This is a genomic window from Brotaphodocola sp., from assembly GCF_050873365.1.
In the GTDB taxonomy this organism is placed as follows: Bacteria; Bacillota; Clostridia; order Lachnospirales; family Lachnospiraceae; genus Brotaphodocola.
Map to the genome: position 1 here is coordinate 1 of NZ_JBNMIQ010000003.1, position 172,198 is coordinate 172,198.

The 172,198-nt window shown below is 47.7% G+C and carries 137 protein-coding genes, 1 pseudogene and 1 riboswitch; of the genes and pseudogenes, 20 read left to right on the forward strand and 118 right to left on the reverse strand.

The annotated features are described in order from the left end of the window. Positions 1-300 precede the first annotated feature (300 nt). The 3 genes and pseudogenes from ACR0QT_RS02335 to ACR0QT_RS02345 all read right to left on the reverse strand — a co-directional run bounded on the left by ACR0QT_RS02335 (position 301) and on the right by ACR0QT_RS02345 (position 3,240). Positions 301-1,353 (reverse strand): TRAP transporter substrate-binding protein, encoded by a 1,053-nt coding sequence (locus tag ACR0QT_RS02335; RefSeq protein ID WP_432629422.1) that lies wholly within the window; start codon positions 1,351-1,353, stop codon positions 301-303. 27 nt (positions 1,354-1,380) lie between these two features. Then, positions 1,381-2,673, reverse strand: a pseudogene (locus ACR0QT_RS02340) (TRAP transporter large permease); the annotation flags it as partial. After that, positions 2,674-3,240: a TRAP transporter small permease gene (locus ACR0QT_RS02345; RefSeq protein ID WP_432629299.1), complete on the reverse strand. Its 567-nt coding sequence runs from the start codon at positions 3,238-3,240 to the stop codon at positions 2,674-2,676. It lies immediately after the preceding pseudogene. Between the two features lie 293 nt (positions 3,241-3,533). Here ACR0QT_RS02345 and ACR0QT_RS02350 point away from each other — a divergent pair, with 293 nt between their 5' ends. Further along, positions 3,534-4,463, forward strand: coding sequence for a LysR family transcriptional regulator (locus ACR0QT_RS02350; protein ID WP_432629300.1), 930 nt, complete (start codon positions 3,534-3,536; stop codon positions 4,461-4,463). 86 nt (positions 4,464-4,549) lie between these two features. On the opposite strand, the gene thiH is transcribed toward ACR0QT_RS02350, so the two are convergent. From thiH to ACR0QT_RS02480, 26 genes are all read right to left on the reverse strand, one after another. Then, positions 4,550-5,809, reverse strand: coding sequence for a 2-iminoacetate synthase ThiH (thiH, locus tag ACR0QT_RS02355; protein WP_432629301.1), 1,260 nt, complete (start codon positions 5,807-5,809; stop codon positions 4,550-4,552). Positions 5,810-6,000: 191 nt separating this feature from the next. After that, entirely contained in the window at positions 6,001-6,765 is a 765-nt protein-coding gene (locus tag ACR0QT_RS02360; protein ID WP_308451769.1) for a thiazole synthase, read from the reverse strand. Between the two features lie 140 nt (positions 6,766-6,905). After that, positions 6,906-7,637 carry a sulfur carrier protein ThiS adenylyltransferase ThiF gene (thiF, locus tag ACR0QT_RS02365; protein WP_432629302.1) on the reverse strand — a complete coding sequence of 244 codons (732 nt, stop codon included), beginning with the start codon at positions 7,635-7,637 and terminating at the stop codon, positions 6,906-6,908. A 176-nt stretch (positions 7,638-7,813) separates the two neighbouring features. Next, positions 7,814-8,008, reverse strand: coding sequence for a sulfur carrier protein ThiS (gene thiS / locus ACR0QT_RS02370; protein WP_432629303.1), 195 nt, complete (start codon positions 8,006-8,008; stop codon positions 7,814-7,816). Between the two features lie 155 nt (positions 8,009-8,163). After that, a riboswitch (TPP riboswitch) is annotated at positions 8,164-8,272 on the reverse strand. Positions 8,273-8,363: 91 nt separating this feature from the next. Continuing rightward, a complete protein-coding gene (locus ACR0QT_RS02375) occupies positions 8,364-9,479 on the reverse strand; it encodes a 5-methyltetrahydropteroyltriglutamate--homocysteine S-methyltransferase (protein ID WP_432629304.1) in 1,116 nt (371 codons plus the stop codon). A 182-nt stretch (positions 9,480-9,661) separates the two neighbouring features. Further along, positions 9,662-9,895 (reverse strand): hypothetical protein, encoded by a 234-nt coding sequence (locus ACR0QT_RS02380; RefSeq protein WP_432629305.1) that lies wholly within the window; start codon positions 9,893-9,895, stop codon positions 9,662-9,664. A gap of 35 nt (positions 9,896-9,930) precedes the next feature. After that, on the reverse strand, positions 9,931-10,296 hold the full coding sequence (locus ACR0QT_RS02385) for a hypothetical protein (protein WP_432629306.1): 366 nt from the start codon (positions 10,294-10,296) through the stop codon (positions 9,931-9,933). A gap of 29 nt (positions 10,297-10,325) precedes the next feature. After that, the gene (locus ACR0QT_RS02390) at positions 10,326-11,144 is read right to left on the reverse strand and encodes a PP2C family serine/threonine-protein phosphatase (RefSeq protein ID WP_432629307.1); all 819 of its coding nucleotides are present in this window, start codon (positions 11,142-11,144) and stop codon (positions 10,326-10,328) included. Between the two features lie 16 nt (positions 11,145-11,160). Then, positions 11,161-11,943 (reverse strand): vWA domain-containing protein, encoded by a 783-nt coding sequence (locus ACR0QT_RS02395; RefSeq protein ID WP_432629308.1) that lies wholly within the window; start codon positions 11,941-11,943, stop codon positions 11,161-11,163. Positions 11,944-12,056: 113 nt separating this feature from the next. Next, positions 12,057-13,358 carry a protein kinase domain-containing protein gene (locus tag ACR0QT_RS02400; RefSeq protein ID WP_432629309.1) on the reverse strand — a complete coding sequence of 434 codons (1,302 nt, stop codon included), beginning with the start codon at positions 13,356-13,358 and terminating at the stop codon, positions 12,057-12,059. A 2-nt stretch (positions 13,359-13,360) separates the two neighbouring features. Further along, the gene (locus ACR0QT_RS02405) at positions 13,361-13,867 is read right to left on the reverse strand and encodes a hypothetical protein (RefSeq protein WP_432629310.1); all 507 of its coding nucleotides are present in this window, start codon (positions 13,865-13,867) and stop codon (positions 13,361-13,363) included. A gap of 157 nt (positions 13,868-14,024) precedes the next feature. Beyond that, entirely contained in the window at positions 14,025-15,119 is a 1,095-nt protein-coding gene (locus ACR0QT_RS02410) for a leucine-rich repeat protein (RefSeq protein ID WP_432629311.1), read from the reverse strand. Positions 15,120-15,221: 102 nt separating this feature from the next. Next, the gene (gene brxL, locus ACR0QT_RS02415; protein WP_432629423.1) at positions 15,222-17,273 is read right to left on the reverse strand and encodes a protease Lon-related BREX system protein BrxL; all 2,052 of its coding nucleotides are present in this window, start codon (positions 17,271-17,273) and stop codon (positions 15,222-15,224) included. A gap of 36 nt (positions 17,274-17,309) precedes the next feature. Then, entirely contained in the window at positions 17,310-19,886 is a 2,577-nt protein-coding gene (gene pglZ / locus ACR0QT_RS02420) for a BREX-1 system phosphatase PglZ type A (RefSeq protein ID WP_432629312.1), read from the reverse strand. Between the two features lie 80 nt (positions 19,887-19,966). Then, positions 19,967-23,590, reverse strand: coding sequence for a BREX-1 system adenine-specific DNA-methyltransferase PglX (gene pglX, locus ACR0QT_RS02425; protein ID WP_432629313.1), 3,624 nt, complete (start codon positions 23,588-23,590; stop codon positions 19,967-19,969). Between the two features lie 11 nt (positions 23,591-23,601). After that, positions 23,602-24,255, reverse strand: a complete 654-nt coding sequence (locus ACR0QT_RS02430; protein WP_432629314.1) for a hypothetical protein — start codon at positions 24,253-24,255, stop codon at positions 23,602-23,604. A 3-nt stretch (positions 24,256-24,258) separates the two neighbouring features. Next, positions 24,259-25,542, reverse strand: coding sequence for an AAA family ATPase (locus ACR0QT_RS02435; RefSeq protein WP_432629315.1), 1,284 nt, complete (start codon positions 25,540-25,542; stop codon positions 24,259-24,261). A gap of 11 nt (positions 25,543-25,553) precedes the next feature. Continuing rightward, positions 25,554-29,213 (reverse strand): BREX system P-loop protein BrxC, encoded by a 3,660-nt coding sequence (gene brxC / locus ACR0QT_RS02440; RefSeq protein ID WP_432629316.1) that lies wholly within the window; start codon positions 29,211-29,213, stop codon positions 25,554-25,556. A gap of 24 nt (positions 29,214-29,237) precedes the next feature. Next, positions 29,238-29,813 carry a DUF1788 domain-containing protein gene (locus ACR0QT_RS02445; RefSeq protein WP_432629424.1) on the reverse strand — a complete coding sequence of 192 codons (576 nt, stop codon included), beginning with the start codon at positions 29,811-29,813 and terminating at the stop codon, positions 29,238-29,240. Beyond that, entirely contained in the window at positions 29,813-30,418 is a 606-nt protein-coding gene (locus ACR0QT_RS02450) for a DUF1819 family protein (RefSeq protein ID WP_432629317.1), read from the reverse strand. Before ACR0QT_RS02450 ends, ACR0QT_RS02445 begins: the two co-directional genes overlap by 1 nt. Continuing rightward, positions 30,415-30,672 (reverse strand): helix-turn-helix domain-containing protein, encoded by a 258-nt coding sequence (locus ACR0QT_RS02455; RefSeq protein ID WP_432629318.1) that lies wholly within the window; start codon positions 30,670-30,672, stop codon positions 30,415-30,417. Before ACR0QT_RS02455 ends, ACR0QT_RS02450 begins: the two co-directional genes overlap by 4 nt. A gap of 344 nt (positions 30,673-31,016) precedes the next feature. Beyond that, on the reverse strand, positions 31,017-32,939 hold the full coding sequence (locus tag ACR0QT_RS02460) for a hypothetical protein (protein ID WP_432629319.1): 1,923 nt from the start codon (positions 32,937-32,939) through the stop codon (positions 31,017-31,019). A gap of 57 nt (positions 32,940-32,996) precedes the next feature. Next, positions 32,997-34,142 carry a helix-turn-helix domain-containing protein gene (locus ACR0QT_RS02465; RefSeq protein ID WP_432629320.1) on the reverse strand — a complete coding sequence of 382 codons (1,146 nt, stop codon included), beginning with the start codon at positions 34,140-34,142 and terminating at the stop codon, positions 32,997-32,999. Between the two features lie 255 nt (positions 34,143-34,397). Then, entirely contained in the window at positions 34,398-35,171 is a 774-nt protein-coding gene (locus ACR0QT_RS02470; protein ID WP_432629321.1) for a hypothetical protein, read from the reverse strand. Between the two features lie 342 nt (positions 35,172-35,513). Continuing rightward, a complete protein-coding gene (gene ppdK, locus ACR0QT_RS02475) occupies positions 35,514-38,141 on the reverse strand; it encodes a pyruvate, phosphate dikinase (RefSeq protein WP_432629322.1) in 2,628 nt (875 codons plus the stop codon). A gap of 442 nt (positions 38,142-38,583) precedes the next feature. Then, positions 38,584-39,138, reverse strand: coding sequence for a DJ-1 family glyoxalase III (locus ACR0QT_RS02480; RefSeq protein WP_432629323.1), 555 nt, complete (start codon positions 39,136-39,138; stop codon positions 38,584-38,586). Positions 39,139-39,413: 275 nt separating this feature from the next. On the opposite strand from ACR0QT_RS02480, the gene ACR0QT_RS02485 reads away from it, so the two are divergent. Further along, the gene (locus ACR0QT_RS02485; RefSeq protein WP_432629324.1) at positions 39,414-40,889 is read left to right on the forward strand and encodes an SLC13 family permease; all 1,476 of its coding nucleotides are present in this window, start codon (positions 39,414-39,416) and stop codon (positions 40,887-40,889) included. Positions 40,890-41,045: 156 nt separating this feature from the next. Then, on the forward strand, positions 41,046-41,456 hold the full coding sequence (locus ACR0QT_RS02490; protein WP_432629325.1) for a DUF3842 family protein: 411 nt from the start codon (positions 41,046-41,048) through the stop codon (positions 41,454-41,456). 42 nt (positions 41,457-41,498) lie between these two features. Here ACR0QT_RS02490 and ACR0QT_RS02495 read toward each other — a convergent pair whose 3' ends face one another. The 7 genes from ACR0QT_RS02495 to ACR0QT_RS02525 all read right to left on the reverse strand — a co-directional run bounded on the left by ACR0QT_RS02495 (position 41,499) and on the right by ACR0QT_RS02525 (position 50,793). Then, positions 41,499-42,377: a YitT family protein gene (locus ACR0QT_RS02495; RefSeq protein ID WP_432629326.1), complete on the reverse strand. Its 879-nt coding sequence runs from the start codon at positions 42,375-42,377 to the stop codon at positions 41,499-41,501. 137 nt (positions 42,378-42,514) lie between these two features. Continuing rightward, entirely contained in the window at positions 42,515-43,903 is a 1,389-nt protein-coding gene (locus tag ACR0QT_RS02500; RefSeq protein ID WP_432629327.1) for a glycine--tRNA ligase, read from the reverse strand. A gap of 111 nt (positions 43,904-44,014) precedes the next feature. After that, positions 44,015-44,668, reverse strand: coding sequence for a hypothetical protein (locus tag ACR0QT_RS02505; protein ID WP_432629328.1), 654 nt, complete (start codon positions 44,666-44,668; stop codon positions 44,015-44,017). A gap of 315 nt (positions 44,669-44,983) precedes the next feature. After that, positions 44,984-45,631 (reverse strand): DNA repair protein RecO, encoded by a 648-nt coding sequence (gene recO / locus ACR0QT_RS02510; protein ID WP_432629329.1) that lies wholly within the window; start codon positions 45,629-45,631, stop codon positions 44,984-44,986. Positions 45,632-45,725: 94 nt separating this feature from the next. Then, the gene (gene era, locus ACR0QT_RS02515) at positions 45,726-46,661 is read right to left on the reverse strand and encodes a GTPase Era (RefSeq protein WP_432629330.1); all 936 of its coding nucleotides are present in this window, start codon (positions 46,659-46,661) and stop codon (positions 45,726-45,728) included. A gap of 237 nt (positions 46,662-46,898) precedes the next feature. Beyond that, a complete protein-coding gene (locus tag ACR0QT_RS02520) occupies positions 46,899-49,832 on the reverse strand; it encodes an insulinase family protein (protein WP_432629331.1) in 2,934 nt (977 codons plus the stop codon). 166 nt (positions 49,833-49,998) lie between these two features. Next, entirely contained in the window at positions 49,999-50,793 is a 795-nt protein-coding gene (locus tag ACR0QT_RS02525) for a YdcF family protein (protein WP_432629332.1), read from the reverse strand. Between the two features lie 424 nt (positions 50,794-51,217). On the opposite strand from ACR0QT_RS02525, the gene ACR0QT_RS02530 reads away from it, so the two are divergent. Further along, the gene (locus ACR0QT_RS02530; protein WP_432629333.1) at positions 51,218-51,709 is read left to right on the forward strand and encodes a PTS sugar transporter subunit IIA; all 492 of its coding nucleotides are present in this window, start codon (positions 51,218-51,220) and stop codon (positions 51,707-51,709) included. Between the two features lie 40 nt (positions 51,710-51,749). On the opposite strand, the gene ACR0QT_RS02535 is transcribed toward ACR0QT_RS02530, so the two are convergent. From ACR0QT_RS02535 to mtaB, 10 genes are all read right to left on the reverse strand, one after another. Continuing rightward, complete coding sequence (locus ACR0QT_RS02535; protein ID WP_432629334.1) at positions 51,750-51,914, reverse strand: hypothetical protein; 165 nt, start codon at positions 51,912-51,914, stop codon at positions 51,750-51,752. A 21-nt stretch (positions 51,915-51,935) separates the two neighbouring features. Further along, positions 51,936-53,171 carry a peptidase U32 family protein gene (locus tag ACR0QT_RS02540; RefSeq protein ID WP_432629335.1) on the reverse strand — a complete coding sequence of 412 codons (1,236 nt, stop codon included), beginning with the start codon at positions 53,169-53,171 and terminating at the stop codon, positions 51,936-51,938. A gap of 28 nt (positions 53,172-53,199) precedes the next feature. After that, on the reverse strand, positions 53,200-53,838 hold the full coding sequence (locus ACR0QT_RS02545) for an O-methyltransferase (RefSeq protein ID WP_432629336.1): 639 nt from the start codon (positions 53,836-53,838) through the stop codon (positions 53,200-53,202). Positions 53,839-53,983: 145 nt separating this feature from the next. Beyond that, positions 53,984-54,388 carry an endolytic transglycosylase MltG gene (locus ACR0QT_RS02550; protein WP_432629337.1) on the reverse strand — a complete coding sequence of 135 codons (405 nt, stop codon included), beginning with the start codon at positions 54,386-54,388 and terminating at the stop codon, positions 53,984-53,986. A 62-nt stretch (positions 54,389-54,450) separates the two neighbouring features. Next, positions 54,451-56,877 (reverse strand): RNase J family beta-CASP ribonuclease, encoded by a 2,427-nt coding sequence (locus ACR0QT_RS02555; RefSeq protein ID WP_432629338.1) that lies wholly within the window; start codon positions 56,875-56,877, stop codon positions 54,451-54,453. 169 nt (positions 56,878-57,046) lie between these two features. Further along, entirely contained in the window at positions 57,047-57,502 is a 456-nt protein-coding gene (locus ACR0QT_RS02560; RefSeq protein ID WP_432629339.1) for a Fur family transcriptional regulator, read from the reverse strand. A gap of 263 nt (positions 57,503-57,765) precedes the next feature. Continuing rightward, positions 57,766-58,044, reverse strand: a complete 279-nt coding sequence (locus tag ACR0QT_RS02565) for a DUF1292 domain-containing protein (protein ID WP_177976945.1) — start codon at positions 58,042-58,044, stop codon at positions 57,766-57,768. Between the two features lie 213 nt (positions 58,045-58,257). Further along, complete coding sequence (gene ruvX / locus ACR0QT_RS02570; protein WP_432629340.1) at positions 58,258-58,701, reverse strand: Holliday junction resolvase RuvX; 444 nt, start codon at positions 58,699-58,701, stop codon at positions 58,258-58,260. 470 nt (positions 58,702-59,171) lie between these two features. Beyond that, positions 59,172-59,435, reverse strand: a complete 264-nt coding sequence (locus ACR0QT_RS02575) for an IreB family regulatory phosphoprotein (RefSeq protein ID WP_177976948.1) — start codon at positions 59,433-59,435, stop codon at positions 59,172-59,174. A gap of 127 nt (positions 59,436-59,562) precedes the next feature. After that, complete coding sequence (mtaB, locus tag ACR0QT_RS02580; RefSeq protein ID WP_432629341.1) at positions 59,563-61,029, reverse strand: tRNA (N(6)-L-threonylcarbamoyladenosine(37)-C(2))-methylthiotransferase MtaB; 1,467 nt, start codon at positions 61,027-61,029, stop codon at positions 59,563-59,565. Between the two features lie 239 nt (positions 61,030-61,268). Between mtaB and ACR0QT_RS02585 the strand changes: the two genes are divergently transcribed. Further along, positions 61,269-61,502, forward strand: a complete 234-nt coding sequence (locus ACR0QT_RS02585; protein WP_177976755.1) for an HPr family phosphocarrier protein — start codon at positions 61,269-61,271, stop codon at positions 61,500-61,502. A gap of 368 nt (positions 61,503-61,870) precedes the next feature. On the opposite strand, the gene thiI is transcribed toward ACR0QT_RS02585, so the two are convergent. From thiI to gpr, 6 genes are all read right to left on the reverse strand, one after another. Next, positions 61,871-63,052 (reverse strand): tRNA uracil 4-sulfurtransferase ThiI, encoded by a 1,182-nt coding sequence (gene thiI, locus ACR0QT_RS02590; RefSeq protein WP_432629342.1) that lies wholly within the window; start codon positions 63,050-63,052, stop codon positions 61,871-61,873. A gap of 89 nt (positions 63,053-63,141) precedes the next feature. After that, the gene (locus tag ACR0QT_RS02595) at positions 63,142-64,296 is read right to left on the reverse strand and encodes a cysteine desulfurase family protein (RefSeq protein ID WP_432629343.1); all 1,155 of its coding nucleotides are present in this window, start codon (positions 64,294-64,296) and stop codon (positions 63,142-63,144) included. A 6-nt stretch (positions 64,297-64,302) separates the two neighbouring features. Next, positions 64,303-65,040: a 16S rRNA (uracil(1498)-N(3))-methyltransferase gene (locus ACR0QT_RS02600; RefSeq protein ID WP_432629344.1), complete on the reverse strand. Its 738-nt coding sequence runs from the start codon at positions 65,038-65,040 to the stop codon at positions 64,303-64,305. 9 nt (positions 65,041-65,049) lie between these two features. Then, positions 65,050-66,006 (reverse strand): 50S ribosomal protein L11 methyltransferase, encoded by a 957-nt coding sequence (gene prmA, locus ACR0QT_RS02605; RefSeq protein ID WP_432629345.1) that lies wholly within the window; start codon positions 66,004-66,006, stop codon positions 65,050-65,052. A 470-nt stretch (positions 66,007-66,476) separates the two neighbouring features. After that, the gene (locus ACR0QT_RS02610; RefSeq protein ID WP_432629346.1) at positions 66,477-67,238 is read right to left on the reverse strand and encodes a sulfite exporter TauE/SafE family protein; all 762 of its coding nucleotides are present in this window, start codon (positions 67,236-67,238) and stop codon (positions 66,477-66,479) included. A gap of 92 nt (positions 67,239-67,330) precedes the next feature. After that, positions 67,331-68,368, reverse strand: a complete 1,038-nt coding sequence (gene gpr / locus ACR0QT_RS02615; protein WP_432629347.1) for a GPR endopeptidase — start codon at positions 68,366-68,368, stop codon at positions 67,331-67,333. A 247-nt stretch (positions 68,369-68,615) separates the two neighbouring features. Between gpr and rpsT the strand changes: the two genes are divergently transcribed. Next, positions 68,616-68,879 carry a 30S ribosomal protein S20 gene (gene rpsT / locus ACR0QT_RS02620; protein WP_177976748.1) on the forward strand — a complete coding sequence of 88 codons (264 nt, stop codon included), beginning with the start codon at positions 68,616-68,618 and terminating at the stop codon, positions 68,877-68,879. A gap of 142 nt (positions 68,880-69,021) precedes the next feature. Here the strand turns inward: rpsT and holA are convergent, their stop codons facing one another. From holA to ACR0QT_RS02700, 16 genes are all read right to left on the reverse strand, one after another. Next, on the reverse strand, positions 69,022-69,993 hold the full coding sequence (gene holA / locus ACR0QT_RS02625) for a DNA polymerase III subunit delta (protein ID WP_432629348.1): 972 nt from the start codon (positions 69,991-69,993) through the stop codon (positions 69,022-69,024). A 629-nt stretch (positions 69,994-70,622) separates the two neighbouring features. Further along, on the reverse strand, positions 70,623-73,517 hold the full coding sequence (locus ACR0QT_RS02630) for a ComEC/Rec2 family competence protein (protein ID WP_432629349.1): 2,895 nt from the start codon (positions 73,515-73,517) through the stop codon (positions 70,623-70,625). 67 nt (positions 73,518-73,584) lie between these two features. Next, a complete protein-coding gene (locus tag ACR0QT_RS02635) occupies positions 73,585-74,538 on the reverse strand; it encodes a GerMN domain-containing protein (protein ID WP_432629350.1) in 954 nt (317 codons plus the stop codon). Between the two features lie 24 nt (positions 74,539-74,562). Beyond that, positions 74,563-76,020 carry a sensor histidine kinase gene (locus ACR0QT_RS02640; RefSeq protein ID WP_432629351.1) on the reverse strand — a complete coding sequence of 486 codons (1,458 nt, stop codon included), beginning with the start codon at positions 76,018-76,020 and terminating at the stop codon, positions 74,563-74,565. A gap of 149 nt (positions 76,021-76,169) precedes the next feature. Then, a complete protein-coding gene (locus tag ACR0QT_RS02645) occupies positions 76,170-77,039 on the reverse strand; it encodes a DegV family protein (protein WP_432629352.1) in 870 nt (289 codons plus the stop codon). Between the two features lie 241 nt (positions 77,040-77,280). After that, a complete protein-coding gene (locus tag ACR0QT_RS02650) occupies positions 77,281-78,558 on the reverse strand; it encodes a hypothetical protein (protein ID WP_432629353.1) in 1,278 nt (425 codons plus the stop codon). 212 nt (positions 78,559-78,770) lie between these two features. After that, the gene (locus ACR0QT_RS02655; RefSeq protein ID WP_432629354.1) at positions 78,771-80,609 is read right to left on the reverse strand and encodes an ATP-binding protein; all 1,839 of its coding nucleotides are present in this window, start codon (positions 80,607-80,609) and stop codon (positions 78,771-78,773) included. After that, positions 80,606-81,547, reverse strand: a complete 942-nt coding sequence (locus ACR0QT_RS02660; protein ID WP_432629355.1) for a substrate-binding periplasmic protein — start codon at positions 81,545-81,547, stop codon at positions 80,606-80,608. The genes ACR0QT_RS02655 and ACR0QT_RS02660 overlap by 4 nt, the downstream gene beginning before the upstream one ends. Positions 81,548-81,763: 216 nt before the next feature. Next, the gene (locus ACR0QT_RS02665; RefSeq protein ID WP_432629356.1) at positions 81,764-83,953 is read right to left on the reverse strand and encodes a response regulator; all 2,190 of its coding nucleotides are present in this window, start codon (positions 83,951-83,953) and stop codon (positions 81,764-81,766) included. Then, positions 83,946-84,776, reverse strand: a complete 831-nt coding sequence (locus ACR0QT_RS02670) for a substrate-binding periplasmic protein (protein WP_432629425.1) — start codon at positions 84,774-84,776, stop codon at positions 83,946-83,948. The genes ACR0QT_RS02665 and ACR0QT_RS02670 overlap by 8 nt, the downstream gene beginning before the upstream one ends. Before the next feature lie 329 nt (positions 84,777-85,105). Continuing rightward, complete coding sequence (gene gpmI / locus ACR0QT_RS02675) at positions 85,106-86,647, reverse strand: 2,3-bisphosphoglycerate-independent phosphoglycerate mutase (protein WP_432629357.1); 1,542 nt, start codon at positions 86,645-86,647, stop codon at positions 85,106-85,108. A gap of 188 nt (positions 86,648-86,835) precedes the next feature. Then, positions 86,836-88,125 carry a TolC family protein gene (locus ACR0QT_RS02680; RefSeq protein ID WP_432629358.1) on the reverse strand — a complete coding sequence of 430 codons (1,290 nt, stop codon included), beginning with the start codon at positions 88,123-88,125 and terminating at the stop codon, positions 86,836-86,838. 13 nt (positions 88,126-88,138) lie between these two features. Further along, a complete protein-coding gene (locus ACR0QT_RS02685) occupies positions 88,139-89,305 on the reverse strand; it encodes a TolC family protein (RefSeq protein WP_432629359.1) in 1,167 nt (388 codons plus the stop codon). Between the two features lie 74 nt (positions 89,306-89,379). Beyond that, complete coding sequence (locus ACR0QT_RS02690) at positions 89,380-92,526, reverse strand: efflux RND transporter permease subunit (RefSeq protein WP_432629360.1); 3,147 nt, start codon at positions 92,524-92,526, stop codon at positions 89,380-89,382. Positions 92,527-92,541: 15 nt separating this feature from the next. Beyond that, positions 92,542-93,804, reverse strand: a complete 1,263-nt coding sequence (locus tag ACR0QT_RS02695) for an efflux RND transporter periplasmic adaptor subunit (protein ID WP_432629361.1) — start codon at positions 93,802-93,804, stop codon at positions 92,542-92,544. A 358-nt stretch (positions 93,805-94,162) separates the two neighbouring features. After that, positions 94,163-94,888: a TMEM165/GDT1 family protein gene (locus ACR0QT_RS02700; RefSeq protein WP_432629362.1), complete on the reverse strand. Its 726-nt coding sequence runs from the start codon at positions 94,886-94,888 to the stop codon at positions 94,163-94,165. A 478-nt stretch (positions 94,889-95,366) separates the two neighbouring features. Here ACR0QT_RS02700 and ACR0QT_RS02705 point away from each other — a divergent pair, with 478 nt between their 5' ends. The 3 genes from ACR0QT_RS02705 to ACR0QT_RS02715 all read left to right on the forward strand — a co-directional run bounded on the left by ACR0QT_RS02705 (position 95,367) and on the right by ACR0QT_RS02715 (position 98,115). Next, positions 95,367-96,041 (forward strand): response regulator transcription factor, encoded by a 675-nt coding sequence (locus ACR0QT_RS02705; protein WP_432629363.1) that lies wholly within the window; start codon positions 95,367-95,369, stop codon positions 96,039-96,041. Then, positions 96,038-97,117 (forward strand): sensor histidine kinase, encoded by a 1,080-nt coding sequence (locus tag ACR0QT_RS02710; protein WP_432629364.1) that lies wholly within the window; start codon positions 96,038-96,040, stop codon positions 97,115-97,117. Before ACR0QT_RS02705 ends, ACR0QT_RS02710 begins: the two co-directional genes overlap by 4 nt. 203 nt (positions 97,118-97,320) lie before the next feature. Continuing rightward, positions 97,321-98,115 carry a M55 family metallopeptidase gene (locus ACR0QT_RS02715; protein WP_432629365.1) on the forward strand — a complete coding sequence of 265 codons (795 nt, stop codon included), beginning with the start codon at positions 97,321-97,323 and terminating at the stop codon, positions 98,113-98,115. A 63-nt stretch (positions 98,116-98,178) separates the two neighbouring features. Here the strand turns inward: ACR0QT_RS02715 and ACR0QT_RS02720 are convergent, their stop codons facing one another. Next, entirely contained in the window at positions 98,179-99,108 is a 930-nt protein-coding gene (locus ACR0QT_RS02720) for an AraC family transcriptional regulator (RefSeq protein WP_432629366.1), read from the reverse strand. Positions 99,109-99,190: 82 nt separating this feature from the next. Here ACR0QT_RS02720 and ACR0QT_RS02725 point away from each other — a divergent pair, with 82 nt between their 5' ends. Continuing rightward, positions 99,191-100,624 carry an MATE family efflux transporter gene (locus tag ACR0QT_RS02725; RefSeq protein WP_432629367.1) on the forward strand — a complete coding sequence of 478 codons (1,434 nt, stop codon included), beginning with the start codon at positions 99,191-99,193 and terminating at the stop codon, positions 100,622-100,624. Positions 100,625-100,849: 225 nt separating this feature from the next. Here ACR0QT_RS02725 and ACR0QT_RS02730 read toward each other — a convergent pair whose 3' ends face one another. The 9 genes from ACR0QT_RS02730 to ACR0QT_RS02770 all read right to left on the reverse strand — a co-directional run bounded on the left by ACR0QT_RS02730 (position 100,850) and on the right by ACR0QT_RS02770 (position 109,672). Continuing rightward, positions 100,850-103,849 (reverse strand): NYN domain-containing protein, encoded by a 3,000-nt coding sequence (locus ACR0QT_RS02730; RefSeq protein WP_432629368.1) that lies wholly within the window; start codon positions 103,847-103,849, stop codon positions 100,850-100,852. Positions 103,850-103,927: 78 nt separating this feature from the next. Next, complete coding sequence (locus ACR0QT_RS02735; protein ID WP_432629369.1) at positions 103,928-104,176, reverse strand: hypothetical protein; 249 nt, start codon at positions 104,174-104,176, stop codon at positions 103,928-103,930. 49 nt (positions 104,177-104,225) lie between these two features. Continuing rightward, on the reverse strand, positions 104,226-104,432 hold the full coding sequence (locus ACR0QT_RS02740; protein WP_432629370.1) for a hypothetical protein: 207 nt from the start codon (positions 104,430-104,432) through the stop codon (positions 104,226-104,228). A gap of 116 nt (positions 104,433-104,548) precedes the next feature. Further along, complete coding sequence (locus ACR0QT_RS02745; RefSeq protein ID WP_432629371.1) at positions 104,549-105,475, reverse strand: AEC family transporter; 927 nt, start codon at positions 105,473-105,475, stop codon at positions 104,549-104,551. A 129-nt stretch (positions 105,476-105,604) separates the two neighbouring features. Beyond that, a complete protein-coding gene (locus tag ACR0QT_RS02750; protein WP_432629372.1) occupies positions 105,605-107,017 on the reverse strand; it encodes a glycoside hydrolase family 1 protein in 1,413 nt (470 codons plus the stop codon). 85 nt (positions 107,018-107,102) lie between these two features. Then, a complete protein-coding gene (locus ACR0QT_RS02755) occupies positions 107,103-107,405 on the reverse strand; it encodes a PTS sugar transporter subunit IIB (protein ID WP_432629373.1) in 303 nt (100 codons plus the stop codon). 213 nt (positions 107,406-107,618) lie between these two features. Further along, the gene (locus ACR0QT_RS02760) at positions 107,619-107,930 is read right to left on the reverse strand and encodes a PTS lactose/cellobiose transporter subunit IIA (protein WP_432629374.1); all 312 of its coding nucleotides are present in this window, start codon (positions 107,928-107,930) and stop codon (positions 107,619-107,621) included. A gap of 98 nt (positions 107,931-108,028) precedes the next feature. Then, positions 108,029-108,226: a hypothetical protein gene (locus ACR0QT_RS02765; RefSeq protein WP_432629375.1), complete on the reverse strand. Its 198-nt coding sequence runs from the start codon at positions 108,224-108,226 to the stop codon at positions 108,029-108,031. 141 nt (positions 108,227-108,367) lie between these two features. After that, on the reverse strand, positions 108,368-109,672 hold the full coding sequence (locus ACR0QT_RS02770) for a PTS sugar transporter subunit IIC (protein ID WP_432629376.1): 1,305 nt from the start codon (positions 109,670-109,672) through the stop codon (positions 108,368-108,370). 275 nt (positions 109,673-109,947) lie between these two features. Between ACR0QT_RS02770 and ACR0QT_RS02775 the strand changes: the two genes are divergently transcribed. Next, a complete protein-coding gene (locus ACR0QT_RS02775) occupies positions 109,948-111,429 on the forward strand; it encodes a family 1 glycosylhydrolase (protein ID WP_432629377.1) in 1,482 nt (493 codons plus the stop codon). Positions 111,430-111,481: 52 nt separating this feature from the next. Here the strand turns inward: ACR0QT_RS02775 and ACR0QT_RS02780 are convergent, their stop codons facing one another. From ACR0QT_RS02780 to nagB, 3 genes are all read right to left on the reverse strand, one after another. Further along, positions 111,482-111,754 (reverse strand): PTS sugar transporter subunit IIA, encoded by a 273-nt coding sequence (locus ACR0QT_RS02780; protein WP_432629378.1) that lies wholly within the window; start codon positions 111,752-111,754, stop codon positions 111,482-111,484. Beyond that, entirely contained in the window at positions 111,730-113,382 is a 1,653-nt protein-coding gene (locus ACR0QT_RS02785; RefSeq protein ID WP_432629379.1) for a BglG family transcription antiterminator, read from the reverse strand. Before ACR0QT_RS02785 ends, ACR0QT_RS02780 begins: the two co-directional genes overlap by 25 nt. 335 nt (positions 113,383-113,717) lie before the next feature. Further along, positions 113,718-114,446, reverse strand: a complete 729-nt coding sequence (gene nagB, locus ACR0QT_RS02790; protein ID WP_432629380.1) for a glucosamine-6-phosphate deaminase — start codon at positions 114,444-114,446, stop codon at positions 113,718-113,720. 396 nt (positions 114,447-114,842) lie between these two features. On the opposite strand from nagB, the gene ACR0QT_RS02795 reads away from it, so the two are divergent. The 4 genes from ACR0QT_RS02795 to nagA all read left to right on the forward strand — a co-directional run bounded on the left by ACR0QT_RS02795 (position 114,843) and on the right by nagA (position 118,708). Further along, complete coding sequence (locus tag ACR0QT_RS02795; RefSeq protein ID WP_432629381.1) at positions 114,843-115,532, forward strand: N-acetylmannosamine-6-phosphate 2-epimerase; 690 nt, start codon at positions 114,843-114,845, stop codon at positions 115,530-115,532. 53 nt (positions 115,533-115,585) lie between these two features. Continuing rightward, positions 115,586-116,491 (forward strand): ROK family protein, encoded by a 906-nt coding sequence (locus ACR0QT_RS02800; RefSeq protein WP_432629426.1) that lies wholly within the window; start codon positions 115,586-115,588, stop codon positions 116,489-116,491. A gap of 89 nt (positions 116,492-116,580) precedes the next feature. Further along, positions 116,581-117,492 (forward strand): MurR/RpiR family transcriptional regulator, encoded by a 912-nt coding sequence (locus tag ACR0QT_RS02805; RefSeq protein ID WP_432629382.1) that lies wholly within the window; start codon positions 116,581-116,583, stop codon positions 117,490-117,492. 61 nt (positions 117,493-117,553) lie between these two features. After that, the gene (gene nagA / locus ACR0QT_RS02810; RefSeq protein ID WP_432629383.1) at positions 117,554-118,708 is read left to right on the forward strand and encodes an N-acetylglucosamine-6-phosphate deacetylase; all 1,155 of its coding nucleotides are present in this window, start codon (positions 117,554-117,556) and stop codon (positions 118,706-118,708) included. Positions 118,709-118,719: 11 nt separating this feature from the next. On the opposite strand, the gene ACR0QT_RS02815 is transcribed toward nagA, so the two are convergent. From ACR0QT_RS02815 to ACR0QT_RS02835, 5 genes are all read right to left on the reverse strand, one after another. Continuing rightward, positions 118,720-119,637: a dihydrodipicolinate synthase family protein gene (locus ACR0QT_RS02815; protein WP_432629385.1), complete on the reverse strand. Its 918-nt coding sequence runs from the start codon at positions 119,635-119,637 to the stop codon at positions 118,720-118,722. A gap of 66 nt (positions 119,638-119,703) precedes the next feature. Continuing rightward, positions 119,704-120,573: a MurR/RpiR family transcriptional regulator gene (locus tag ACR0QT_RS02820; protein ID WP_432629386.1), complete on the reverse strand. Its 870-nt coding sequence runs from the start codon at positions 120,571-120,573 to the stop codon at positions 119,704-119,706. A gap of 114 nt (positions 120,574-120,687) precedes the next feature. After that, positions 120,688-121,575, reverse strand: coding sequence for a carbohydrate ABC transporter permease (locus ACR0QT_RS02825; protein WP_432629387.1), 888 nt, complete (start codon positions 121,573-121,575; stop codon positions 120,688-120,690). A 12-nt stretch (positions 121,576-121,587) separates the two neighbouring features. Beyond that, positions 121,588-122,490 (reverse strand): carbohydrate ABC transporter permease, encoded by a 903-nt coding sequence (locus ACR0QT_RS02830; RefSeq protein ID WP_432629388.1) that lies wholly within the window; start codon positions 122,488-122,490, stop codon positions 121,588-121,590. Between the two features lie 209 nt (positions 122,491-122,699). Continuing rightward, a complete protein-coding gene (locus ACR0QT_RS02835; RefSeq protein WP_432629389.1) occupies positions 122,700-124,034 on the reverse strand; it encodes an ABC transporter substrate-binding protein in 1,335 nt (444 codons plus the stop codon). A 264-nt stretch (positions 124,035-124,298) separates the two neighbouring features. On the opposite strand from ACR0QT_RS02835, the gene ACR0QT_RS02840 reads away from it, so the two are divergent. Then, positions 124,299-124,958, forward strand: a complete 660-nt coding sequence (locus ACR0QT_RS02840) for an SGNH/GDSL hydrolase family protein (RefSeq protein WP_432629390.1) — start codon at positions 124,299-124,301, stop codon at positions 124,956-124,958. A gap of 191 nt (positions 124,959-125,149) precedes the next feature. Here the strand turns inward: ACR0QT_RS02840 and ACR0QT_RS02845 are convergent, their stop codons facing one another. From ACR0QT_RS02845 to ACR0QT_RS02915, 15 genes are all read right to left on the reverse strand, one after another. Beyond that, complete coding sequence (locus ACR0QT_RS02845; protein ID WP_432629391.1) at positions 125,150-127,042, reverse strand: ABC transporter ATP-binding protein; 1,893 nt, start codon at positions 127,040-127,042, stop codon at positions 125,150-125,152. Then, positions 127,035-128,780: an ABC transporter ATP-binding protein gene (locus ACR0QT_RS02850; RefSeq protein ID WP_432629392.1), complete on the reverse strand. Its 1,746-nt coding sequence runs from the start codon at positions 128,778-128,780 to the stop codon at positions 127,035-127,037. The genes ACR0QT_RS02845 and ACR0QT_RS02850 overlap by 8 nt, the downstream gene beginning before the upstream one ends. A 308-nt stretch (positions 128,781-129,088) precedes the next feature. Beyond that, entirely contained in the window at positions 129,089-131,236 is a 2,148-nt protein-coding gene (locus ACR0QT_RS02855) for a glycoside hydrolase family 36 protein (RefSeq protein WP_432629393.1), read from the reverse strand. Between the two features lie 111 nt (positions 131,237-131,347). Next, the gene (locus ACR0QT_RS02860; RefSeq protein WP_432629394.1) at positions 131,348-132,247 is read right to left on the reverse strand and encodes a carbohydrate-binding protein; all 900 of its coding nucleotides are present in this window, start codon (positions 132,245-132,247) and stop codon (positions 131,348-131,350) included. A gap of 187 nt (positions 132,248-132,434) precedes the next feature. Next, positions 132,435-133,304, reverse strand: coding sequence for a PTS system mannose/fructose/sorbose family transporter subunit IID (locus tag ACR0QT_RS02865; RefSeq protein WP_432629395.1), 870 nt, complete (start codon positions 133,302-133,304; stop codon positions 132,435-132,437). Then, positions 133,297-134,163 (reverse strand): PTS mannose/fructose/sorbose/N-acetylgalactosamine transporter subunit IIC, encoded by an 867-nt coding sequence (locus tag ACR0QT_RS02870; RefSeq protein WP_432629396.1) that lies wholly within the window; start codon positions 134,161-134,163, stop codon positions 133,297-133,299. Before ACR0QT_RS02870 ends, ACR0QT_RS02865 begins: the two co-directional genes overlap by 8 nt. 1 nt (position 134,164) lies before the next feature. Next, positions 134,165-134,653 carry a PTS system mannose/fructose/N-acetylgalactosamine-transporter subunit IIB gene (locus tag ACR0QT_RS02875; RefSeq protein WP_432629397.1) on the reverse strand — a complete coding sequence of 163 codons (489 nt, stop codon included), beginning with the start codon at positions 134,651-134,653 and terminating at the stop codon, positions 134,165-134,167. Positions 134,654-134,819: 166 nt separating this feature from the next. Next, the gene (locus ACR0QT_RS02880; protein WP_432629398.1) at positions 134,820-135,956 is read right to left on the reverse strand and encodes a glycoside hydrolase family 88 protein; all 1,137 of its coding nucleotides are present in this window, start codon (positions 135,954-135,956) and stop codon (positions 134,820-134,822) included. A gap of 48 nt (positions 135,957-136,004) precedes the next feature. Beyond that, entirely contained in the window at positions 136,005-136,421 is a 417-nt protein-coding gene (locus ACR0QT_RS02885) for a PTS sugar transporter subunit IIA (RefSeq protein ID WP_432629399.1), read from the reverse strand. Positions 136,422-136,437: 16 nt separating this feature from the next. Next, positions 136,438-137,268: a Cof-type HAD-IIB family hydrolase gene (locus tag ACR0QT_RS02890; protein WP_432629400.1), complete on the reverse strand. Its 831-nt coding sequence runs from the start codon at positions 137,266-137,268 to the stop codon at positions 136,438-136,440. A gap of 413 nt (positions 137,269-137,681) precedes the next feature. Beyond that, complete coding sequence (locus tag ACR0QT_RS02895; RefSeq protein WP_432629401.1) at positions 137,682-139,523, reverse strand: DUF2264 domain-containing protein; 1,842 nt, start codon at positions 139,521-139,523, stop codon at positions 137,682-137,684. Next, on the reverse strand, positions 139,523-141,355 hold the full coding sequence (locus tag ACR0QT_RS02900) for a cache domain-containing sensor histidine kinase (RefSeq protein WP_432629402.1): 1,833 nt from the start codon (positions 141,353-141,355) through the stop codon (positions 139,523-139,525). The genes ACR0QT_RS02895 and ACR0QT_RS02900 overlap by 1 nt, the downstream gene beginning before the upstream one ends. Continuing rightward, the gene (locus ACR0QT_RS02905) at positions 141,342-142,601 is read right to left on the reverse strand and encodes an extracellular solute-binding protein (protein ID WP_432629403.1); all 1,260 of its coding nucleotides are present in this window, start codon (positions 142,599-142,601) and stop codon (positions 141,342-141,344) included. Before ACR0QT_RS02905 ends, ACR0QT_RS02900 begins: the two co-directional genes overlap by 14 nt. A gap of 46 nt (positions 142,602-142,647) precedes the next feature. Beyond that, on the reverse strand, positions 142,648-144,231 hold the full coding sequence (locus tag ACR0QT_RS02910) for a response regulator transcription factor (protein WP_432629404.1): 1,584 nt from the start codon (positions 144,229-144,231) through the stop codon (positions 142,648-142,650). A 35-nt stretch (positions 144,232-144,266) separates the two neighbouring features. Continuing rightward, on the reverse strand, positions 144,267-146,018 hold the full coding sequence (locus ACR0QT_RS02915) for a glycoside hydrolase family 43 protein (protein ID WP_432629405.1): 1,752 nt from the start codon (positions 146,016-146,018) through the stop codon (positions 144,267-144,269). A 468-nt stretch (positions 146,019-146,486) separates the two neighbouring features. Between ACR0QT_RS02915 and ACR0QT_RS02920 the strand changes: the two genes are divergently transcribed. Continuing rightward, positions 146,487-147,509 carry an alcohol dehydrogenase catalytic domain-containing protein gene (locus ACR0QT_RS02920; RefSeq protein ID WP_432629427.1) on the forward strand — a complete coding sequence of 341 codons (1,023 nt, stop codon included), beginning with the start codon at positions 146,487-146,489 and terminating at the stop codon, positions 147,507-147,509. A 31-nt stretch (positions 147,510-147,540) separates the two neighbouring features. Here ACR0QT_RS02920 and ACR0QT_RS02925 read toward each other — a convergent pair whose 3' ends face one another. The 5 genes from ACR0QT_RS02925 to ACR0QT_RS02945 form a co-directional block, all read right to left on the reverse strand. Next, complete coding sequence (locus ACR0QT_RS02925; RefSeq protein ID WP_432629406.1) at positions 147,541-148,875, reverse strand: MFS transporter; 1,335 nt, start codon at positions 148,873-148,875, stop codon at positions 147,541-147,543. After that, entirely contained in the window at positions 148,872-150,122 is a 1,251-nt protein-coding gene (locus tag ACR0QT_RS02930) for a DUF2156 domain-containing protein (RefSeq protein ID WP_432629407.1), read from the reverse strand. The genes ACR0QT_RS02925 and ACR0QT_RS02930 overlap by 4 nt, the downstream gene beginning before the upstream one ends. Before the next feature lie 139 nt (positions 150,123-150,261). Further along, on the reverse strand, positions 150,262-150,393 hold the full coding sequence (locus tag ACR0QT_RS02935) for a hypothetical protein (protein ID WP_432629408.1): 132 nt from the start codon (positions 150,391-150,393) through the stop codon (positions 150,262-150,264). A gap of 205 nt (positions 150,394-150,598) precedes the next feature. Further along, positions 150,599-151,162, reverse strand: a complete 564-nt coding sequence (locus ACR0QT_RS02940) for a hypothetical protein (protein WP_432629409.1) — start codon at positions 151,160-151,162, stop codon at positions 150,599-150,601. A gap of 71 nt (positions 151,163-151,233) precedes the next feature. After that, the gene (locus ACR0QT_RS02945) at positions 151,234-153,321 is read right to left on the reverse strand and encodes a diguanylate cyclase (protein ID WP_432629410.1); all 2,088 of its coding nucleotides are present in this window, start codon (positions 153,319-153,321) and stop codon (positions 151,234-151,236) included. Positions 153,322-153,817: 496 nt separating this feature from the next. On the opposite strand from ACR0QT_RS02945, the gene ACR0QT_RS02950 reads away from it, so the two are divergent. Together ACR0QT_RS02950 and ACR0QT_RS02955 are read left to right on the forward strand one after the other, a co-directional pair. Beyond that, entirely contained in the window at positions 153,818-154,150 is a 333-nt protein-coding gene (locus tag ACR0QT_RS02950) for a VOC family protein (protein ID WP_432629411.1), read from the forward strand. A gap of 262 nt (positions 154,151-154,412) precedes the next feature. After that, positions 154,413-155,294, forward strand: a complete 882-nt coding sequence (locus tag ACR0QT_RS02955) for a LysR family transcriptional regulator (protein ID WP_432629412.1) — start codon at positions 154,413-154,415, stop codon at positions 155,292-155,294. Positions 155,295-155,333: 39 nt separating this feature from the next. On the opposite strand, the gene ACR0QT_RS02960 is transcribed toward ACR0QT_RS02955, so the two are convergent. Next, positions 155,334-156,638: a CitMHS family transporter gene (locus ACR0QT_RS02960; RefSeq protein WP_432629413.1), complete on the reverse strand. Its 1,305-nt coding sequence runs from the start codon at positions 156,636-156,638 to the stop codon at positions 155,334-155,336. A gap of 401 nt (positions 156,639-157,039) precedes the next feature. Here ACR0QT_RS02960 and ACR0QT_RS02965 point away from each other — a divergent pair, with 401 nt between their 5' ends. Further along, positions 157,040-158,116 carry a tartrate dehydrogenase gene (locus tag ACR0QT_RS02965; RefSeq protein WP_432629414.1) on the forward strand — a complete coding sequence of 359 codons (1,077 nt, stop codon included), beginning with the start codon at positions 157,040-157,042 and terminating at the stop codon, positions 158,114-158,116. A gap of 87 nt (positions 158,117-158,203) precedes the next feature. On the opposite strand, the gene ACR0QT_RS02970 is transcribed toward ACR0QT_RS02965, so the two are convergent. From ACR0QT_RS02970 to ACR0QT_RS03020, 11 genes are all read right to left on the reverse strand, one after another. After that, complete coding sequence (locus ACR0QT_RS02970; protein WP_432629415.1) at positions 158,204-159,691, reverse strand: glutamate synthase subunit beta; 1,488 nt, start codon at positions 159,689-159,691, stop codon at positions 158,204-158,206. A gap of 14 nt (positions 159,692-159,705) precedes the next feature. Beyond that, positions 159,706-164,259 carry a glutamate synthase large subunit gene (gene gltB / locus ACR0QT_RS02975; protein WP_432629416.1) on the reverse strand — a complete coding sequence of 1,518 codons (4,554 nt, stop codon included), beginning with the start codon at positions 164,257-164,259 and terminating at the stop codon, positions 159,706-159,708. Positions 164,260-164,881: 622 nt separating this feature from the next. Then, on the reverse strand, positions 164,882-165,148 hold the full coding sequence (locus ACR0QT_RS02980) for an HPr family phosphocarrier protein (RefSeq protein WP_177976893.1): 267 nt from the start codon (positions 165,146-165,148) through the stop codon (positions 164,882-164,884). Positions 165,149-165,349: 201 nt separating this feature from the next. Beyond that, complete coding sequence (locus ACR0QT_RS02985) at positions 165,350-166,012, reverse strand: epoxyqueuosine reductase QueH (protein ID WP_432629417.1); 663 nt, start codon at positions 166,010-166,012, stop codon at positions 165,350-165,352. Between the two features lie 138 nt (positions 166,013-166,150). Continuing rightward, the gene (gene rpoD / locus ACR0QT_RS02990) at positions 166,151-167,281 is read right to left on the reverse strand and encodes an RNA polymerase sigma factor RpoD (protein ID WP_177976895.1); all 1,131 of its coding nucleotides are present in this window, start codon (positions 167,279-167,281) and stop codon (positions 166,151-166,153) included. Between the two features lie 262 nt (positions 167,282-167,543). After that, positions 167,544-168,458 (reverse strand): diacylglycerol/lipid kinase family protein, encoded by a 915-nt coding sequence (locus ACR0QT_RS02995; RefSeq protein ID WP_432629418.1) that lies wholly within the window; start codon positions 168,456-168,458, stop codon positions 167,544-167,546. 110 nt (positions 168,459-168,568) lie between these two features. Further along, positions 168,569-169,711: an A/G-specific adenine glycosylase gene (mutY, locus tag ACR0QT_RS03000; RefSeq protein WP_432629428.1), complete on the reverse strand. Its 1,143-nt coding sequence runs from the start codon at positions 169,709-169,711 to the stop codon at positions 168,569-168,571. Between the two features lie 28 nt (positions 169,712-169,739). Continuing rightward, positions 169,740-170,717: a biotin--[acetyl-CoA-carboxylase] ligase gene (locus tag ACR0QT_RS03005; protein ID WP_432629419.1), complete on the reverse strand. Its 978-nt coding sequence runs from the start codon at positions 170,715-170,717 to the stop codon at positions 169,740-169,742. Positions 170,718-170,720: 3 nt separating this feature from the next. Further along, positions 170,721-171,026 (reverse strand): DUF6637 family protein, encoded by a 306-nt coding sequence (locus ACR0QT_RS03010; protein ID WP_177976899.1) that lies wholly within the window; start codon positions 171,024-171,026, stop codon positions 170,721-170,723. Next, complete coding sequence (gene argF, locus ACR0QT_RS03015) at positions 171,023-172,018, reverse strand: ornithine carbamoyltransferase (protein ID WP_432629420.1); 996 nt, start codon at positions 172,016-172,018, stop codon at positions 171,023-171,025. The genes ACR0QT_RS03010 and argF overlap by 4 nt, the downstream gene beginning before the upstream one ends. Further along, on the reverse strand, positions 171,969-172,198 hold a 230-nt coding region (locus ACR0QT_RS03020; protein ID WP_432629421.1), incomplete at its 5' end, for a hypothetical protein. The genes argF and ACR0QT_RS03020, both read right to left, overlap by 50 nt.

Consider the following 172,198-nt stretch of genomic DNA (forward strand, 5'->3'; position numbering starts at 1 on the left):
CGCGGAGACTTGGCGCGTGATTTTGGTCAGCTCTGCTGACATCTTCTTATCAAAATCACTGCGCATCCACGCGGAGCGTATAACTCAGAAGGGGATTGTCTCCCCTCCTGAGAAAGTTTGTGATACCCCCACCTATAGAGAAGGGGGACATCCACTCTGAGTTATATGTTTTCCGGTTAATCGTTCTTTCCGATTTTATCCCTTACACGCCTACTTCCCGATTATATATGGCTTCTATTCTCACTTATCATTTAGATTTCCATATCTCTCATTCATCAACGGCGACTTACATTACTTACTTTATTTCACTTTATCGATTGCGTCAAGCAACTGGTCTACGAGCTCATCGCCAAGATCTTTGCGAACCATATCGTAAACCGGCTGTGCCTTCTCACGAAATTCTGCCAGAACCGCATCGTCGAGCGTGATAATCTGACATCCGGCATTCTCGCAGGTCTGCTTGTATCCCTCAATGCTCTGATCTGCCTTGGAATTGGCATACTTTGTTGCAACACTCGCACACTCATCGACAAGGTTCTTCACATTCTCCGGAAGACTTCCGTAGACATTCTTGTTCATAAAAAATGTGATGATATGACCGAGATGATTTGTCTCAACCACATATTTCTGAACTTCCTGCACGTTGTTGCCGACGATATTCATGTACGGATTCTCCTGACCGTCGATCGTGCCCTGCTGAAGTCCCATAAATACCTCGGTAAACTGCATCGGCGTTGCAGAAGCTCCGAGTGCATTCCAATATGCGATGTGATACTTGTTCGTCATAACGCGGATCTTCTGACCTTTCAGGTCTGCGAGATTGTGCGTCTCCTTGTTTGTTGTGAGAACACGGAAACCTGCATCGGAATAGCCGAGCATCTGGATTCCACCCGCATTGCAGTACTGATTCATGACATTTACGAAATCACCCTGCAAAACGGCTCTCATCTGATCGGTGTTATCGAAGAGGTTCGGCATATCAAAGACTGCAAACTGCGGAATGAAATCAACGAGATCTGTCGACATTCCCGTTCCGATGTCAATCGATCCGCCGATGACTGCCTCGGTAAACTCGGTCGTATTTCCAAGCTGACCGCCCGGATAGATATCCACGGTGATCTTTCCACCCGATTTCTCATTCACGAGATCGGCAAATTTCTTTACCATCATGTAGTTGATCGAGGTGTCTGCGACTGTCATTGCCGCTGTCCAGTGATACTCGCCGTCAATCTCCGACGGATCGAGCGGAGCAATCTCATCGCCAAAGCCGTCGTCCTCATCCAGTGTGCTTCCTGTGCCACTTCCACTGTTTCCGGCTGTTCCATTGTTTCCGCCTGTCGTCGCATTCGCCATTGTCACACTTGTCTTATCGCCGGAGATCAGGTTCGGAAGACCGAGAGAGATCTGCGGAATGTAGGTGATCAGCATCAGAGATGCGAGGAAGGAAGCGATAAACGGCATGCACGATTTTGCAAGTTTGAGCATTGGAATCTTTGTCATTCCCGACGCGACGAAGAGGTTGATTCCCATCGGCGGGGTGACCATGCCGACTGCAAGGTTACAGGTCATGATAATTCCAAAGTGAACCGGATCGATTCCCGCTGATACTGCGATCGGAACCATGATCGGAGTCAGGATCATGATGTTTGGAATGTTGTCAATGATCATTCCGCAAACCAGCATGATCAGGTTCATCACAAGAAGAATCACGATTTTGTTATCGGAGATTGCCAGAACTGACTGGCTGATCGTCTGCGGATAGCGAAGCAGGGTCAGACATTTTGCAAATGCGGACGCTGCTGCAATGACAAACAGGATGTTGACATAGGTCTTTGCTCCATCCATGAAAACTGTGCCGAGATCTTTTACGGTGATCGTCTTATAGACGAAAATACATACGAAAAGTCCATAGAACACACTGATGACTGCCGACTCTGTCGGACTGCATACACCCGAATAGATGGTACCAAGAATGATGACCGGTGTCATCAGGGCAAAAAAGCTCTCTTTTAACAGTGGCAAAAAGCCTTTCGCACGGATCTCTTTATAGCTCTTTAAAAGTTTTTCCTTATCCTCTCCGTGTTTCTTGCAGTAGTAAAAGCTGTAAAGCATCAGCGCTCCGCCGATCAGAAGTCCCGGAAAGATTCCTGCGATAAACAGTTTTGACGGAGAAGTGTTTGCCGCTGCCGAGTACACAATATAGGAAATACTCGGCGGAATGATGACACCAAGACCGCCGGCAACCGTGACGATCGAGGTCGCAAATACCATGTCATATCCCAGCTCCACAAGAAACGGAATCGTCATCGCGCCGACTGCCGATACCGTCGCCGGGGCGGAGCCGGAGATTGCCGCATAGAACATACAGGTTACAATAACGGCACACGGAAATCCCGCCGTCTTATTTCCAATAAAATATCCAAAGAAATTAAACAACTTTTCTGAAATACCGCCCTGCGCCATGATCATACCGGAGACCATGAACAGCGGAACTGCAAGGAGTGTAAAACTGTTGAGTCCGGCAAACATGCTACGCGCCACATCTCCTGCCGAATAAGCGAAGGCCGGATTTAAGAGGTTCGGAAGCATTGCCATCAGTCCGAAGACACCGCCCACCGGCAGTGCAATCACAAGAAGAACTGCCAGAATCAGAAAGAACAAACCGATCGCCATTTATTTTTCCTCCTTTTTCTCTCGAATCGTTTCCTGTTTCTCCGGAAGCATTTCATTTTCTGCACTCACGGTGCTTCCATCTGCGCCCTCTGCCTCAATGCGATTCGTCAGCACGCGGTAAATCAGCTGAACATAACGCACAATTGTGAGTGCGATTCCAAATGCCATAATCCCATAGAGATTTGCAATCGGAATTCCAAGTGCCGGGCTCGCCTGCTTGACCTTGGCTGCATTTTGGGCAATCTCCATGCTTCCCTTAAACAGCCAACACAGAAAGACGATCATGATCACGTCACAGATCAGTCCGAGCACCTTCTGGATGCTCTTCGGGATCATCATCGTGAACGTGTCCACCTTGATACTGACTCCGAGACGCACTGCACACGGCAGGGCGAAGAATGCGGAGAGTGCCAGGCAATAACAGCAGATCTCATCCGACCAGCTCAGCGCATTGTGGAAACAGTAGCGCATGATGACATTTGCAAACGACAGGCAACTCATCACAACCAGCATTCCCGCAAGAATCATAAGCTCGAAGTTTTTTTCCAGCCACTTGATTTGTTTCATAGTCCCCAACTCCTTTTTCTTTTTTGAAAATTCCTTTCTTTTGTAACTCACTCATTTTGTGAATCTTTTTTGTGAATCACTTCTTTTGTAATTTCCTTCTTCTGTAACTCACTTTGGCTCACTTATTGATGTATTTTTATTATATCCGTGGTATAATCAGAAGTAAAATTACTTTGTTTTCTATTTGTTAGAAGTATTTCTTCTTATATTTTCATGATTTTTCACAAAAGGTATGGAAAAATAGGACAGAATACCCTGACTGATTTGAATATTTTTGCTAATAAGGAGGATTTATGGACTTTCGACAGTTGGAATATATTGTGGCGATTGCTGAAAATAAGAGTATCTCAAAAGCAGCAGAATCTCTCTTCATCTCCCAATCTGGCTTGAATCAACAGCTGATCAAGCTCGAGAAGGAACTCGGCATTCAGCTTTTTGACCGAAACAAACATTTTCTGCGCCCAACGCAGGCAGGCGAAATATACGTTAAAAATGCGGTAGAGATTTTGAAGATCAAGCGAAATACCTACTCTCTTTTGAGTGATTTAAAGAAAGACGCAATCGGAGAGATCACGCTCGGACTGACCCATGAACATGGGATTGAATTGTTTACGGAGATTTTTACCGCCTTCAATCAGCGCTATCCGGGAATCACCTTTTCGCTGACTGAGGCGATCGTTTCCAAACAGAATGATCTTCTGCTTGGCGGGGAGCTCGATCTCGGACTTGTGATGCTTCAGGAGTCTGAGAGAATCAATCTCGACTACATTCCTCTCTACGAGGAGGAACTGATTCTCGGAATCCCAAAGAATCATCCGGAAGCGAGATACAGTGCCGATTTTGGCTCTCCGCTGACCGTCGCAGATCTCTCCCGCTTCCGTGACAGCAAATTTTCTCTGATCTTTGCATCCTCTACGATGCGCCAGTTGATCGACCCACTGTTTCAGACTGCCGGATTTCAGCCGAAAATCCTGATTGAGACGGCGATGAACCATGCGCTGATTCAACTTGTCAGCAAGGGATTTTGCTGTACAATCGTGCCCTATTCCCGGATGCTTGTAAGCCCTTATCGCGCAGACTGTGCCTGGTTTCGCCTGCCCTCGCACCCGACGTGGCAGATCTGTTTTGCAAGGCGAAAAGATACCTATATGAGCGAAGCTCACAAGTACCTGATCCGTCTCGCAAAACGCTATGGACAGACGATGCAGGAGAGATTTCTATAACTAAAAAAATTTTTATAACGGAAAAGATTCTTATCCTGCGAAAATTTTTTATAACGTGGATCGGAAAATACCGTGATATTTTTTATCTACACGTAAATATAATCGTTGAGAACTGGCTGTAAACCGCCCTGCTCCATATCCTCATACATCGTCTTAAAGGAGCGATCATCGTTGATCTCAAACTGCTCATCTCCGACATCCGCGTCCTCCTTGCCCTCGTACTTCTCCTCGTGGTCGCCGATTCCGGTGGAGACGCCTGCCGATACTTTTGTCGCGCAGATTTTTGTGATTCCGTTTCGGAACGAGACACTCTCACGACTCGAAACCGTGATTCCGGCAAACGGCAGAAAGATGCGGTACGCGCACAGAACCTGGCAGAGTTCTTTCTCACCGACGTCTCGCGGATTGATCTTCTCATTGTTCACGATCGGGCGCAGGCGCGGGCAACTCAAGGAAAGCTCGGCATGTGGGTATTTGCGGTTGATGTAGTAGACGTGGAGCGCGGTTGCCAGCGCATCTTTCCGGAAATCATCGAGTCCCAAGAGCGCAGAAAATCCCGCTCCCCTCATGCCTCCGAGCAAAGCACGCTCCTGTGAGTCGAAACGATACGGCCAGACGCGTTTATGCCCCATCAGGTGAAGCGTCTCATACTTGTCCGTATTGTAGGTCTCCTGGAAAACGGTCACATAGTCCACTCCGCACTCGTGAAGGTATTTGTACTCATCCACATTGACCGGATAGATCTCGATGCCGATGTTTTTAAAATACTTTCTCGCAATCTTCACGGCTTCGCCGATGTATTTCACATCCGAGTATGCCCGGCTCTCTCCGGTCAGCATCAGAATCTCTTCCATTCCGGTCTTGGCGATCACCTGCATCTCGTGCTCAATCTCCTCAAACGTCAGTTTCTTGCGCCGGATGTTGTTGTAACAGTTAAACCCACAGTAAATACAGTAATTCTGGCAATAATTTGCGATATAGAGCGGAGTAAAAATATAGACCGTATTTCCGAAATGATTCTTCGTGATCTCCTCCGCCTTTCTCGCCATCTGCTCAAGATATAGCGCACCCGCCGGAGACAAAAGTGCCTTGAAATCCTCGATCGTGCACGACTCATGGGAGAGTGCCCGCTCCACCTCACTGGCTGTGTACGCATTATAATCAAATTCCTCCATCGCCTTGAGCACCTTGTCTTTGATGTCAGACTCAATGATCTGCATCCCCTCCATATATTCCATATGGTTGGTGCGGAACGATGGGTCCTGCTCCAGCCGATGCTTTCTCTCAAGCGCAGCCGGCGGGAGCTTGTCGCTGTCCACAAAATATACCTGATTTTCTTCGTTCATTTGCTGATTCCTCTTTCTGATTTCACGCTCTAACTTCACTTCACATCTTCGTATTCTGTTTTTGCGTTTTTACTTAGTACCTTAACTTGCTATCTTAACTTAGTACCTTAACTTGCTATCTTAAGTTGACGTTTTAATTTGTCTTGTATTTTATTTTCTGCTTTCTCTTTTTCTGCTTCTGCGACTTCATCCTAGCGCAGAAATCCGGTCAGCGGATCGGAGGCGCTTCCGCCTCTTGCAAGCACGCGTCCCATTCCAGTCAGATAAGCCTTTCTTCCTGCCTCAATCGCCAACTTGAAGGCTTCTGCCATCGCCGGCACATCCCCTGCTGTCGCAATCGCAGTGTTTGCCATGATTGCACTCGCACCCATCTCCATCGCCTCACATGCCTGGGACGGCTTGCCAATTCCCGCATCGACGATAATCGGCAGATCAATCTCATCGATCAACACCTGAATCATCGCTTTCGTCGCAAGTCCCTTGTTGCTTCCGATCGGAGCTGCCAACGGCATAACAGCCCCAGCTCCGGCATTCTGAAGATCTCTCGCAACATTCAGATCCGGATTCATGTATGGAAGAACGACAAAACCCTCTTTTGCCAGAATCTCCGTCGCCTTGATCGTCTCGTAGTTGTCCGGGAACAGGTATTTTGCATCGCGCATGATCTCAACTTTCACAAAATTTCCACATCCCATCGCTCTGCTCAGGCGCGCAATGCGAACAGCCTCCTCCGCATTTCTCGCTCCGGATGTATTCGGAAGCAGGGTCACTCCCTCCGGAATAAAATCAAGGATATTCTCGCTCTCCTGTGTATTGGCACGGCGAAGTGCCAGCGTGATGATCTCCGCTCCGCCCTGCTCCACCGCAGACTTAATCAAATTCAGATTATATTTTCCTGATCCCAAAATAAAACGGCTCTTAAATTCTTTTCCACCCAACACAAACTTATCTTCCATCATTTTCTCTCTCCTTCTCTTTAATCCGGTTCTCTCTAATCTGGTTTTCTCTAACCTGGTTCTATTTTCCGGTCATCTCTCTGATCTCATTTTCTAATCTTTTCTGTTTTTCTGATCGTATTTTTCTATTTTTTCTATTTCTATCTATTGTTGTTCTGCATAATCAACTGCAACACCTTATTTGCCTCATGCCCTGCGCAGATGCTCACTCTCGGAGCAATCAGCCCGATCCCATTTCCGACATCCGTGCTCTGGTCTCCGCACACATACAGCCGTCTCATCATCTGCTTCGTTCGGATCTCATTCGCATCTTCATATCCTGCCATTCCATTTCCCGACACGACGATCGTTTCCGGGCACTGAGTCAAAAGCTCTCGAACCAGCATCGCTTTCTGATCCGGGCGGTCAAACGCCTCGCACACAATCGGATATTCCGCAAACAGCTCCTTCACATTCTCGGGCGTGACTTTCACACAGACAGACTCATAGGTCGCATACGGATTAATCTGATACAGAATCTCCGGCAATGCCTCCGCTTTCGGCTTTCCCAACTGCGGAATCAAATACATCTGCCGATTCAGATTCGTGACATCCACCACATCAAAGTCCACGAGAAAAAGTTTTCCGACGCCACTTCTCGCAAGCATGACCGCAATATTAGAACCGAGACCGCCAAGACCGGCGATCGCAACTTTTGCATTGCGAAGTTTCACCTGCATCTCTTTCGGGAATCTCGCATCAAATGCACGATCCAGCTCTTCTTTTAAAATAGACTCCTGCATTCTCTTTTTAATTTCTTCTCGTGCATCTCGACTTTGCATCTCTGATGGATTTAGATTCGTTATCTGTGCACCTCTCTGCATCTCTGCCATTCCATTCCCGCTCCTCTCTCCGTCTCTCCTCTTCTCGCTTCTCTTTCTACTTTTCTCTTTTCCTCTCTCTTCGCGCCTCTTCTTGCCTCTTTTCTTGCTTCTTTTCTTATTTCTTTTCTTACTTCTCTGCTTTCACTTTCTCCTCTTTTCTCCCCTTTTTTCCCTTTTCTCCCCGATCAGCCTCCTCCGACAAATCTCAAAACTTCAATCTCATCTTCATCCTGAATCGTTACATTTCCCAGCTGATCTTTCGGAACGATCTCAAAATTGCGTTCCACAACAACTCGCTCCGGCTCAAATCCTGCTTCTTTTAAGTATTCGAGCAGATTTTTTCCGGCAATCGCTTTCTCTTCTCCATTGATTTTTACCATCTGCGCACTCTCCCCTTTCCTCTTTTAACACCGTACAAAACAACGCAAAAAGGCGCCGGACGACACAATTTTAGTGTCATCCGGCGCCTGTATCCTCTGTGAAAAGTGGTGCCCCCAGTTCACACAAAACAGAGAGCAACGGCACACAAGTCCATTCTTCGCGACATGTATTTCCCTACGTTGGCATTATCCAAATCAGGTTCCAGGTCAAGACTAATAAAGTCTACTCTCAGCCCATCCATTTGAGCTCCCTATTTGTATGGTATTATACAAAATTTCAAGAAAATTTGCAAGTTTTTTCTCATTTATATTTGAAAAAGTCGAAAAACTATAACTTAATCAAGCAATAAGATTTTTATCCCCAGACTTCCTCTGCAATCTCCTTGACGAGTGCCAGCTTTGCCCACTGCTCCTCCTCGGTGAGGATATTTCCCTCCTCCGTGGAAGCAAAACCACACTGCGGGCTCAGGGAGAGCTGATCCAACGGCACATAGTTCTCTGCCTCGTGGATTCTTGCGATAATCGCATCTTTATCTTCGAGCTCCGGGCTCTTGGAAGTGATCAGACCCAATACCACTTTCTGATCCTTGATGAAGCGCAGTGGCTCAAAACCACCTGCACGCTCACTGTCGTACTCCAAAAAGAATCCATCTACGTTGCATCCACCAAACAGCGTCTCTGCAACCGGCTCATATCCGCCGGAGGTAAACCAAGTTGAGCGGAAGTTTCCACGGCAGATATGCATCGTGATCACCATATCATCCGGTTTTGCTTCCAGAGCCTTGTTGATCATCTTGACATACTTCTTTGCAACCTCATCCACATCGATTCCGCGCTCTGCATAAGCCTTGCGTTTTTCTGCGGAACAGAACTCGCCCCATGAAGTATCATCCAACTGCAAATAGCGACAGCCTGCATTGTAAAATGCGCGGATCGCCTTCTGATAAGCCAGTGCAATGTCATTGAGCAGAACTTCTTCATCCTGATATCTCTCGATCGGCTGATAATTCTCCTCTCGAACACAGCAGATCAGATGAAGCATCGACGGAGACGGGATACACTGTTTAACCGTCACATCCCCTGCAATCGACTGCAAGAACCGAAAATGTCTCAGAAATGGATGATCCTCCGGGAAATCAATCTTATCGACGATCTTCAAGGTCTGGCTCTTCGGCTGATGACCCTGAAACGCGATCGAGAAATGCTGAACTGCCACTTTCTCCACACCCTGAAGACCCCAGAGAAAATCGAGATGCCAGAATGCCCGTCTGTATTCTCCATCAGTCACTGCCTTTAAGCCAACTGCCTTCTCGCTCTCAACCAAAGAACGAATGCAAGTATCCTCCACTGCCTCCAGTCCTTCTGCGGACAATGCGCCTGACGCATACTCCTCTCTTGCTTTCTTGAGTTCCTGCTTGCGCAAAAAACTTCCAACAATGTCATAACGATATGGTGCCTGTGCTTTACTCATGGTCTATTTTCTCCTCTTATCTTCTTGCAATTTTTCTTGTGTCTTCGCAAATTATTTTTTATTTTTATTTGCTGTTTTTTTCTGACCACAGTATAGCACGAGCAAGTCGTCATCCGCTAATACCTATTTCAAGCTGTTTGATATAGGGAAAATTTATATCAAATCACATCTTCATCTTTTATTTACTTGTTTTTCTCAAGATAATCCCCATCAATCCAAGCGAGAGCACCCTCTTCTATCTTCCAAACATTTTTCAAAATAAATCGTCTCAACTTTATCTCCTGATCGAGCAACTCTTCCCGGTTTTCTGAATATTTGATTTTCATAAGCAACGAATACAGTTCAACATCATGAATCATTCCCAAACTCGATGTCGCCTTATCTAATTCTTGCTGAACATTTTCTTCTTTTATCATAAAACAAGTAGTCCTTTCATATCGCCCTACACTTTTTAGCGATCTCCTCCGCCCTGGAACCCCTCACCGTTGTAACTCGTCACTCCACCGGATATTCCACACCAGTTACAGGTAAATGTGTTTCCAATAGCAAGATTGCAATTCAACTTCCCACAACTGCATATCATAAAATATTTTGAACCGCAATATGGACATCCGGGATATTCTTCATCTGGTTCAATCATTCCCGCTATCGTAGTGCTATCATATCCCTCTCGCTTGGCTGATGATTCTTTCATCGGAAAAGCCCAAGTATATTTCCACTGTCCATCTCTGATTTTTTCAAAACGCACACCATATATCTTGTGAGCTTCACCACACTTGCACAGTGCTACGGTTGCTTCTGGCATATTTCTTTTCATCAGTAATCCACTTTCACCCTTCTTATCTCTCACTCATAATAAGCCATAACCACGGTAATATCATCTCCACAGCCCATCTCGCTGGTTTCTGATAACCATTCTTTCAAATTTTCTGATACCTTTTTAAATCCATATTCCTGAATCAGCTCATAATAATCTCTGCATGTCTTTTCAAAATCTTCTTGTGTTTTATAGCTGTTAGAAAAACCATCTGTGGATAATAGGTACAGATATGGTAAATCATCCTTTACGCTACGCACCCGAACCATTGTAATTGCCTTCTTCCAGGAATCCCTCTTACAAAGCGAATGCGTTTCTATTCCAAGAATTTTATCCCCTTCTATAACTGCCTGAATAGAATTTCTATCTATAAAAAGAATATCCCCATCACCAAGCTGATAAGCAAAAATAAATTTTTTTGTTACCATCAATCCTAACAAGGTTGTTCCATACAGCTTATAAACTTCTGCCTTATCAACCAGATTATCTTTTCCAATCGGTCTTTCTCGTTTATTATCCCGGTGTGCTTTCCAAACCCGCTCCTTCCACATTCCATCAATCGCCTGCGCGATTTTCGTATCTCCCTCGCGATTCAGATACGTCAAAAGGAACTCCTGATCTTTTTTAAAGTTATCCACCAAATCTTGCATAACTCGACAGAACACATTCACCGCAATCTGAGAACCCGTTTTGCTATACGGACATGACTCACTGCCATGACCATCAGCCACAGCAATCAACACAATATCTTTTGATAACTCAATTTTTTTATAACTATCCTGACATACAATGCCATTGCGAATATGGGAAGCTCCCTGCACACTTTCTCCATAAATCTTTCGATTCACAGCAGTCACCTCCCTTTTACCAAACATCTCCCTCATTTACATCGTCCGGATTTGGGATATTATTCATGTCCAAGACAAGCGGTGCTTTTCCTTCATTCGCTACGGGTAATTCTCCCACAAAAGATTTTTTATCATCAACTGCATCCGAAAGCGCTGGTACAGCTTCTTTTTTCTCCTCAATGATACGACTAGCAGGAGCAGAAACCAAAGAAGCTGCTGTCGATGCCCATTTAATCATTTTTGTCAACATGGCCGCATTATTTGCTTGAAGGACTAATTCCCGATTTCCTGTAAACTCTGTCAGCACCGTGTCATCTGCATCCTGACCAATAGAAATCGCAATACGAACTGCTTTTTTGCCCCATGGCAAATGAAGAAGCTTGTCCAAACTCTTTTTATAATCATCCGTCGGCTGACCATCTGATAACAAAACCAATACTGGCGGAAGTGCACGCTCTGACATCGGTGGAATCGTCAACTGTGCCGCCAGCAACTCAAACGCCTTTCCTAAATCAGTCACTCCACCAGCCTCAAGATCATCCCATGCGAAATCTTCTACTGGAACTGGATTTGTCGTTACCCATGATGCCCCTGTCGAAAATTGGAGCGTTCTCACCAACAGCTGCGCATTTGGATTGTTATCCGCCGCATCTACCATTTCCGGAATAACAGATTGAATCGCATTATTCACCGTTCCAATCTTTTCACCATACATAGAACCCGAACAGTCAACAATCCAAAAGAAATGTAACGGTCTGCTTGCTAATTCTCCACCCGGTCTTTTTAATTTTTCTGCCATAATGTTGTCCTCCATCCATATGCAACGTAATTTCTATTTTTCTGTCTGTACTCACTCAAAATATTCTACTTATTTTTCCCAAGATAACTCTCATCAATATCAGTTAATAAAATTTACCGAAACTCCCCTATATTCTGTCCAAAATTAATTTTTACGCCCTTGGCAATTCCTGCACTGCGTCCAACTGCAACCGGAAGCTGTGTGCCATCGGACTTGATATACGTCCAGTTCACCTGATCTTCATTTCGAACACCCCAGAGATTCGGATTCTTGGGATTCTGCACGACAGATCCCACACTTGTATCCATATCATAATCCCCATAAATATGATGGCGATACAGTTTGCTATCAGACATGAGAAGAACCTTCTGTTTTCCCACAATGAGTTTTGCTGGTACCGAAATCGCTGCGCCGCAACTCCAACAGGTATGCGCCACACTCTGTTCTTCTTTCGTTTCATCATAGAAAACCTCTGCGCCACAGGATGGACATTTCATAATTCCACTCATCATATTTGCAAAAGTATCCAGCCACTTGTTCTCTGTCACTCGACGATTTGGAGACGTAATTCCCACTGTAAATGCCTGCGTGAAAAGATTGCGAAGCTCCTGAGGATACAGATCCCAGTAAATCAATGCATTATCCTGATAACCTTTTACTGGACGATTTGATTTATCGTCCGGATCAAAAATAAACACCGGATGGATTCCATAGAGTTGATTCATTGCAAGAATATCCATGCACTTGATATTAGCCTCAAGCCTTCCCTCTAACGGATGATTTAACATGAACATATAAAATAAGAGCACTGCCAATGAAAACAGATCCGTGTTCCGCGACGGCTTTGCTTCCCCCAGAATAATCTCAGGAGCCATAAAGCGAGGCGTTCCATAGACAGAACTATCATCTGCACCGTTTACTGACACATTATCATTATCACAAATCAGTACCTTACCGGTATCAGGATCGAAAAATACATTTCCAAAAGAAATATCCCGATAGCTGTAACCCATACTGTGAAGCTTTTGATAACCTTTCGTCAGATTATATGCAGTCCTACACAAATGATAAAAAGATGGTTCCGCCTTCCGTTTCATCAAATCGACAATGCTCTTATAATTCTTTGGGCGAAGCGCCATGATATATCCAAATGACTGCCCCACACCTTTATAAATCAGATCTTCTGGCCAGAGAAAACTCTCATCCGGCTTCCCCTTGGCAACCAAATTCTCCAAAATATTTTTCTGTGATGTCGTCGCCGTATGCTTATAATACCATTTTAATGCATAATGTTTTCCCTTGCACTCCACATCATAAACTTCACCTTGACCACCCGCACCCAAAAGTTTCTGAACAACATATTGGTTACGGCTGTCCGAGGTAAGAATTGTTCCACTCTTTAAAAGCCCTTCCATACTCAGTATGACCTCCTCTGTTTGATTAATTGAAATACCTGGTTCACAACACTCCCGTTCGCCACAATCATACAATAGTTTTTATTTCCAAACTGTATCTCACAGGCATTCCTATACGGAGTAATTGCAGTCAAATAACGATAGGCCTTATCAAATCCCCCTTCTGTCGCCTGAAATACAATTCGCTGATTGGTTATGTATAAAATCCCCCTGTGCTGTACCAATTCCGTATGTTCCACCGTTTGTTTTCGCCCAGTATTCCAACGCGTTCCTTTAAATAATCCGGGAGCACTTACCCCGCTGTGACGAAACTCTTTCACAGTTTTCTGTTCCAGATGGATCGCTTTATCGATAAAATGAATGTGTTCTCCTTTTTTCAAAAACAATTTATCTGTATTCAAAATAGGAAGGCGACCAGACATAATTTCCTGTTTTGCCGGATCTGGAAGAATGGTTGTGACGACAGGAATCTGATTCCGATTTCCAAGCAACACATCAAAAAATCCCATCCTGTTCACCTCTTCCCCTGTAATAATAAATAATACCCTAAAATGCTTCTCTTGTGGTCGCCTTTTACGCGACAATCAAGTTCTCATTCAAGCAGGTCAATGCTCTCTTCACAAAACGTTTTCATACAGCTTCTTCGCAAAACTTCTTCACACAAATTTACACAAGTTGATATTTTATCTTATTCTTTCTAGCGTATTCTTCGGCATAGGAACCGTATGTGCACTGCAACACAAACTGCTTGTCCATATCGTCAAAAGCATGATCTCCGATTGCCTGTACGCTATCCGGAATATAAATCGTGAGCAGTTGTGTACAACCGGCAAATGCCTCATCTCCGATCGAATTTAGCTTCTTATGAAGTTGCACTTTTCGCAGATTTGTACATCCCTTTAATAATCCATTTGAAATATCAGAAATATTTTCTGGAATGTCCACCTGTTCCAGATGAATACAATTAGAAAAAGCACCCTCCCCGATCTCATGGACTGATCTTGGAATCTGCAATTTTTTTAGTCCACTGTCTGCAAATGCATACGCACCGATGCGACGCAGGCCTTCCGGAAATGCAACAGCAGACAAGGCTGAACATCCAGACAGGGCACCTTCCTCGATCTCTGTAAGACTCTGAGAAAAAATAATCTGATGAAGTTTCGTACAATCAGAAAATGCTTTTTTCCCAATTCTGAGATATCCTTCTGTCATGATCGCCTCTTCGATCTCTGTTCCTGAAAAGGCATCCTCTTTAATCTCAAGAACAGCTTCTGTTTCTCTTCGATTCTGAAAAATCACGGTATGTTGATTAGTTCCCTGAAATCCAGTCACTGCCAGTCCATTTCCGATCAAACTTTTCTCATAAGTAAAAAGATCTCCATACTGCCGGTTCGATGATTTCTCTTCTCTGATCGCCGGTGCGCTACTGCTCTTTGCTTCCTGTAACTTGATCTCACACGGCTTATGCAACACACGTTCCCCATAGCAGACACACCACATCGCTACCGTCCAGTCTGCATTTTTTCGACTGATACCATATTCTTCGATCAACCGCTTTACAAATCGATATGCAAATGCATTGTTAATTTGAGGTACTGATTCCAGTTCCGCTGCCAAGCCCAAATCATATGCTGCTAAAATCAGATTGATCTGCATCTGCTGTCCCGGAAAATAATCTTTCACCAGACCAAAGAAACGGGATCTGATCGAAATTGCCTCCTGATAGTTTTTCAATAAATTTTCAAAATCCGACTCAAACATCCCGTTATCCTCCCTCAATCAATTCTTGATCCATTAATCCATCTTCTTATCGTACAAATTTTCTTAATAGGTTTCTCTCTTATATTATTATATTACAGTATCTTATTCCACACCGAGCGCCTTGAACACGGCTTCCTGCGCCGAGGAATAAAAGATCAGGCTAAAAGCACCGACCAGATCAGACGGCACTGTTCCCAAATCTGCTGCCGACGTGATTGGAAGCAGCACCTTTTTCGCCCCGCTGTCCAGACACACCTGCAATGCATTCGCGAGCTCGTCCACCTTGATCAGTGTACCACCGATACTCATCTCACCAAGAACCGCCAAACTGCTAAGTGTCGGCTTACTTAACGCGGCAGAGCAGATCGCAATTAAGGTCGAGAGCGCCAGGCGTCCCGTCATACCAAGACCATTCAGATCCTGATAATTGATAATATAATCCTTTGTCGTCGTACTGATCTGACCGGAAATCGAATTTCCATTCGCCTTCAAGAAATTAAATGCCGTATTTGTCGCTTCTTTCGCAGCTCGGTCCGATCCAATTCCCGTACACTGGAATTTGCCGTTTCCCGGAAGAATCTGCGTCTCCAGCGAGTAAACGCCAATCATGCCACTCTTTCCCTGTGAAACGGTATAGACGTTGCCCGGCTTATTGATTCCCTCCGGAATCAGTTTGCCACTGCCACTCTCCGGCACCGATACATAATGCTCCTCAAAAGATTCATTATCTACATAAGAGAAATTCACATCATAGAATTCCATTCCACCGATCTTCTTTAACTGTTCCTTGACACGGCGACGCAGTTCCAGAGAAATTGTCAGAATCTCTTCCACATCCTCTTTCTCGTACTCGCCATCCGGGTAAAGCAATTTTGTAAAGCCAGACACCATCTTTCGGACTGCAATCGTATCTCTCTGATTCAGATTGCTTCCAAGACGGAAATACTTGTCAAAAGCATCTCCAAACGACGCCTTTCTCATCTCACGCATAAATTCAGAGAGATAATCTGTGATAAATCCATAATCATCCGTAAAGAAATCCGGGCGATATTTCGGAATCTCCCATCCCGGCACATAACAATGCATTCGATCCAAGAATGCCGTATCATACGCCATCGCATCCGGAAACGGCTCAAACAGCGTTGAGGTCTTCTGCAACACATCCACACTCTGATTGATATTTCCGACAAACGCCATCGATGCAGAAGCCGCCTTCTCCTCACGTCCACGCGCAAATGATCCTGATGCCATGTAATCCTTCATGATCTGGATGCCATCTTTATCCTTAAATGTGATACCTGCAACCTCATCAAATGCAACACAGTCCCACATGCCAACAAGACCAACCGTCTTTGTCGCCATATTGTAAAAGAGGTTTGCAACCGTTGTCTGACCGCCGGACACCAGAATGGAGTTTGGCGAAATCTCTTTATAAATATGGGATTTACCAGTACTTCTCGGTCCCAACTCACAAAGGTTAAAATTGTTCTCCACAAGCGGGATCATACGCGCAAGAAGCAACCATTTCACACGCTCACTGAATTTATCCGGTTTCATTCCTGTTGATCGCAGCAGCACATCGATCCATTCCTCTTTCGTGAATGCCTTGCGACCATTCTTCAAATCATCCATATCGATATGCGGCATCTGAATCGGTGTCAGTTTCCGAATATGGATCGGACTCATCTTGTTCTTCTCTTCCTCGATGAACTCATACTCCAACTGTAAGATACACCAGATACCACCACAGAGCAGGCGATCATACTGTTTCGGGTAATCCGGACGAATCGGAATATCCTTGATTCCCAGATTGGAGAACTCCGCCTGGTACTGATCCTCTTTGATATTCAAACGCACCGTAATCTTGTCAATTACCGTATAACTGCCACGCTCACGAAGCACAGAAAGTACCTTCTGTGCCTCATCCGGTCGAACAAAATTGTCGGAGAGAATTCGCTTTACGTTGCTCACACCCTCCTCGATGATTTCCTCATCATCCGAACTACAATACTGCCCCAGCAAGAACTCCAACACATATACCGGGACATTCGCTCCTTCTTTGATGTGCTTTGTCAAATCCTTTCGGACAATGCGACCATCAAAGTACTGACGTAACTTATTTTTGATTGTTGTGCGGGTGTCTACCTGCTCCATCTCTTCTTCAAACACGATCCATTCCCCCTCACTCACTTAAAACCCGAAACCAAAATCTCCACCAAACGCAAGATCCATGATAATCTCATGTCTCCAGCTTTCTACTCCCGTAGCCTCATTGATTGCCACAAGATAGTATTTTTTATTTCGGCTGTACTGTCTATTTTTAAACGTAAATTTAACCCGGAATATCCGCTTTGCATCCTCAGTTTCCCTGCTGTCTGCCATATGCACATTTTCATTGGATATTTTCTCTCCATCCTCAGAGGCAAAATACAACTTGTAGCTTCCTGCACGGATCGTATCACTGACCGCTTCCGACTGAATAAAATCCAAAGAAGTGATCAGGTTTGTAATTTTCTGCACCAGACTCACGAGTGTAATCTCGGCAGTCGTAACCGGAATTTTTCCTTTCTCCATGTGAAGATCAAGAAGAGGAATCAACATCTCCTGAGGAGATGATCCACCATGTACATAGTTCAGACCACCACCAGCCTTGAACACATCCATTCCAACTGGATAAGAAACTACTCTCTTATCGTCATTTTCTAACGTACTTCCAAGCGAAACATGGTCAATTCCTGACTCCTCAACAGCTTCCGGAGCAATGATAAAGCGACGATTTACCCAGCCATTTTTCCTGTTCGTATCAATTTTATCGCTCTCATTCAACTTATTTCTGCGATAAAGGAATCCATGATCCGCTGTCACAATGAAATTCTGCTTATTTGCACTGTTCAGACGGTGAATCAATTCTATAATTTCTGAGATTGCCTCCGTGCAAGCCGAAAACACCTCATCTTCTGTATTTGTTTTATCTCCACGCGCATCAATCTGATTGTGATAAATGTAGACAATCTGCTTTCCAGCTAATAACTGGCGAAGCTCACTGACTTTTTTGTTCTTAATATCATCAAACTGAAAACACAGACTATCCGGTTGATGAGACTGAAGTACGCTCTGGCGACTGTTCAAATCGTTACACAGAACACCATCTGCCAAAACTTCATAGTCCTCTGTCATCGTCAACGACTTATGCGGAAGGAGAGCCGCCATACCAAGTCTCGTATAGGATGGCAATGTGCTAATCATCGGACTGAGTTTTGCACTGTCGCATTTCGGATCATCCTGCATTTTCTGTGCAAGTTCCTCTGCCACCTCATAACGCAGAGCATCTGAGATAATCACAACCGTCTGCTCCTTTGCCCCATTTAATCTTCGAGAATAAAAATCTCTCTGCATCACAAACTGATACTGAAGATCCGGCTCATGATACGCCTCATTCCATTTCGGCAAGAGCTTCGTCAGATATTCATTCGCATAAATATTTTCGATCAATTCTCTCAGATTTTCAAACGCATCTGCATTCTCCATTTGATCTAGACAAGCAATAAAACGACGGTATTCCTGATCAAACCGATAATCCTGACTGGTATACTGTTCCACAATCGCCTTAAAACCAACCGGCGCCTGATACGTTACCGCCATGATCAGTTGATAAGCACTCTGCATCAACTGATAAGAAAGCCGGAACTTCTCCCCATAATGCATTTTTTTACGTTTCTCGCAAATCTCAGGAATCGAGAACGCCTGCAATTTAGCGCCCGTATTCTCTTCTAAAAGCTGTTCCATCATCCAGTTGAGAATCTTTTTATCAAAGTCCTCAAAACTATCACAATCCAGCACCTCTTCTGGCAGATTGTTGCGAATCATTTCTGCTACTCCAAGACTTTTCGCCGTCTGTTCCGCAAGCTTATCACAACGATCCCGATATAGAATGTTGTTTCTGAGATTGTCCAAGAATGCAATCACATTGCCTGGTTTATAAGAGACAAACGGCTTCCATGCGACTGGAAGTCCCGCCCCAAGAAATCGCTCTGTGTACGTTACAAACAGGGTAAATAAAAGCTTCTCTAGTGTCGGATCTGCATCCTGATAGCCAAAATGCTCCTCGCAAAGTTTCCAGAATTCCGCTTCCAGATCATAGCGAGCAAATTCCATGAGGAAACTATTATTATCTTTCTCTTTCCCATCCTGACTACTTAAATCCTGATCTGTGCCATCTTCCTTCTCGGCAGAATTTACATTTTCCATCAATACAACCCGCAACACTTCCTCAAACGAACAGGTCCGAGTTTTGCACAGACTGCTGAGCAGTCCCGTCAGGATATTTTCTTCATTGAAATTTTCGATTTCCAGATCATAAAACCATTTGGTTCGATCTTTATTTGCAAAAAACTTAATGTATTTCTCAATAACCGGCTTGTATTTTTCTTCAATGCCGAGATCCAGCGACAACAGCGATGCTCGATCTGCGAAAAATCGTTTGGAATACAGCATCGTATCTTCCAAATGATTTTCCTTCACATCTGGTTTCGGAAACGGTGCATAGATCAGATAGTTCGTTGTCCGATCCTGTCGTTCCAGAAAATATTTGGTATAGAACTGGTTGTCCGGTGCCAAGTGATAGATCTTGGCATTCTCCAATTCTATGCTGTCAATATCCTCCGCAAACTCACCCTTGTCATCGTACCAGAAGACAAGTTTGCGCGTATCGCCGGTGAATTCCGCATTCAGCCGGTCTGTGATTTGTTTTAAATTTAGTTCTGCCATCTCTACCTCCGGCCATCGTTTTCATAGCTTGCAAACATTCATTGATTCTTTTATTATGACTTGATTCTCACTTGATTTTTTTATTTCTTACTCATAATGTTTTTAGAATCTGCAAGCACTTCATAAAACTTTCCATCCTGTGCTGTCTGAATCTTACGATAGTTGACCTTCACACCGTCATCCAAATCCAGTTCAATTCGAGAAAGTGCCAGATGACCGATCTTTTCATCATATTCCCGACATTCTTTCAACTGCTTTGTCAATTTCTCTTTGCGTTTTGTGGAAGCTGCAATTTCTCTGGAATTTCCGCTGTGATCAATCATATCCTGCATGCGATTGATCTCGGATTCATACACTCTCTGCATACGATGCAAATAGTCAATTCGCAAGTTACCAATCGTATCTGGTGTGTAGCGGTGCAGATAGATGAGCGCCTTAAATCCATTCTGCTTTCCACTGTCAAAGAGCCAGTAAATCGGTCGCTTACCAGAACCTGTCACCGAATAAGTCTGGCAATGATCTTTGAAGAAATCACTCAGGAAGTAATTGCGGATAATTTCACGGCTACTGTTCCCCTTGTTTCCAAGAGCTTTGGCAATGAAATCCAAATTCTCCTCCAATGCCTTTTCCCCATAAACAACTTTCAGCCACTCACACAGGCGGGAAACAATGTCATCCTCCAAGTATTCCTCATCTGTGATCGGGATAATGTTGTCGTTATCCGGTATAAAACTTTGATACTTACTGCTATCCCACTCACCACCGGCATAGACAAGACCTTCCACATCTAAAGAATAACGACCAAACATACAGCCGACTGCGTAAGAGAGAAGACTCTTGATATCTCGCTGTAAATCAGCTTTGCGGACGGTTACATCCTTATCTTCCACTTCTGGAGTCAATTCATCCTGTAAACCGTAGATATCGATGAAAATGCGGTTGAGCTCTTCTTCGTTGGATTTCAGCTGGTCGAAACGGTCGTCGCATTCTGTTTGCCACTGATTATATGCCTCGTCAATGGTGGAAACATTACACACTAATGGATGATGCTGGAAGTCCCATGAAGTCTCGAAGGAGTCCCAATCTTGTTTTGAGCTCATTATACAATCAGTTACACCAATAATAATATCTTCATTTTTTACATAATTTATATACGGCAACCGACTTACTGTTCCCGGATTACAATCAAGCGTAGGCGAAAGAATTTCTAAAATTGTAGATATAATTGGTGTATTCAAATACCCAAGAACATGCAATAATTCTTCATGTGAAATTCCATCCTTCGCAAAACAGGTAGGTCCTTTAATATCAAAAATTGACTCACTGGAGGTAAGGCGAAACATTGGAGTTCCTGAAGCTATAGATGACCAAGTAACACCCTCTACAAAATAAAACTCACTGTTCCAACATTCACTGTTTTTCTTTTCAATTTCACCAAGCTCCAATCGATGCTTTTTAAATTTTTTGATATCAAATCCATTGTTTTCCCAGTTTACTACAAGATCCAAATTACCATACCATTTACGTTGACTTCCTCCTTTGTTATAAGAAAACCATTTAGTTCCCGCAACAAAATGATCTGTTTTATTCTTTTCTACCTCATACCAAAGTCGTAGAAACTGTTCATTATCTCCCGTTTGCATTCCAGCACGACAAATAAAATAATCCTTTATCACACTATTCTCAAATAAAGGCAACATATTTCTTGGAAGCCAGTAAGATAACGGTGCGCCTTCAATCTTTATTGTTTCATCTAAACTAGCTTCATACTTATTTCTATGACTTAATAGATCTTTTTCTTTGTCATCAGTATTATCTAGTTTATAGTAGCAAGCTTTATACTTCTTAAGTTCAGTTTGCCTTAAAATAAAAGCACTAGATTTAACTACCTCTCCACTTAGTTCTTCAAAAACCCGCGCCCCTAAATGAATCATATTTATATAATGACTATATAAATAAATTACTTTTCTTAATTGACTACTTCTCGTTAAACTCATCCAGCCTAGTTGAGTTATCATCCCTAAAATTGCATTCGATTTACACATTTTATGGCATTTAAGTATAAATACTGTATATAAATCGTTTCTTCCATCGTCATAATATTTCTTTACATAAGCAAGTAATTTTTTCCCCATACCACTACTTGCCATATACGGTGGATTCGTGACCGTCACCCAGTATTTCCGCGCCATCGTCTCACCAATGTCAATCAGCTTCAACAACTGCGCCACGGTATCTTCCAATCCAAAGTTATCTATCGTGATCTGACCATTCGTATCCGCTCCCGCTACAAATCGACGCAACAGATCCCAATCATAATTCTCCACATTCAGAATAGAACCATACTCTTTTGCGTCAATGAACGTATTTAACAAACCTTCCAACTGCAATTTGGCGGTATTCTTTTCTATTTCATCCATACCTGCTCCGAGATATTTCAGATGTGCACGATTGATCTCATTGCTCTCCTGAATCGCATACACATGGCAGGTATTTTCTCCGTTTAATACTCTACGGTTATACTGTCTTGCTTTCATCATAACTGCAAAATATGCAAGCTGATAGGCACGATCATCAATATCAAGTCCATAAATATTGTTTTCCAGAATGCTCTTTGCCGCATCGCGCTGGCTATATCCCGCACTCTCATAGATCTGCATCAGCACATCAAAAGCATACACCAAAATATGACCACTACCCATGCACGGATCAATGATCTTGATGTCTTCTGGACTCAGCGTCGCATATTCTTTTCGGATCTCTGCCAGTTTTTCCTGTACTTCCGGCTCCTGCTCTGCCTCTTCCAGATAATACTTCCAATTTTCTTTTAAACTACTATTTTCCGGGTGTCCCTCTACCCACAAGCGCCCTAAACTGTTCTCGACCATATATCGAACAATCCAGTCCGGAGTAAAGAGCTGAGTGACAGCCGGAATTTCCTCTTTCCTGATCTTTTCTTTTTTGGCAAAAGCCGCTGCCTTGGGCTCGGTATTGTAATACTGATACAACCAGCCGATGATCTCAACCTGTCCTCCCTGCTCCACATTAAAGTCATCTTCTGGAATATCATGGAGCAGACGCCATACCACACCATCCTGATCGACAACAGAAAGACTGAGCAACAATTCTGTATAGTCTCTGTTTCTCTCAAACAATCCCGGCAGAATCTCACTCAATGCATTACACTGCTTAAAAAATAAGATACGGAACACTTCATCCAGCTTATTTTCCTGCTTCAGCTGAAGAATCTCCGCTTCCTCACTTGCAGTAAACGAAAGATCTGCATCAAACGGATTTGTGACAAGATCCGGCTCCAGTTTTCCACTCTCCGAAGAGAGCACACGGATATGGGAAGGCAGATAATCATTGACTTCCATAAAACGCAGTGCAATCAAACGGTTAAACCATGTAAAGGCAAACTCCTCAATAATGTAGTGATAGGCACTCTCGTAGTCGCCATCATTCTCTTGTTCTTGTTTGCGGATTACTTCCACCAACTTGTCGCGCTGATGAATTTCCTCATTAGAAATCGCATACGGTTCCGCTGTGCCAATATCATAAAACTTGGTATTGGATGTACTCTGTGGAAGTGCCTCCGCAATTCCCTCTTCCGTAATTCCTATCAATTTGGCTCGATAACTGACATCTTTAATCAGCTTATTTCGCGCCCAAATCGCAAAATTCTTTATGGCTGTTTTGTTCATCTATTTTACCTCTAACATTTACTCATGTATTTTTCAATCAAATACAATGGAACTCCGACATATTCTGAATTCCGTCCATTTTCTTTGTTCTCATAGTACTGCTTAACCTGACGCAATGTACTCATTTTCCAGTTCCCACTTTTTTGAATCTTCATCAACCGCTCTTTGCATTCTCTATAAATCGCTCTTCGGTTCTGCACGATTCTGGATGGTGCTTCTTCACAATTCAGATTTAATTTCTGATTTAGATCCTGATCAATTTGAGGATCACTGGATTTTATATGTCCCTGTCGATCGTAACTGATTGTGCTCATCATACCTCGATCTAATGGATTTACATACAACTCATCGCCGTGTCGATGTTCGTCACAGGTTGTATACGGATCTTTTGCACCTCTGCAACCATCACACACACCTAGCATAATTTTAAAATCCAGTTTTTCTACTTCTGTCTTTAAAAGATTCTGTGCTTTCCAATGCTCAATTTTCATTGTATCGCGATTATTTTCAATACGTCGCATACAGTACGCACAGATATATCCCTGATCTTGTAGGAGAACTTCCCGCAATTCATCTTTGTTTTTATATCCATCATAATAAGCATGCGGTTGTTTTTTATAATGCGTCAGAGATGCCGGTTCGCTAGTCTTTTGTATCCATATCATCCCTTAATCCTCCGCGATTGCCCTTTCAAACGCTAATGCCGTTTTTACTTTATTCAGTTCTGGATGATCGGTCCCCAACAATGTTTCCAGATTCAAAATTTTCTCTTTAGCCGTTTCAAATGATCCACTATCAATCAAATCATAAAGCATCTCAATCTGCATTTTCACTGACTCAACCATATCATCACTTCCCTGCGCAGAACGCAGAACATCATTAATTTCCATTCCATAACCAGAGGCATCATAAAAGATCTCATCTTTTTCTACTCGAATCAGTTGACCATTTTTACACGATGCAATTAAAATCGGAGAATGTGTGGCCGCAATAAACTGCACATTCGGAAATACTGTCTGTAAGGCTTCTATCATTTTCCACTGCCACTTTGGATGTAGATGCATATCCAATTCATCAATCAACACGATCCCCAGGCACTCTGATGCATGTTCCCGCATATTTGGATTTAAAACTGCCATTCGATATGCAATATCTAATACCATCCAAATGACCGACTGATAACCCGCACTCAAGAAACGGATCGGCAGTGAAGTTTCTCCTGTGACATAAGATAATTCCGAATTTTGCTTATCAAACTGAATTCGGGCAATCTCACCTTCATTCATAATCGACATGAAACGAGAAAGAGCATTTTTTACTGCTTCATATTCGCGGATTTTTTTCTCTTTCTGCCACTCCACCTGCTCCATTTTTGCGCACCAGTTTAATAAACTCTTGGAATCAGATGCATCTTCTAAACAATTCATATAACCGACTGTCCGATTAAAATCCGTATTAAACACATTTTCAGATGCTTCTCTTTTTTGAGTCCAAGTACGCGCTGCGCTCTGATAACTCAAAACTGGAAGAATTGCTTCAGGATCATGAGACAGTTTATTTGCAATTTTTTTGATGTTTCCACTGTTTTTTTCTTTGCTTATCTCCACTGTGCTTCTAGAAGAATTTACACTGCTTTTTCGTCGTGTCCACTCATAATTTTTCCCATCGATCTCTGCCTGACATGTCACCAGAACTGGCGTTTCATACTGTCTGTGAAACGATCCATCTCCCATTGGTGTCGCAGACACTCGGATTTCATCTTTCGTAAAATGTTTGGATGACACATCATCAATTCCAGCGATAAAACCGCCTAGAGCCACAGAAATTGCCTCTAAAACAGAAGTTTTTCCCATTCCATTGTCACCGATCAGCAAATTAAATCCTGATTTGAAATTCAATTCGCAATGCGTATGACCTTTGAAATTTTCTATCGTTATATGTTTTAAATGCATCTGCCAACCTCCTAGAGTTCTACATTTACAATTGTATTCTCATTGAGTTCTTTCTTCAGGTTCTCACGCAGTATTCTCATATATCGATCAATGTCCTCCTCATTTTCCAGTCTCCAGGATTTTGTTCCTGCGACATCCTTGATCGACATATTTTTCGTAAGCTTCACTTTCTGCTTCAGTAATTCTACTTTCTCAGTTGGAACTGGACTCGGCTGTTCTCCCACTACTGCGGATTTCTGCGGTTCTTTTTTTATTTGCTCTGCTGCCTTCTTCGCTGCCTCTGCTTGTACTAATCTTGCATCCTCTGCATCCATCTCGTTTAACAATCGAATCTTCAGTGCCTCTGCCTTATCCGCAAAGCTGCGAAGCGTGGAAACGTTGTTACATTTCTCTGCTCCGTCCTGAATCTCACGAAATGCTTCCATATAACGTCGCAAACGACTATCTCGATACGGCTTCACATTTAAGATCTCAATGACTCGATTTTGATCCTGCTCAATGGAATCTAACACCGGCTTTGCCTGCTTTTCCAACACCTTCATATACGCATCCATGAACTGTTCTCGAAGCCCCGGAAGCTGTGGAATCTTTGCGTATGGCTTTGGCATCCGAACAATTTCCCGCATTTTCGCGACAACCTCTTCTAATGCAGTATCCACGATATATGTTTTACTATCATCGTAAATTGCCAGCATATCTAAAGCTCGAGTAAAGATCGTAAACTGATCTCCAGCAAAGAACGATTTAATCGGCTCATAATCCTCTGCCAAATCCAGCAAATCATCCTGCTTGTCTGATACCGTCTTAAAGAATTCCAGAGGTTCACTGATCTGTGTGATCGGAAGCAAGAGTTTTTTTCCATCATCGAGAACCTTTTTGCCCGGATAAGGATAGGTCGCATACTTACTCTCATAATGAGCCATCTCACTCATCATATTCTCTGTGTACCGCTGAAAATCACGCATAATTGTGTCTTCCTCGTCCACAGCACAGGAAGCATGGAACAGATCTTTCATCACATTACGAACAGCTTTCTTATCTTTTTCTGCTACACGAATACGCACATCCATCAGAAGCTTCTCAGCTAATGTTTTTTTCGTAATATAACCAATAATCTCCTCATCTGATTTATTCATCTGAGTGACACTCTCACTGTTCACTGTGAAAGATAAATCTCCGCGCTTAAAGAGACGGGCTACCAGCCAGAACACATCCTCTTCCACAAAACCATACGGAGCCTTCATAAAGCGATCTTTCAATGCTTTCATCGATGTCTTCATATGTGCACGTGAATTCAACGCAATAAAGTTTAAAACCTCAGAAAGTGCATGAGCATTACTCTCTGTTCCACCCTCCAAAGCCAACGAAATCTGGTTGCTCTGCTGTTTAAGGAGTTTTCGGATGTCGCCTTCTCCCATTGGAGTATCGATGTAGGAAAGTTTATGATAAACGGTCTGTACCAGGCGACCAATCGCCTCATTCATTCGTCCAGTTACCTCTTTTGCTGACACACGAACAATATCACCATTCACATAGATCGTAGCTTCCTTCAAAGACTCTGTGAGATACAATTTCGCATTGCTGTCGCGCTCACGCATCTCCACACGCTTTCCCTCTTTGATTGTCTCATACTTTGTCAGCTGAGAGGACGTATTCAGGCGCAAAAATTTCTCAATCTTCAAATAAATCCTGATCTCATCCAAAAATGCCGAATCATTCGGAAGCATTACCAAAACTTCTTTTCCCTGCCCAGACATCATGCGAAGCGTCGCATCATCGTTTCCTCCCTCATACCACGGAGTCAGAATGCGCAGACCTATATCGTAATTCTGATTTGATTTATAAGGGCGATCATCCACAATCTGATTAAATCCAAACGAATATCGACCATTAAATTCCGGATAGCGATATTTCTTGTCCTTAAAGATATCCTCAAAAATCATCTCCGATGCCTTATTGATGACCTCTGCCATCTCTACGTTTTGGCTATCAATCTCACGGTTGATCTCCTGCTCTTCATCTGTCAGGAAAACATAGAGATCGCCATTTTTCTGAACCAACATCTGGCGCTGTAAAACTTTCAATGCATCCTCAACACGACTTTTAAGTTCCAGACGATCATCATCCAAGTTGGAAATCATCAGACTTGTGATGTTGTCAACATTCGCCGTAATTTCAAGCACATATTTTACCATGAATAACGTCTTTAAAACATTGATTGCAAATACATCCTTATCTTTCTTTTCCGGATTGATGTAACTGTTATCATAGGCACGAATGATCACGCCTCGGTGACTGTGATCGAGAAAATTCTCAAGAGCATCATAAAAAAGATGGAACGGCGCAATTGCGCCCATATCTTCTTCCATCAAGTTCACAGCAGATTCTTTGAACAGTGCAAGCATCGAACGCTCACCCTCTGACAGATGCTTACCGGATGCACCGTGAGTACGGATACTCGTCAGAACACTTGCCAACAGATTAAACTGATACGGAACAAACGGATATACCTCTTCAAAATCCCGGTCATTTGAATAGAGTTTTTTCTCTACCCCATCATTGAAGACAATCAAGTTTTTGATGACTGTCGCCTTCTGCTCATAGAGAACTCTCAGTGCCTCTCCTGCGCTTTCTTTCTTATCCAGAACTCTCTTCTTGATAACGGCATCCACGTTTGCGGAAGAAAGAGAAAGACGGGTATCAAATCGACCCTGAATTTTGGAAAAATCATTTCCCTTTACATTTGTAATCGAATCGATATCCTGCTGGGAAGTCACAATCACCCAGGCTTTTCCGGCACATTCCTTGCCAAGTTCCTCTGTCACAGTCTGAAGATTCAGCATCAATTTGCTATCTTCACCAATATACTGACCAATCTCATCCACAAGAAACACCACATGATGATTGTGTCCTTTTCGATCCAGATAGGTTTTCACACGCTTCGCAAAATCTTCAATACTGATTTTATAGTCGGTTGTCGCCTTCTCGCACCAGTTTCGTGCTGCATCCTCACTCATAAAATCCATGTCCGCCAACACATCTACGACACTGTCCTGAATAAAGTCAAAGTCTTGACGGGAGTCCTCCCAAGGATCACCATACTCATCCTCAAATTTTTCTTTAAACTCATCAAAACGACCTTCCTCAGAAAGATGACGCTCCAGATCTGCCAGATGTGGCATAGATCCACAAAATCCCTGCATTTCATTAAAAACTTTCAGAAATACATTGACAATCGCATCCTTGTTCTGCTTTCCATTGGAATCACTCTTGGAATCAATATTGAACAACACCACGTCTGTCGGTGTATCTGCTGCCAGCTTCATATCAGCAAGCACCATGCGATCCACAATTTTTTTATCGTCAATGAAATAGTCTAATGCCGTTTTTCCACCAACCTTGCGATTCTCCAAAAGATATGAAAGAATTTTCAGGAAATGTGATTTACCACTTCCAAAGAAACCAGAAATCCATACTCCCATCTTTGGAGTATTTCCCACAATTCCTTTCTTGTATGCAGAAAAAAAGTCCGCAAAATGCTTGGACAATTCCCGTGTAACAACATACTCCTCCAGTTCCTGTGCGACGTTGGTTTCCTCGCCCTGCCCGACTACGATTACACCCTGAATCTCTCGATCAATCGGTTTTGCAAACATTTCCTGTATCTTCATCTAAATTTCTCTCCTCATCCTCACTTACTTTACAAGCTTAAAAGCTCGATAGTAATTATCGTCTTTCATTTCATCAAATAAAATGAGTTCCTGTTCATTATAGGTCCCAGGAAAAAACATCACAACCGGACATCTCACAAATGCCTGATGCAAATTATTTAAAACTTTGTGGCTCCGAAGGATCGGATAACACTTGCCAATCCCAGTCAAAAATACGATCGCATTTTCTGATGTATGCTCTCTGATATACTGGACAATCAGGCTGTCGTCATCATTGATCTTCATAGAGTTATTCACTGCTTTTGTAATACGTTCTAAACCACGCTTTTTTTCAAACTCAAAACATTTTTCCAGAAAGTTTTTCTGCTCTAAAAAGTCAATAATCATGTCATAGAGATCAAAGACGACCAGTTCTACTTCATCATTTCCTTTCTGGTTTTTGTTCTTCATATATTCAATTCGATCCCTGACTTCCAGTTCCTTTTCTGGCGGATAATCAAACACCCAATAGTTGACCTCGTTGGCCCTGCCACTGCTCTGTCGAAAAGATGGCTTATAAATTGCTAATTCCATCTCATCCAGACGCGCTGTCAAATCCATCATCCATTTTCCCCCGTAAGTGCCCGAATCATCGGTTCCATATCATGATCCAAAAGCCAATTTTTCAATTCTCGGTCAAAAAGTGGCTTATAAATCTTTCTCACTTCTTTTCCTTTATCAGTCACTCCAGCCTCAAACAACTGCGTTTTATACGCTATCCCCAGTCGACGAATCGTCGCCTCTGTCCATTTAGCAGCTTTTTCATCCTGAATCTGAACATTTTTAAAGAAAATCCTGACATCACTTTCTGTAAATTCATTGCTTCCGATCAACAATTTTTCTCGTATAACATGATAGACAAAATCAAAGAAAAGCGTGTCATGAGCCAAGGCCGCAATCAATGCAATCTGCTTCTGCGTCATCAGATCTCCATGAACAAAGATTGGATAAAAAGATTCATCTAATGACCGAACTCGCGCCGATACCGTGCTGTAAATTTGCTGTGCCCGCGCTGGAGTTCGCGCACCAAATAAGTTTTCCTCCTGATTGATTCTCTTAATCTCCTCAAAACTCTTTCCGTCATTTCTAAGCTGTACTACTTTCCGAAACTCCATAAACCAGAAAGAAAATTTCACTGCACCTGCGCCATATTTTTTTCGAATCACAAATTTTCCTCCTGTCCCGCTCTGCTCATATTTTTCTCTTCAACCTTTTCCGTATCCGGAAGAAATTCGCAAATATCATCCACAGAACAATTCATACCGCGACAAATCCGCTCAATCACATCCATTGTCACATTTTCGCCATTCTTCAACTTACTGACTGTGTTCGGGCTCACACCAGTTATCTCTCTAAAATCTTTCTTTCTCATATCTCTATCAATCAGCAATTTAAAAAGCTTTTTGTAAGATACTGCCATCTTCACACCTCTGTCTAAAAATCCGTCACTTATGATTCATAGTTAAGTATATCATGCAAAATATAAGAAAGAAAGTAAAAAGATCTGTGTTCAGAGATTTTTTTCACTTATTGTTACAATTCATTTCTAATACAAGCGATAATCTTTTAATCTGTTTTTTCTAAGTTTATCTAGTCAGCTTTTCTTTTTTCTCGCTCTTATCATAGCATATTTCCTATATGTGTGGGTCGCATACTAGGCGACAAGACATAAAAAAGGCTGGAATGATCTTCTAGCCTTTTTTACAAATCTATGTTATTTTCATAGAATATTCAAAAATTATTCTTCATTATAATAGAGACATTTTATGATATTTCCATTTTTCCTTCTTGCCAAAAGCAAAATTCATCATTTATTTTCGTCACTACTAATACCATAATTTTAAGCAACTGCATATAATCATTCTGCTGAATCAATTCATCTCTTGGATAGGTACTATGTGCATATTTATTTCTTAAATCTAATCCATCACTAAACTCAGCTTTATTCAATTCATAGTTTAAATAGTCTTTCTCTGGTTGAGAAAATAAAGTATTCTCAATCTTTAAATCATTCTCCAATAACATTTCTTTCAATATTGGATTTATATCTTTTAATCTATAAAAACATAACACATCGTGCTCATATAAATCCTTCAAAATTGACACTCGTGAAGTTTCCAGTTTTATAAAATCTAAATCATCAACGAATAAACATTTTCTACTAATCAGCCACTCTAACTGCGATATTTGATACTTATTAAAATCGTTCAATCGTACTTTTTCATTCTTTAACAATTCAAACAATGTTCTATATTTTGATTTGGTTTTGTCAATATACGCCAACACTGCTTGATCTGAGAATAAAGCAAACATTTCACTTTCCACTTTTTCACTCGCAGAATAAGCATATTTTTCAAAAATTAAACTTGGAATTTTCCCAAATACAATATGTTCTGATGTCATCTCAAATAATTCCTGATCAATTTTTCCATCTTGTACAAACATGCGAAACTGCTTTAATACCCCATCCATTTCTGATACAAGATTACGACATTTCTCAACATACGTAGTTTCAGCAGAAGAGGCAAGCATATGAAATCCACGAACATTAAACTCTTTCGGCAAATATTCTTCAAAAAACCATTTAAAGACCCGTTCAAGATTAATATTATGTTTCTGAAGAAAATTATAATATAAGGACATTTGACTTTTCGATAACATATCCTCCGCATCAAAAGAATTTCCATGTTTATAAAACTTAACTCCATTCACATTAAAAATATCTTCAAAAACCCCTATTTCTGATTTTACAGAAACTAAATTACTTCTTCCCCAAAGATCAAGCATATCAAATACATACCGAAAATTATTTAACACTGTTGGATAATCAAGATTATCCTCCAACCATTGAATATCATATGAGATTTCTAAATCCTGTCCTTGTTTCTCCCATTTTTTCAATTCATCTTGCTTCTTTAATATTACTTTCGTTTCAGATTTTATAATTACAGCACTTTGAGAATGCTTTTCCCAATAACGCTCATATGTATGCTTCGCCTCCAACCGAATCTTATCACTAATTGGACATTCTTTCGTACTTTGAGATTTATAAATAAGCTGTAATACATTCATATTTGCATCTTCATCTTGAATATATCGCAAAAAAATCTCTTCAAATTCTTTTGGAGATAACGATTTTGGCAAATAATAATTAATATTAGACTTTTCTAAAAATTTAGCCACTAAGATATGCAAGGTCTGATCAGACTTTCGTAAAATCTTAGTAAACAACTGATCATAATGCATTACTAATTCTTTATATTTCAGCAATACATGTAAGTTAATATCTGATTGATCCAAATAATTTTCAAAAATTTTTTCAGAAATTTTGAAATACACCTTAAATTTTGAAAAAAGGAACCAAAAATCATCCAAATAAGTCGCTGCAATTTTTTTCTCTGTATCCAAAAAATTATCATTATTAATTTTTCCAAAAAACTGCCCTAGAATCCCATTAAACTGTTGAACTGTATTTTTATACATTTCATATGTTTCACTAGACCAAGATTCCAAAAACACACCACTTTCAATTAATTTTTGAATATTAAATAATTCAAGTATTTCATTGACATCATATTCTTTTTTATCGTTAAATCCATCAAGAATACCTTCTGCTTCCTTTAATGCCCATCCTATACTCAGATCATGAGTGCTATAAAATTTAATCCCTTCATACTTTGGACGCATATTTTTTCTTCTTTCTATATAAATCCTCCCCTTTCATAAAACTTAATTACTCTATTACTATTTTTCTGCCTCACAAATTGCCTTTTCTATCTTTAAAAGTGGTACTTCTATCATAGATATACTCTTTATATTTACAAATACTTCTGATTTATCCAGTTCATTTGTAAAATATAAAAAATTATCATCTATCTCATCCATCTCATACCCATATACCATCGCTATCTGATCTGAAATTGTGTCAGTATCAAAATTAATTCGCACAAGATCGTTTCTTCCACTTATATAATGAATCATTGAATCATTTAAAAAACTCCAAATATGTTCATCTGTCAAATGCTCTTTCTCTACATATACGTTTAATATCCTTTCTAAATTTGGAGATATGAACTTCGCTTTTTCTTCCGGTTCCATAAATTGGTATTCCTCATAATCCTCTAGCGCCTCATAAAACGCTAATGGTGTTTCGCCACAATCAACGGATGGATCCCAATCTTTATTACACGGAATATCACAATCAAAATCTGAAAATGTAATTTCTACAACATTTGGCAGATACAAATATAAAACTTTATTATTCATACATGAGATCACCAACTGTTGTTGATTCATTTGCTCACAAATTCTTTTTTTCTCATTGCCTGTAATCGGAAACCAATGATATTTTGAGGTTCCTTTCAGCAAAATTCCCACATGTCCCCAAAAACCACCAATAGCATTCTCTTTATTTTCATGTTTTAATAAAGCGTCCATTTCGCCAACTTGAGGTTCAAAAAAATATTCTCCCTTTAAAATTCTTGTACTCGTAAAAAGTTGTACTGCAATATCTCTAAGTTCCGCTGTCGTAGCCTCTTCTCCAGCTTCAATTTGTCTTAAACGTTTTATTGAAATTCCAGTTTTGCAAGCCATTTCTTTTGTCGAAAATCTAATTAAATTTCTTATTTCTCGGATACTGTTATTCCCACAAACTTTATTTCCAAGAAGAATATCCGGAGTGATTTTTAGAAAATTCATAATTTTCTCCATATGATTCTCATAATTCTTCTTGCTGGTAATTGTTCCAGCCAAAATTTTATCTATGGTTGGCCTGGAAACTTTTGTATTTTTATATAACTCCGCTTTCGTATAGCCCTTTTCTTCCAAAATCTCTTCTAAACGTGCTCCAACCACACTTCGCATATCAAATAAATCTTCTAATTCGTACATATTCATTCCTCCATCTAAGAATTATTTTAGCATAGCCTTATTGATTTGTAAATATTATTTTTACTTTTTTACTTTTTTACTTTTACATTTTATTTTTATCACAAGCTAAACATAAATAATAAAAAAGACTATTTCTTACAAGCAAAAAATACTATCAAAAAAACATCTTAAAATCAACAATAGGGCAGGATTCCAAAGAATCCTACCCAATTGTTAACACAAAATCTACAAATCTATATCATTTCTAACCTTTACTCAACGTGCCCTTCCACTCTTCACCGCCCAGAGATCGTCATACTCCCTGCTTGAAAGCACTCTTCCCTCTTGTGTATCAAGACCCGGACATTTTTCTTTCAAATACTCGATCAGGACCGTTCCAGACTCCATACTGCACTCAGCGACGACGCTTGCGCCGTTCTTTCCGATCAGCCCTACCACGAGATACTCAATTCCGACCTTGGAACTTCCCTGTCCGGCTCTGATTGTCTGCTTGACCAGGCAGGCAACCTTCAAATCTGAATACTTGATCAGCACATTGCTTCCGAGAGTCAGATAAACATAGTCTCTCGTGAGGATTCCATCTTTCTGGTCGGAAACCGCTTTCTCGACTGTATCGACAAGGCGGATCGCACGGCTCTCCATCTCGAGTGCCTGTTTTTCAAACTCATTGACTTCCTCAACGGTGTATCCATTCTCTTTCGCGCAAAGCTCTTTTAACTTCTCCCCGCCCCTCTGATGGCGCACAATCGACAGCACGATCACAGCGACCGAAACCAGTGCAAAAAATACAAGCACAGCAGTAAGTCCATAAAAGAAGATGATCATGTCGGTCTCTCCACTCTCACGACACTGGTTTGCGATCGGGAGCACAAATTTCAGCGCATACAGACAGCCCGCAAACACGACTGCAAAGAACACATACACCATGACGGAGACATTTGCCGTGTTCTTATGAATCCGCTGGAAAATCCCCTCTCCGTAATGTTTTTTCTTATAATCTTCTGTCATAATCGGTAAATATTTTTCCATCCTAAGTTGCCTCTCTTCCCCAATTTCCAGTTTTTCAATTTTCCGATTTTTTCCTAGATGTTACCCGAAATGGTGTCCCATATATTGTCTCAAATAGTATATCGTGTTACAAATAAAGTCTCAAATCCTATCCCAAATGTGTTATAACTCAGAGCAGATATCCCCTCTTCTCTCCTAAAAATCTTGTTTCTGATAACCCACCTCAAAAAGGGGCTCATCCACATCCACTCCGGATGATAACAGCAAGGGCGGGATTCTTGCGAATCCCGCCCCACTTAAATGAGTCAGAAAATTCCATCAGGTAAATTTCCTTACTCATATAACCTCATTCTTTACGAACGATTATTTATTGTTGATAGCTGCCTGAGCTGCTGCCAGTCTTGCGATCGGCACACGGAACGGTGAGCAGGATACATAATCCAGACCAATCTTGTGGCAGAACTCTACGGAAGACGGATCTCCACCGTGCTCACCACAGATACCGATGTGCAGGTTCGGGTTAACCGGCTTACCTAACTTGATAGCCATCTCCATCAGCTTGCCTACGCCAACCTGATCCAGTTTTGCGAACGGATCGTTCTCGTAGATCTTAGCGTCATAGTATGCGCCTAAGAACTTACCAGCATCATCACGGGAGAAGCCAAAGGTCATCTGGGTCAGATCGTTGGTTCCGAAGCAGAAGAATGCAGCCTCAGTAGCGATCTGATCAGCGGTCAGAGCTGCTCTCGGGATCTCGATCATCGTACCAACCTCGTACTCCAGATCAATGCCAGCTGCTGCGATCTCAGCGTCAGCGGTCTCAACAACGGTCTTCTTGCAGTACTTTAACTCCTTGATGTCGCCGATCAACGGAATCATGATCTCCGGCTTGATGGTCCAATCCGGATGAGCCTTCTTCACATTGATAGCTGCACGGATAACTGCGGTGGTCTGCATAACAGCGATCTCCGGGTAGGTGACTGCCAGACGGCATCCACGATGACCCATCATCGGGTTGAACTCATGCAGGGAATTGCAGATAGCCTTGATCTGCTCAACGGTCTTGTTCTTAGCCTTAGCCAGCTTCTCGATGTCAGCCTCCTCGGTCGGAACAAACTCATGCAGCGGCGGATCCAGGAAACGGATGGTAACCGGGTCACCCTCCATAGCCTCGTACAGCTGCTCGAAGTCGCTCTGCTGTAACGGCAGGATCTTGTCCAGTGCCTCTTTTCTTTCCTCTACGGTATCGGAGCAGATCATCTCGCGGAATGCCTCGATTCTGTCTGCCTCGAAGAACATATGCTCAGTACGGCAAAGACCAATACCCTCAGCGCCCAGCTCACGAGCCTTCTTAGCGTCTGCCGGGGTATCTGCATTGGTACGTACCTTCAGAGTTCTGTACTGGTCAGCCCAATCCATGATACGACCGAACTCGCCTGCGATCTTAGCCTCAACAGTCGGGATTGCTCCGTCATATACACAACCGGTAGAACCATCGAAGGAAATTACATCTCCCTCATGATACTCCTTGCCATTCAGGGTGAACTTCTTGTTCTCCTCGTCCATGATGATGTCGCCACAACCAGATACACAGCAAGCGCCCATACCACGAGCAACTACTGCTGCGTGAGAGGTCATACCACCACGAACAGTCAGGATACCCTGAGAAGCCTTCATTCCGGTGATATCCTCCGGAGAAGTCTCCAGACGAACCAGAACAACCTTCTCGCCTCTTGCAGCCCACTCCTCTGCATCAGCAGCGGTGAAGACGATCTTACCACAAGCAGCACCAGGAGCAGCGCCCAGAGCCTTAGCGATCGGGGTTGCAGCCTTCAGAGCAGCCGGATCGAAGGTCGGATGCAGTAAGGAATCCAGGTTACGCGGGTCGATCATAGCAACTGCCTCTTCCGGAGTTCTCATGCCCTCGTCTACCAGATCACAAGCAATCTTTAAAGCTGCCTGAGCGGTTCTCTTACCGTTACGGGTCTGAAGCATGTACAGTTTGCCGTGCTCAACGGTAAACTCCATATCCTGCATATCTCTGTAATGATCTTCCAGAGTCTTGCAAACATTCTTGAAGTCCTCAAATGCCTGCGGGAACTTCTCTGCCATCTCGTCGATGTGCATCGGGGTACGAACACCTGCTACTACGTCCTCGCCCTGTGCGTTGGTCAGGAACTCACCGAACAGACCCTTTGCACCGGTTGCCGGGTCACGGGTAAATGCAACACCGGTACCACAGTCATCACCCATGTTACCAAATGCCATGGACTGTACGTTAACAGCGGTTCCCCAAGAATACGGGATATCGTTATCACGACGATATACGTTTGCACGCGGGTTATCCCAGGAACGGAATACAGCCTTGATAGCGCCCATCAGCTGCTCCTTCGGATCATCCGGGAAATCTGCGCCGATCTTATTCTTATACTCAGCCTTGAATGCGTTAGCCAGCTCTTTCAGATCATCAGCGTTCAGCTCAACGTCCTGAGTAACGCCCTTCTTCTCTTTCATCTGATCGATCAGAGCCTCAAAGTACTTTTTGCCGACTTCCATAACAACGTCGGAGTACATCTGAATGAATCTTCTGTAGCAGTCCCATGCCCAACGAGCATTGCCAGACTTCTCAGCGATAACATTTACAACGTCCTCATTCAGACCAAGGTTCAGGATGGTGTCCATCATACCCGGCATGGATGCTCTTGCGCCGGAACGAACGGATACTAACAGCGGGTTCTCCAGATCACCAAACTTCTTGCCGGTAATCTCCTCCATCTTTCCGATGTACTCGTTGATCTGCTCCTGAATTTCCGGATTGATCTCACGGCCATCCTCATAGTACTGAGTACATGCCTCCGTGGTAATGGTGAAGCCCTGCGGAACCGGAAGACCAATGTTGGTCATCTCTGCAAGGTTAGCGCCCTTGCCTCCCAGCAGGTTTCTCATAGTGGCATTGCCCTCGGTAAATAAGTAAACCCACTTCTTTGCCATCTGTTTTTCCTCCTCAAATATGCATGTAGAATTGACTCTACGAATTTTCACCCCGCTACTGGTTGTATTCCCCAAATACATGAAAAAGCCGTATGCGGTCTGCTATTAGTATAGCACATTTTTTGATTCCGTAAAGGTTTTTTTGTCAAAAAATCGATAAATTTTGTGCAAACTTAGGTAAATTTAATCGTTTCTGTTTTTGTTTTCAGTCATTTTCACATATCCGTAATCAATTCGTATATACGAATGTATGTGATGCCAATTTAACAAATTTTTCCCTCTTCACATTCCTTCGCGCACTGCTTATTTTTGCTTATAAATATCTTTCCGGAACTCTTATAACTCAGAAGGGGACTGTCTCCCCTCTTCCATAGCGAAAAGACAATCCCCTTACTATTCCTTACTATTGCTTATGTTTATTATTGCTTATTATTTATTATATTTAGCAGTACTGGATCTTCTTGCGGGTATCCTCTGCCACTTCCTCGCCGACAAGCTGTTTTACAATCTCAAGTCCGAGATCAAGTGCAACGCCGAGTCCCTTTCCGGTTGTGTAAATGCCATCGGTCACAACGCCCTGCTGGTTCGTGTAGGTAGCGCCCTTGAAATCTTTCTCAAATCCCGGGAAGCAGGTAGCTGTCTTTCCCTCAAGGAAACCGTGACGACCGAGAACAACTCCCGGAGCTGCACAGATTGCAGAAATTCTCTTGCCGGCATCGCGCTGTCTCTCAAGTGCCTTGATCAACGGCTCACATGCGGAGAGACGCTCAGAACCCGGAAGACCACCCGGAAGGAAGATCACATCTGCATCCGAAAAATCGGTTTCTGCGATCGTCATATCTGCCTCAATCGGAATCTGATGGGAGGAAACAATTCTGCGGTCCTTCTCAATCGAGACAAGCACAGTCTCAATCCCACTTCTTCTCAGAACATCGACAACCGCTAAGCACTCCACTTCCTCAGATCCGTCTGCGATCATTGCATACACTTTTGCCATTTGAAATTCCTCTCTTTCTTTTGCCTTTTCTTTTCTTGGCTTTTTTCCTATTTTATAGGGATTTCATAAAAAATGCAAGAAGCCCTCGTTATCTTTTCTCTTTTTTCTTTTTGTCCAGTTTTCCCTTTCTTTTTTCATTTACCCTCCATCTTTTGCATCAATTTCAACAAAACATTATCGCAAAATATAACGTGCGTTATATTTTCTCTTGGCGAACTATGTTAAAATATTATCAATTTCGAAAATTTCGTGAAACGACAATGGAGGGTTTACAAATGACTCAGAAGAAAGCACTGGTTACACCAAAGGCCATACATGCAATCATCGGTATGGCAATCATGTTTCTGTTTCCGCTCCTGCCCATCTCACTTCCAGAAGTGACACCGCTGGGCATGAAAATCATCGGTATCTTTTTAGGTACTCTGTACCTGTGGACAACGGTTGAACCTGTGTGGTCCAGTCTTGCCTGCATCTTCATGGTCGGCATCTCCGGATACGGTCCGATGAATCAGGTTCTCCAGACTGCATTTGGAAGCCCGGTTATCATTCAGATGTTCTTCCTGATGATCGTCATGAACTGTCTCGTTTACAATCGACTGACGATGTACATCGGTCGTTTCTTCCTGACACTCCCGATCAACAACGGTCGCCCGTGGGTATTTACCGCGATGCTGATGATCGGTTCGATGCTGATGGCTGCCTTTGTCGGCCCGTTTGCACCGATCTTCCTGTTCTGGCCGGTTGTCTATGATATCTTTGATGAGATCGGAATCAAGAAGGGCGAGGCTTACCCGACCCTGATGTTGATCCTGATTGTAATCGGTACTTTGATCGGTTTCCCGGTTCCGCCGTACAGTGGAAACGGACTTGCGCTGATCAGCAACTACTCCACGATCACCGAAAACATGGGAAACAAGATCGTGTTAAACAATGCTTCCTACCTGACACTGGCTCTGATCTGGGGCTTCTCCTCGATCCTTGTTATCGTGCTCTTCTGCAAGTTCATCCTTCGTCCGGATGTCTCTAAGCTGAAGAACCTCGATGTGGAGTCACTGAAAAAGCATCCGCTTCCGCCTCTGACACCGAACCAGAAGTTCATGGCAGTCACCTTCGTGATCTACATTGCCTGCATGCTTCTCCCGAGTGTCGTTCCGGATCTCGGAATCATGAAATTCCTGAGCGCAAACAGCTACGGTCTTGCAATCGGCTACACCGCAATCCTCTGCTGTGTCAGCTTTGATCCGGACGAGCATCAGCCGATCATGCCGTTTGGCAAAGTCGCTGGCAACTTCGCATGGGGAACCTTCTTCCTGTGTACTGCAGCCACCCTGCTCGGCGGTGTTCTGACAAACGAGTCCACCGGTATTGCAAAGTTCTTGAGTTCCGTCCTGAACCCGATTTTCAGCGGTATGTCCCTGACGGTATTCTACATCGCTCTGCTTGCGATCACTCTGGTTCTGACGAACCTGTGCAACAGCCTTGTAATCGGTATGCTGATTCAGCCGGTCATCGCATCTTTCTGTCTGGCAAATGGAATCAACTCCTCCCCGATCACGGCACTGATCATTATCTTCGTTCTGGCAACCGCATCGATCACCCCATCGGCATCTCCGTTTGCGGCAATGATCCACGGCAACAAGGAGTGGCTTGCTTCCGGTCAGATTTACAAGTACACGACGATGATCGCTCTGATCGAGATCGTGATGGCAGTCGTTGTCGGTCTTCCGGTCGCAATGGCACTGTTCCACTAAAACGTATCCGTTTTTATCCGTTTCTGAGTTTCTGTTTCACATTTCTGAGTTTTATGGTACACTGATTAGCAGGAATGCTTTAGGGGGACCGGCACAGCCGATCCCCCTTTTCTTTCTCACTTTTTTCAATTTTATTTTGTAAAGGAAAAATTTTTCATGAAAAAAATTACAATCATAGATGGTCAGGGCGGTCGCATGGGGAAAACCCTGATTGAACAATTAAAGAAGGAATTTCCGGAGCAGGAACTGCTTGCAATCGGCACAAACAGCATTGCGACCTCCGCAATGATCCGCGCGGGCGCTGACTACGGCGCAACGGGCGAAAATCCGGTGATCGTCGCCTCCCGCGACTCTGACATCATCATCGGACCGATCGGCATTGTGATCGCTGACTCTCTGTTTGGCGAGGTGACGCCAAAGATGGCAAAGGCGGTCGGACGCAGTCACGCGACCCAGCTTTTGATGCCGGTCAACCGCTGTAACCATCATGTCGTCGGCTGTGAGGAGATCTCGATGAACGAGATCATCCGCCGTGTCATCGAGCAGGTCCGCGAACTGATTAAATAAATTAATTCAAGTCAACGCAAACGAAGGAGCGCAATCCCTGCCTCACTTTTTCGGCTGATAGCGAATATCAGAAACATTGTAGACCGTGATGAACGCATGTGGATCTTCGCGGTTCATATAGTTCATCAGTTTCTGGTACTCCATTCGGTCGACAATTGTGATGATCTCATTTCGTTTTTCCATGTTGTAGGCGCCGATCGACTCATAGATCGTCGCCCCGCTGTGCAGATCATTGAGGATAAACTGGCGCAGTTCCTCTTCTTTCTTTGTGATGATGCAGACGCGCCGTTTGACGTTGTGATTGAAGATGAAATGGTCGAGAACGATTCCATTGAAATACGTTCCGAGCACACTGAGAACGACGGTTTTCTTGTCATAGACGAGCCCCGCGGAGAGTGCGATACACATGCCGGAGAGCGACATCGCCTTGCCGAGATCCATGTGCAGATATTTGTTCATGATCTTAACAACAATGTCAATTCCACCTGAGGATGCATTGCGGTTGAACAGAATGCTCAGTCCAACGCTGACCACAAGCACATAGCAGACCACATCGAGTTCCTGACTGTCTGTCAACGACGTAAAATTCGGGAATATTTTCTCAAAGAGTGCGAGAAATAAAGGCAAAATGATACTTGTATACACGGTTTTCGCCCCAAACTCTCTCCCACAAGTAAAAAAGCCGACAATCAGAAGTGCCACATTGAGGATCATCGTGATCGCTGACAGCGGAAGCGGAACGAAGTTCGACAACACAATTCCGAGACCGGAAATACTGCTGATCGAAGTGTGGCTCGGCATCAGAAAAAAGTAAACCGCTCCCGCAATGATTGCGACTGCTACTGTCAGAATAGCTGTCTCCTGCACAGCCTTTCCGTAATGAATCGTCTGTGCCGTTTGATTTTCTTGTTTTCTATCCATCTCTCTTCTCACACTTTCCTCAAAAAAATACTGTTACAAAGCAAGGTTTCCTCATCGGGAGCTTCCCTGCTCTGCAACAGCTATTTTTTTGACAATTACGATACGTATCGCTATTATATTGATAATTATTGATAATTTTAGAAGCGGAACTTGTCCTCGAAGTAGTTCTTCAGCTCTGCGATCGGCACACGAACCTGCTCCATCGTATCACGGTCACGAATCGTTACTGCCTGATCGTTCTCAGACTCGAAGTCGTAGGTGATGCAGAACGGAGTTCCGATCTCATCCTGTCTTCTGTAACGCTTTCCGATGTTACCACGATCATCGAACTCGCAGTTGTAGTACTTGCTCATCTCAGCGTAGATCTTCTCAGCGCCCTCGTTGAGCTTCTTAGACAGCGGAAGGATACCGATCTTAACCGGTGCGATTGCCGGATGGAAGTGCAGAACAGTACGAACATCGCCCTCACCGATCTCCTCCTCATCGTATGCGGAGCACAGGAATGCCAGGGTTACACGGTCAGCACCCAGAGACGGCTCGATAACATACGGGATGTACTTTTCCTTGCTCTCATCATCAAAGTAGGTCATATCCTGTCCGGATACGGTCTGATGCTGGGTCAGGTCATAATCGGTACGGTCTGCGATTCCCCACAGCTCGCCCCAACCAAACGGGAAGAGGAACTCCAGATCGGTCGTTGCCTTGCTGTAAAAGCACAGCTCCTCTGCGGAATGGTCTCTCGCACGCATCTCATCATCCTTGATGCCAAGGCTCTTGAGCCACTGGATGCAGTGCTCTTTCCAGTAAGCAAACCAGTCAAGATCGGTGCCCGGCTTGCAGAAGAACTCCAGCTCCATCTGCTCGAACTCACGGGTACGGAAAGTAAAGTTACCCGGGGTGATCTCGTTACGGAAAGACTTACCGATCTGACCGATACCGAACGGAACTTTCTTTCTGGAAGTACGCTGTACGTTCTTGAAGTTTACGAAGATACCCTGTGCGGTCTCCGGACGAAGGTATACGGTGTTCTTTGCATCCTCGGTTACGCCCTGGAAGGTCTTGAACATCAGGTTGAACTGACGGATATCGGTGAAATCATGCTTTCCACAGCTCGGACAGCAGATGTTGTGATCATCGATGTACTGCTTCATCTCCTCCTGGCTCCATCCATCGACAGAACCCTCCGGAGTGATGCCGTTCTCTGCCATGTAATCCTCGATCAGCTTATCTGCGCGGAAACGCTCCTTACAAGCCTTACAATCCATCAGCGGATCAGAGAATCCACCGAGATGACCGGAAGCTACCCAGGTTTGGGAATTCATCAGGATTGCACAGTCAACGCCTACGTTGTACGGGCTCTCCTGAACGAATTTCTGCCACCAAGCACGCTTTACGTTGTTCTTCAGCTCAACGCCAAGGTTGCCGTAATCCCAGGTATTTGCCAGTCCGCCGTAGATCTCAGATCCCGGATATACAAATCCACGGTTCTTCGCAAGTGCTACAATCTTTTCCATTGTCTTTTCCATTGTCCAATAACCTCTTTCTTCTATAACTATTCTATATCTGTCTCAATCCATCGCCCAAATCTATGGAAACATTCAAGGAAATTGAATTCCTTTTCCTTTCTCTGATTTGACCTACTGGAATAAGATACAGCTCGTACCTTCCGGTGTCACTGCCGTGTGAGAATCCGTCACAGTCACTCCATCGCTGATAAAGGAAATCTTTCCCTGCGTACAGATCGTCGCAGATCCCGTCACAACAATCATCTTCGTCTCTGCATTCTTTGTCAGCTCCGAAGACTCCGCCGTCTTTCCTGCCAGAGTTGTGAATGTCATTCCGTCCGGAATTCCATCGGAAACGGTTCCCACCTTCAGATCAGTCACCGTGTTCGTGTCATCCTCTGTCTCTTTTGCAAATTTGACAAAATCCTCTGCACTCTTGTAATCAAAAATCAGGGTTCCCGTTCTGCTCTCAAGTTTCGTCGAGACGAGAGCGGTCGGAAGTTTTTCGCTTCCCTCGGTATTTTCCGCCTGCGCGGAAGCACCCTGCTCCTCATTATAGCGGATTACCGCTTCTTTTGCAAATTCTTCCAAGCCTTCCTGCGTGTAAAGTTCATTAAACTGTTCTGACGTATAGACCAGAGCACTCTCCACCTCAAGCGCATTGCTGACGTAGATGCTGCTTTCCTTGGCATTCCATGTGTAGTCCGCATCTTTCTTTCCACATCCCACTGCCAGAATCGCAGCAGAACACAGAAGTGCGGTCAGGACAGCCCTTCCTTTTTTCATCCATCTTCCTCCTGAATATTCCGCGGAAACTCATCTTCATGCCATATCCACGGGAATCATTGATCGCAGAGAAATCCCCTTGCACATACCGTTGCACAGTTTCACACTCTGCTGATACAATTATCTTGGATTATACCTGTAAACAGGGAATAATTCAATACCGTTTTACACGGTCATTGTCTCATATGGCATTTTCTGTTCCAAAAATACCTGCCTGTGTACAGTAACTAGAAACTTCCTGCTCGTAAATGGTCTTCTGGTTTTTCTGACTTTACCCGCCGTCGAAACGCCCCGCAACGACTTTCCCGCAACCACTTACTTCATCATCTCAAGGATTTCGAGAGAATGGAAGGGACGGTCAATAAATCTTCGCTTGTTGAGCTCCACGCAGGACTTCAGTTCCTTCTCGACCTCCGGTTTCAACACAAAGGTGTAGAGTGACTCAAACGGAGTCTCCAAAATATACTGCCATGCATAGGTCGCCGACTCGCTGACTTCCTTTGGCGGAAATTCCGTGTACTCTCCCCCCGCCTTCATCGCGCGAAGCTCAAAGATCAGCTGAACGAGGGAGTTCGGAAGGGCCGGCTTCAAGAGCGCCCGCAGAGATTGATAGAGAAGGAGGAGAAGCTCCCCGCCGTCAAGATTTTCCCGGCTGTAATACTCCGCAAATTCCAGAAAATACGACCCGTAGCAAGTCGCCTCCACATCCTGCGCCAGTTCCGTAAAATAGTTGCGGACTTCTGCGCTGTGGAGATTGTACGCATCCCGTCCCTCGTAGACGCGAAAGATCCCGAATACAAACGGACGGCAAACGGCCATCAAAAGGTTTCCCGGGCGTTTTGCTCCACGTGCAAACGCGGTAATCTTGCCCCGCTCCCTCGTCAAAATCACGAGTCTCCGGTCATAATCCCCGACCGGCGTCGCCTTCAAGACCATCCCGGTCAGCTCAATCGTCTCTCTCACGCTTCTCCTCTTTTCTTCTCGTTCTCCTCATTCTTCTCTGTATCCTCGACCATCCCGATCATTTGATCATTTGGATCCGTTATGAATCTTTTCCTTACTTCTCCGGCGTATATCCGTAATTCTTCATCAGAAGCTCGCTGTCTCTCCACTCCTTGCGGACTTTGACCCAGAGCTGGAGGTTAATCTTCGTCTCCATCATGCGCTCAATCTCCTGACGCGCACTGCTTCCGATCTTCTTGAGCATCGATCCGCCCTTTCCGATGATGATTCCCTTGTGGGAGTCGCGCTCGCAGACGATTGTCGCCTCGATGTCGATGATTCCGTTCGGGCGCTCGGTCATCTTCTCAATCGTGACTGCGATTCCGTGCGGGATCTCCTCGTCGAGCAGGCGCAGTGCCTTCTCACGGATCAGCTCTGCCGCGATCTGGCGCATCGGCTGATCGGTTACGGTGTCCTCATCGTAGTACTGCGGTCCATACGGAAGATACTTGAAGATCAGCTCCGTCAGAAGATCGGTGTTCTGCTTGCGCAGTGCCGATACCGGAACGATCTCCGCAAACGGGCAGATGTCCTTGTACGCGTCAATGTATTTTGCAAGCTCCTGCTTCTCCTTCACGGTGTCCATCTTGTTGATGACAAGAATGACCGGAGTCTTCACCTTTCCGAGCTGTTCTGCAATGTGGCGCTCACCGGCTCCGATGAACGTCGTCGGCTCCACGAGCCACAGAACGACATCGACCTCCTTGAGCGTGTGCTCTGCGACATTGACCATGTACTCGCCGAGCTTGTTCTTCGCCTTGTGGATACCCGGGGTATCGAGGAAGATGATCTGTCCTCTCTCATCGGTGTAAACGGTCTGAATGCGGTTTCTCGTCGTCTGCGGTTTGTTGGACGTGATCGCAATCTTCTGTCCCACCAGATGATTCATCAGCGTGGATTTTCCGACATTCGGACGACCGATCAGTGTCACAAATCCTGATTTTTTCTCTTTCTGCGGACCGCCAAGGTCTGCAAGTTTTATCTCTGCCATATGTGCCTTTCCTTTTCCTCTTTCTTCTTTTTTTCTTTTTCTTTTTTACTCTTTTTCTTCTTTATTCTTTTTTATTTGTTTTCTTTTTTATTTTTCTTTCTCGTTCTTGAGTATCTTGTTCCGGATCTCATATGCCGGGACTTTCCCATCCCCATTTGGAAGATTCAAAGCCCCGACTCACATTTTCTCAATTTTATTTTCCAAGCTCATGAAATTCAATGAGATCGCATGGAGCATTTACGCTCTCGAGAGGCTCTCCACACTTCCGAACATCTCGCGGTTTGCCTCGATCTTCTCCTCATTTCCGACTACACAGAAACTTCCGGTATCGAGCACAGCCTGAACGATGTCTGCGAGTGCGCGGATGTCCTCCTTCGTCGCCGTCAGCACCTCATCGCGCTCCTTCTGCATCATCTCCTCGGTCACACCCGACAGGTATGCGGAGAGTCCACGGCTTCCCTTCACAGACGGGGTCAGCGGGGTATCCATGTTGCTGATCGTTCCGATCACATACTTCGTCATATCGCGGTCATCCGGGTTGAACTGTCTCAAATATTCCGGAATGCCCTCGTAGATCTCATTTGTCTCCTTGAGGTTCGGATCGCGGTAGGAAACGAGATAACCCTCACCGGAACGTCCAAATCCACTCATACATCCGTAAGCACCGCCCTTGACGCGGATGTTCAGCCACAGGTAATCATAGCTCAAAATCACCTGAAGAATCTTGAGTGCTCCGGTGTAAGCAAGACCTGACTTGCGGAAACTTCCACAGCGAGCGACGTAATCGACCTGAGCGGCGGTCTTGAGTCCCTCGTTTACATTCTCAACCGGATGCGTGAAGGCGAAATGCTCTCCGCTTCCCTCCGGCAGTTTCTCAGTCAGCAGTTTCATCGTCTCCGGCAATCTCGCATATCCCTCATCATCTGCGGTGTAGCTGATCAGCAGGTTCTCGCGCGTAAAGAGTTTCTTGCAGACTTCCTCAAGTTTTGCGACAAGAGCCGTCTTCTCCGTCTCGTAGTTCTTTGCGATCTGCTCGACAAAATGATAGTAGGAAACACCTGCCGTCATCTCGTTGTAGTAAGCCGTTGCAGAGAAATAGGACGTTGCTCTTGAGACTGCGGTGGAGTGACCGGCACTCTCGAGCTTCATCTTTGCGCGGGAACGGATCTCCTGAATCACCTCACCGAGACGCTTCTCATCGGTAAATACGGAGTGGTTTAAAATCTCCTCGAGAATGCCAAAGCCAAAGTCGAGGCGATCATAGAGCACACGGACACTTCCGACAAAAGCTCCGGTAAATTTGTCCGGATCATTGAGATCGACATAGGAGGTCACGCCGAAGTCCACACCGCCACTGTTTAAGTGAATCTCACTCGTCAGATCGGAGTAATCGTACTTCTCGGTGCTCACGCTGCCGAGAACCGACTTGAGCAGACCCACATACGGAAGATCTTCCTGCGGGACAGCATCGGTGTTGAACAGCAGTTTCAGATAGCCGATTCCTGATGTGAAGAAGTTGTGGTGAAGAACCTTGATTCCGTTCTCCTCCTTGACCTCATAGTAAAGCTTCTCTGCCTTCTTGTCGATGTCCTCTCTCTTTAACAGCGGGATCTTTGCGAGAATCTCCGGGGTCGACGGCGTATCCTGGTACTCCTTGAGTTCCTTCGTCGCCTTGACCATCTCAGCGACCTGATCGGCACTCAGGGAAGCCTTGTACTCTGCGAGTTTCTTTGCGGTCTTCTCATCCTCTCTCGCAGTCAGGTTCTTCTCCGGGCTCAGCACGATGACTGCCTCAAACGGATTGTCTAAGAGATAATCGCGGATCAACTGCTCGAAATATCCCTCCTTCACGGCTCCCTTGAGGTAATCAAAGGTCTCCTGATACTGAAGATGCATCATCGGATCTCCGTCATAGAGCCAGCTGTCGAGGCACTGCAATCCGTACATCAGTCCCTTCGGTGCGGAGCCGTAGTCTGCCTCGCGGTACTTGAACTCATAGTAGTTCATTCCAGCGAGCAGGCTCTTGCGGTTGATGCCCTGATCCGCGAGTTTTCTGAGCGTTCCCTTCACAACTGCGAGGAATTCGCCCTTCTGGTCTGCATTTGCATCCTTTGCGATCACAGAGAAATACGGCTGTAAGATTCCGCTCTCATATCCGCCGAGAATATCTTTTCCGATTCCGGCATCGATCAGCGCCTGCTTGAGCGGTGCGCCCGGTGCGTCAAGCAGAGTGTACTCGAGGATCTGGAATGCCACATAGAGACGCGGGTCAAGATCCGTTCCGACAACGGTGTTGACGGACAGATAGGTCGCATCGGTCTCCGGCTCTCCATCTGCGATCGAGTAATGAATCTCTCTCTGAACCGGCTCTGCAAACGGTTTCTGCTGAGGAATGTGGGAATTGACCTGTTTCTCCTCGTAATGGCACAGATACTCCTCATCGAGCCATTTCAGCTTCTCCACCATATCCATATCTCCGTAGAGGTAGATATAGCTGTTTGACGGATGATAGTAGGTGCGATGGAAATCGAGGAATTTCTCGTAAGTCAGCTCCGGAATGTATGCCGGATCTCCGCCGGAATCCTTGCCGTAGCAGTTGTCCGGGAACAGCGTCTTCTGCGTCATGCTGTCAAGAAGGCTCTCCGGGGAAGAGTAAGCACCCTTCATCTCATTGTAGACAACGCCGTTGTAGATCAGCGGAGCAGACTCGGACTCCAACTCATAGTGCCAGCCCTCCTGACGGAAAATCTTCTCCTCCTTGTAGATGTTCGGATGAAGAACTGCATCCATGTAGACATCCATCAGGTTCTGGAAATCCTTTTCGTTACAGCTTGCAATCGGGTAAACCGTCTTGTCCGGGTAGGTCATCGCATTCAGGAACGTGTTCAGGGATCCCTTCACCAGCTCCACAAACGGATCTTTTAACGGGAATTTGTCCGAACCGCAGAGCACGCTGTGCTCGAGGATGTGCGGAAGACCGCAGTCGTTGTCCGGCGGTGTGCGGAATCCGATGCAGAACACCTTGTTCTCATCGTCATTTGCCATCAGGAAAAGGCGCGCCTTCGTCTTCTTGTGCTCCAGCACGATTCCCTCTGACTGCATCTCCTTTATAATTTTGTAATCGACAACCTGGTATGCTTCCAGGCTCTTGATCGCTTCCAGTTGACTCATCTGTTTGAATCTCCTTTTCTATGATAAAATTTGATTTGTTATTCAAGTCGACGCTCGCGGAGACTTGGCGCGTGATTCTGGTCAGCTCTGCTGACATCTTCCCATCAGAATCACTGCGCATCCTCGCGGAGCGTATAACTCAGAAGGGGATTATTTCCCCTCTGAGTTATATGTTTCCCATAAGGCGCTCTTTTAATATCGCAATTCCATCCCGAATCGAGTAATGCACCAGCAAAACCCGATCAGACGGCGCCGCAATGCCCCAGGCATCCGTAAGTCCACGCTTCTGTGCAATCATGCGCGCGCGAAACAGATGAAAATTGCTCGTGAGAATTCCAATCCGGATCGGTCGAATCTGAAGTCTTCGCTGAAACGCCTCCCCTCTCATCTTTCGATCCTGATTGATGAGTTCCTGACTGTATACAATATTCTCCACAGTGCTCGTCGAGCGGTTCTCCTGAATCAGCTGACGTTTCGGAATCCCGATGCTGACAAGATACTCCTCCATCGCCGATGCCTCCGACTGCGGTTCATCTGCCCCCTGACCACCGGACAGAATCAGAACACTCTCCGGATTCTGGAGTGCATATTCCCCCGCCTTGTCGAGACGCAGTTTCAATGTCTTGCTGATCCCCTCCGGCTTTACCGCTGTCCCGAGAACAATCACATAGTCAAGTCCCGGTTCTGCAACTGCCGGAACCCGACTGAAAATCAGGATCTGCATCACCAGCAAAATCAGGATTCCCGTCGCACACAGCGTCACCATCGACACCGGTATCCAGAGAAACGTTCGATCCGGAGTTCTCTGATAGAGTCGGATTCCGGTTGCAGTCAGCGCCAGAAATCCCGCAAAAAACAGCCACACTGCGCTGAATGCCGTTCCAATCCCTGCATATAGCACCACTCCAATATAATAGATCAGGCAGATCCCTGCACCTATCGTCAGAATCCATGCCAGCATAGACGCGCCCTCCTCCATTTTCCTTTCATTGTTACCTTTCAGCTACTGTATGCGAAGCATCGGCAAAATCCGTTGCTGTTTGCGCAATGCGTGAACAGTAACACCTTTCATCCTCCTATCATACTACACTTTTCCTTTTGTCACAAGCACAGAAACTCTCCTTATCGTTATCGTTCATGCATGTACAAACGGGTTACTGTTCAGAGGTAGGCACTTTTGGAACCGAAAGTGCCGTAAGATAACGTGGTGGTAGCGGGAATTTGCCGTATTTAAATGCGAAGCCACGGCAAATTCCGTTACTGGGCACGTGCGCGTGAACAGTAACACAAACGGTAACCGATTTTGCGCTTGCAAGCCTGCCTGATCTGTGCTAGAGTGTGTTTGAAAACGGCTCAGATCTATTTTTTGAAAGGAAGTTATTTGTATGTTTGATTTTCTGAAGAGAAAGAAACAGCCACAAGAACTCAAGGCAATGGTATCCGGCGAGGTGATTCCGGTCACAAAGGTCAAAGACGATGTTTTCTCATCCTGTATGCTTGGAAAGGGCATCGCAATCCATCCGACGGACAGACAGAAGGTCACCGTTGTTGCCCCGGCAGACGGCAAAATTACGATCACAATGGAAGGCACAAACCACGCTGTCGGACTCCGAATCGCAGAGGGATTTGATGTGCTGATCCACATCGGAATCGACACGATCTCCTTAAACGGCGAAGGCTTTACTTCTTATATAAAGACAGGGCAAAAGGTAAAGGCTGGGGAAAAACTCATCGAATTTGACAAGTCCCTGATCGAATCCCGTGAACTCTGTTCGGACGTGATTCTGATCGCCCTCGACAACCCGGAGCTTCCGGATGTCACCTTTGAGTCCGGAATGCAGGCGACCGCCGGCGAGACTGTCGTCGCTACATTCTAATTAAACCTGATTTTGATTTGTATTACATAAAAAGAGCGTCTTACCGGGCCGGCTTTTGCCAAACATCCGCGTAAAACGCTCTTTTTGTCTCTGAGATTATTTCAATTATCTTATCTCTGCCTGTTTCTTCTTGTTTCTTCTTAATTTCTTCTTGTCTCTTCTTGCTTCTTCTGGTCTCTTCTTCCCCTGAATCAGATTCTTCCACGAACAGTCTCTGGCTTACTGTCTACTGTCCGTCGATCTCACTGCGTCTTAAAAGATCATATGGATTTAACTCGGTTCCGAGATCTACCCAGATGATCTGACGCGCATGCGGTGCGCTCTCCTGAGGTGTTCCATCCTCGGCAGTGATTGCGCGAACCGTCACCTCAACATTCGTGCCGTCCGGCTTCATAACCTCAATCTTCTCGCCGACAGAAAACTTATTCTTCTGCTCAATCCGGCAGTAGCCATCCTCGCGGACAGCCTCAACAGTTCCGAGATAGGTGTAATTTTTCAAATAAGTACTGCTCTCATAAATCTGACTCTCCGGACCCGGCTTTCCAAAATAGAAGCCCGTCGTGAAATCGCGATTCGTGCACTTGCCGATCTCCTCGCGATACCAGCCAAGGTTCTTTCTATAAAGCTCCGGATCTTTCTTGTAATCGTCGATTGCACGGCGATATGCTCGCGCTACGGTTGCCACATAGAGGGCAGTCTTCATACGTCCCTCAATCTTGAAGCTGTCGATTCCCGCCTCAATCATCTCCGGAATGTGCTCGATCATGCACAGATCCTTGGAATTAAAGATAAAAGTTCCGCGCTCATTCTCAAACACCGGCATGTACTCGCCCGGTCTTGACTCCTCCATCAGCGCATAGTTCCAACGACACGGATGCGTGCAGGCTCCCTGATTTGCATCGCGACCCGTGAGGAAATTGCTCAGCAGGCAACGACCGGAGTAGGAAATACACATTGCTCCGTGAATAAAGCTCTCGATCTCCATATCATCCGGGATTCTCTCGCGAATCTGGCGAATCTCCTCAAGAGAAAGTTCACGCGCAGAAACGACACGTTTTGCACCGAGGCGATGCCAGAACAGATAGGTTCCATAGTTCGTGTTGTTTGCCTGCGTACTGATGTGAATCTCCATCTCTGGAAGCACACGCTTTGCAATCTCAAAAACACCCGGATCCGAGATAATCAGCGCATCCGGACCAATCCCCTTCAGCTCCTCAAAATACGCCTCCACACCCTCAAGATCCTGATTGTGTGCGAGAATGTTTGCAGTTACATAGACTTTTGCGCCGTGCTCATGCGCAAACTCAATTCCCGCCTTCATATCCTCAGCAGAAAAGTTCTTTGCCTTTGCACGCAGTCCAAATGCCTCACCGCCGATATATACAGCATCTGCACCATAGATCACGGCGGTCTTCAGTACGTCCAGACTCCCCGCCGGAATCAGCAACTCTGTCTCTCTCATGATTTCCTCCTCATTTCTACTCGATTTCCTATTTCTTCACACTCAGCGCGACTCCATCTCCGATCGGAATCACACTTGTCAGCAACTCCTCATGATGGGTCAGCGTATAGAGATACTCCCTCATTCGCGCATGAATCGTTCGATTTCGTCTCTCCACCGCAAACCGAGACTCAATGATATCGCCATCCTGAAGTACATTATCGGAAAACAGCACTCCATCCGGCGCAAGAAGTCTCAGAATCGACGGAAGCCAGTGAATATACTGCCCTTTCGCCGCATCCATAAACACAAAATCAAACGGACCATCAAGCTCCTCAAGAATCTTCTGTGCATCTCCCTCAAACAACGTAATATCCTCCTGCGCCTCTGCAAGTGCAAAATGATCCTTCGCCTTCTGAATTCGCACCTCATCCCTCTCGATCGTCGTGATATGTGCTCCCTTTGGCATCACCTGACGCATCAAGAGCGCCGAATATCCCACAGCCGTGCCAACTTCCAGAATTCTCATCGGACGCACCGCCATGATCTGTGCCTGAAGAAACGATGCCGTCTCGCGCCGAATAATCGGCACAAACTCCGCCCTCGCTGTTTTTGCAATCCGATCACAGAGTTCCCCGTGACCGCGATCCAATGAATGAATATATGCAGTAACCCGTTCCTGATCCATCTCTCTACTACTCCATCGCTCCGTTTACTTCGTCTAAAAATTTCCTCTATTTTAGAACGCTCCAGCAAATCCAAACGATTCGCTGAAGCGTCCAATGTTGTCTTCTCAATTTATGAATTGCCTAAACACATTCACCCGATTTTAATTAACTCGCACTGCCATCCTTCGTCTCTTCCGTCTTCTTCTCATTGAGAACCTGGAGAATCTCCTTTGACGTCATCGACGTGTTCAGCGTGTAAGTTCCCGGATGAATCTTGTAGTCATAAAACTTCAGCTGAATCTCCACCGCCAGCTCATTCGAGATCAATCCCACATCGTGAAGCAGTTGAACAGACTCCTTTGCACTCTGTCCATCCGGAATTGTGATTGTCTTGTCCGTTCCCGGAGCCGACTCCACTGCCGTCGCATAGAAAATCGAATGACCAAACGCATAGCCCCGGGTCATTCCCTCCGCGAGCAAAAGGATAATCAGCGCATAGAGGATCAGCTTTCCGGAAATTCCGATGATTGCTCTCGTTATTTTGTTGATATCTCGCGTAATCTGACTCATGCACCCTTATCCTTTCCTGAAATTCATTGATTCAATTTATTGACCCAATTCATTGATTTGATTTACTCGACTTCCATGATGATCGGAAGAATCATCGGGCTACGCTTCATGCGCTTCCACAGGAAATCGCTCAGGCTGTCGCGAATGATATTCTTGATCTTGCCCCAGTCGGTCACATGGCGGTCGAGACAATCTGCAACTGCATTGTCGACGATGTTCTTTGCATCATCCATCAGATCCTCAGACTCTCTCACATAGACAAATCCGCGAGAGACGATATCCGGACCTGCAAGAAGCTGGTTGCTATATTTTTCAAGTGTCAGTACAACGATGATGATACCGTTCTGAGCGAGGTTCTGACGATCTCTGAGGACGATATTTCCAACATCACCGACGCCGAGACCATCGACGAGAATTCCGCCTGCCTGAACCTGGTCAACAACCTTGCAGTAATCCTCACAGATCTCCACAACATTTCCGGAAGACATGATCAACGTGCGCTCCTTCGGCACTCCCATTGCGATCGCAATGTTGCGGTTTGCAACGAGGTGACGATACTCACCGTGAACCGGGAGTGCATAGCGCGGATGAAGCAGAGAGTAGATCAGCTTGATCTCCTCCTGACATGCATGGCCGGATACATGGGTATCCTCGGTGATAACCTCAACGCCCTTCATGGCAAGCTCGTTGATTACCTTGGAGACTGCCTTCTCATTTCCCGGAATCGGATGAGAGCTCATGATTACGACATCATTCGGCTTGATCGTGACTTTGCGGTGCATGCCCGATGCCATGCGGGACAGGGCTGCCATCGCCTCTCCCTGGCTTCCGGTCGTGATCAGAACGGTCTGCTCATCCGGATAATTCTTGAGCTGGTCGATGTCGATCATCGTGTTCTCCGGAATGTTGATGTAGCCGAGCTCACTCGCCGTTCCGATGACATTGACCATGCTTCGTCCCTCGACGACAACCTTTCTTCCATACTTGCATGCCGAGTAAACGATCTGCTGAACACGGTCTACGTTCGATGCGAAGGTTGCAACGATGATACGGTTGTTCTTGTGCTCTGCAAATACCGCGTCAAATGTCTTGCCGACGGTTCTCTCCGATGCGGTGAATCCCGGACGGATCGCATTTGTACTATCAGAAAGCAGGGCAAGTACTCCCTTCTTTCCAAGCTCTGCAAAACGCTGAAGGTCAAACGCATCTCCAAATACCGGCGTGTAATCCACCTTGAAGTCTCCGGTGTGAACGATCACACCTGCCGGAGTAAAGATTGCGAGAGCTGCCGCATCTGCAATACTGTGGTTCGTCTTGATGAACTCCACGCGGAAAGCGCCGAGCGTGATCGACTGACCGTGCTTCACAATCTTGCGCTTCGTGCTCTTCATCAGATTGTGCTCTTTGAGCTTGTTCTCGATCAGACCGATCGTCAGCTTCGTTCCGTATACCGGCACATTGATCTTCTGAAGAATATAAGGAAGAGCTCCGATATGATCCTCATGTCCATGAGTGATCACAAAGCCCTTTACCTTGTCGATGTTTCTCTCAAGGTAGGTGACATCCGGAATAACAAGATCGATACCGAGCATGTCATCGGTCGGGAATGCAAGACCACAGTCGACAACGACGATCGTATCTTCATACTCAAATGCCGTGATGTTCATACCGATCTGCTCAAGACCGCCGAGCGGGATGATGCGAACCTTTGCCTGTCCCTCACCGGTTCCCGGAACAAAACCAACTTCCTCCGAAGAAGCCACTACCGGGAGTTTTGCCTGCTGGCGCTCAGCGCGCTGTTTCGGTGCCTTCGTCTTTGGAGCATTATTCTGCTTCTCTGCTCTCTCGGTCTTCTCCGGCTTCTCCGCTCTCTCCTGTTTTGCACCCTGCTTGCCTGCCGGCTTTCCAGCCTCGTGCTTCACTCCATCGTGTTGCGGTTGCTGTTTCGGCTTTCCGTTCTTCTTCGGGCGATTCTGGTTTTGATTCTGATTCTGGTTTTCTCCCTGAGCCTTGTTGTTTGACTTGTGCTCATCCGAATTCTTCTCATCCCGCTTCTTTGCATCCTGACGCTGAGGACGATTTCCGTCTCTGCGCGCTCCGCCACGACCCTTCTTCTGTGCCGGACGTTTTCCCTGTGCCTGTGCGTCTGCCTCTGCATGATTATTTGCATCTGCACTCACATTCTCCTGCGCTTCCGCCGACTTTGTCACCTGCTGTCCCGCTGATTTTTCTGCCGGTGCCGGTTTTTCTGCTCTTTCGGTTCCGTTTTCAGTTCCGTTCTCTGCTACTTTTTCTGCGATTTTTTCCACCGGTTTCTCTACCGGTTTTTCCACCGGCTTCTTGACAGACTGCTCCGGCTGTTTTTCTACCGGTGCCGTTTTCTCTGCCGATTGTCTCTCTGCCTGCACAGCCGGACTTTCCTCACGCTCTGTCACCGGATTCGCATAAACTTCCGCACTCTGATTTTCTGTATTCTGTTTTTCTGTCATGCAATCATTTCCTCCACATTCTAATGAATTGCCATCTTCAAAGTCTTCTCACACTTCTCAAAAAACTTTGTCCAATGACTTCCGACCATTCTTCCGGTTATTTTATCTTTCCGGCTATTCACACTGCCTTGTCCCAAAAGGGACTTTCTCGTCGTTTACGATTTCTTTCTTATTTTTCAGGGTTCTGTTTTTTCAGACACTCCCTGCAAAATCCATATAAATTCAACTCGTGATCTGTCACCTGAAATCCAATTCTCTTCCGAACTGCCTGTTCCAGCCCATCGAGCAGATCATCTTCAATGGAAATGACAGCCCCGCACCCCAGACAAACTGCATGGTGATGACGATGATGCCCATCCGTACCCTCTTTGCCAAACTCATAGCGGGCAAATCCGTCATCCAGACTGATCTTTTCTATCACATGGAGCTCCACCAGGACCTGAAGCGTCCGGTAAATCGTTGCCAGACCAATCTCCGGATATTTACGGCGCGCAAGCTCATAAATCTCCTCCGCCGTCAAATGTTCATCCGGATGATCCGCAATCGTCTCAAGCACAAGCAGACGCTGTGCTGTTACCTTCAGTCCCTTATCCCGGAGGATCTCTTGAAACCGCTTCTGTTCCATCCGCTCTCTTCTCCTATTTTGTGAGAGAAATCAGTTGCTATATCTTTACAGATTTCCCTCACATACCGCACACGTTGCCACTTTTTCTGTTCGCATGCAGTTTTTTCACATGTTGATTCTTCTATACCCTAATTTACCCTAATTAACCCTAATTGCCCTAATCCGCTTCGATCTCATCGCGGTTTCATTATTAATATTGTTAAATTAATATTACTAACTACTTTATTATTTTTCTGCTCTTTTCCTTAGCTTGCTTGACTCACTTACTTGCGAATCTCAACTTCCATGTCCTCCATCAGCTCCGTAAAAATGCGGTAGAGATAATCCAGCTCATCATCATTCTCCACAAATTCATAGACAGCATCGCTGTCCTCTGCCTTCGAGACATCTTTCAGAATATAGCACTCTCCATCTTCCTCATCATCCTCGGAATCCGTCACCATCAGATAGTTCATGCCATTGATCCGGGTCTCCTCAAGGACATAAAAGTCCACAAATTCTCCGTCTTCGGTCTGCAATGTAATCTTTTCTTCCTGTGTCACTTTTTTACTCCCTTATGACTCTCACAAATCTCAATAACAAAACCGCCTCATTCTTTTATCCTAATTCTTTTATCCTAACTCATTCATCACCGGTTTCATTATCAGATTGCTTCATCGTCTAACTGCTTCGCTGACTCTTAACTGACTTTGCTCAATCACTCAATTTCCCGGGTTCTTACTTAATCCCTCAATGAGCGAATTGAGTTAATTGAGTTAAATTGTTTCTTTTTTCTGTTCACTCTCAAGAGAACCGAGGTACGACTGTAAGATCAGGGTTGCCGCAATTTTATCTATAACCTTCTTCCGATCTTCCCGCCGAACTCCACTCTCCATCAAGATTTCATTCGCCTGTATAGTTGTCAGACGCTCATCCCACAGAATGACCGGCAAACCGGTTCTGCGGATCAGCATATCACGAAATTCTTCCGTTTTTCTCGCACGTTCTCCGACCGAGTCATCCATATTCAGCGGATATCCCAAAACGATGGTCTCCACCTCGTACTCTGCGACGAGAGCCTCAATCCGCGCCAAAGTACGGCGCAGTTTTCCCTCATCTTTGCGTGTGATCGTCTCCACTCCCTGCGCAGTGATTCCGAGCGGATCGCAGACTGCCACACCGACGGTCTTTGAGCCATAATCCAATCCTAAAATTCTCATATTCAGTTCTCCAGATTTTATGCATCGAGTTCTTCATCCGTCTCACTTTCTCTCTTCGTTGCCACTCACACCTTCTCATACCCTGCGCAAACAGCAACGTGATTCTACCGATGTTCCCTCTCATGCAAAGTTCTCTACAATGCAAATTTTCTCGCAAATACAACTCTCTCACAAATGTAAATTTTTTACAGATAGAAATCCTTTACAAATGCAAATCGCTCGCAAATGCGAATGTATCGAAAAGACTGTCAGCCTTTCTCAGACGGATCGGACTGACAGTCTTCTTCTACTCCTGCCACAGCCTCTTTTCGCTCCGATCACGGACAGTCTCCGATAGCGGGCAAATGCAGACTGCAACCATCCTCTCTCCCTGCCGTCCGATCCTGCTTCGGATCTCTCAAACACACTCTGGCATTTTAAGCGCACACTTACTCTGGCACTTCCTTCTCAAGAGAGTTCTGGCAATATGCCTATTTTTTCAGCTTTGCATCAATATATACTGACATCAGCTCTTCGAGAATCTCATCCCTCTCCACCTTCATAATCAGGCTTCTCGCACTCTTGTAGCTGGTGATATAGGTCGGATCTCCGGACATGATATATCCGACAATCTGATTGACCGGATTGTATCCCTTTTCCGTGAGCGCCACATATACCTGCTCGAGCACCTGGCTGACATCCATCTTATTTTCCTGTACTGCTTTAAAAAACTGTGTATTATGAATTTCGCCCATGCTTTTCACGTCCTTTAACTATTCTTCTCTATTCTATACTACTTTTCCTGATTCGGCAAGGGGAATTTAAACCCACAATTATCACCGCCCATACCTTGCACAAACGGTGACGGATTTTACCTCTTTTTTATCTCATCAGCAAAATTTCATCTGTCAGCATCTCGACAAGCTGTCCTCTCACAAGCATGTTGCGGGCACCAAGTTCTGCCGGGTATGCGACCTTCACATACTCCTTCGTGTAACCGGTCAGATACGTCACTCCGCCGATCGTCGTCTCCTCCTCAAGAAGTACCTCCTCCTCTTTTCCAAGGAATGATTTCCGGTAATCGAGGGACTGTCTCTTCTCAAGCTCAAGAAGCACATCACTTCTGCGCGCCTTGATCTGGTCAGAAACCTGATTTGGCATCACCGCAGCGCGGGTTCCCGCACGGCGCGAGTACTTGAAGATATGCATCTCATAAAAACCGATCTCCTCCAGGAAGGATTTCGTCTGTGCAAATTCCTCCTCCGTCTCTCCGGCAAATCCTACAATCACATCCGTCGTGATCGCCGGATTTGTGAAAGCACGGCGCAGAATCTCGCATTTCTCACGGTACTCTGCCGTGTCGTAACGGCGATTCATCCGCTTGAGCGTCTCATCGCAACCACTCTGCAAGGAGAGATGGAAATGCGGGCAAATCTTCTCAGACGAGGCAAGTGCCTTTGCAAATTCCTCCGTCACAATTCTCGGTTCAAGAGAGCCAAGGCGAATTCGCTTAATCTTCTCCACCTTCTCAAGACGAAGAATCAGATCAAGAAGCGTCTGTCTCTCCTCCTCCGGGAAATCAAGTCCATAGGAACTCAGATGAATTCCGGTCAGAACGATCTCCTGATAGCCTGCCTCGGCAAGCTCTCTGACCTCGCGCTCCACATCCTCCGGGCGACGGCTACGGACACGACCTCTCGTATACGGAATGATGCAGTAACTACAAAACTGGTTGCATCCGTCCTGCACCTTCAAAAATGCTCGCGTGTGTTCTCCTGTATGGTGAAGTTTCAGCTCCTCGTATTCCTTCGTCTTTCCAATCTCAATCACATGATCCTCAGCGAGATGTTCCTTCGGATTTTCATTGGAATCACCGGTGTTCTCCTCATTTTCTCCATTTTCCACACCATTCTGAAGATTCAGAGCATCAGCATCCTGCGTATTCTGTGAAATCTGTGTGCTCTGATTCTTCTGCTGACTTTTCTGCTGGCTCTCCTTCTCTCTCTCCGCAAAATAGGATTCGAGAATCGGAACGAGATCTTTCTTTTTATTATTTCCGATGATCACATCAACTGAGAGATCTTTCTTGAGTTCCTCCGCGGCAGCCTGCACATAACAGCCTGCTGCAACTACCACTGCATCCGGATTCATTTTCTTTGCCCGGTGCAACATCTGACGGGATTTCTTATCTGCCACGTTCGTCACGGAGCAGGTGTTGATGACGTAGACATCCGCCTGATCCTGAAAGGAAACAATCTCATATCCCGCTTCCTCGAGAAGCTGTTGCATCGCCTCCGTCTCATAGGCATTTACCTTGCAGCCTAAGTTATGTAAAGCTGCTTTTCTCATTGCTTATTCTCCTTAAATTTTCTATGATAAATCTTCTCCACCACTGTATCATGCGGAATTTTCTATTCAGAAAATTTCCACCTCTGTACAGTAACTATTGTTGCCTGATTCTGCAAATAATCCTTAAAACTCCCTATTGACTTTTCAGCCAGTTATGAGTAGTATTGTTATATGGCAGACGGGCGAAATGTGCCGTCACAGCCAAAAAGGGAATGACAAAAACAAGGAGGCTTATTTACATGAAAACCGTTCGTATTTCTTTAAATTCCATCGATAAAGTAAAATCTTTCGTAAACGATCTGTCCAAATTTGATGTTGATTTCGACCTGGTATCTGGTCGTTACGTGATCGACGCAAAGTCCATCATGGGTATCTTCAGCCTGGACCTTTCCAAGCCGATCGACTTAAACATCCATGCTGAGGCAGGAATCGATGAGATCCTGGAGACCCTTTCTCCGTACATCATCAAATAATCATCCGGAGCTCATAATACATAATCATTCGCACCATTCATGAGATACCAAACAGAATCTATGATTCTATGAATGAAATTCATGAGATTCTATAAATGAGATTCTATAAATGAATTTCATGAATTCGCGAATCTATCCTTTATGTGGAATCCGTGATAGACGGGATGCTTTCTCTTTGAGAAATGCATCCTTTTTTTATTTTGTTTTATCTGGCGCATGATTCTGATCAGTCTGATCCATCCTGCTGAGCGAGGTTGCCAAGCTGAGTGCTGAGATTTTCCAACCAGAATCTCTGCGCCCTCATGAGTTGCTGTTCACGCGTTGCACAAACAGCAACTCATTTTCTAAATTTCTAAAATCGAAGGAATTTACTCGCACCAGATCATCTCTGCGGTGTCGATCGCCGTCTTCATCATCTCATCGATCTTCTCCTGAAGCTTCAACTCAGAGCGATGAATGTAAGTGAGATTCGGCTTGATTACCGGATGCTTTGCAACGAAAATCGTACAGCAGTCCTCATACGGCTGAATCGAAGTCTCGAACGTTCCAATCTTCTCAGAAATATCCACGATCTCCTGCTTATCAAAACCGATCAGCGGACGGAATACCGGCATTGTGCAGACCTCGTTCGTTGCAGCGAGGGAATGTACGGTCTGGGAGGCAACCTGTCCGATGCTCTCACCGGTGATCAGCGCCAGCGCATCGTTTCTGCGCGCAATCTCCTCCGCAATCTTCATCATATAACGGCGCATGATGATTGTCAGCTCCTCATGCGGGCACTGCTCGTAGATGTAGAGCTGAATATCCGTAAAGTTTACAACGTAAAGCGGAATCGGACCGGAGTACTTGGACACCTGCTTTGCCAAATCCACAACCTTCTGCTTTGCGCGCTCGCTCGTGTATGGCGGAGCGTGGAAGTAAACCGCATCAATCTTCACACCGCGCTTTGCGATCATATATCCTGCTACCGGGCTGTCAATTCCGCCAGAGAGCAGAAGCATTGCCTTTCCGTTCGTTCCAACCGGCATACCACCCGGTCCCGGAATCATCAGGGAGTAGATATTCACAAGTTTGCGAACCTCCACTTTCAGGAGTACCTGTGGCTTATGAACATCCACAGAAGTCTCCGGATATGCATTCAGGATTGCCTCTCCGAGATCGGCATTCATCTGCTCGGAATGAATCGGGTAGCTCTTGTCGGCACGACGGCTGTCCACCTTAAAGGTGAAGTGTTTGTCCTCATAAACCTCTCCAACATAATCCACAACGATCTTTTTGAGGTTCTCGAAGTCCTTCTCCTCAACCTGAAGCATCGGGCAGATCCACGCAATACCAAAGACACGCTGAAGTGCCTCAATCACCTCATCGTAATCGTAATCGCTGACTGCCTGCACATAGATACGTCCGGATTCCTTGGAAATCTGGAACGATCCCTCTACTTTTTTGAGTGCTACCTTGATCTGGTGAATCAGGGCATCCTCAAACAGATACCGGTTCTTTCCCTTTGTTCCGATCTCTGCATACTTAATCAAAAATGACTGAAATTTCATGGAGCTTCCTTTCTTTTTGTATTTATAACCGGCTAATAACTTAACCGTTTTTCTCTATTCAACTCTATTTTTATCTTATCTTAACTTTGTTAGCCTCTGCGGTAACGGCGCAGAACCGGAAGAAGTTCTTTGAGTGCGTCGATGCAGTAATCGATCTGCTCTTTTGTGTTGAACACTCCAAAGCTGAAACGGATCGTCGAGTCGAGGAGATCCGGCTTTACGCCGATTCCCTTTAACGTACCGCTGATGCCCGGATGATGGGAAGAACATGCGGAACCGGAGGAAACAAAAATATTCTTGTCCTCAAGCGCATGCAGAAGTACTTCCGCGCGCACACCCTCGAAGCTCACACTCACGATCTGCGGAGCGCTTCCCTCGCCCTTCTTGCTGTTGACCACACAGCCGTCAAGCTCTCCGATGCGGTCGATCAGATAATCCTTCAGCTCGATCATCTGGCGGATCTTCTCATCATGATTTGTGTACATGATCTTGGCTGCAAGTCCGAGACCTGCAACTCCCGGAACATTCTCTGTACCGGAGCGCAGTCCATTCTGCTGACCTCCACCGTAGATCAGAGGTTTGATCTTCACTCCGTTGCGGATATAGAGGAAACCGGTTCCCTTCGGCGCATGAATCTTGTGTCCACTGACAGAGAGAAGGTCAATGCCCTCCTTCTTCGGGCGAATCACATATTTTCCATAAGCCTGGATCGCATCTGCATGGATCAGGGTCTTCGGATTCTTCTCCTTCACGATCTTGGAGATCTCCGCGATCGGCTCGACTGCTCCGACCTCGTTGTTGACGTACATCACAGAGACGAGAATCGTATCCGGGCGCACTGCCTCTCTGAGCTCCTCCAAGCTGATATGACCGTCCTTGTCAACCGGAAGGAAGGTGATCTCAAATCCGAGTTCTTCCAAGTAAGAAAGCGGATTGTATACAGACGGATGTTCGACTGCCGTGCTGATGATGTGCTTTCCGGCACGCTGATTTGCGAGTGCCGTACCGATCAGAGCCATATTGTTGGACTCCGAACCGCCAGAGGTAAACAGAATTTCCTTCTCCTCCACTTTCAGCGTCTTTGCAATCTGTGCGCGTGCTTCCTTAATGTAGCGCTCCGCCTCAACGCCTTTTCTGTGCAGGGCTGCCGCATTTCCGTAATCCTCCGTCATCACCTTGACGACAAGATCCTTTACCTCATCGAGCACCCGCGTCGTCGCGGAATTATCAAAATATGCTTCCATTTTATTTTAATCCTCCAGTTGAAACATCAAGATAGACAGAGCTGTTAGACCTGCCGTCTCCGTCCGCAAAATTCGTCTGCCAAGCGTGATCGGAGCTACACCTGCTGACTTTGCTTCTTCCACTTCCTCCACATCAAAACCGCCCTCCGGTCCGATGAAGATCGCCACATCCATGCCCGGGCGCACTTTAGATAAAACTCGTTTTGTCTCTGCCATTCCCTCGGCAAGCTCATACGGAATCAGTGCAAGGTTCATCTTCTCCGCGCGTTTTACTGCCTCAGAAAAGCTGACCACTCCGCTGACCTCCGGGATCATCATGCGTCCGGACTGCTTTGCCGCACTCTCGGCAATCGCATTCCAGCGTCTGAGTTTTGCGTCCTCTTTCTTCTTGTCGAGTTTGACCACAGCGCGTCTCGTCGCAACCGGAATCACCTCGTAGACGCCAAGTTCGACTGCCTTCTGGATGATCAGATCCATCTTGTCGCTCTTTGGAAGTCCCTGAAAGAGATAGAGTCTTGACGGAAGCTCACTCGAATCTGCCTCCTCCGACAGAATCTTCGCGCGAATCTCATCCGCCTCCATCGTCTCAAGCTCACAGACATAGTTTCTCGAAATTCCGTCGCGAATTCCGACTTTCTCGCCCGGTTTCATTCTCAGCACGTTTCGGATATGATTGACATCCTGACCGGTAATCACTGCATAGCCGTCCGCAATCTGCGCCGGTGTCACAAAAAAATGATACATGCTCTCTTCCTACTTTCTGCGTGCGGTGATGGAAACCCAATCATTCTGATGGTTGATCTCCACGATCTCCAGTTCCGGATTTGCTTCCATTGCCTGACGTACATCCTCTTCCTTCGTGTTGATGATTCCAGATGTGATGAAGATTCCTCCGTGCTTGAGGTGAGGTGCAATCTCGCCCTGAAGCATGATGATAACCGGAGCAAGGATGTTTGCCACAACGATGTCGTAGCACTCGTATCCTGCCTGATCCTGAATTGCCTTGTCGTCAATAATATTTCCCTGAACAACACCGAACTTCTCAGCCGGAATGTGGTTTGCCTCGAGATTCTCCTTGACTGCAACGACAGCATTCTCATCGAGGTCGGTTCCAAATGCCTCGCTTGCGCCGAGCTTCAAAGCTGCGATTCCAAGGATTCCGCTTCCTGTGCCGACATCAAGAACCTTCTCGCCACCCTTGATGTACTTGTCGAGCTGGCGGATGCAAAGCTGAGTTGTCTCGTGTTTTCCGGTTCCAAATGCAGTGCCCGGATCGATCTCGATCAGAAGTTTGTCTGCATGCTCCGGCGGAATCTCCTCCCAGGTCGGTTTGATCAGGATGTCATCCACGGTGAACGGCTTGAAGTACTGCTTCCAGTTGTTGATCCAGTCCTTATCCTCGGTCTCGGACACTGCGATTGTGCGCTCGCCGACATTGACGAACTCGCTCAGATCGTCGAGTCCCTCCTCAATGTTGCGCAGAAGGTCTTCAAGATTGCTCAAGTCTTCGAGGTAGAAGCTGACCTTTGCGGTGCCATCATCCGGCGGAAGCTCCGGGAGAATGTCGATAAACATGCCCTTCGTGTCTGCCTCAGACAGCGGTACGTTGTCCTCGATCTCAATGCCCTCAATGCCAAGCTCGTCGAGCATACTGCTGATTAAGTCAACCGCCTCTGTGGTGGTCTTCAGTGTAAATTTTGTCCACTTCATAAATTTTCATCCTTTCTTTTGTCTTGATATTATCTTGATTCAGGTAACAGTTTGTCTGTTGGTTTTCTTACTTTATAGTCTACATTCTTAATTTTTATGCGATTCTATGTGGCTCTTTGATGTATTGCTCTTTGTATCTTTGTAGTATATCTCTATATGGCTCTGCCGACCAGTAAAGTCCTGCAAACTCGCTCTCGCTCCGGGTTCGACGTAACGGTGCATAAGACTGCAAAATACGCAGTCTAAACACCGACGTCTCACACGGGTTTGCAGGCACTTTCTGGCTCGCAGAGCCATCGCAACGTACTATCACAACTCTGCAATTCCCGATTCCGATTGAAAAGTATCGGCAGAGCTGACCAGAATTATGCGCTAAGTCAATGCTTACGTCGATCTAAACTCATAATAAATGTCCCATACTTAAGAAGAGAAAATCCAGCACCATTCACATACATTCACATAAGGCCCTCTTAGTTTCCAGAAAGAATTTTGATAAACAGAATTGCCAGCACGACCAAAACTACCGGTCTTACAATCTTCTGTCCATTATGTACAACGAGACCGGAACCAATGTAATGTCCTGCGATGCAGAATAAACCGGCGCTCAGTCCCAGAGTGTAATTGGCAGTTCCATGAATCAAAAACGTCGTGAGTGCTGCAAGATTGGAAGACAGATTGATCATCTTTGTCATTCCGGAGGCAGTCTGAACATCCAGTCTCGCCAGTCCAGTCAATACAATCAGAAGAAAGGTTCCCGTTCCCGGACCGTAAAATCCATCGTACATTCCAATGACAAGGGATGCACAGATTGCCACTGCAAACGTAGCTGTATCGGAGAGCGGTCCTTTCTCAGAACCTGCTCCGAAATTTTTATTTTTCAGAACATAGAAGGCGACAATCGGAAGAACCGGAATCATCAGATTCTTCAGGATCTGATCGCTCGCCAGAAGAGAAAGTCTCGATCCAATCATGGAACCGATGAGTGCCGAAATACAGGCGCAAATCGAAAGTGTAATCAGCTTTCTTCCTTTAATATACCCGTTTTTCAAATACCGGGCTGTTGAGATCACTGTTCCCATCGAAGAGGACACCTTATTTGTTCCGATTGCGATATGTGCCGGGACGCCGGCGATGATGTATGCCGGAAGAGAAATCAGTCCGCCTCCTCCTGCAATCGAATCAACAAAACCCGCCAGAAACACAAGTGGCCATACAATTAGATACGTCTTCATCTCCCTCTATCCTCCCGCTCTTTTGTAACTCACTGTATACTTTCTATATAAATACACAAAGCTCAAAATATCATAACACACTTTTTTCTGCTTTACAAGCAAGTTTCCGGCTCAAAAAGTGCCTGATGAATCCCATCACATAAAATCCTACTGATCCGCTGGATTCTCTCATCAATATCAGGCGGAGTTACATACAAATTGCGCAGTTCCGGCTCCAACTTTTCCTCCCATCCTGGCTTTTCCTCGATCTCCCACGCCTCAAGCGAGCTGATTGTATCATGCACAATCGAAGTCGCACCGACGACAGTCGGGACTCCAACCGCAAACACCGGAACTCCAAGACTTTCTCTTGTCAACCCATGACGATGATTTCCCACTCCCGATCCCGGGTGAATTCCCGTATCCGTCAACTGAATCGTCGTCCCAAGACGACGGACACTGCGAGCTGCGAGCGCATCGATCACGACGACCATCTCTGGTTTTGTCTCTCTGACAATCCCTTTTAGAATCTCTGCACTCTCCATTCCAGTCTGAGCCATCACGCCCGGAACGATCGCACTTAACAGGGGCAGATTTTTCTCCTGACAAAAGCCCGCTCCAAACTGTCCATCGAGATGACGCGTCACTTTCAGATTGCCTGCTGTTCGCGGTCCGAGCGCATCCGGCGTCACAAAAGCATTTCCAAGTCCTACGACAAGAATCCGCCGACCCGCAAATCCAGTTCTATCCGCTTTATTTTTCACCTTTTCTCCTTTCGGCTCTTGAGGTTCTTTGAAACCTTCAAGTTCTTTTGGAGTTATCTGTGCTCCTCTTTTTATTTTTTTCTGTTCTCTCAGTAGCAATCTGCGAAGTTGCAGAGCGAACTCTTCGGCGATCTCCTCCGCTTCTTCCTCATCGTTTCCCGCCATTCCATCTGCCTCAAGTGTCAGATAGATCCCCTTTGGCTTTCCCATTGCTCTCGCCCCATGCTCATCAAGGATCTGCACCTCGCTCATCTTTACTGCCGATCCGCTCTCCCTCCACTCGCGCAGAGCAACTCCCGCAATCTCTCCTCCATCTCCCGGAAAACTTTCTCTCTGCTCAACCGCCAGATCTGTCCGAATCTCAAAATTGTTTTCCTTTCTTGCCATTTTCCGTGTTCCCCTTTCCATCCATTTATTTTTCTGTATTACACGAAATTTTCCCTTCAGAAAATTTCCACCTGCGTGCTATGACCGCCTCTCTTATTTTTTCAAAAAATCCTTAGAATTATGTATTGACATTTTCTGAGAAATTGAGTAGAATACAAAAGTATGTTTACATTGAACTGTCCGTGTCCAGGCTTTGATGCAAACCAGATGCTATTGAATTATTTTTTTATAATTGGAGGTGCCCAGATTGGCAAATATTAAGTCTGCTAAGAAAAGAATTTTAGTTACCGAGACCAAGGCTGCTAGAAACAAAGCTATCAGATCTAAGGTTAAAACTGCTTGCAAGAAGGTAGAGGCTGCTGTCCTTGCAGGAGATAAGGCTCTTGCTCAGGCAAGCCTGAATGCTGCTATCTCTGAGATCGAGAAGGCTGCAACCAAGGGTGTTTACCACAGCAACACTGCTTCTAGAAAGGTTTCTCGCCTTTCCAAGGCTGTTAGCGCAATGGCGTAAGCATAAGACTGGAATTTAATATAACCCAAAAAAGAACTTCGATCCCTAGGTGTGGGGAATCGAAGTTCTTTTTTTACCAATTTTTACCTTGCTCTTATTCACTTATCCTAAATTTACACTTTCTCTATTGACCGTCTTTCTTTTAATACTCTTTTGCAATCAGCAATTCCACCGCAAGACGATCCTGAAGTCGTCCACTCTTAACCGCCTCCTCAGCATCCACACACAGATTTACATACGAGAGAATCTGATCCCGCGAAAACTGTCTCGCCTGTGGCATCGTCTTTCCGACAACAAACGGCTGAAGTTTCAGCGCAGACGCGATCGCACTTCGACCCATCCCCTTTGCCATCAACTCTTTTACCTGCAAAATCTGATTAAACTGTCTCGCAATCAAAAACAGAATTCTCATCGGCGGTTCTTTGAGGGTCAACAGATCCTCATAGAGATCCATCGCCTTGTGCGGTTGTCTTCCCGCAATCGCAGTCACCATCTCAAAAATTCGGTTTGTTACCTGCGGAGTACAGATTGCTCTCACATCCTCATCAGTGATCACCTCTTTTTCTCCGGTATAGCTGATAAGCTTTTCGAGTTCCATGCGAATATTCTCCATATCATCTCCGCTCATACTCAAAAACAGCTCCATCGTTCTTCCGGTGATCTTCTTTCCCGCCTTTGCGAGAATTGCTCCCGCCCATCGCGCAAGCTGAACACTATCCTGTCGGTTCATCTCCGCAATGTAGCCAATTTCTTTGATCTTCTTATAAAGTTTACTTCGCTTATCCACCTCCGACTCCACAAAAATCATGCAAGTTGTATCCGGCATCTGTGGAAGATATGTCAAAAGTGCCTCACATCCACCTTTGAGAAATCCGCTGTTTTCAATAAGGATCAGGCGATGTTCCGCAAAAAAAGGCATTGTGTCTGCCAGACGAATGACCTCCTCGACATCAATTCCCTTACCCTCAAACGCAGCAAAATTCATCGTATCTCCGTCGAGAATCGCCTCCGTCATCTTCTTTTTATAGCTATTCTTTAAAAAAGCCTCTTCCCCGCAAATCAGATACACTCGCTGAAAAGTGTGATTTTTGATATCCTGATTCAATGTCTGCATCTTATTCCGTCCTCTATTTTTTCTTAATTTTCTCTCATATGCAATGATACTTTTTCCATCTCTTATATCACTATTCGCATTGAATATGTATTCCCAATTACTATTATGCACTTATATCTTTTGTTGTTTATACCAGATCCGTATAAAAAAATCAACTCCAAAGCAAAATGATTGATGTTTACATATTCAGGTTAACGCTTGCGAAGACTTGGCGCGCGATTGAAGGGGCGTGTCCACGAATGTCGACTTAAAAATAAGAATCAAATAACATAACATTGATATAACCTCGATGCGCTGTAAGGCAAAAAAGATTCTGCAAACCCGTATGAGACGTCGGTGTTTAGGTCGCGTACTCTGCGACCTTATGCACCGCTACGTCGAATCGGAGCGAGAGCACGTTTGCAGAACTTTTTTCGCCGTTCAGCGCCCGTGACACTTCCGCTAACCGAACCCGGAGCAACGACACGTTTGCAGAACTTTTTTTCGCCGTTCAGCGCCTGTGACACTTCCGCTAACCGAACCCGGAGCAACGGCACGTTTGCAGAACTTTTTTTCGCCGTTCAGCGCCCGTGACATTTCCGCTAACCGAACCCGGAGCAACGGCACGTTTGCAGAACTTTTTTCGCCGTTCAGCGCCCGTAGCCGTAGGACCAGCACTTCCACGAAACCTTCTCCCCATCCGTATGAAAGAAGATACTCCCATCCTGCCCGGTTCCAAGCACCTTTATCTCTCGTGCGTTCAACCTTTCCATCGTCTCCTCATGCGGATGACCATAACGATTATCTTTTCCATAGGAAATCACGGTTATCTGTGGGTTCACCGCATCAAGCCATTCCTCACTGTTTGAAAATCTTGAGCCATGATGAGCAGATTTCAGTAGAAAAATCCCTCCAAGCCCGTTCTCGCCAGAAATCCCAGACATATCCTCTGCGCTCCCGACACGATTTTTCTCACTCTCGCTATTCTTACACTCCAACAGTGCATGTTCCCCCGCCTCACTCATATCCCCAGTCAGAAGCATTGCAAATTTTCCGTACTCCACGCGAAGCACCAGAGACTGCTCATTGCGGTCACGCTGACTCTTACTATCCTCCACGATTTCCTCCAAACTTTTCTCTGCACTCTCATTCTCCCCCTGCGGATACAGACAGTGAATCCTCAGCTTTCCACTCTCGATTCGATCTCCCCTCTCCAGCCAGATCACACGGCAACCGCGCCGATCTGCCTGCTCAATCAAAGTCTGGTACGCCTCATCCTTCTGTCCCGCCTTTGGAAGAATCAACTGCCTGATCGCGATATCCTCTTCCTCCTGAAAAAGCCACAACAGTCCACTGATGTGATCGGAATCACCATGGCTGACGATGACACTGTCAATTTTTCGGATTCCACTGCTCTTTATAAACGGAACGAGGCGATTTTTCCCAAGATTTTTCTCATCACTGCTTCCGCCATCAACCAGAATCACCGTCGAATCTGCCCGAATACAAATTCCATCCCCTTGCCCCACATCAAGAAATGTCACATCAAGCCCTCGATGTGGAAGTGGAAGTAAAAGAAAACTAAGCGCAAATACAAACAACCATACTTCCGGCATTTCACGCTTTTCATGCTTCTCATGTTTTTCCAGCGTTTTATACTTTTCCAACGTTTTATGATTTTTCAGTTTTTCACACTTCTCCGGATTTGCTTTCCTTTCCCTGCTCTTTTTCCATTTTTGAAAGAAGAGAATTCCCACCAAAGCTCCATAATAGACTCCGACCTGCCAGATTCTCGGACGCCCAAGAATCAGATGACTTCCCGGAAATCTCGCCCCAAACCGACAACACCACTCATACCACCGAAGAAGCATTCTCGCCCCACCAACAGCAAACCGCCCCGCTCCCACGGAAACTTCCACAAGCACAAGCCCTGCGACTGCTGATCCCACAAGAATTCCCGCAAACGGGACAATAAAAAGGTTCAGAACAATTCCATATAAAGGAAACTGGAAGAAATGCCAGAGCACAATCGGAAACGTCACCGCATGCATCCCAATTCCCGCATAGAATGCATCTGCGCTTATACTATGACTTTCCTCACCACCTGCACCTTCACGATTCTCTTCAAACAATCCGATTCCAAGAATCGCCCCAAACGAGAGCTGAACGCCCGCCTGCGTCAGTAAATAGGGACTGTCCCACATCAGAATCAATCCGGCAAGCCCAAGCGCGCTCCGTCTGTCATACATCCGCCCGAGATATGAGGCTCCAAATCCGCTAAGCGTCATCACAAGTGCTCGAATCACCGATGCTGAGCTTCCACTCATCCACGCATATCCAGTCAACGCCACACCCGCAATCATTGCAGAAAACCCAAATCCAACTCCCAGTTTTCGCAAAAGCCCGTAAACTGCAAGGCTGACAAGAGAGAGGTGAAGCCCACTGAGTGCCAGAATATGCGCAATTCCATTTTCCTGATAGAGGGTGCGCACCTCCTCGGGAAGATCTGTCCGATCCCCGAGAAGAACCGCCCGCAAAATTCCTGCATCCTGACTCCCCGCAACCTGCTCCAAATTTGCCGAAGCGTGCAAAGAAGTCTTCCGAAGTGCCTCAAGAATCCAGTCGCACCGCTGATCTTGAACCTCAACCGAGGAGACAAACATCCGATATGTCAGTTTTTTTGATCGATAATACGTGCGATAATCAAATTCTCCGGGTGCGCGTGGCTGATCAAACGCATAGCAGGTCCCGGTCACACAGATCTGATTTCCGCAGGAAAAATTCTCTCCGATCGCACTCTTCTGATCCCTCCCCAAATCGATCTCCGTCTTCTGATCAACTTTCACGAGAAGCCGTCGAAGTCGCAACCGTCGATTTTTTCCGTGATTTACATGATTTCTATACTTTCCATGATTTATGTAATTTACATAATTTCCGTAATTTACATGATTTCCGTAATTTCCCTCCTGCAACTTCGGAAATTCCGTGTTCGCAACCTCCATGTCTGCAACTTCCATGCTCGCAAACTTCGTGTCTGCAACTTCCATGTTTTCCGGTTTTGCATGATCCAGTTTGCCAACATAATTCAGTTCCCCATCTTCCAATTCACACGCATCCAGAATCAGCTCCCACCCGTTTTCTTTCTCGGTGACAGATCGGATTCGTCCGGTGATCGTCGCTACCTCCCCTTCAAGCCCAAGTGCAAGCTCCCGCTCGCAGATATTTCGCTCGACCGTCGCCCTCCCGGCTCCGATGAGTCCACCAATTAGCGTTATCCCACAACTCATCATCGTCGCCCCACAAAGTCCCGACAGGAAAACAGATGAAAAAAACGGTAAGAAAAAAGGCCTAAACCGCCCCTGACGATTTTTGCCCTTTTTCTTTCTCTCTCTCGTTTTCTCTTTATTTCCTGACATCAAAATCAGGACTGCCTCGATTATCACAATCACGGCGACAGCCAATATAGCGATTGTAATCGTTCTAACTGCTCCGATATTTCCAATAATCTCAGAAATCTTCACAGTTTCCGCGAGCTCTTCGCTCACCGCTCTCCTACACAGAATCCATGCCTCTCCAAGTACGAATCCTCCTGCCAGGAATGCAAGCGGTCTCTTAATGATCTGATCCTCCTATAAAATCGAGATTACGCTCAAAGAGCGTATTGAGTGGTATCTTATCTCGAAATACAACATTCTGATTTCCATCGACCGTGATCTGCACCCGGCTGACTGAGGACTGCTCAAGCAGAGAATCCACAATCGAGTAAATCGGAATGTAATCCTGCACATTCAGCGCATTGTTGAGAAAACTGCTGTCAAAATTCAGATAGCACACATTCTCATTTACGGAAATATTCAAAAGTTTCGTCTGCGGATCGAGCGTCGGGCACAGATTCTCCGACTCCGGTCCCTCAAGCAGTGCCTCAACGACGACTTTCTCCACGGAAGTGTTGATGTTGTGCATCACACTCCTGCGCTCCGGATACAGCTTTTTTCCGTCTGCATCCGTAAAATACAGTGTCAGCTCCGTCTTCTCGTAAGCATTGATATCCGTGATGCTGTCCACAAAATCCGAGTCGCTGAGCATGCCGACCGGCATATTGCTGGCATCGAGAAGAGGCTGATCGCCCGTGTAAATATTGATGTAATCAATTCCATCAATCTGAGTCATCGTCTTTGCGAGTGCCGCCCGGCACAGGATCTCGCGGTAGGATTTCATGCTCGTATAGTTATTATCAAAATAGAGATAGAGCACAACATCCTCTTTTTTGTAACCCTGATAGATCACCTTATCCGAAAGTGCCATCTGCGCATCGAGATCCGCCGGCACGTGGAGAAGCTGTTCCATCAGCTCCTGAATCAGAAAATCCTGATCCGTTGTCTCCGTCTGATAATCGCGCGCGACAAGACGGGTCGCCGACGGATTCAGGTAATAGATCTGGTACGTCCTTCCTCCGTCTTCCTGCGTTGTCCCCGTTCTCGTCTTTTGACACCCGACAATCCCTGCCACGAGAATCACCAACACTGCCAGAAAGAGCAGGCAATTTCGTCTCTGTTTCTTATTCATCTGATTCTATTTGCCTCCCTCTCCTCACGCAATATAGTTGAGCGGAATCCGGATCGTGAACGTACTTCCCTCACCTTCCCGGCTCGTCAACTTGATCGCACCCTTATGCATCAGCACGACATTTCTTGTGATTGCAAGTCCGAGTCCACTTCCACCCGTCTCTCGCGAGCGCGCCTTATCGACGCGGTAAAAACGCTCAAAAATTCGATCCTGCGCCTCCTCCGGAATTCCGATTCCAGAGTCCGACACCTTGATATAGAAGAATTTGTGGTCGGCATCGAGGGTCACCCGCACCCAGCCATCCTCCTTGTTGTACTTGATCGCATTCTCCACAAGGTTCGTGATCGCAAGCGAGAGCTTCATCTCATCGACATCCGCAGTCACCTCGCGGATGCTCTCAAAAATCAACTCGACTTTCTGACGGTTCGCGATCGGACGCAGACGCTTTAAGATCTGCTCGACGAGCGTGTAGATGTTCGACTGGGAAATGTTGAGTTCCGCCTCCGACTTGTCCATCTTCACGAGAGAGAGAAGATCATCGATGATCTTGCTCTCGCGGTCGATCTCATCCGAGATGTCCTCCATGAACTCCCGATAAAGCTCCACCGGCACCTCTCCCATTCCCATCAGCGAATCCGCAAGCACGCGAATCGAGGTGATCGGCGTCTTGAGCTCATGGGAGACATTCGATACAAACTCCTGGCGCGACTGGTCAACCTCCCGAAGTTTTGTGATCGTCATCTCAACCGCCCTCGAGATGTCCTGAGTCTCCTTGTAACTGTCGGTGCTGATATCGGTGTCGAGAGCACCCTGAGCCACATGATTGAGTCGATTCTGAAATTCCTTAAACGGGAAAATCAGACAGGATGCCACCGCAATTCCGGCAAGCAAAACGACAAAGAACACAATGCTCTGAAGCAAGACTGCCTTGTCGTGAACCGCATCCGCAAGCGACATCAACGGCTCCGTCGACGAGGTGATAATCATGACTCCCTGCACCGCCTTCTCCGCCGTATTGTCATAGATCGGCGTCGTCTGAACAAAATAGTGGCGGTTCTTGATGTATCGGTTCATCGTCTCACCCTGATAACAGCGAATCACCGGTTCCGCGATATGAAGACGATTCTCTGCAATATGAAACGTATCCTCCACAATCCGGAAATTCTGATCAACGACCACAATTCTCCCATCAAAAATATCCGCGACAGTCTCGATCTCACTGTTCATTATGGAGCGATCTGTCCCGTTCAAATACCCCGCCCGCGTCAACTTGTCGCTCAAAATCTGGCACTGATTCTGAACCTCCGCCATCCTCGCCTCAATCTGATTTTGACGAACCGAAGCGATCGTTGCATGGGTGCACAGAATCATCGGAATCAAACCAAACAGAACAAGAAGAATCACAACCGGTACTTTCAGGCTCACCGTCACCCTTCGTTTGACTGCAAAAGGAAACTGCCATTTCTTCTTTACCTGATCCATTGTTCTCTCACGCTCCTCCTTCCCCCGATTTTTCTGACGTTATTGACGTTGTTTGTGTCTGTCTTTGCGTCTGACGTTTCGCCAATCTTTGTGTTTGACATTTTCTTTGACGTTTTCTCTAACTCTTTCTCTCGCTCTTTCTCTCGCTTTTAGTCCAGCTTTTTCGTGCAGGCAAGGGCGATTGCTCCCGGTCCGATGTGGCAGGCAACACTCAGAGACAGAGGATCCATATGAATTCCGGCGCTCTTCGGGAAGTGTGCTTTGACTTCCTCAAGAAACTCCTCTGCCACCTCACGGTCACGCGTGTAAGCGAGCTGAAGCCAGGTGTGCTCCGCCTCCGGATCGTGGAAACGGTTCTCAAGATCATGCTCAATCGCCGTGATCATCGTGCTCTTTGCCTGCTTGATCGTGCGCGCCTTCGAGAACGAATCGAGCTTCTCGCCCTGAATCTGAAGCACCGGTTTGATCCGAAGCAGGGTTCCGAGTGCCGCTGCCGCCGGGGTGATGCGTCCGCCCTTCTTCAAGTACTTCAGCGTGTCCACCGTGATGTAGATACTCGACTCAAGCTTTGTCTCCTCGAGCACGCGCTTGATCTCGGCTCCATCCATGCCTTTCTCTGCCATCGCCTTTGCATCGAGGGCAGACTGGCGCTGAGTCACGGAGATTCTCTGGTTGTTGACAACAAAGACCTTGCCCTCATACTCGTCCTCATCCGCAAGCATCATCGCAGTCTGGCAGGAACCGCTCAGCCCGCTCGACATCGGAATGTGCACGATCTGATCATACTCTTTAAGAAGTTCATTCCACTGGTTCATCACAGTCTGCGGGGACGGCTGAGAGGTGGAGATCTCTGCTCCATCAGTCAGATGGGTATAAAACTGCTCCTGCGTCAGGTTGATATCCTCCTCATAAGTCTCACCGTTGATCATAAACGGCATCGGAATCACAGTGATTCCAAGCTCCTTTGCCTGTGCCTGTGTAACTCCGCTGTTGCTGTCTGTAACGATCGCGATCTTCATTTTATTCTAAAATCTCCTTTTTTCTTTTTCATTTCTTTCGTTTGATTTTTTATTTTATTCTTAATTTCTATTTTTTCTTTTCTTCTATATTTCTTTTTATATCTCTTCTTTTATTTTTCTTCTATATCTTCTTAGTTTTCTTTTGATTTTCTTTCTCTTCTGGTTTTCTTTTCTCCGTGTTTTCGGTCTTTGTCTTCCGATTCTGATTGCTCTTCTGGTTTTGATTGAAAATGCTCAACGCCTACCCGCACTTGAGATCCGGCTTTTTCTCCTCCTCAATGACCTCGACTTTACGGATCAGATCAATCGCCCACGGCTCCTCCTCCGGATTCTGATAACGAACCGTGACGATCGTCATCTGATTCTTGTAGAGAATCTGTGCAGAGACCTCATACCGCAGTTTCCCATCCCTCTGTCTCGGATGATAGACCGCTATGCGCCCGCGAAGATCATCTCTCTCATAGTCAATGACCCGCTCAACCTCTTCCTTCTCAAACGGTCGATTTTCAAATCTCGCCTCGTGTTCCAAATTCATCACACAGATGTAGTAGTCATGGCTGTTCTCTGCCCATCCGTCGTAATAACGCTCCGAGTTTCCCTGTCGCGTCCCGTCGTAGAGATAACTTCCGGGGACGGCAAAGCGCAGAGAGCCGATTGTCCGAAACAGAAGCCCTTTCCGGCATCCGACCTGCGCATTTCTCGGGAATTCCGGTGTGTGATCGAGCGGTTTCGGCTCGCGCCCGTCGAGTGCACAAAGCTCCAAATACTCGTTTTTCGGGAACTGGATATCCGCCTTCAATGCAAGCGCACGCTCAAGCAGATCGAGAATCTTTCGATTAATTACCTCATCCTGCTCACTCCGACCGGATGGCATAAAATAGCATTCCTGATTCATCAGCACAAGCGCACAGTTTCGATAGTAGTAAGCGTCTTTCTCTTCCTCATTCCAGATGAAAAAGTCCTTTGCAAATCCCATGCTGACTCCGGAATGGACGATGTTTCGGATCTCCTCCATCGAGAACTGGCGGATATGCGTCATCACCATCCCTTTATGCTCCTCGGGCAGATAATAATTCGCCGGCCAACAGACGAGCTGACGATCCGCGCGATCCTTCTGCTCGAAAATCTGCTTCATCAGATCACCAAACCAGGTATAAAAATACTCTCTCCTCATCCGGATAAAATTGCGATCCCGGTCATATCCGGTATCGTCCTTGACGAGAAGCCCGAGCTTTCCCCGCGACGCGTAGAGATCCAAAAAGTGAATCACTGCCGCATGAAATCCCGGTCCCGCAATATTCGTCTGGCATTCCCCGACAATCTCGCCCTTCTTCCATGCCATCCACAGAAAGCCCTCCGGGCAAAATTGATAGATCACATAGTCACCGACCAGGTCGCAGTGATACCCCATCTGCCCTGCAAGCTCTCGCGAGAATCTCTGCATCCGCTCAAGATTCCAGGTATTCTGGGGAAGCCAGCTATGCTGTGGCTTCATCGAAAATGAAATCGTTATGCCCATACTCTTCCCTCTCCTGCTGTGCTTTGAATTCGATTTCCTATATTTTATCGTATTTCACCCAAAAAGGAAAGTGATTTTATTATTGTTCAGATGTAGGCACTTTTGAAACCGAAAGTGCCGTAAAATAACGTGGTGGTAGCAGATTTTGCCGATTTGAAATGCGAAGCATCGGCAAAATCCGTTTCCGTTTGCGCAACGCGTAAACAGGAAAATTATTTTAATACAACATACTTCGCGATCAACGCAATAAGTTTCTCCGACTCAAGCGGTTTTGCGACATGCTCGTTCATTCCTGCATCGATCGATTTTTGCTCATCCTCGCTGAACGCATTTGCCGTCATCGCAAAGATCGGGATCGTCTTTGCATCCGCTCGATCCATTGCACGAATCGCCTTCGTCGCGGAGAGACCATCCATAACCGGCATCATGATATCCATCAGAATCAGATCAAACTCTCCGACGGCAAAGGAGGCAAACTTCTCGACCGCAATCTTTCCATTCTCCGCCTTTGTGACGACTGCCCCCGCGTCCTCAAGGAGGAACTGTGCAATCTCCATGTTCAGATCATTGTCCTCGACAAGGAGCACAGATATTCCCGTGATGTCAGCCTGAACCTCTTTCTCCTTTTCCGGCTCCTTATGAGAACTATGATCGATCTCAAACGGAAGAAAGACGGTAAACGTTGTTCCCTCCCCGACCTTGCTCTCCACATGGATACTTCCATTCATCTCCTCGACGATCGCCTTCACAATCGACATGCCAAGACCGATTCCCTTGAACTTCGTGCGCGGTCCGCTCTCCCCCTGAATAAACGGCGAAAAGAGCTTCGTATCGATGAATTCCTGTGTCATTCCAATTCCGGTATCCCGAACGGTGATCTTGAGTGTGAGGACATCGTCAGTCCGGCTGTACTCCTCGAGATTCGTGTACAGAAGTCCGCCCGGCTTGTTGTACTTGATTGCGTTCGTGTAGAGGTTTAGCATGATCTGCTTATAGTGAAGCGGACTGCCGATCAACCAGATATCGCTTCCATCCATATGCTCGCTGATCGTCTGAACCCCTGCTTCCTTTGCCTGTCCCTCGACAACTGTAACCGTATCTTCCCCTACCTGCCTTAAGTTAAACGGAACATGCTCGAGGACAATCTGTCCCGACTCAAGTCTGCTCAGATCCAGGATATCGTTGATCAGCTGAAGCAGGTGGCCGGACGATGCCCGGATTTTCTTTAAACACTCCTGTATCTTTTGGGGATTGTCCGGATTTTTCTCAATAATCTCAATCATTCCCATGATTCCATTGATCGGAGTTCGGATATCATGGCTCATATTTGCAAGAAACGTTGTCTTCGCGGAGTTTGCACGCTCCGCCTCTTTAAGCGCCTTCTGAAGTTCTTCTTGCTTCTTTGTGATCTCCTTATTCGCCTCACGGATCTGCATCGTCATCCGAATCATGTACATAACCACTAACAAGAGCGCTGTGATGACTCCCGATGCAACCACTGCAATCACAGCCAGATGTTCCTCGACAAAATCACGAAACGTCACATCCTGCTTCACATATGAATTCTGGGATAAAACAGCACCCGAAAGTCCATTTCCTGCGGTGGTGATCCCCTTGTTAAAAATATTGGCAAGCTCCGGATTTCCCTTTGTGGTGCCAATGCAGATCTCGATCTGACCCGGAATCTCTGCGACCTGAAGCTGATCGGCAACCCGGTACCGCTTGACCAGATTGATCTGGGAAGCCGCCACGACCATTCCGCTCGCTGTGCCATTTTTCACTGCGTTCAAGCAGTTCTCAACCCCATTATAAACCACCACCTCGGAATCCGGAACCATGATCTTAATCACATCCGGGCGAAGAAAACCCGGATCGGAGACTGCGATAACATGAGTCGGAGATTCCTCATTCTTCTTTTTTCCATAGAAAAGCACTGGAGTTGTGCTCAAAATCACATTGGTCTGAATCAGATTATTCTGTTCGGCAAGCCAGTAGTCGCTGTACAGCGGTCCGATCGCGTCAAGGTTCCCCGCCACCAGCGCATCCATCATCTCCGTATTGACCGAATAGGAGGTCGTCTCAACCGTCGTTCCATCGACTCGACAAGCGCCTGAAGCACGCCGACAAGATTTCCCTCCGAATCACAGGCAGAGTAAGGCAGGTTGTCATCGAGGTAACCGAGACGGATCGTGTTGTTGTGCTTTGCAAGCCACGCCTTCTCCCTCTCACTGATAAACGTATCCGAAATCATGCTGACCTGATAACGACTCTCAAGTGTCGCATTGTAGTTCGGATCTCCGCTCTGAATCTGGTAGAGTGCTTCATTGAGTTCACTGAGCAGATCGGGACGGGACTTTGACACCGCAAAATAATAATCATCAAAACCGATGTCAATGATTGCCCCATAGTGATAGTCCCCGCTTGAGAGCTTCGGAGTTGCAATCACATCAAGATTTCCGCCATCAAGATCCGCCATCAGTGCTTCATACCCGTCATACATCTGAATCTTCGCATCGATGTTGTTGTTTGCAAGCCATTCTCTCAGCAATGTTTCCTGATAACTTCCCTGCGTCACTCCGATGCGCGTCCCCTGAAGCCGTCTGACATTTCCGCTCAAAAGATCCGTCCGGTCTTTCGTCGTATAAAGAAAATAGACATCTTTTCCCTGTGGATATGTGGAAAAGAAAAACAGTTTCGATCTCTCCTCCGTGTAGGAGACATCTCCAAAGAGATCGATTTCCCCCTCCACAAGCATGTCATAAAGCTCTTTGAAACTTCCATATACATACTGATACTTCCAACCCGTAAAATAGGAGATCTTTTGCAGATACTCATACCCGCTTCCCGTCTTGTACTCTCCCTCTCCGCCTTCCTCATACGTCGCCACATTGACGTAGCCGACTCTGACAACCTTTTTCGCCGTATTTCCCTGTGCAAACGCAGAAAAAGAGAGGGACAGCGCAAATACCATCAACAGAATTCCTGCCACTGTCCATCTCCCAACTTGCATTCTCCGACTGTTTCTTCCCACAATAATCTCCCCCGATTGCCAACGCTTCCGCTGACCCCAGACCATTTGCCAAAACTTATAGAAAATTTTTCTGTCAAAACAAGAAAGCGCTCTGTCCTTGCTCCTTGCACAGAGCAAACGACAGAAACACTTTCTCAAAACAGACACGTAGTTCGATTATATTACAATGTAAGATTAAAAGCAATCGCGAATCGCCTGAATCAGCTCTTCCATCTGAAGCGGTTTTGCAAGATGGGCATTCATCCCCGCCTCAAGGCAAGCCCTTGCATCCTCCTCAAATGCATTCGCCGTCATCGCAAGAATCGGGATCGTCTTTGCATCCGCACGGTCAAGCCCGCGGATTTTTCTCGTCGCCGAGATTCCGTCAAGCACCGGCATCATGACATCCATGAGAATCACATCAAATGTTCCCGGTGCACAGTCTGCAAACAGATCGACCGCCTCCTTGCCATTCTTCACAAGAGCGACAACCGCACCCTCATCGCGAAGAAGAATCTCAACAATCTCCGCATTCAGCTCATTGTCCTCGGCAACCAGAATTCTCATTCCCGACAGATCTTTAAGGTTGCTGTCCGAATTCTTCGTTTCTGTGACCTTCGGAGTCGGGGCAATCGAAAACGGAAGTGTGATCGTGAACGTCGATCCCACATTCTCAACGCTCTGGATCTCAATCGTTCCGTTCATCCGGTCTATGATCTTCTTCACAATCGACATTCCAAGTCCCGTTCCATTGTAGACACTTCTCGCATCAGATCGCTCCTGCGTGAACGGGTCATAGATATGTTTTAAGAACTCCTCGCTCATTCCGACTCCGGTGTCAGAGATCTTCCAACGGTAGGTGACGATTCCATTTTCCTCACCGAGACATTCCATCTCGGTGTAAATCTTTCCACCCTTCCGGTTGTACTTGATACAGTTTCCATAAATATTTAAAAAGATCTGTCTCAAATGCAGGGGACTGCTGTACACATACGGATACGGAATCATCGTCTTCGGTCTCTGGTATTCCCATGAGATGCCAGATTCCGTCGCCTGCTCCTTTGCAATCGTCACGGTGTCGACAGTCAGATCGAGAAGGCTGACAACCTCCTTCGTGAAATGAATCTCATCGTCCTCGAGTTTGCTCATCTGAAGCACATCATTGATCAGGGAGAGCAGATGATTGGCGGAGACCATCATCTTTTGATGATTCGAACGGATCATCTCCATATCATCCGCATGCGCCTCATCGATTTTTAAGAGACCGATGATTCCATTTAACGGGGTTCGGATGTCATGACTCATGCGCGAGAGGAAATTCGTCTTTGCAAGGCTCGCCCGCTCCGCCTGGATCACCGCCTCACGGAGTTCCTGGTTCTTGCTCTCAAGCGTTCTCATGTACTCCTGCTGTAATTCCATCTGCTCTCTCTGATGGTTCTGATCCATTCTCCATCTCACGAAATTGATCACGCCAACTAACGCCAGATAAATAATCAGCGCATACATCACATCCTGAGGTACCGTTGCAAAGACATTGTCTGCCGGCACGCAGGCATAGATAAAGTAATCCCGCCCTCTCCCCATGAGTCCAAACTGATGCGTGATTCCGGAATTCACCCGAATCAGCTTCTCCTCCATTCCGCTTTCCCGGATTTTCTGGAGAATCTTGATCTTCTCCGGATTCTTTCCGATCAGAGCTTCATCGTTTGAAGCGATGATCTCCTCCCCCTTGCTCACGACAACCGTCCCGTTGTGCTCAAGATTATATCCCGAGAGGAGAGAACGAATCGAGTGATTGAAAATCCGCGTATATTCTGCCGGGGTGTGATAGTAGACAAGCGCAATTCCCGCCGTATCCCTGCGCCCCGCAACTGCGACATCCACATAGGAATCATCCTCACAGACGACTCTCACCGTATAGATCTTCTCCCGAAAACCGATCGTATCCATAATGGAATCTTTATCCAGAAGACTCAAAAGATAATCCGACTTTATCTCATCCGTCTTATAGGCTTCTTCGATCTGTCCGCTCTCATCAAGAATCAAAATCCCGGAGAGGTAACTCTCCTTCATCCAATCTGCAAGGATCTCCTGATCCGGCTGAAATGTCCCATCTGACTCCTTCTCAAACTGAAGCTGGTGATTCACCCATTCCACGCTCTCGACCATTCGCATCAGACTCTTTGACTCCGACGCGATATCCAATTTGAGGTTGTTGTTGCACTGCTCTTTCACATATCTCACCATATCGCAGAGACGGATCTGCGTCTGGGAAAGATCAGAGTGGACTGCCGTCGCCCACACGATGACCAGCACCAGAATTCCAAGAATTACCTCCACAAACAGAATTCGTCTCTTGCTCGCGCTGTCTGTCTCTTTACTCATTTTCATCCCCCAAGTAACTGTCTGCATTCTGCAAATATTTGCCTGCAATCTCCCTTATCGTCCCATCCTGACGCATCTGTTCAAGTGTCTCAGAAAGTTTCTGATCAAGTCCTCTTGTATCATCGCGGTCAAAAGCAACGCCCAAATGGACCTCCTGCAACGGCTCTGCCAAAACCCGGTATTTCATATCGAAATCCGACATGAACTGATCAATCGAGGTATCATGCGCCGAGATCGCATCGACATATCCCTTGCTCAAAAAGATAAATAAGAGATCCCGGTTCTGCACAGAGATCACCTTTCTGAGCTTTGGCACCTCGTCATTTTGCTCAATATCCCGGAAAATCTCCTCCGGCTTCGTCGTCGACTGCACAGCGACAATCTTTCCTTCCAGATCATCGATCGTATAGATCGGGCTGTCCGGCGTGACGGCGACAACCTGACGACTCTTCATGTAGGGACCCGCCCAGCGGTAATCCTCCTCTCGCCCATCCATCGAGAAACTGCTCCAGACACAATCGATCTCCCCGGATTTAAGAAGTTTCTTCTTCTCCTCCCAGTTGATAAATGTAAATTCTGTCTGATATCCCATGCGGTCAAATGCCTCTCTCGCAAGCTCGACATCGATTCCGACAATATTTCCATCTAAATCCATATAATTAAACGGGGTGTAGTCGTCACAGCCGACGACAATCCTCGGTCTGTCATCTTCCTTTTTCGTTGAAGAATCCGATTCCGTGCGATCGGCACAGCCTGCAACCATCATCGCACAGCCCAAAATCACTGCCACAGCAGTCAGAATCTTCCCTTTCTCTCTTTGCATCATCTTGCAGTACTCTCATTCTTCTCATTTTCTAATTCTAAATATCCCACAACTGTTTCACAACGATGTTACGAACGATGTTACGGTTCATGTGTTGCGCAAACAGCAACGGAAATACAGTCTTTTTTATCATAGCATGAGAAGATCTTTTTTAGCAAGATTTGGTTACTTTTCCATAAAAAAAGATCCCAGAAAATTTGAGATCTCTGATTCTCAGCGAATTCTCAAACTCTCGGGATCTTTTCGTTCCTTTTCTTCAGCGAACTTTGAACTCCTCTCATCCGATTGTTCTGTCAGATGATTGTCGGATCGTTGCTATCTCACTCTGCTTATTTTACAAGCAGGCTCTTTCCGGTCATTTCCTTCGGCTGTTCCTTGCCCATCAGCTCGATCAGAGTCGGAGCGATATCTGCAAGGCATCCGCCCTCACGCAGTTTGTAGGACGGGTCTGCGTTTACGAGGATGAACGGAACCGGATTCGTGGTGTGAGCGGTCCACGGCTCGCCGGTCTTGTAGTCGATCAGCTGTTCTGCATTTCCGTGGTCTGCACAGATGAACATCACGCCGTTTACTTCCTTGATTGCCTCGACAGCACGACCTACGCACTCATCAACGGTCTCGATTGCCTTGATTGCAGCGGACTCTACGCCGGTATGACCAACCATATCCGGGTTTGCAAAGTTGATGACGATTGCGTCGTACTCGCCGGACTTGATGCACTCTACGAGCTTGTCGCAAACTGCCGGAGCACTCATCTGCGGTTTCAGATCGTAGGTCGGAACCTCCTTCGGGGACGGGATCAGGTAACGGTCCTCACCCTCGTTCGGCTCCTCAACTCCACCGTTGAAGAAGAAGGTAACATGAGCGTACTTCTCGGTCTCAGCGATACGAGCCTGCTTTAAGCCGTTCTTTGCGAGGAACTCGCCGTAGGTGTTCGTGATCGACTCTTTTACAAATGCTACGAGCTTGTTCTCGATCGTCTCATCGTAGTCGGTGAAGCATACGAATGTCGTCTTTAAGCGCGCACCGCGGTCAAAGCCGTCAAATGCATCGTCACAGAAGACGCGGGTCATCTCTCTTGCACGGTCCGGGCGGAAGTTGAAGAAGATCACGGAATCGCCGTCCTTCACGGTAGCAACCGGAGCACCGTTCTTCACAACTGCGGTCGGGATCACGAACTCATCGGTCTTTCCATCATCGTAGGATGCCTGGATTGCACCGATTGCGCTCTCTGCGTAGTTGCCCTCACCCTTGGTGATCACATTGTATGCCTTCTCAACACGATCCCAGTTCTTATCACGATCCATTGCATAGTAACGACCGGATACGGAAGCAACCTCGCCGACGCCGATCTCTGCCATCTTCTGCTCAAGCTCTGCAACGAACTCCTTACCGGAGGACGGCGGAGTGTCACGTCCATCGAGGAAGCAGTGTACATAAACTTTCTTTAAGCCGTTTCTCTTTGCAAGCTCAAGCAGTCCGTAGATATGGGTGATGTGGCTGTGCACACCGCCGGTCGATACCAGACCGAACATATGAAGAGCGGAATCATTCTTCTTGCAGTTCTCAACTGCCTCCAAGAATGCCTTGTTCTCAAAGAAATCTCCGTCCTGAATGGACTTGGTGATGCGGGTCAGCTCCTGATATACGATACGTCCGGCACCCATATTCATATGACCAACCTCAGAGTTACCCATCTGACCGTCCGGAAGGCCTACTGCCAGTCCGCTCGCCTCACCCTTTACAAACGGGCACTGGCTCATCAGCTGATCCATCACCGGAGTCTTTGCCTCACATACGGCATTTGCCTCACAGTTCGGATTCAAACCATATCCATCCAGAATCATCAATACAACTGGTCTCTTATCCATGATTGTAATCTCCTTTTTCTTTAACGACCGCCTGTCCGGTCCACTGCCAATCTCTATCCGTCAAAGTCGCGACATTCATGTCCACTCATATCGTTTAATCTTTGACGATTCAGAATCATTGTACTTCATCATGAACAATTTTTCAAGTGTAGGATTTGCTCGAATCGGTAATAAATATTCAATATGTTTTACTGCATCATTCCTTTTACCGCCCAGTCGTAGGTGTTCAATGCCTGAAACAGACTTAAGAATGCGCTCTCAAGTGCATTCTTTTTCTGTGTGTAAGTGATCTGTTCCTGAAGATACTCCGCCTTGCTCAGCATCCCAAGGCTGTACTTGCTCTGCGCATTCTTCCATGTGATCTCGGCACTCTGTGCTCCGGTCTGTGCGCTCACAAGTGCCTGTCTGCTCTGCAAAACCTGATTGTAGAGATCCTGCATCCCGGTCTTCACCTGCTCGACCTGCGCCTGCTCCTTGCTCGACTTCGCATTCATGCCTGCGGTATCAGAGTTGGAAGAATTACTGCGGATGCTGATCAGTTCGGTGTTATTTCCGATTGCGGTCTGGGTATCCGCACTCAGATCAATCGCATCCACGCGCGAGACATCGGCGGACGGAATCTCTGCAATCTGAATGCTCCCATCTGTCGCAAGACCGAGCATCAGACAGAGATTCTGATAAATTTCGTCCGCACTGTTCTTTGCCGACTCCGCCGACTGCTGTGCCGAGAGAAGACTCTCATACGCAGTGTCGACATCAGTCTGGGAGGCAAGTCCTGCGCCAAGCATCGTGCAGGTATTCTCATACTGCGTCTGGTAGAGTGATTGCATCTGACCGGCAAGCTCCTCCTGCTGTTTTACCGACTGATACGAAATCATCAGGTTCTGCGCCGCATTCGTCAGCGTGCGCTCGAGTGAGAGCTGGGAGGCAGACGAGCTCTTCCGGTTCATTCGCTGAAGCATGCGGTTGTACTGGGAGATCGAGGCACGGTAGATCGCAAGGTTTGCCGAATACTCCGCATAGTCATCCATATCGCCGGAATCCTTTGCGTCCTCCTTCTTGCGCTTATCCTCCGCAATCAGCTCCGTCAGCTCTTCCTTCATCTGCGTGTACTGCTCTCGCGTCGAGTCGGTCGCATCCGAAGCCTGCTTTGCCGAGGTATTTCCGCGGTGGATCAGACTTCCAAGCTCGTCATACTCCACGAGGTTGTCATTTAACCGCTCCTCAGAAATCACATTTCCATCTGCCATCTCGGTCTGCGCGGTATCCTCCTCCCAGGTCACCTCGGGACTGACGACAGGGCTCGTCGCCTCCTCCCCTGAGTTTTCCGAACCCGCAGAAGTTCCAGATGAGGATTCTTCGGCGACATCGCTGTCCGCAAATGCCTGCATCCGCCCGACTCCGCTAATATTTGCGCTCATCGTCATCGCACTCAGGGCAAAAGCCAGAGCAAGCAGGCGGGATCTTGATTTTCTCATCTCAACTCCCTCCTTACTCTGCGCTTGCGAGACCATTCACATTCCAGCGGTAGGTCTCGAGTGCGTCCTGATACGAGATCGACGCTTCTTTTAACGCGAGACGGCTGTTTGTGAGCGCGATCTGCTGAGTCTGATTCTCATAAGCGGTAATCATGCCCGCCGAGAGTTTCTGATCGGACAGCGATGCCTGTCTCTCCTGCGTCGTCAAGGATGCCTGCGCCTGCTCATAGGCGAGCTTTGCATTCTTCAGGTTCTGGTACGCACTTGCGACTGAGGCACGGATCTTTCGCTCGTTTCCCGCAATCGTCGTGTTCAAGTTGCGCTTTGTGTCGTCCGAGACTGCATTTTCCAGTTTTCTCTGGTTCACGAGAAGCGTGTAGTTGTTCTCAAGTGCAGTCTGCTGATCCGCAGAGAGGTCAATCTGATCGACTACGCTCAAATCCACCTCCGGCAGTTCCCCGATCGTCGGATTGTCACTGCTGTCCCAACCGAGCATCACGATCAAGGACTGTCTCGCACTCTCGACCTGCTGTTCCATCTTCTGAATCGTATTCTCCTGCGTCTGAACCGCCTCAAGCGCAGTCAGCACATCGGCATCGGTGATCGTCCCCGCACTGCGCTTCGTCTGTGCCAGCTCATAGTCCTGTTTCAGACGAGTCAGAGTTGCCTGTGCCTCCTCAAGCTGAAGCTGGTTCTTATAATAGGAGAGGAACTTTGACTGCGCCGACAACACGAGATTCGCCTCCGCCTGCGCATAGTTCAGATAATAGATCCGGCTGTCCTCTAAGTTGTTGTCCGCCTGCTCTCTCAATGATTTCGCCTGCACCTCGAGTGAGAGGTCACTGACACGACCGGAACCGCTGTCGTCTCCGCTCTTGCTCGCCTCGAGATCCTCCGCGAGATCCAAGTAGGAGTTGGAGACATCTTCTCGCGTTGTTCCGTAATCCTTGATGAACTTCTGGTACTCATACTGGTTGTTCTGAACCGTCGGGTTGTACTCGTGGATCAGGTCCGCAATCTCGGAATACTCGAGATTGTCGTCCTGAAGCGCACTCCACTCCTCAGCCGTCCGGGAAAACTCCGGGCTCGACGCGAGCACCCGCGCCGGAGCAGAGATTCCGATTGTTCCGACCGCGAGAATCCACGCCATCATGCGAAGGTTCCAGTTTGCTTTTCTCATCACGCTCTCCTTTCTCATCGTTCTTATTTTTCTTATTTAGTTATTCGTTTCTTATTAGTCCTTATTAGTTCTTTTTATTTATCCTTATTCTCTTCGTTCTCGGTCTTTCCCTTTGCCTGCTTTTTTGCTTCTTCTCTCGCTGTGCGCTTCATCATCTTCTTGCGCGCCTTCTCAAGTTTTGCTTCCTCGCGCTTTGCTTCCTGCTCCGGGCTCCGGCTCATGATGCTGTAAAATACCGGAAGCATCAGAAGGCTCAAAAGGGTTGATGCCGTCAGACCGCCGATGTTTACGATCGCAAGACCTCTCGTCATCTCACCGGAGTTTCCGAGTGCCATTGCCATCGGGATCATCGAGACAACGGTCGTCAGCGTCGTCATCAGGATCGGGCGAAGACGGGTAGCTCCTGCCTCAATCAGTGCCGTATCGCGATCCATCGTCGCACGGTACTGGTTGACCGTGTCGACATAGAGAATACCTGCATTTACTACGGTTCCGACAAGCATCAGGAAACCAACGAGGGACATCATACTGATCGCACAGTCAGTCAACCACAGAAGACCGAACGAACCGATCAAGCTGAACGGGATCGTGATCATGACCATCAGCGAGAACTTCGGGGACTCGAACTGAGCTGCCATCACGACGAAGATCAGAAAGATCGCAGTCGCAATCGCTCCAAACAGTGCCGAGAACTCCTCGTTCATCGACTGATTCATCGAGTTGATACCACGGCTCACGGTCTCGGTCAGATTCGGTGTCAGCACTTCCGCATTCAGAGTTGCCTCGGTCGACTCATTCGCCAAAGCCGTGTACTCGGCGGTGATCGTTACCTTGTATTCCTTGTCCTCACGGCGAATCGTCGCCGGGCTGTCCTCAAATGCAACGTCTGCGACATCCGTCAACAGCACCGATCCGCCGTTGGAGGTTGAGAGCAGAATTCCCTTGATCTGATCCAGGGTATCGTAGGTATTTTCCGGATAAGCGACCTTTACGGTTACACTCTCTCCATCGATGTCAAGATCGGTCGCCTCAATACCGCTGACAAGATTTCTCAGCGTGCTTCCGACCGCCGATGCACTGACGCCGTATGCCTTTGCCTTCACGGCATCCACGGTGACTGCGACAACCGGCGAAGAGTTCTCAATATTTGAGTGAACCTGAGCGACTTCCGGTCGCTCGGAAAGCTCTGTGACAATCTTGTTTGTGACTTCCTTTACCTCATCGTAGTCCGCGCCCTTAATGATCGCCTCATAGCTGTTTCCAAACGAGGACATCATGCTCATCGATCCGCTGACATCGACGCTGATGTTGCAGTCCGGAATGTCCTGAAGCTCCTGTTTCCACTCGTTTGCAACTTCCTTCGTGCTCATCTTTCGGTCATCCTTCAGATAAGCTGTGATGCTGACATCACCACCGCTCATTGCACCGGTTCCGCCACCACGCGTCATATAGGACTCGACATCCTCGTGCTGAGAGATGATCGCCTCAACTTCTTTTGCAATCTCATCGGTGCGCGCCGTCTTAAGTCCCGGTCTCGTCTCAATGCTGATCGAAACCTGTCCCTGGTCATCCGATGCCATCAGCTCGGTCTTCAAATGCTTTCCAAGAAAGAGCGAGAAGACGAGCAGAGCGACCGACACGAACATGACCGTCTTTCTCTTCGGAAGAATCACACGCATCGCACTGCGGTAAGCATCCTGAAGCTCGGCAACCGGTCTTGAGAACGGCGCCTTCGTCTTTTCAGACGGACGGTAAAGCATGTAACAGAGCGGAACAACCGCAATCGAGGAGATCAGAGAAGCTACCATACAGAAGACGATCGTCCATCCGAGAGGTCCGAGCATCTGTCCGGTCATTCCCTTCAACATTGCAAGAGGGATAAATACAACGCAGGTCGTCGCCGTCGAAGCTGCGACCGATGCACCGACGATATTCGTTCCCTCAAGTGCATCCTTCATATATTCAATCAGTCCGCCGTCGCGCTTTGCCGACACACGGAAACAGCTCTCAAGCACAACGATCGAGTTATCTACCATCATGCCGACACCGAGCGTCAACGCACTCAGCGTGATGATGTTGAGCGTCATTCCCATCCGTCCCATGACAATCAGCGAGGACAGAACGGAGACCGGAATCGAGCTTCCGACAATCAGCGATGCCTTCAGATCTCCGAAGAAGAGCCAGATGATGATCATCGAGATCACGATTGCCATGACAAGCGTCTCGGCTACGGAAAGCAGAGACTCCTTGATGCTGTCTGCACTGTCGTTTACGATTGTGATCTTTAAATCCGGGTCCTCGCGCTGTAAGGATTCGATCGTGCTCTTGACCTGATTCGAGAGTGCCATCGCGGTTGAACTCTGCTGTTTCGTGATCGCAATCGAGATCGTGTCGTTGCCATTGTATCGAGCAATGCTGTCCCCGGAATCGGAGGTGGTATAAATGTTTGCTACATCCTGAAGCGTCACAATATTCTTGCCAGAGGTGCTAAGCGGAATCTCGCCGAGCAGTTCCTCGGTGTCATACTTCATCTTTGTCGTCAGCGAGAGTTCCTGACTTCCGACATCAATCGTTCCAGCCGGGGAGGAGACGTTTGCATTTGCAATATCCTGCGAGATCGAACTCATCGTCACACCGTACTGCTTCATCTTCTCCTCGATCAGCTCAACCTTGATGTAATTGCTCGAACCACCCATCAGAGAGACATCCGCTGCATTCGAGAGCTTCTCAAACTCCGGAACAATGTCATCATTTACATAGTCATAGAGATTATCTTTCTTCGTGTTCTCGATAACCATCATAATATCAGAACCGGAATTCGAGTTCATCTCCATGATCGTCGGCGTATCCACATCGTCAGGAAGATCCCGGCTTGCAACCTGATCGACCTTCTTTTTCAGATCGTCATAGGCTTCATCCATGTCGGTTCCATAATCATACTCCAGCATGACCATCGAACTTCCCTCACTCGAGTTCGAGGTGATCGATTTCAATCCGGAAAGCGTACTGACCGAATCCTCGATCGGTTTTGTGATCAGCTCACTGACATCCTCCGGGCTTGCACCGCTGTACTGCGTGACGACAATCATCATGGACATGTCCATGTCCGGGGAAAGCTCAAGATCCATGCCCGTGATCGACTGATAGCCGAACACGATCAGGCAGAGGATCGCGAGAATTGCCGTTACCGGACGTTTGAGGACAAATTTTGTAATTCCCATAGTCTCTGTTCCTCCTTACTGTCCGCTCTTCTCGCTTGAGACATCCTGTTCATTCTGCTCGCCCGGAGTGCCATCTGCGTTCTGTGCTTCCGGTGCACCCTGATCTGTGATATCCGATGCACTCTCTGCATTCTGTCCATTTGCATCCGGTGCACCCTGACCACTTTGTCCGTCCGGAGTGCCCTGATCCTCCGCTGTGCCCGTGGAAGTGTCTGTACTTCCCTTTAAGCGCACCTTTGTGCCCTCATTCAGCTCAGAACTCCAAGTCGTCAGCACCAGATCATCCGTCGTCAGTCCGGAATCAATCTCGATGTAATCCGAGTTGTTAAGTCCTGTCTCAACCTGAATCTTGTGCAGAGTACTGCTTGAGGAATCGTAAGTGTATACATAGGAATTTCCGCCCTCGTAGTAGACCGAATCAAGCGGAACCGATAATACCTGATCAGCACTCTGAGCAACGACATAGAGCTTTACCGAAGAACCTGTCGGAAGACTTCCGTCCTCAAGACTCTCGTCGATTCTCGCCTTGAGCGGGAAGAGTCCGGTCGTGCTGTCCGTCATCGTGCTGACCTCATAGATGATGCCGGTGTACTCTTTTCCATCCTTCTCCACGCGGATCTGGTCGCCCGGATTCAAGTTTCCACGGATTCTCTCGGTGACGGAGAACGAAACGACCTTGGCGCCCTCTCCAGAGATGACGCAGAGCAGATTTCCGGAGTTCACGGTGTCATAGACTTTCACATCACAGAGTTCCACGGTTCCTGAGATCGGCGCCGTCACCTGACTGTATGAAACCTGATTGTCATAGTTCGTCTTCGCGTTGTTGTACTGAATCTGCGCCGACTGCACCTGATCCTGATACTGCTGATATGCCTGCTCGGAGATTCCACCGCCCGCATAGAGTACCTGCTGTCTCGACAGCTCCTCCTGAGCCTGACGGAGCGCAAGCTGTGCGGAATCAAGAGAGCTCTTTGCGCTCTCGACCTGCTTTGTGTCGATCACGCAGAGAAGCTGACCTGCCTTGACCGTATCGCCCGCCTGTACATTAACCGCAGTCACATCTCCGCCCGCCTTCGGGTACACATAGACGACATCCTCCGGCTCGACGCTTCCAACGAGTCCGCTTGTCAGTTCAATGTCGCGGATCTCCGGATTCTCCGCCACGACGACGGGATCTGAGACTCCCTGAGCAAACTGCTTCGGCGTCATAAGTTTCTTTCCAACGACCAGACAGAGCGCCACAACAGCGACTCCACCGATTATCCATCCTTTTTTCATCTCTCCACCTCATCCTAGTTTTTGTTTCTTTCGGTTTCCCTAAGAGTAAGACTTCATGCTTCCATGATTCACTCCGGCATTTATCTGCGCGGAGCATGATTTTTAGTTTCTTTCATGACTGCCATCCTACCATCTCTACATGAACCATTACTGAACCGAAGATGAACTCAAGATGAAATCACAAAAACTTCACATTTTCAGAGGTTTTGATCTGTAAAATAACACAAAAAAACAGGCACAGAAAACAAATCAGATAAAAATAAAGGAACATCTTGCTGGCAACGTCAGTTTGATGCTCCTTTTATTTCAAGAAGTTTTCTTATATTGTCTCCTACGGCATTTTCCGTTCAGAAAATCCCTACTCATGTACAGTAACTTTATTCGCTTCTTTCTTCTTGACAAAAAGGAAGACACATAAAAAGCAAAACACAATCATGGTAACGATCATCAACAACGATACCGGAATTGGATATACATCCATGCTGATCAGCGTAAGTCCCTGATGCAGTGTGTATACACCGAATACAGAGAAGATAAAAAACGCAAGCATATTCAGCAATCCCTCCGGAGTCTTACTCTTTAACAGATATCCTACCAACATTCCAAGAATATCCGCCAAAAAAAGTCCGAGCGAACATCCAATCCAGACAACAAGCGCTGCTCCCAAACCTTCATTTGCACCAAAGGTAATCGCGGTAAGCTGTGTCTTATCTCCAAGTTCTGCCACAAAAAAAGTACAGAAAACTGCAAGCGGAGCGAACTTAATCTTTGATTTCCCGCCCTCTTCTTCCTCGTCATCATCCTCACCGGCAATCGTTGACACCGCAAAATACAGAAATGCAAGTGCTGCAACCACCTTAATCAACCAGTCCGGAATGAATGCGCTGACAAGCCCTCCCGCAAGAACTGCCAGTCCATTGAGTACAAGAATTGCTACTGCCGTTCCCAATATAATATCTCTCAACTTATATTTGGACGTAAGCGCAATCAGCATCAGCTGAGTTTTGTCTCCCATCTCTGCTATGAATTCCGTAAAAAATACCTTTAAAAACAATAACATTTCCGCATTTCCCCTTCTCTCCATATTAATAGCAACAATAACACCAACCAAAAGAATTGTTATCGCAAACATCTCCCGCAGAAAAAAAGACCCATGTATATCAACTGCCAGCAATGTATTTATTGGATCTATCCATACATAAACTGTTCATCGATATACATGAGTCTCATTATTTAAGATTTGCCAGATTATACGCTCTGCTATAATCAGAATGTTGACAAATCACACTTTCGCGCTAACTACTCCCTCATGGGCTATTCAATTACTTGATAAATATTATCAAATGCTTTCCGATTTGTCAACAAAAACAAAGCGAAATCTTGGTTACTGTTCACGCGCCCTGCAAACAGCAACGGATTTTTTCCTGTTCATCTGAAATTCACAATCACGAGATATAATAAAAAATATGATAAAAACATCATCACAAATATTATTATAAAAAACACCCTATAACCACAAATCCACAAATGCGAAAATCTTAGAGAGGAAAAATGAGATGCAAATGATTCATATCTTAATCGCTGAGGATGATGCCTCACTCTGTCGGCTTTACAGCATTGTTTTGGAAAAAGCCGGATACCACACCTTCTGTGCAAATGACGGTCAGGAAGCATGGGACACACTCGACCGCGAACACATTGATCTCGTAATCACCGATATTATGATGCCGGTCATGGACGGCTATGAGTTCGTGCGCCTCCTGCGCCGGACAAATCCCGTAATTCCGATCCTGATGATCACCGCGAAAAATGATTTCCCGTCAAAGAGTCTTGGCTTCTCAGTCGGAACCGACGACTACATGACAAAGCCCGTCGATCTCGACGAGATGGTTCTTCGCGTGCGCGCCCTGCTCCGCCGTTCCCACATCTTTGCTGAACGAAGTATCCACATCGGAAACACGACGCTCTCCTACGATTCCCTGACTGTGGAGACCGCCGGTGAGACGATCACCCTGCCCCAGAAGGAGTTCTTTCTCCTCTATAAATTTCTCTCCTACCCAGACAAGATTTTCACCCGTCTTCAGCTAATGGACGAGATCTGGGGACGCGACAGCAACTCCGATGCACAGACGATCGATGTCCATGTCAACCGTCTGCGCCGTCGTTTCCCGGACAATCCCGATTTTGAGATCATCACCGTGCGCGGGCTCGGATACAAAGGGGTGGTGAAACGATGAAACATTTACGCCTCTGGCTGACATTCGCGGGGGCTGCGACACTCGCCCAGTTCCTCGGTTTCTTCATTCCGACCATCATTTCGTGGGAACTTGTCAATCTCGGAATTCTCAATCCCGATGAACCGTTCGTCTGGATGCCCCTGATCTCACTGATGCTGACTGCCTGCATCCTCTCTCTGCTGTTAATTCAGCTGGTTCTCGGACGACTCCTTCGCCCGCTCCAACAGCTCGTTCTCGCTCTGAAAACCGTCGCAAGCGGAGATCTCTCCGTCCGTCTACCGGAGGACAACTGGTGGTCGGAGATCCGCGAGACAAACTCGAGCTTCAACAAGATGATGAACGAGCTGAACTCGCTTGAACTTCTCCAGTCCGACTTCATCCAGAACGTTTCGCATGAGATCAAGACTCCTCTCGCCTCGGTCCGCGGATACGCCTCCCTGCTCCACTCGACCGATCTGAACGAGGAGCAGAGCGAATACGTCGACCGGATTCTGACCAGTTCCGACCAACTTGCGACGCTGACGGGAAATATTCTTCAGCTCTCCAAACTCGAAAATCAGCAGATTTCTCCATCATATCGGGATTTTCTGCTCGATGAACAGATCCGCCAGATTATTCTGACGATGGAGCCACTCTGGAGCAAAAAGAATCTGAATCTTGAGATCGATCTGCCGGAATGTCCATTCTGCGGAAGTGAGGAGCTTCTCGCCCAGGTCTGGACAAACATCCTCTCAAATGCAATCAAGTTCACACCGGAAAATGGCACGATCAGCGTTTCCCTTCTCATGGATCAACAACCGTCAAGCTCAAATCTGGAATCCGCTCCAAAAGGCGCTCCTGTCTCCGTCATCATCAAGGACAGCGGATGTGGAATGAGCCCGGAAGTACAGGCACACATCTTTGACAAGTTTTATCAGGGCGATCGCAGTCATTCCGGAAATGGAAATGGCCTCGGCCTCGCCCTCGTTCAGCGCATTCTGCTTCTAGTCGGCGGAAGCATCACGGTCTCAAGCCACCCCGGCGAAAGTTCATGCTTCACCGTAACGCTTTCTCCGGTCAGCAACACCTATGCCTGAACCACGCAACCATTTTACGCCCGATTTTCCCAGCCAAACACCACTCCTCTGCCCGAACATATTTCACGCAAGGAAGTCAAAATCCGTCATTGCATAAATTGCAATTCCTGCTACAATGGGACTAAAGCAGTGATTCTGATTGGAGAATACATAAAAATGACACAAAACTAGAAACTCGACTACAAATAAAGGGGGATTTATAAGTGAAAGTTTACATCAGTGTTGATTTTGAGGGAATTGCAGGTTCTACCTCCTGGTCTTCGACCGTTCTCGGAGACCTTGAGCATGCTCCGCTCGCAAAAGAAATGACGTTAGAGGCAGTTGCCGCCTGCGAGGGTGCTCTCGAAGCCGGTGCAACAGAGATTTATGTAAAGGACGCTCACGACAGCGGTCGAAATATGGACCCGACGCTGTTTCCAAAGGAAGTTCGCCTGATCCGCGACTGGACCTGCGATCCGCTCTCGATGATCGGTGGCATTGACCCTTCGTTTGATGCCGTGATGTACGTCGGATACCACTCCCCTGCCGGAATGGATGGAAGCCCACTCAGCCATACGATGAACCGCGGAAACAACTACGTCAAATACAACGGTCGCCTCGCTTCCGAATTTCTGATTCATGCATATGCCGCCGCTTCCATCGGAGTTCCATCCGTCTTTCTGAGCGGAGATAAGATGCTCTGCGACCACGTCCATGAGTACGATCCGCAGATCACAACCGTTGCCGTCAAAGAGGGAATCGGCTGTGCGACAATCAACTTAAGTCCGGCTCTCGCACAGGAAAAGATCCGCGAAGGTGCAAAGAAAGCCCTTGAGAATCGCGCCAACTGCCACATTGAAGTTCCGGAGACGATCACGATGGAGATCTGCTACAAGGAGCACCACCGCGCTCACCGTGCCGCCTGCTACCCGGGTGTTGTTCAGCTCGACCCCTATACCGTTTCCTTCACAACCAATTCGATGGAGGATCTGTTAAAGGCGCGGATGTTTATCTTATAAATCCATCGTTTAAAAACACTTCGCCATCATTTCTATTTTTTTATTTATTATTTTTGCTAGTTCTTATTTTTGTTGCGTCCTGTGCTGTCTGCGATATTCCCGCGGGGACATGCCGATCGTCTTGTGAAAGAGATCCCCGAAATAGTTCCCGTCGGAGAATCCGCACAGGCGCGCAACTTCAGAGATCGAACCGTCCGTCTCTCTTAAAAGTCGCCCCGCTTCCTTCAATCTCACATGATTCAAATATTCCTTATATCCAAATCCAGTCAACTTTTTAAACTGTCTCGAAAAATAAGACGGACTTAAAAATACCTGACCGGCAACATCCTCAAGCGTAAGGGATTCCCGAAAATGCTCGCAGATATACCTTGCCCCGGTCTGAACTGCCTTCTCCGGCACTTCCTCAATCCGGATCTGTCTGTTTTCCTGCGCCTCCCGCGCAAGAAATACCAGAATCTCCAAAATTCCCTGTCGTCTCAGCAGATCCGAAAACTCATCCCGATGCTCTTTCTCTAAAATCAACTTCTGAAACATTTCCTCAATCAGGTCTCTCTGTCTGCCCTCAACATGCAAGTACGGACTCTGTGCAAACTTTTCTCTCCACCCGCTCCCACACACTGCTTCAAACTGCTCCATATAGTCCCGGTCGAAACAGAGCGCGATCCGCTCGCTCTCCTGCGTCATCTCATAAGTCGTGTGGTGAAGCGCCCCGGGCTCGATCAGCACAATCCCTCCCGCAGTCAGATGATAAATCGTGTGGTTTAAAAAGACCCGACATCCGCCCGAGACAAGATAATAGAGCTCATAGAACTCATGCGCATGATCCTGACGCATAAAAAAATGTGCCTGACGCACTTTTCGGTCACACACAATCCTGCACGGGTCTACACTCACGGAGAGTTCCTGCTCCATACAGCCACAATCCGAGGATGTGACTGCGGGCTTTCCCGCCGTTCTTTCTGAAACCGCGCAATTTTTCTGTAATTCTTCCATTTTTCTCCCCGTTTTTCTGTAAAATCCTATGTTTTTTTGTTGTAAAATAAAAGGCAGTATGAAACACAGAAAGGAAATTCCCATGGCAAATCAGGCATCCCTCTCAAAAAAAGATACAGAATTTCGTGAGTTCGCCCTGCACGCAGACATGTGGCGCGTTGTCCTCTACGTCTGCGCCCCACTTGCGCTCTATCAGAGTCTGACCCAGATGTTCAAGATCTTCGACTCGATGATGGCATCTCATATCAGTGCAAACTCCGTCTCCGCCGTCGCCTACCTCTCTCAGATCAATCTGATGCTCTCCGCTCTCGGCGGGGGACTCGCAGTCGGCGCAAGCATCAAAGTCAGCGAGGCATACGGAGCCGGCGACTATGAACTTGTCAAGAAACGGGTCAGCACCCTCTTTGCACTCTGCGGAATCCTCGGCGCCGGAATTCTGCTGGTCCTCGTCCCGTTCTCCTCTCAGTTTCTGCGCCTTGCAAAAACTCCAGAGTCTTTCATTCAAGAGGGCTCACGCTATTTTATCCTCGAACTGTTTGGCATGGTCATCAGCTTTTTCAACAACGTCTACATTGCGATTGAGCGTGCGCGCGGAAATTCCAAGCGAATTCTCCATTTAAACATCGTTGTGATCCTGATCAAGCTGTCGCTGACTGCCCTCTTCGTCTACGTTTTCCACAGCGGAATCAACATGATCGCCGTTGCGACGATCGTTTCCCAGTCCGCTCTCCTTCTCTCGGCAGTCGTGAACCTTAACCAGAAGGGAAACGCATTTGGATTCTCGCTCTCCTCAATCACGATGAAGCGAAACGTTGTCGCACCGATGATCGGTCTGTCAATCCCGGTCATCATCGAGAAAACCGCATTCGCATTTGGAAAAGTGGTAATCAACTCGATGAGCACGGTCTACGATGCCCTCGTTGTCGGTGCACTCGGAATCTCCAACAACATCGGTGGCTTCACAACCTCCCCGCAGAACGGATTTCAGGAGGGTGGTTCCGCAATCATCAGCCAGAATCTCGGCGCCGGAGATGCGAAGCGCGCACTCGAAGCCTTCAAGTGGGTTTTTGTCTTCTGCTGTCTGATCGGAGTCGTCTTCATGAGCATCACGCTGATCTTCTTGAAGCAGGTCTGCTGGATGTTCGCCGGAGATGATGAAGCCTTCGGAACCTTGATCGGCGCTGTCTACCGCTATGAAGCCCTCGGCGCAGTCCCGCTCGGCATGTGTTCCGCAGTGATGTCCCTGCTCTACGGCTTCGGCAAGACACGCATCACCCTGTTCATCAACTTCAGCCGTGTCTTCCTCTTCCGCATCCCGGTTCTGTGGTTCTTACAGAACTTCACAGATCTCGGAAGCGTCAGCGTCGGCATTGTCATGGCAGTCAGCAACGTCTCGATCGGCCTCCTCGCCATGATTATAGGAGTATTTGAGATTCGTAAAATCTGCAAGGAGTACAACGTCTCGTTCTGGACACAAGCAAATGCATCTTCACTCCGAGATATTCCAAGTCACTGATTTTTTTAATTTGCTTGAAATCAATATTTTGCTGGCATCTTTGGTGGGGAAGATTCTGCAAACCCGTGTGAGACGCCGGTGTTTAGGTCGCGTAGTTTGCGACCTTATGCACCGTTGCGTCGAACCCGGAGCGAGAGCGCGTTTGCAGGACTTGCCCCGCCAGAAGATGCCCCACCAATGCACAAATTCTCACATTCTCACACTTCCAATTCACTGACCTCTTTTTTATTCACTCTCCAGCGTAATTTCACCCTTCTTAATTTTCTCAAGATACTCCGCAAGGTCTTTCTCCACCTCTGCAAAGAGGTAACGCTTCCCGGGCTTCGGCAGATTGCCTCGCTCTTCCTCGATCTGCCGGCTGACCCTCTCCATATCTTCCTCTAAATCCTTCGCCGACATCAGCAGACATCCCTGTCCGCGGATAATCAACTGCTCAAGACCATCCGAGGTCGCAACCGTCACGCGATACTTTCGTCCCATCTCATGCGCAAACTTCTCGATATACTGGTCGGCAGTCTCCGCCTCCTTCGTATAAACCACATGAATGTTATGGTAATCCGAAACACTTCCCGTTCCGCCCGGAACCTTATACGCATCGAACACGACAATCAAATGACATCCCCGATATCCCTGATAATTACAGAGCATATCCATCAGGCGATGTCTCGCGCCATCAAGCGTCACCTGCATCAGTTCCCTCAGCTCGTCCCACGCATAGAGAATGTTATATCCATCGACAAGCAGATACTCATCGAGCTTCGCAGAATTCTGCTTTAAATAGCCCGGACGCCCCGTTCCCGGAACCGAATGAATCACCGAATCATTACTCCCATTCCCATCTGCGCGCTTTCCGCCCCGCAACGCTCCATTCGCAGTCCTCGTCCTCTGATTTCTGCGAATCTGCTCTGCTCTCTGCGGATCGTACTCCACAACTCTCGGACCGCTCTCATTTGGCAGTCTCCGCTTCGACTCCCCATAGGTGCGCGTAAAGATCTCCTCCAGCTCATCCTCAGTTACCCCATACGAAGAAGCACCTGAATAATTGCCTGAGGAATTGCCTGAAGAAGCACCTGATAAACCACCAGAAGCTCTACCTAACCCCCTGCCAGAATATCCACCGGAAAACTCAGCCGACTCCTCCTGCTCAGCTGCCCTTGCCTGCTCAAGTGCTTTCGCAATCGGACTCTCGACCTGCATATACGACTTAACCTGATCCCACGGCACAACAAATCCCGCTCCATGCGCGCAGAACACCGATCCGATCGGATTGTAGAGATCCGCCTCCGCGTCATAATGAGCAGACTCGACAACTTCCTCCGCATTGTGGCATGGGAAATACCCTTTAAGCGTGCACGCAAGCCGTCCTCTTCCCCTCGTGTAGGAGACAACCTCTCTCTGGTAATCACGCATCAGCGAAACCGGCGCACTTCCCTCAAGCACCATTCGCTCTCCCTCCGGCTCCGGACCGGAAAACTTTGCCTGCATCCGGTCGAGATCCGCCATCGCGCGTCCGACACTCTCCGCCGGAACCTCAAGGCGAAACTCGTAGAACGGCTCAAGAAGTTCATAATCGCCGACTGCACACGCCTCGCACAGTCCCTGACGCACTGCGCGGTACGTCGCCTGACGGAAATCTCCGCCCTCGGTGTGTTTCTGGTGCGCTCTTCCCGCAATCAGCGTGATCTTCATATCCGTGATCTCCGCTCCGGTCAGCACTCCGCGATGATGTTTCTCCTCAAGATGCGTCAAAATCAAACGTTGCCAGTTGCGATCGAGTGCATCCTCACTGCAATCCGCCTCAAACTGAAGTCCGCTTCCCCGCTCAGCCGGTTCCATCAGAAGATGTACCTCCGCATAGTGGCGCAGAGGCTCAAAATGACCGACACCCTCAACCGGAGCCGTGAGTCTCTCCTTATATACGATATTTCCCTCTCCAAACTCGACAACTGTCCCAAAACGCTCGAAAATCAGGCTCTTTAACACCTCGATCTGCACTTCGCCCATGACCTGTGCCTGAATCTCTCCGAGTTCCTCATCCCAGACGACATGAAGTTCGGGCTCCTCCTCCTCGAGCTGTCTCAAGTCTCCGAGCATCTTGTGGAGATCTCCGCCCTCCGGGAACATCAGACGGTACGTCAAAACCGGCTCAAGAAGTGGAAGCTCCGACTCTGCCTCCGCGCCGATTCCCTGTCCCGGGTGAGTCTGCGTCGGTCCCATGACAGCACAGATCATTCCTGCTTCTGCCTCATTGACCGTCTCAAATTTCGAGCCGGAATAGACGCGGATCTGGTTGACCTTCTCTGCCTCCCCCGTCTCACACCCGTCAATCATATCTTTTACACAAAGCACACCACCTGTGATCTTCATGTGCGTCAGACGGTTTCCCTGAGCGTCTCTCGAGATCTTAAAGACCTTTGCGCCGAACTCCTTTCCATATGCAGGACACGGGGCAAGTTCCCGGATTCCCTCGAGAAGTCCGTCTACTCCATCCAACTTGAGTGCCGATCCGAAATAGCACGGAAATACCTTTCTCGTCCGAATCATCTCGCGCACGCGCTCCACCTTCAGCGTTCCGCTCTCGAGATACTCCTCCATCGCTGATTCCTCGCACATTGCAAGTGCCTCGAGCCACTCCTCATCTGCTGTCTCAAGGATCTTCTCAATCATCATCGGCTGTCTATCCCCACAGTGATCCGCAGAACCAGAATTCTCTATCGTGACAGCACCCTCCCCAGATGCACCAGCAACACCACGATCAAATGCCACACAGTTCTCATCGAGATGCGTATGGAGCTGGCTCATCAGCGCTTCCCGATCCGTCCCCGCCTGATCCATCTTGTTGACAAACACAAACGTCGGAATCTCGTAGCGTTTTAACAGTTTCCACAACGTCTCCGTGTGTCCCTGCACCCCGTCCGCCCCGCTGACCACGAGTACTGCACAGTCAAGCACCTGAAGTGTCCGCTCCATCTCCGCAGAAAAGTCCACATGTCCCGGTGTGTCAAGAAGCGTCACCGAGAGATCTCCGAGTTCAAAAACTGCTTGTTTTGAGAAGATTGTGATTCCTCTTTCCCTCTCCAACGCATAGGTATCCAGATAGGCATCACGGTTGTCCACTCGTCCCATCTTTCGTATTGTGCCGGTCTCAAAAAGAATCCCCTCCGACAGCGTCGTCTTTCCCGCATCTACATGGGCAAGAATCCCCATCACCAGTCTCTTTGCCATAGTTCGCTTCATCCCTTTCCGTTCCATGTTTTTCCATAACTAACTATACGAAACTATACTATTTTAGCACGATCCTACTTACTCATCGATCCGATCATCCCATATCTGATCATTCAATCTCACAAAATAAGAAAAAATATCCAAAATATTTTTATTATACCCTGCTTCCATTTTGTTGTCAATTTTCCACCTAAATCCGCCTTTTCCTCCAAAATCTGCTTTTCCTCTAAAATCTGCTTCTCCGCACAAATCCGCTTTTCCTCCCCCATCCACAAAACACCAAAAAAAGGAAGATCCGAATTTCTTTCGAATCTCCCTTATCTGCATCTGCCTAATCTGATCTTCTCTTTCAATCCAATTTTTCTACCGGCTACTGTTACTGAGCCAGAACCTGGAAATAGATTGCGGCAAGCTCTTTCGTTGCCTTGCAGGTCTTCTTTAACTGGTTTGCAACCTCTGCATCATTTCCGTTTGGATTCTCAAATTCCATCTTCATTCCGGTCTTCTTCACAAAGACCAGACCGTTCTCCTCTGCCACTTTCTGAAATACATCTGCCTTCAACGGCGCATTGATAATAATCATAATTTATCTCCCCTCATTTCCTTCGCACAAATTTTCCAATCAAAATCCCTGCACTTCTTCGTTCCACTGCGGTTAGCGCATAACAAGCGCCACCAGCACTTTGCAACCACTCTGAGTTATAAGAAAACACCTGCCAGAACCACCATCACCGAGACGGTAATCAGAGACAGAACCGTCGTCACCGCAAAAAGCTCCGATGCATAGTGACCATTCTTGTGATACTGGAGCGCAAACAGCGTTCCCATCGTTCCTGCCGGGCAAGCCGCAGCGGTCAGAACCGTCAACGCTACGGTTCGATCCGGATGGAGAAGCATCAGCTCCACAAGCGTGATCGCCGGAACAATCAAAAGTTTGAGCGCACTCAGCCAGTAGATTCTCGGGCGTTTCAGACTCGCAAGAAGATCACTGTCCGCAAGATTTGCTCCCGCAATCAGCATTGCAAGCGGAGTGTTCATCTTTCCGATCATCGACAGCGGATTGGCGATCACCGACGGGAAGCGAACTCCTGTCACAAACAGAATCAAACTGATGAAAATCGCAATCATCGACGGCTGAATCAGACTCTTCATCGTCTTTGCGAAACTGCTCGCGCGACCACTCATCAGCATCACGCCGTGAGACCATACAAAGAGGTTAAACACCGTGATGTAGGCGGTCATGAAGAAGACGCCCTCACTTCCAAGCAGTCCCTCAATCAGAGGAAGTCCCATAAATCCACAGTTTGAATAGATAACTGCCATCCGCTCAACACCAAAATCCGGATTTCCGTTTTTCTTCACGCAGAAATTTGCGAGGAGAATCGACAAGGCAAAACTGATTCCGGTGAGAATCGCGGTCTGAAGCAGTCTTGCGAGAAGTTGTACATCAAAATCAATCTGATACGACATCAGAATGACGCAGGGCGATACCAGATTCAGCAGAATTCCCGAAAAGCGCTTGTTCGACGCCTCGTCAATCATTCCGCACTTGCGAATCGCAATGCCCATGAACAGAATCACAAACATCTCAAGAATCTTCTCAACCGTAATCAATGCCAGTTCCATCTTGTCTCTTCTCCTATGTCAGAAATCCCCTCCGTCGGTTCTTCCCTCTTCTCTTCCATCTTCTCTTCCAGCTCGTTCCTCTTTCTTCTGATCCTCAAACGCACGCAACTTTTTGGTTTCTTCTGTCCGTCACAGTTCTTTTCCGTTTGTGCGAATAACGTTCTGATACCAGTAGAAGGAATCCTTCTTCAGTCGTTTCAAATCTTTCAGGTCATCATCTTCACGGTTTACATAGATAAATCCATATCTCTTGCCAAAGCCCTGATGCGTGCTGATCAGATCGATCGCTGACCACGGGCAATATCCGATTAAGTCAACCCCGTCTGCAATCGCCAACTCTGCCTGCTCCAAATGCTTGCGCAGATAATCGATTCGGTACGGATCATGGATCGAGCCATCCTCTTCCACGGTGTCTCTTGCACCGAGTCCATTCTCCGTGATGATGATCGGCAGTCCATAACGGCTTGCAACCATATCCAACGTATTGCGGAATCCGATCGGGTCAACCTCCCAGCCAAACTCCGTCCGATACAGATGCGGATTGGATGCACCGCGGTAGAGTCCCTCCTCGCCCACGGAAACCTGCTGATCTCCGACACGCGCACTCACATTCGACTCTCCCTCACGGCATGCTGCCACCGTGCTCGTGTTGTAGTAGTTGAAAGCGATGAAATCCGGGTTTGCTCCTTTGAGAGTCTCCCAATCTCCCTCTTCCACCTGCGGATAATATCCCTTTTCTCTCAGATATCCGCTCGCGATCGCATTGTATCTTCCATAGACTGCAACATCGAGATAGAGCCAGTTGCGGATCGCTGAGAATGTCTGGGAAGCGAGCACATCCTTCGGATTGCAGGTCTCTGCATAGACTTCCGAGATATTCGGTGCCGGTCCGATCTTTGCCTGAGGGCACTTCTCATGACACAGTTTCATGACGCGCGCCTGAGCCAAAAGCATGTGATGGTTCTGCTGGTAGAGATCTCTCCACGCCTCTTCTCCCTCCTGAAGCGTCGTTCCGATCGCCTTGCCGTGAAGAATCATCATGTTCTCCTCGTTGATCGTCAGCCAGTACGTCACAAGATCGCCAAACTCCTCAAACAATACATTTGCGAAGCGCACAAACGCATCGATCGTGCTTCGGTTCGACCAACCGCCCTTCTTCTGAAGCGCATCCGGAAGATCGAAATGATACATCGTCACCAACGGCTCAATGTGATATTTTCTCAGTTCTTCCAGAAGATTTCGATAAAATGCGATTCCTGCCCGGTTTACCTCTCCATCACCGTCCGGAATGATTCGCGTCCATGCAATCGAAAACCGGTACATCTTCAGCCCCATCTCTGCAAAGAGCGCCACATCTTCCTTCCAGTGATGATAGTGGTCACTGCTCACCTTAAAATCCGGGGTTCCCGGAATCAGTTCCTTTGTATCCTGTACCGACAGTCCCTTACCGTCCTCGTCCCAGGCTCCCTCTACCTGATACGCGGATGTCGATGCACCCCAGAAAAACCCTTCAGGAAATCCTTTTAACGTGCTATGATCCATTGTATACTCCCCTCAATCTTTGAATCTTTGCTTTGCTCGTCCAATCAATACACCATCAAAACGCAAAAACCTTGGATACTCCGTCTTAGTCGCCAAGTACCTTCTTTACCTGAGCGATAACCTTCTCGCCGTTCATCGTTCCATATGCCTGCATATCGATGCACTCGATGATCTTTCCCGGGCACTCTTTCTCTACTTTGTTCTTGCTGAAACGAACCTGCGGTCCAAGCAGAATGATGTCAGCATCTTTTCCCTTTTCTCTTGCAACCGTCAGAGAGTAAGCGTTGATCTGGCATTCATAACCCTGCTTTGCCGCTGCATCCTTCATCTTATTTACCAGAAGACTGGTTGACATTCCCTGTGCACAGAATAATACGATATTTCTCATTGTAATTCCCCTTTCTCAATTCACACAAATCCGTTTTGCCTACCTGCTCGCTTTTTTTGTGTTCCTTCTCGCCTGCTTGTTTTTTCTTAGTTTTTGTTTATTTCTTTTCTTATCTTTTTAAGTCGCTTATTTTTTGCCTTTTGTTTTATTTCTCGCTCTTTACTTACCTGTTCTCTTCATTCGCTCTTTTTTCAAGATGATTTTAGAAATCCCCTATGACTCTGCCTGCTTTTTGAGAATGTCAATCATCTCTCTGCACAGATCCATTACGGTCATTGCATTCATCAGGTGATCCTGGGCATGTACCATCAGGAGTCCAACCTCTGTCTTCTTTCCGTTCAGCTCATCCTGGATCATCTCAGTCTGGGCATCATGAGACTGGGCGATCGTCTGATCTGCCTCCTCCATCATCTCATCAGCCTTCTTAAAGTCTCCATCTCTCGCCGCTCTCAATGCTTCGATCGCCAGACTTCTTGCATTTCCGCCATTTACGACAAGCGTCATTACAATCTGTTCCAGATCCATTTATTCTCCTTTCCAGTTTTGCGACCCTGTTTTTCGTTTCGTCGCAACCCCTTTGCCGACTTCCCGTCGGTTCTCTCTCTTAAATTTTTTCTGTGCTTTTATGCAAATATTGTCATCTGTAAAAAGTAGACAATATAAGCGATCTCAATCATTGTCCACACCCACTTTTCTGAGCGGTGGAATGCAGACTCCTTTTTCCACACCCGGAAAAGACCACATGGCGGGAAAAAGATCAGCCACAGATAGGTAATAATTCTCTCTTTTGAAAACACATCTGACATTTCTCGTTCTTTCATCGCCCTGTACCCTCTCCCACAGATTTTGTGTGCTCATTTTCGGGTACCTCCTCCCGTTACTCTTTCAAGTCGACGATTCGGTACCCATTCTCTTTATTTTCCCAATACAATTTATCTGACGTTACTTGTCTGTTGTCACTCTTACTCAACCGGCTTCTGGTGGTTTGCTGCCAGAACGAACGGAATGTAAACCAGAGTTGCAAGTACCAGACAGATCAGCTGAGTGATTGCTGCTCCTACATTACCACCAGCACACAGGAATGCTTCCAATACCGGCGGAGTGGTCCACGGTGCGTTTACTACCATTCTACCGCAGAATCCGATATTTGTCATGATGTATGCAAAAGTTGCGGATACTGCCGGAGCAATCATGAACGGGATTCCAAGAACCGGGTTCATAACGATCGGAAGACCAAAGATCATCGGCTCGTTGATGTTAAACAGTGCACACGGAACACCGAGTTTTGCGATTGCACGGTAATCATCTCTCTTGGAGAAGAGAAGAATTGCGATGATCAGACCACCCGTGATACCAGCTCCGGTGAAGGTAGAGAAGCAGGACATGAACGGAGTGTTGATGATCTTCGGGATTGCGGTTCCTGCTGCATAAGCTGCCTCGTTCTCTGCGAATGCTGCAAGAAGGATCGGCTCGTAAACAGCCTTTGTTACCTGAGTTCCATGGATACCAAAGAACCACAGCAGAGTCGTAATAAAGATCAGGGTTACATATCCCGGGAAGCTCGTCAGAATGTTTGACAGAGGCTTCTGGATAAATGCGGTAATTGCGTTGAATAAGGTAACGCCGGTTACCTTCTCAAATACCCATCCGATCAGAGCGATCAGAATAACGGTGATCAGAGACGGGAACAGGATGGAAAACGAACGTGCTACGTTTCCCGGTACACTGTCCGGCATGTGAATCTCAAGTTTTCCGCTGTTTACCAGACGACAGTAGATCTCAGTTGCTCCGATTGCGGAGAACATTCCTACGAACAGACCCTGTGCGTTCGTAAAGGTTCTTGCCAGAACGTTGGTGATAACAACTTCACTTCCGTCTGCTGCCTTACCGGTTGCGGTAAATGCACACAGAGAAATGTAGGAAGCCAGTGCAACGACCGGCAGTGCCTTATCGGTGATTCCATAATACTCGCCGAGTTCCATCGATACAAGGATTACACATCCGATTGCGATGAAGTTCATCGTACCATAGTTTGCTGCGTTGAACATCGGAGCTAAGTTTCCGAGGAAGCTCAATCCCGGAACGTTTGCCAAGCTCATGTAGCCCGGCGTGGTATTGCAGATTACGTTGGAAAACAACGTACAGAACGATCCGATAATAATAATCGGGAGCAGGCTCATAAACGCATTCTTGATTGCGGATAGATGTCTCTGCGTCTGCATTGCGCCGGCGACTGCCAGCATACCATTCATCATTTTGTCTTTCATGTACACCCTCCTATTGGTTTGGCAGTTTGCCGGATCTATTTTCCATGCGCTTCCATGAGCTTGTGTAAATTCCCCCAGATACCGGTGCACTGCGTTTTTGTTTTGTGCACTTATCATAACACAACGCAAAACAGAACTCCACGATCTTGTTTTCCAAATCAATCTGGAAAAATCATGATTGGCATTTTCTGTGCATTTTCTATATACTGAACTTATCCCGTTCGTGGACAAACACGTAACACCAAATCACCAACACAATCTATGGAGGGTTTAACATGGAGAAGACAAAGAGATGTTTCCCAGAGGGATTTCTCTGGGGCGGTGCAACGGCAGCGAATCAGGTAGAAGGCGGATGGAAAGAAGGGGGAAAAGGACTTTCCGTATCCGACTGTGCCCGTGCGCATCTTGACAAAGATGTGACCAACTACAAGGCTCACAACAGCGTCACAAGCAAAGATATCGAGGAAGCACTCGCAACCGATGATGAAGTCAACTATCCGAAGCGTCACGGAGCAGATTTCTATCATCATTACAAAGAGGACATCCGCATGTTCGCGGAGATGGGATTCAAAGTATATCGCATGTCGATCGCTTGGTCCCGCATTTTCCCGAATGCAGATGATCCTGAGCCGAATGAGGAAGGTCTTCAGTTCTACGACAACGTCTTCGATGAACTGCGCAAGTACGGCATCGAGCCGTTAGTGACGATGTCTCACTATGAGCCACCGTTAAATCTGCTTCTGAACTATCAGGGTTGGTATTCCCGCGAGACGATCGGCTTCTTCACCCGCTTTGTTGAGACGATCTGCCGTCGCTACAAAGACAAGGTAAAGTACTGGCTGACCTTCAACGAGGTTGACTCGATGATCCGCCATCCGTACACGACCGGCGCTCTGATCGAGGATCGCTTCCCGGGAATGAACTTTGAGGAGGTCATTTTCCAGGCTATGCACCATCAGTTCGTCGCTTCCGCACTCGCAACAAAGATCTGCCACGAGATCATTCCGGGTTCTATGGTCGGATGTATGCTGACAAAGCTGACCTACTATCCGTACACCTGCCGTCCGGAGGACGTTCTCGAGGCTCAGCAGATGATGAGAAGCACCTACTGTTACAGCGACACCCAGGTATTCGGCGAGTACCCGGCTTACCTGCTCTCCCGCTTCAAGAATCATGGCATCCACATCCGCAAGGAAATCGGAGATGATGAGATCATGAAGGCTTACCCGGTTGATTTTGTTTCCTTCTCCTACTACCATTCTTCCTGCTCCGCAAAGGATACCTCCGATCTGAACCTGACTGCCGGCAACACGATCAATGCGATCAAGAACCCGTACCTCAAGGCTTCTGACTGGGGTTGGCAGATTGACCCAACCGGTCTTAGAATCTCGATGGTTGACCTCTATGACCGCTACCGCAAACCGCTGTTCATCGTAGAAAACGGTCTCGGCGCTGTCGATAAGGTCGAGGAAGACGGAAGCATCCACGATCCGTACCGCATCGCTTACTTCAAGGAGCATATGAAGGCAATCCTTGACGCGATCGAGGAAGACGGAGTCGAGTGTCTCGGCTACACCTCATGGGGATGCATCGACATCGTATCCGAGTCCACGAAACAGATGAGCAAGCGTTACGGCTTCATCTACGTTGACTGTGATGACTACGGCAACGGAACCTACAAGAGATCGAAGAAGGATTCGTTTGACTGGTACAAGAAAGTCATCGAGACAAACGGAGCTTCGCTGTTTGAGGACTAATTTCCTAAAATCTGACCACTAAAACCTTTTTGCCAAAAAAGAGGCAGGGCTTTCACGAAGAAAGCTCTGCCTCTAATTCTGTCATCGTATCTAAAAACCAGTCGTAATCCCTCTTGTGGATCAAATCCTGCACACATTTCTGACTCAGCATAAAGCTCGCCGTTGTCTGGTAAAACTTCTGAAGCTCCATACTGCACTGATCCTTATTCGCAATCGAGACAAGAAAGACGACCTGAACCTTCTGATCCGCCCACTGAATCGGTTGATCGAGAATCGCCAGACACACAAACGTCTCCTCGCTCATCGCCTTGTAGCAGTGTGGCATCGCGACCAGATTTCCAAATGCGGTTTTGCCATCCGCTCTCGCTCGAGCACCGACTCATAGAACTCCTCGCCGAGATTCATTTTCTTCATCGCAAACTCACAGATACAGCGGATTGCCTCTTTCCTCGTCTTCACGTTTAAATGGGGCAGAAACAATTCTCTGCGGTAATACTGTTGCATCACCGGATCTTCCCCGTTTAAAAGCACTTTCCGGATCTGGAAAAACTCGGTCTCATCGAGAAATGTCTTCACTTCCTGAATCGGGATCGGGACCTTGACCGGAATCGGAACCGAAGTAAAGATATAGTCATACTCCCGGAGATCCATCCGTTTCAGACTTGCGACATCACACGCTGTCACCTTGTTTAAATACGGTCCGAACATTTTTTTATACTTGTACTCGATCAAGCGAGCGCTTCCTCGCCCCGATGCACAGACAAGCAAAATATTCTTTTTCTGAGCCTCTGTCTTGATGCGCTCAAGTGCGAGCGCAAACGCAAATGCAAAGTATGCGACCTCATCCTCACACAGCTCCGTCTGATAATGTTCGTTGATCACCGTCGATGCATGGCTTGCAATCGCGTAGGACAGACAGAACTTCTTCTTCACATCCTTGAGCAGAGGATTTCTCGCCTTCATCTTGTAGTGAATCCGAACCTGAAGAGGCACGATGTGCTGACTCAAAATCATGCGCAATTCGAGATCCCCGCGGAAATCAAAGCGGAACGCCTCATAGACGCTCTCGAGCATCTCCGTGACGAGATCACTGATCTCCTGCGAGATGACCAGATTCTCAGAGGAATCTCCCTCTGCATTGAACAGCTCTTTGCCTGCCAAATGGATCGCAATGTATCGAACCTCATTGTTCGGAAACGTGATCTTAAAATACTCCTGCAAATGCTCTGCCACTCTCTGAGCCACCTCGTACTCGTGACTTCCAATCAGCTCGGAATCCGTTTCCTCCGGCATCGGAATGCAGTGCCCCTCGACGATTCGGCTGATCGCGATGTAGAGATGCACGACAAGATTCTGGAATCCCGCACTCGACAGATGGAAATTCTGCTCTGTGAGAATCTCCGCGACACAGCCTGCAATCTCCTCCATGCTCTGATTTCCCTTGTGAAATCTCTTGCTCGAAAACGACGCAATACACAGGCGGAAGTTGAATTCCTTGCCATCGACCGCAATCCCATATCCCGGTCGGCGCACAAGTTCAATGTGATATTTATTTAAGAATTTCTCCACCTCTCTGAGATCTTCACTCAACGTCCGCTTCGAGATGTAGAGCATCTCGCTGAGTTTATCCATCTTCGTGTAACCGGGACTATTAAAGAGATACTCTAGCAGATACTGAACTCTCTCCTCCGAGGTCGACGGGATGAAGGTCCCGCTCCCCGACATCTTTTTCTTGTAAGACGCATAAAGTTCCGGGTTCTGAATCTCCAAGTAGTATCCCTCTCCATACTTGGATTGAATCAATGCCCCGTGATCGGAAATCTCCTCATTGATCTCCTTGAGCAGATTCCGGACGGTCTTCGTTCCCACTTCCAGCTGGTCAGCAAGCTCCTGAGCCGGATGATATCCTCCGGTCGAAAGAGTCTCTAAAATCTGACGCATTCTCTTCTCCAAAAGAATCCCCCTTTTCTCACTGAATCTGTTTTTTCTAAAATCTTTTTCCCCGGTGATTGTTTTGAGACAATGTTATCTCTCATTTATTTACATACTAATTTCTATTCTATCTTAAAATCACAGTTAAAACAAGCCATCCGATTTTCACACTTTTTCCATTTTAAAAGAGAAAAAGTCTGCATTTTTGTTAAAAATACAGCAAGAGGATCTGTTCTCTCCCGCTGTGAAGAACAGATCCCCTTGATTTTTCCCTATTTTTTGCTGTTTTTGCCTTTGATATTTGTTATTGATATTTGTTATTTTTTTATCCGACTTTTCACCATTCTCTTACCAATCTAGTCAATCAGGCTCAGCGCTGACTCATCCGCAATCACGGTCACATCACTGTGTAACTGCAAGATCGAAGCCGGGACAGCCGGTGTGATCGGGCCGTAGAGCGCCTTCTTCAGGGCTTCTGCCTTCTCCTCCCCGCTCGCAATCAGAAGAATCTTCTTCGCCTGCATGATGTTCTTGATTCCCATCGTGTACGCCTGTCTCGGAACTTCCTCCTCAGAAGCAAAAAATCTCTTATTCGCCTCGACCGTACTCTCAGCAAGATCTACGCAGTGCGTCTCCTTCTCAAATGCGGAACCCGGCTCATTGAATCCGATATGACCATTTCTGCCAAGTCCGAGAAGCTGTAAGTCGATTCCGCCGTGTGCGCGAATGATCTCATTGTAACGCGCACATGCCTTGTCCGAATCCGGCTCAAGACCGTCCGGCACAAAGGTACGTGCCTTGTCGATGTTCACATGATCAAAGAGATTCGTGTTCATAAAATAGCGATAGCTCTGCTCATTGTCCGGTCCGAGTCCCTTGTACTCATCGAGATTGATCGTCGTGACTCTCGAGAAATCGAGATCCCCCTTGTTGTACCACTCAATCAGCTGGCGGTAGGTTCCAACCGGTGATGAACCGGTTGCCAACCCCAATACGCAGTCCGGTTTCATGATGATCTGCGCGGAAATGATGTTTGCCGACTTTCTGCTCAGATCCTGATCGTTTTTTGCCTTATAAATAACCATAAGATACCCCTTTCTTTTGCTGTTTTCGTTTTCGTGTCCTCGTTACCGTGACGTGTCTTCCCCTTGTTTTTGCAAGATTTTTCTGACGGAACTTTTCTGTCTTTCATCTCAGCAAGCTCCCTCTTCCCTTCTTAGTATACCTGATTGAAAAGGTTTTTCAATATCTAACAGGAATCGTGAAACCAGTTTCACAGCAAGAAAAATCTACCATGTTTTTGTCAAAAACTTTCAAATAATACTAGTTTTCCCCCTTGTTTTTCATCTTTTTATGCAAAATTTTGAAACTAATTTCAGTATCAATATCGTCTATTGAAAAAAGTTTTGATTCCCTGTACACTGAAAACAGAGGAAATCCTGGAAACTGTCACACCTTATCACAGATCGGAGGAAAACAAAATGAATCAAAAAGTAGCAAATCTGGAAGGCAAACTCATCGTCTCCTGTCAGGCACTGCCTGACGAACCCCTGCACTCTTCTTTTATCATGGGAAGAATGGCGCTGGCTGCAAAGGTCGGCGGTGCGAGCGGAATCCGCGCAAATACAAAGGAAGACATCAGGGAAATTCAGTCTCAGGTTGATCTCCCGATCATTGGAATCGTAAAGAGAGATTACGAGGACAGCGCGATCTACATCACCCCAACAATGAAGGAGATCGAGGAACTCATGGAGGTAAAGCCGGAGATCATTGCGATGGACGCGACGATTGCAACCCGTCCGGGCGGAAAGACACTCGATGAATTTTTCAAAGAGGTGAAGGAAAAATATCCGGATCAGCTCTTCATGGCAGACTGCTCCACCGTGGAGGAGGCGCTTCACGCCGATGAGCTCGGCTTTGATTTCATCGGCACAACGATGGTCGGCTACACCCCACAGAGCAAGGGCGACAAGATTGAAGCGAACGACTTTGAGATTCTCAGAACCATCGTCTCAAAAGTCAAACATAAAGTGATTGCGGAGGGAAATATCAACACCCCGCAGAAAGCCAGACGCGTGATCGAACTTGGCGCATTCAGCGTCGTTGTCGGTTCGATCATCACAAGACCACAGTTGATCACAAAATCCTTTGTCGAGGAGATGGAACGCTGATCCAACCGGAAAACTCGCAGAAGGAAAACAGAACACAGAGAGGAACACTTATGATGAGACACTACATCAGCATTGATATCGGCGGTACTGCGATCAAATATGGAATCATCCGCGAGGACGCAGAGATCCTTCTGCGAAAATCCATGCCGACAGAGGCATACAAGGGCGGTCCCGGCATTCTCGAAAAAGTCATCGGGATTGTGGCAGATTTGCAGAAAGAATCTGAGGCAGACATCTCCGGCATCTGCATCTCAACTGCCGGAATGGTCGACATCAAAGAAGGATCGATCTTCTATTCCGCTCCCCTGATCCCAAATTTCATCGGAACACAGTTCAAACGGACACTCGAGGAGAGATTTCACCTTCGCTGTGAGGTCGAAAATGACGTAAACTGCGCCGGTCTCGCAGAGTGTCGCTCCGGCTCCGCAAAGGGAAGCAAGGTTGCACTGATGCTGACAATCGGAACCGGCATCGGAGGATGTATCCTCCTTGACGGCAAAGTCTTCCACGGATTCAGCAACAGTGCCTGCGAGGTCGGATATATGCACATGGATGGCAGTGATTTTCAGACACTCGGCGCAACGAGTATCCTGACAAAGAAAGTCGCAGAGCGCAAGGGGGAGTGCGAGGAAAACTGGAACGGCTATCGAATCTTTGAGGAAGCAAAAAGAGGGGATGCGATCTGTATCCGGGCGATCGATGAGATGGTGGACGTGCTCGGCAAGGGAATCTCGAACATCTGCTATGTCCTCAATCCCGAGGTCGTCGTCCTCGGTGGCGGAATCATGGCGCAGGAGGAATATCTGAAAGACAAGATTGAACGCGCGATCAAAAAGTATCTCGTGTCCGGCATTGAAGAGCACACGACACTCGCCTTCGCCAGACACCAAAACGATGCAGGCATGATCGGAGCCTTCTATCACTTCTGCGAGATGACAGAAAACCAAAAAAGAAATTAAAAAAACACAAAGGAATTAAAAAACACAAAGAAATTAAAAACCAAAAAAGAAATCAAAAAGAAAACAACAAAGAAAAGCAGGAAATTTCTATGGAATACTATGTAAAATCCGTGATTCCCATGATCGAATCCAACTACAACAACCTGACCCCTCTCGAGAAAACCATCGCGGATTTTTTCATCCATAATCGGGAGAAAATGGATTTTTCCAGCCAACACATTGCCAAACTGCTCTACACCTCCAAACCCACGCTTTCGCGGTTTGCCAAGAAAATCGGGTATCATGGATACAAGGAATTCATTTACCAGTATGAGGCGACCTTTGTGGAAAAAAAGGAGACCATCACAGGAAATACCCGAATGGTCTTTGATGCCTATCAGGAACTCTTAAACAAGACTTATAACCTTGTAGATGAGGCACAGATCAGCAGGATTGCCGGATACCTAAACACGGCGCAGAAAGTGCTCGTGTGCGGTTGTGGCAGTTCGGGACTCTCTGCCAAAGAGATCGAACTGCGGTTTATGCGAATCGGTGTGGATGTTGATTCGCTGACAGACCCAGATATGATTCGGATGTCCTCCGTCTTCCAGAATCCGCGCAGTCTCGTCTTCGGATTCAGCCTGAGTGCCGAGCGAGAGGAAGTACTCTATCTGTTAGAGGAAGCACACAAGCGGGGGGCAAAAACCGTACTCTTCACCGCAAACAACGGGGAAAGTTTCAAGCAATCCTGTTCGGAGGTCGTACTCCTCTCCTCATTGAGGCACTTGAATCACGGAAATCTGATCTCCCCCCAATTTCCGATTCTCGTTGTCCTCGATCTGATCTACGCCTGCTACGTCGAGCAAAATAAAGATGTGCGGGAAGGCATGCATGACCGGACACTCCGCGCACTCGAGAGACACGAACCCACAGAACCCACAGCTGAGAGACCCATAAAGGCAACGGAGACAACGGAGGCAACGGCTGAGACGACCACAAAAGAAAATAAAGTAAGAAAGTAATTCAGGAAAGAAAGTAAAAAAAGAACGTCAAGAAAGATGAGACAGGAGAATTTAGACAAAGATGATCATTGACAATGTGAAGGTTTATACCAGAGAACAGCAATTTGTAAAAGGCGGACTGATTCTTGATGGCGACAAAATCCGCGAAATCTATACGGAAGCACAAAAACCGGATTTTCAAGGCGACGCGATCCTTGACGGAGACGGTGCTTATGCGATCCCCGGTCTCATCGACCTACATTTTCACGGTTGTATGGGCGATGACTTCTGCGATGGCTCGAAGGAAGCCCTCGGCCGAATCGCCGAGTATGAGGCATCTGTCGGAGTAACCGCGATCGCACCGGCGACGATGACGCTCCCCGCCGACGAACTGATCCATGTCCTAAAGACAGCAAACGAGTATAAAAAAGAGACCTGCGATCCGAAGAAGGCAGATCTCGTCGGCATCAACATGGAAGGTCCATTTATCAGCCCGGTCAAAAAAGGGGCACAGGATGCAAGAAATATCCTTCCCTGCGATACCGCCCTGTTTGACCGCTTTTTTGAGGCTTCCGGCGGTCTTGTGAAATTCATCGGAGTTGCCCCGGAGGAGAGTGAAAACGCGCTCGATTTCATCCGTCAGGTCAAAGACCGCGTGAGCGTCTCCCTCGCCCACACAAACGCCGACTACGATACTGCAATGTCCGCATGCCGGGCAGGAGTTGACCATGCGGTTCACCTCTACAATGCAATGCCCGCCTTCTCCCACCGCGCTCCGGGTGTCGTCGGCGCAGTCTTTGACAGCAGACAGGTGATGGCAGAGATCATCTGTGACGGTATCCACATCCACCCTGCAACCGTCCGCGCGACGTTTCAGATGATGGGCGCAGACCGGATGATCCTGATCAGCGACAGCATGAGGGCGACCGGAATGCCGGACGGACAATATACGCTCGGCGGTCTCGATGTGAAAGTTGTCGGCAAACTCGCAACACTCGTCTCCGACGGGGCGATCGCCGGCTCTGTGACAAACCTCATGGACTGTCTTCGCACCGTCGTAAACGAGATGGAGATCCCGCTTACGACTGCGATTGCCTGTGCGACCATCAACCCCGCCAAAAGTTTAAAGATCGATGACGAGTATGGCTCGCTCGAACCGGGAAAGAAAGCTCATATTGTTCTCTTAAACCCGGATCTCTCACTCAAAACCGTAATCAAAGATGGCTTAAAATTATAACCATACCTTTTTTAACAGAATGTTTTGATCGCCTCATCGATCATTTTCACACACTTCTCAACCTGCTCCATATCTTCGGGGACGAGGGCAGTCAGCGGTTTTCTTACAGAACCGATGTCAAGCCCCTCTCTCCGGCGCAGGATCTCCTTGATCACCGCATACATATTTCCCTTGCACGAACACATCGCATAGATGATTGCGTCAGCAGAGTGCTGGATCGGTCTTGCAGACTCATAATCCCCTGCCTTACACAACTCAAAAATCTTTAAGTAGAGCTCCGGCATCACACCGTAAGTTCCGCCGATTCCTCCGTCTGCGCCGATCGCAAGACCGGAGACGAGCTGTTCATCAGGACCGTTGAAGACCACAAAATCTTTTCCTCCGTCCATCTTGAACATCTGGATGTCCTGAGTCGGCATCGAGCTGTTCTTGACTGCCGTGACTCTCGGATTCTTGAGCATCTCGTGGAACAGAGGCATTGTGAGTGCAACGCCGGCAAGCTGAGGAATGTTGTAAATCACAAAATCCGTGTTCGGAGCGGAGGCAGAAATATCATTCCAGTACTGGGCGATTCCGTACTCCGGCAGATGGAAATAGATCGGAGGAATCGACGCGATCGCATCCACGCCAAGACTCTCAGCATGGCTCGCCAGCTCACAGCTGTCTGCGGTGTTATTGCAGGCAACATGAGCAATCACGGTCATCTTTCCCTTTGCGACTTCCATAACCGCCTCAAGGATTGCCTTGCGCTCTTCCTTGCTGTGGTAGATACACTCACCGGAAGAACCCCCGACATACACACCTTTGACGCCTTTTTTGAGCAGATGCTCCGCCAGCGCTTTGACTCTCTGCGTGCTCACGTTTCCGTCATCGTCGTAGCAGGCATAAAATGCCGGAATGATTCCCTGATACTTTGTAATATCTCTCATTTTGCTCGTCCTTTCTCAAATAAAATACTCCGTAACTGCGTAACTGCTCTCTCTACAATTTACCGATTACAGAAGAAACTTGGAAACCGCTTTTGCGCTGGTCTCCCGGTTCTTCTCTATGGTCTCGGAATCCCTTCTGATGAACTCCTGATAAACCATATCAATCACCATAAGTTGAGCGATCTTTGCGACGATCGTGCCCGACTGGAGCGGTCTCTCGTTGGAACCGCAGACGAGCACGACATCCGCATACTGGCTTGCAGGGGAATTCGCAAAGCGGGTGACCACGATGATCTTTGCCCCTCTCGCCTTCGCTGTTGTGAAAATGTCCTCCATCTCCCGGGTTGAGCCGGAGTAGGAGAAAAACCAGATCGTGTCCTTCTCAGTCATCAGGGCAGCGGTCATCGCCTGAAGATGGCTGTTGTCAACCGCCATGAACTTACTGCTCACGACCATGAAGCGCACCCACGCCTCCATCGCCATGACCATACTCCCGCCCTCTCCCATGCAGTAAACACGGTTGGACTGTTCGATCAGATCCGTCGCACGCACCACCTGTTCCGTACTCAGAAGTTCCAAAGTTTGATTGATCGCCGCCCAGTACATCGCCCGGAGTTTATTTCCCGTGGCGCTCACGTTATCATCTGCCGTGATTGTACTGTAAATATCATCCTCCACACCATTTTTCATCATGTGGCGGGCGCTTCCCTCATCCTTCGCAAGTGCCAGCTTAAATTCATTGTATCCACTATATCCGAGAAGTCTGCAAAAGCGAAACACGGTGCTGTCCGCAACCCCGCAACTGCTCGCAAACTCTGTAATCGAAGTCAGATACAGATCTCCTTTCTCTGCTAAAAGCCGGTCCGCAATCTTCTTTTCTGTCTTTGTCATCTGGCTGTACCGCGCTGTAATCCGGTTTGACACTTCATTCAACATCGATTTTTTCACTCCTCTTACTGCTTTTTGTTACCACAACGGTATCATACGGCATTTTCCGTTCAGAAAACGCCTCTCCGTGTGCGGTAACTTTTTTCCATTCCGTCTTCACGTCTAGCCTTTCACAGCTCCAAGTGTAATTCCCTTCGTGAAATACTTCTGGAAAATCAGGAATACGATGATGATCGGCAGTGCTGCCAGCGCAGAACCTGCCATCAGCAATCCGTAATCCGTTGAATTCTCTGCCTGCATCGTAGCAATACCAAGCGAAATTGTCAATCTGGAATTGCTCGTCAGCATGATCAACTGCATAAAGTAATCATTCCAGGAACTGATGAACGTAAAGATCGCCAACGCTCCGATACCCGGTTTGATCATCGGAATGACAATGTCTGTGAACGTGCGAATCTCGCTTGCCCCGTCTACGCATGCCGCCTCGAGCATCTCTCCCGGCACGCCCTCACTGAACTGCTTCAAGAGAAAAACGCCAAACGGCCAACCCACGATCGGGATGATCGCTGCCGACAGCGTGTCGTAAAGACCGATTGCTGACATTTCCCGGATCAGCGGAATCAGGATAACCTGCTTCGGAAGTGCCATTGCACAGACAATCAGCGAGAACAGCAGGTTCCGTCCGATAAAACGCTTCTTTGCAAGCACATATCCCGCCATCGAGGAGGTAATGCATGTCAGAATCATCGAGACAACCGCCATAAAGACCGTATTCAAAAGCCAGCGAAACGCCGCCGGAATCGTCGGTCCAACCATACCAAGAATCTCAAACAGCGGTGCACTTCGCTTGCCCATCAGCGTCTGATAGTTATCCATCACCCAGCTCGTCGGCCACCAGATCGGTGTCACGGACATGATATCCATCTTCGACTTGAAAGAACCGGTGATGATCCAGTACAGTGGAAAAATGAATAAAAAGGCGATGACAGTGATCAGAACCGCCGACACAATGGTGTATGCAGATTGCTTTTTCTTTGTCTTCTTTCTCATATCACTTCCTCCTTACTTCTTTCCCTGACCAAGCTTAAACTGTACAGCAGACAGGAGTGCAATGATCAGAGCAAGAATCACGCCCATCGCATTTCCGTATCCATAGCGATACAGCTTGAATGCATTGTAATAGATATAATACATGATCGTCATGGTAGAGTTGTTCGGTCCACCGGAAGTGAGCAACTGAATCAAAGCAAAACACTGAAACGAATTGATCGTCGTGATAACCAGAATGTACAAAGTCGTCGGCATCATCTGAGGCCATTTGATCTTCCAGAACGTCTGGTAGTCGGTTGCTCCGTCCACCTGTGCAGCTTCAACAAGCGAGCGATCCACATTGTCAAGTGCAGAGACATACAGAACGATCGGCTGACCGACAGAGGTCGTCAGAAGAATCAGAATGATACAACCGAGTGCATACTTGCTGTCGCCCAGCCAGTTGATGTTTCGATCAAGCACTCCAACCGCATTTCCGACATAGTTGAAAATGCCGTAGTAGTTGTTAAACATCCATTTCCACACCATCGTAACGGCAACGGAACCGGTGACAACCGGAAGATAAAAGATACAGCGGAACGCTGAGGTTGCCACCGTTGTCATCTTGCTGATGCCATTTGCAACCCAGAGTGAGAAAATACAGGTCACCGGCACAGAAACAACCACGATAACCAGAGTGTTGCGAAGCGCAATCCAGAATACGTCATCGCCAAAAAGTTCCTTATAGTTGGAAAGTCCGATAAAGATATCCGCTCTTCCCATTGTGGAATCAAAAAAGCTCGTGACCACACACATAAACATCGGATACACGACAAAACCGATGAAAAATACAAGAAACGGCAACAGAAACAGGTAGGAAGTTACCGTCTCTTTGATCACAAGTCGATGACCTCTTCCATTACGTTTTTCAGTCACAGGTCTTCTCCTTTCTGTCCTGTCCACAAAAAATCCCCTAAATTGTGGACAGATTCCTTAAATACGATTTCCTTTTTGAAAAAGAAAGTCCCTTCCCAAACACTATTCAAACCCGATCTGTCGCAGATACTGTCATGCGAAGATCACGCAGAGATGAAAAGGAAGGGACTCAAATTTCACTTATCAAATTCCAGTATGAACTTTATTCCTTAGTTTGTTGCAGCGGCATTTGCATTTGTCACAAAGGTATTCACGCTCTCGGTTACATCCTCTCCTGCGCCTACCTTCTGAAGCATATTCCACCACTCGGTACGAGCCGTTGCCCAGCCCGGAACAACCTGATAGTAATCACCCATGTACTGCATGAACTCACCGTACTCGGTCTTGAGTTCATCACCCTCGTACATATTTGCCAGAGACTTGCGTGTGGACCAGTAAGTAGAAGCCTTTACTGCTTCCTCCGTGTTCTCATCACATGCCCACTTGATGAAGGTCTTTGCGGACTCCATCTTGCCTGCATCACCATTGTCGAAGACACCAAATCCCCAGATACCGCCACACAGTGCCGGATCTCCACTTTCAGTCGGGAATGCCATCGGGAACGCATCAAACGTCAGCGCATCGGCATTGTTCGTCTCCTGTGCAATGTTCCAGCAGAATGCCATCTGAAGAACGCCCTGAACAAAAAGCTGAACCTCGTCACCGCCCTGAATAGCCGGATCAAAATTGATACCATCCTGAGCTACCAAAGCCTCAAGCGCCTTGATATTCTCCGGAGAATCAGCGGTGTAAGCCGTGTGATCTGCATTCGTGTAAGTGCCACCGTACATATTGTTGATGAGTGCGCGGGTACCCTGGTCACCACCCTGACCTCCGCAGTAAACAGCGCCCACATTCGTGTAGCCTGCATCATACATCGTCTGAACTGCTTTCAGGAAATTCTCTGTACTCCAGGTATGGGTTTTCTCGTCGACATACTGCCATGCTCCCGCCTTCTCAAATGCATCGCGGTTGATCGCCATGCAGTGAGCCGTCATACACAGCGGATACTCATAATAAACACCGTCGCTGTTCTTGCAGGCAGATTCCACAGATGCCAGCGTGTCTGCCTTGACCTCATCCGTCCACAGATCAGAAATGTCTGCCATCACACCCTTTGCTCCCCAGTTTGCAACGAGACGCTCCGGTCCTTCCATGATGATATCCGGTGCGGTCTTTCCCTCAATCGCGGTGTTGACCTTATCATCGCCATCCGCATAGGTGAGGTACTCCACTTTCACCTTGATCTCCGGATGTTCCTTGTTAAACTCTGCCAAAAGGGCATCCACCGTCGCCTGATCGCCCCATTTTCCGATCGGGTACGTCCACAGCGAGATCTCTGAGGAATCTCCTCCACCTCCCGATGTCGCTTCCGTCTCCGTCGCCGGCTCTGCCTTCGTCTCAGGCGCCTTTGTCGTAGCTGTTGTCTGTGCGCTATTTCCGCCACAGGCTGTCAGGGACAGTGCCATCGATACCGCCAGTGTCAATGCTAAAGGTTTCTTCATCTTACTCTTCTCCTTTTTCTTTTTTATGGATCATCGTCGATCCGGACACTTCTTGTTTTTGTGTATTTTCCCCATTCAAGAAATGTCATCCCCCATGTTCATGTACAATATTACCATACAAACCCTGTCCTGTCTACCTATTTTGAAAAGTTATTTTTTTATTTTTAAAAATGAAAATATTTTTTATTGTTTTTTATTGAAAACAATGTTATGCTTGGAACAAGATAAAGAAAGATAGCTGGAAAAATAAGGAGGGCATTCATTATGAAAAAACACATCGTCTGCTTCGGGGACTCGAACACGCATGGCTATTGTGCCGTCACCGGAGGACGTTTCGATGAAAATGAGCGCTGGACAAAACTGCTTGAGAAGAAGCTCGGCCCGGACTACCTGATTCTCGAAGAAGGACTCTCCGGACGCACGACCTGCTACGACGATCCGATCCACGAGGGACTTTGCGGTCTTGACTACATTTATCCCTGTCTTATGAGCCACGAGCCGGTCGATCTTCTGATCATCATGCTCGGGACAAACGACACGAAGGAGCGTTTCGGTTCTTCTGCCCAGTGCATCGCACTCGGACTCAGACGACTGATCTTAAAAGCACTCGCAACGGTCGACTGTTGGCGCGATGGAAAACCGGAAATTCTCGTCGTCACCCCGAAAAACATCGATAAAGAATATGAGAACACCGAAGTTGCCCTGACGATGGGACGGGGATGTGCCGAGAAGTCTCAGGGACTTGGCGCAGAGTACGAAAAGATTGCAAGTGCTCTGGGATGCCATTATTTTGATGCCAACCTTGTTGTCACCGAAAATAATCACATCGACTATATGCATCTAACTTTAGAGGGGCATGAACAGCTTGCGTCCGCACTCGCTGAATTGATCCCATCGATCCTGTCCACCTCCACAAATCCGTGATAAGACAGTGCATTCAAGCTCATTTTACATAAAAACGCCAGAGCACCTGCTTCCGGTTTTCCCGAAACAGATTCTCTGGCGTTTTTTATTTATTTGAAACTTTTCTTTATTCAAACCTCTTATTTGCTAAAAGCACTCTCTTCGTAAGGTGCTTTTATTTTCACACGTTCTCTCTCATACTTCTGCTCGTCTTACTCAAGCTCAAATGCGCCCGTGTAGAGCTGATAATACTTGCCCTTCTGAGCAATCAGATCCTCATGGCTTCCGCGCTCGATGATATGACCCTGCTCGAGAACCATGATGACATCCGAGTTCTGAACGGTGGACAGGCGATGTGCGATGACGAATACGGTACGGCCGTGCATCAGTGCGTCCATACCCTTCTGCACGATCTCCTCGGTTCTCGTATCGATCGAGGACGTCGCCTCATCCATGATCATAACCGGCGGATCTGCGACTGCTGCACGCGCAATCGCGATCAACTGGCGCTGACCCTGAGAGAGGTTTGCTCCGTTTGCGGCGATCATCGTCTGATAGCCCTCCGGCAGACGGGTGATGAAATCATGAGCTCCCGCGAGCTTTGCAGCCTCCATACACTCCTCGTCGGTCGCATCGAGTTTTCCGTAGCGGATGTTCTCGATAACGCTTCCGGTGAACAGCACCGTATCCTGAAGGATGATGCCGAGGGAACGGCGCAGATCTGACTTTCTGATCTTGCTGATATCGATGCCGTCGTAAGTGATTGTACCGCGCTGAATGTCGTAAAAACGGTTGATCAGGTTCGTGATCGTCGTCTTTCCGGCTCCGGTCGCACCTACAAATGCGACTTTCTGACCCGGCTTTGCGTAGAGCGTGATGTCGTGAAGAACCGTCTTCTCCTCGTTGTAGCCGAAGTCGACATCCTTGAAGCGGACATCTCCGGTCAGGCGAGTATATCTCTTCTCCTCCGGTGCCTTCTCATCCTTCCATGCCCAGACCTCGGTGCGCTCCTTGCACTCGACGAGCTTGCCATTTTCTTCCTTCGCATTGACAAGGGTCACATAGCCCTCATCCTTCTCGGCAGTCTCATCAATCAGATTGAAGATACGCTCTGCACCTGCCATACCCATGACAACCGCATTGACCTGGTTTGATACCTGACCGATGTTTCCACAGAACTGTCTCGTCATGTTCAAAAACGGAACCGTGATACTGATGCTCAGAGCCATTCCGGACACGCTGAGGTTCGGAACACCCGCAAGAAGCAGGATACCGCCGACAATCGCAACGACAACGTAGAGCACGTTTCCGATGTTCATCAGGATCGGCATCAGCGTGTTCGCATACTTGTTTGCACGCTCTGCAACAGCGAAGAGTTCATCATTTAAGCGGTCAAAATCCGCTTCGGTGCGCTCCTCATGGCAGAACACCTTGACAACCTTCTGGCCGTTCATGATCTCCTCGATGAAGCCCTCAACCTTACCGATCTCAATCTGCTGTTGGATGAAATATTTTGCGGAGTTGCCACCGATCTTCTTTGTGACCTTCGTCATCAGGAAAATGCCGAAGAGAACGACAAAGAGAAGCCATGCACTGTAATAGAGCATGATGCACAGGATCGTCAGACTCGACACCATCGAAATAATCAACTGCGGAATACTCTGGGAGATCATCTGACGCAGGGTGTCGATGTCGTTGGTGTAGTAACTCATGATATCGCCGTGGTTGTTCGTATCAAAATATTTGATCGGCAGATCTTCCATTCCGTTGAACATCTTCAGACGGAATTTTTTCAAAGATCCCTGCGTGATCGTCGCCATCAGGCGCGTGTAGGTGAAACCTGCAATCAGGGACAGCACATAAAACGTTGCCAGAATCAGCACATATTTGGTAATCTGTCCGGATGCCCCATTCCAGTCACGGCTCTGCCAGTTCTTCTCGACAACCGCGATGATATTCTGCTGGAATACCGCCGGAACAGAGCTGATCAGTGCATTAAACACGATACACAGGAGGGTGACTGGAAGCATCACCGGATAGAATTCAAACAGCGTCTTGATCAGACGGATCGCTGTCTTTTTGCTGAACGAAGCGCGCTTATTCATTCTCCTCACCTCCTGCACGGTTCTGGGACTCATATACTTCCCGGTAAATACTGCTCGTCTTTAAAAGTTCCTCGTGTGTTCCGATGTTCTTGATCGTACCGCCATCCATGACGAGGATGCGGTCTGCATCCTGAACGGAGGAAACACGCTGTGCGATGATGATCTTTGTCGTCGTCGGAATGTACTCGGAGAACGCCTTGCGGATCAGCGCATCGGTCTTCGTATCCACTGCACTCGTCGAGTCATCGAGGATCAGGATCTTCGGTTTTTTCAGAAGCGCGCGTGCGATACACAGACGCTGTTTCTGACCGCCGGATACATTGGCACCGCCCTGCTCGATGTGGGTCGTGTACTGGTGCGGGAACTGCATGATGAACTCATCCGCCTGAGCAAGCTCACACGCCTCCTTCATCTGTGCGTCCGTCGCATTCTGATCGCCCCAGCGCAGATTCTCCTTGATGTTTCCGGAGAACAGAATGTTCTTCTGAAGCACAACGGCAACCTGATTTCTCAGCGCCTCGATATCATAATTGCGCACATCGACTCCGCCGACTTTTACAGAACCCGTCGTCACATCATACAGACGCGGGATCAGCTGGATCAGCGTCGACTTTGAAGTACCCGTTCCGCCGATGATACCGATCGTCTCGCCGGACTTGATGTGAAGATCAATGTTCGCAAGCGCCATCTTCTCCGCATGCTCAGAGTAGCGGAAGCTCACATTCTCAAAATCGATCGAGCCATCTGCAACCTCCATCACCGGATGCTCCGGATTGTGAAGTGTTGTCTCCTCGGTCAGAACCTCTGCGATACGCTTTGCGGACTCCTCCGCCATCGTTACCATAACAAATACCATCGAGAACATCATCAGACTCGACAGAATCTGGAAGTTGTACACAAGAAGCGCAGAAAACTGACCGACATCGAGATCCATACCACCGCTCGTGATGATCGTGTAGGAACCGAAGGACAGCACAAAGATCATTGCGACATAGAGGCAGAACTGCATCATCGGGTTGTTCAGTGCCAGAATCTTCTCCGCTCTCGTGAAGTCTGCGCACACATCCTCTGCGGAACGCTCAAACTTCGCCTTCTCATACTCCTGACGAACATAGGACTTCACAACGCGCATGCCCTTGATGTTCTCCTGAATCGAGTTGTTGAGTGCATCGTACTTCTTGAACACATTTTTGAAGATCGGGGTAACGCTCTTCATGACAAGAAACAGGCTGACTGCCAGAATCGGGATGACGATCACGAAGATCAGCGCCATCTTTCCTCCCATGATAATTGCCATCGTCGCTGAGAAGATCAGCATCAGCGGGCTTCTGAATGCGAGACGCACCAGCATCATGTATGCCATCTGCACGTTCGTCACATCGGTCGTCATTCGGGTCACCAGTGATGAAGTGGAAAACTTATCAATGTTCTCGAATGAGTAAGTCTGAATCCGGTAAAACATGTCCTTTCGCAGATTCTTCGCGAATCCGCAGGAAGCCGTCGCGCAGTTGAATCCCGCTCCCGCTCCGAAGGACAGAGAGAGTCCCGCCATCACGACAAGAATCATGCCGTAGCGGACAATCGTTCCAAGATCGCATCCTGCCTTAATCTGGTTGATCAGACGGGCTACCACAAACGGAATGATACATTCCATGATAACCTCCATCGATACCAGAATCGGCGCAAGAATGGACGGCTTTTTGTACTCCCGGATTGATTTCATTAATACTCGAATCATTCCTTTGTCTCCTTCCATAAATCATTCGTGGTTATCGGGCAGATTTGAAACATCGCTTCAAATCCACTCCAAGTTGCGTAACCGAAATCGCTTTTTCGTGCTTTTGAGCAAACATAATAATAGCGCATATGGCTTCCCATCCCCGACAGATGGGCGCCTGCGCTATTATACTCTGTCATCTCTATTCGATTCTATTCGCTTTGACTAACAAAAAGCAATTTCGCTGTTATCTAGTTATTGTATGCGCTATTAAATTTCTTGTCAAGAAAATTTTCTCGTATCTTTGGAGCTGGTTGCCTTATCTATACCTATTTTTTCTCCGGTTCTCTCTCCGCCAAAATTCCGATTCCGTCAAAGTCCGCAAGACCAGAGATCTCAATCTGTCCCGGATTCTGGCGATCCTGCCGAATCTCCAGCCCCTCTCTTGCGCAGACTCTGACAATCTTTTTAAAGTAGAAGCCCGCTCCCGCAGACAACTCAATCGTTTCGGGGCTCTCCGCAAACGTGTGAACGACAATCAGAACCTCATTTTTCAGCTCTCTCACAATGACCTGACTTCCTGTCGGCTCCTTGTAGCTGAGTCCCGTCTTTCTCATGATCCGGCTTGTTCCATCTGCAATCACCGGCACTGCCTGACGGTAAAATGCAATCGCATCGTCCACAATCCCCCACTGATGTTCTGACAGATGCTCCACATCGCCGGAGAGACACATTCTTCCGAGAAACGTTGCCGTGAGCTTGTCGTAGAGAAGCGCGTCTGAAAACTCCGGATGGAGAACTGCCCAGATCTGACTCTGGCGAATCGGAATCATTCGGTGCATATTTCCTGCGACGAGCGGAATATTTCTACACTCGTGTGCATCCGAGTATGAGGACATATCGGAAATTCTCAGAAACGGCTCTGTGAGTCGATGTCCACCCGCAGAACAATTCTCAATCAGAAGTCCCGGAATTTCCTCCTTCAGATGGCAGAAATACTTCTGTGTCTCGCTCACACTGTCATAGAGTCCGGCTCCAAGCGATTCCTCGCCGTCCGGTCCGATTCCGAGATTCGCATTGTAGTCGATCTTCACATAGTCAAACCCATTGTCTTTGAGGAAATCTTTCATGTTTTGATCCAGATATTCCCTTGCTTCCGGCTTTCTCAAATCGAGGAAACGCCGATGACCCGCCGTGATCGGATAACCATCTCTCTTTGCGAGGAGTTCCTCCTTATAAAAGACTTCTGATCCTCGACCGCAGTTCTCCGGTTCAAACCAGATTCCCGCCTTCATTCCTTTTTCATGAATCCAGTCTGTCAATGCCTTCATTCCATGCGGAAAGAGCGTCTCATCGACTGCCCAGTCCCCGTGCGTGACATTCCATCCGCCCTCGCCCGTCTGCGCCATCGCATTCGTGCTCTTATACCATCCGGCATCAATCACATAGTAGCGCACATTGCGCTCTGCAAGCAGGCTGACAATCCGCTTTGTCTGCTCCTCGGTCGGCTTACCCCAAGTCGTACAAAATTCATTAAACAACACAGGAAGTTCCCGCTCCGACTCTGCAACATCGAGATGATGATCGATTGAGGCAGTGATTCTCTGACAGAGCTGATCGACATCCCCGCGAACCACACTCAGCCTTGCAACCGGTGTCACAAAGCTCTCCCCATCTGCGACCTTTTTGATCCATTGTCCCATCTCCCGGTCAGCGATTCCACCGGAAATCGACAGCGCATCATCCTTGCGGTAGGCCTCCAACTGCCACGAGGACGCGACTGCAAGCTGAGCACCCCAGCAGACTCCATGTCTCGTATCCTCAATCCCGACAAACGGAAAATACTCGCGGTTTGGCATACTTCCAACCTGCCCGAAGCGGATTCCGTTTGCGCCGGACGGCTTCCACGACGGCTCAAGCTGTTCCTCCTCAACCGGCACACTCACGAGTCGTCCCTCGTTCGCCCAGGTACTGCGGATTCGATGCAGAACCATCGTCTCAGGCGCAACGCCCTCACAAAACGGAGTGAGTCCCCCGAGTGTAAAACTTGAGACCATCTCGAGCGCAATCTCCCGACCCGTGTGATTCTTCACGCAGGCATTCACCTCAAACGCGAGATCTCCCTCATAAAAACAAATGCGATGCTCACACTCAAGTCCTCTCGAATCTGCAAGTCTTGTGAGAATCCTTGTCTCCTCTCCATCCCGCTCCACACTCTGATCCACAAAGTGCAGTTTCATTCCGGTCTGACTGCCCCGCATCGTTCTTCCCTGTGAGTAGTTAAACGGATAGTCATCCCCGATGATCTTCATCTGAACAAGCGGTTCCACATCATACTCTTTCTCATAGAGAACCTGATTCTCCATCTCTGCCGGAATCAGAAGCATTCCGGTGCAATCATTTCCCTTTCGGTCGATTCCCCGGTGAAAAATCAGCTCCATGTCTGCAATCCGGTGTCTCGAAAGAATCTCTCGCATTTCTTTTCCTCCCTCTGTCTCATCTCTCAGATCTGATATTTTTTAGTCGACGCAAGCATCCATCCACTATGAATTCAAGTCGACGCAAACATCCACCCTGAGTGATATGTTCTATTTATCTCCGTTCTTTACCTGTGGCATTCCATAGATCTCAATCTGCGTCAATGCCGGAAACGGCGACTCATCGTCCGTCTTCTTCAAATTTTTCAGCCGAATCCAGGTGATGTTTTCTTTGTTGATTGAAAATGCCTGCGGTTCCTTCTGCTTTTTCAGGTGGAGGACTTCCACACTTCCGTCGGAACACTCCAACTCTGCACTCTCCCAGTAACTGTCATGCGGAAAATCTGCGCGAAGCCAGATCACCACCTGATCAAAATTCACCGGCATCCCAAATTCCAGACGAAACTCGGCATCTGCCCGCTTGTTGATTCCCCATGACTCATACGGCCATGAACCGTGGGAGGTGTTCGCACAGACGCCGTCAATCGCATTGCGCGCCATGAACACAGACTCGCCTCTCGTCTCCACATTTGCCGACGCATGCGGGTAGCACGCGTGATCTCCGTGCTGATCGGCGGTATTTTTCGCAAGATTTCGATATCGGTTCCACTCCGTCTCTCTCGCTCTCCGACAGCTCAGATAATGGCGTTCTCCTGAAAATGCCTTCGGATTGTAGGACTTCTTTCTCTCCTCAAACGGGATCTCAAACACGAGCTCCTTCTCCGTCAGATAGACGAGGGCTTCCTCGATTCCCTCATCGACGCGAAGGACATAAAAGCAGTTCGCCTCCGGGACGCGGAAAATGATTCTGTCCCCATCCTCGTACACGCCCTCAAACGCGAGCACTGCCTGTTCTCCCGCAGTCTCTGCGCGACCATTTCCAATCGAATCCACAATCTCGATCTGAATCTGATTTTGATTTTGAATCTGGTTTTGAATCTGGTTTTGAGTTTGATTTTGATCCTGAATCTGGCTTATATTTGCATCCATATTTTTATTTTCACTCATCATGTTTCTGCTCTCCATTTTTCTTTTTCATAGCACACAATTTCCTACTAATTTTTACTGATTTCCGATAAAACAAAAAACGGAAGATGCCTCCCGGCAATCTCTGAACCGGAACATCCTCCGTTTTTATTTTCATACGCTGTTTTCTTGTCAAACCCACAGCAGGCTTTGTTTCACAGATCGGATCTCCTTAACCGCAGATCTTTAACAGAGTCAGCACAACTGCTGCCACGAACATGAAGATCATTGCATTTACCGGCTTGTTCTTCTTTCTCAGGTAACCGAAGGTTCCAAGTGTCAGCAGAAGCGGAAGCAGTCCCGGAAGAATCTGGTCAAGCACGTTCTGAAGGTTAAATGCCGTTCCACCAAAGTCTGCGACGAACGTTGTCTTGAAGCTTACATACTGAGCGGTCATTGCACCGGTCATGATCAGACCGAGAACGGAAAATCCCTTTGTGAATGCCTTGATTGCGCCGGACTGAAGAGCCTTTGCAATGTAGGTATTTCCAAGTTTCAAACCATACTCAGCTCCGAAGTAACGAATCATGATATTCGGAATGTTGTAGACAAGTGCAAAGAGGATCGGGCCTAAAATCGAACCTGCCTGGCAGAATCCCAGTGCAATACCGGTTGCGATGATACGCAGAGCGCCGGAATAAATCGAATCACCGATACCTGCAAACGGTCCCATCAGGGCTACCTTGATTGCCTCGATCGAGGAATCATCAAACGGCTTTCCTGCATCCAGTGCAGCTTTTCTCTCCTTCTCCATCGAGATTACCATCGTGAAGATGAACGGAGCCATACCCGGTGTCGTGTTGAAGAAATCCTGATGACGGCTCATTGCCTTATAGAACTCATCGGTTCCCTTTCCGTAAATCTCCTCAAGATATGGGATCAGCGTCCATCCAAACGTCGTTCCCTGCTGTTTCGTGTAGGAGGTACAGAACATCAGAAACATCGAGCGCCAGAACACGGAGCGAACCAGTTTGCGCTCCTGTGGAGTCAATTTTCTCTTGAGAGAGTTGGTCTCTGTATTCATAACTGCTGTATTAGTCATTGAAAAAATCCTCGCTTTCATCCAGAGTGGTGTTGTCAGATACCGGTTTGTTGTTCTTTTCCTTAATCTTCTGAAGCTCATTGAAGATGATCAGAGCAGCAATCACAGCGCCGATAAAGGAAATCTGTACCAGGGACAGAATCTTGACTGAGGAGGCTGCCACGCTTGCGACGCCATCTGTCACAGTCACGCCGGTCACATTGCGGTAGAAGAAAAATGCGCCGAGTGCAAATCCAAGGAAGTAATACGGGCAGTTTTCTGTGCTCCAGAGAGATTTCATCAACAGTGCCATTCCAAGTGCCGGAAGCATTGTGGATGCAACCGTCATCGACTTCTGAATCCACGGCGGAAGAATCTCGATAAAGGCTTTTACTGCATCTGTTCCGACATAGATACAGATAAATCCGAGAAGGAAATAGCAAAGCTCAAATCCACAGAACTGCATGATCCAGAGACGCTTAAATCCTGCAATGTTCTTATCGCGGATCGTCTTCTCAAAACGCGGAACCAGGGAAGTTACCACAACCTTCATACAGGAGTAAAGCAGGGTTCCGAGTGCTGCAAGCGGAAGTGCCAGTGTGATCGCAGTCGCCACATCTTTTCCGAGCAGAATCGCAAATGCCGCACCAAAGATCGAACCGATCGTAAAGTCTGACGGCATCACGCCACCAAGGCTTACATTTCCAAGAAAGACAAGCTCAAGCTCCGCTGCCAGCATGATTCCCTCTGCCGGATGACCGAGCGCAATGCCGAGCATTGACACACAGAAAATCGGTCTCTGAAACATCGTGTTTCCATACCAGTCAAAGAACTTTGACAGCATCAGTACAAGTCCAACAATGATTGCTTCTTTTAACATCCTACTTTCCTCCCATCATCTTCAGAAAATCCTGTCTCGCATCACTCGGCAGTGGCTGATGAATAATCTCCACACCAAGGGAGGCAATCTTCTGAATCACTTCCTCATCGTGCTCGGTAAGGTAAACCGACTCTGCCACCTTCTTCTCCGAGAGGCTTCCTCCGATTCGTCCATAGTTTGCCACGTTCAGTACCGGGCGCTCCTTGATCTTCTCTGCTACCCGCAGAAGATCTTCCGGATTGTTTGAGATCACAAGAATTCTCATCTGATCGGCTCTCGGATCATTCAGGATTCCCACTGCCTTGTCAATCGGAAGGATCGCTGCCTTCACGCCCGCCGGAGCTGCCATCTTCAATGCGCTCACCTGAATCTCATTGGAAGCAATCTGATCGCTTGCAACCACAATTCTCTGCACATTCAGCTCCTTTGACCACATCACAGCCACCTGTCCATGAATCAGTCGGTCATCCACCCTCATCATCGTTATCATACCTAAATGCCCTCCTTTATCTTATCTATCTGTGATCTATCTTGTTTTTCCCCTATCCTTGAAATCTGTTCGTTTCCTGTTTTTTCCTGTCTATCTTCTATTTTTTCAGCCTTATTCTTTCTTACCTGACTCTCTTATTTCACACTCTCTTGTTTCCGTTGAGTCTTTACCACAGCAGGATATCCTTATCCATCAGGCGAAGCAGAGCCTCCTCAAGGAAGTAATCCCCGTAAATAATCGGCACATGGCGATCATGCTCCGTCGCGTAAGATCCCGATCCCATCGCAAGAATCGAATCTCGATCCGGATTCCAGTCGGTGTAGGACTCATCCACTGCCCGAAGCAGTTTCAGCGCACTCTCCACATAGAATTCTTTTTCAAGCTCCGGAACGTGCTGTGCAATCTCAAGCAGACCACATGCCGTGCACATGCCCGCTGTCGTGTCGATCAGCACCGGCTCCTTCGGTGCCCGAAAATCTACAAGCGGGATACCACCCGTGCGATCCGTCTGCGCGATAAAGTAGTTTGCAACTTTCTTTGCAGTGTCGAGATACTCCTGTTTTCCAGTGTGTCTGTATGCGAGCGCATATCCGTAAATCGCCCACGACTGTCCGCGTGACCACGAGGAACCTGACGCATATCCCTGACCTGCCGGTGTCTCAAGGAGTTCTCCGGTTTCCGGGTCAAGCACGATGATGTGGTTGCACGAACCGTCCGCGCGCACCGTGTACTTCATCAACGTATCTGCATGATCCTCTGCGACAAATCCAAATCTCGGATCTCCGAGAACTTCTTTTGCCCAGAACAGAAGCTGAATGTTCATCATGCTGTCGACGATCACCCAACCGGAGCGATCCCGGTTCCACGAACGCAAGAACTTTCCTCTCGGGTTGTAGCGTCCTGCAAGAAGATGAGCTGCGTGAAGTCCTCTCGCCTTCGACCGCTCATTTCCGGTGATGCGGTAGTCTGCAACTGCGGAGTGAAGCCACATAAATCCCACATCGTGATGAAGTCCCGTGTAAATATCAAATGCCTTATCGAGTTTCTCCTCAACAGCCTCCGCCGTCTTTCGGTACTCCTCCTCTCCGGTCGCATGATACATCTGCCAGAGCATTCCCGGCCAGAATCCATTTGTCCACCAGACAATGTCGCTCTCGGCCTTATCTTCCCGGTAGACACCATCCTCTGCAATGTACGGAATCTTACTTCCGACTCTCAGACATTCCGCATAGAGCTTTTTTTCCAGCTTTTTGTAGGTTTCCTCCACCCATCTGCGGTCATCCTCATTTAACTGATATCGCATGATCCTTTCCTCTCCTGTCTGATCTTTTGGTAAAGAAATTTTTCTCTCTTAAAAGAAATCCTCGTCTGTCGTCTCGGACTTTTCGAGTACAACCCGGTGATTCATCGCTTTTGCCTCGTCGATCTTTGCATCGATCTCCTCATCGGTCAAACTTCCCGGTGTCAGAAGCAGTCCGATCACCAGTCCCATATTCATCCCGGCAATCAGCTTCATATTCGGATAACCGGTCAGCGTCGTCATTCCATTGCAGACGCTTCCGCCGAGAAGATCTGCCACAACGAGATACTGCGTATCCGGATGTGCCTTTAACTCCGCCTCGATCTTGTCCACCATCGGCTGATAATGCTCTCCCGGCATCATGCTCATGTAGGACAGATCTTCATTTTCTCCCACAATCATCTGCATCGAGTGAAACATTCCCTCCGACAGCTTTCCATGCGAAACCAGAATGATTTTCTTATTCATCTTTGTTTTCCCCCTTCTATCTTCCCTTTTCTTCCACCCAGGTGTGAATTCCATATGCGACTCCGCACTCCTGATTCGTCAGCGTCACAAAATCCGCCTTCATTTTCAAATCCGGCTGTGCATTTCCCATCGCAATTCCAAGTCCTGCCTCTGCAAGCATCTCCCGGTCATTCTCGTTGTCCCCGAAGCAGACGCAACACTCTTTGGCAATTCCGAAATGAGAGAGAAGCTGTTCAATTCCACTCCACTTTGACCGCCCTTTCGGGAAGACATCCAGATAATTAATGTCTGACTTTGCAGTCTGAATTCCGGTTGGAAGTGCCGTGAAAATCGTCTCTCGAAGTCGCTCAAGCGCCGTGAGATCATCTTCCCTCATGCTGATTTTCATGCATCGCGCCTGACCGCTCGCAAGCAGATTTCTCATCTCATCCGCACTCACAGGCTGAAAGCTCTCAGAAAGTTTCGGATTTCCTGCCAGACGTTTCCGAAATTCCGCTTCCGGCTCATTGATCACAAATGTCTGCTCTCCATCATTCAGGTATGTATACACGCCATACGTCTCTGCGATTCCGATCACCGCCTCAACGCTCGCCCTCTCCATAAGGCTCTGAGCGATCTCTTTTCCGTGTGCTCTCACGAGTCCTCCGTTGAGTGCCACCACACTGCCGGTGATTCCCATCTGAGTCAGATAAGATTCCGCAGAAATCGGTGATCTGCCGGAGGCGATACAAATCTCCACACCGTCCTGCCACAGGTTTCTCAGAGCTTCCTGATTTTTCTCTGGAAGGCATTTCTGATCATCGAGAAGTGTACCGTCGAGATCCACACATACCATCTGATAACGCAATGTTTTTTCCTCCCATTCCTACACATTTCTCTGCAACATCTCGTGTTTTTTTATTACTTTTCTTCGTTGCTTTTTCCTTACACGCACAGGGTATCATGTTCTGTTTCCGCAAACAAGAAACAAGATCGGATGTCTTAAAAGACCACCCATTCTTCTAAAATTTTCTCCCGGATTTCACTTTCATTTCCTCCATCGTCTCATACGTCTCATAAACATGCTCCCACAAAACCTGTAAAATTTTTTCTTATAAAACAACAAGAGACCATCTCCTGCTCAGGAGACAGCCTCTTATCGTTTATCCTATTTTATTCAAGCCACAACGCAAGCATCAACTTGGCGTGTGATTCAGCGCGACTTAAGTCAGCTCTGCCGACATCTTCCCTGCATGCCGGACCAGATATCTTGCTACTTATCTACATCCGCAAAACTTTTATTGTCTTTGCCCCATACCGCAAAAGCCAGCCATCCGCCTCACGCTCAAGGCTCACACTTCTAAGAAACTCCTCTGGCAGATTTTCCCGCCTCGCATACGGAATTCCTCTCACCATGCAGGCAAGGACAACCGTCTGACACTCCGCGTTCATTTTGAGAGCAGGCACTCCGTTTGGCTCACAGGAATACAGATTCGTATTCGGTCCCTGCGGGATCGCCTCTGCCTCGCGGTTTCCGAGAAGATCGCGAATCTCGGAATACCCGGACTCATTCTGCAAAATAACTCCATTTAAAACAGGTTGTGCGATCTCAAATTTCGGATTCCAGCCAAACACCGGAAAACCGCCCTCATACATCTCTACCTTCTGCTCACACTTCACTTCATGAATTCTCACATGTGTGTTCGTGTCAAGTGGGATGAGATAGGTACAAACCTGTGCAAACGGAAGGTTCCACCGGCTGACGCCGTACTCCTCAAAGACATGAAATTCTTCGATCTTCTCCCGGCTCAGATACTGCCCTGTCCCCTCCGGTGCGATGGCAAGCGCATTGTCGATCGCGAACTGGCGGATGTGGCGAAACTCCCTCGTCAAGTTAAATCCAAAATATGTCGAATAGGCAAATTTTCCATATTTTTCCTGAGCGTGATACATAAGCGGATTTCCTGAACATGCCCCGCACGAGAGCATCACATGATGATCGGCGTTTTCCTCTGCAAGTCCGAGGATTCCTGCACAGCCCTGATTTAAGCGCAGAGCTTCCTGCTTTTCCTGCGGATAGCTCTCCTCCTCGCACATCCAGAATTCATCCCTCTCCGAAAGCTCCAAAACGGCAAATGTCTTGAACGACCAGAACGGCGAACCGGGCGCATTGTAATCTTCGGAAAGAAGCAGATTTGAGTATCCATACCCGACATTCATCGGATGAGCAGACTGTCCGTTCTGATCAATCGGCTGGTTCTGCCAGTAAGCCAGATTTCTGCAAATCAGTCCCTTGATCTTACCCAAAGTAAGTCCGTCATAAACAACAGCCTTCCCGTTTTCTGCCATCACCATCCCACTCCAGAAGCACACATGCGCAAAGCGGTACGTCAGACTTCTTCCAAACGGAATGCTTTTTCCTGTCTTGTCAAACCAGTACAAAAAATCCCCGGAAAAGATCTCTGCCCGCTTGCGAAACCTCTTCGCATACTCGTCCGTTTCCATTCTCGCATACAAGAGCCCATAGTAATGAAATCCAAATGCGATGTAATAGTCCATCTGTCTGGTCGCCCCATCCGAATACCAGCCATCCCCGAGATACCACGACTCAATATGCTCAAGATCTCTCGTTCGGATCTCCTCGTCATAGTCCAGACCGTTCACTTTGAGTGCCGTATTCAAAAGGACGCGGAAGAACAGCCAGTTGTTCTCCGGAAGCTCGGTCTGATTGACCGTCCTCATCCACTCAATCAGATAGGCAAAGTCCTGCTCATCAAACAACTCCCGAAAACGCTCTCGAAATATGCCAAGCCCGTAGGAGAGCACTCCGGTCTCCACAACAATCTGCCTGCGTGCACGGGTAATCCGCGGAAGTTTTCTCTCCCTCACAAGTCTCAAAAAACGCTCAAGCGCATCCCGGACTTTCTGATTTTGCATGGCAGTTTGCTTTTCCTCCTCAGAAAGTCTGTCGGAACATACCAGAGGAAAAATCCCCCAAAGCGGGCGCAAAACCGCTTCCAGATAGCGGATTTCTGCATCATATGAAGCTCCGCTCTTCTTGAGAAAACTCATATTTTCCGGGAGCATCCCGATCATCCACTCTGCCACTTCCTGTCTCGTCATCACTGTTTCCTCCTCTCTTCCTCTCTCACCATCGCCTGAAACTCTCCCTGTTTTTCCCGGATCACCGGCAGATGCATCGTGACCACAGTTCCGATGCCCTCACTGCTCATGATTTCCAAGCCATACTCCTCTCCGAAATTCTTCTTGATCCGATCGTAGGCATTTTTGAGTCCGACATGGTGCCAGCCGTCCTCCTGCTTCTCCCCGATCTCATCGGATTCCAGTGCATTCTGAAGCTTTTCAAGTGTCTCCTCACTCATCCCGACTCCATCGTCCATGACGGTGATCTCGAGCAAATCTTCATCCACAAATGCCTCAATCCGGACACTTCCCTCTCCCTTTTTCGGGCGCAGACCGTGTTTGACCGCATTCTCCACGATCGGCTGAAGGCTCAGCTTGATGATACTGCACTCCGCGATCTGATCCTCCACATCGATTTCAAGACAGATTCGGTTCTCATACCGCACTTTCATGATCCGGAAGTACTCTCGGATGTTGTCAAGTTCCCGGCTGAGTGGCACAAGATCGCTGTTGTATCCGATCAGGTACTTGAGCTGGCGCGAGAGACTCTCAACCATGCCCGCAGTCTGCTCATCGTCATGTTCAAGTGCCATCATCCGGATCACATCGAGGGTGTTGTAGAGATAATGCGGTTTGATCTGGGATTTTAATGCGTCGAGCTCCGCCTCTCTCTGGCGGATCTCTGCGACATAGACGCGGTGGATATAGGCTTCAAGCTCCTCTGCCATCTGATTGAGTCCCTTTGCGAGCACTCCGATCTCATCCTCCCGCTCGACATCGACCCGCGCGCTGAAATTACCTTTCTGAATCTCATTCATCCCCGCCTCGAGTTTCTTCACAGGTTCCCGGAATCGGCGCAGTAACGATTCATAGAGAAACATCAAAATGCAAAAACTGCCGATCACAAAAATCACAACCACCTGTCGCGTCTGATCGAGATTTCTCATCAGCGCCGAGCGCGGAATCCGCATCAGAATCTTCCATCCACATTTCGGGATTTCCTGATAAACCAGGTACTCCTTCGCAGTCCGCACACTTCCCTGCACTCCCCGAAGAAGTCCTTCGATCTCCTCCCAGTTTGAGATGCCCTGCTCCCGCTCAAGAGGATTCGTGCTGTAAATGCAATCCCCAAACGCGCTGACCAGACAGATCGTGCTCTCCCGTTTTAAATCCTGCTCCTGAATCACGGAAGAAATCTTTTCCAAATCCAGATCCACATACACCGTTCCGAGTGTCTGATCGAGCAGGCGGATTTCCGAGACATCTCGATACCGCCTCGAAAACGTGATCACCTGATTTTTTGACTGGGGGAAATAATCATCCACATGGGTCGAGAGAAGAAATGCGCCCTGCGCTCCCTGATTCGCCTGCTCCATCGTCTCCTGAAACTGTTCTGCCTGAAGCACTTTCTGTGTGTTCGCCGTCGCATAGTAGAGTTCTCCCTGCGCGTCCGTAAACACGACACTGCGGATTTTGCTGTCCCTTTCCTGAATCGCCTTCAAAAATTCGCTGACTCTGAGTTTTCTCGTCATCGGCGAGAGAGAATCTTTTTTTAAGATCTGCCAGAGCCACTCCCCATCCTCGGTCGAGATGTCATAGATCATTTTCGTCAGATCATCACACTCTGCCTCCAACTCCGCGACATTGTGAGCCGTGTAGGAAACCATATGGGACATATCTTCCAACATCACCTGTTCCATATTTCTCATAAACTGCGCATAGAGCACAAGCCCCGCAACAAAAAGAGGGAGCAGTCCAAGCGCAAGAAATGCCATTGTAATCTGGAAAAAAATACTTTTATGGCGTTTCATTCTTCTTCCCCTCCCAGTTTTGTCTGATCTCCGTCGCAATCACGCTCAGAGAACGGTTTCCAAAAAGCACTTCCTGAAGTTTCTGATTATAGAAATTGCGAAATCCGTCCGGACTGTCAGGATCTCCGATGATCTGGGTACAGGAAACCATATCGGGTTTCTTTGCCATCTTGATCAGGGTTTGCACCTTCGTCTCCTCCCCGGTCTCTTCCCCCATTTCCCTGCGGACAACAACCGACTCCGCATTCATCTGAGAAAGCACATGCTCATAAATTCCCTCTGAGTAGAAAAACTGTAAAAATCTCACAGCCGCCTCTCGCTTTGTCTCATTTTCTGCACATTTCGCACTGATTCCCCACTCTGCTGAGCGATCCTCCTCGATCCGCGTGACCCCCTGTTTTGCCGGAACATAAAAAAATCCGATCTCCATCTGCGGATTCAGATTCTTGATCTGATCGATCATCCACGGACCACTGTACAGCATCGCGGAAGCCCCGGTGGAAAGTTCCTGAACGGTCTGACTGTCCGTGATATTCTGAAATCTGGCATCCACATAGTGTTTTTTTCGGAATGAACGAAAATCCGTCAGCATCTCCTCAAGCGCATCGCTGTCCCATTCTGCCTTGTTTTCCTCATTTAAAATGTAATTCTGATACAGATAATTTCCCCAGAATCCCATATGCCAGTTGTTCGCCCCGCCAATCGCGAGCGGATTGACTCCGGCATCGCGGATCGTCTCACAGATCTCTAAAAAATCCTCATACGACTCCGGCTCAGAAAGTCCGAGTTTTTCAAAGAGATCCCGGTTGTACAAAATCCCAAGCGTCGTCGTGTATCGTGGAATCGCATAGCACGCGCCTTTTCCGCGGTATTCCTCCCGCACCAGACTCGTCACAGACTCCGGAAGCTCACTCAAATACCCATTCTGTGCAAAGATCGCGGACTCGCGCAGTTCGAGCACATCGGAAAACTCATCCTCCGCAATCAATACCTTGAGCCGGTCTGTAAAACTCTGTCCGTCCACATCGCCCGGCGATTTTAACACCACAGAGATATCGGGATTTTCTTCCATAAAGCGCTCTGCGACCCATTCCATACTTCCGGTCCACGACAGATCGCCCTCCGCAAACACAACCCGCAGTTCTGTCTTTTCCGGCTCTCTCACCTCCGTCTTTGCCCCGCATCCACTGCACCCAAGACAGACGGCAACGGCTGTGACGACGACCGCCAGCCATCTGTTGCGCACACGAAAAACACATCCCTCTGTTCGGGATGTTCTCGGTTTGCACTCTCTACTCGCTTCTCTGTTCTTTTCGATACTCATTTGGACTCTTCCCATACTTTCCTCTGAAATTCTCATTGAACTGGCGCACATTGCGGTAACCGACCGCCTCCGCGATCTCATACGCCTTGTAATCCGTGTGCATCAGTAGTCTCACCGCTTCCTGCATGCGGATCTCCGTCAGATAGGTCTTAAAATTTTCGCCCAGATTTTTCTTGAAATAACTGCTGAAATAATACGGATTCATGCCGATGACCTGAGCCATCGACTCCAGTGTCAGATTCTCGCGAAAATGCTCTTCGATATAGCGTCGGATTCGGACGGTCTCATTGTGCTCCCCGCTTCCGCCAAGCCGGATCTCCTCTTTCATCCTGTCTAAAAATGAGATCAGAACCTCGCAGGTCTGGCGATACGTCGGTGTCAGACGCATCTGCTCCATGCACGCATCTGCCTCCTTGATCCAGTTCTGATCGAGCATATAGTGCTCACAGAGGCACTGGGTCAATTCTGACAACATCATATTACAGCGGTTGAGTGCCGCAAAACGGTTTCCAAAATGCAGGCTCTTGATCACGGAGAGAAGCCGTCCGACCTCCACGTTCATGTCTTTCTCATGACCTAAAAAGTTTTGTTCGAGTCTCTGGAAGCACTCCTGATACTCCTCAAACGAGACCACGAAATCTTTCTGCACATCGTCATACCAGGTCATCGCTTCCTCTGTGAAATAATAAAGTTCCAGCGCAAATCTCGCAGTCTTGTATGCGAGAGGAAGATTTCCGGCATCCTCCACGCCCGCCCCGACTCCAACTTTTACCGTCAGACTCTCGCGGTCCGTCGCCTCGTCAATCAGGGCGCGAAGACGACGCTCAAGCACCCCTCTCTCCTGATCGCGATCTGTCAGCATGATCGCGTAACAGGTGCTCACATCTTTCTTGATGATAAAGCCCCATCCGGAATTTTCCAGTTTTTTCTGGATCTTATTTGAGGTCGCAAATTTCAGAAGTTCCTGCATTCTCGCATTCTTCTCACTCTTTTTAAGTGTGTACAAGCGGAACGCAACCCCGGTCATCCGCTTTCCCTCCACCGAAATATTCAGATTGGAAAACTGCTCATAAAGCTCTTCAATCGCACAGTTTTCCCCTCCGATTTTCTGAAAAAGCTGATGAATCTGGTCATCCTTCTCCGAAGGTTCCAGGATATCAAGCCGATTCTGATCGTCAATCTGGGAGACTGCCTTTAATACTGCTGTCTGCAATTCTTCGCGCTCAACGGGCTTTAACAGATAATCCACTGCCCCGTAGCGAACCGCATCTTTCGCATAGGAAAACTCCTGATATCCGCTCACAAAAATCACTTTTGTATTCAGATTCTCTTCTCCGATTTTCCGAAGCATCTCAAGACCATTTAACCCCGGCATCGCAATGTCGGAAATCGCAAGCTGAGGACGTTTCTCGCGAATCAGCGCAAGCGCCTCCTCCCCGTCCTTCGCCTCCCCGACAATCTCAATCCCAAGTTTTTCCCAGTCGATGAGTTTTTTGAGTCCTCTCACAATCACCGCTTCATCATCTGCCAGAATTGCCTGTAACTTCCCCATTTTTTGTGTTATTCTCCTCTTATCCTCTTATGCTCTTATCTTCTTGTCTTTTCATCCGGTACGTTTCTCTTATTCTCCCTTTTCACACCGGCGGGATCTCGTGTCTCTTCCTGATAATAAAAACTGTCAAAATCTGCATAACTGCTGTGATCAAACAGATCCTGCGCGCAGATTCCGACCATCGATCCGGTAAACACAAGCGCACTCGGTCGAATGTAGTCATCTGAGAGATGATCGGCCGGAAGTACTCCTCCAAGCGCTCTCCACTCCTCGTCTCCCCATGCATAGAAAAACTGGAGATTCTCCCGATCGACCCGAACTTCCAGACGAATTCTCTCCACCTCGTCCGGAATTGAGATCCTCTTCTCTCCCAATTCTACCACAGTTGCCTTCCGATCGCATACCAAAACATCGAGGATTCTGCACCCGCGCACCTCGTCGTAGGAGACATAGGCATACACATAGTTTTCTGTGTTATAAAAACAGGTCAGACCTGCCAGCTGACGACTGCATGTCGGATAAAACTCAAGTACCGTTCCCGCCTTAAACGTTACACTCTGCCAGCGCCTTGCCACGATCGTCTGTGTGTGAAGGGACGCGATCGACTCTCTTCCATAGAGACGCAGATACCCCGGGCGCTCTGTCAGAGACATCCGATCGCCAAGCGGTGCTCTAAGACTGTGAAACGAGACCGGAAGCTCTTTCTCATCAAAATCCGTTTGTTCACTAAAATCCAGACGCTGTAAAACCGTCTCCATTCCGGACGGCGCATTTACAAAAAGCGGAGGCACACAGTAAGGATTCCATCCCGCTTTTGTCGGAGCTTTCGGAAGTGTCACCGTGCGATCCGGGAGCACAATCTCGCCGCCCTCCGGCGATAACAGTTCTGCTTTCTGTGCATCTTTGAGTCTCGGCCAGTCCTCGATCCACTCAATCTGTGCAAGTCCCGTCTCCCGTCCGAGCTCACAGTTTCCTCTCTGGAATGTCAGAGGACGCGCGCAGATAAACGTGATATACCACTCGCCCGAAACCGCTCTCAAGAAACTTGCGTGACCACATTTCTGAAGCGGGGAATCCGGGGCAAATCTCGTCGAGATCAGAGGCGTGTAAGGAGATACCTCATACGGTCCGTCCACATTTCTCGACCGGCAGACCACGCTCGCATGGCTGAATCCCGTTCCGCCCTCGGCACAGAGCAGATAGTACCACCCATCCTTTTTCATGATCTGAGGTCCTTCCGTGAGTCCCCAGCCAGAACCGGAAAAAATGAGTTTTGGTGTCCCGATCAGACGATTTTCAGCCAGATCATACTGCTGAATCGCGACACCGTTGAAATTCGGCATATACGGTCGATAATCCCAAAGCATGCTCATCACATAACTTTTTCCATCGTCATCATGAAAGAGAGCCGGGTCGAACCCCGAGGCATTTACAAAGACCGGATCGCTCCACTCCCCGTCAATCGTCTCACACGACATCAGATAATTGAGCGTGTCCTTAAAGCACTGGTCGGTCTTCACATCCGTGATCATCAGCCAGAAACGCCCATTTGCCCAGGAAAGATGCGGAGCCCAGATTCCTCCCGAATTCCGATCCCCGGTCAGATCAAGCTGAGACACCCTGCAAAGAGGACGCGCGACCAGATCCCAGTTCACCAGATCGCGCGAATGATAGATCATGACTCCCGGCCACCACTCAAACGTAGAAGTTGCAATATAATAGTCCTCTCCAACGACACACACACTTGCATCCGGCTGAAATCCCCTGAGAATCGGATTCTCGATCATCACACAGTCCTCCCTGTTGTTTTTGTTGTTTTTGTTGTTTTTGTTGTTCTTGGTGTTCTTGGTGTTTTTGTTTTTCTATCTTGGTATTTTTACTCTTTTGGTTCTTTTCGTTTTGCTTGTTTTTTCTTTTATCTTGTCTCCTATCTTATCGCAATTTATTTTTCCGATCGTCGTTTTCCCAAAAAATCTTAAAAAACCTCCCATTTTTACAAAAAAGATGCAAAAACAGATTCTTGACTTTTGTTTCTGACGATTATACCATTCTTATATAGACGCCATGCGTGCTATGGATTTATGAAACAAGCCAACAACAAAGCAATCACAAATCTGCTCTGGCGATTTTCCAGTTTTACAAAAAATAATGGAAGAAATGTGAAATATAAAGTGTGAAATATGAAATGAAATAAGAAAAAAGAAACAGAAACAAGGAAAAATTTAAAAACAAAACACAAACGGAGGGTTCAAATGATGAAAGCTGTCCAGATTTCAGGACCGAGACACTTGGAAATCATCGATGTAGAAAAGCCGGTTCTGTCCGAAAAAAACAATATTCTGGTGCGAATGACCGCTGCCGGTATCTGCGGCTCGGATGTCAGCATTTACCAGGGAACGAACGCGATCGTCACCTATCCCCGAATCATCGGACATGAGATGGTCGGCGTTGTCGAGGAGGTCGGCGCAGACGTTATGCGCTTAAAAGTCGGGGACCGCGTAATCGTCAATCAGGTGAGCAGTTGCGGTCACTGCTATCCCTGCACCCACAACCGCGGAAATGTCTGCGACGATCTGAAAGTCCGGGGTGTCCACATTGACGGCGGTTTTCGGGAGTTCATCGCCGTCCCGGAGGCCGACTGCTACATTCTCCCGGACTCCCTCTCCGATCAGGACGCCGTGATGATTGAGCCGACGACGATCGCGATTCAGGCATGCACGCGCGCAAATCTCTGTGCTGAGGATATGCTCCTGATCTGTGGCTCGGGCGCACTCGGTAGCACGATGCTCAAGATCGCCCACACGATCTGCGACCACATCATCGTCGCCGATTTCTCGGACGCAAAGCTCGCGGAAGCCAGAAAACGCGGTGCGAAATACACGATCAACGTCGGAACGGAAGATTTCTATGCAAAGGTTCTCGAATACACGCACGGCAGAGGAACGACGGTCTCGATCGACTGCGCGAGCCGAAAAAACTCTCTGATGATGTTGCTTCAGGCAACCGGAAGCGCCGGTCGCGTGATTCTGCTCGGTCTCACGAAAGCCTCGATGGAGATCAACCCATTCCTGATCACCGCAAAAGAACTTGATGTCAGAGGCTCCCGCCTCCAGAATCACATGTTCGGAAAGGCAATCGAGATGATCGAGGAGGGAACGCTTGACCTCACAAACTCCGTCTCCCACACCTTTCCGCTCACCAAAGCTCAGGAAGCCTTTGACTTTATCGACAGCCATGATCCGTCAATCCGCAAGATTGTGCTGACGTTTGATTTTTAAAAACATACGATATTTTTACCTCAGCAGACTGCTAGGCATGCTCCAATTCTTTTTTCATCTGCACAACCGCCTTTCGGTCGAGCGGATAGAAACAGTATGTGCAGATCGCGCCAACAGCAAGAATTCCTGCCGGGATCAAAAGCCACGCAGTCAGAATTCCCTGTTGGGCGAGAAGGCTCTGCGTGCCCTCGGGCTGGTGCTCGACATACCCGAATGCGAGAATGATCGTCAGAAACATTGCCTGCGACAAATTTGCGACACAGCAGAAAATATTGTCAAAGCCGAAGAGAATTCCCTCCCGGCGCAGACCATTGCGGTACTCATCGTAATCTGCGACATCCCCCATCATAAACGACAGGAAAAACATATTTCCGATGTAGGCAAAACCGTATCCGAAAAATGCGAGAATCCCCGCAAGAACCATGTTCCCAAAGAAGATTCCGACAACATATCCGAGCGCCATGAAGATCGATCCGCCCGCCTGCGCGATCACACAGAGTCCCTTTGTGCCGAGCTTCTCCCTGCATTTCCAGTACAGAACCATCGAGAACAGAGCGGAGATCACAAGTGCGCCGTAGCATGCTGTCTTCCAGTTCGAAACCTCATCAAAATAATAGTACATGCCGAGCATGAAGACGCTGAGTGCCGTCCAGACCGAGACACTGAAAAACTCACAGGTCAGAAACGGACGACTCTTTAAAAATCCCAGAATGTAGGGCAAAAGCGGGGGCTGTTCTTCCTCGTCCGGGATCTGGTATCCGCTCTCCATATAGAATGAGCTGAAAAAGATCGCAAGTCCGGAGACGATTCCGATCACGCACATCACCGCCGAAAATCCCGCCGTGCTCTCCCCCTGCGCCGGCTGAAGCAGAGGAATCAAATAGGTCGGCACAGCGAGGGCGACTGCGTCCGCGAGCAGTTCGAGAAGGTAAATCTTTCCCCGTTCGCCGTCGTCGAGCGTCTCCTCAACCGGAATCGCAAACAGCGTAATTTCAAGAAATGAGGTCGCAAAATCGAGCATCCCGAGCACAAGAAATGCCGAGATCGCCAGACCGAGCTGGGACTGCACAAACGGAAATTTCACAAACGAGAGTGCAAAGAAGATTCCCGCGAGAAGACCACAAACCCGCACATACGGGATTCGTCTTCCGAGGCGATTCTTCGTCCGATCGGAGATCGAACCTGCAATCAGGTCATCGATCGCATTCCAGAATGCAAAGACCGTCCAGACCATCGTCATGTAGGAGATCTTGAGTCCCAGATTCTTCATGTAAAAGTAAGAAACCGCACCGCTCTGACAGACTTCAATGATCATCGTCATAAAGCCGTCTGCGACGGTCAGCGCCCAAACTGATTTCTGCTTCATTCGCCTGCGCTCTCCCCGCTGTTCTCGCTTTTCTCAATCTTTTCACTCTTCTCTGTGAACCGATCCTCTCTCTTTTCTTTCTCCGTCTGATCTGCTCCGCATCCCGTCTGTTTTACGGGAAAATTCTTCTGGGTAATCACATACTTCTTCTCAAAATCGACCGGATAGTACGACATCTTTGACTTTCTGAGTCCCTCGATTCCGACATCGTCCTCGCGGTTGATCAGAAGTGCGTCCGGGTAAGCGTGGCGCGCAAACTGCTGGTTGATCATCTGGTAGAGTCCCGGAATTTCCGGGTCTGCTTTCTCAATGCTGATGATTGCAACTTTTTCCTTTTCATTGTAATCGCCCATCGAGAATGCCTTTAATTCTCCATCGAGATAGATCGCACCTGCGCGGATATGATTGAAAAGATTCTCGTGACTAAGAATATCCTGAATGCCAAGGAATTCCCCGCGAAGCTCCTCCTCCGGGTCGAAAGCCTCCCCGTTCTCGTCGACTCCGCCTTCCTCACCTACTGCAAGTTTTGCCTCCATCCACTTTTTCAGGAATGCGAGGACCTCCTCGTGATCCGCATAAGTCAGCGTGCGGTACTCCCATCTGCCCTCATATGCCTTCAAAAACTTGTTGATGTGGTTGCGCTTTTTCGTGTACTTTCGTCCGGCAAGCGTTCTCAAAGACTCCGCATCATAGAGGTAATCGCGGATATCCTCGACCTCATTCACCTCATAACCGGTCAGTGCATCCGTCTCCTTTAGGCAGGCAACCCCCTCCTGATCCGCGCTCGTCATCACAAGCGGAATTCCAAGTACCTGATTGAAGTAAGTCTCCTCCAGTTTCAGATAGTGGGCGAGATCTTCCTCCTTGCAATACGGGAGAAAGCCGTAGATCTCCATTCTCTCATTTTTCTGTTCAAGATTCTGCGCGTCCTCACCGTGTTTCTCTCCGTTTTCTGACGTTGCATTCTTTGATGTTGCATTCTTTGATGTTGCATCCGGATCTGCTTCGTCCGGTTCATTCCCTTCACTCAAAAACATCAAAAACAGTGCGTCCTCAAACTGACAGTATTTTACCTGATAAAAATTCCGGTAGAGATACTGGTCAAGCGGTGCACTGTCACAGCTTCGATTTGGGCGCAACGTATAAAAAGGCGACAACGATATCACATCCTCCGCTGTGAGCGGGAGATACTTCATCTTTCCTGTCGCCGTGAGGTAATCATAGTCTGTCCGTTCCCTGGTTGTCATAATAATAACTCTAATCCTTTCCTGCTAACTTCTTTTTTTCTTCTTCTCTTTTTTCTTCTTTTTATCGTTTCTTTCGGATCGTTTTTTTCTGATCGTTTCTCTGCTTTTGAGATCCGACATTTTGCTCCGATTACGTATTCTACATTCGCAGATTTCGGTAGACCTCTCCGCCGTCCGAACTTCCATTCAGCTCACAGATTCCTGCGATCGCAGAAGCTCCGATCACCCGGATCAGCCAGTTCGTAAACGTCTTTTTCGTTTTCGCTGTCATCTCGGTCTCAGTCGTATGTGTCTCTGTTGTCTTTTTATTTGATTCCTGCTTTTTCATATCCAAAATCTATTTTTGACTTATTTCCTTTCTGTGGTTTTCCCCAAAATAAAAATTTAACCCCATCTTCTGCCAGAAATGATCGAAATCATCAAAATCATCAAATAAACCTTTTATTATCCTTATTATCTTATCTCTATCCTCTCTGCTATCTCATAACCTGCAAGAGAATCTGAATCGCATAGCAGAGAAACGCCAAAATCACCGTCCAGAGAATAAAACGCAGTCCCCGGACAAATTCGTCACAGCGGTGATGCAATCTGGCGAGATTTCCATTGATCGTCTCCCGATACAGCGCAATCAGGCGAAGTCTCGCCTGCTCCTCCCCCATGCGCTCCAAATGTTCCCGTTGCATAATCTCCGGGTCCATCCGGGCAATCTGTTCCGGCTGAAGCAGTCTCATGAAAAACACGAGCACATATACATAGGCTCCCATCACCGCAATACAGCTCAAAATATACAGCCCCGAAACAAACATCTGAATCCCATTCTCCGGCATTTTGAGCTGAGAAATCCCGCTGAAAAGCCCGATGATGAACACAAAGAGGAATCCGCAGAACGTGATCGCAATGTAGACCTTATTGTCAATCTTGTTGCTTCGGTCAAACTGATTTTCATACTCCGCCATCAGGCTCGTCAGTTCCAGCTGACTGCCAGTCGAACCCGCATCTTGTCGGAAATCATTTTTCTCTGTCAAACCATTCTTGTCCAATCTCGCTTCACTCCTTCTTCTCAGCCATTCCCATGACTGACCCGTGACTGGCAACCGCACCCACACTCCTATCAGTGGTCAGCACCTTCTGTGCTCTTATGAATCGTATCGTGATTTTTACCCTTTTTCTTTGTCTCATAAAGCGCCCGGTCAGCTTCCACATAATACTCATCATAAGTATGGAACCCGTTTGTCAGATATGCACCTGTGCTGACACTCAAAAACGGAAACTCCCGTCGCGCCTCCTCAATATGTGCACGCAGTCGCCGAAGAATCGTGTCCATATTCAGATCCGGCATTTGAAGTCGCTCGACAAACACCGCAAACTCATCCCCGCCCATGCGGTAGATCACATCCTCCGCGCGGAATGTCCGTTTGAGCACACGGGCAAAGCACTTGATCGTTTCATCGCCCTTCTTATGCCCCATCGTGTCGTTGATTTTTTTGAAATCATCAATGTCCATCAAAAACAGCGCATTGTAACCGGACATCCTTTGTTTCTGTGCCTCGAGAAGTTTCTCGACCCTCCGTTTTCCGGCTCCGACATTCAAAAGACCGGTCAGGGAATCTGTCCGCGCCCTCTGGCGCAGTTTCTCCTGCTTCATCATGTCCTGATCGATATTCTGGAGGTAACCGACAACTCTCCGGTTGTTCGTGTACTCATCGAGATAATCAAAGAGCGTCATCCGATACCAGGTCCAGTTCTGCTCCGGCTTCATTTTCGCCTGAATCGTCACTGAGATATGGTGCTCGCCCTCCCGGATGCGTTTCAGACAATCCCGGACAAGCTCCGCATAAGTGCTCCCGATCAGTCCTCTTTTCTCGACATCCTCAAAAAATAATTGCTCCGAAAAGCTCTGCTGTCTCTGCTGATCCTCAATTCCAATTTGATCAAGAATCACCTTGCTGTTCTCCGGATCATACTGAAAGACGAGCGTCGTCGTGGTCTCAAGAATCCGCTTGAGTTCCTCCCGACTCCGATGAAGCTCAAGCGTGAGCACCGATTCCTTCGTGATATCCTGCATCACACACTCGCAGTGTCCACGCTCCGTCTGAAACGTGTGAATCAGAAGTTCTTTCTGGATCTCCCGGCTATACTCCCGAATTACATGAGGGATCCCCTCGTATGCCGTCTCGTAGTAGTATTTCAGCCATTTCGGATCTCCATTCTTGAAATACTCATAAAACTTTCTTCCAATCAGCTCCCCGTAACCCGCTCCCTCGAGCTTGTCGTGCTCGCGGTTGCTGTATGTAAACAGGAAATCTTTCGGTTTTCCATCCTCATCGAGAAGCACCTGAATCGAGCAGAATGCAACCGGCATGTTTTCGAGGTAACTCAGCCGTTTTCGCTCCTCCCGCTCCCTCCTCTGCTTTTCCTGAATGATCCCGCTGACATCGGTTCTCGTCAGAAGAATCGCCTTTTTCTCGGAATCCACATAGCAGAACCGGTATTTCTTGTGGGCGATCACGCCGTCCTCCTCCATCGTCGCATAAAGAATATACTCTTTCTCATGCTCAAGATGCTCAACGACATTTTCCACCCTCATACTCTTGCAGAGCGTCTCGACCTCCTCCTCGATCACACTCTTATGGTTCACCCGCTCCATGGTCGTGTGATAATTGTCCGACGCATGCTTCGGAATGATATGTTTTTCCCTATCCGAATAATAAATCACATAGTTGTTCGTCGCAACGTCAATCCGGCACACATAGTCAAACTCCGGAAGAACCGCCTGTGCAATCGTCGAATTTCGCTGTTCTTCCCGGACATCCCGACTCGCAATCATAAGACTTTTCTCATCGATCTTGCTGATGTAGACTTCATGCCATTCCATCCAGCGATTTAAGAATTCTGTATTCTTTCTGGAATTCCGATCAAGCTCCTTGTGCTCAATCCGGACAAAAAAATGATCTTCCTGATCTTCTCGATTCAAAAATTCTCTCAGATGATTCGGATTCATATACTGTTGCCAGATCTCCACATCCTCCCGGTAGACATACTGCTCCCGATACAGACGATAAAGTTCCTCATAATCCTTCCATTCTCCGCAAACTTCCGGTGTGGTGCGATCATGATGAACATAAATCTGATTGGTATCCGCGTGATACTCCCATATCGCATCGCAAAACCGTTTGAATGCCCGTGCTTCTGTCAACATGTCTCTATCCCTCAATTCAGAGCATGCCTAAACAAGCCATGCTCCCTTCTCCATTTTTACTGAATCTTTTTTATCTTACCACAATTTCTCTGCAAAAAACAGACCATTCTTGTCTCTGTTCGCAAATCCGATCTATCCTCGTTACTGTTTACACGCATGTGCCCAGTAACGGAATTTGCCGTGGCTTCGCATTTAAATACGGCAAATTCCCGCTACCACCACTTTATCTTACGGCACTTTCGGTTCCAAAAGTGCCTACCTCTGAACAGTAACCTATCCTCCACACCATCAGGCATCGTTTTCCAAAGACATAGACGGATTCATATACTTTAATACAGAATTTTCTATTTTACATAGCCTCTTTTTTCCATTATAATAAATTTCATCAGGCAGTTTTGGCAGAACGCAAAAAAAAACCTCCGATATCTTTTCTATTGTATATTGTGTATATTGAAATTGAAAAAGTCGATTCGGAGTTGTGAAAGGAAGAGAAACTATGATCGCTACGATTCATCATGTCGCTTTAAATGTAAAAGATTATGACTGGTATGTTCGATTTTTCGAGGAAGTTTTTGAAATGACCGTGGAGCGTCAAAAAGGCGAAGCTCCGAAGCGTCAGGTATGGTTCAACGAGGGCATTCAGCTCAACGAGGTCGAGGATATGGGCGAGATGGGAAGCATGTACAGCCACATCGGCATCGCTTCCGACGACTGGGACACTGTGATTGAGCGCGCTGTGGCAAGAGGATGCAAGCAGTACACAGACAAGAAGCACTGGTTTGATATGCCAGATGGATTTGCAATCGAACTGAAAAAGCCGAGAGAATAATCACAATAATCACTCACTTTAGATGTTTTAACGAAATTGGCGCAATCACCATATAACAAACACAACCAACGATTTTAAAAGCCGGAATGCATCACGCATCCCGGCTTTTTTTACTCATTGACAAAAACATCGTCCTTTAACGAAAAATCCACCCCTCCTACATGATTTCTAAAACATTCCCTCCAAAATGTGCTATAATAAAAAGATACCTGATAAATTTTCGCACTTTACTTATGAAAAAAATGGAGATACAAAAAACACGATGAAATTATTCCAATTACAATATTTTCAAGAGGTGTGCAACCAGCACAGCATCACAAAGGCAGCTGAATGTCTGCACGTCTCTCAGCCTGCAATCTCAAACGCAATCCGGGATTTGGAAGAGGAATTTCAGATTCGCCTTTTCAAACGGGAAAAGAAAAAACTGATTCTCACGAAAGAAGGGGCTTATTTTCTGCTCGAAATCAAAGATTTTCTTGAGGAGGAGAAGAAAATCGAGACAAATATGCGACTTCTCAGAAAGAAAGTCACAAGCATCCGTCTCGGACTTCCCCCGATGATCAGCGCACTCCTGATTCCGACACTCGCAGATTTTCACAAAAAATACCCCGATATCCGGATCGAATGTTTTTACGGAAGTTCTGCCTCCCTCAGAAAATCGCTTCAGGAAGATCAGGTGGACGTTATTGTCGTGAGCGGTTCCGATCTGGACTTCGAGAATCAGAATTCCTGCCGTTTTTCCAATCAGGAGATTGTCTACTGTGTCAGCGAGGAACATCCTCTGGCAAATGAGAAGAGCATCTCGATCGTCCAGACAGCTCAGGATTCCATCGTGGAAATCAAGGGAAGCTCTCATTTCCGCCATATTATCATGAAACGATACGAGGATTCTAAATGTGAACCTCAGATCACCTGGTCCACGGAACAGCTCTACAACAAGCTCCTCCTGATCAAACAGGGCGTGGCCTGCGGATTTTTATACCGTGATATTGCAGAAAAAGAGAGCGGTATTGTACCGCTCTCTCTCGACCCACCGATGTATTACGACATTGAAATGATCTGGATGAAAAATGGCTATCTGTATGATAACATCCAGACATTTCTCTCCTACATTAAAGATAACATCTGCAAAAGTGAAAATTAGCTGATTTTGTTAACCGCAAAACTATTTTCAAACTAAAAATTAAATCGTGATAATTCCGCTCACAATCGCTGATGCAAGAATGACCATCGAGACGATCCACAGCGGAATAAAGCTGTGTTTCTGGTGCTCCGGAAGTCCGATTTCAGAAAGTCCAATCAACAGAAACGTGGACGGGATCAACGGAGAAATCGGGCATCCAAGCGTCGTATGACCACACATTGCCGCACGACCGATCATCAACGGATCGATACCAAATGCCTGTCCAGCCTCCGCAAAGACCGGAAGAATTCCGTAATAAAAACTATCCGGATCAAACACAAGCGTCAACGGCATGGAGACAACTGCGAGTGCAACCGGCAGATGACGTGCAATCGAAGTCGGAAGGACGGTCACAATTCCATTTGCGATTGAGCTGAGCATTCCGGAATCCTTCATAATTCCGGTGAAAATTCCTGCTGCAAACAGCGTCGATGCCATCAGCATCGCTGCCTGTGCATGGCGGTCAACCAGCTTTCTCTGCAAATCCAAATCCGGATAGTTTACAAAGAATGCGATCACCGTTGCAACCATGAAGCATCCTGCCGGCGGAAGAACTGCAACCGTCAGGCAGATGATCGTAGCCAAAATCAAAATGACATTGAAAATAAACAGATGCGGTCTCTGCAAAGCAATTTCTTCGTCTGTCAGTTTCGTCTGCTCAATCATCGCATTTCCTTTATAATCGATGTTGAGACGTTTTCTCTCTCTGAGTCCGAACCATACCGTGATCGCAAAACATGCCACAATACCTGCAATCTGAGGAATGATCATCGGATTGTAGAGTTCCTGAAGCGATACATTTAACGACATCGAAGCTCGAAGCGTCGGTCCACCCCACGGAACCATATTGACGGTTCCCTCTCCAAGTGCACAGATCGTTGCAAGAATTCTCTTATCCATCTTGAGCTTCTTGAAGATCGGAAGCATTGCCGGAATTGTAATCAGATAGGTGACTGCTCCAGAACCATCCAGATGCGCAATACAGGTAATCACGAGCGTACCGATACAGATCTTTAACGGATCGGTTCCCACAATTTTCAGCACCTGATTTACAATCCGGTCAAACGTTCCCGCATCTCCCATAATTCCAAAGAACAGGACTGCAAAGATAAACATCGTTCCCGTTGGAGCAACTGTCTTTAAACCACTTATTACATATTCAGAAAGTTTTCCGCTCTGTCCGATGACGATACACGCAAGAATCGGAAGTGCAATCAGTGCATTCATCGTAGAAATCTTGTTGCTCAAGAGAAGGACAACTAACAATGTGATCGTTATGATTCCAACAATTCCCAAAACATCCATATACGCGAACCCCCTATACAAAATCTCGCTTTTTTCTTTTGTTCAGATCATCTGTCTCTTTTATATAATAAAATCCTCCTCAAGTGAAATCAAAAAAACAAATGATCACATAACTTTTGATTATCATCTGGCGTCATAAGGATACCCATTTCAAGGTCAAATGCTATAAGGTTTTAGAAAAACTCATAATAACTCCTAGCAAACATTATTTAGGAAGAAAAAGAGGCTTGTTTCCAATATTTTGGTTATGAACTCTTAAAAAAAGATAATTTCACAAATCCACCGATCTGTTAGATAATGAGGCTACCAAATCGTTCAGGTCATCGTTTTTAAGTTTCAAATTCACATGAACAGAATGTATTTAAACAATCATTAATCATCATGAAAAGGAGAAGAAACGTATGGAAAACAAGAAAACTTACAAGATTGCAGTGGTCGCTGGCGATGGAATTGGAACAGAGGTAACCGAGGAGAGCCTCAAAGTTCTCCGGACACTCGAAGAGCTCGATAAGTCCGTGAAATTCGACTTCACCGAGTATCCGTGGGGATGTGAGTACTACTTAAAGACCGGAGAAATGATGCCGAAGGATGGCATTGAGAAGCTGAGCAAGTCGGATGCGATCCTTCTCGGCGCAGTCGGATATCCAGGCGTACCGGATCACATCTCACTGTGGGGTCTGCTCGTTGAGATCAGAAAAGAGTTCGACCAGTACATCAACTACCGTCCGTCCCTGCTGATCAACCCGGATCTCTCCCCATTAAAGGGAATCAAGAAAGAGGATGTGCAAATCAAGGTCATCCGCGAGAACAGCGAGGGCGAGTACGCCGGTGCCGGCGCATGGCTCTACAAGGGAACACCTCACGAAGTTGTCATTCAGGACGGCGTCTTCTCCAGACACGGCTGTGAGCGCGTCATCCGCTACGCATTTGAACTTGCACGCAAGGAACACAAGAAAGTGACCAGCATCTCAAAGGGCAACGCAATGCAGTATTCCATGGTATTCTGGGACAGCATCTTCAATGAGATCTCAAAGGAGTATCCGGATGTCGAGACCGATTCCCTGCTCGTGGATGCAGCTGCGATGACACTCGTCAAGAACCCGAAGAGATTCCAGATCGTCGTAGCTCCGAACCTGTTTGGCGACATCCTGACGGATCTGGCTGCCGGAGTTTCAAACGGAATGGGACTGGCTGCAAGCGCAAACCTGAACCCGGAGAGAAAGTTCCCGTCCATGTTCGAGCCGGTACACGGTTCCGCACCGGATATCGCCGGTCAGGGCAAGTCCAACCCGCTCGCTTCGATCTGGTCCTCCGCCTTGATGCTTGAATTCTTAGGTGAGAAAGACTGGGCTGACCGCATCGTGAAGATCATTTACGACGTTGTAAACGAGAAGAAAGTCCTCACACCAGATATGGGTGGTACCGCAACTACTTCCGAAGTTGGAGATGAGGTGGTAAGAAAATTAAAAGAAGTCTAAAATCTCATGCTATTGCCATAAATAAATACAAACCCCAACCCAAAAAGAGCCAGGAGAAAGAATTCTTTCTCCCGGCTCTTACGCTATTTACGCGAGGTTTGTATATCCCATCAAGAACTTATCCACCTCTTTTGCGACCTCTCGTCCTTCATGGATTGCCCATACAACGAGGGACTGTCCGCGGTGCATATCTCCTGCAACGAAGACTTTCTCGACATTTGTCGCATACTTTCCAGCTTCCGTCGCAACGTTCGTGCGAGCATTTAACTCCACACCAAACGCATTTGCCACATACTCCTGGGTTCCGAGGAATCCTGCTGCGATCAGCACGAGATCTGCCGGTACTTCGCGCTCAGAACCCTCGACTGCAACCATCAGATTTCTTCCGGTCTCCGGATCTTTCTGCGGAACGAGATTGATCAGGACTGCCTTGCAGACTTTTCCAGTCTCATCCTTGATAAACTCCTTGACCGTCGTCTGGTAGACACGCGGATCTTCTCCAAAGACCGCGATCGCCTCCTCCTGACCATAGTCGGTCTTGAGGATTCTCGGCCACTCCGGCCAGCTGTTGCTTGCGGTGCGGGTAACCGGAGGCTTCGGCATCATCTCAAGCTGGGTGACGGATGCACAACCGTGACGGATCGAAGTTCCGACACAGTCATTTCCGGTATCACCACCACCGATGACGATGACATGCTTATCCTTTGCGGAGATGTAGTTGCCATCCTCGAGGTTGGAATTCAGCAGGCTCTTTGTCGTGGATTTGAGGAAATCAACTGCAAAATAGATGCCCTCCGCCTCACGGCCCGGAACCTGAATATCTCTCGGATTCGATGCTCCACATGCAAGAATGATGCTGTCATACTCTTTCTTGAGTCGTCCGGCCTTGTAATTCTTGCCGACATCTGCGCCGGTCACAAAGCGGATCCCCTCCGCCTTCATGACCTCAATCTTGCGATCGATCACAGACTTCTCGAGTTTCATATTCGGGATGCCGTACATCAGCAGTCCGCCGACGCGATCCTCTCTCTCAAACACGGTTACGTTGTGACCGCGCTTGTTCAGCTGATCTGCGGCTGCGAGTCCGGACGGACCGGAACCGATGACTGCAATGCGCTTCTCGGTGCGCATTCTCGGCGGGCACGGACCTGCCTCTCCCGTCTCATATGCGCGCTCGATGATCGCATGCTCATTCTCCTTGATGCTGACCGGATCTCCGTTCAGACCACAGGTACATGCCGCCTCACACGGAGCCGGGCAGACACGGCTCGTGAACTCCGGGAAGCTGTTCGTCTTTTTCAGACGATTGTATGCCTGAGACCAGTTTCCGGTGTAGACCAGATCGTTCCACTCCGGGCAGAGGTTGTTTAACGGACAGCCCGAAACCATTCCGCCAAGTACCATGCCGGACTGGCAGAACGGAACGCCACAATCCATACAGCGCGCGCCCTGCTTTCTCTGCTGTTCCTCTGACAGAGAGGCATGGAATTCATTGAAGTTCTTAATTCTCTCTAATGGAGCCACAGCCTTGCCATTGGCTCTGTCATACTCTAAAAATCCTGTTGGCTTTCCCATGTTCTCTCTCCTCCCTACTTTCTCATGTTGGCATAGAATGCCTCGATCTGTGCCTGCTCACTGCTCAGTCCCTTTTCTTCCATCTGGACAATCGTGTTGAGCATCCGGCGGTAATCATGTGGCATTACCTTCTTGAACTTCGGCAGATACTCTCCGAAATGATCAAGGATGTATTTGCCCTTTTCCGAGTTGGTGTAAGCGACGTGTTCCTGAATCATTTCCTTTAACTCAAGAACATCGTACTTGTTTGTTACCTCCTCGAGAGAAACGAGAGATTTGTTGAGTCTCTTATAGAGATCACGTTTTTCATCCAGAACATAGGCGATACCACCGCTCATGCCCGCTGCAAAGTTCTTTCCGGTTGTTCCGAGGATGACAACGCGTCCACCGGTCATGTACTCACAGCCGTGGTCACCGACACCCTCGACAACAGCGGTCGCACCAGAGTTGCGGACACAGAAACGCTCACCGGCAACACCGTTGATGAACGCTTTACCGCTCGTTGCACCGTAAAGGGCAACGTTACCGATCACGATGTTGTCTTCTGCCTTGAACTGTACGCCCTTCGGCGGGTAAACGACGAGCTTTCCGCCTGACAGACCCTTACCGAAGTAGTCGTTGCTGTCTCCGACAAGCTCAAGCGTCAGACCCTTCGGGATGAAGGCACCGAAGCTCTGTCCACCGCTTCCGCTACACTGGATTGTGAATGTATCCTCCGGCAGTCCATCCGGATAATGGCGGGTGATCTCTGATCCGAAGATCGTTCCGAGTGCACGGTCAACGTTGGAGACATCAACCTGAAGTCCCTTCTTCTGACCATTCATCAGTGCGCTCTTGAGTTTCTTCAAGAATACCTGCTCATCGATCGTCTTGTCGAGCTTGAAGTCATACTCAATCTTATCGTGATAACCGCGCAGAGGCTCTCCCTCATACGGATTGTTCAGAATATTCGACAGATCAACCTTGCTTGCGCGGACGCTCGGGATGTGATCCTTCTTCTTGAGCAGGTCGGTACGGCCAACGAGCTCATCGACGGTGCGGATTCCAAGTTTTGCCATGTACTCGCGAAGCTCCTGCGCGATGAAGTGCATGAAGTTCACAACGTACTCCGGCTTGCCCTTGAAGCGTTTTCTCAGCTCCGGATTCTGCGTTGCAATGCCGACCGGACAGGTATCGAGGTTGCAGACACGCATCATCACACAGCCCATCGTCACAAGCGGAGCGGTTGCAAAACCAAACTCCTCTGCGCCGAGCATGGCTGCGATTGCGACATCACGACCGGTCATCAGCTTTCCGTCTGTCTCAAGGATAACCTTGTCACGCAGTCCGTTCATGATCAGCGTCTGGTGTGCCTCTGCGACACCGAGCTCCCACGGAAGACCTGCATTGTAGATCGAGTTTCTCGGAGCAGCACCGGTACCACCATCGAAACCGGATACGAGGATAACCTGTGCACCTGCCTTTGCAACACCGGCAGCGACGGTTCCGACACCGGCCTCCGATACGAGCTTGACGGAGATTCTTGCTCTCGTGTTCGAGTTTTTCAGATCGTAGATCAGCTGTGCCAAATCCTCGATCGAGTAGATGTCATGATGCGGTGGCGGGGAAATCAGACCTACACCGGTTGTTGAGTGACGTGTCTTTGCAACCCACGGGTAAACCTTTCCGCCCGGAAGCTGACCGCCCTCACCAGGTTTTGCACCCTGAGCCATCTTGATCTGGATCTCCTGTGCACTCACGAGGTAACGGGAGGTGACACCGAAACGTCCGGAAGCGACCTGCTTGATTGCGGAACAACGGTTGTTGTTCTTCGGACCCGGAACGAGACGCTCAAGGCTCTCACCGCCCTCACCGGTGTTTGACTTACCGCCGAGACGGTTCATCGCAATCGCGAGAGTCTCATGTGCCTCCTGGGAGATTGAACCGTAGGACATTGCTCCGGTCTTGAAACGCTTCACAATCGAGTCAACACTCTCGACCTCATCGATCGGGATACCGCCGTTCTCATCGAACTTGAAATCGATCAGGCTACGCAGGTTGACGGTCTGCTCCTCCTCATTGAGCACATGGCTGTACTCCTTGAAGATCTCGTAGCTGTTCGTCCATGCAGCCTGCTGAAGCAGATGGATCGTGCGCGGATTGTAGAGGTGTTCCTCCTGTCCGGCGCGCTCCTTGTGGCTTCCGACGCTCTCAAGTGTCAGATCGGAGTTCAAACCGAGCGGATCAAATGCACTTGAATGCAGGGCATCCACATCGTTTGCAATATCCTCGAGCGTGATACCGCCGACACGGCTCACGGTATCGGTGAAATACTTGTCCACAACGTCCTTGGAAATACCGATTGCCTCAAAGATCTGAGCACCCTGATACGACTGGATCGTCGAGATACCCATCTTCGATGCGATCTTGACAATTCCGTGAAGAACTGCGGAATCGTAATCATCGACTGCTGCATAGTAATCCTTGTCGAGCATCTTTGACTCGATCAGGTAGTGAACAGACTCCTGTGCCAGATACGGGTTGATTGCACTCGCGCCGTAGCCGAGAAGCGTTGCGAAATGATGAACCTCTCTCGGTTCTCCACTCTCAAGGATCAGTGCCATCGAGGTGCGCTTCTTTGTCTTTACGAGGTGCTGTTGAAGAGCAGATACGGCAAGCAGGGACGGGATCGGAACACGATTCTCATCGATGTCACGGTCGGACAGGATGATGATGTTCACGCCGTCGCGGTGTGCACGGTCAACCTCGAGGAAAAGTCTCTCAATTGCCTTCTCAAGGGAAGTGTTCTTATAATAAGTGATCGGGATCGTCTCAACCTTGAATCCCGGCTTGTTCATGTACTTGATCTTTAACAGATCGGTACAGGTCAGGATCGGGTTCTCCACTTTCAGGATGTGGCAGTTGCCCGGTTTCTCCTCGAGGACATTTCCCTCCTCGCCGACATAGACAGTCGTCGAGGTGACAATCTCCTCACGGATCGAGTCGATCGGCGGGTTCGTTACCTGAGCAAAGAGCTGTTTGAAGTAGTTAAACAACGGCTGATGTTTCTTGGAGAGCACGGCAAGCGGGCTGTCTGCACCCATCGCAGAAACTGCCTCAGCGCCGTTGAGCGCCATCGGAAGAATCATCGTGCGGTACTGCTCGTAAGTGTAACCGTAGGTCTTCTGAAGTCTTGCGCGCTGATCTTTCGTGATCTCCGGCACACCCTTGTTCGGGATCGGCAGGTTTTTCAGCTCGACTAAATTAGAATCAAGCCACTCACCGTAAGGCTGGCGGGAAGCGTAACGATTCTTTAACTCCTCATCTCCGACAAGCTCGCCCTTCACGGTATCGATCAGGAGCATCTTGCCCGGACGCAGGCGCTCTTTCTTCACAACATGAGACTGCTCAATGTCGATTGCGCCGACCTCGGAAGCGAGGATCACCTGATCGTCATCGGTGATGTAGTAACGGGACGGGCGCAGACCATTTCGGTCAAGCACGGCACCAATCACATCACCATCAGAGAATACGATCGAAGCCGGGCCATCCCACGGCTCCATCATCGTTGCATAGTAGCGGTAGAAATCCTTTACTTCCTGAGGCATCGACTTGTCGTGTTGCCACGGAGCCGGGATCATGATCATGACTGCCATCGGAAGCTCCATGCCACTCATCACCATGAACTCGAGCGCATTGTCGAGCATCGCGGAATCGGAACCTTCCTGGTTGATGATCGGGAGCACCTTGTACATGTCGGACTTGAAGAACTTCGTCTCCATGTTCTCCTCGCGCGCCATCATCTTGTCGACGTTTCCACGAATCGTGTTGATCTCACCGTTGTGGACGATGAAACGGTTCGGATGGGCACGCATCCAGCTTGGGTTCGTGTTCGTGCTGAAACGGGAGTGAACCGTCGCGATTGCAGACTCATAATCCGGGTCCTGAAGATCCTCAAAGAAGAGTCTCAGCTCCTTCACGAGGAACATGCCCTTGTATACAATCGTTCGACTGCTCATCGATACGACGTAGGTGTCATCGTTACTCTGCTCAAATACACGGCGAGCAACATAGAGACGGCGATCGAAGTCGAGTCCCTTCTCCACATCTGCCGGTTTTCCGATAAAACCCTGAACAATATAAGGCATCTTTGCAACTGCCTTGTCACCGATCAGTTCCGGGTGAGTCGGGAGATCACGCCAGCCGAGGAACTTGAGTCCCTCCTTCTTCACGATGATCTCGAGCATCTTTTTCGCCTGATTTCTTGCAAGTTCATCCTGTGGGAAGAAGAACATGCCGACGCCGTACTCGCGCTCTCCGCCAAGCTCGATTCCAAGAGGCTTTGTCACCTTCTTGAAAAATTTGTGGGAGATCTGAAGCATGATTCCGACACCATCACCTGTCTTGCCCTCTGCGTCTTTTCCGGCGCGGTGCTGAAGGTTTTCCACGATGTGAAGTGCCTGATCTACCGTTCTGTGCGTCTTAATACCTTTGATATTGGCAACTGCTCCGATACCACAGTTGTCATGCTCAAATCGGGGATCGTAAAGACCCGGAGCCTTTTTTTGTGTTCTCTGATCGCTCTCCATTGCTCAATTCCTTTCCGTGTGAGATTGGGGAGTGCGCCTTGGGGATAGGGAAATGATACTAGATTGTGTGGCACACTCGCGGGGTTAAAAATGCTTGCTTCCAGCTGAAACGAAATAAAGTCAAAGTCATCAGGTCTCGCATATCTCGCATAATGGGAATTTTTTTCAGCTGGTGATTTTTAATGATAATGATAATACTACAAGATTTTCCGTTTGTAAACATTTTTTTGCAAGAAATTGTCAGATAATTGGAGAACTTAATATTCTAAAGTTAATAATCTGTCTTTTTCAGAGTTTTTTTGAGTTATATTTCAAGTTGACAGACTTTTCGTTCTTTTTCGGTTCGAGTATGCGGACAGATGTGCGCTTACCGCGCATCTTCTTAATTTTCTTCGGTGAGAAATTTTCCCGTTTTGAAAAATCTGCACCTCTGCGAGCATCAAAGATTCCAAGATTTCAAAAATCACGCGCCAAGTCTCCGCAAGCGTCGACTTGAAATGATGGCAACACAAAAACAGGCTCTGCACGCTTCTTCATCGAAGCCCACAAAGCCTGTCTCTCATTTTTAATAAACTTACTGACTCAAAAAATCAAATCCAAAAATCGCTTCCGCGCGTTGCTCTTACAGCTCGCCCAGTCCGCTCTCGATTGCCTTGCTGATGGTCTCCATTGCAGCTGCCTCATCTTCGCCATCACATACCAGGTTGATCTCGGTGCCGGACTTGATACCTGCTGCCATAACGTTCAGTACGCTCTTAGCAACAACTTTCTTCTCTCCACACTCGATGAAAACATCACACTTAAACTTCATAGCGGTCTGAGACAGAACACCAGCTGGTCTTAAATGCAGTCCTGACGGGTTTACTACGGTAATTTTTTTACTAAGCATGGCTCAAAATCTCCTTTTTTATTATAATATCTCCCTCAAATTCCTGCGGATAAGCTCGGAATTTCTAATTAAAAGTTTATTACAATTTGCCCGAAGTGTCAAGTTAAAACACCCATTAATCCGTCATTTTGTTGTCAATCTGCTACCACCACTGGATCATACGGCATTTTCCGTTCAAATTTTCCGTTCAGAAAATGTCTCTTACTTCTCCTGCATCTCCTGCTTTTCCTGCATTCGCGCCTCTCGCTCAATTGCCTCCGCCTTTGAGAAGGCGCAACCGCAGTAATTCTGGCGGTAAAGCCCGTACTCCGCCGAGAGCTCAACAGAGCGCTTGTAGCCATTCTTTTTCTTGAAATCGGACGGCAGATGGTCGACCTTGTAGATCTCCCCAAGCTCCTCACCGATCTCATTGAGCTTCTGCGCGTTCTTTAACGGACTGATCGTAAGCGTCGTCGCAAAGTAATCAAAATCCCCTTCTGACGCAAGTCTTGCGGACTCCTCAAGGCGCAGGCGGTAACAGCGAAAACACCGCTCTCCGCCCTCCGGCACCTTCTCATAGCCCTTGCTGATCTCATAGAACCGCTCCGGCTCATAAGCACCGACCACAAGATGCACCGGATGGATCACCGGAAGCTCTGCAATCAGCTTTCTAAGCTCCTCCACCCTCTTCTCAAATTCCTCCTGCGGGGAAATATTCGGGTTGTAGTAAAACACCGTGATGTCAAAATACTTTGACAGATACTCCAGAACGTAGCTACTGCACGGTGCACAGCAACTATGCAACAAGAGCCGGGGAACCCGGCTCTTGCTCTGGTTTTCTTCTATGATCTTTTCCAGTTCTTTCTGGTAATTTCTGCGATTCATCTGCACGCCCCATACCTTTGCGCTTATACGCTCTTTTCTGTTTTTAAGTATCTTTAGAAAACCTGTATTTATTCTTTTTCTAATTTTAAATCCAATTTCATTCAGATTCTAAATCTAACTTCATTCAGACTTCAACACTTACAGGAAGTCACGAATCCGCTTGCTTCTCACCGGATTGCGCAGTTTGCGCAGAGCCTTCGCCTCAATCTGACGGATACGCTCACGGGTAACGTTAAACTCCTTGCCGACCTCCTCAAGAGTGCGCGGATGTCCATCCTCAAGACCGAAACGCAGGACGATAACCTGACGCTCACGCTCCTTCAAATCACCCAGAAGTGCATCGATGTGCTCTCTGAGCATGACAGACTCTACATTTCCCTCCGGGGTCACAACGTTGTTGTCTGCAACGAAATCACCGAGGTTGGAGTCATCCTCCTCACCGATCGGGGTCTCAAGGGATGCAGGCTCTCTTGCGATCTGCATGATCTCCATCACCTTGTCCTCAGACATCTCCAGTGCATCTGCAAGCTCTGTCACAGACGGCTCATAGCCGAGTTCCAGAGTCAGCTTTCTCTGCATCTTTGACATCTTGTTGATCGTCTCAACCATATGAACCGGCACACGGATTGTACGAGCCTGATCTGCAAGTGCACGAGTCACAGACTGACGAATCCACCAAGTCGCATATGTACTCAGCTTGTATCCCTTCGTATAGTCAAACTTCTCTACGCCCTTGATCAGACCGAGGTTACCCTCCTGAACAAGATCCAAAAAGCTCATGCCACGTCCGGTATAACGCTTTGCAATGCTGACTACAAGACGCAGGTTCGCCTCAATCAGACGCTCCTTCGCATGCTCATCGCCCTCTGCCTTGCGCTTTGCCAGAGTGATCTCCTCATCTGCGCTCAACAGCGGAACCGTACCGATCTCCTTTAAATACATACGGACCGGGTCCTCTGTGCCAATACCTTCCAGAAGATCCACTGCGTCCAGTTCGATATCTTCTCCATCTTTCAGGAAGCTGTCGTCCATGTCGATGTCATCATCATCAAGAAGAAGCGGTTCCTCCGCCAGCAGGTTATCATCGATTACAGGGACAACATCAATCCGTTTCTGCTCAAGGTAGTTGTAAATCTGTTCCATCTGCTCCGGAGACAGATCATCGCCGACAAAGAAATCATTGATCTCTGTGACATCCAGTGCATTGTGCTTCGTTTTGGCAACTTCCACCAGCTTTTTCAGCTTTTCCAAAAAATTGTCTTTTTCCACAGTAACATCCTTTCGCTTGAAGTGTCAAAGCGGAGCTCATCTCCGCCTCTCTACTGCCATAACCGCCCGACCCTTGACAGTTTCAGATTCCCATCACCTTTTTCCGCCATCTGTTCGGCACGGTCAAAATATGCCATAGAAGAAAATTCCATGGCATAATAAATTCCTACACAACTAATCATTATATAACAGCAGGTTGCGGATTTCAACATTTTTTTCTCAGTTCTTTTGTTTTTTTAAGGGTTTTATTCCATTTTTTCCCCTAAACATCCAAATCTCTGCGAATATTTAAGCATCGCGGAAGATTCTTGATCGTGACCTCCGTCCGGCTTCCACCAAACTCTCCGTCAAGCACCCAGTCGACTTCCTCCTCCGCCTGAATCTCGATCGAGGAAGTCCGGAATTTGTAGACCAGTTCGCTGTCCGGCTCGTCACTCAGGAAAAGTCCCGACACAATCGCACTCAGCTCGAGCGGAGTCTTCGGCGTGCGAATCAGAAGTACCTCAAAGAGTCCGTCGTCGAGGGCGACATTCTGGTTAATCAATCCCTTGAATCCGCCCACGCTCGTCGTGTTCGTCACCATGCCAAAGATGAACTCGCCTTCAAGCGTGCCCTCCTCCCAGGTCACCTTCATCGGGTAAGACTTGATCGAGGCAAGGCTCTTCACGCTCTCAATCATATATGCCTGATGACCGAGAACATTTTTCCGATCCTGAGGGGTCATATAGGAAACTTCGGTGAACGCGCCAAACCCTGCGACATAGACAAAGTAGCGGTCCTCACAGAACAGACCGATATCGATCGGCACTGCGGTTCCGCGGACTGCGGTCTGCGCCGCCTCATATACCTGCTTGGGAAGTTTCAGGCTCGAAGCAAAATCGTTCGTCGAACCGCCCGGAATGTATCCGATCTGCGGTCTACGCTTCTCCTCAATCTCCATAATTCCCGAGATGGTCTCGTTCAGCGTGCCATCTCCTCCACTGCACACAATCAGATCATACTTCGCACCCTCTTTCGATGCGGTATTCTTCGCGTCCTTCGGTGCCTGCGTCACATGAACCTGTACATGATACCCTTCCGCCGAAAAGAGATCCAGAATTTCAAGAAGTTTTCTGCGAATCCGCTCCCTGCCCGACCTAGGATTAATGATAAAAAGCATTCGTTTTTTTGTGCTCATAATACTGTCACCTGCCTCTGTCACTCTTCTGCATGATTCTATCTCATCGATCCCGTCTCATGATTCTATTGATCTTATCCCCTTCACTCATTCCCAACGAAATAAATTACCTACTTTCCAGTTTCTCTCAAAATCTCTTTTGTATACCCGGCAAATGCCCCCGGAAGAGGATAAGTTTCCATCAGCTCCCTGCGTCCCACTGCAAGAAAGCGATCCGGAACCGCTCCGGAAAGCAGTACCCGATATCCAATCATCCTCCACTCGACATGAGAAAAAATGTGTTTTGTCTTAGGCAATACCTCAACCTCAACGACCTGTCCCGGGTCAAACCCGAAGACCTCGGCAAGTCTCTCCGGCTCAAGCTGTCCGTCCGCATTCGGAAGCTCGTAAAGCCCTGCGAGAAGCCCCTGATCCGGTCGTTTTCCGATCGCAATCCTCTGATCCTTATCTTCAAGGATGCACACGGTGCGCTCCTCAATTCTGCGCTGTTTTTTCGGCGTCTTCACCGGAATCTCCCCCGTCAGATTCCGGCGATGTGCCAGACAGAGCGACTCAAATGGACAGACCATGCATTTGGGCTCACCGTTTGGCACACAGACGATTGCCCCGATCTCAATCAACGCCTGGTTGAAATCACTTGCACGCCCCTGCGGGATCACACTCTGAACCAGCGATTCAACTTTTCGCCTCGTCGCCGGTTTGAGGATGTCCTCCTTGCTCGCCGTCAGCCTCGAGATCACGCGAAGCACATTTCCATCGACTGCCGGAACTGCAATTCCAAACGCAATCGAGGCGATCGCTCCTGCGGTGTAGCTTCCGATTCCCGGAAGTTTCAGGAGTTTTCCGTGATCTGCGGGAAGCTCCCCGCCGTGCTCTGCGACAAGCACCTGCGCCGACTTTTTTAAGTTTCTGGCACGACTGTAATAGCCGAGTCCCTCCCAGAGTTTCATCAGCCGGTCATCGGAGACCTCTGCGAGATCTGCGACGGTCGGAAGCGCCTCCATAAACCGCTCAAAGTACGGCTTTACCGCCTCAACTCTTGTCTGCTGAAGCATAATCTCGGAAATCCAGACGCGGTAAGGCTCAGGGTTCTCCCTCCACGGGAGAATCCGGCGATTCTTCTCATACCAAGCAAGCAGAGGACGAACTCCTGCGCGCAGACGCTCCTCCTCCGACATTGGTTTTTCCTCGCTCTCTGCGACCTGAATCCGGTCGTAGAGATGGGTGAGAATCTCCTCAGACTGTTGTTCCATGTGTTCGCTGTGCCTGTCCTTAAACGTATCAAACATATCCATAAACGCCTCGCACAGACACCTCGCCCGACATGACCTCGCGTTTCTCGCCGTCCACCTCGACGATGAGCTCCCCGGTGTCCGTGATTCCGCCTGAAACTCCGACATAATCGCCCTTCGGCGCAAGTACCTTGACCTCGCGTCCGAGATTGACAAGGCGGGCATTGTATTCTTCCTTCAGAAGGCTTAAATCCAGCGTCTTCTTGTAAGTCTCGTAGTACTCCTCCCACGCTTTTAAGATGCTTGCGACAAGCGGGGCACGGCGAACCGGATGACCGGTCTCAATCGCAAGCGAAGTCGCGGTCTTGCTGATCTCCTCCGGAAATTCTTTTGTGTTGACATTGATGCCGATTCCGACAACGACATAGCGAATGCTGTCCTCCTCGGTGCTCATCTCCGTCAGAATTCCACAGATCTTGCGCCCGTTCAACACGATGTCGTTTGGCCACTTGATCTGGCAGTCAAGGCCCGTCTGCTGACGGATTCCCTTCTCCACTGCCATCGCCGTCACAAGCGTCAGCATCGAGGCGTATTCCGGCGCAAAATCAGGGCGCAGGAGGAAGCTCATCCAGATTCCGCTTCCCCTCGGAGAAGTCCATGCACGCCCTCTGCGCCCTTTTCCTGCCGTCTGGATCTCGGCAATCGCAAGAGTCCCGTCCGGCGCTCCATTCTCCGCTATCCGGCGAAGCTCGTTGTTCGTGGAATCAATCTCATCGAAAAACCGAAGATTCCGTCCGAGGCTCTTCGTCTCTAGCACACTCGCAATCTCTGCCTCTGAGAGCACATCTCCGGCACTGCACAGACGATATCCCCGGCTTCTGACTGCCTCAATCTCATATCCCTCTTCTCTCAGCTGTCCGATGACTTTCCAGACCGCTGTGCGCGACACTCCGAGCCGGTCGCAAAGTTCCTGACCGGAGACGTAGCCATCCGTCTCCTTCAGACATGTCAAAATTTCTGTCTTCACTCTCTACCTCCAGATACTGACAGCGCTGATGATCCCGACTGTCAGAAGAAATACCGCAAGCAGTCCATATAAAAGCCCTGCCGTCCGGCCTCTCCGGTCATGTCCTGCCGACTGAAAACGAAACCAGCCATTGACTCCGTTTAAAAAAGACGCCAGCCAGAACACTGCCGGAAACAAGATCCGGTTTTTCACCGGATCTAAGAAAGCCAGCACCACGCAGACGACGACGAGGATTCCCACCACAATGTGAAGCATATCCAAAATCATCGCCATACTGCGCGGATTTCTCTTTTTTTCTCTCAAAATCATCCCTGCTCTCCAAGCGTAGCAACCATAACCGCCTTGATCGTATGCATGCGGTTCTCAGCTTCCTCAAAGACTCTTGAGCACGGTGCCTCAAATACCTCATCGGTCACTTCCATGTCGGTGATGTTAAATCTCTCGCCCATCTCCTTGCCGATCTTCGTCTTCAGATCGTGGAATGCCGGCAGACAGTGTAAAAAGATTGCCTGCTCACCTGCGTTCTTCATCACATCCATCGTTACCTTGTACGGGCTCAGCTCATTGATACGCTCCGTCCATACCTCATCCGGCTCGCCCATCGATACCCACACATCGGTGTAAACGACATCTGCGCCCTTGGTTCCCTCCATCACATCCTCGGTCAGCGTGATCGTACCGCCGGATGCCTTTGCGTACTCCTGGCACTGTGCGACAAGCTCCTTATTCGGGAAGTACTTCTTCGGCGCACATGCGACAAAGTGAAGACCGAGCTTGGAGCAGACTACCATCAGGGAATTTCCCATGTTGTAACGGGCATCACCCATGTATACGAGCTTTACGCCCTTGAGACGGCCGAGCTGTTCGCGGATCGTCAGCATATCAGCGAGCATCTGGGTCGGATGATACTCATTCGTCAGACCGTTCCAAACCGGAACACCTGCGTACTTTGCGAGCTCCTCAACGATCTCCTGACCGTAACCACGATACTCGATTCCGTCATAGATTCTGCCGAGTACGCGGGCGGTATCGGCGATGCTCTCCTTCTTTCCGATCTGAGAACCGGTCGGATCAAGATAGGTCGTACCCATTCCCATGTCATGAGCGGCAACCTCGAACGAACAGCGGGTTCTCGTGCTCGTCTTCTCAAAAATCAAGGCAACGTTCTTTCCTCTCCAGTGGTCAACAAGAACGCCCTCTTTCTTTTTCTTCTTCAGATCTGCGGCAAGATCCAGCAGATACAGAATCTCCTCAGGTGTAAAATCCTTCAGTGTCAGAAAATTTCTTCCCTTTAAATTCATCGTTTTGTCCTCCCTGTGTCTCAAATTCCCAAATGTAATTTTTCAAGTCGACGCTCGCGGAGACTTGGCGCGTGATTTTGGTCAGCTCTGCTGACATCTTCTTATCAAAATCACTGCGCTTCTCCGTTCCACTGCGGTCGGTGCATAACAAGCGCCACTGGCGCTTTGCACCCTCGCGGA

Bases quoted from the DNA above. Each gene is read 5' to 3' on its own strand.
- ACR0QT_RS02335 (WP_432629422.1), bottom strand. From the start codon at position 1,353: ATGGCGAATGCGACGACAGGCGGAAACAATGGAACAGCCGGAAACAGT.
- ACR0QT_RS02345 (WP_432629299.1), bottom strand. From the start codon at position 3,240: ATGAAACAAATCAAGTGGCTGGAAAAAAACTTCGAGCTTATGATTCTT.
- ACR0QT_RS02350 (WP_432629300.1), top strand. From the start codon at position 3,534: ATGGACTTTCGACAGTTGGAATATATTGTGGCGATTGCTGAAAATAAG.
- thiH (WP_432629301.1), bottom strand. From the start codon at position 5,809: ATGAACGAAGAAAATCAGGTATATTTTGTGGACAGCGACAAGCTCCCG.
- ACR0QT_RS02360 (WP_308451769.1), bottom strand. From the start codon at position 6,765: ATGGAAGATAAGTTTGTGTTGGGTGGAAAAGAATTTAAGAGCCGTTTT.
- thiF (WP_432629302.1), bottom strand. From the start codon at position 7,637: ATGGCAGAGATGCAGAGAGGTGCACAGATAACGAATCTAAATCCATCA.
- thiS (WP_432629303.1), bottom strand. From the start codon at position 8,008: ATGGTAAAAATCAATGGAGAAGAGAAAGCGATTGCCGGAAAAAATCTG.
- ACR0QT_RS02375 (WP_432629304.1), bottom strand. From the start codon at position 9,479: ATGAGTAAAGCACAGGCACCATATCGTTATGACATTGTTGGAAGTTTT.
- ACR0QT_RS02380 (WP_432629305.1), bottom strand. From the start codon at position 9,895: ATGATAAAAGAAGAAAATGTTCAGCAAGAATTAGATAAGGCGACATCG.
- ACR0QT_RS02385 (WP_432629306.1), bottom strand. From the start codon at position 10,296: ATGAAAAGAAATATGCCAGAAGCAACCGTAGCACTGTGCAAGTGTGGT.
- ACR0QT_RS02395 (WP_432629308.1), bottom strand. From the start codon at position 11,943: ATGGCAGAAAAATTAAAAAGACCGGGTGGAGAATTAGCAAGCAGACCG.
- ACR0QT_RS02400 (WP_432629309.1), bottom strand. From the start codon at position 13,358: ATGGAAGGGCTTTTAAAGAGTGGAACAATTCTTACCTCGGACAGCCGT.
- ACR0QT_RS02405 (WP_432629310.1), bottom strand. From the start codon at position 13,867: ATGGGATTTTTTGATGTGTTGCTTGGAAATCGGAATCAGATTCCTGTC.
- ACR0QT_RS02410 (WP_432629311.1), bottom strand. From the start codon at position 15,119: ATGTTTGAGTCGGATTTTGAAAATTTATTGAAAAACTATCAGGAGGCA.
- brxL (WP_432629423.1), bottom strand. From the start codon at position 17,273: ATGGAGCAGGTAGACACCCGCACAACAATCAAAAATAAGTTACGTCAG.
- pglZ (WP_432629312.1), bottom strand. From the start codon at position 19,886: ATGGCAGAACTAAATTTAAAACAAATCACAGACCGGCTGAATGCGGAA.
- pglX (WP_432629313.1), bottom strand. From the start codon at position 23,590: ATGAACAAAACAGCCATAAAGAATTTTGCGATTTGGGCGCGAAATAAG.
- ACR0QT_RS02430 (WP_432629314.1), bottom strand. From the start codon at position 24,255: ATGATATGGATACAAAAGACTAGCGAACCGGCATCTCTGACGCATTAT.
- ACR0QT_RS02435 (WP_432629315.1), bottom strand. From the start codon at position 25,542: ATGCATTTAAAACATATAACGATAGAAAATTTCAAAGGTCATACGCAT.
- brxC (WP_432629316.1), bottom strand. From the start codon at position 29,213: ATGAAGATACAGGAAATGTTTGCAAAACCGATTGATCGAGAGATTCAG.
- ACR0QT_RS02445 (WP_432629424.1), bottom strand. From the start codon at position 29,813: ATGGATTTGACAGCGCGTCTGGATGAGATGGAATTAGCAATTTATAAG.
- ACR0QT_RS02455 (WP_432629318.1), bottom strand. From the start codon at position 30,672: ATGGCAGTATCTTACAAAAAGCTTTTTAAATTGCTGATTGATAGAGAT.
- ACR0QT_RS02460 (WP_432629319.1), bottom strand. From the start codon at position 32,939: ATGCGTCCAAAGTATGAAGGGATTAAATTTTATAGCACTCATGATCTG.
- ACR0QT_RS02465 (WP_432629320.1), bottom strand. From the start codon at position 34,142: ATGTACGAATTAGAAGATTTATTTGATATGCGAAGTGTGGTTGGAGCA.
- ACR0QT_RS02470 (WP_432629321.1), bottom strand. From the start codon at position 35,171: ATGGAAAAATATTTACCGATTATGACAGAAGATTATAAGAAAAAACAT.
- ppdK (WP_432629322.1), bottom strand. From the start codon at position 38,141: ATGGCAAAGAAGTGGGTTTACTTATTTACCGAGGGCAATGCCACTATG.
- ACR0QT_RS02480 (WP_432629323.1), bottom strand. From the start codon at position 39,138: ATGGCAAAAGTGTATGCAATGATCGCAGACGGATCTGAGGAAGTGGAG.
- ACR0QT_RS02485 (WP_432629324.1), top strand. From the start codon at position 39,414: ATGACTCAGAAGAAAGCACTGGTTACACCAAAGGCCATACATGCAATC.
- ACR0QT_RS02490 (WP_432629325.1), top strand. From the start codon at position 41,046: ATGAAAAAAATTACAATCATAGATGGTCAGGGCGGTCGCATGGGGAAA.
- ACR0QT_RS02495 (WP_432629326.1), bottom strand. From the start codon at position 42,377: ATGGATAGAAAACAAGAAAATCAAACGGCACAGACGATTCATTACGGA.
- ACR0QT_RS02500 (WP_432629327.1), bottom strand. From the start codon at position 43,903: ATGGAAAAGACAATGGAAAAGATTGTAGCACTTGCGAAGAACCGTGGA.
- ACR0QT_RS02505 (WP_432629328.1), bottom strand. From the start codon at position 44,668: ATGAAAAAAGGAAGGGCTGTCCTGACCGCACTTCTGTGTTCTGCTGCG.
- era (WP_432629330.1), bottom strand. From the start codon at position 46,661: ATGGCAGAGATAAAACTTGCAGACCTTGGCGGTCCGCAGAAAGAGAAA.
- ACR0QT_RS02520 (WP_432629331.1), bottom strand. From the start codon at position 49,832: ATGAGTCAACTGGAAGCGATCAAGAGCCTGGAAGCATACCAGGTTGTC.
- ACR0QT_RS02525 (WP_432629332.1), bottom strand. From the start codon at position 50,793: ATGCTGGCATGGATTCTGACGATAGGTGCAGGGATCTGCCTGATCTAT.
- ACR0QT_RS02530 (WP_432629333.1), top strand. From the start codon at position 51,218: ATGTTTGATTTTCTGAAGAGAAAGAAACAGCCACAAGAACTCAAGGCA.
- ACR0QT_RS02540 (WP_432629335.1), bottom strand. From the start codon at position 53,171: ATGAGAGAGACAGAGTTGCTGATTCCGGCGGGGAGTCTGGACGTACTG.
- ACR0QT_RS02545 (WP_432629336.1), bottom strand. From the start codon at position 53,838: ATGGATCAGGAACGGGTTACTGCATATATTCATTCATTGGATCGCGGT.
- ACR0QT_RS02550 (WP_432629337.1), bottom strand. From the start codon at position 54,388: ATGAGTCAGATTACGCGAGATATCAACAAAATAACGAGAGCAATCATC.
- ACR0QT_RS02555 (WP_432629338.1), bottom strand. From the start codon at position 56,877: ATGACAGAAAAACAGAATACAGAAAATCAGAGTGCGGAAGTTTATGCG.
- ACR0QT_RS02560 (WP_432629339.1), bottom strand. From the start codon at position 57,502: ATGGAACAGAAGCGGTTTCAAGAGATCCTCCGGGATAAGGGACTGAAG.
- ruvX (WP_432629340.1), bottom strand. From the start codon at position 58,701: ATGAGAATTTTAGGATTGGATTATGGCTCAAAGACCGTCGGTGTGGCA.
- ACR0QT_RS02575 (WP_177976948.1), bottom strand. From the start codon at position 59,435: ATGGGCGAAATTCATAATACACAGTTTTTTAAAGCAGTACAGGAAAAT.
- mtaB (WP_432629341.1), bottom strand. From the start codon at position 61,029: ATGAGAAAAGCAGCTTTACATAACTTAGGCTGCAAGGTAAATGCCTAT.
- ACR0QT_RS02585 (WP_177976755.1), top strand. From the start codon at position 61,269: ATGAAAACCGTTCGTATTTCTTTAAATTCCATCGATAAAGTAAAATCT.
- thiI (WP_432629342.1), bottom strand. From the start codon at position 63,052: ATGAAATTTCAGTCATTTTTGATTAAGTATGCAGAGATCGGAACAAAG.
- ACR0QT_RS02595 (WP_432629343.1), bottom strand. From the start codon at position 64,296: ATGGAAGCATATTTTGATAATTCCGCGACGACGCGGGTGCTCGATGAG.
- ACR0QT_RS02600 (WP_432629344.1), bottom strand. From the start codon at position 65,040: ATGTATCATTTTTTTGTGACACCGGCGCAGATTGCGGACGGCTATGCA.
- prmA (WP_432629345.1), bottom strand. From the start codon at position 66,006: ATGAAGTGGACAAAATTTACACTGAAGACCACCACAGAGGCGGTTGAC.
- ACR0QT_RS02610 (WP_432629346.1), bottom strand. From the start codon at position 67,238: ATGAAGACGTATCTAATTGTATGGCCACTTGTGTTTCTGGCGGGTTTT.
- gpr (WP_432629347.1), bottom strand. From the start codon at position 68,368: ATGGCAAGAAAGGAAAACAATTTTGAGATTCGGACAGATCTGGCGGTT.
- holA (WP_432629348.1), bottom strand. From the start codon at position 69,993: ATGCAGACATTGAATCAGGATATCAAAAATCACACTTTTCAGCGAGTG.
- ACR0QT_RS02635 (WP_432629350.1), bottom strand. From the start codon at position 74,538: ATGAATAAGAAACAGAGACGAAATTGCCTGCTCTTTCTGGCAGTGTTG.
- ACR0QT_RS02640 (WP_432629351.1), bottom strand. From the start codon at position 76,020: ATGGATCAGGTAAAGAAGAAATGGCAGTTTCCTTTTGCAGTCAAACGA.
- ACR0QT_RS02645 (WP_432629352.1), bottom strand. From the start codon at position 77,039: ATGAAGATCGCGATCGTTACAGACAGCAACAGCGGAGTTACACAGGCA.
- ACR0QT_RS02650 (WP_432629353.1), bottom strand. From the start codon at position 78,558: ATGGGCATAACGATTTCATTTTCGATGAAGCCACAGCATAGCTGGCTT.
- ACR0QT_RS02655 (WP_432629354.1), bottom strand. From the start codon at position 80,609: ATGATGGATGCGCTGGTGGCGGGGAACCTTGACGCGATCGGACCGCTG.
- ACR0QT_RS02665 (WP_432629356.1), bottom strand. From the start codon at position 83,953: ATGAGTAAAGAGACAGACAGCGCGAGCAAGAGACGAATTCTGTTTGTG.
- ACR0QT_RS02670 (WP_432629425.1), bottom strand. From the start codon at position 84,776: ATGCAAAGAGAGAAAGGGAAGATTCTGACTGCTGTGGCAGTGATTTTG.
- gpmI (WP_432629357.1), bottom strand. From the start codon at position 86,647: ATGGATAAGAGACCAGTTGTATTGATGATTCTGGATGGATATGGTTTG.
- ACR0QT_RS02680 (WP_432629358.1), bottom strand. From the start codon at position 88,125: ATGAGAAAATCAAGATCCCGCCTGCTTGCTCTGGCTTTTGCCCTGAGT.
- ACR0QT_RS02685 (WP_432629359.1), bottom strand. From the start codon at position 89,305: ATGAGAAAAGCAAACTGGAACCTTCGCATGATGGCGTGGATTCTCGCG.
- ACR0QT_RS02690 (WP_432629360.1), bottom strand. From the start codon at position 92,526: ATGGGAATTACAAAATTTGTCCTCAAACGTCCGGTAACGGCAATTCTC.
- ACR0QT_RS02695 (WP_432629361.1), bottom strand. From the start codon at position 93,804: ATGAAAAAAGGATGGATAATCGGTGGAGTCGCTGTTGTGGCGCTCTGT.
- ACR0QT_RS02700 (WP_432629362.1), bottom strand. From the start codon at position 94,888: ATGGAGAGAAGGGGAAATGCGGAAATGTTATTGTTTTTAAAGGTATTT.
- ACR0QT_RS02705 (WP_432629363.1), top strand. From the start codon at position 95,367: ATGATTCATATCTTAATCGCTGAGGATGATGCCTCACTCTGTCGGCTT.
- ACR0QT_RS02710 (WP_432629364.1), top strand. From the start codon at position 96,038: ATGAAACATTTACGCCTCTGGCTGACATTCGCGGGGGCTGCGACACTC.
- ACR0QT_RS02720 (WP_432629366.1), bottom strand. From the start codon at position 99,108: ATGGAAGAATTACAGAAAAATTGCGCGGTTTCAGAAAGAACGGCGGGA.
- ACR0QT_RS02725 (WP_432629367.1), top strand. From the start codon at position 99,191: ATGGCAAATCAGGCATCCCTCTCAAAAAAAGATACAGAATTTCGTGAG.
- ACR0QT_RS02730 (WP_432629368.1), bottom strand. From the start codon at position 103,849: ATGGCAAAGAGACTGGTGATGGGGATTCTTGCCCATGTAGATGCGGGA.
- ACR0QT_RS02735 (WP_432629369.1), bottom strand. From the start codon at position 104,176: ATGCAGATAAGGGAGATTCGAAAGAAATTCGGATCTTCCTTTTTTTGG.
- ACR0QT_RS02740 (WP_432629370.1), bottom strand. From the start codon at position 104,432: ATGATTATTATCAATGCGCCGTTGAAGGCAGATGTATTTCAGAAAGTG.
- ACR0QT_RS02745 (WP_432629371.1), bottom strand. From the start codon at position 105,475: ATGGAACTGGCATTGATTACGGTTGAGAAGATTCTTGAGATGTTTGTG.
- ACR0QT_RS02750 (WP_432629372.1), bottom strand. From the start codon at position 107,017: ATGGATCATAGCACGTTAAAAGGATTTCCTGAAGGGTTTTTCTGGGGT.
- ACR0QT_RS02755 (WP_432629373.1), bottom strand. From the start codon at position 107,405: ATGAGAAATATCGTATTATTCTGTGCACAGGGAATGTCAACCAGTCTT.
- ACR0QT_RS02760 (WP_432629374.1), bottom strand. From the start codon at position 107,930: ATGGATCTGGAACAGATTGTAATGACGCTTGTCGTAAATGGCGGAAAT.
- ACR0QT_RS02765 (WP_432629375.1), bottom strand. From the start codon at position 108,226: ATGAAAGAACGAGAAATGTCAGATGTGTTTTCAAAAGAGAGAATTATT.
- ACR0QT_RS02770 (WP_432629376.1), bottom strand. From the start codon at position 109,672: ATGAAAGACAAAATGATGAATGGTATGCTGGCAGTCGCCGGCGCAATG.
- ACR0QT_RS02775 (WP_432629377.1), top strand. From the start codon at position 109,948: ATGGAGAAGACAAAGAGATGTTTCCCAGAGGGATTTCTCTGGGGCGGT.
- ACR0QT_RS02780 (WP_432629378.1), bottom strand. From the start codon at position 111,754: ATGCCACACTGCTACAAGGCGATGAGCGAGGAGACGTTTGTGTGTCTG.
- nagB (WP_432629380.1), bottom strand. From the start codon at position 114,446: ATGGTTATTTATAAGGCAAAAAACGATCAGGATCTGAGCAGAAAGTCG.
- ACR0QT_RS02795 (WP_432629381.1), top strand. From the start codon at position 114,843: ATGAATCAAAAAGTAGCAAATCTGGAAGGCAAACTCATCGTCTCCTGT.
- ACR0QT_RS02800 (WP_432629426.1), top strand. From the start codon at position 115,586: ATGAGACACTACATCAGCATTGATATCGGCGGTACTGCGATCAAATAT.
- ACR0QT_RS02805 (WP_432629382.1), top strand. From the start codon at position 116,581: ATGGAATACTATGTAAAATCCGTGATTCCCATGATCGAATCCAACTAC.
- nagA (WP_432629383.1), top strand. From the start codon at position 117,554: ATGATCATTGACAATGTGAAGGTTTATACCAGAGAACAGCAATTTGTA.
- ACR0QT_RS02815 (WP_432629385.1), bottom strand. From the start codon at position 119,637: ATGAGAGATATTACAAAGTATCAGGGAATCATTCCGGCATTTTATGCC.
- ACR0QT_RS02820 (WP_432629386.1), bottom strand. From the start codon at position 120,573: ATGTTGAATGAAGTGTCAAACCGGATTACAGCGCGGTACAGCCAGATG.
- ACR0QT_RS02825 (WP_432629387.1), bottom strand. From the start codon at position 121,575: ATGAGAAAGAAGACAAAGAAAAAGCAATCTGCATACACCATTGTGTCG.
- ACR0QT_RS02835 (WP_432629389.1), bottom strand. From the start codon at position 124,034: ATGAAGAAACCTTTAGCATTGACACTGGCGGTATCGATGGCACTGTCC.
- ACR0QT_RS02840 (WP_432629390.1), top strand. From the start codon at position 124,299: ATGAAAAAACACATCGTCTGCTTCGGGGACTCGAACACGCATGGCTAT.
- ACR0QT_RS02845 (WP_432629391.1), bottom strand. From the start codon at position 127,042: ATGAATAAGCGCGCTTCGTTCAGCAAAAAGACAGCGATCCGTCTGATC.
- ACR0QT_RS02850 (WP_432629392.1), bottom strand. From the start codon at position 128,780: ATGATTCGAGTATTAATGAAATCAATCCGGGAGTACAAAAAGCCGTCC.
- ACR0QT_RS02855 (WP_432629393.1), bottom strand. From the start codon at position 131,236: ATGCGAGAGATTCTTTCGAGACACCGGATTGCAGACATGGAGCTGATT.
- ACR0QT_RS02860 (WP_432629394.1), bottom strand. From the start codon at position 132,247: ATGATGAGTGAAAATAAAAATATGGATGCAAATATAAGCCAGATTCAG.
- ACR0QT_RS02865 (WP_432629395.1), bottom strand. From the start codon at position 133,304: ATGACTAATACAGCAGTTATGAATACAGAGACCAACTCTCTCAAGAGA.
- ACR0QT_RS02870 (WP_432629396.1), bottom strand. From the start codon at position 134,163: ATGTTAAAAGAAGCAATCATTGTTGGACTTGTACTGATGCTGTCAAAG.
- ACR0QT_RS02875 (WP_432629397.1), bottom strand. From the start codon at position 134,653: ATGATAACGATGATGAGGGTGGATGACCGACTGATTCATGGACAGGTG.
- ACR0QT_RS02880 (WP_432629398.1), bottom strand. From the start codon at position 135,956: ATGCGATATCAGTTAAATGAGGATGACCGCAGATGGGTGGAGGAAACC.
- ACR0QT_RS02885 (WP_432629399.1), bottom strand. From the start codon at position 136,421: ATGAATAAGAAAATCATTCTGGTTTCGCATGGAAAGCTGTCGGAGGGA.
- ACR0QT_RS02895 (WP_432629401.1), bottom strand. From the start codon at position 139,523: ATGACGAGACAGGAAGTGGCAGAGTGGATGATCGGGATGCTCCCGGAA.
- ACR0QT_RS02900 (WP_432629402.1), bottom strand. From the start codon at position 141,355: ATGAAACGCCATAAAAGTATTTTTTTCCAGATTACAATGGCATTTCTT.
- ACR0QT_RS02910 (WP_432629404.1), bottom strand. From the start codon at position 144,231: ATGGGGAAGTTACAGGCAATTCTGGCAGATGATGAAGCGGTGATTGTG.
- ACR0QT_RS02915 (WP_432629405.1), bottom strand. From the start codon at position 146,018: ATGATCGAGAATCCGATTCTCAGGGGATTTCAGCCGGATGCAAGTGTG.
- ACR0QT_RS02920 (WP_432629427.1), top strand. From the start codon at position 146,487: ATGAAAGCTGTCCAGATTTCAGGACCGAGACACTTGGAAATCATCGAT.
- ACR0QT_RS02925 (WP_432629406.1), bottom strand. From the start codon at position 148,875: ATGAAGCAGAAATCAGTTTGGGCGCTGACCGTCGCAGACGGCTTTATG.
- ACR0QT_RS02930 (WP_432629407.1), bottom strand. From the start codon at position 150,122: ATGACAACCAGGGAACGGACAGACTATGATTACCTCACGGCGACAGGA.
- ACR0QT_RS02935 (WP_432629408.1), bottom strand. From the start codon at position 150,393: ATGACAGCGAAAACGAAAAAGACGTTTACGAACTGGCTGATCCGGGTG.
- ACR0QT_RS02945 (WP_432629410.1), bottom strand. From the start codon at position 153,321: ATGTTGACAGAAGCACGGGCATTCAAACGGTTTTGCGATGCGATATGG.
- ACR0QT_RS02950 (WP_432629411.1), top strand. From the start codon at position 153,818: ATGATCGCTACGATTCATCATGTCGCTTTAAATGTAAAAGATTATGAC.
- ACR0QT_RS02955 (WP_432629412.1), top strand. From the start codon at position 154,413: ATGAAATTATTCCAATTACAATATTTTCAAGAGGTGTGCAACCAGCAC.
- ACR0QT_RS02960 (WP_432629413.1), bottom strand. From the start codon at position 156,638: ATGGATGTTTTGGGAATTGTTGGAATCATAACGATCACATTGTTAGTT.
- ACR0QT_RS02965 (WP_432629414.1), top strand. From the start codon at position 157,040: ATGGAAAACAAGAAAACTTACAAGATTGCAGTGGTCGCTGGCGATGGA.
- ACR0QT_RS02970 (WP_432629415.1), bottom strand. From the start codon at position 159,691: ATGGGAAAGCCAACAGGATTTTTAGAGTATGACAGAGCCAATGGCAAG.
- gltB (WP_432629416.1), bottom strand. From the start codon at position 164,259: ATGGAGAGCGATCAGAGAACACAAAAAAAGGCTCCGGGTCTTTACGAT.
- ACR0QT_RS02980 (WP_177976893.1), bottom strand. From the start codon at position 165,148: ATGCTTAGTAAAAAAATTACCGTAGTAAACCCGTCAGGACTGCATTTA.
- ACR0QT_RS02985 (WP_432629417.1), bottom strand. From the start codon at position 166,012: ATGAATCGCAGAAATTACCAGAAAGAACTGGAAAAGATCATAGAAGAA.
- ACR0QT_RS02995 (WP_432629418.1), bottom strand. From the start codon at position 168,458: ATGAGCACAAAAAAACGAATGCTTTTTATCATTAATCCTAGGTCGGGC.
- mutY (WP_432629428.1), bottom strand. From the start codon at position 169,711: ATGGAACAACAGTCTGAGGAGATTCTCACCCATCTCTACGACCGGATT.
- ACR0QT_RS03010 (WP_177976899.1), bottom strand. From the start codon at position 171,026: ATGATTTTGAGAGAAAAAAAGAGAAATCCGCGCAGTATGGCGATGATT.
- argF (WP_432629420.1), bottom strand. From the start codon at position 172,018: ATGAATTTAAAGGGAAGAAATTTTCTGACACTGAAGGATTTTACACCT.